This window comes from Desulfoluna sp. CYM3A (assembly GCF_056829965.1).
The window spans coordinates 6181790-6395691 of the sequence record NZ_CP186556.1 but is presented as its reverse complement, the minus strand read 5'-3'; the positions used below and the strand labels follow the sequence as shown (position 1 = coordinate 6395691).

The following is a 213902-nucleotide window of genomic DNA, read 5'->3' as shown; positions in this document are numbered from 1 at the left end:
TTATGTGCCTGTTGCTTCGTTCAGTTACGTATTGCTAGGTGCCGATGGCCGCTGCCTTTTGAACTCCGGCCAGGGCTATGGTTTTCATTTTTGATAGTGTGAGATGTTTGTTGATGAGCTGATAGGCCGTCTTTGCCCTTAACAGACCTCCAGACACAAAAGTCCAGGCATACCCTGCGGCAACTGTTGCAGCAGTCAAGGCAATGGTACCGCCTGTCAGCATCCCCGCTACTTTCGTGACTGTTGGGTACTTTTCTGATGCGGCAGTAAGCTTGCGTGCAATAAAGGCAAGGGATTGAGCCGTACCTGAGATGGCAGGTGTCAGGGTGTTTCCAAAAGTTATGGCGAGGCTTTCTGATGCAGAACCAAAATTTTTAAGGGCTCCGACGGTTGTGTTGTCCATGATATTAGCAATGGACTGGGCGGTAACTTCTCCGTCTTTCACTTTTTTTGTGTATTCGGTGATGCCCTTTTTCCCTGCCTGAGAGAGCAGTTCCGTTAAACCAGACGCCGGTTCCTTGCCAAATATGGTACTGATTACATCCAACTTCTCGGCATTACCCATACCGTTTAGTGATTCGGATAGATCTGCTAAAATTTGTGCAGGCTTCCGAAGATTACCTTCCATGTTTGTGGCCTGGACACCCAACTCCCGGAGTGTACTTAGTGCTGCGGTTGACGGCGCGGAAAGCCCCAAAACCATACTTTTTAAGGTAGTGCCCCCCATGCTTCCTTTGATCCCAACGTTGGCAAGGAGCCCGGCCATGGCGGAGGTCTCTTCAAGGGACATTCCAGCTTTCGCCGCAACAGGCGCTACATACTTCATAGTCTCGCCCAGCATCTCCAGGGAGGTGTTGGAACTGGTGAAGGTCCGGGTGAGGACGTTTGAAACACGGTCCATCTCAGAGGCCTCTAAGCCAAAACCGGACATGATATCTGACGCAATATCTGATGCGACGCCAAGCTCTACGGCACCGGCCTTGGCCATGTTAAGCACGCCCGGCATAGCAGAGATGATTTGCTGACTATCAAAACCAGCCATGCCCAGATATGACATGCCCTGAGCTGCTTCACTGGCTGAGAAGGAGGTCGTTGATCCAAGTTCCCTCGCTTTTGCCGTCAAGGCCTGGAAGTCTTTGCCGGTGGCTCCGGTAAGGGATTTCACCTTAGCCATGCTTTGTTCAAAATTGGCCGCAATCATGACAGGAGCCGCCACCGTTGCTCCCAGGGCCACAGCGTCAAACAGCTGGCCCTGCATGTTGGCGCGTTTGTCCTTCACGGCCTTCTGTTTCATCATGAGCTTCTGAAGCTTGTCCTGCTTGCGTCGGGCAAGGTCGATGGACTGGGCCAGCTTCTGGTTGTGCATCACCAGCTGCCCCGTCTTGATTCCGGTAGAGGCCATCTCCCGCCGAAGCTCGGAAAGGGAGGTCCTCTGCTCCCCCAGTGACGTTTTCAGTTTCTTAGCCTTACGGTTCGCCGCGTCAAACTGGCTCTGAAGCTTCTTGGTGGGCTTTGCGGTGGCGGCCAGCTGAGCGGCAAGGGCCTTGCTCTCGTTCTGGGCCTCAAAGCCTCGCTCGTCTCCTGGATCTCCTTTTTCAGCGATCCAAACCGGTCCACCTTGGCCTTGGATTTTTCAAGCTGGCTGATCTTCTGCCCCAGTGCGCCCACCGTCTGGGACGCACTGAGCATCGATCCCTTAAACGTTGGAGCCACCGAACCGTTCAGCTTAAACGCTATGTCATATACCCGTGATCCCATCGCCTACGCCTTCTCATTCAAATCCGTGATCCATTCAAAAAGCTCGGGAAAGGGCATCTGGTAAAAGAATGCCACCCCCGTCCGGGTTGCCTTGCCCATGTCCAGGCACGCTAAGCGGATCTGCCGGGCACTTGGTCTTCCATACCGTGCAAAAAAAGCTGCACCTCCATGGCAATATTCGTGCTGTCCCTGGCCGACATGGACCGGATGGTCTCAACGGAAAGATCCGCCGCACGGGCCGCAAGGCAGTGGCAGTAGGCATGGCTCAGGGTGAGGCTCGTCATCTGGCCCCCCATGGCAAGGTACTCCCTCTCCGCCTGCGCCATGTCCTCCCCCGTGAGCCCCTCCAGGTCCAGGTTGATTGTCTTGATCTCTTTGCCTTCAAAGGTGATGGCTTTTTTCAGTTTGATTTCCATCGTGGTTTTTCCTTTTTCAAGAATGTCTACGCGTAGACATCGGTTTGATCGTTACAGCCCCAGGGCCTTGTTCACGTCAGACAGGCAGTTCACGCCGTTTACCACGTAAAGGTTGTTGAGCTTGTCGATGAGGATGTTTTCCTTCCCGTCGATCATGAGGTTAAAGCGGGTGAGTTCCAGCTCTACGCTGGAGTCGTTGCCTTCCCCCACGGCAAACTTGCCGAAGCTGGTCTTTTTGGTGGAACCCTGGCCGGAGATCCGCACGGGCATCACCTTCCGCACACCGCTTGCCGTGTCCTGGACCTGCATGGCCCCGCGCAAATCCACCACGTGGGGAACGGGCATGTTGAAGAGGTTCACGTCCTGGCTGATGGTCCGAAAGTTGATGGTCATAGCCATGGCCCCGATGTGCCCGAGGATGGGAACCGAGATCTCACCCAGGATACCGGCCCCTTTGAGGGAGGCGTTCAGGGGCTCGATGTCCGGCACGGTGACGTCCACCACGCCCATCATGTCCTTGGCGCCGCCGTAATAGAGGCGAAAGTTGGTCAATACTTCAGGGGTATTCATGCGCGCACTCCTGTGTGGGTTTAGGGATGTCTACGCGTAGACATCCAAAAACCTGTTAAGCGAAAATTAAGCGAAAAGGGTTGAAAAGTAGGCCGGGTCGTACTCCTGGATGAAGTCGATCTCCCGGGCAGGAGACGGGGGCGTCATGTAGACATGGAACCGGGAGATCCCGTCCATCATGTCCGTCACCGCGTTTTCATCGGCCTGGAACTCCACCCGCGCGCCCAGGAGAAACTGCCGGGACACCAGGCCGTCCAGCCACATCTGGGCAGAATCCCGGATGGTCTCGATGAGCCGCCGCTTTGCCGGGGCATCCACCCTGGACCAGTGGCTCAGGATCAGGGTGTTGCCCACCCAGGTGAACATCCGGCTCACTGAGATCCAGGAATCTTTGGGGTCGGTATTGGCCGGGTAGCAGGCCGTCCGGTTGCCCCAGCACTTCCACCCGCCGATGAAGTTCAGGGCCGTCACGATGCCGTTGCCGTTCAAATAATTCGCCTGCTCCGGCTGAAGCCACACCTCTTCCCCGTTAGCCACCATGGCGTCCATCTGAAAGTTGTGGTTGGAAGGCGAGGCGTAGGGGATGTCCTCGTTGTCCGCGTCCACCTTGGCCATGAGCCCGGCAAGCTGGGTGGACATGTGAAAGGTCTTCGTGCCCAGCTTCACCCTGGGCCAGCAGACCACCTGGGCCGGGTCGGTGAGGTTGTTCTGGTTCTTGTACTCCGGGGCGTCGCTGTACCGGGTCACGGTGGCGTCATCGATATCGATAATCGCCTTGCAGGAGAACAGCCCGTTGATGGTTTTGGCCTTGGCCGTCATCACCGCCGACACCGTGGAGGCCGAAGACCAGCCCGGGGCCACGATGAGCCCGGGCACCAGGCGATACTTGGGGAACACCTCGTTCACCAGCTCCAGGCCGGTGAGGGCCCCGGTTTCAGAATCCACCCCGCCCACGATATCCGCCGCCGTCACCTTGGACGGATCCGCATAGGTGTAGGTTCGATTGACGGTGGCCCCTGCCTTGATTGAGCCGGTAGGGATGCGCTTGATGGTCCCGGCAACCCGGTCCACCTCATAGTCGGTGTTCTCCACGTAGGTGGTGAGGGCTTTCTCCGAAGAGGTCACCACCACCGGCCCCAGGAGGTCCCCGTGGTCCAGCTTGATCTCGTCATCGGCAAAGGTGGCCGCGCCTTCGGCCACATCGGCCTTGTGAACCGCCGGGTCAAAGACGTTGATGAAGACAATGGGGGCCAGGGCGAACAGCGCAAAGTGGGAGTAGATGAACTCGCAAAGCGTGTACTTCTCCCAGGCGTCGGAATAGCCCAGCAGCTCCACGGCCTCTGCGTAGGTATAGGCCATGGTCACCTTGTTCACCGGCCCTGCCCCGCCCTTGGCCAGGTGCACGGGGGCCGTGCCACCACCACCGGCAATGAGGCAGACACCCTCCGGGGCGGCGTGATGGACATGGGCATCTGCCGATGCGTCGTTTAAACACCGTGTCTGTATGTCATGATTACTGGCTCCTTTGGCTTCGGCGTATCCCGGGCCGGAAGGGATTCAGGGTTGTTGAGGTCGGCCATGGCCGAGGCAAGGGCCTCCACCGGAACCATGAAGCGCTTCAGCTCAGTCCGCTCCTTGAAAAAGGCCGCCACCTCTTTGGGCAGGCCGTTTCGAAAGACCTGATACCGACTGATGTGCACCGGCTGCCGAACCTCCGGCCCCACATAGGCCACCTGTTCCGTTTTTTTGCCCTTGCCGCCGTTGATGTTGTTTTCTTGCCGTTGAGGACGTGCCTCCACGTCTTCCGTTAATGTTTGCCGGATCCCCGAGGTCTCCCAGTGGGTGGTGATCTCGCCCTCCGCATGGGGCTGGGGTTGAAAGTACTTTGCGTCCGGATCTCCGCATTCCCAGGTCACCGGAAGTTTCAAGGTGTACAAGCCGTCTTCGGTGCGCCGCTTGGAGAGCACGATCTTCCGGCACCGGGTCAAGGTTCGGGTACGTTCGCCCCAGCCTCTACCCCTTCCGCCAGTAGATCCCCGCGAGAGGATCTCGCCGCCCACCTCCCGAGCCTTCGTCCTCGTCGGTCCCGGAGACGGCCTAAAGGATCACGTAAGGGAAATCAATCTGCCCCTGTTTTTGGCTTGCGCGGCGGCCGGCGTCGGTCGCCGGCACCGGGAACCCGGAACCGAATCTCCTTCAGGCCATCTGCCAGAATGGCCTCCACTCCTTTGAGCAGTCCAAAGGGCATCACTACTTGTGGTCGGGTAGTTCATTTCGTCGTCCGGCTTGGAGAACCGGGCCGCCGCACTTGCCTGGAGTTTCTCCCGAACGCCCAGTTGTAAGCGTCGACCTCGCGGGCGGTCCAGTTCCCCCAATAGGAAGCCGGTGCGCGGCAGACCGTTTATAAAGGCTCACGTGGCCGGGGCTTAGATTTGCACAAACCCACCGCGCACCACCTTGCGGGTGGCCTTCACTTGAACGGTGACACCTGCCTTGGGCCGCCTCTTTGTGGGGCGCATCCGGTTGCGCGCCGAACCGGTAAAGGGGTATCCGCCGCACCAGGAGAAGGTGGCCGTGGCCTTCGGCGCGCGCCCGATGCATTGGACTTCCTGAAGGTCTTCTTCACGTCGGCGGGCTTGATGTTGTAGGCCTTCCCAGCCTCCCGGGCCGCGTCCATCTTCACCCCGGTGATGGCCCGGTTCAGGCTCTTGCGCATGGCGCCCTGGGCCTGGCCCCCGAAGGAGGTCAAAAACATCTCCGCCCGTTCCGCGTCCTTGTCACTTATGGAAACCTGAAGAACACTCATGACTCATTCCTGTAAAAGGTCACTTCCAACAGCCCGAACTCATCCTCCACGGACTTCACCCGAAGGGCCTTCCCGTCCAGCTCCACGATTTCCTCCGGCACCGGCACGGCCACGTCACCGGAAGTCAGGGTGACGGACCGGGTGCGGATGTTCACCCCGTGGTGATCCGTGCTCGCAACCTCCCCGTCCGCCACATCCGCGTAAACCGGCTTGCCGTTCCAGAGCACGGTTGTGCCGAACTCTCCCGGGTTCACAAAGGCCGCGTTGTCCCGCGCCACCAGCTCCTGGAAATTCATGGCTTCACCTGTGACCCTTTGGCCCGGGTGCCGAACCACCAGGAGATGGCCGCCGATGCCAGAAAGAGGGTCATCTTCACCACCTCCTGGTAGATGGACAGGGCCGTCCCCGCATCCAGGGCCGCAGCCCCGATTCCATCCAGCACGCCTCGACCTTGCCGCGCCGGTGATGTGCACCTGCCAGATCAGGTAGATGGTGAGGCCGGACCGGGTAAGCCCCCGGATAAAGTCCACCAGCACCAGGAGGAAGGATCCCACGGCCCCGGGTTTCACGCCTTTGGAGTAGCTGGCCGCGTCGTGGCCGAAGCCTCTTCATCAAAACGTCCGCCGACAGGGTAAGGGCCGTGTCCGCTTCCCGCGTGGCCGATCGGTCCCGGAACTCATACTCCTTGTCCATGGCCTCCAGATCGATGCGCCGGAGGGTCACCTCCTGCTTGTCCACCTGCCGCTGCTTGAACAGGCCGAAAAGGTTGGTCACCACAGAGCCGATAAGGCCAAAGGCCGAGCCCGTTAAAAGTTCAATCATCTGTAAAGTTCCTTGATCGTCAGTGTAAAAGGCTCTCGCTTAAGGGCCCGGTTGAAGGCAGACACCGCCATGCGAGAACAGAGCACCGCCCTTTGATCCCCCAAGATCCCGGTGTACATCCCCAGGGCCACGCACCCCAAGAAGGTGTGTCCGAAACCCCTTGGTCACGTCCCCGCCGTAATTGGCCGAGTGCATCTTGATGTGGGTCCGGCCCGGCACGTCCATCACCTGGTAGCACCACCCAAACTTCGGCGAATACACCCACCGCACCTCATAGATCCCGGCAGGGATGCGGTGCGGCCCTTCTCCCGCCAGGGCAGCTCCAGGGTGCGGTAGACATTGCCGTCCGGTGCCATGATCACCCCGAAGGTCCCCTGGTCGCAGGTTTCCGTGCGAAGCAGAGAGAGCCTCACGCATCCCCCTTCCCGGCCAGCACCAGGCCGCAGATCTTCAGGGAGGTGGCCCGGAGCCGGTCCAGCTCCGCCGGGAGCAGGGTCCGGGTGCCCTTCCGATAGCTGGGATCCCCACAAAGCCCACCGGGTCCCCGTCAAAGGAGAAGATCCCCACCAGATAAAAGGAGCGGACGCCCTGCTCCGCCAGGAACTGGTAAAGTCCGAAATCCCGCTCCCGAACCGTCTCAAGGTCCGGGCAGTGGATCTCCTTCATCTTCATCATCTCGGTGTTCCAGCTCGCAAAAAAGGAGTTGGGCAGGCTCTGCAAGGTCGTCATGAGGGGCGAGGCCCCCACCTGGACGCGCTCATGGGTGTTGCTGCACCGGTCAAAGTGAACCCCCACCGCGTTCTGGTTGCCATTGTGATACTGAAACACCGTGGCGCGCTCGCAATCCAGATCGATGAGGAGGCCGTCCAGGGCGTCGTTGATTTGCTTGCCCGTCTCCATCTTGCCGAACAGCTCTTTCCGAAAGCTGCTCTTCAGCCGCTCCTGGATCCGAAGCTGCCAGCCGTTTCCGGCAAACAGCCCCAGGGCCAGGGTGGCAAGCCCCACCCAGGTTCCGTGGTTGGTCATGATCTTCGAGCAGACCTCAAGGGCCTTCCAGGTTGTTGCGTCCATCTCGTTCAAGCCCTTTCGGGGGAATGTCTACGCGTAGACATGTTGCCGCCTTATTCGTCCACGTCGAGGAGCTCACACTCCTTTACCGCTACCTCAGCCATCACAGGCCCCGCCGCTTTCAGGGCGATCAGCTCATCTGCAATGTCTTCAGGTACGGTCAGCACCTCACCGGGAGGATAGTATTCGCCCTCATGTTTCACGGTTTTCAGCAGGGATATTTCTTTGAGTTTGATTTTTTTACTCGCCACAGAATGCTCCTTTGATGGCCCCCGGCAACGCTGCCGGAGGCCTGTAAATGGGATAAAAGGGTCTACAGAACGTCCGCTTCCACAACCGCTTCCGGCTCCCAGAGAACCGGCAGGGGCCGGGACTCCACCAGGTTCCACAGCACGGAAGGGTCTTTCTCTTTCCAGTTCTTGGCGAAGAACTCGCCCACCACGTTGGCGTCCAGGTCCAGGATGTTGCCGAACTCGATGCTGATCCGGGCATCGGTGGCCACCATGTAGATCTTGTCCGCCTCGATGAGCTTCTGGGGTGCCCCGGAGGCGTCGTCAAAGGAGGATCCGTACCGGTAAATCTCAATGCCGCCCAGGTTGCCCATGTAGTTGGAGGACATCCCCAGGACCGGCTCGGCCGGCCTGATCGTCCTGGTCCTGTCCATCCACTCGTCCTTGGGCACCTTCTTCCGGAGCCACTTGGCCGCCTCGGTGCCGCAGATCATGATGGCGGCCCCGCGCCCGAGCTTGTCCACGATCATGTCGTTCCAGGACTGAATGTCGTTCAAGGGGTCGGCATCGGCGCCCATCCATTTGGATTCCCCGGTAAGCACCACCTTGTGATCCGCAGGGATCTGGTAATCCACCTCAAAGGCAACGTTGTCCTGCTCCACGATGATCTTGCCGGTGAGGGCCTGGGCGCACATCCACTCCAGGGTGGTGAGGACCTTGTCCTTCAGCTCCTTCATGGACTTCATGATTTTGGACTGCTCCGCTTCCTCCACCGACTTCGGCCCGGAGGCATAAAAAGGCTGCCCTGCGCCGCGCTCGCCGCGAAGCTTCTTGGCGGTGAGGGGATCCTTCAAACGGATACGCGGGGTCTTCACCGAGCGCTGGGACCGGGTAGACCCGGAAACGATCTTGCCGCCCTCCACGTCCGTCACAAAGGGGGCCAGCTTCCGGCCTCCCACCGTGATGTCCACGTCAATGGTGTCCGCTTCGTTGGTGTTCCTCTCTTTAAAGATCAGGTCCTGAAGCATCCGGGGCGGGGTCTTCAACTGCTCCACCGCCCGTGTCAGTACTCTCCATGCAATTTCCATATGTTCCTCTATCCCTTATGATCAATGCCCCCCAAGGGGCCTATTTTACGTAAATACCCACGGCCTGAAGCTGGGCCACCGCCGCCGCCTTCTGAACCGCCGTGATGCCCTCGGGCCAGACCAGGCCCTCTGCCACGGCCTCCGCGTGGGCCACGATGACGCACGGCTCATCGCTTGCCTTGGCGTCCACGTCTCCGGCCAGGATGGCCATGGCCGCCTGGGTGCCGTCGGATGCCGCCGGGGCCAGCCCGGTCAGTTTCTTGTCCGCCGTCACCTGCCCCAGGACCTCACCGGCCACATACGCCCTGCCCTGCTTCAAGGTACCGGACACCGTGATAACGGGATGGTCCCCCAAAAAGGCCCGATCCTTGATCACATCCCCGTGCTTAATCATCTGCTGCATCGATCTTCTCTCCTCACGTTTAAAAGGGATTTTCCGGCTACGCCAGGGCAGCCAGGGCGGAAGCCTGCTTGTCCACATCCGTGGTGGTCAGCTTGTCGGCCCCGGCCTCGGGCCTCACCCCATCAGAGTGCGCCGACTGAAGCCCGTTCAGGATCGCCTGTCGGCTTGCCTTGTCTTTGCCGTCCGCGTCGGTCTCCTCCTGTTCGGCGGTTGCCCCGGGCGTGCCCAGCACCTGGCCGAAGGCCTCGATCTGGGCCACGGTGGCCCCACTGCTCACCAGGGCGGTGAGTTTTGTGCCCTGCTCTTCCCCCACGACGGCAGAGACGATGCCCATGATCCGCTCGGATTCCGCTTTCACCTGGTCCGTCACGTCTTTCTGGGCAGCCTCCCTGCCTTCGCTGACTGCTTTGGTGTACAAATCGGGATGTTTTGCCTGAAACTCTCCGTACTCCATGACGAAGACCTCCTCTTTCTCTTTGATTCTGGTTAAAAAGGTGTCAAAGCTCTCCTCCACGCGATCAATGAGGCCGATCTCCAGGGCCTCCTGCGCCAGGAACACTTTTCCATCGGCCATGGCGAGGGCTTTGTCTGTGGACACGCCACGGTTCCGGGCGACGTCATCAATGAAATTGAGTGGTGCGTGAAGGATGACCCGGTGGAGCGGATGGACTCCTGGTCCAGGGGCTCCGAAGGGTTGCCCATGGCCTTGTATTTCCCGGCGGTAAGGTACGTCACCTTGTACCCGCCCTTCTCCTGGGCCTTGGACCGGTCCACGTGCATGGCCCGAACCCCGATGCTGCCCACCTGGGCCGTGGAAGGGGCGGCGATCTCTTTTGCCACCGAGGCAAGCCAGTAGGCCGCGCTGCACATCTGGCCGTCTGCGTAGGCGTAAATGGGTTTTTCCAGGGCCGCCCGGTGGAGAAAGTCGGAAAGCTCTTTCACGCCGTCCACGTCCCCGCCGGGGGAGCCCACCTTGAAGCAGATCGCCTTCACCCCGGAGTCCCCAAGGGCCGCCTCCACCTGCTCGCGGATTTCCGCATAAGTGCTCTCCCGCTCCAGCCAGAAGTAGTACCGGGTCCGCTCCTCTTGAAGGGCCCCCGCAACCCGGATCACCGCCACGGAGTCGATGACCTCAAGGTCCGCGCCATCCCCGTCCGCATCGGCAAACATGGAGGCATCGATCTTGCCGGATTCCACCAGGGCCACAATGGCCTCATGGGCATCCGTGGTGATGGCCCAGGGCCGTCCATGCAGTCTCTCAGGCATTGGCTGCCTCCTCTTCCTTTTCTGTCTCTTCAATCAAGGCATCTGCCGCGTCTGCCTTAGCTTTCTTCACAGCTGGGGTAGGCTCCTCAGGCAAGAGCCCGGCTGATTTCTCCTTCCGAATCTCTCGTGCGCGTTGATCAAGCACAACGTCCACATCCTGGCCGCTTTCCGCCAGAATGCCAGCAAGTGTATTGGTATTATTTTGAAGCTCCAGGTCGTGAGCCCTTGCTGTTTTAAGGGGGTCGATCTCGCCTCGTTTGGGGAATCCAGGATGACTCATGTTATAGGCATGACGTGCGTGCGGTTCCCAATCAGGGGATCCGGCAGGCAGGGTAATCATCCCCCGGAGCCACGCCTCTTCCAGGACCATCTCCCAGACCTTCTGACAAAATCGATCCACCGACCACTCTTGGTAAAATTCAAAAACACGCCACGCTTCCATGAGGGCCGCCCGAGCGCTGGAATAATTCGTCTTTTGAAAAATCCTTGGCCACAACCTCATAGGGCATCCCCACAAAAATACCCGATCCCCCGAAGGATCCGCTCCACAAACTCTGGGAATGTGTTACCGGGTCGCGTTTTCCAGAACCTTGGGTTCTTCTCCTGGGTTGCCGTAGATCATTGTCCCCGCAACCACATCCTGGTGGCGTGTGAGTTCACCGGCGGCCACTTCGTTTCCGTTCATGTCACGGCCCGAAGTCGCGTCTTCTGCATTTGGGGTTTTGATAAAGACGGGAAAGCTGGCCGCCACGATGGCGCCCACCAGCTCAAAATCAAGGATAATGATCAAGGTCCGGAAGAACTTCATCCCCGGGCCAAAAGGGAGATCCCCCTCACCTGCTCATCCTCCTTCTGTATAAAGGAGTGGAACACCCCGGGCCGGTGCCCCACCCAGGCAGGAACCTGGGCAAAGCTGGCCGAAGGAAGGCTGTAGGAGGTGTAGCCGTTATCCGGATTGGCAATCCAATAAGACGAGGGTCTCCCGTTCTCACCAAAAGCCACCCCATCACGGATGCTGGTGTCCTGAGTCAAATCGGAAGGCGTATACATCCGAAGGGGATTCACACACTGCAAGGCCAAGGAAAACGTCCGGCCCGGCTCATCTATCATCGCCGAATCGCAGAAACTCCCCGTTCACCACCAAAGACTGAACCGAAAGAAACTGAATCTCCCAGAAAGCAAGCTGTCCACCGGCATCCGCTTCCGTCTCCCAAATGGAAAACGCCCACTCTGCCTGGGTCTGAAATGCTTCTGCCTGCTCTTCACTCCACCCCAGCAGCTTCCAGTTGGGCCGAGACTGGGGCCGAAGCCCCGTCCCCACAACGCTCACCCCCATGCTGTCCGTGATGTTCGCCGCATGGGGATCGTTGGCCACCAAATCCTGAGCCCGAGACGCAATGGTGCTGCGCTCATAGGGCTCAGAATCCCGGTTCATCCGGGACGTCATCCAGTTGGCCAACGTACCGGAATGGCCCCCCGCCTTCCGATGCACACCGTAGGAGGTATTGGCCGCAACAGAAGACGAGGACGAAAGGGGCCGATTGTCCGGCCCATATAATAAAGGAGTCATCGAACGATCCTCCCCGTGACAAACTTCGGCCCGGCACCGGAAACAAGCTTGCTCCGCTCCTGGTCCAAAAACACCAGAGTCTTCCGGATCTCATCAATGTCGGCACGGACAAACTCCCGCTTGCCAAGCTTATAGGATTGGTTCGCAGCTATAGCGAGGAGGGCCTGCTTGAAAGCTGCGATCTGTTCATCGAGTTCTTGTAGAGTGAAAATAGCCATGGGGGGAATATGGCATGGGGCGGGGGTGGGTGTCTGTTACGAGAGAGACGTGTGAGATGAGGGAGACGTGAGAGACACTTTATTTTGGAAAGCTACAGAAAAGGTGGTGTTGGGGTTGGGTTAACAAAATTTTGTCTACGTTTACGTACATATCTATAAGAGCAAGAGAAACAACACGATAGCCATTTTGTACAATCGATTATAAACACAATTAACACATCACTCTCCAGGAATAATATAGGAAGATAGGTCTTTATCTTTACATGAACGGGGATGATAGATATAAACAGTACGGTAGATTAAAGGAAGGCAAATTCTCTTGATTTCCATCAATAAGACATTGGATATCTAAAATTAAAACCTAACCTTAAGGTATTAAAATGCGACATTATATAAGACGTCTGAATGGCAAAATTCCAAATTTACGTAAGGAAATTGACATCAGCTTAAATGGGTCAAACCTCATTATAACAGGTACAAATGGATCTGGTAAAACTTCACTATTAAAAGAGCTTTATAGAAAAACACACATCCTTATTGCAAATAAAAAACAAGCCGATACCCAACAAATTAATAATACTTTAAAAGTCAAAGGGAACATCTAAAAACACAACAAAAAGGGACATCATATCACGATTCCACGATGAGAATAATAAATCGTTATCAAAAGGAGTTGGATACTATTACTAATGGTATCCAAATTGACTTTTACAATAATATCGAGTTTTCTTCACAGTATGATGATAAGATTGCTTTAATTAAATTATTCGAATCTACTCGTAATGCGAATATTTCTCCTGCTGAAACTGCACACGGATTAAAAACAATCAAAATCTATTAGATAATATTTGGGAAGTAATAATGCAGGAACTCATTTAGAACAGCACTTGGTTAACCTCCGAAACAGAAGGGCTTTAGCATTTGCGGAAGATAATGACACGGCGCTTTCGGAAAAGATAACTTCTTGGTTTGAACAATTTGAAACGAATCTTAAATTTCTTATGGAAGATGATACAACAAAATTGCATTTTGATTCTGACAGTCTTAAATTTACTATACTTCAAAAGGGAAAAGCGCCTTATACATTTCAAACGTTATCTTCAGGCTATATTGCTATTTTTGATATTTACGCTGATTTGTTGATGCGAACTGAATACTTCAAAATAACACCTCAAGAACTTGGTGGAACGGCATTTATCGATGAAATTGACGTACATCTTCATATTTCACTTCAAAGAAAAATTCTTCCTTTCCTTACATCTTCATTTCCGAATGTCCAATTTATAGTAACCACACACTCTCCTTTTGTAATTGTCTCCGTTAAAGATTTTGTAATATATGATTTAAACACGAACACTTCAATCGACGAAGACTTATCTATATACTCTCATACTTCAATAACTGAAGGCCTACTTGGAACTAAAACCACATCCATAATACTCGATGATATCATAAATGATATATGCAAGATGGTCGATTCTCAGAAAATAGATTATACAAATCTTAAGAAATTGGTAAACAGTATCAAACCATTTGAAAACAACCTAGATAGTCGTTCTAAAGCGTATTATATGCTCGGCGTTAATGCATTGTTGGATCAGGAGTAATATTAATGTTTAACACAACCAGATCGCTACCCGCACCAACCTGTTTGAATGATGAACAATATAATACAGCTACAGTTGTAGAACTTGAGTGAATGTTTCACGGCAAGTGCTATTTATGCGAACAAGATGAGTTATCAGCCCCAGAGATTGAACACTTTGATCCGCATAAGGGTGACAAGACTAAAATGTATGATTGGAATAACCTTTATTATGCCTGTGCGGCCGCAACAGTATTAAAGGCACTAAACATACAAATCTATTAGATTGTTGTGATAATAGTATAGATGTATTTAAAGAAGTAAAGTGTTTGATGCCGAGTTATGCAGATGGGCCAATATCTGTAACATCGACTAATTCTTCGCCAGACATTAAAACAATAAACACAATTGGCCTCTTAGATAAATGTTACAATGAAACAAATACTCCACTAAGGGGAATTACTCGTTCATCATTAATGGAAAAACTGTTCAACCACTACTTTAATTTTCTCGATTATCGAAGGATAATAGTTGATAAAAGGTTTTCAGATGAAGAAAAAAAACATGCAAAAGGTCGACTTGAGGCGATGTTAAAGGTCTCATTCCCATTTTCTGTTTTTTGGCGTTGGCACTTGCTTAGTGATACTCCTTTGAAACGGAAAGTTGAGGATTTGGTTGATTTTTGATGAAAAAAAGGGGTCGCCAACTTCTTTTCATTGCTTCCCAATTTGTTAATCAGCGGTTTGAGGCCGAACTGGATAAAGGTCAAAAAGATTGTAATGCATTATAAAAAAGCCGGCCGTAGCAGATTATCACAATCCAGAGATTCTATATATCTTAAGGGGCTTGCCAGAATGTCCAATGTCAAGACGCGGCCCCTTTCCCTGAGATTAATAGAATAGCTATAAGTTCTCTTTGAGTTTATCAAAAGTATACAACAAGTACATACTTGTAAACCCTACAAAAATAAAAACAGAAAGCATAATTAGTGATGTAGTAGTAGATTTAGGTATACCTAGCATACTCGTAATCAATGTGTTAGAACAAAAAGAAATAAATGTCAATATTGCGAGACTTATTGTTGATAAGAAATTAATGGCCCCAGCCATAGTTTTTAATTCATACTTTCGGAAAATATCGAGACAAGTTGTAATAAAATCTAAAAAACTACTTAGATTTAAACCGGTCTTAACGACGAACACGAAAAGTTGTTTCACAAGCAAATAACAAAACCACATAAAGGCAATAATCACAATTGCTGTTAAAATTTTATCACACGTTTTCATTGAATAATAAGCATAAATTATTTTTTCAAAATCATTATAGTTCATTCAAATATCCCTGAATTTTATGAGAAATAACATAAACAATTAATGATATAATCATACCAATTCTGTACCAGCTAATGGTACTTAGGCTATAGTTAAAAAAAACATCTAAAACGAACGCTAAAGAAAAAAACAGAAAAAATGAAAGAGCAACCGAATTAAATCGTCTAATTCGTGAATTGTTTTTCACTTCATTTTGTAAGAAGTCTACCTTAGAAATTAGAGTACTATTTTGTAAAACTATTTCTTGTATGGCTTTAGGGGTTTCAGTAAAATGATCTTCTGCACTGGCAGTATGCCTGCCCACCATATCAATAACTCTATCAAGTTTGTCGCTAAGATCTGATACGGATGTAGGATTAGATCTATCTGAGACAATCCCTTCCACAACACCCTGGCTCTGTTCAACACGGATATAGTGCTGAGAATATGAATCATTGTGCAGGTATGGATTTAGATCTGAGATTTGAGTATAAATGCTATTTGAATTATCAGAATTATTATTCATTATTCAGTAAACCTAATAGGGCTTGTTTGGCTTTTTTAATAGTTGCGTCGATGATTTTATCATATAACTCAAAGCTATTAATCTTAGAATCACCATTTAAGCGATTTTTACTTTTTAGCCCTAAACCTATAGATACACCCTTTTCTTCTGTAGTGGAGTTAGACCTATCTATTCTTAAGTAGGATGTACTTTTATTACTCTCAACAGGAGCTTTCAAATTATACTTAAGACTCTCGTAATGCCCTATCGAATAAGTATTGAGTAATTCACCACATTCTTCTTGAAACATGAATGATGATTGCGTTACCTTAGATGGTTTTTGTATATTCAAATACTTTTGAAAAAGACTTTCTTCAATATTATACTCTTTCTCTTTTAAGGGCAATTGAATTACTACATTTGATTCAATATTATCAATACTTATATTTGTGTCATTCTCTATATATTTAATTATTGGCAATGTATTTTTTGCTAAAGCATTTTTAATTATAGAAAAATCAGCATCCCTGAAATTAAAGAATATTTTAGCACGAACCATTGAAACCTCTAACCTTTTACTCGACCTTCTGCTTTGCAAAAAAAAAAACGAGGAATGTCAAGTGATGCGTTATCATTAACCTTAGTCGAAACAGCTTGACACCCATCAAATAGAGATGAAAATTTTTTTTCGAAATCATATATCATACGTTCAATATTTGGATAAGGTAAGTAACAAAAAGAAATCGTAACGTCCGTAATTCGAAAAGGCTCGAATAAGTTTTTTTTATATTCTGTAGTTGTCATGAGCACACTTTGATGAATAAAGGTTTACCTGTATAATGTAGTTTTTTTTTTCGAGTGAACAATTTATACTGTTGAACACAAAACGTTATTTAACTTTTGTTAAACTAAATAATTCCATATTAGAATTCAAGCATATAATTTTATATATGTAGTTTTTTCCTTCTCTCCACAAACGCCTCAACGCTCCGCTCAATAACCCTTCTGTTCCCCGTGTAGTATCCCGTAATCCCCCCGCCTATAGCAGCCGATAAATATGAAACCGTGAACAAGGGATCATTTGAGCTGCTTCAATCACATTAACCGTTCGTTCTGCCATGCCTTTACCTCTTGCTATACCAGGCGGGTCGTTTTCGATTGCCTTGGGTTTTCGTGCATCTGCCTGTGGGGCTGATGTGGGTTCTGGTCTCGGAGTGGTTCTGGGGTTAGGGGCTAACGTTCTCTTCTCTTCAACCTTTGCCAAGAACCGAATGCTGGGAGCCCAGAACGAGTCGGCACAGGCAACAGCATAAGCCTCGCTGTCGAAAAGGTAGTCCCGTCCTCCAATCTCTTTCCAGATGACCTTTTTGGACTTCTTGTCCCGGCGCTTCTCTTCGGCCAGAAACTGCTTGGCGTAGGCCAGGTCGGTTTCCGAGTGGAGGTAGAACCGCTGAGGGCCGTCAGGCTTGCCGATTTCGGCCCATCCTCTTTTCGGGCAAGCCGATAATGCAGAGGGTCTTTGGGCTGGTGGGTACCCAGGAGCCGAGCTACAGGCCACCGGGAATGGGCTTGTTGCTTCGAGGTAACATGTACACTACCTTCACCTGTACCTTCTGGAACTGGGTCTTGGAGATCCTTGATCCCGAAGATTACCCCCCTGCTGTTGCCCCTCAGCCACTCGTAGACATCTTCCGTCCGAGTCCAGTCGTCATAGGCGTTCACATCGCCCCAATTGGAAAGCGTCCCGTACTGGGTGAACCAGCTTGTGAGGTCCTAGTCCCAGGCCATGACAACAAAGTAGAAGTTGCTCTTCTGAATGTCGATACCACAAGTGAGTGCCACTGCTTCCTTGGGCACGATACCCGAAGGAAGATCTGTTTTGTATTTCAAGAGTTTTGATTCATCGATGGTGGCCATGACGGGTTTGTAGGGCACGGCCTTGTGCTGGGTGTCAAAGGCCATCATCTTGGCCGGAGGAAAAAGAGGAAATGGGGTCGGAAAAGGAATCACGTCTTGACATTTGCCCCCCCTTTCTCAATCTGAAATTATTGGATGTCTACGCGTAACACATCCCCTAAACCTCCGTCCTTAGCCTCCTCCTTCCGCCTCTCCACGAACTCCTCCACACTCCGCTCAATCACCCGCAGCCCCCTCCGATTCCCAGTGTAATACCCTTTGATTTCCCCTGCCTCTAGAAGCCTGTACGCATGAGCCCGTGAACAAGAGATCATCTCTGCCGCTTCCATTACATTCACCGTTCGTTCAATCATCGCTCGTTACCTCTTGTTGTACCAGCTGGGCCGGTTTCGATTTCCTGTGATTCTTTGTCGGACGTCCTGGGCCTCTTGCTTGGGGGCCGGTTTTGGTTTGGGTGCGTCTTTCTTCCTCTCTTGGACCTTGGCCAGGTACCGGATGCTGGGCGTCCAGGCCGAGTCGGCGCAGGCAGCGGCGTAGACCTCGCAGTCCAGGAGGTGGTTGTCCCGGCCTCCGATCTGCTGCCACTTGATCTTACGTGTCTTCTTATCCCGGCGCTTCTCTTCGGCCAGGAACTGCTTGGCGTAGGCCAGGTCGGTTTCCGAGTGGAGGTAGAACCGCTGGGCGTCGGCGGGCCTGCCGGTTTCGGGGTCCGCCTCTTTTCGGGCAAGCCGGTAGTGCAGAAGGTCTTTGAGCTGGTGGGTGTCCAGGAGGCGCAGCTCCAGGCCGCCGGGGATAGGCTTGTTGCTTCGGGGCATCTTGTCCATGAGTTTCACCTGGACCTTCTGGAACTGGGTCTTGGATGCCCCCTTGATCCCGAAGATCACGCCCCGGCTGTTGTCCCTGAGCCACTCGTAGGCCTCTTCAGTTCGGGTCCAGTCGTCATCGGCATTTATGCCGCCACCGGTATCCAGTGCGGCCCGGAAGATCCCCTTGGTCTCCGAGGAGTCCTGGACCGGAAATCGGGTGTTGAATACAAGGTGTTCCACATCGTCCCAAGTGGAAAGAGTCCCGTACTGGATGAGCCAGCTTGTGAGATCCTTGTCCCAGGCCCTGACCACAAAATAGAAGTTGGTCTTCTGCATATCGATGCCGCACGTGAGGGCCACGGCTTCCTTGGGAACGATACCCGGCGGAAGGTCGGTTTTGTGGTCCAGGAGTTTGGTTTCATCGGTGGTGGCCATGACGGGTTTGTAGGGCACGGCCTTGTGCTGGGTGTCAAAGGCCATCATCTTGGCCGGGTCCTGAAGGCCCTTCAGAAAGGCTGCGGCCACATCGGAGAGGCTTACAAAGGGGGAGTACCAGGACGGCAGGTGGTAGCCTACGGCCACGGGTCGGTTGATCTCTTTCTCCGGGACCCATTTGCCCTCTTTCACAGCCCGGTTCCGGTCGATGTCGTCCCAATCCATGCCGCACTTCGTGCAAGTGTACCGGGCGGACTTTCGGCTGACCACGGTCTTGGGGTCTGCCTGGGAGCCTTTGGGCCAGTGGATGCTTGGGAACTCCATTTTCTGGAATGTGCCGCAAATGGGACACGGCACCTCGTAGTGGTGCATCAGCTCCACGTCTTCTGCCATGAGCCGGAGAAAGCGTCCCCGTCTTCAGCCGGTGTGGAGAAATAGAGAATCTTCTTGGTGAAGGGGTAGGCGTTGGTCCTCACCTCGCCCAGGGAGATGGGGTCTGCCTCCTTCCCCGCGAACTCCGGGTATTTGCCGGGCTCGTCAAAGAAGAGGTACCGGACGGACTCCGAGGCCATCACCGCAGGGGACGTGGCCCAGGCCATCATGATGTCCATGCCGTTGGTGAAGTTGATGGACAGGGTGGACACATCATCAGCCTTTTGGCTCAGAAGCTCCGCAATTCTGGGGGTGGACTTCAGGGCAGGGACGATCTGCCGCCTGCTGATCCTCTTCACCGCCTTTTCATCGGGCATCACGTACATGGCCGGACCCGGATCCTGGTCCGCTGCATACTCCATGCAGTTGATGGCCACCTGGGTTTTCCCGGTCTGGGGGGCAAAGCAGAGAAAGATCTTCTGCACCCAGGGAAGGTTCCAGGCGTCCATGGGCTCCACCAGGTAATGGGTGAGATCGTTGGTCCACGGCCCCTGGGCCGGGCCTTTGGAGACCCGCCGATGCCGTTCGGCCCACTGGGGAGACGGTCACCTTCTCCTTTGCCTTGAAAATCCGGCGCTCGGCGTCGGTAAACTCGATGATTTCTGCTGTCATTTTGCGTCTTCTCCTTCCATATCCACCTTCAAAACTGGCCATTTTTTGGGCTCCGCATACCGCCCAAGAAACAGCTCCATCCGTTCCAGGCAATAATCGATGAGGTCCGCATTTTTGACTCGTGTCCCCATCCACTCGCTTGATCATCTCCCCGGCGTTGGACCCGAAAGAAGGTCTCCAGGTCGTTCCTGAAGATCGCCGCCCGTGCCGCCAGGTCCCCGTTGAACAGATCCCGGTCGATGTACTGGCCGGACTCCACCAGGGTCTTCATTTCCCAGTGCTTGGCCTGGGCTTTCGCCTTTCTGGTTTCAGCTTCCAGCTTTTCTTTCTGGAGCTGGCCCGCCTCCTCAGCCGGGCTGGTGCCGTCTTGTCTTTTCAGGTGAAGGGCTGCGTATTTTTCCACGTCCTTGATGTGGAACACCCCGTCCACCGCTTTTAACTTCCCCTCTTTCAAATGCCCGTAGACACTTGACTTTGAAACCTTCCACCCCTTGTCGTTCAGATACTCTGTCACGGCTAACGGGTTTGATAGTGTTGGAGTCGACATCTCTTCCGGCCCTTTTTCTGTTGGCCGAGGTCATGCAAAGCTTTGTTGATCTGGTTTCAGGTACGGACATTTTCGGCGGTGGCCTCTTGCGCCACCCGGAGCTGGGCCTGCTGCTTTGCTTTAAGCAGCACCTTGAAATCCCGGTCGCTCAGCTCCCCTGCAATGTCGTTGATATCTCGCGTGTCTTTTTGTTCCGTCAAATCCGTACAACCTCAGCTTTTTTTCCGTGAATTCTTCCCAACGCGTTACAATGACCTGGCAGTAATGGGTTCCCAGTTCCATGGTGCGGCATCGTCTGCCGGTACGTTCACATGCTATGAGGGTTGTACCGGAGCCGCCGAAGCAATCCAGGACAATCTCCCCCCGCTTTGATGAGTTGCGAATGGCCCGTTCGATGAGGGCCACCGGCTTCATGGTGGGGTGGTCGCTGCTCTTCAGCGGTTTGGCAACGTTCCATATGGAGGTGAGCGCATCCCCCCCCTGGAAAAGAAGCTCATAATCAGAAACCCGAACCACGATGTGCTGGATTCCATCCGTGAACGTTAAAATGGACTGGCCGTCTTCCTCTTTTTCGATTGTCATCAGGGAGTCACTCTCAGTGACGCTCTGTTGTTTTCTTCCCCCGAACCGACGGGCCGCGCCCGGCTTCCATCCGTAAAGGATGGGCTCATGCCTGCTGTGATAATCCTGCCTGCCGAGCACAAAGCCGTTCTTTACCCAGATGAGGCACTGCTTCTGGAGCCAGCCGGAGTTGGCCAGGGCCTCCCTGAAATTTTTCCACTCCGCGTCCGAATGACAAACGTAGATGCCGCCACCAGGGACAGTGTGCTCACACATGTTGGTAAACGCACCGAAGAGAAGGTCATAAAATTTCTGGTTGTTCAGGTTGTCGTTTTCAATTTTCAGCTTCTTCTCGGTGCCGCCTGTGTAATCCACGTTGTAAGGTGGATCGGTGAACACCATGTGGGCCGACTCGCCATCCATGAGCTTTAAGAAATCTTCATGCTCCACGGCATTCCCGCAGAGAAGCCGGTGCTCACCCAGAATCCAGAGGTCCCCGGCCTGGCAACGGGATTCTGCGACCTCGTCCACCTCGGGCACAGCATCGGGATCCGTCTGGCCGGATTCCAGGAGCAGGTCCCCGATGAGGTGATCAATCTCCGAGCAGTCGAACCCGGTGGCTTCAAGGTCAAAGTCGAGATCCGCCAGTTCCTTCAGCTCCAGGGCGATCTCGTCCAGATTGAAATCGGACTCCGCCACTTTGTTGTCCGCAATGCGGAAGGCCCGGATCTGCTCCGGGGTCAGGTCCGCCACGCGGATGCAGGGGACGGTTGCCATTCCAAGCTGCTGAGCAGCCAAAAGCCTTCCCTCACCAGAAATGATAACCAGGTCATCATCCACCAGGAGCGGAATGCGAAACCCGAAGACCTCGATCGACGAGCAGATCTTTTCAACCTGGCCCTTGGGATGGTTCTTTAGGTTCCGGACGTAAGGAACGAGCGTCTCGACTTCTAAAAATTCAATGTGCATGAATCAGACTTTCAACTTCTTTGAGTGTTTCAAACTTCAGTCGCCACATACGAACCGTATTGGGATGGTTCCGGACGAGCCGTGCTGTTTCTGTGTTCGAGAACCCGGCCTCAAGGAGGAAGGCCAAAAGCACCAGCTCCGTGAAGCTCTGTTGACTCCGGGCCAGAAACGTACCCGTAAGCGCTGTAAAGAATTTCCCGCAGGCCGGGCAGGTCAGACGAAGGCCGCTCCAGAAACGTTGCAGCCGATTGTCACCTTCGATTTCCGCCCCGCATCCGGGACAAAAGACACCGGCGGGATGAAGCCGCCGCAGAACCCAGCTCTGGGCAAAACCCGGCATCCAGAAACTCAGGCCCGAAGGCCGCCAGGGCGTCTGCTGCCGTGAAGGTTGCCGGTGTGCCGGGGTTGATTGCCGTTGCTGTGTTTTCAGTGGTTTCCATTGTTCCAGCTCGTTTTAAAATTTAAATGCGAAGAACTATCGCGCTCATTCGTACCCGCATGGGGCAAAGCCTGAGAAGGACCCAAGCCGCTTGGGCCTCTTCGGCCCCCCTTCCCTCACCGGTCAACCCGGTCAACCCCGGTCAAACGATGCGGTCAGGGGTTAAGCCCCTGAATTCTTTTATTTGGTCAGGGTGGTCAGCCCTTTTTTTCAGAAAACGGAAAACTTTTCAGGGGGCCTCTTAACGCCTGCACACGCAATATGTGGCGTGGAGGGTTGACCGGGTTGACCACCCCACCTATCAGCTCGACTTTACATCGGATATCCGGTCAGGGGTCCGGGCGTCAGGGTTGACCAACCCCTGACCAGGGGCTGACCACTTCGAGGCCTTGAAGGCGCCCTGTCTGCACTCAAGGGGTGCGGGGATCGAGGGCCGCATCATGCGATAATCTTCAGGGAGATGTTCTTGACGCATTGCACCCTCTTTTTGCCGTCACGGGCTCGATACTGGGCCAGACAGTCAATGGCCTGGTACAGCTCCCGGAAGAAGTTGTCGTAGTTCATGGGGGCAAAATTGCGCGCCCGTGACCACTCGGTATAGCTGCCGAAGAGCTTGTCTTTTGACGTGTATCCCGCCGACTCGCCCACATCGCACCGGTCCTCCACGTAGCTCAGGATCGGGTTGTTGCTGAACTTGTATTCCATGAGCAGGTCATCGGTTTCCTGGCATCGGGTAAAGCCGCCCTGCTTGCGCAGGCAATGGAGGCCTTCAAGGGACCATGCGAAGATCTGGGACAGCTCCCCCAGGAGCTTCTCTTCAAGCTCTGTGTCGGCATCTTTCCCCAGGAATTGCCGCTTGAACTGGATGGGCAACACCCGCCTGAAGAAGCCGTCCGAGTTGTCCAGGACGCGGGGCTTCTTGTTGGCCGCGAAGATCAGCTTGCAATAGGGCGTAAAGTCAAAGGCGTCCTGGTGCTTGAAGGCCGCCGTGATGGGATCCCCGGTGACGATGGCCTTGAAAAAGGGGCTGTCCAGGGCCTTGGCCCCCACCTCCGTGCTGATGTTCAGCAGCTTGTTGTAGAGGCTGGATCGCAGGAACTGGTCCTCAAGATCCGCAAAGCCGATGGAAGAGCAGTTCTGGATGCCCACCATGTGCCGCAGGATCTTGATCACCGTGGACTTGCCGTCCGCCCCCGGCCCGAAGAGAAAAAGGGCTTTGCCGTAGCGGGTATCTCGGGTGAGGCAGTATCCGAAGAACTCCTGGAGCTGGTCGATGACCGCCGGGTTCTGGATCGTCTCCTCCAGAAATTGAAACCACCGCTCCGGCTGGGCCTTGTTGTGGCCGTCGTAGTCGATGGGGAGGCAGCAGGTACTGTAATAGCTCACGTGGTGAGGCCGGGTTTGAAGGGTTTCTAAATTTAGCATGCTGCTTTCAAGGCACACCCAGTCGTCCTGGTCGTTCACCGCCCTGCCGTGGGGAATGGTGCTGAGCATCCGAGCCTGAAGGGCCGCATCGCTCACCCGGTTGGCCTTGGACTCCTCCCCAAGCAGCTTGATGCACCGTTTCTTGACGTGATCCTCCTTGAAGACCACCCAGTGGGTCTTCTCCCACTTGTAGAGAAGGCCCGTCTCCGGGTCATTCAGAAGCGAAAGGTCCTGGAGGATCCGCTCAGCCAGGAGCCGGGGCTTGAAGGAGAGCCGGTCCCCTACCCCATATGAAAAAAAATCCCGGGCGCAGGAGATCTCTCCGGAGTCCTTCATGACGTAGGGCTCGGCATGGTCGATGAGGTTTTGCAGGTCGTCAGAAGTCTGGCCGTGCTTGGCAAAAAAGTCGGTGAGGTCCTCGCCGTGCTTCTCCGGCCACTGGCCGTCATCACGCCGCCCCATGAAACCGGGCCAGTTAATGAGCTTCAGGGTCCGGCTCACGGTGTAAAGGTTCTGACAGGAGACGTCCCCGTAGGTCATGCCTGGCTGGTCACAGTCTCGGGCCACAATGATGTCCCGGTCCAGGAGCTGGTTCAGGTGAGTCTGCGCCCACTTCTTCGGCTTGGTGGTGTTGGCAATGGGGTTGAACCCCATGGAGAGCGCGCACACCACGTCGGTGATGCCCTCCACGTAGAGGACGGGCCCTTCCTTAAGGGGGGCCGGGGGAAACAGCCGGGTCTGGCCGAAGCCCTTGGCCCAGGAGACCATCTTGTATTCGGAGGCCCCGGGCTTGTAGAGGATGATGTTCACCAGCTCCCCGTCTTCATGGATGGGGAAGGCGATCTTTCGCCACTCCGGGTTCCTGATATAAACCAGCTCCCCTGTCTTGCTGTCCTGGCGGTGGGTCTGCATGCGAAGGCCCAGGGCCTCGATGGCCTCCCGGGTCCACATGCGGGTCTGGGCAAGGCGCTCCACCCAGGAATCGGGAAGGGGCGGAAACTTGGCCCAGGCTTCCCGCATGGTGGTGTAATCAAGGGGGTCCGCTTCGGGCTCTGCCTTGGCTTTTGTTTTTGGTTTGGGTTGGTGGGGCGTCAGGGATCCGGCAGGCGCGTTGCGGTCGGTCTCAATGCCGTATTCATTCAAAAAGGCCTTAAACCCATCCTTAGCGTCCAGGCCACGGCACAGGCTGTACAGCTTTACCAGGTCACCGCTTGCCTGACACCCAAGGCAGTGGTAAACGTCTTTTTTCACATTGTAACTGAAGGAGGGGTTCGTCTCCTCATGAATGGGGCACAGCCCCCGAAGTTCCGCCTCAGTTGATGCTTTTGCGTCCACACAGAACAGCGATTTTGCAATGTCGGCCCTTTGGGCTTCGGTCAACTTATCCAGGGCGATACCCATATCAATTAAGCCTTTCCAACAACACAACTTTTCTCTTGTTCAGAGCAGAATCGTGTGTTAAATATTCCTTACGTTTTTAGTACACTTTTAGGGCCTCGACAGTGCCAGCTGTCGGGGCCTTTTCTTTTGCCTCTTGTTCAAATGAAATCCACCGCTTCTCAGTCAAGCGGCCTTTTCCTTGCTTACCCTCCCCAAAATCAGTGCCTCCAACTCGTCCAGCTCCCTGCGGCACTGCTTAAAGCTTGCCAGCAGTTCAAGCTGCGCATTCTTGGTGGGTTTACCGTTGGTCATCAACTCCTGGGCCTTCTCCCGAAGCGTCGAAATAGCCGACACCACGTCAAAGGACTCCTTGTCCCAGTTGTCCGTAGGGCAAAAAACATCCTCCTTCGTGACCAGGCTCATGCCTTCCGGCTCCAGGTACCTCATCAAAAACGGATCTTCCGTCACCGCCACCACCGCCTTTAAAAGGCGAAGGTTCATCTTGATGCGGCCTGCCAGGTAGTCGTAGATGGTCGCCTCAGAAAGAGACATCCGCTCTGCGATCCGCTTGACCACCTCCGACTTCAAACACCGGTGCTTCACCGCTGCATTGGCTTCGTTGGTGATCTCATCACGCTCCGTGTCACCTAAAACCATTCCCAAAACCTCCTGAAAAATTTCTGTAGTCCTTGATGCGATCTCCTCATACAAAGAGGTGATAAAGAGTAGAAATCCGTACACGAGACATCAACACACTCTCGCAGAATCCATCTCAAGCCACCTCGAATTGGAGGCAATCATCAAACGTCAAACAATCACTCAACACCCTTTAGTTGCTTCCAGGGATCACCGTACTTGTCAGGCCAAATCCACTTGCCACGTTCGATACCGGTAATGGGGTCGCTTTTCCGGCAAGCTTGGGGGATATGAAAGTGAGTCCGGCCTTTGCCTTATAAAGGGTTGTTGGATGCACCTGCTTTTTTTGATAGTGTCGTGATTTTCATAATCGAGAGATTATAGATTTATAATCCATATGTCAAGAGAGCTACAATGGATTGATAAATATAGAATATGATTCTATAAGACAGTATTATGAAAAATGATTCTGAAATAATCAAAGAAGAGGTGGGTTTACGCCTTGAAAAGCTGTTCAAACAGAGGAAGATCTCAAAGCAGAAATTCAACGTCGCTTGGGACTTAAGAGCTGGGACACCGTCCATAAATGGACCAAAGGCAAATACATCCCAAAGGGCAAAAACCTGACTCAACTTGCAGACATATTGGACGTTTCAACGGATTACATTTTGCTTGGCAAGGGAGGAGAGGAGAGTGGCCCCTTCCCCAGGTATGATGAGATCATGAAACTACCCATTGAAGAGCGCGCATGGTCCATCGCCAGGGTGGCTGCTGAACGTTATGGCATTACAGGCTTCATGTCTTTTGCCGGTGGGCGTGACGCGAAGGAAAAACCAGAGCTGATTCAACGATTCATGAAAGGAGAGTTTACCGAGGAGGGCTTTTACAAGGAGGCGTGCAGCTTCTTTGAAGAGATGGAAAAAAGAATCAAGGGTCAATCTGGCAAAACGGGGATTTTAGTGGGATCCATCTATAGACAGATTTTTGATCTTGAAACACACTGGCAAGGCTTCAATAAAAAACCTTTCTCAAAAAACGACCTGATCGAACTGGCAGAGCGAAACGGCATCGTGGTACTCAAGGACCACTCCGTGAAAAACGCCTGCGTCTTCCACTATGATGGGAAAAAGGTCGTTTTGTACAACCCTCACCAGCCGGACATTGACTTTACCCTATCCATAGGCCACGAGCTGGGCCACATCGGCCTCGGCCATGTCTACCCACACAATGCACCACTCCATGCAAACTTCTTCAGCAACGCCAGTATTGAAAAAGATGCAGGGATTATCGGATTTCTTTTCTGGGCGCCTTCGGCGGATTTGCACCAAATGGATAGTGAAGGTCGCCTCAACCTCGAAGAAATTTATAACAATTGCAAGGATTATCGTTACGGGGATATCAACGGGGCAAATCTTGAAAAAATCTGCGCAGCAAGGTTAAGAATTTACGATGCATTAAAGCGTATTAGAATCATCTCGCATTGTTTGATTTAGCGTCATAACCCTTAACTGTATTATTATTTAATCTGTTAGAAGTATGTTTTTAATAGACACTACTTCTACAGCATTTCTACCAACCTTAATAGCCAAGCGCATAGCTGACACTGCTTGAGTGTTTTGGTTCGGCAGTGCAAATTTGAAAATTGCCGATGTGGGTATGTTTGCAATTAGTCTTTTTTTCACTCCTAAATAGGTTTTGAAGTTTGATTTAACACCAGCCAAGTCTGCTTGTGAAATCCTACCCTCAAAGCCGTTTTCATCATAAATAATACTAGTATTATGTAAATTAATAACAATATCTGATTCCAGACTCGTTATCCTAAATTCACATATAATCATCTTGTCTTTTTTGCATTTAATCAAATCAATCTGGACCCCACTTGCAATAACCGACCCCTGCGAAGAAAACTTCATCTTTCCATTTAGTTGCGTAAAAACATCAACTTTTTTTTGTGAATTAGACTCTATAGAATCTATACGATTTTCAAGCCGAGTCAACTCGTTCTCTAAGTCTTTAATAGACCTAATATTTCTCTTCTCAGAATTTAATTGAGCATAACAATCTACAGAAAGAAGCATAACAATCAGAAATACAAGATATTTTTTCAAAACCCACGTCTCCTATTCAGTTAAAAAAAGTAATTCAATTGGTGAATCTTCAGTTAAAAAAAGTAATTCAATTGGTGAATCAGAAGTTAATTCAATATTCTCTTCAGATGGGATAACTACGCTCTTATGCTCAGCAGTTTTGTCTTCCTCCTCCTTTATTACTTGCAAAGTATATTTCGTTTTTCTATTAGATTTATTTTCTATTCTCCACTCATATGGTGTTTTAACTTTTAAAGTTAAATTTTTTTGGGCTTTTGTTTTTTTAGGTTCCAGCCTTAAAATACTTGCGGCCATATCTTGTTTGCCTATGGAGACTATTATATCTCCAGATAATGGTAACTCACTACTGCCTCTTTTTACCCTAATTTCAGATAACTCATTATCGATATTATTTTTAATATGGCTATCCAATATAAGATACATACATAAAAACCCAACGACCAAAACAAATATTATATATATAGTTCTTTTATTATCCCCCCTAAAGGAGGGCATATGAAACGTATAATAGATATCGCGTATTTTTTGAGTACATTTAATAACGAATATTTGATTTTTAGAATAGTTTGCAATGATATTACTAAGGTTACTGATAAAGGCAATAACAACCGACACAACTCCCAAAATGCAAAGCAGCGTTTTCATTCTATTCTAAACACCTAAATTTGCGGTCATATGACCATTCTCCATACATACCCATGGAGCCCCCCCGTACTTGATCAATAAAACATCATAAACCATTTATTTTTAGAAAAAACAAAAAGAAAGCCAAGCAAGCTGAGCATATTATATGAAATCTATATAAAAAATACACCTTTTGAGCAAGATAGAATTAACATTGTTCACCATGCAGTAACACCACAAAATAAAATCTCAAATTCCAATAATTTCTCTCTTCAGCAAACATACAACAAAAAGCTTATACCGAAGCATATTATCAGCACCTAAACAGAGATTCTTGACATATAGATTATAAATCTTTATTGTCGAATTATAAAGAGACTACCAGCTAAACTGAAAAGCCTAAGCTGATCTAATAAAGGAAATCTTTATAATGATAACTACCTGCATCGCAAACCAAAAAGGGGGCGTGGGCAAAACCACCACCGCCATCAACCTGGCCGCCGGGCTCGCCCTGGAGGGAAAACGGGTTCTCCTTGTGGACCTGGATCCCCAGGCGAACCTCACCAGCGCCGCCGGAGTGTTTGCTTCGGGCTGTGCCTACACAACAAGCCATGTGCTCCACCAGGAGGCGGGGATCCCCGAAGCGGTGGTGAAGGATGTCCTGGGCGGCCTTGTGGATCTGCTCCCGGCGGACGAGACGTTGAAGCGTGCCGAGGACCTGTTGATCCCGGAGCTGTTCTCCGAGTCCCGGCTGGCCAAGGCCCTCCAGGGACTGGACTATGACCACGTGCTCCTGGACTGCTCCCCTTCCCTGGGCCTGCTGACCGTCAACGCCCTGGTGGCGGCCACCCATGTCTTGATCCCCTGCGACTACGGGAGTTTTTCCATCGGCGGGATCGCCAACATCCATAACAAGATCGCCGAAATCGGCCTTGCCGGAAAGACCGTGCGCCTGTTTGTCACCATGTACCGCAGCACCACCACCCGCACCAATGAATGGGCGGAGGGCGAGCTGGCGCAATACCGGGAGATCATGCTCCGGACAAAGATCCGAAAGACGGAGCCCCTGCTCCAGGCGGCCATCGAGGAGCAGAGCATTTTTCAATTCGCGCCCAAGGGGATCGGGGCCGAGGACTATGCCGCCCTCACCGAGGAGTACCTGGCCTTATGAAAAAGCTCGGAGCCAACAAAAAGGTGAAGATCGCTGCCGGGTTCGGCGGGGAGTCCGGGACCTCATCCCATGAGCTTCTGCCCCAGGGCAGCTTTCTCAACGTGCCGGTGGATGCCCTGAAGCCGAACCCGTACCAGCCCCGGCAGGTGTTCAACCAGGAGGAGCTGGAGGCCCTGGCCGAGTCGATCCGGCACCAGGGCGTCATCACCCCCTTATGCATCTTCGTTGAAAAGGACCAATATTTCATCGGGGGCGGTGAGAGGCGGTGGAGGGCGTCCAAGCTGGCAGGCAAGGCCACGGTGCCCTGCTACGTCACCACGGGGAGCCCGGCGGAGATCGGCCTCATCGAAAACATGTTCCGGCAGGACCTCACGCCCATGGAAGAGGCCGAAGCCTATGCCCGGATGCAGAAAGAGTTCCGATACACCCACCAGGACCTGGCCCGGGTTGTGGGCAAGTCCCGCAACAACATCACCGAAACCCTGGGCCTCAACAAGCTGCCGGAGGCGATCCGGAAAAATGTCTACGCGTAGACATCTCAAAACGGGCCCTCATCGCCATCTCCCGGATGGAGACTCCAGAAGCCATGGAGGCGGCATTCAACCAGGCCACAGGCATCAGAACAAACGAGACGGACGAACCGAAGCAACCCAAGGCGAAGAAATCCAAAGCAACCAGGGCCACCGCCCGGGTGGAGAAGCTGACGGACGAAATCCGAAAGGTGAACCTGACCGAATGCAAGCCGGATGAATCCGCGGCCCTGGTCCTGGCCCTTCGGGACCTGAAGACGGAGCTTGAACGGATCCCGAACATGGCGCTGTCCATGATGAACCAGGAGGAAGGGCCTCTCTAACCTCACCGGCTCCTGCCGGGTCAAGCTCCTCAATGCTGGCTTTCGGATCTTCCGGACGCTGGGCTACGGCAATGTGTACTACAAGAAGCCTCAGCGGCCACACCGGCGGCTGGAAGCTGGTGAGCAAGCATAAAACAAAGAAAGCGATGAACGAGGCCCTGGAGGAACTGCTCCGGGACCCCATGTGCGTGAGAGATTGAGGAAGGACAGGATGATGCGAATTAATGAGAAACGGGTGGAGGGTCGGAAGAAACAATCACTCTATTTCAGACAACTCTTTCAAAATTTGCGGCAGTTGATTGCCATTAAAATCAAGCTCGATATTGCATCGATCACACGCATACGGAAAAAAGCCTTCCATGGACCCCAGAGGCGCATGACACATCGGACAATAAACCGTTGGATCATATGCACCCGAAGACCGGCGTTTAAAAAATGCCCCTCGGTACTCAACAAATTGCTCGGTAACCGCCTGGGTTTCAAGCTGCTTTCGAAGCCTGTTTGTTCTCTTCTTTGCACTTGGCAAGTTCCATCTTCAAATGGCGACAATAATTCGTGAGCTTGTCCGACTCCTCTTTGATGAGGAGCAACCGCTCCCGGAGGATCGTACTGCTTCCGTGTTCGTTGATTAGCTTTTGCAAACTATCGAGCAATCCCATTTAAACCACCATACATCATAAAAGTTAAAAGTTAGACGCAACGGCAAGCTAATAAAACCTATACCAACTTGTCAACTTTTCAGGCAGCAAGGAAAAACCAGCTCAACCTCATAAGCGAAAGTTGAATAGATAGATACAAACTCACCACGGGTTGCGTGCACCCGTAATCTGGAGACACTCTGGAGATTAAAATGCACGTCGGACGTAAGGAGGAAAAACAGTGGCGCGAATCAACGAAAAACTGGTTGCAGAGCTGAAAGAGAGATTACCTGACGGCAGAAGAGCTGGCCGAGGTGTTTCGGATCAGCCACAAGACCATCCTGAACTGGAACTGCGACGGCAAATTTGAGCAGGGCGTGGAAGTCATCCGCATATCCGGTGTGCTGCTCTTTTACTGGCCTGCGATCCAGGCGCGCCTTCATGCGAAACCTGAACCGCCAAAGAAGAGAACCAAAAACATTCCCAGGCCGACTTATCAATATGTAATTGGCATCGCCCTTCCCCGTGTTGTATCGTCTTGCTGATACAGATGAAAGGAGGTGGCACGAAAGGATACAACATGACAGGAAACGAAGCCGTTTTGATCGACTTCCCCAACCAGAAAAAGAAAGACTGGAAGCGGGACAAGCTGAATCAGAACAAGAAAGGATCCGTCTACGAACGAGGCGGGAAACTCTATGTCTATTTCTTTTACAAAAACGAACGGGTGAGGGAGCCCTCCGGGCTTGCCGACACCAAAGAAAACCGCAAAGAAGCTGAGACTCTTCCTGGACAAGATCCATGTGGAGATCGCGGAGGGGAGTTCGAGTTCGCCTACACCTTTCCGTACAGCAAGAAAAGGGACCACTTCACCCTTCTGGAAGGGCGCACGCTGAACACAACGCCCGAGGAGATCACCTTCGGCAGCTACTTTGAAAAGTGGATGAAGGAAATGAAGCCGGGCATGACCGTGGAGATATGCGATTACCAGAAGATCGCGGACTTCTATCTCCTGCCCTACTTCGGAGAGATGCCCTTTTCAGAATTCAAAATCATGACCATGAAGCGGTTCCTGGCGCATCTCACCGGCATGCGGAACCGATACGACAAGCCCCTTGCGGCCAGCACTTTGAACAACGTCTTCATCCCGCTTCGGGCCATCACGGCCGATGCCTTTGCCGAGTATGAATGGGCCATGCCGGATCCGTTCATCACGCTGAAGATGCCCAAGCGGAAAAAATCCAGGTCAACCCCTTCACCATGGAGGAGTGGCAGCAGCTGATGGGGTTTATTCGGCCCTGGTACAAGCCTTACTTTGAGTTTGCCGTCAACACAGGACTCAGGCCTTCGGAACAGGTGGCCCTGAAATGGTCTGCCATCGATGGCGATTACATCGAGATCGAATTGAGCCGGGTGAAGGGGCTTGAAAAGGAAGACCTGAAGACGGAGAGCAGCCGCCGAAGCATCGAGCTTCGCCCGGCCATGCGGGAGATCCTGGAGCGCCAGAAGAAGCTCACCGCCCACTTGAAGAGTGAGTATGTGTTCCTCAACATGGCAGGCAGGCCCATCAACCAGGATAAGATGCGCCAACTTTGGGAGAGGGCCGACAGCGCGCAGGCATGGCCCACCGTCGGATGTACGAGATACGGCACACCTTTGCCTCCTGGGCCCTGGCAGCAGGGGAACAGCCCGGATGGGTGGCCAAAACCTTGGGCCACTCGGATCTCACGATGGTTTACACGGTGTATGCCCGGTTTATCCCGGCGCTGAGGAAGGATGACGGTGGGAAATTTGAAAGCATGTACGCAAAAAAGCACCTCTCTTAAGCGTGGCCCTCGTAAAACTTCCACATTTTACGCCACATTGCTTAAAAACGGTGCTTTTAGACTATCTTAACCACCTGATTTAACAGGCTTTATAACTGGTGGAGGCGGCGGGAATCGAACCCGCGTCCTGAAATAATTCCCCGTAAGACCTCTACACTCATAGTCAGCATCCAAATACATCCAGGTTTTACCCGCTGACTCGGTCCCCTGAACGTCCCCTTACAGCATTAATTTCGGTTCCGGACGCCGCCAGGTGGTGGAATACCAGGCTTCCGGTCCCTATCACATTAAAGTGTCGCCACGTTGGCCTTAAGTGAGAAGGTCAGGTGACGTGCATCCCGAAGGATACATTTTTTTTGCGGATTAACTGCTAAGCAGCTGCCGCATATGCATAATCGTCTGCATTTATGTTGTGATCGATTATTAACGAGGCCAACGATCATCCTCGGAGTGCAGTCAAACAGCTCTCATATCCCAGTCGAACCCAGGACGCCCCCATAAATTGGCTTCATAAGAGATGTGACTTGATCTGAACCTGTGAGGTGGGTGGCTCAGATCAAACGTAAAGTAATGCATCCGGGGCGGCCTGTCAATGGTCAGGGTGATTCCGGAGGCATCTTCGGGCGCGGCGCTCTTGCGCTGCAACCCGGGCGTGTTAATCCGAATAGTCTTTCTGCTTGTTCATGCGGTTCACCTCCAGCTTGGCGTCCCGCTCTTTCAGGGTCTGTCGCTTGTCGTAGAGCTTCTTGCCACGGCCGACTCCCACCTTCATCTTGATGCGATTGCCCTTGATGTAAATGCTCAAGGGAATAAGAGAGCACCCTTTGATGTTGAGCATGTCCGAGATCTTGCGGATCTCCTTCTTGTTCAGGAGCAGCTTTCTCGGGCGCAGGGGGTCGTGGTTGGAGTGAAAAGAAAAGGGGTACTGGGAGATGCTCATCTGATAGACGAACAGCTCGCCGTTCTCCGCAATCTTGCAGTAGGACTCTTTGAGGTTCACAGCCCCGTCGCGCAGGGATTTTACCTCGGAGCCCACCAGGACCAGGCCGGCCTCGTACTGATCGGTGATTTCGTAGTTGAACCGCGCCTTTTTGTTGTTGGCGATGGTTCGGGTGCTCTTTTCTGCCATAATCGCTGTCCTTGCCCACCTTGCGGTGGCTGATCCCGCATGGCCCTGAATACAGAGATGCGGTCGAAAAAAACCGGTGGCCGCCTATGCGGCACCGGTTTCTCATGGGGCCGCGCAGGCGGCCGAAGGCATCACGCCGAAGCGGTGCCGTTCTCGTTTTCTTCGGGGTAGACGAACTCGTCCATCATGGAGGCCACGCCGTCCACGGTGGTTGCCTCAAGAACCCTGGCTGCAAACTTCCGGGACTCGGAAAAACTCAGGCCTCGAACCATCTCCTTGACCATGGGCAGGGACTGGGGCGTCATGGAGAGCTCGTCAAGCTCCATGCCCAGAAGCACCGGCATGTTGGCGGGCTCCGAGGCCATCTCGCCACAGATGCACACCTTAACACCGTGCTTCTTGCCCACATCCACCACCTGCTTGATCATGCGCAGCACCGCAGGATGAAGGGAGTTGTAAAGATGGGCCACCTTACGGTTGCCGCGATCAATGGCCAGGGTGTATTGCGTCAGATCGTTGGTGCCGATGCTGAAAAAGTCCACTTCGTCGGCCAGGCGCTCGGCCATAACCACGGCAGAGGGAACCTCAACCATGATGCCGATCTCGAAGTTCTCGCTGTAGGGAATCCCTTCGGCTTCGAGCTGGGCAGCAGCCTCTTTGAGCATCTTTTTGGCTTCCAGAACCTCTTCCACGCCGGAGATCATGGGGAACATCACCCGGACATTGCCGAAGGCGGCTGCACGCAGGATCCCTCGGAGCTGAGTCATGAACACATCGGGCCTCTGGAGGCAGAACCGGATGGCCCGAAGCCCCAGGGCCGGGTTCTCCTCGTCGTTCTCCCGGGCATAGGCCAGGGCCTTGTCCCCGTTGATGTCCAGGGTCCGAATTACCACGGGCTCGGGGAAGATGAGCTCAGCCACCTCCCGGTACTGCTCGTAGAGTTCCTCTTCCGTGGGGAAATGGGAACGGCTCAGGTACTGGAACTCGGTGCGGAACAGGCCGATGCCCTCTCCACCGTAGTCCATCACCGAGACGATCTCCTCGGCCAGCTCGATGTTGCCCATGAGCTTGATGGTCACCCCGTCCACGGTGGTGGCGGGAATCTTGCTCCGGCGCTTGATATTGGCCCGCCGCGTCTCGTAGCGCAGCTTCTTCTCTTCGTACTCGAGGAGGGTCTCGTCCGAGGGGTCGATGATGACCAGCCCGTCGTTGCCGTCCACGATGATGATGTCGTCGTTCTTGATCAGGGCGGACACGTTGCCCAGGCCCATGACCGAGGGCAGCTCAAGGGTCCGCGCGATAATGCTGGTGTGGGAAGTTTTCCCGCCGCGGTCGGTGACGAAGCCTTTGACGCGCTCCAGCTGGATGCGGCTGGTGTCTGCAGGGGTCAGGTCTTTGGCCACGAGGACCACCCGCTTGTCGATGTTGCCGATGTTCACGGCGTCGACCCCTACGAGATTCATCATGATGCGATCCGAGTCTTGCGGCCGCCGCCGCCGCCTTCAGTAGGGTCGGCAATGTCCTGGAACATGGCCTTGGCACGGGTGGCCACCTTTTTCAAGGCCCACTCCGCGTTGATGCTTTCGTCACGGATCGCGTCGATGGCCCGTTCGTAAAGCATCTTGTCCTTGAACAGGGCAAGATGGGATTCCAGGATCGTCAGGTGATGATGGAGCTCCTCGGGGAGCTCTTCAATCACTTCGATGAGCTCGTCCTCGGACTTTTTCACCGCTGTTTTGAAACGGTTCACTTCGTCTCGGATGCTCTCGGGTCGGACGGTGTACTTCTCCACAACGTCCACGCCCTCCCGATCCACGAGATAAGCCTGGCCGATGCAGATCCCCGGTGATCCGCTGATGCCCTTCAATACTGTATCTGAACCTTTGTCTGCCATGGGTAAAGATCTGCTCTTCTTAATTTTTCGTAACCTTGCACACGTCGTGGTGCCGGTTCACGTTGTATTGCCCGGGCCTTGCAACGCCCGGTGTTGACACTCGCACACCACGGCCCAACCCAAAGGATCGGGCTCCCGGCGAGCGCACCTCATGGTGTTATACACCAAGCCGTCCGCCAACTTAAACGGAAAACGGCCTTTGGTGTCAAAACACCTTGGAGGGAAACGTCAATCAATGAATGAATAGTTGAAAAAGTATCGCCGCGGACCACGCTTGATGCGTATCTCCCCGGGCCGGACGGCCGGGGCGGGGAACCACTCATCGACCTCGATGGGTCTTCACTCATCTTCCTCGATGAGTTCGAAAATTCGATCAAGGACAGGCCTGTCGGAAGCGTCTTCCACTTCGATCTCCACCTCGGTGCCGCAGGCGCAGCCCAAGGTCAGGATATCGATGATGCTGGTGGCGTCGGCCTTTTCGCCATCACGAACCAGCCACACCTCCCCCATCGCCTCAGCCGCGGCTTTTGCAATCATGGCGGCAGGCCGAGCGTGGATGCCCAATTCACTTTTTACCGTTGTTTTTCTTGAAATTGCTTTGATATGACTTACCTTCAGGAAATGATGCGTAACAGCCCGGTTTCCCGGTCCAACGAAAAATACCGGACATTATTAGCACACAGCACCCCCTTGTGTCAAATTGAAAAACGTCGAGATTCTTCCAGATTAAAAACAATCCCAAGGGGTTGGGTTTACCCGCATATTCGCTGAAACCGGTTCATCAACAAAGGAGGCTGATCCCATGAAGCACTCGGTCACCATATACGGCAAAGACAAATGTCCCTTTACCCGGGCCGCCGTCGACGCCCTGAAAGAACGGGGTAACGATGTGGTCTACATCGATGTCCTCAAATCCCCGGAGATGATGGATAAAATGCTCGCCCTCTCCGGAGGCGGGCGAAAAATCCCGGTCATCGACACCGACGGAGAGGTCTCCGTCGGCTGGCAGGGAAAAACCTGACGGGTCTGAGACGACTCCGGCAGGTTGCCGGAGCACCCATCGCCTGTCTGCACATCAACCAAGGGCCCAGCGGCCCGGCACCCCTTTTGGAATGCCCAGTTGAGCGGACGTTGCGTTTCACCACATGAGGAGTAATACCATGAAGCATCAGTACGTCATCGAAGAGTTCAAACTTGAAGAATCCTGGAGACTGTTCCGCATCATCGGCGAATTTGTGGAAGGGGTGGACAGACTGCATGACCTGGGCCCTGCCGTAAGCATCTTCGGCTCAGCCCGCACCAAACCGGGGACACCCTACTACGAAAAAGCCCGTGAGATTGCGGCTCTCATGGTGAAGAACGGGTACAACGTCATCACCGGTGGCGGCGGGGGCATCATGGAAGCGGCCAACCGCGGCGCCACCGAGGCCGGGGGAAAGTCCGTGGGCCTCAACATCAACCTGCCCTTTGAGCAGAAGCCCAACCCTTACGCCAACATCTGCGTGGAATTCAACTACTTTTTCATCCGCAAGGTGATGTTCGTCAAGTACGCCTCGGCCTATGTCATCATGCCCGGCGGCTTCGGCACCATGGACGAACTCTTCGAGGCGGTGACCCTCATCCAGACCCAGCGGGTCATGCCCCTGCCCCTGGTCCTCTTCGGCACAGAGTACTGGGGCGGCCTCATAGACTGGATCAAGGCCCGCATGCTCGAGGAAGGCACCATCAGCGAAGGGGACCTCGATATCATCAAGCTCACCGACGATCCCGAAGAGATCGTTGAGTTCGTCAAGGCAAGCAACAAGGATTAATCCGCGAGGCACACCAGCCCCCCGAGGCGGCTCATGCAGCCGCCTGGCCCCGGCGGCAGCCCCGTCCCCAGCGAGCGGGCACACAACCCCGCGCCCCCTTCCGTGATTCCGGCGTTGTGGCACAGGCCACAACCTGATACACGTACCGTCTGTTTATGAGACACATGAAACACATCGCACACCGAAACGAACCACGGACAACCCCAGCATAACCCCGGGATACGGGCTCCAGACCGGAAAAACAGGCTGGCGTCTTCCTGGCCGGACCAGAGACGACCGAGCCCGAGGGGCTTTACGGCCCCATGCCCGACACCCGACAACGCCTGTGCCTGCACGGGCTCGACATATAAGGCAGTACATTTTCATGAACACCACCCACGCCCTTCACTTTCTCAACGCCGCCGCCATGGAGGCGACCCCGGACCACAGCGTCGACCTGGTGGTCACCTCCCCCCCGTACCCCATGATTGCCATGTGGGACGAGGCCCTCTCCAACGCAGACCCCGCCGTGGCAGAGGCCCTTGACCAGGGCCGGGGCATGGAGGCCTTTGAGGCCATGCACGGCATCCTGGATGCGGTCTGGGACGAGCTGGCCCGCGTGGTGAAAAAGGGAGGCTTCATTGCCATCAACATGGGCGACGCCACCCGTACCATCGCCGGGGAGTTCGCCATCTACCCCAACCACTCGCGCATCACCATGGCCATGCTGAAAAGGGGATTCACCCCCCTGCCCGAAATCCTCTGGCGCAAGGTAAGCACCGCACCCAATAAATTCATGGGTTCCGGCATGCTTCCTGCAGGAGCTTATGTCACCCAGGAACACGAATACATTCTTCTCTTCCGCAACGGCGGCAAACGGGTCTTTAAAAACGGCCCGGACAAGGAGATTCGAAAGGCCTCTGCCATCTTCTGGGAGGAGCGAAACCGTTGGTATTCGGACACCTGGAGCGATATCTCCGGCGTACGCCAGGAAACAGGCGACACAGCCCTGAGGCAACGCAGCGCCGCCTACCCCCTGGAGCTGCCCCTGCGTCTCATTCTTATGTACTCTGCCATGGGAGACACCGTGCTGGATCCGTTTTCCGGGACAGGCACCACCATGCAGGCCGCCCTTGCCACCGGCCGCAACAGCATCTCCTATGAGATCGACAGCGGGTTTGCCCCCATGTTCGATGCCCGGGCCACACAGGCACCCGGCCTTTCGCACACCATCGCGCGAAGCAGGTACGAGGACCATGTGCGGTTTGTCGAAGAGCGGCTGGCGTCCGGAAAAGCGATCAAACATACACATGAAGCCTGGGAGCTGCCCGTGGTCACCGCCCAGGAAAAGGGGATGACCCTGCCGGTGACCGTATCCGTCGAAAAAAACGGGGCCGGCTTCAGCGCTGAACACGCCCCCTTTGTTCCGGGCCAAAAGGCGCCCAAGCCGTCACCCCTCACCGGAACAGATGAGGCCCCCGAAGAAAAGGGTGCCACACAGATGGCACTGTTTACTTAACCCACAACCAATGAAAACAGGCGTTCACCACACCCCGATCCGTGTTTTCAGGAGGATGCATGCATATATACCCAGACACCACAGAGAAACCAGAGGGCTACCCCTCGCGGAAGGATTTTTTCGTTTCCACGGAAGGTGATGAAAAAGGATTCGGTCTTTTTACCAGGCGAGCGTTCAAAAAAGGGGAGATGATGGCCCGTTTCACCGGCGAGGTCCTCGACGAAATCCGGCTCCACACCCTCCAGATCAGCCCCACAAAACACCTCCACGATCCCCATTTTGTGGGCTACCTCCTCCACGCCTGCGACCCCAACGTGGCCCTGGACATGAAGACCCTCACCATGTGGGCCCTCAAGGACATCGACCCGGGTGAAGCCCTCACCATGGACTACACCTCCACCGAAGACGTCCTCTACAGGCAGTTCCCCTGCCTCTGTGAGGCCGACAACTGCCGCAAGTGGATCACCGGACGCCTGGAGGCCCCAAGCGAAGAGGGATACGCCTACCTCGAAGGGCTGAAACTCGCCACTCCGGCCAAGAAAGTCTACGCCCATGCCTGATTCTTCCCACACCCCATTCTGGTGGGAACGCCAAGGGCTCTGCTACGACAAAGGGCACCTTCGCTTTGCAGAAAAAAAGGTGCAATCCCTGGCCCGGCGCTTCGGCACCCCCACCTTTCTCTACAGCGCCCCACGCATCCGGGAAAACCTTGCCAGGCTCCGCCAGGCACTGGAGACCACAGGACGCCCGTATCGCCTGCACTACGCCATGAAGGCCAACCGGTTCGCGCCCATCCTCACCCTTATGGCCACGGAAAGACTCTGCGGCATCGACGCCTGTTCCCCGGAAGAGGTGATGCACGCCATGGGATGCGGATTCAAAGAGTCCGATATCTCCTACACGGCCACAGCCGTCTCCAATGAGGACTTGGACACCCTGGCCCGGTTCGAAAAGCTGCACATCAACTGCGACGCCATAAGCACACTACGCCGCCTGGGCACGCGGGTCCCGGGGCGGAACATCGGCCTGCGCATCAACCCGGCCATGGGCGTGGGCTACGGGGACAACGCATTGCTGCGCTACAGCGGCGAGAGCACCACCAAATTCGGCATCTACGCCGAGCAGTTCGACGAGGCCCTTGAAATCGCTGCAAAGCACAAACTCGCCGTCACCACCCTTCACCTCCACACAGGCTGCGGCTACTTAAGCGATCAGCTCGCCCCATGGGAACAGATCCTTGAAGAGGCCAAAACCTTTGCCGAGAAAATCCCCGGCCTGCGGACCATTAATCTGGGTGGCGGCCTGGGCGTGCCCCACACCCCCACAGACACCGCCCTGGACCTTGGCCAATGGGCCGCTGTCATCAAACGGGTCTTCGGAGATTCCGGCCTCACCATCGAGGTGGAGCCCGGGGACTACATCGCCAAAGACGCCGGCCTGCTCCTCCTCACCGCCAACACCGTGGAGACCCGGCGGTCCACCCGCTATGTCGGGGTTGACGGTGGGTTCAACATCGCCGTGGAGCCCGCCTTTTACCGCCTCCCCTTCGAGCCGGTTGTCACCCGACTCAAAAAAGGCCCCATCCTTCCCGCAACCGTTGCCGGTAACATCAACGAAGCCCTGGACCTCTTTGCCGAAGGGATCCCCCTGCCCCCCGTGGAAGAGGAAGATACCCTGGCACTGATCAACGCCGGGGCTTACGCCTCCTCCATGAGCTCCAACCACTGCATGCGCGGCCAGTTCCGTGAGGTGTTGCTTTTTTAAAAGCGTGCCTCCGGCGGCGAGGTGAGCCACCTCGAAAGCATATTGCCCTTGCGCTTCGCCCTTCGTTCCTCAGGGCAAATCGCAAGGACATTAAGGACGGGATCTTTTCCTCGCTCCCAGGCTCTGCCTGGGAGTGTTTGACGCAAGGCTCTGCCTTGCCAGCATGGAGGCAGGAAGCCTTCCGAAAAACGTCCCAGGCGGAGCCTGGGAACGACGGGGCCAAGTCGGCTACGGAGGCAGCATCGGCCTTGATCACCGTTTGGCCCATGGGCGTATGTACATCCCCCCCGAAAACCTTTGTCCCCTAAAAACCTCGCGCTCCTCTGTGCGGCACGGGTAACGACGGCCTAAAAAGCCGCACCGGAGTGCGGCGCTCCATTTCAGTCGGTCTTCTCGGGTTTATTTAAGGTCACCGCCAAGCGTCATCCAAAACGAACCATATCAAGGTATAGCCCCGCCAAAAGACAAAGTCGGTGGCCATTCACCCATGGTGCACGGAGTGCGCCCTACAGGATGTCGTTCGGCGTGCCGCCTTGTCCTATCCAAAGCGTTTAAGCAACGAGATTGGAGACCTCCCCTTGCATTGGAAGCACCGGATACCGTTTTCCTCGGAACCAAGTCGGCTGCGGAGGCAGCATCGGCCTTGATCACCGCTTCGCACATGGGCGTATGTACATCCCCCCCGAAAACCTTTGTCCCCTGGAGCGCCGCACTCCTGTGCGGCACGGGTAACGACGGCCTAAAAAGCCGCACCGGAGTGCGGCGCTCCATATTCAGTTGGTCTTTCTCGTTTTTTAAGGTCACCGCCAAGCGTTATTCAAAACGAGCCATAAAGGCCTAACCTCGTAAAAAGACGAAGCCCATTGCGGTTCCACCATGGTGCCCTGGTTCTTCCCCCATAGCCCCCCAAAACAAAACAGGCCGTGGGATAATGGGGTCATCCACGGCCTGATGTGTTCAAATAGCCTGGGGAATCTTTTCAACGCACCATCCGGTTGTACCGGCTGCCGAAATTGACGTAGTCCCCTGACGGCGTCTTTTTGGGCAAGGCATTGATCCTGCGGCCCATGGAGTTGGGAAGCCAGTGGGAAGGCTCTTCGTCCCAGGGCACATCGGCCTGGACGCGCCTTAAGCGGGTCAAGAGCGTGGCCATACCGGAGGGGTCGTAGCCCGCCCGTTTGGCGTAGAGCACACCGCGGGCGTCGGCCTCCATCTCGTAGACCTCTTTGCGCCCCCTGATGGCATGTTCGTACATGTCCATGGCCAGGTCATCGAGTTCCTGCTCCACCTCACCCTTGCCCAGCTCATCGTCCATCTCGGCAAAGGCATCCTCCGCGTGGATCTTGGATTTCCTCGCCTCGGTTTCGATGGCACCGTGCTGGAGGGTCACGTGGGAAAGTTCGTGGGCCAGGAGACAGGCCAGCTCATTTTCACTGCGGATGATATCCAGCATGCCCCTGGAGACGAGAATCACCCCCATGGGGGTGGCGTTGGCAAAGATGCCGTCCGTATCCACCACATGGACACTGATAGGCAAATCGTAAAACTCCGAGCTCTCTGCCACCAGCTGGGCCACGTTGTTGACGTAGGAGACAAGGGCCCTGTCGGTCACCAGCCCCGGTGCGGCAAGACGCCCGGTGATGTAGGCGCTCACCGCCACGGTGTCTCAAGGATCGAAAGAGGCTGCGGAGTACACCGGGGTTTTCGAAAGGAAATACCCGTGGGACCGGCGGCCCCTGAAGGTCTCTTCCTTGAACGCCCCGTACCCTTCGGGGGTCACGTATCGCACAAAGGGCGCCTCAAACAGAGCCCGGTTGAGGTTGCCGGTACGCACCCTGTTTTCAAAAAAGCCCTTCACCGCAGCGGTGACCATCACCGTTGCCATGCGCCGTCCCGAGGTGTCCTGGGCCATGAGGCCGTAATCGATGGAGCGACCCTGGGCCTTGAAGGCGTTTTCAGACACCCACCCGGTCTGGCCGTCCGCGGTCTTTGCCCGGCGCCACATGCCGTGGGTCTTCAGAATGGTCACCTCGTCCCCTTTGTTCAGGACTGACACCACCGGATAGAACGAGCCGGGGTTCTGCCGCAGGGAGGCGGAAGACACCTGAATGGTCTCGGCAAAGGCCGCGCCGCAGAAGAGCATCACCAGCATCGCTGTCATGCATTGAATCGTTTTCATGGTCCCTCCATGAGATTACTTGGTCTTAAATGTAAACACCCCGTCTGCGTCCACCAGCTCGGGGGTATGCTTGAGAAGCCTGCACCGGTCGATGTAGGCGGCGCTGGGCTTGTCGTCCGGGTCCAGGGCCAGCACCTTCTCAAACCGGGAGATGGCATCGTCCCACATCTTCTGTCGATAGGCGGAGAGGGCCCCTTTAAAGGCGTCTTCCACCTGCTGCATTCGGTCTGTGACATGTTCCAGGCGGTCCACCAGGGTAAAGACCCGGATGGGCTTGTTCTTACCCTTTACCCGGATGCAGTCCAGCTCCCGGAACACGTATTCGTCCTTCACCTGCTCCCAGGTCTGCTCCGAGAGCATGTTGGTGGTGCCGTAGGCCTTGTTCACGCCCTCCAGCCGGGCCGACAGGTTCACGGTGTCCCCGATGGCGGTAAAATCCATGCGTCGGGTGCTGCCAAGGTTCCCCACCACCACCGGCCCGCTGCTGATGCCGATGCGTGTCAGGATGTTGCCCTTGTCCGTTGAGATCATCTCGTTCACCTTTTCCCGGCGAAAGGCCAGAATCACCTCGCAGGCGGCCCGGGCGTGGTCCTTGCGGTCCACCGGCGCCCCGAACACCGCCATGATCCCGTCTCCGGTGTACTTGTCCAGCAGGCCCCCCTGGTCCAGTACGATGTCCGTCACCACCTGGAAATAGTCGTTAAGCACCTTGATGAGCTGCTTGGGCGTCTTGTCCTCGGAAAAGGTGGTGAACCCCTGGAGGTCGGTGAACAACACCGTGCCGTGGCACTCCACCCCGTCTAAGGAGACCTTGTCCGGGTCCTTCATGAGCTGATTGATGACATCCTCATGCAGGTACCGGGAAAAAACTGTCCGAATCTGGCGACGCGCCGCCCCTTCCGTGACCATGCGGTAAACCGCAGCGCCCGAGGCGGAAAGCCCCAGGGAGGCCATGGGAAAGAGAAAATCCGCGGCTACGGCGCCCGTGCGAAACAGAACCCAGCTGCCCCCAAGCGGCACCAGAAGAAGCACGCCGCTGGTCAGGGCCGCCACGGGAAACGATCGGGAGGTAAAGGCCACAGCCGCCAGAAAGCTGCCGGCAAAGGAAAAGAGCACCAGCCAGACAAACCCCAAACCGCGGATCCCGTGGCCGTTGAGGTAGTTGTCCAAAAGGGTGGCCTGAATCTCACCGCCGGGGTAAGGCGCCAGGGCCGTAAAGGGAGTGGTCTTCAAATCCGTGAGGCGCCCAGAGCGTGCGCACACCACCACCACCTTGTCCTTGTATGCCTCCGGGGCAATCACCGGCGTCTCCCCGCCCAGGGCCTGGACCGCGGAGCGCAGTGTGTCGTAAAAGCTGTCGTAGCGGTAGACCCCGCCGCTTCCCCCCTTGCCGTGCCAGTACACGATGTGATTGCCCTGAGCGTCCAGGGCAAAGATGCGATTCCTGGTCACCAGCTCTCGTTTCCGGGGGTCGTAGCGCACCACCTCATCGCCGGTCACCGCCAGGTAGGCGGCAAAGGCGAGCTGGGGGTAGAGGCGATCCCCCACCCGAAAAAAAAGGGGCATGCGACGCACCGTGCCGTCGTCGTCGGCCAGAAAATTCACCACGCCGTTTGTGGCATGGGCCCCAAGGGAGTCAATGGGCATGGTGATGCTGTGGTATGGCGGCAACTTGAGCATCCCGCTGTTTTCAAAGACCATGGCCCCGTCATCGGACAACCGGCCGTCGCCGTTGGTGGACACCACCGACCCCAGCACCACGATGCCGGACTCCTGGATGGACACCGGCGAGGGCCTGCTCCGAAGACTCGGCGTCCACATCCAGGCGGTCCACCTCTTTTTCCGTGAACAGCATATCAAAAACAACGGCCCGGGCACCGGCATCGGCCAGGTAGCGCGTCACCACCCCGTAGAATTCACGGGGCCAGGGCCAGTTCACATGATACGCTTCGGACAGGTTGCGAATGGAGGCGTCGTCAATGGCCACCATCACCATATCGGGGTCGGCCGTGCCCTCGTCCGTTACCATGCGAAGGGCGGCATCAAAGGCTGCGTGACGCATGTTCTGATAAACAGGGGAAAATGAAAAAAGCCCCACCACCAGGGTCGCCACACAGGCAGTGGCCAGGGCCGCCACCATGGCCGGCCAGTTCTTTACCGTCTCCATACCCCTCCTTTACCCACACGCATCCGATCCCGCTTCCGGGCGCCCGACCGACAAACCCGGCGCCTCTTTTTGGCATGAACACAAACAAAGTATAGCCCGAATCCCGGATTTTTCCAGTGACCCGAGTCACAACACGCGGCATCCCATGCAGCAAAAAACCGCCGCACCGAGACGATTCCATTGACGTGCAAAGAGCCCCGCATCGTATGTTAAAAGCGATGGCACAGGTGTGCCTCTCCGGAGGCGGTCCTGCCGGGGACAAAACGTTTAAACGTAGAACAATAAAGATGTCAGGTAAGTTTTCCCAGGCTCCGCTGAAATAGTGCCTGCTGCTTTGTACTGATGCCTGACACGGCGATGCCGCCACCCTGCGGCTATGGGTGCACTCGACTCGTGAAATATACAGGGTAAAAAAAGCCGGAGCGGCCTCAGCCCCGCTCAACCCCCGACAGGTCCACGGGCTCCCCTGAGACGGTGATGGCAAGGGGCTTGCCCTCGACGCCTTTCAACACCACATCAACGGCGTCCCCCCCTGCAAGGCGAGCATCCTTGCCCCTCAGGGCCGGCAGGTCCAGCTCCTCCAGCGCCCGGGTAAGGAGCGCTATCTGGGTTTCCAGGGACTCCTTGTCTCCGCGTCCCTTGAAGTAATCGGAGATACGACGATTATGGAGCCTCTTCACCTCGCTGGCGATGCAGTGACGGCTCACGTCCAGTTCGATCTGTGTCACGATCCCTCCTAAAAGATCCCCTCGGTTAGGGCCCGACCGCCAGGTACAAAGCCCTGTTCACTCCGGTGAATAGTACCACCCCTTGCCCTGCCCTGCCATCTCTTATTCCTCTTAACACCACACATGAAAGCAAAAAAACACCTTGGCCCCGGCCATGAAACAGCACCGCTTTTTTTGCCTGTCCCCTTTTTTAATACGTTTTTCAAAAGGCGACCCACCGGAGGCAACGGCACAGGTAAAGGCGCTGGCACCGGGGTTTTTATGGCTTGAATTGACTTTCAGGGGTGCCGTTGATATCCTGATTAGTTATGAAATCTGGAACCATCATCGAATACATAGATCAGCAGAAGCTGATATGCGCCGCGGTGGCAGATGTCAAAGGTAAACGCCTGAGACTCATCACCGAAAGCGATAAAGAGGTGAGCCTTTCCGCCTCCCGCATATCCCTGACCTCGGACGACGCCCTTTCTGAATCGGCCAGCCGCGCCACCATGGTGGAAGCCCTCAAGGCCACCGTCGCCCGTCGTGAATCCCTCAAACAGGAGATCGACCTCAAAGAGCTGTGGGAACTGCTCAATGAAGAAGGGGAGTGGATCGATCTCACAACCATGGCGGAATACTGCTTCTCCGAAGCCGTGACCTCCGACCACAAGTCAGCCATCATCCGGGCGTTCTTCGAAAACCGGACCTGGTTCAAGTTCGACCACGACCGCTTCCTCCCCTACACCCCGGAGCAGGTGGAGCAGATGCTCGCCAAGAAACGGGAAGAGGAGAGGCGACTGAAGGTCATCACCGAAGGGGCGGCCTGGCTCAAGGGCCTCCTGGGAGACAAAAAGCCCGGTCCCTGCGAGCATGCCATGGAGATCATCGCCTGCCTCAAGGGGTGGTACATCGAGGAGCGAGAGAGCCGCCACTTCGACATGGCCAAGGCCATCCTCGCAGAAGCCAACATCTCCTCCCACGAAACGGTCTTTCGCCTGCTGGTGAAACTCGACGTGTTCGACGAAAACGAAAACATCGACCTCATCCGCATGGAGGTGCCGCGACACTTCTCCGACGAGGTGCTCGCTGAGGCGAAACGCCTGGTGGAAGAGGCTCCGGCCTCCTTCGAAGGCAGGCGGGACCTCACCCACCTGTCCACCATCACCATCGACGGCAGGTTCACCACCGATTACGACGACGCCGTCACCATCGAGCGCCTGGACGACCGCAAGACCCTTCTGGGCATCCACATCGTGGATGTGGCCGAGTCCGTCAAACGGGGCAGCCTCATCGACAAACGGGCCCTGTCCCGCGGCAGCTCCATTTATATGCCCGACCAGAAAATCCCCATGCTGCCCTCGGACCTTTCGGACAACCTCTGCAGCCTGGTGGAAGGCACGGTGCGCCCCTGCATCAGCGTGATGATCACCCTGAACCGATTCCACGCCGTGGAAGACTTTGAGGTGGTACCCACAATCGTCACCGTCCGGCGCCAGCTCACCTACACCGGGGCCAACACCCTGGCCAAGGAAGGGGACGAGGACCTGTCCACCCTCATCAAGATCGGACAGGCTTTCCGCAAGAAGCGACTGGACAGCGCCGTGCACCTGAGCCTGCCCGAGGTCAATGTCCACCTGGATGAAGAGGGCACCCCCGTCATCTCCACCGTGGACCGGGAGAGCCCCTCCCGCATGATGGTGGCAGAGCTGATGATCATGTCCAACTGGCTCATGGCAAGCTTTCTGGCCCGCCACAACCTGCCCTCGTTCTTCCGGCTCCAGCCCGATCCCAAGGAACGCCTGTTCAAGGGGGAAGAGGCGTCCCTCTACCTCAACTGCATGCAGAGGAAGCAGCTCTCACGGGCCTACATCAGCCAGAAGGCAGGCCACCACTCCGGTCTCGGCCTCGACGCCTACACCACGGCAACCAGCCCCATCCGGCGCTACTACGACCTTGTCTCCCAGCGCCAGATCCGGTCCGTCATGGGCCTGGAGGAGCCGTACACCGAGGATGAGGTGGCCGAGGTCTCCCAGCACCTCGACATCCCCATGGGCAGCATCGGGCGCATTCAGTCCAACCGGCGCCGCTACTGGATCCTCAAGTACCTTGAGTCCAAAGTCGGCGAACGCGTGGAAGGGCTGGTCCTGGACAAGCGCCGCCACAGCTTCCAGGTCCTCCTGCCGGACTACATGATGGAGGTGATGCTCCCGGCCAGCGGCCTGAGCCTCAAGTCCGGGGACATGGTCCAGACCGTGATCCAGCACGCCGATGCGCGAAAAGACAATTTTGCGGTGTTTGTGGGGTAGTGAGGGCTTAAGGGCTAAGGGCTAAGGGCTAAGGGCTAAGGGCTAAGGGCTAAGGGCTAAGGGCTAAGGGCTAAGGGCTAAGGGCTAAGGGTGAGCTCACGATGTGGGTGTGTTTGTGTCAAGGACTTATTCGGACCTGGAAAACCGGGCACCGGCCCCCGCTCATTTGCCCGGGCCCTGCAGGCCCCTCCCATTCAAGATAAAAAGTAACTATTCAGTTGCCTCCGGCGGGTCGCTTTTTTGAAAAAAAGCTCCGCAAAAAACGTTTCTAATGCACTTGTGCTTCGTTTTGATCGCCCCGAAGGGCGATCAAAACGAAGCACGGGTGCGAAAATGTCGGAATTGTTTCGGCGAAGCCATAAATGATTACATGAGACCTGTTTATCAAACTTTTTAAAAGTTTGGCCCCCGGCAGGGCCGCCGGAGGCTTTTTTATCTGAATAGTTACGATAAAAAAAGCCCTGCCGATTCATCGGCAGGGCTTTTTGTTTTGACAGGCCGGGCCACCTTCATGCTGGCGCCACCACTTTTAATGATCTACAGTGCCCCCATGAAACCATGGTATCTCTACATCCTTGAATGCGCAGACGGCACCTTGTACACAGGCATCACCACCGACCCCGGGCGGCGCCTTGACGAACACAACGCAGGCGTCGGCGCCCGCTACACCCGGGCTCGCCTCCCCGTGACCATGGTCTACCAGGTCTCGGTGAAAGACCGATCCGAAGCATCCCGCCTCGAATATCGCATCAAAAAACTTCCCCGTAAAACAAAGCTCGAGATGATAAGGGCTGAAAAGGCAGGTCACAGGTCATAGGTGGCCGTTTATCACGGCCACCTCTACCCGTCTTATGACTGAAAGGCTTTTTCGGCTTTGGCGGCCACGGAGAGGCCGCTGAAAAAGCTTCGGGTTTCGGAGAAAACCACCTTGCTCAGGCCCAGAAGTCCGATGAGGTTGGGGATGGCCATGAGGCCGTTGACGATGTCGGCCAGGGTCCAGATAAGGCTGAGGTGGAGAAAGGAACCTGAGGCCACCAGGACGATATAGATCAGCTTGTAGGGTTTGATGCCCTTGATACCGAAAAGGTACTCAGTGCAGCGCTCCCCGTAGTAGTTCCAGCCGAGAATGGTGGTAAAGGCAAAAAACATCAGGCCCACGGTGACCACGTACTGACCGATGCCGCTTCCCATGCCGATGTTGAAGGCGGTGTTGGTCATGGCAGCCCCGGCAAGGGACGGATCGTTCCAGGTGCCGGTCATCACCAGGACCAGGCCGGTTAAGGTGCAGATGATGATGGAGTCGATGAAGGTGCCTGTCATGGCGATGAGGCCCTGACGCACGCAGGAGTTTGTTTTGGCGGCGGCCGCTGCGATGGGCGCGCTGCCCAGGCCTGATTCGTTGGAGAAGACCCCGCGGGCAATGCCGCTTCGCATGACCATGATCATGGTGACGCCCGCTGCGCCCCCGAAGGCGGCTTCGGGATTGAAGGCGCTCTGGATCACCAGGGAGACGGCGGCCGGAATGCTCGACAGGTTCAGGATCAGGACCACGGCAGAGGCCAGAATAAAAAAGATGGCCATGAAGGGCACGATGGCCGAGGCCACCTGGGCGATGCGTTTGATCCCCCCGATGGTGACAAGGGCCACCAGCACGGTGAGGACCGCTGCCGTTACCGGAACAGGAATATGAAAGCTCAGCAGGGCCGCGTCCTTGATGGCGTTGACCTGGGCAAAGGTCCCGATGCCGAAGAAGGCCACGCCAATGCCGAACAGGGCAAACATCTTGGCCAGGAATTTGTTTCCGAGGCCCCGCTCAATATAGTACATGGGGCCGCCGGACATCTGCCCGTTTTCGTCCACAACCCGGTATTTCACGGCCAGGAGCCCTTCGGCGTACTTGGTGGCCATGCCGAAAAACGCGGCAACCCACATCCAGAAGATCGCTCCGGGACCGCCAGCCTTAACGGCGGTGGCCACACCCACGATGTTTCCCGTACCGATGGTGGCGGAAAGGGCGGTGCAAAGGGAGGCAAAGCTCGACACATCCCCCTGGGCCCCGTCGCCGTGGTCTTTGCTGAAAAGGTACTTGATGGCCAGGGGCAGCTTGGTGATCTGCAGCAGGCCAAGGCCCACGGTGAGATAAATCCCGGTTCCCACAAGGAGGATCAGAAGGGGAGGCCCCCAGACAAAGGAATCAATCGTTCCCAAAAGTTGTGCAAAATTTTCCACAGTATCATTCCTTTCCAGCCCGTGTGCGCACAACAAGGCAAAGCACAGGGCATGATCACGGCGTTTGGCTGCCGCTTCAATAATGAAATAAGATGAATAATGTGGATGAATGGATCGGTCTGCTAAGAGAAAGGCGTAAAAAAGAGGCACTACCAACTGATGTTACTTCAGTTTTCACGACAGCCAGCGCGCACCGGAATCGATACCGGCGGTTCTGCTCTGCCATGCCACTCTGTCCCTTGTACCTGAGAGTTTCACCACCGCCCGTGCGATACGGTGCGGCAGCTTGCTCCTTCGGCGCTCAATAAAAGCGGCTCCGCACAACCCTTGGGTTGTGCAGAGCCCCCGAATATTGAGACTCTCCAGAGGCTCGTCCAACAGCAGTCCCTTTTACCTGAAAGATTTACTTCTTCGGTGCCTTTCCATCGCATCGCACTCGCAACAACGCGCCGAAAGGTCTCTCCTGCTGTTTTCATCCGAGTTGTCCCCGCAGCGCATCCGGGCCATGCCCGAGGCGCCGCAGGTAAGGCACTTCTTCTACACCTTCTGGAGAATTTATCAAGCCCTGAACAGTCGCTGCGTCAAAAATCAAAGAAAACGCACACGAATACATTACAAAAAAACAAAACAATGAAATGGAACCGCACGCCACGGAACCGTGGAGGGTCGGTTTATGCGCCTGGCCCCTTGTTCAAGGGCCCGTTCCATTGGTGGCCGCACACATTGCAGACCCACCGCCTGCGCCGGAAAAACCAGGGGATGCCCAGAAAAACCAGCAGCAAGATCCCCCGCCACACCCGAAGCCGCCATTCCACGTTTCGCTCACAATCCACGTCAAAGCTTTCGCACCGCGGGCACCGCTCTTCGGTCTCCGCCAGGGGATCCCGGTACCCCAGGACGGCCAGGGCGTCCTGGCGATCCGATGCAAACACCCGCAGTTTCACCCCGCCCACGGCCAGAGAGTACCAGGGATGAATGCCCACGAGGTTGTCGTCGAACACAAAGGCCTCGATACCGCTGGATTCCAGCTGGGCCTTGGCCAGATGGGCTTCGTGAGGTGCGGTAAAGGTCGCGATGGTAACCAGGGATTCCTGTGGCATCATGCCCTCGCTTTGGTTGTGGCCGAAGCCGTTTCAAAAGGGGTCAGGCAAAACAACAGATCAAAAAAAGCTGTGGGTAGGTCCGGGACAAAGTCGCCATGTCCTTGGTTCGTTCGCCTGTCCTTTTTTTATTTCGGAACGAAAGAATAAAAAGGGTCAGGCAAATAAAAGGAGAAAAAAACAGGATGGACTGATGGCCGAGCCCAAAGACAACTAATCACGCCCTCGCATCCCTCGCCCCGCCAATTTTTGCCTGTCCCCTTTTTTTAATCCACGTTCACATGGCGATTCAGGGAGATGCCGTACTTTTTCATTTTGCTTCTTAACGTATTGGGGTGAAGGCCAAGGCGTTCGGCGGCACCGTTGGGGCCTGCAATTTTCCCCTGGCACAGGACGAGGGTTTTGCGAATCCAGGAAGCGGCCATCTCGTCGAAGGTTCCGGAGAGGGGCTCTGTGACTTCCCAGGCCTTTGTCTCCGTTCTGGGTGCGGGCCGGTTCAAAAGGGCCTCAAAGCGCAAAGGACGCCCGCCGGAAAGGATGAGTGCCCGTTCCACAAGGTTCTGCAACTCCCGGACGTTGCCGGGCCAGTGATAGTCCATCAGGGTTGCCAGGGCGCCCTCCTCAAGGCGCGGGCGGTACGGCAGGTTCATCTCCCGGGTCTTGCGGAGGATAAAGTGGTCCACCATGGCCGGGATATCTTCCGTTCGCCTGCGAAGGGAAGCCACACCGAGGGGAACACATGGAGGCGGAACCAGAGGTCCGAACGAAAGGTCCCTTCGGCCACCATGGCCTCAAGGTTCCGGTGAGTGGCGGCAATGATGCGCACATCGGCCTGCATGACCCGGGTACCGCCCACCCGCTCGAACTCCCCGCTCTGGAGTACACGAAGCAGCTTAACCTGGGCGGCCATGGGCAGCTCTCCGATCTCATCGAGGAACAGGGTCCCTCCGGCGGCCCGCTCAAACCGACCCACCGAGGTCTCAAAGGCCCCTGTAAAGGCCCCCTTCTGGTGCCCGAACAGCTCGGAATCCATGAGGGACTCCGGAATGGCCCCGCAGTTCAAGCGAATAAGCGGCCCTTTGCATCGGGGCGAAAGCTTGTGGATCTCTCCGGCCACCACTTCTTTGCCTGTCCCGGTCTCTCCGAAGAGCAAAACCGGGCTCTCGGTGGGTGCCACCTGCTCAATGAGGCGCCGCACCTCGCCCAGTCCCCCGTGAGAGCCGATCATGACGTCACCGGTCATCTGCCGGGTATCGCGCTGAAGGGCCTGGTGATCCCGGACCAGGTCCTTGAACCGCATGGCATTGGCCAGGGCCATGCCAAAGGGCTCGCAGATATCCTTCATCACGTCGAGATGGCTTTCGTTGTAAAGGGACTCCCCTGCCGCGGCAAGGATCAGGTTGCCCATGATCTTACCCTGGTTTTTCAGCGCGCAGGAGATGGTGCAGCACAGGTTTTGGAAGCCTTCGGGACGACTTCGGACCGAGGGGAGCCAGTGCTTCACCAGCCCCATGAATTCTTTGTTGATGGGATGGGTATGGTCGCGGATCCAGGGGGTGGGGTTTTGAAGGGATTCCTCGTGCCAGACCCCCATCCTCTCCCAGGTTCCGTCGGAGATGGAGATCATCTCATCGAGCCCGATCCCTCCCTCGGCACAGGCAAGGGCGATGACCCGCGCTTTTTTCTGGCCATGGTCATAGGAGGTAATGAACGCGCCGTCCAGGGGCATGATCCCCTTGAGGTAGGTGTACGCATCAAAGAGGGCGGACTCCAGGTCCAGGCTGCTGAAGATACGTCGGGCGACTTCTCGAAACCGGTCGGACACAATTCCTCCATTCCGTACTTAAACGATATTTCGTGCATTGGTCACGATATCTCGTTTACCATATCCACCACCCGCACCGCAACCCCTCAATAATACTCAACCTGAACCTCTGGCATGATATTTGGTTTATCTCATAGACAGAATATTCGGACCCCACACGTCAGGATCCACCTTTCCAAGTCCGAATCTTCGCTGTGCCGGCGGAATCCGAAAGTCAGGCATTCACGTTTCCATTTCCTTGCCTCGCGCAAGACATGGGAATATCCCCCCTTGCCCTTACGGATTCCTCCGGCGCACATTTCGCCTGCAGCGCCCACCTCGGCAAAGGCAGCAGTCGGGCCCCATGTCAAGACAATGGAGCGCTCAGCGTAATTTTCCGAACGTCGTTCGCTAAGACGTACACAACCTTCAGATCTCAAAAAAAGCGCCCTGCCAACGCCGCGCAACAAACGCCGGACCACAGGGCGTCAAAAACATCCCGCCCCACAGGGACCTTCACATGATTGCCCGACATGGTGAAGGCCCTCCCACCCGGACAGGCCGGCCTAGGCTCCCTGGCCTGGCCGGCCATTTTTAAACGAACACCGGCATTAGGTAGAAAGTCAGCTCACAAAGCCTCCCGGCGGGTCGCTCTTTGAAAAAAGCTCCGCAAAAACGTTCCGGTAACCATAGAAGTGCTTCCGGATTATGGCCTGAGGGTCACCTCATGATTGAACACCGCCTCCGCGAACCTGTCCAGCACCCCATACAGGCTGTAAAGGCTCTCGATCTCCACATGCTCTTCGTCGGTGTGTTGGCTCATGTTTCCCTGAGGTCCCCAGATGACCCCGGGTGTGCCGGTCCGGTTCAGGAACCGGGCGTCGCTGGACGCATGCTCGGCAACTTTCTCGATGTTTCCGGCCAGCTCTGCCAGGTATCGGGTCACCGGTCCGTCCCCGCCGTTGAAGAGGGTATCCACGGAGACCACCTCCACCTCGGAGACCACGTCGGCCCGTATCGCCTCAATGAGGGCGTGGGGGTCGTCGGCCTCGGTGTAACGGATATCAAGCTTTGCCCGGGCCTCGCCCGGTACCTGGTTCACGGCGCTGCCCCCTTGGATGCAGCCGATGTTCAGGGTTCGGTGCCAGTGGTCCTCACGGGTCTCCATAAAATGACGCCGCACTCTCATCAGATCGTCCAGCAGGGTATCGATGGCATTGTCCCCCAGCCAGGGGCGGGCCCCGTGGGCCCCTTTGCCCCGGGCGGTGAGGTTGAGCCGAACGATCCCTTTTTCCCGGACCACCAGGCGCTCCGGGCTTCCGCCGTCCAGGGCCACGCAATAGTCGCAGGACACGCGCTTCAGGGCCTCTCCGGCCCCGTTGAATCCGCCGGTCTCCTCGTCGCCTGTCAACAGCACGCCAAAGGGAAGGGCCTCCTGACCTTTTCCCCTGACCTTCAGGCGATCGAGCCACGCTTTCACAAGCACCATGCACAGGGCCACGGCGTATTTATCGTCCACGGCGCCCCGGCCGTAAAGCCGCCCCCCTTCTTCCCGGGGGGTAAAGAGCTCGTCGTCTGCAGGCACCACATCAAAATGGGCCATCAAAAGCACCGGTGCGGCGTCGGCAGTGGGTGTCACCCACAGGGAGGGGGTGCCATCCACCTCCATGCGGTTCACGGAGAGCCCCGCCTCGGTCAGCCAGCGTTCGATAAAGTCGGCGCAGGCCGTGATCTCATCCGGCCGATCGGCCACGGAACGAAATTGAATCAGGCGTTTCAACAGGGGAACCATCTCATCCATACTCACACATCCTTGCATTCTCTGTGGCATCATCCGCCGAGGCAGCCCTCACTCCGGCAGACGCGCCCGTTTTCCGACAGCGACGCGAAAAGACTCCGCCAGCGGGAAGACGGGCTCCCCACCAGGCGCATCATAATCCGAAGCATGGAGACACCACGCTCCGCCTCTCCGTTCGCCCGCCGTCGCGCTCTTGCTGACACCGCCATTAAAGGAGAGGATTCCTCCTGTTGTATTCCAAAGAAAATCAGCGGGCAAGGGCCCGGAGGGGAATAGCTCTCCGCGAGGAAAGTAAACTTCGCCTTTGAAGCGCGATTCACTTTGTGATAGCCTCTTCAACAAAGATCACCAAGCCCTCCTGCGTTTAAAGTAAAGAGCAATCAAAAAGAAGCACATAACACGACCAGGCGACCCGTTCCGGGCACCCGATCACCCGCACAAAGGAAAAATCCATGAGCCCATCAAGCGTGTTGAAACGCACCCTGTTTTTCCTCTTGTTTCTCTTTTTTGCCACATCCTGCAGCGGCCCGGCCGAAGAGGCCCCCCAGGAACCCACCAAAATCAAAGTGGTCAAACCGGAAGTAAAAAACCCGGACACCTTTGTTTTCGAAGACTACGGAACGGTCCGGACCCTTGACCCCGCATGCGCCTACGACAATGTCTCCCATCAGCGCATCATGAACATCTACGAGCCCCTCGTGGCCTTTGACGGCTCGGCCACCGACGCCTTCGTGCCCGTCCTGGCCGAAGAGGTCCCCACCGTGGAAAACGGCGGCATTTCGGACGGCGGCAAAACCTACACCTTCAAAATCCGAAAGGGCGTCACCTTCCACGCAGGCGGCACCCTTTCCCCCGAGGACGTGGCCTACTCCCTCAAGCGCCACATGGTGGTGGACCAGGACGGTGGCCCCATCTGGATGCTCCTGGAAGCCCTGGTGGGTGAGACAAGCACCCGGACAAAGGGCGGCACCCTGAAGCCCGGTATCTTTGAAAAAATCGATGCGAGCGTTGCCGTTTCCGGCGACACCGTGGTCCTCACCCTGCCCCGCCCCTTTCCCCCGCTGCTGGCCCTCCTTGCCTACGCTAACTGCGGCGCCATCCTCGACAAAGAATGGACCATTGAGCACGGCGGCTGGGACGGCACCCTGGAAACCGCGGCAGCCCACAACAACCCTGCCTTCGGGGCCGAGCCGTTGCACCACATCACCAACGGCACCGGCGCTTACACCATGCTGACCTGGGAGCCCTCCAAGGTCTTTATCTTCCAACGCTTCGACGGTTACTGGGGCGAGGAGCCCGCCTTGAAGACTGCCGTCATCCGGTACAACAAAGAGTGGAGTTCACGGAAGCTGGCCCTTCAGAACGGCGACGCCGACCGCGTTCTGGTGGACACCCAGTACCTGTCCGAAGTGCAGGCCATGAAAGACGTGGTGATCCACGCCGTGCCCCAGCTCTCGGTGACGGCAGCCCTCTTCTGCCGCCAGGTCAACCCCGAGGCCAACCCCAACATCGGCAGCGGTAAGCTTGACGGGGACGGGATCCCACCAGACTTCTTTGCCGACCCCCACGTGCGAAAAGCCTTCCTCCACGCCTTTGACCGCAGCACCTACGCCAAGGACGTCTGGGACGATCGCGTGGTCATGCCCACCAGCCCTAACGCCAGCGGCATGCCTTACAACATCCGTGTCCCCATCTACGACTTTGACCTGGAAATGGCCAAAGAGGAAATGAAGCAGGCCTGGGGGGAGCTGTGGAAAAAGGGCTTCAAGATGGTAACGATTACCACAACACCGGCAACGCCCAGCGGGAAGCCGCGGCCCACATGCTGGCGGAAAACATCATGAGCCTGAGCCCCAAGTTCCAGATCGAGGTGCGCAATGTGGACTGGAAAGACTACACCGTGGCTTACCGAAAATACAGGTATCCCATCTTCATCATCGGCTGGGGCGCCGACTACCCCGACCCCGACAACTTCATGTTTACCTTCATGAGCTCCGAAGGGGTTTACGGCAAGTACATGGCCTATGAAAACGAAGAGGTGGACCGTCTCTGCAAAGAGGGCCGGTTTGAGGTGGACCCTGAAAAGCGCCGGACCATTTATGAGCGCCTCCAGAATCTCTGGTACGAAGAGGCCATCGGCTGCATGATCTACCAGAAAATCGACAACTTCGTTTACCGCAGCAACATCAGGGGGTTTGTCCCGCACCCCATGCTGGACACGGCCTGGGAGGATCTTAAGCGGCTCTCCAAGTCGGACGCCGCCACCCAATAGCCGGGGAACCAGCCATGACAGCCTACATCACGCGTCGCCTGATGTTCCTTTTCTTTGTGCTGTTCGGGGTGTCGGTGCTCATCTTCGGGCTTCTCATGACCTTCAGCCCGGAGAGGCGGGCCGCCGCCTACGTCACCACACCCCAGCAGGCCGAAGACATCCCCAGGATCGTAGAGCAGTTCGGGCTCACCGACCCCTTCCCGGTGCAGTATGCCCGCTGGGTCAAAGAGGTGGCCTCGGGCAACCTGGGATGGTCCCTGGTGGCTGCCCGGCCCGTCACCGAGGCGTTCTGGGGCTACTTTGCCGTCACCCTGGAGCTGAACCTGTTTGCCTCTCCCCTGGTGATTCTCATCGGCATCTGGCTCGGGACCCTCTCGGGGGTCCACCGGGACACCTGGCTCGACCACGGAACCCGCATTGCCGCCATCATCGGCTGGTCCCTGCCCACCTTTCTCTTTGCCCTGGTGCTGCTCATGGTCTTCTACGGCTACCTGGACCTCTTTCAGCCGGGCATCGTCTCTACTCACACGGCCCTGTGGGTGGCCAGAAGCCCTGATTTTATCCGCTACACCGGCATGTACACCGTGGACGGCATCTTGAACGGCGAGCTGTGGATCACCGGTGACGCCCTGGCCCATCTCGTCCTGCCGGTCATTACCCAGATCATCGTGGTGGTGGCCCTTCTCATGCGGGTGATGCGATCGGGCATGATCGAAGAGATGGGCAAGGAATACATCATCACGGCCCGGGCCAAGGGAGCCGACACCCACACCATCACCCGGGCCCACGCTAGGCCCAACGCCTTGATCCCTGTCATCACCGTGGCAGGCCAGCTTGTGGCCCTTGCCATGGAAGGATCCATTGCCGTGGAGGTGGTCTTCAGCCGCCAGGGCATGGGGTGGTGGCTGGCTGAATCCGCCACCCAGCTCGACATGCCCGTGCTCATGAGCGTCTGCATGTTCATGGGGGTTGTCTTTGTGGTCTCCAACCTTGTCATCGACATCCTCTACGCGAAGGTCGATCCGAGGATCCGGCTCACATAACACGTGATGATGCCCGGATTGCCACGGAAACGACGCAGGGACGGCACCCACCGGCACCTCCCTGCTGCAAACCAGAACACCTGCTTGCTGAAAGGCACCTCCTATGGACCCAGCACCGGAGCCAAGACAAACCAGACACCCGAGGTGGCGAGAGTTCACCTTCACCCTGCATCGGATTTTCCGAAACCCGTCGGCCCTCATCGGCTTCGGCCTGCTCCTCTTCTTTGTGGCCGTGGCCCTTGCCGCGCCGTACCTTGCACCCCCGAAATACGCCCACGCCCCTTACCAGATGCCCCACACCGGGTTCTCCCCCACGCCAAAGCCGCCGGGGGACCTGCACCTGTTCGGCACCACCTCCGGCCAGTACGACATCTACTACGGGGTGGTCTGGGGCACGCGAACCGCCTTTAAGATCGGCCTGTTTGTGGTGGGCATCGCCGGGTGCTTCGGCACCTTTCTCGGGGTAATTTCAGGGTACTACGGGGGGTGGTTCGACGAGATCCTCATGCGCATCGTGGACATTGTCTGGTCCGTGCCGCTCCTGGTGCTGGCCATGACCATTGTGGTGGCCTTCGGCAGGGGCCTTGAAAACATCATGATCGCCCTGGCCCTTGTGGAGTGGCGCTGGTATGTGCGGGTCATCCGCTCGGAGGTGCTCACCCTGCGGGACCGGGATTTTGTGCAGGCGGCCCGGCTCATGGGGCGCTCCGATACAAAAATCATCGCACGGCACATCCTCCCCAACGCCATCTATCCCGTCCTCATCATGGCCTCCATGGACATGGGTTCCATGGTCATCTCCGCCTCCTTCATGAGCTTTGTGGGGCTGGGAGCGCCCAAGGGCTATGCGGACTGGGGTCAGATGGTGGCCTTGGCCCGAAACTACATTGTGGGCCCGCCGGAAGACCCGCTTCGATTTTGGTACACCGTGGCCATCCCCGGCACCTGCATCATCCTTTTTGTGCTGGCCTGGAACCTCATCGGCGATGCCCTGAGGGACGCCTTCGACCCGAAGCAGCGAAGGAGATGACCATGGCCCCCCTCATCGAAGCAACGGATCTCACCACCCACTTTTACACCTACGAAGGGGTGGTAAAAGCGTTGGACAGAGTAAGCCTCCGTGTGGACCGGGGCATCACCTTCGGCCTCGTGGGGGAGTCGGGGTGCGGAAAAAGCGTAACGGTTCGCTCCATGATGCGCATCATCCAGGAGCCCGGACGCATCGTGGGCGGCAAGGTGCTGTTTTACGGCAGGCAAGGTACCGGCGAAGCCCCCGTGGACCTCATCGCCCAGTCCGAAGCCTGGATGCAGGGGCTGAGGGGGGACCGCATCTCCATGATCTTCCAGGAGCCCAACGCGGCCCTGAACCCCATTTTGCGGGTGGGGGACCAGGTGGCGGAGAGTTTTCTCTTTCACCGCAGGCGCTCCATTGCACAAAAAATCCTTTCGGACCTGGCCGATGTCGACACCCGGGTCTTCCCGGGAAGCAGGTGGCTGCAACACGTTCTGTATACGCGCACCGCATCGAACCCGGAGGCCCTTCTGCTTCGGCTCTCCCGACGCATACCGATCCTGAAACGCTGGGAAACGCGCCTGAAAAAAGAGGCGTTCCGGCGTGCCACGGAGATCATCGGGCGCCTCGGCATCCCCCACCCGGACGAGGTGGCCCGGAGCTATCCCCACAACCTCTCCGGCGGCATGAAGCAGCGCATCGTCATTGCCATCGCCCTGGCCTGTAAGCCGGACCTGCTCATCGCCGATGAGGCCACCTCCAACTTAGACGTCACGGTGCAGGCACAGATCCTCGACTTGCTGCACGAACTGAAAGAGACCGAAATTACCTCCATCCTCATGATCACCCACGACCTGGGTGTGGTGGCCGAGACCTGCGACCGCGTGGGGGTGATGTATGCCGGGACCCTCTGCGAAGAGGCCGACGTCACCGATCTTTTCCAGGGGCCGAAACATCCGTACACCAAAGCCCTCATGGACTCAGTGCCCCGCTTTCACCAGGAAGGCGAGCTTAAGAGCATTGACGGTGCGGTGCCCAACCTCGTGAATCCGCCGCAGGGGTGCAGGTTCCACCCCCGGTGCCCCCATGTGATGACGCTGTACAACCGAGGTTCCCGAGCTTCAACCCGTTGGAGAAAACCACAGGGTGGCCTGCCACCTGTATGGAAACAAGGAAAAGAGTGATGCCTGATGAGACCATTCTGGAGCTGGTGGACCTGAAAAAACATTACCCTGTCCTGGGCGGGGTGCTCAGGCGACAGGTGAATTCCGTCAAGGCCCTGGACGGTGTCTCCCTTACCATCAGGCGGGGCGAATGCCTGGGCATCGTGGGTGAATCCGGGTGCGGCAAAACCACCACCGCAAAGGCCGTGATCCGGCTCCATGGGGCAACCTCCGGGGCCATTGTCTTTCACCCCAAGGATCAGGACGCGCCGGTGGACATCACGCACCTTTCCCCCAGGCAGCTCAAAAAAAAGGACCTCCGCCACCGGCTGCAAATGGTCTTTCAGGACCCCACCACCTCCATGAACCCGCGCATGCTGGTCAAGCACATCATCGCCTGCATCGAAAAAGAGTCCCTCACCTCCGTTGAACTGGAGGCCAGAGTGGTGGCACTCCTGAAACTGGTGGGCCTGGACCGCTCCCATCTGTATCGCTACCCCCACGAGTTCTCAGGGGGCCAGAGGCAGCGCATCGCCATTGCCAGGGCCATCGCCACCAACCCGGAGTGCCTTGTCCTGGACGAGCCCACAAGCGCGTTGGACGTATCGGTGCAGGCCCAGATCCTCAACCTGCTCCAGGGCCTGCAAAAAAAGATGGGACTGACCTACCTCTTTGTCACCCACCACCTTCTGGTGGTGAAGTACATGGCCGACCGCATCGCCGTGATGTACCTGGGCAAAATCGTAGAACTCGCCGTCACGGACGATCTTTTTGAAAACACCCTCCACCCGTATACCTGGGCCCTTCTCTCCGGCATCCCCAGCACAGAGCCGAACACCACACGACAACGGGTCCTTCTGAGAGGCGACGTTCCCAGCCCCCTGAACCCGCCACAGGGCTGCCGATTCCACACTCGCTGCCCCTTTGCCGAAGCCATCTGCCTGACAACCGAGCCCCTCCTCACGGACATGGGCGACGGCCACATGGTGGCCTGCCATCGCAGCCACGAAACGCCAGCCCTGTTCAAACAACAACGCTAACCCACAACAACAACCCACCCCCACCCAAGAAAAAAAGGAAAAAGGAAAAAGGGGTCAGGCAAGTTTATTTTTCTGCCTATTCGATTCGGATCGGAGTGGGACTTGCTTCGCGCGGCCCTGCCGGGGGCCAAACTTTTAAAAAGTTTGACAAACAGGTTTTAAGCGCTTCTTGGGTTTATTCGAATCCGTTGGTTTCAGACTTAACGGGGCTAAGCGGTAAAAAGGGAAGGGGCCGAAAGTTCATGCCAAGCGTTTTCAAAAAGCGATCCGCTGGAGGCACAGTTGACCAATTACTGTTTGTGAAGGGAAATTTGTCGGAATGGCTGATTCGCATTTGAGGCCATGGACCCTTCTCCCCCATTCTGTTATAAAACGAGCATTTTATCACACTCATCTCCGCAGCACGGCATCGCCTTCCGAAAAAAGAGGAAGGTGCACATGCCTTGCGCGGCATATATACAGGGCGAGGCACGACATGGATCCCATTATGGAAAATAAATATCTGCGGCAAGGAGAGATGCTTGCCAACAAAGCAAAGAAAAAATTCAAACACCTGAAAAAACGTTTTGCCAAGCAGGGAATCGAGGTGTTTCGGATCTATGATTGGGATATTCCCGAGATCAGGGCCGTGGTCGACTGGTACGCAGGACACCTTGTGGTGGGAGAATACACCCGGGCCCAGTCAACACCCGAATGGCTCCCCATGATGGGGCAGGCCCTTGCCGAGGCCTTTGACGTTCCCATGGAGAAGGTCCACCTGAAGCAGCGCAAGGCGGGAAGGCAAAACGGCAAACGGTACGAACGTATCGACCATACCGACGCCAAAATTATCATGGGAGAACGGGACCTGAAATTCTATGTCAACCCATGCGACTATGTGGACACCGGGCTCTTCTCCGACCATCGCAACACACGGCTGATGGTCCGAGAGATGGCCCAAAGGAAACATTTTCTGAATCTTTATTGCTACACAGGTGCCTTTACCTGTTACGCGGCCAAGGGAGGCGCAGCCACCACGACCAGCGTGGATCGCTCCGAAACAGCCGCCAACTGGGTTAAAGAGAACCTCGAGCTCAACGGGCTTTCTTCAGAGAGCAACGAGGTCATTCAAAAGCACACACCGGAATTTCTGGAAATTGCAAAAAATGAAAGGCGAACCTTTGACCTCGCTGTGGTGGACCCACCATCCTACTCCACCACCATGACCACAGGCGAGGCATTTGATATCGATAAAGACCACCCGTGGTTGCTCAACGCCGTGGTGGCCATCATGAAGCCGGGCAGCACAATTTTTTTCTCCACCAACCACCAGGATTTCACCCCCAAGCTCGATGTTCTTCCTGTCACCGACTTCGAGGAAATCACCCACACAACCATTCCGGAAGATTACATCAGCAAACGAAAAACCATTCACCGGTGCTGGAAAATCACCGTGTGATAAACTATGTGGAGATGCAAAAGGGACAGGCAAATTTAAATCAAACCCATTCCCCTTGTTGGCACGAATCCAGCAGCCAACCGGTTTCAGGTGTCACTGACCCTCTTCACCGCAAACAGCCCTCCGCCCCCCTCGATCACTCTGGGTATGCGCGCCCTAGCCGAGGGGGACTTATTCTTGAAACGCCGACACGTCGCCTCCACAAACGCGCGGGAGCCAATCACCCCGGACTCCGTAAAATGTCGTATCCTGCCCTTCACGAGGGAGGATCCACTGATTTTGAACCCATGGGCCACTTCATTTTCCAGAATGCTCCGGGGAATGGCCCCCTTTCCCTCTTTTTCGAGGGAGCCGGCATGGTACATGTACTCCCGGTACCGGATCAGCCGATCTTCAGGGTCCTCCACACCAAAGTCCACAAACCCGAAATCAAGGGACAAAAAGCCGTCGCGATTGCCCGTCTGCGCATGATAGCCCATGGAGCACCACCTATAGGCCTCCGGCCTTTTGACGATTCCTGCACGTACGGGATTGAGATCAATATAGGAAAGACAACGTACAACAGCTTCCCCCCTTTCCAGAATCACACTCTTGAACCGTTCCCCCCAAAGGGTCCCTTTGCGATCATACCTTTTGTTGTAAAACCGTGAAAACGTCTGTTTGATCTCTTTGATGAACTCGGACAAATTGCACCATTTGCTCCGAAAATGAGACATTTTCCCCTCAGGAAAAACCGTCTTTTCTCCGTACAGGAGGCCATAGCGATGCCTTATCTCCGCATCGGAAGCCCGCATCTCGGTATGCATGGTGACCAGCAGATGAAAATGATTTCCCATGACAGCGTAGCCCAGGACATCTGCAAAATAGATCGAACTGAATTTTTTGATGATATCAACCAGCGCTTCTTTTTCGATATCGCCGAAGGGCAAACCGTCTAAGGCCGTTCGTGAAATGATGTGATACGCAGTGCTTTCGTCGGGTACTACCATTCTCAGACTTCGGGGCATTGGCACCTCCTTCATCGGATCATGGAATCGTATTGCAGGGTGGTCAATTGGTGGATGGATTAAGCCCAGCCTTCTAACATACTGGAATAAAAAAACATACAGACCTCAAAGTTCTGATATTCTTATGATATACAAACCAGCATATGTCAACGCTACGCTGATTTGCCTGTCCCTTTTTTACAACGACCAGCTGCCGCCTTGTCGTTTTTCCTTTATGGCCCCCTTGGGCATGAGTATCTTCTCAGGGAGTATCTTCTCAGGGGCGTCGGGGCTTCGCTTGCGCAACCAGATACACCGCAAGGCCTGGCGCCAAAAGGGCTGATCAAAGGCCTCTTCACGCCACTTTTCGCCTTCCGCCACCTGTGTTTCCATGACATCCCAGGCAGCGGCATAGTCGAAGACCGGCCACCTGGCGCCCGCTTTGTAAAGGTGTTCGGGGGATGCGATCTCCAAAAGAGATTTCATCCCCTGCTCGTAGTCAAACCGCTTCCAGTGAAAGCCTGCATAACAGATCTGTTCGGGATCACCGGCTCTGGTCAGGGCCTCAAGCCCCCTTGCCGCGTCAAAGGTGTTCCAGTTAAGGCCAGCAAGATAGATATGCCGGGGGCCTGCCCAGGAAAAAAGCGCGTCCATGCCCCGTTCATAATCAAAGCCCTTCCACATCCATCCGCATTTATAAAGGCTCTCGGCATCCCGTAACCCGATGACCGCCGTTAAGCCGTCGGCAACATCAAAGCCTTCCCAGCGCAAGCCGGCCTTGTAAATGGCCTGTCCGTCCCCCAGCACGACCAGTCGACGAAGGCCTTCTGCAACCGAAAAGTCGCCACCGGCGGCTCCCATCTCAACAATTGATTCCGAATCGGTCAGCGTATGTAACGATTGTGGCATATGCTTTGCTCCCAAAAGCCGTGCACCCTGACGGTTTCACCAAGAGCCCGGGTGGTTGTCGTGGGTAAATAGAAAAATTTGCCTGTCCCCTTTTATTTCCGATCCAGCCTGACGACATCGCCGAAAGGGGCGTGGAATCCCTGGGCCGTGGAGGGAAGGAGCCACAGGGTCCGCTGGTAGGGGAGCAGCCGCTCCAGGTCGTAGATCTCCCCGTCGGTGATCACCACCACCATCTCCCGATGGTTAAGGAGATAACGATTGAACAGGGCAGAAAAAAACGTGGTGCCGCTGTTTCCCGAACGGATCAGGCGCCAATCGCCGCGCCGGTAGGTGCATACCCGCGTCTCGCTTCCCCCTTTGACAAAACGGTCGCCCTGTTTTTCCGGGACGAAAAGGGTCTCGTCGATGCACAGCAGGTTGATGCGGTACCCGTCCAGAAGGGATTCCACCGCCCCGAAAGCCTCTTCGATCTGTTCGGGCCGCGTCACCATGGAGGCGGAAAGGTCCACCACCACCGTCAACAGCTTCTTGTCCACATAATGCCGCCCCGCAGAGTATATCCCTTCCGTAAAATAGCGCCTGTTGAACCGGGCGGAGCTGTACTCCCACTCCCGCGACGGGGTGCCCCGGGCAACAATGGTCCGGATCTTACGCTTCAAAGGGGAGATGTCCACCTTTGCCACCTGCTGGATCAGGGTGCTGATCTCCCGGACCAGCCGCTCGTCCCGCGCCTTGACATCCTGGCCGGAGAGCGTAAGGGCCTCACGGACATTTTTCCGTATCCTCACGGCGGCCGAAGCATCTTCCATGCGATGCACCCCCGTGGGAAGCTGCTGGCCCTGGCCCGGCGAGAGGCACCACTCACCGTCCTCCGCCCTGCCCTCCTCATCCGGCGTCATGGGGGCAGGCTCCGGCTGTCCCGATTGCTCCCGGCTTTTGCTCGGCCGGAAATTCTCCTTGAGACCTTCGGCAAAATCCCCCAGAACAGTGGGCTCATCCGTCTTCAAGAAACGGTACACACTCTCCCATGAAGACTTACTCCCACCGGTCTTCTCGTAAAACTCCGCCGGAATCCTTGGCAGGCCCCCGGGGAGCGTAAGCGTTGCCTCGCCTGTTGAGAAAAAGGTCCCACTCGGCTGCTGTCCATCCAGGAGTTGATCACCATGTCCTGGGCCATGTTCTGAAGATACGGATGCTCATCCCTAAGCACGTGCCCCTACACCGCGTGCATCATCTCATGGACCAAGAGCCCCATGCGCTCCTCCATGGAGAGCCCCTCGATGAACACACCGTTATACAGAAGGGTCACCCGACCCGATCGAACGGTAAGGGCCAGGGTGGGCAGGCTGTTGTCCTCGACAAAGGAGACCAGCTGGTAAAAGTAGGAGGTGAACCGACTGCGCTTCCAAAGCTCCTTCAACAGGGGATCCCAGGGGGTCATGCCGGTACCTTCTCCCCGTCAAACACCACGTCGGTGAGCAACGAGAGAATCTCTTCCTGCTCCTGCCCCTGGGACACAGCCCGCACCGCATCGGGAATCTGAGAAAAGACGCCGCACTCCCTCAGCAGCATGAGGAAAAAGCTCACGCGGGCATCGGCTCGGGATGCCGCCACATACCGGAGCAGACACCCCAAAGGCTCCAGGAGCCCTTCATCCCCGGCCATTTTTTTCTCGCGGATGCGCGTCACCGCCCCGGACACAGCCCAGAGCAGATCCTCAACAGGCACCTCCCCAGCTTTGAACCGGGCAAAAGCCCCGGCATCGCCGGAAAGCACCTCATGGGTGCTCAGCTGCCTGGGGGTAAGAATCTGGGTGACGAAATCCGAGGCGGCCAGCTCTCCCACCAGAGAGGCCAGGACCTTTTCCACGGCCCGGCGCCCTTCCCCGGCAAGGGCTCTGTAAAGAGCGTCTTCGTCTTCCAGGCCGTAGGAGAGACACAGGGCCTGGGAGGCCTGGTGCCACCCCCTGGGGTTCGGGTGAATGGCCGCCGCATCCCAGAGCCGCTCGGGAAAACGGGAGATGTACCGGACCACCGTGGGGTGGATGCCGCTTTTGCGCGCCCAGTTCAGCCAGTGCTCGGCCAGGGGTTTCAGGTGAAAGATCCCCAGGCGCCCGTCCAGGGCGCTGTCGTCAAAATCGGTGATGTGGGTGTGATCCTCCTCCCCCAGGTTACCTGCAATGACGATGACCGTCTTTTCAGGCAGCAGGTGCTCCCCGCAGCGCCCCTCGGTGATCACCTGAAACAGGGTCTGAATCACCGTGGGATGGGCCCGGTTCGCTTCGTCCAGAAACCACACAATGCCGTCAAATCCTTCAGGCACCTCTTCAGGAGGAATGAACCGGGGACGGTAATAGACCATGCGCCGGTTCTCATGGTCCGGCACCGGGTAGCCCCCCAGATCGATATTCTCCTTGAAGGCAAGCCGGGTATCGATGAAATACCGGTTCTTGCGCTCCGCCGCCTGCTTGACGATGGATGACTTCCCGATCCCCGGATGCCCCACGATCTTCACGGCATAGTTCACCTGGCCGTCAGCGTCCAGATAGCGGTCCAGAATCTCTGCCATCTCCCCTGCATCCACCTCCACCGGTCGTTTCTGCATACCCTCACTGCCTTTCTGCGGGCAGCCGTGATGCCGCCCATGCACGTCTTCTGTTCCTGCGTAACGGCCCCGGGGCAAAGACCCATTTCACACGCCCCCAAACGCCATCAATGTTCACACGATCAGTACACCATACACCATTTAGAATAACCATTCTACCCACGATGCTGCGCTGGCCGGACCGAGCTGGCTTTGACACACATCAAATCCACGTGGTAACTTAAACAGTTACGTACACCTTCCCAAAGTCCAAGGGCCTCATCCCCTTCCGGCCCACCCATCACACACCATGGAGAATGCCCCATGCACCTGAAACCCTTGCTTGCATGCCTGCTGCTGATCAGTGTGCTGCTCATGGCGGGATGCGATGATGAGTACACCGAGGATCCCGGCGGCTCCCTGGGCCCCGGCAACTGGAAACTCACCCTCTCGTACGAAGGAAAAACGCGGCCGGTCTACCTGCATGTCCCCTCAGGATACAGGGCTGGCGTCCCCCTCCCCCTGCTGCTCTCCTTCCACGGCCATCGGGACACCCCGGCGGGCCAGGCGGAAAAAGACGGGTTCCCCCACCTTGCGGACCGCGAGCCGTTTGTCGTGGCCTATCCCAAAGGCTCGGGAACGCCGGGACTCCTGGGGTGGAATGCCGGTCCGGCCTGCTGCGGCCAGGCAGAGAACAACCAAGTTGACGACGTGGGCTTTACGCGGCACCTCGTGGCCCACATCCAGACCCGCTGCGCCATCGACGCCGGCAGAATCTACGCCCATGGCCACGCCAACGGGGGTGGCATGGCCCATAGGCTGGGCCGGGAAGCCCCGGATCTCTTTGCCGCTGTCTCCGTCTCCTCCATGCCGGTCCTCGTCCCCGACATCACACCGGACTACCCCATCCCCGTCATCCACTTCCACGGCACCTCAGACAACACCATCGCCTACGCCGGCGGCACCATTCCCCTGGAAGACGCCCCATACATGGGCGCCGAGGAGAGCTTTGCCGACTGGTGCAACAAAAACGGCTGCGCCGAAGGGGCTGCCGAACTCCACTTTCACGGGACGAGCTGGTGCACCACCACCAGTGCCTGCGACGACGGGGTCACCGTCACCCTCTGCACCCTGAAAGGCGGCGGACACAACGCCCTCTACGAACACGGCGACATCTCTGTCAGCCAGATGTCCTGGGACTTTATGACAGGGTCCACGCCATAATCCCTTAAGCGCAAAGAAGGCTTTCTGTGGTTAACGTGAGTTAATAAAAGCAGGCCTCCGGCGGCCAGGTGAGGGCACCTGGAAACCCTGTGGCGAATGCATGGAGGCAGCCATTTGGCATGCGTTATCAGAGCATTCGCGTGATGTGTGACATCTGGCAACCGCCTTCTATGGTTAAAGTCTGATGAACCACAGGGTCAAGAGGGCTCAGGAAAAAACAAAAGCAATGCCTCCGGCGGCGAGGTGTACCACCTCGAAAGCAGGTTGCGAATGAGCTTTCCCCTTCGTTCCTCAGGGAAAATCACATTCGCTATTGATTCAAATTAAACCGAATCTGTTTTTAAAACCTGTTTATTAAACTTTTTTAAAAGCTTAGCCCCGGCAGGGCCGCCGGAGGCACCTTTAACCGCACCGCCTCCGGCGGCCAAAATGTATCGAACATCCAACTGTTTTCTGCGTAACAGGCATTCAACCGGAACGTTTTTGCGGAGCTTTTTTCAAAAAGCGACCCGCCGGAGGCAACGGAACAAACACTTACTCGGGCATAAATCGTTCGGCCTGCCTTGTCACCGGATCCCTGCCGACTATTTCCCGGCCCTTCAGGGTCAGGGTCATGAGGCCCCGTTGCCTTGAGATGCTGACCACCCCCGTGTCTTCAAGGGTGATAAGGGTCCCGTTCACCGTCTTCTTCGGCAGGTGGGAGGCGTAGGCGTTTTTCAGGGAAACGGTGTAATGGGGATGAGCCGCATGGGCCAGGAGCCCTGCGGCCAGGTTCAGGTCAACCTGCTCACCCGCATTGAAAAAATACCCCAAAAAGGTTCTCAGGTAGTGGTACGTAAAATGGGGCAGCGCCAGAACAAAACCGCCTGTCATATGGGCCCTTTCCATATCGTCCTTTTGGCTGAACGGGTTGCCCCTCATCCCGAAGTCATACGATGCCCTGGGCTGGTAAAAGAACCCCACCGCCATCAAAAGCACAAAAAAACCGCCGTAAAACGCCCAAAACCAGTCCTCCACCACCTTCTGGTCCACCTCCAGGCAAAACATCACCCCACATTTCAGTAAAATTCCGGCGCCCACATACCCCACAACAGCCAGGAGACCGCCCCACAGCAAGCCGGAAAGGGTCTCGCGACGTGCAGCTTTCAAATGACCGACCAGCGCCTTTTTGATGGTTCCATGATCCATGGTGACTCCTGCCAACTCAACGGCCCTTTTGTTAATCCGCAGCCAGAGTTACTTTCGCCAGTATTTGCCCCGGATATGTCACGTTAGTACTTCCACTTCATCAGGGCATCCATCCCCTTTTCCTCAATCTCCTGCTGCCTTTTCGCACGTTCTTTTTCCACCCCGGCAAGGAACCGGTCCACGGCCAGGGTCTCCCGGCCCAGGCTCTCCTCCAGAAACGCCACAGGAGACATCATCCGCTGCTGCGCCACGGCAAGCTCCTCCTCCAGCAACACGCCATGGCGCCTGAGGCGCCGCTCCACCTCCTCCTTGAGCCCCTGGGCCACCCGCTCTGATTCCCGGGCCACGGCCTCGTCAAAGCGCACGGCAAGGTACGCGTCCAGGTTGCTCTCCAGTTCCCAGCGCCCCTGCCCACCGTCAAAGGTCATGACCGCGCGCACCTCCAGAAAAGGAACCCGTGCCAGAGACTCTTCCAGGGCCTGGCGCAGCCAGCCCAGCCCCCCTCCGTCCCCCGTCACCGTGGCACCGGTAAGGGTCACAAGAGTCTCCACCCGGGCCTCCTGTCCCACCATCCGGTGAGCCATGCGAACGTCTGCCACCCCCTGGGTCAGATGAACGCCCGGCGCCAGGATCACCTCCCCGGACGGGACCCCCTGGGCATGGATTATTCCCCCTTGGTCACAGGCGTCTCCGGGGCAACCGGCCCTGCCCGTCACCTTCAGCCGTCCTGACTCGGACAACGCCTCCCCCTCCAGGTCAAAGGTGAGGGCCCCCTCTCCTTGGGGCCTGCGGCTGGACAAGCCTTCTGCGGTCCCGCTCATGGAAAACGCCCCCAGATCCATGGCCACGCCAGCCCGGTCGATCCACAGTTTTGGACAAGGCCCCGCAGCCTTTAAGCCCTCATCCTCTTTCAGGGCACAGACCAGGGCCCCTAAGCTCTCCAGCCCCTCCACCGCAGGAACCGTCAGTCGGGCCAGATGATAAGAGAAGAGAGTCTCCGCCAGATCCTGTAACCCGTGATCCCCAGGCTTGACCATGACCCGGGCTGCTTCAACGTCCCGAGCCACCCACCCGGGATAGGCTGCGGTCCACCGCCCGAGGCGGGAGAGCTCGGCCTCGGCTGCGGCTCTCTCTTTAGCCAGCTCATCACCTAAGATTTCCAGATCCTCCTTGAGGCCCTGACCTCTCTCCGTCATCGCCGCCAGGGCCTCCATGGTCTCTGCTGCAGCGGGGTCCTCGCCATCAAGGGCTTCCGCAATGGCCTTCAGGCGTCCCTTGTAATCACGGCCCCGAAGATGCCATTGCCACCGGGCCGACCGTGCCTGCATATCGGCCCGGGCCCTGTCCACCTGTGCCGGGGTCTGAAACGACACCGCCCCCATCACCCCGCGCACCGTCTCCGAGCTTCCCCGGTCAACCGTTGCCACACCCGGCAGTTCCTTTGCCTCCTCCTCCAGCTGCCTGCGCAGCCAGAGCGACAGACGATCCGAAGGTGTCCCGGCCACAGAGGACGGGTCCGTCACCCGAGCCTTCACCCGGCGTGCGCCCCCCACAACCACCCCCCCGGTGGTCAGGCTCTCCACCTTGAGGCACCCCTTCAGCAGCGGGGGCCCGGCAAGGGTCAGGCGTCCAGGACCGGTTTCCACGAGGTTCTTCCAGGGATCCCGGGCATCGGCCACCACCAGCCGGTCCCAGGCAAGCTCAAGGCCGAAGGGCCCGGCTTTTACGCCCTCCACAGACACCTCAGCACCCACCAGGGACTCGGCACCTCGGGTGAGCGCATAATCCGCAAGGGGATTCCGGAACAGCCAGAGCAGCACCCCGGCCACGACGGGCAGGCTCACAACCGCGGCCAGTGCAATCAACCATTTTTTCATGGGGCCCCCTTCATCAGGCTGGACAAAAACAGGTATGCATTCACGGCAAGGAAGCCTGCACGGCCAGGGCACAGGTATCCTTACTTAAAAAATATGCATCATTCGCACAAAAAAGGAAAGGAGGAGAAGAAAGGCTCCCCGGCAAGGTATCGTCCCCGCCGAGGACCACGCACGTGACCGCGCACAGCAAAACGCAACAGGGCTATCAGGGGTGATAGTTGAAGTTGCTGGAGTTGTCCGTGTACAGGCCGTCCTGGGGCAGGTACGAGGGGTAGGTGTGGGTGGCCTCGGCGTGGGGTTCTCCGTGCCACCATTTGTAGAGGGATTCGTTGATGTGCTCTCCCCGGTACTGAAAACTCGTGGCAACCAGCTCATTGTAGCCTGTCACGATCTGGTACCCGAAATGGGGACTCTCCCGATCCAGGCCGATGCGCAGGAACATGCCGTTGTGGGCGTTGCTGTTGGTGGGGTTGTCGGGCACCGCCGCCATATAGCTCTCCCCGTCGGGGACCCGGTAGTCCCGGCCGAAATAGTAGTGATCCACCAACATGAGCATGGAGTCCCGCTGGAGGATCACCGGCACCGGCGTGCTGTTGAACTCCTTGGCCAGGTCGCTTGACCCCTGGAGCATGGGAATCCCCAGCATACGGCCCACCTGCCTCGATCGATACGCGTTTTTCGGGCTGTACAGGCCCGTGGCCCGGCGGAAGTCCACCATGAGATCGGCCTGAAGGTCGTTGGTGCCGATGATGATGTCGGTGAGGCGACGGTCCGGGTCGTTGATGTTGTCGTATTTCAGGCGAATCACCAATCCGTTGATCTCCGCCGGGTTGTCCGGGCTGGCCCCCAGGCGCAGGTTGTCCAGGCTGATGTCCCAGTCCAGGTAATTGCGGTTCTGGTAGGTTTTTTCAGAGAAGTAGAAGAGGGGAATGCCCAGCAAGGTGGCGTCGTTGTCGGCCTGAACCCCGTCCACCCACAACTTCTGGCCCGTGGAGACCTTGTATTTGGCCATAAACAGGTCGTCATCGGTCCACGGCACATACTCCGTCTCCAGCTCACCGTCTTTGAAGAGCTGGTACTCCATGGCGTACCGCTCGGGGGTCTTTTCGCCGCCGTACATCCTGTAATCGACCTTGAAGGTCCGGTGGCCGTCCACCACTTCATTTTTCTTCCACTTCTGGTTGATGCGCGGATCAAAGTCTTTCATGCCCTGGCCACCGTGTACCCCGGGGTTCATCCCCTTGCGCGTCACCAGGTCCGTCTTGTCCTTGTAGTAATACCCCATGCGCACCTGGTCGGCCTCCACATAGGTCTTGATATAGGTGTCGAAAAAAATCCGCACCGTGTCCTGCTCCACGGAGATGGTCACGGGCCCGGCCTGGGCGTCCACCATGGCCAGGGCCGCATCGCTCAGGGGCTCCGCTGCACCAAAAGTGACAGCCATCACCACCGCAACAAGTCGACCTGCCCTCCTCAACGCCGCCACAAACACTCTGCCTGCCCCCAATCGCCTCATGCTCTCCCCTTTCCTGACGTTACCCGTGCCTCAATTCCTGTAGATCGTGTAATCGCTGTTGATGGGATAGGGTTCCCGGATCTGCCAGAAGGAGGTGTCTTTCACCAGCCTGTCCCCGTCGTACACATTTTCGCCGATGCGGGTGCGGTACTGGGCCCACCCCGAATTCACCGGGGCCGGGGTGACCCCCAAGCTGTGGTCACTGCTGTCCACCCATGGCCCCGGCTCGGGCCTCAGCCGGTCCATGAACTCTTCCGCCCCCCGGCCCATGGGGTTGTACTCATGTTGCCCTGCGGGAATGTCCTGGGCCACGGGTAGCCTTCCGGCCCGGTAGGTGTACAGGTGGGGGTTCGGATCCGAGGCGCTCTCGTTCACCGCGGTCTCAAGGGCAAAGGTGGTGTGCCGCCCCGGAAACTCGATATAGAGTTTTTTCACCCGCAGCCCTTCCACGATGAGGGGCCCCATGGCGTTGCCTCCCAGGTAGCTGTTGTCCCCACTGGAGTTGTACCCCACGGTCTCCTCCACGCGGATGGCCCCGTGAAGGGGCATGTTGAGCACCATGCACGAGGATTCGTCCAGAGATTCCTCACGGGTCCGCGTTTTAAAGGAGAGGGTCATGGGGCGCTCCACGATTTCTGCATAGTCCACGCGGTCTTCGTCGGACACATAGTGAATGGGAAACGCGATGCTGTATTCCTGGTTATCCCAGCCGTCATCCCTCAACTCATCCGTGAGCTGGTCCCTGTGGTTTTCATGGTAGGCAATCTCCCTGTTCCCGGCCACATAGTCGGTGAACCCCACCTGCCGCAGGTTGCCGATCATGAACCGGCCGTCGTACATGTTGTTGACGGAGCGCTCGGCAGGGACCTCCGTGCTCCCCCAGGTCTCGGTCATCGCCGCATAGTCCGCAAGAAGGGCTGATTTGTCCCCGGGTCCGTAGCCGTCGGAATCCCCGGTGCTGTTGGCGTACAGATCGCCCATGGAATTCTTTTTGTAATGTCCCAGGTGGTCATAAACAGGGTCCAGCTCCTCGAAACTCTCCCTCAGATGAAACCCCTTCATCTGGAAAAAGTGAAACCCCTCCTCCGAAGGGGAGTCGATGGTCATGGACGAAAGGGAGAGGCGGAGCCCGATCTCCATGGCGATGCCCTCGCCCGAGCAATACCCGTCAATCTCGGGCATGGCGTAGAGGATCGTCCGCTGATCGATGAGGTGAAGGTTCGAAAGGCCCAGGGCCCCCAGGGAAAAAAGGTCGCTCTCCGTGCCGTAGCGCACCTCCAGGTTGCCCTCCACCGGGCTGCCGTCGGGTCCGAGGGTCAAAAAGGGCCCGCCCAGCCCCATGGCCTCCAGCACCACCACCTGCCGGTGGGCGTCGTTGACCTGGGGCTCCTTGTCCAGGGTATGGGTTTTGGCCACGTGCACAAAATCGTCCTCCTTCCAGACATCCGTGGCAAAATAGGGCCCCGACCCCGCAGGGTAGGCAAAGGTTTCGGCCTCAATCTCCACGGCGCCTGAAACGGCAAGGGCCATGGACACATCGTTGAGGCCGAGGCTTCCGTAGGCCCCCCCATGGCCCCCCAGGGAGTCCATGTTCCCCTGGGCGATGTAGCCCATGCCATCGGTGGCGTGATGGACCACCATGTCTTCAAAGGCCAGGCGAATCCCGTTGGCGGCATGGGTCTGGGCCAGCCCTTCGTCGGACAGGGGGGTCAGGGCCTGTGCAGGCCTGACCTCCGCCAGGGAGAACCCTGCGACCATCATCGCAAAACAAAGGAGTCGTCTCAGAATCGGGTGATTCATGGCATGGAGCCTCCGGCCGTCTGCTGTGGGAATAATGAATCAAGGTGGAACGCGATGCATTATATGAATACTTCTTCTTGTTCGCAAACATTGTTTACAATTTTTTACTTAAAAAAAGCCTCGACTCCCAAAAGGCCTTTTGTTCAAGGATCTCCAAAGACTCATGGCTGACAAGCAAATGAAACCCTTACGGTAACACCATTACTTCCCAGGGAATATTTCAACACCGCCCTGAACGTCGGGCCATTGATAAAATGGATAAATAAGAAAACGACGCCCATGGGACATCCGGCGACGCAGGTGCGCGCTGATGCACGCAAAAAAACCCGTCACCCTTTGCGGGGTGCGGGTTTTCGCCTGAACGCCGGAGCTCGGTTTACCGCCCGTGGCGTGAGGTGTCGTAGTTGTTGAGATACACAAGGATGGAGCCGCTCTTGGACTTTTTGCCCTTTTCCCAGGCCCAGGCAAGGACAATGCCCTCCTGTTTCAGGGCTGTCATGCGATCGGCGATGGTATCGGGGAGGACGGCCCCGTGTTCGGAATGGAGCCCTTTGCCCACGATGAGGCGAAGGGTGTAGGTTCCGACGGAAAAAGCGCGCCGCACGTAGTGTTCGGCGGTCTGATCTGCCTTGGCCGCGGTGTAGCCGTGAAGGTCCAGCTGGCCCTGGGGAGCGGGGTAGCGCTTGAGTCGCTCTTTCACCGTGAGGGTACGGGCCTGCTCAAGCTTGTCCACCTTTTCGCTCAAGAGCACCTCCCCGCTCTTCTCCGACAGGGAAGAGGCCAGGAGCTCGGCAAACTCTTCGCTCTCCTCGGAGGCGGGGATCTGCCCCTGTTCCAGGATGGGAAGCCCGTGCCGGTCCCGCTGCACCTTTTTGGCCGGGGCGACCTCCTCGGGGATCACCTTTTTCCGGGCCGTGGGCACCACCCGGTCCCCTTCGCGCTGAGCCTCTTCGGCCATGAGGCTGCACAGGTCCTTCTCATCGGAGAGGACCAGAATCCCGTTTCGGTTTCGTTTTTTCTGCTTTTTCCTGGGCGGGGGAGCCGTCGGCCTGGCAGGCCGGGGTTTGGGCTTTGGCTTGGGCGGGGCCGGGACCTCCTGGGGGCCTTCGTCGCGAAACAGGCTCTCCAGGTCCTCGTCGCCGGACAGTACGGAGATCCCGTGTTTTCCTTTTTTGGGGGCAGCCTTGGTCCCCTTGCCGGGTGACGGCGCCTTTTTCCCGCCACCGGGTTTCTCTAAGGGAGCCGGGGGCTCCACAGCCGCAGGTTCAACCGGAGCCGTCACCTCGGCACGGGGCTTATCCACCGGTGCCTGGGGCGCTTTTCCCGTCTCTTTTTTCGTTAACAGCTGCTTCAGTTTCTCAAACATCCCCATACCCTGTGCCTTGTTTGTTGGTGTGCGTCCACGTGCCCTCCGGCCATCCCGCCGGGGCCAACTGATTAGGCTATTTTTCCCCAAAGGTCAAACCCGCGTAAAAAAAAGGGGCGGATAACCGCCCCTTATCAATGCCACAGGATCCATCGCACCGGCTGTTGCCGCATCACCCCCTGGCAGGGATAATCACCACGTCGATACGCCGGTTGCTGGCGCGCCCCTGGCGGGTCTCGTTGGAGGCAACGGGCTTGTCCTCCCCGTACCCCACGGCTGAGATCTGGTCGTCCGTCACCACGGAGTTGGCGATAAGGTAATGGCGGACCGAATCAGCCCGCTCCTTGGAGAGGCGCTTGTTGACCTTCTCGCTGCCCAGGGAGTCGGTGTGGCCTTCAATGATCACCCGGCAGCCCGGAAACTCCTTGAAGGTATCCCGCACCTTGGCCAGGAGGCCGAAGTATTTGTAGTCGATCACCGCCTTGCCGCTGGAAAAGGAGAGCCCGTAAAGACGGATGATAATCTTGTCTCCGTCCATGAGGACCTTGCCCTCCTCCGGGGTAAAGGCGTCGCGAATCCTCGTGATCTTCATGTGCTTCAGCCGCTCGGCCTCTTTCTGTTGTTTCAGGGCCTCTTCGGCTTCGTGCTTGCGCGCCATGAGGTCCTGCTCCAGCTTGCTCAGGCTGGCCACGGAGGTCTCCAGATCCGTGACCTTGGCCTTCAAATCCGCAATCTCCCGGTCCTTGGCGTCATTTGACGCCTTCAAGGCCTGGACCCCGTCCAGAAGCTGCCAGGTGGCGCCGCTGACGCCCCGATCAAATTTAAGCTCCATGTCCAGCCCCTCGGCGATCTTGACCAGCTGCATCTCCATGTCGATGATCACGTCTTCAAAGCTGTAATCGGCCTCCTTGAGCTTGCCCACCCGGGTATGGATGTGCTCGGTGTGGGCCAGCTCGTACTCGGCCTCCTTCACCAGGGCCACGGCTTCGGCATTGTTGTAGCGGTTCTGGTCCAGCTTCTTTTCTGCAAGGGCCACCAGCCGACGGGCCTTCTCATAGGTTTTCGGAGCGTTGTTCTTACGCCCCAGGTCCTCGAACCGTGCCAGCTTCTCCCTGGGCCCCCGCCCAGAAGGGCGTGCTTGATGGTCTCAAGCTCGGCGCCCCGGAACAGAGCCTCGGCCTCATCGGCCTGACCGCGGGCCTTGTCCACGTCGCCGTCCTCAAGGCTCCTCACGGCCCGTTGGAATTCGGCCTCCGCCTTGGACGTCAGTTTCGCGCTGTATTTTTCGGACCCGATGGAGGAGGCATCCTCCCGGGCCTTTAACACGTTTTCGAAGGTCACCTCAGCCGTCACGCACACGGCCATGGCCCGGGTAAGGTACGACTCGGCTTTCTTGAGTTCTTTCCGGATCCCGTTGAGGTTTCGTCCCTTGTTAAAATCGGTGAGGGCGTCCTGATAGGCCTCCATGGCCTCACCAAAGGCATCCGGGGCAAAAAGGTAGGCCCGCTTCTCCTTGGCCTGGACAATCATCGCCTCGGTCCCCTGGAACAGAGAGTTCCGCGTCTCATTGCCTGCAAAACCGGTTTGCCAGAAGCCGAGCACACACGCCGCCGCGACAACAGCGGCCATCCATCGAATAGCAGTCCCTCTGACAAAAACCATAACACTCCCCTTGATCCTGTATTTTGAGGTTGTTCTCGACCGGGTTTTGCAGCCGACACCTTAACCCAAGCCATATCGAATACTTACTTATGATAAACACCCGTCAAGTTTCAACCCCAAAAAAAGAGATCCGTCCATCGCAAGGGCCATCCCATGCCCCCAAAGGCCCTATTTTGACAGACCGATTCGGACCAAAGCAGAAGCTGCCCGGCGTTCCTCCAAACGGGATAATCAATTTTATTAAATATTTCATGTAATCACCCTAAACCCAAACACGCCTCCATCCGATATTTAACCCATACACCTTATTTACCACCCTCAAACTGGAGTTCTGCGGATGTTCAGGGACATAAAACTACGCGGCAAGCTCATCCTTGCCATTTCCACCATTGCTTTTCTCTCCTACTTCATCACCATCACGGCTGTAACCTTGAAAGTTCGCAGCTCTGCCCATCACGCAGCCATCACCCAGGGCGAAGAGATCGCCGCCCGATACAGCGCTGTCATCTCCGGGAAAATCGACGCATCCTTCAGCACGGTACGCTCCCTCTCCGAAACCATGGAGGCCTTCAAAAAGGCGGGCAGCTTCAACCCAAGGGAGGCCCTCGACCAGATCATGACCGAGGTCCTGGACAACAACCCCGAGCTCCTTGCCGTCTGGACCGCCTGGGAACCCGATGCCCTGGACGGCCTGGATGCCGCCTTTGAAAACAAGAAAGGCCACGACGCCACGGGCCGCTACGTCCCCTACTGGCACCGAACCGGAGACAGCATCGATGTCACCCCCCTGGTGAATTACGACAAGGAGGGAGAAGGGGACTACTACCTCGTCCCCCTGCGCACCGGCCGAGAGACCATGACCCCGCCCTACCTCTATGAGGTTCAGGGCAGCCAGGAGTCCATCATCAGCCTCTGCGTGCCCATTCAGGTGGAAGGCACCACCGTGGGCGTCTGCGGGGTGGACCTGAGGCTCTCCATCTTTTCCGAGCTCATCAAGGGGCTGACCCCCTTCGACACGGGCTACACCTCTGTCATCGCCAACAACGGCACCTACGTGGCCCATCAGGTCAACCAGGCCAAACACGGCCAGAACGCAGGGTCTTCCGCAGACTGGGAGGCGGCCAAACAAGCCATCCAGGCAGGTCAGCCCTTTCAGTTTGAAACGGTCTCCCGGGACCTCAACACCGACATCGTCCGCATCTTCGCCCCCATCCCCTTTTCCGGCCAGGACACGCCCTGGTCCTTTCTCGTGAACATCCCCATGGCCCAGGTCATGGCCGAAGCCAACGCCATCGGCTGGCTCATCGTGGGCATCGGGGTGGCTGCCTTTGTTCTCCTCACCGCCGTGGTGATCTGGGTGGCGGGATCCATTGCCAAACCCCTGCGCCGAAGCGCTTCCCTGCTGGAAGAGATCGCCAAAGGGGACGGGGACCTCACCCAGAGACTGGAGGTCCAGTCCAAAGATGAGGTGGGCGAACTCTCCGGATGGTTCAACACCTTCATGGCCGATCTGCAATCCATCATCGGAGAGGTCAAGGGCAACGCCGGGTCTGTGGACAGCTCCTCCGGTGAGCTCCTCACCATCTCAGGTGCCATGTCCTCATCCGCCGACGAGACCCACACCCTGGCGTCCCAGGTGGGCCAGGAAGCGGGCACCATGGCCATGAACCTGGCCACCATCGCCTCGGCCATGGAACAGTCCACGGCCAACATCAACAACGTGGCCGCCTCCGCCGAGGAGATGACCGCCACCATCGGCGAGATTGCCGCAAACTCCGAAAACGCACGATCCGTATCCGACGGGGCCCTCTCCGACGCCATGGAGACCGCCGACCTCATGAACAGCCTGGGTAACGCCGTGGATGAAATCGGCAAGGTGACCGACACCATCACCGAAATCTCCGAGCAGACAAACCTGTTGGCCTTGAACGCCACCATCGAGGCGGCCCGGGCCGGGGAAGCCGGAAAAGGCTTTGCCGTGGTTGCCGGAGAGATCAAGGACCTGGCCGGCCAGACCGCCGCAGCCACCCTGGAGATCCGGGGCAACATCCACAGCGTCCAGGAGAAGACCAACGTCTCCGTGGAGAAGATCAACGCCATTTTAGGGGTGATCAAAAACGTCAATGACATCGTCTCCGGCATCGCTGCGGCCGTGGAAGAGCAGTCCGCCGCCACCAGCGAGATTTCGGCCAACATCGGCCAGGCATCGGCCGGCGTGGAAGAGGTCAACAACAACGTGGGCAACTGCGCCACAGCCGCCGATGCCATCAACCGGGACATGGGCAACCTCAACAACGCCTCCAGCGAAATCTCAGACGGCAGCCACAAGATCGAGGAGAGCGCCCGGGAACTCAAAGCCATGGCCGAGGCCTTAAACGGCCTGGTGGGACGTTTCAAGATTTAGCCTGACGCCCTTCCTGTCAGCCACCAAAACGTAAAAAAGCCCGCAGGGTTATCCCCCTGCGGGCTTTTGTTCTTCACAAGCACCATCCCCGCCCCACGCGTATCCTCGTTGGCGGTCGTTTTCTCCCCTACCCTTCGAGCACCCGGTGGATCTCCGTGGAGAGGACCTCCACGGAAAAGGGTTTCTGGATAAACCCGTTGCACCCGGCCTCCATCATCTTTTCGGCGCGCCCCTCCAGGCTGTAGCCACTGCAGAGGATCACCCGCACATCCGGGTTGATCTTCTTCATGGCCCGGTAGGCAATGTCCCCTCCGGCGTCGGGCATAACCACGTCCAGGAGCACCAGGTCGATCTCCTGCCACGCATCCCTGTATATGGAAACGCACCGGCTGCTGTTCTCCGCCACCAGGCAGCGGTACCCCAGGCCCTTGAGCATGGTCTTCACCACCTCACGGATCTCCGGTTCATCATCCACCACCAGAACCGTGCCCTCCCCGCTGTGGACCGCAAGGGGTGAGGCCTCCTCCTCCCACCGCGCCTTGGAGGTGGCGGGCAGGTGAATCGTAAAGCAGGCACCCCGGCCCTTTTCGCTGGTCACGGTGATGGCACCCTTGTGGGTTTTGACGATGCCGTACGCCGAGGCCAGGCCCAGGCCCGTGCCCCGTCCCATCTCCCGGGTGGTGAAGAAGGGGTCGAAAATCTTGCTCTGGGTCTTCTTGTCCATGCCCACGCCGGTGTCGGAGACCGCCACCGTCACATAGGCGCCGGACTTGAGGTTGAAGGCTGCGGCCAGCTTGTCGTCGAGGTCCGTCATGCCGGTCTCGATGTGAATCCTGCCACCGTCCGGCATGGCGTGGGAGGCGTTCAGGTAAAGGTTCAGGAGCACCTGCTCCATCTGGGTCCGGTCGATCTCCACGTTGGGGAGCCACTCGGCCATGGATTCGGAGATCATGATCCCTTTGCGGGTCCGACCGAACATGGAGAGGCTGCTTTTCACCACCGTGTTCACGCTCTCCGGCCGCACATGGGATCGTCCTCCCCGGGCAAAGCCCAGGAGCTGGCTGGTGAGGGCGGAGCCACTGGCCACCAGTTCCTCGATTTTGCCCCCGCGCTTGTGCACAATGTCCCCGGGACCGGTGAGGCTCATGATCAGGGAGATGTTGCCCTGAATGGCCATGAGCAGGTTGTTGATGTCGTGGGCAATGCCACCTGCCAGGGTTCCGATGGCCTCCAGCTTCTGGGCCTGGAGGAGGTGCTGGAACAATCGGTCCTTCTCCTCTTCCACCCGGCGCCTCTCATCCAGCTCCTCCTGGAGCTTGGTGTGCATCATGGCGTTGTTCAGGGCAATGGTGGCAAGCTCCGCAAAGCGGATGAGGACCGCCATGGCCGTCTCGTCCATCTCAAAATCATCCCCGAACTGGGCAAGGCCCATGACCCCGCCCACGTTGCCCTCCAGGCGGATGGGCACGGCCACGGAGGCCCCCAGCGTCTCCAGGCCGGGGTGACCTTTGACCCGGCCGTTCCATGTTTTGTAGTCCTCCACGTACAGGGGACGATCCGTCTCCCACACGCGCCCCACAAGCCCCTCCCCGATGCGGGAAGGAATCTTGGGCACCTCCAGAAAGGGGCCGGAGGTGACGATGGGGTGAAGCTGGCGGGTGGACTCCCTGTACTCGAAGTAGTATCCGCTCTCCATGTTCATGAGGCCCCCGGCCCGTTTGAGGAGAAGCTCCAGAAGCTCGTTGAACCCCAGCTGGCGCATGAGGTCCAGGGTGGTGTCGTGGAGGGCCTCCATAAGGGAATTTTTCACCCGGAGCTTCTCTTCGGCCTCTTTCTTTTCCGCGATCTCCCGCAGCAAAGCCCGGTTGGCCTTTCTGAGGGCGCAGGTCCGCTTGGCCACGTTCTTTTCCAGATCGACCTGCTGGGCCTCCAGCTGCTGCCAGTTCTCCACCAGCATCCCGCTGAGGGCCCCGAAGGAGAGGGAGAGCTCCCGGATCTCCGTGGTGGTGGACCCTTCGGAGATCTCGTCGATGTCCAGGCTTCCCAGCACCGTGCCCACGGGCTCCGTCTCAGCCCGCTTCCTGAGGAGCAGGAGCTTTCGGTTGAGCCGCCCCAAAGGGGCGATGCTGATGCGGATCAGAATCAGAAGCCCCGTGATCACCGTCATGAGAATGGCCGCCCCCCCGGCAAGGACATCCATGGCGCTCTTTCGGATATGTGCCGAAAGCTCCCGGGACGAATACCCGATGCGCAGGCAGCCGATGGGCCGCCCGATATACCGCACCTTCATGCAGGTGTCGAAAACCGACTCCCCCTTGCCCCCACGCACGACCCCCTTGTAGGCAACGGCTTCGGCCAGGGGGCGTTCACGGACGGAGAACTCCCTGGACTGGTAACGCTCGAAGACCTCGGACCGGGGGACGTCCGCGACACACCCCGGGAGCCACCCTCCCACGCTCCTGCTGTCCGATGAAAAGAGAATCTTGCCGTCCTTGTCGTGGATGGCATAATACAGCATGTCCCCGTTGGACTGCAGGGCCATGTCCAGGGTAATCTGGATGGTTCGCCAGTTGGAGTTGTAGATGTTGTGGCTGATCCGGCGGGAGAGGTACCGTGCATCCCGCTCCATCAGCTTGTAGGTGGCCTCGGTGACCCGCTTTTTCTGGGAATAGGTCACCAGGCCGGAGGAGACAAAAACCACTGCCAGGACCAGCACACTCACCACTGCCAGAAGCTTGGTCTGCAACCGCATGTGAAACGCCATAAACCACTCCTAATCCACGGAGATCTCATGTAAAAAAAAGAGAGAAGCCGTCTCAGGGGCAACACGTTGAAGCTCCCCGCAGCTCATGACAGGAAAATAGACGGAAAACGGACCGCCCATGGCCGGATGGATGGGCTGGTCGTTGATGCGATACACCAGCATCACGTCACAGGAGAGAAGCGGGGCCACAGGCAACGTGATGGGCTTCCCCGCAAAAGGTGTCAGGGTCAGCTCCCCGCCGGTGACATCCTCTCCGTCAAACAGGGCCGCCAGGGGGACGGCCGTTACCCGGCACGGCTGGTTCAGCTTGGGCAGGTCCCACCGGTACCCCAGGGGAATAGAGAGATAAAGGGTCCGGTGCTCCGGCAACAAGGCATCCAGGTCAGGCAAGGTGTAGGTTTTTGTTTTCCCGTTGACGGACACCCTCACCTCCGGATCGTCCAGGTAATCCGGGACCAGCGTATCCACGTACCAGCAATAGGCGCTCTGGTGCATGCCCATCTCCGGAGGGAACAAAAGCTTCAGGGGCCCCCCGAGATAACGGCTCAGGGGCTTGCCGTCCTGCTCTGAGGCGATGATCACCCCCGGTTTTGAAACCACCTCGGCGGGAAGGTACACGGTGTACTGATCGTGGCCGATGAGCGTGACCCCCGCCATGTCCGTAACACCCGCCCGGCGAAGAATCCGGTCCAGGGGAACCCCCGTGAAGGAAAAGGAGCCGCCGGTGTCAAAGTTGGGATCCCCGGAGGAAAGGGTCACCGCTCCGGGAGCCCGGCCCCCCACGGCAACAGATACCGTGCCGTGCCCCTTTTTTCCCCCCATCACCTTGACGCACCCGTCAGGGCCCGTCTCTGCGAACAGGAGGGCGGCATGGCAGAGAAGAAGCCATGCGAACACACACAAACGAAGGGTACAGGAGCGCACCGTCATATCCTCTCCATGATGGGTTGAAACACAATGTCACCCGGAAATGTCGTAAAAAAACCATCAGGCCGACACAATACAATGCTATGCGACTCGTAAAAATATCCGGGTTCAGGATTTTGTCATCCGGCAAAAATGGCGTACCTAGAAAAACGTATCGGCCGTTAAAGCTGATTAGTTAAACGCTATTCGGTGGCACCGGGTTTGCCTGCCCGGCTCGTCCTTGAGTTGACCCGTGACGGGAAGCGCGGTAGGGTGCCTTCATCCACCCCTACAAACCGGAACGTGTTCGCCCACGACGCCCAAGCCCGGATATTTCATGAGAAAACGACAGGGCTACAGGGGTAGGGAATTATGACAGATGGTCATTGTGACAAAAATTAGTTATTTCAAGAATGCACCATGTAATTCACCGGTTTTGTCCCGATTTTCTCACCCTTCGGGCGCAATCGACTCGTGAAATATCCGGGCAAGGAGCCCCCATGATGTCCCCTTTGTTTGCCACCGGATTCCAGACCGTCTTTTTCTCCATGCTGCGCATCGTAGTCGTGGCCCTGCTGGCAGGTATTCTGGTGAGGCGTCGGGTCATTCGGTCCGAAGACATCGACACCCTCTCCCGCATCACCATCCATGTGCTGCTTCCCTGCCTCATCCTCACCTCCCTGATCACGCGCCTGGACACCGGTTCAACGCCCCTGTGGTGGATCCTCCCCCTGGCCTCCATGGCCATGAACCTGGGCGGCCTCTTTTTCGGATGGGTCCTCTTCGGCCGGACCACACGGCGCCACCCGGAGCTCATCGCCATGAGCGGCATCCAGAACTCCGCCTACCTGGTCCTGCCCGTGGGGCAGGCCCTTTTCCCGGAGACATTCGACACCTTCGCCGCCTACTGCTTTCTCTTTGTCATCGGAAACACCCCCATCCACTGGACCCTTGGGGTGCGCCTCGTGGGGGGCAAGGGCAAGGTCCGCTTAAGGGAAATGATCAACCCGCCCCTTGTGGCAAGCCTTGTGGGGGTGGCCATCGCCTTGTCGGGGCTCTCCCCCCATGTGCCGTCCCTTGTCCTGGAACGGGCCTCCTCGGAAGCGCCACCATTCCCCTTGCCACCTTCATCCTCGGGGCCACCTTAGGGGAGGTTCGCCTGCAAAAACTTCCGCCCTGGCACCGCCTCCTTGGCCTTGCGGGCGTCAAGTTCGGCCTGGTCCCCCTCATCACCTGGTGGGCCATCTCCGCCTTTGACCTGGCCCGGCAAAGCCCCCTCATCGCCTCCCTCTTCATGATCCAGGCCGCGGCCGCACCGGCCACCAACCTCATCCTCCAGGCCCGGGCCTACAACGGCCGCACAGAGGTCATCGGGGGCGCCATGCTGGCATGCTACGTGGTCTGCCTCATGGCCATCCCCTTCTGGCTGACCCTGGCCACAGGACCGGTATCCCCCTGATAACGGCCGGTGCCACCCTTGCCAGCAGCCCGGGATTGCGCTAAAAGAGACGGATTGTGACGATTGCATAAAGGAGTGATGATGGAGAGCGCACAGGAAAACCTGAACCGGTACCTGGAAATGGAGACGATCCTCAACCGGTTTTTCGGGATCTTTGACTTCTGCCTCAAAGGATGCGTGCTGCCCGAGCTGGAGCGCAACGGCAACCAGCCCTTTGCCGCCTGCTGCAAGGACAGGTATTACAAGGTCTACGATCTGGACCACCCCAGCTTTGACCTCCTGCGCAAAGAGCGGGAAGCCCTCTACGGCAAACCCGAGGACGTGAAAGAGTCCAGCCTGGTGAGCCCCTGCGAGTACCACACCAACACCGGCTGCACCCTTCCCACCCACAAAAGCCCCATCTGCCTGGCCTTCATGTGCCGAAAGAGCATCGACGCCCTCCGCGACGGCTACGGCATTTATACCTACGACTACCTGGGATTCAATTACGCCCTGGAGTGGATCCTCACCGGCGACATGTCCCTTGCCGACTACGCCGAATTCCGCCAGAGCTGCCTGGACATGATAACCACCCTGGAGTCCAGGCCCGCCCAGGCCTGCTGACGCGCCCGGCCACAGGGGCAACCCACATGGAAGCCGTTGATTATCCTTCAGATCTCTGGTACGTTCGAACGATCACAACCACGTTCTGCAGGCCCGCAGGACCCCGTCAACACATCGCAGCCATACCCAACAAAGGGGAACCCCGCCATGAAGACGCGCATCCTTGCCTTTTTCGTCCCGGTTCTGTTTGCCCTTGCCTCCTGCACCACCCTCATGAACCTCATGCCCGAGGTTCCGCAACACAAACGCCAGAAAATCTACGACATGGCCGACACCATGGCCTTTCCCGAAGCCCGAAAGCTGGGACGGTCCAAGGAGCGCCGCATGGGCCTGAAAAAAGGCCAGTGGATCACGGTTCTTCAGGAGACCCTGGACGGGGATAAAAATGTTGCCCTGACCACCACCAAGGTCATCTCCGTGGACGGCAACACCGTGACTCTTGAGACGGAAAGCCTCTCCGCATCCAATGAGGCCCGGCCCCTCCACAGCCAGGTCACCTTCGAGAATTACCCGGTGTGCGGGGAAGCCTCTTCTATACCCGGGACGAATACGACCGCATCGCAGGGCAGCTCCGCATCATCCGGGTCCGCACCAGGGAGGGGGACGGCCCTGTCAACGACATGGACCCTGAACTCCTGGCCATGGCCCGGGGCCTCACCGAAAGCGCCCTGGCCGGTTCCACGGTCCGCGTGGGGGAGGCCGAGCGCCAGGCCTACGACGGTACCTATATCCTGGCCCGCAGCTGCTTTTCCCACAGCTACACCGTCACCGTATCCGGCATCACCTCCAGCGGGCGCAGCCTGAGCCACAGCTCCGTTCCGGTCAGCGGCGCCATCCTCATCGAAGACGAACACACCCGGGCCACCACCATCGCCTACGGATACAATGGCGCCACCTCGGTGTTCCCACCGTAACCAGCCTGAACCGGGAGGAGAACCGAACGGTCGGATTCCCCCATGCATGGGAGCAGCCATGGACACCCCCGTCACCATCCCCCCTTTGTCGCGAAGGGAATTTCTGAAAAAAACCTCTGCCGCCGTGGCCGGTTCCATGGCGGCAAGCGGGTGCGCCGGGCAGACGCCTGCCATCGCCCCTGCCCATCCAGGCGAACCAACGCCCCACAGGACCCTGTTCACCAACGGACAGCTTCTCTCCCTGCCCGAAGGACGGATCACCCCCGGCTGGTCCCTGCTGGTGGAAGCCGGACACATTGCCTGGGCCGGGCCGGACACGCCCTGTTCCGGCCTGGATGCCCGGCACATCGACCTCCAGGGAGGGTACCTCCTGTCCGGCCTCATGGACGCCCACTGTCATATGACCCTGCCTTCGGCCGCAAGCTTCTCCCCTTTGCTGGGGCTGGCCACCTGGCGACAGCTCAGAAGAAATTTCGAGAACCAGCTCACCTCCGGGGTCACCCGCGTCCGGGACATGGGCGCCATGCCACAGGTATTGAGCACCCTGGTCCGCCAGGTGGATAAAGGCGAGCTGGCCGGACCGGACGTGATCACCTGCAACGCCATCTTCAACGTGGACGGGGGCCACCCCGACATCTCCCCATCCGATGTCTCCTGGGTCGCGGCCTTCGGGAGCCTCTTTACCGGGGCACCCACCGTCTCCTTCAAAGAGGGGGAGCTGGCCTCAGCCTTTGAGGCCAATTGCCGAAGCGCCGACTTTGTCAAGATCACCCTGGACAACACCTCCCTCATCGCGGGCAAGCCCTTTATCAACCGCTACAGCGACCCTGAACTCGCAACCATCTTCCGCCTGGCCCGGGACGCAGGAAAACCCGTGGCAGGCCACGCCATGAGCCGTTACGGCGTGGGCCGCGCCCTTGCCCACCCCATCCACTCCCTGGAGCACACCGTCTCGGACGGGCCCCTGGACGAAGCAACCCTCAAGGCCATGGCCGACAACAAGGTCTCCGTGGTGCCCACCACCATCCTGGCCAACCTCTACACCCTGCTGGATCTTGCCGAGCCCCTTCCCAAAGGCCTCCTCTCCCGCAGGGCCCTTTTGGAAGCCCCCATCCGGGAGGCCTACCTAACCGCCGTCACCGAGGACGACGTGGAGCCCGCCATCCACGAAAACAACCTGGCCATGCTGGACGCCATGCAAAAACACCCCTTTTCCGAGCTCTACACACGGGGCGACTACACCTTCAACCCCCACCTCTTCTTTCCCATCCTCACCCACGGCCAGAAAAACCTCATGCGCATGAAAGAGGCGGGTATCCGCATCGGCTGCGGCACCGACGCCGGCGTCCCCCTGAACTACCACGGCGCCATCGTGCGCGAACTCCAGTGCATGGCCCGCCTGGGCTTTACCAACACAGAGGCCCTCACCTGTGCCACCGTAAACAACGCCCACATCCTTGGCGTGGAAAACGAGGCCGGCACCCTCGCGCCGGGCAAACGCGCCGACTTCATCACCATGGCGGAAAACCCCTTGCAGGACCTCGCGGCCTTGAACGACCTCACCCTCATCGTTAAAAACGGCACCGTGTACGAAAAAGCCTAAAACCGTGCCTCCGGCGGCGAGGTGAGCCACCTCGAAAGCATATTGCCGGTGGTTTAGCCGGACTGTCTTCCATGGTTACAGTTGGTGGAAAGAGAAGCCTCCGGCTGCCAGGAAATGATCCCCTGGCTCCCAGGGTGCGACGTTGATGAATTCACGCGACAACACGCAAAAAGCCCTGATGATCTGCAAGAATCATCAGGGCTTATTTGTGTTCTCTATAGCAAAGGAAAAGCACCTGCGTGCCCCTTGGGTTCACGGGCAAAGCCCGTCAGCGAATGCGATGGCCTGAGGAACGAAGGCCGGGAGCATTCGCGAGCCTGGGATCCAAGGGATCAGCCCTTGGTCGCCGGAGGCCGCTTTATCTTTCTTACGAAAGATCAAACAGGGCTGTGGTGTTGTTCCAGACGGTGTCGGCAAGGAGTTCCACGTCGTCGCCGCGAACCGCGGCCAGTTTGAAGAGCACCTCGCGGACAAAGGCGGGCTCGTTTCGCCGGACCTTGTTTTTGTGGGGTGCGGGGGTGAGGTAGGGGGCGTCGGTCTCCACGAGGAGGCGCTCCCGGGGGATGGCAAGGACCTGTTCCCGGAGGTGCTCGCCCCGCTTCTGAATGGTGACGATGCCGGTAACGCCGATGTGGAGCCCCATGTCCAGGTAGGCCTCCATCTCCTGGGTGGAGCCGCTGAAGCAGTGGACCACGCCGCGCAGGCCGTCGAACCGATGGGCGGAGAGCATCTCCAGGAACCGGCCCTCGGTGTCCCGTTCGTGAAAGATCAGGGGAAGGTCAAGGGATTGCGCCACCTCAAGCTGACGGACAAACCACTTCTCCTGCACGTCTTTCGGGGAGTACATGCGGTTGAAGTCCAGGCCGCACTCGCCCCAGGCCTTGACCCTGTCCCCCTTGGCCAGTTCGGCCAGGCGGGTCAGGACGCCCTCGTCGGTGTCGGCGGCGTCGTGGGGGTGGATGCCCACGGAGGCGTAGAAAAAATCGGAATTGTCGGCAAGGGCTGCGCAGCGCCGGGAGCTTGCTTCGGAAACACCCACCACCATGGCCCTGACCACGTCGGCGGCCTCTGCCCGGGCCACCACCTCATTCAAGTCATCCTGGTAACTCTTGTCATCCAGGTGACAATGACTGTCTATAATACGCATATCGCTGTTGCTTTGCTCATCGGTGTTCAAAAGAGGATGCATCGTCCGGAAGGCCCGAAAGGGGCGAGCCGGACCGGTCCGTCACACGGCCCACGCACATCACGCCGGGTAAGTCGGCTTCGATGGCCGCAAGGGTATCCGGGTTGCAGGCAAAAAGCAACTCGTACTCTTCTCCCCCGGAGGCCATGTACGCAAGGGGGTCTTCCCCTGTGGCCCCGCACCAGTCGGTAAGGGCGCCGTGGGCCATGTCCGGCCTCAGATCAAAAACCAGGCTCACCTTGGATTCCCGGGCCAGGTGCCCGGCGTCTCCGGCAAGGCCGTCGCTGATGTCCATGGCGCAGCGTACCCGGTGTTACCAGCGCCTCGGCCGCATCGAATCGGGCTTCGGGTTCTTTGAAGGCCTTCGGCCAGAGCTCTGGATAACGGGTCTCCTGGGTTTCCAGGCACCGAAGCCCGGCCCGGGCCAGCCCCAGGGGACCGGTGACGCACACCAGGTCTCCGGGGCAGGCGTCTGTTCGACGGGGCATGCGCCCCTGGCCCTCACCCACGGCAAAAAGATCCAGGGAGAGCTCGGAGGCCCGGGAGGTGTTGCCTCCGCCCAGGTCGCACCCGTAACGCTCCAGCGCATGACCCAGGCCGTCGTAGAGTTCCTCGGCCACGGCCCCGGGGAGTGTGGGTGGAAGCCCCAGGTTCACGAACAGGGCCACGGGCCTGGCAAAGGAGGCGGCAAGATCGCTTAAGGTGACGGAAACGGCCTTGGCGCCGATCTCAAAGGGGGTCTGCCAGTCGCGCCGGAAATGCACTCCTTCCCGCTGGGTGTCGGTGGTGATCACAGGCTGGGCAAGCCAGGCCAGAAGGGCGGCATCGTCCCCTGCGGCCACGCGGCAGGGACGGTAAAGGCTGGCCCTGTGGGGCCGCCGCGTCACCAGGGTATCGATGAGCCCGAATTCTCCGGATTCTTTGGGGTCTGAAGTCAACGGAAGCGCCTTTGTGTGTGGGGTACGCATGGGGTTGGATGCGACGGCCCGTGCAAAACCCGGAGGGGTCCGGGGCCGGGCGGCGGACTCAGCCGAAGAGGCTGGCCATGGCCTCGAATCGCTCAAGCTGGGTGTCGCCGTACCGGGCCATGAGGCGTCGCACCTTGTCCATGGATTTTTCAACGGTCAGGGTGTCGGGGTTTTTGGAAAAAAATTTATCGGCGTAGCAGATGATCTTCTCTTCCAGGGTTTCGGGCTGGAGGTCCCGGTGGGGCAGGGGCAGATCAGCGTCCATGATCTCCCGGGCCGAGAGCCCGGCCCCGGTATGGCGCTCGCACACCCGGGCATGACGGGGAAGCCCCGCCTCCAGGAGCATTTCAGCACCGATGACGCCGTGACGGATATAGGGGGCCTCCCCCCGGCACCCGATGCCCGGCGCCCAGGTGCGGACCATGCCGATGTCGTGGAGCATGGAGGCCTCCTCGATAAACCGGAGGTCCGGGTTCAGGTGGGCCACCCGGTGAGCCACGGCCAGGGCCTTGTGGGCCACGCAGCGGCTGTGGGTCAAAAGCACCTCAAGGGCTTCCGACCCGTTGCCGTAGTGGGCCTTCAAGATGGCGTCGACATCCACGCTCATCGCTTGCGCCTCGCCATGAGGGCGGCTTCGATGAAGGGATCCAGGGCACCGTCCATGACGGCCTTGATGTTTCCGCTCTCTTCATCGGTGCGATGGTCTTTCACCATCTGGTAGGGATGCATCACGTAGGAACGGATCTGGCTGCCCCAGGCGATCTCGTCCTTGTTGTCGTGCATCTCCTGCATCTCGGACTCCACCTTCTGCATCTCCACCTGGTAGAGGCGGGAACGCAACACGCTCATGGCGATTTCGCGGTTCCGATGCTGGGAGGATTCCTGCTGGCACTGCACCACGATCCCCGTGGGGATGTGGGTGATGCGCACGGCGCTGCTCGTCTTGTTGACGTGCTGGCCGCCGGCACCGCTGGCCCGGAAGACATCCACGCGCAGGTCTTTCTCCTGAACGTCGATGACGATCTCGTTGTCCACTTCGGGACAGACGAAAACCGACGAAAAGGAGGTCTGCCTCTTGCCGTTGGCGTTGAAGGGAGAGATCCGCACCAGCCGGTGCACACCGCTCTCCACCTTCAGGTAGCCGAAGGCGTTGGTCCCGGTCACCGTAAAGGTGGCACCCTTGATCCCGGCTTCGTCACCGGGCTGGTAGTCCACCATGGTCACCTTGAACCCCTTGTGCTCACACCAGCGGGTGTACATGCGCAACAGCATCTCGGCCCAGTCCTGGGAGTCGGTGCCCCCTGCGCCGGGGTTGATGGAAACGATGGCGTTTCGATCGTCATCTTTTCCATCGAGCATCATCTCAACAGAGAGGCTCTTCAGTCGCTTATCAATCCCGTCGGCATGGCGCGCCACCTCTTCAAGGGTCTCCTTGTCGCCCTCTTCCATGGCGAGTTCCAGCAGGAGTTCACCGTCTTCGATGTCCTTTGAAAGCTCGTTCCAATTGTCTAAAAGGGTGGTCAGGAAGGACCGCTCCTTGAGAACGGCGGTGGTGGCGTCGGGATTGTTCCAGAAGTCCTTGTGGGACACCTGGGCTTCAAGTTCTTTTAGTCGAAACTCTTTGCCAGGCAGGTCAAAGACAACCTCCCAGCTGTCCCAGGCGAGTACTGAACTCTCGAAATGCCTGTTTCAACTCAATTGACATGTTTTATCTCCTTAAAGGGCTTGCCGTCAAAATCGTCTGCCCACGCCCGCAGCAACGCCCCCCGGACGGGGCAACGATGGCAGAGCAATGGGTTACCAGCCGGTACACACCCGGCCTCAACTCCCCTATCTACCATTGATCCCCAGACAGTGAAACCGTTTTTTCATGCCCCCCGGAAAAGCCCCTGGCCTTTCACAGAAATCGCCGCCTGATGCCCCCGCCCACCGGACCGAACGCAAGGGCCATGGCAACACAAAGCCATGCAAAAAAATCACCGTAGCGCACATACAGGCTGGTCAGGGTCATCACCGGAAGAGAGGCCACGCGCCAGGCCTCTTCATACAGGTCCGTGGCCCCGCTCACGCGCCCCACGGGGTCCACAAACCCGCTGATGCCGGTGTTGGCGCTGCGGGCCAGGGCCCTTCGGGTCTCCACCGCCCGGAAACGGGCCATCTGAAAATGCTGGTAAGGCGCCCCGGACCGACCGAACCAGGCGTCGTTGGTCAGGTTGATGAGAAGCCCCGCCCCAGACCGCACCGACGCCACGGAGAGCTCCGGAAAGATGGACTCAAAGCAGATCTGGATCCCGGCATGCCAGTCCCAGCCCCTGGATGATCCCCTTGGTCCCGGCAGAAAAATTACCGGCCGAGGCCACCAGGCGCTTGACGAAAAAAAGCAGGTTCTGAAACGGGATATACTCCCCGAAGGGGACGAGGTGCACCTTGTCGTAGCTGCCGATGACCGCCCCTTCCGAGGTGACGGCATAGGCCCGGTTAAAATAGCGCCACCCCTGCCCTGCGCGTTCCGCCGCAGGGGCTCCCAGGATCCAGTCCGCATCTCCTTTGGCAAGCCCCCGGTTCACCTCGCGGGTCAAGAGCCCGTCCACCGGGTTCAGGTAATAAAAAGGTGTGGCTGTCTCGGGCCATACAATCACGTCGGGCTCTTTGGCCAGGGCTTCCGTTGAAAGCGCCTGATAGGTCTTGATGGTTGCGGTCTGGTAGGCTGCGTCCCACTTGACCGCCTGATCGATATTTCCCTGAATCACCGCAACCTTCAAGGCCTTGGCCTTGCCCTGCGCTTCATCCACCTCGGCCATGCGATGGGTGCCGTAGGCAAAGGCCCCGCCCACACAGGCAGCGGCCAGCGCCACCGCCAGCACGGGTGCGCCCCACGCCGAACCGGAATGCCCGTCGCCGTTTCGCCCCATTCCGTGCACCACGCACAGGGCCAGGGCCGTATTCACCAGCACGACGAGGAACGAAAGCCCGTACACTCCGGTGACATCCGTCAGCTGAATAAGGGCCAGAGCATCCTGCTGGGTGTAGCCCAGAAGCCCCCAGGGAAACCCGGTGAGGGCTTTGGTGCGTAGGTATTCCAGGGCAACCCAGAGAACAGGGGCCAGCACCAGGGAATAAAGCGTACCCCGTCGCCAGCGGGCAAGGCACCAGGCAAAGGCCCCGACGTAGGCGCCAAGGTAAAGGCAGAGCAGGAGAAGGGCGGCAATGCCCGCAATCCAGGGAATACCACCGTATTGATGAATGGTCCCCACCACCCAGCGCAGCAGGGCCAGAAAATGGAGAACGCCGGTGAGATACCCCACCCGCAGGGCGCGCTTGGGTTCAGAGGTCAGGGAAATCACGATCAGGGGAACAAGGGCCCCCCATGCCAGCAGCCCCAGGGCGGGGCCGGGAAAGGCAAAGGTCAGAAGAAGGGCCCCGGCACATGCCCAGAACAGCTCCGACCGGATCCGGGAACTTGACTCCCCCCGCCATACGGCGATGTCGCTTAAAGATACCACCTGTTTGTCTCCTCGCATGAGATGAGATACGGAGCCGTGGGCTCCGGCTGAATTCAGTGCTTGCGGTTTCCATGGGGTCGGACCTGCCAACGGCCCTCAGCTGCCAACTATTGACCAGCCGCGGGCAGGGTGTCAATGGATTTTGCGACGGCTTGCGGCCCGCGCCAGCCCACGAATTCCTCATAAGGACAAGCGGTTGGACCCATATTTTTATTTGTGATTTCCCAACCGGTGTGGTAAAAATAGCCATATATGCACCCTTGATGAGGAGGCTGCGGCCTTAATTCCTGACAAACGCCTCACACCGTAAGGGCACTGTCCCAATCCCCAGGAATCATAAACCGTGAAACCGTTACCCTCAGCGGAACCGATACGTCGACCAACGGGCCAGACAGCCCCGCCATTTCACGCTGATATCCCTCTTTCCCGAGCCCACCCCTTCGACCGGTGACGCGACATGCGCAGCACCGCCAGGATTGACGGACAAGAGGCCGGGGCATGCCCGGCCCACAACCCGAACAACCATAATGACGCCACAACCCCATCCTTATTTTAACGACGAAAAGGTGGAACATGAGTGAAATCATTCGAGATGACCGTCGCGTGACCATTCGCCCGGGACGAGATATTGTCGCCTCCATGGCCGGCGAGTTTCGATCGGAATTAAACGGTGAGATTGCCGAAGAGCTGGAGGAACTGACCATCGACCTGCATGGGGTTGAGATGGTGGACTCCGTGGGGATCGGGGTCATTATCGCCACCCACAACACCCTGGACCAGCACGGCGCCACCCTGAAGGTGATCAACATTGCCGAAGACATCTACGGGCTCTTCACGACCATGCGCCTGGATCGCCACTTTACCATTGAAAAGGCGGGGGATTCGCCCTGAGGCGAAGGCAGGGGCGGCCTTCATTTCGGCCATAAAAAAACCACCCCTCTTTTCAAGGGGTGGTTTCAAGAAATCTGGTCGGGGCGGCAGGATTCGAACCTGCGACATCCTGCTCCCAAAGCAGGCGCGCTACCAGGCTGCGCTACGCCCCGATTAAACGACAGGGAAACTAACACAGTTGCCTGGACCATGCAAGGGCTAATACCGCCGCCTGCTCAGCGCAGGAGATAAGCGTCGATCCCGGCAGCCACGGCAGCTGCCACCCGCCGGAGGTGCTCGGGACTTTCGAGCCGCCCCTCTTCAGGGATGCATGGCCGCTCCCACCTCCAGAAGCACCACCGGCATCCCGGCGCCCCTGGCTATTCCCAGGGGGACCGCCGAGTAATCCACCCCTTCATACCCGTCAAGAAGGGCCAGGGGCCGCTCCAGCACCGTGGCCAGTGCCTGGCTCTCCGGAATATGGGGCCGATGGCCTCCGCCCCATCCGTTATCACGGCCCGAATCTGTCGCACGGCCCTTGGGTTCATGCTGAACAAAAAGGGCGATGCGGTTGGCATCACGGGAGAGCCCCCCACCTGCGTGCAATGAAATCAAGAGGTCACCGTGGAAGCTGTTGGCAAGTTCGACCCGACGCATGACGGACATCTCGCGGTCCGACTCCCGCGTCAGGCGCACATCACAGGAGAGTCCCAGCTGCCTCCTCAATTCGAGGGCCAGGGCCAGGGTCACATCTTTCTCTCGGGACCCGTAGGAACCGGTCACACCGACATCGTCGCCGCCGTGCCCGGGATCCAGGACCACCACGGGCCTCTCCCCCCCATAACCTGCTGCGGCAAACAGCAGAACCATGACACAGGCGGAAACCAAGGCCACGGCCTTCGGCCCCCTTCCACTTTTGAGCATTCCTTCACCCCTTCGGCGGCGCTGCGCGGGGAGGATGAAACCCGAAGCCCCTTCTCATCACGCCCTTCACCAATAGTATTTGACATTGCCCGAAAAATTTATTGTCAATTTCGCCGATTTTAACCCAGGGCCCCCGAGAATCGCCCAAAATCTTGATTCCAAGGCCCTTTCAGGCGTTCAACGCCGCTGAAAACTATAAAAGATAAAGCGGCATTTGAACAGGAAAAAACATCCCCCGAGCCCCATGCCGAAACCCGGCAGGCACCGGAAGATGATGACATTATGAAACAGGGCTGCACCCTCGCGCGGCCCTTACGGGTATTCACCTTTTGCCGACCAAAGGGTGGGGTAACGTCAGCAGCAATCAAGGCGCATGTCGACCGCCTGGTTCCAGGCAGGCCGAAAGGGTGCCGAAGTGGAAAGGATCACAATGAATTTTACTGTAGAAGACGTCAGCAGCGTCAAGAAGACCCTGCATATCGAAGTGCCGAATGAAACCGTTGTCGGCGAACTGGATGCAGCATACAACCAGCTGAAGAAAACAGCCAAGGTCAAAGGCTTTCGCCCCGGCAAGGCCCCCCGTTCCGTTCTGGAGCGCATGTATAAAAATGATGTCCACGGCGACGTCGTCTCCAAACTGATCCAGTCCGCTCTCATGGAAGCGATCCGTGACAAAGAGTACAGCATCATCGGCCAGCCCGAGCTGGTGGAAGCCCCCGAGCTGGATCCTGCGGCTGATTTCAAATTCACCGCCTCCGTTGAACTCCGCCCCGAACTCGGCGAGATCAACTTCAAAGAGATGAAAATCACCAAGACCCTCTACAAGGCCACCGACGAAGAGCTCGACGCCCAGCTCCAGATGCTTCGCCGCAACGGCGCCAAGCGCGAGCCCATCGCCGAGGCCCGTCCCGCAGCCGACGGCGACTACGCCGTGCTGACCTACGAGGGTTTCAAGGACGGCGAGTCCTTCGAGAACACCCCCCTCGTGGAAAACCAGCAGATGAAGATCGGTGCTGCGGCCATGAGCAACCAGTTCGATGAGCAGCTCGTGGGCATGAACGCCGGTGACGAAAAAGAGTTCGAGATCACCTACGCCGACACCTACGTCAACTCCAACCTGGCGGGCAACACCCTCACCTTCAAGGTGAAGCTCAACCAGATCCTGGAAGAGGTGCTCCCCGAGCTCACCGACGAATTCGCCAAGACCATGGGTCCCTTCGACTCCATTGACGCCCTGAAGGAAGAGATCGTTAAAAACCTCACCGCCAACTACGAAAAGAGAATGGAGCAGGAGCTCAACGAGCAGATCTTCTCCACCCTCATCGAGCGCCATGAGTTTGACGTCCCCGACATCATGATCGAGTACGAACTCGACGCCATTCTGGCCGAGGCCGAGCGTGCCTTCCAGATGAACGGCATGAGCATCGAGCAGCTTGGCAAGAGCCGCGAAGAGCTCCGTGATCAGTACCGTGAGCTGGCCGACAAGCAGGTTCGCCGCCACCTCCTCCTGGCCGCCATCGTCCAGCAGGAAGAGATGGAACTCACCGACGAAGAGCTCGAAGCAGGTTACGCCGATATGGCCGCCATGGTGGGCCAGCCCGTGGACGCCATCCACGCTTTTTACCAGGCCAACCCCGACAAAATCGATGTTTTGAAGCTTACCCTGCTTGAAAAAAAGGCAGTGCGTCTTATTATTGAGATTAGCGACGTTGACGAAGTGGAACCAACGCTCGAAGACGCAGACGCCGCGGAAGCGGACGAAGCGTAACGCCGAATTAAAACCAAGGGCTGCCCTTTGGGGCAGCCTTTCACCAAGGAGGAGACACTCGTGCCACTTATCCCCATGGTAGTTGAGCAGACAAGCAGAGGTGAAAGGTCGTACGACATCTATTCACGACTTCTCAAAGACCGGATCGTTATTTTAGGCACCGCCATCAACGATGAAGTCGCCAACCTGCTGGTGGCGCAGCTACTCTTCCTGGAATCGGAAGATCCTGACAAAGACATCTACCTGTACGTCAACTCCCCGGGGGGGTCCGTAACAGCCGGTATGGCTATTTACGACACCATGCAATACATCAAACCGGAGGTTGCTACCGTCTGTATCGGACAGGCCGCCAGCATGGGGGCCCTGCTCCTGTGCGCAGGGGCCGAGAAAAAACGATACAGCCTTCCCAACTCCCGTATCATGATTCACCAGCCATTGGGTGGAGCCCAGGGCCAGGCGGCGGATATCGAAATCCACGCCCGGGAGATTCTCCGCATGCGCGAAGAACTCAACAACATCCTGGTAACCCACACAGGGCAGCCCTACGACAAAGTTCAGGCGGATACCGACAGGGATTTCTTCATGTCCGGCCTGGAAGCCAAGGAGTACGGCCTCATCGATCATGTCGTCAAGAACAGGGAAGATCTGGCGAACCTTGTAAAATCGGAGGAGTAATCCATGACAAAACAGTCGGACGGAAATGATAAGCTTTTCTGCTCGTTCTGCGGTAAAAACCAGAAAGAAGTCAAGAAGCTCATCGCCGGTCCCGCAGTGTATATCTGCGACGAATGCATCCAGCTCTGCAGCGAGATCATTGAGGATGAAGGCATCAAGGAGCCCCAGAGCCCCGAAGTGCTCTTGACCCCCAAGGAGATCAAAGAGCGACTCGATGAGTATGTCATCGAGCAGGATCGGGCCAAGAAAGTCCTCTCCGTAGCCGTCCGGAACCACTACAAGCGACTGGACTCGGCCATGAGCTCGTCGGAGGTGGAACTTCAGAAAAGCAACATCCTGCTCATCGGGCCCACCGGCTCGGGGAAAACCCTGCTGGCTCAGACCCTGGCGCGCTTCCTGGATGTGCCCTTCACCATTGCCGACGCCACCAGCCTCACCGAGGCGGGCTACGTGGGCGAAGACGTGGAGAACATCATCCTCTCCCTGCTCCAGAATGCGGATTACGACGTGGAACGGGCCGAACGCGGCATTGTCTACATCGATGAGATCGACAAAATCGCCCAGCGTTCCGACAACCCCTCCATCACCCGGGATGTCTCCGGCGAAGGGGTGCAGCAGGCCCTCCTCAAGATCATCGAGGGAACAACGGCCAGCGTCCCCCCCAAAGGGGGCCGTAAGCACCCGCAGCAGGACTTTGTCAAGATCAACACCAACAACATCCTGTTTATCTGCGGCGGTACCTTTACCGGCCTGGAGAAACTGGTCCAGAGGCGAACCGGCGAAAAAGCGCTGGGCTTCGGGGCCACCGTCACCAGCCGACAAGACAAGAGCCTGGGTGAACTCCTCACGATGGTTCGACCGGAAGACCTCATCAAGTTCGGGCTCATTCCCGAATTTCTCGGACGCCTTCCCGTCATCGCCACCCTGAACGAGCTGGGCGAAAACTCACTGATCAAGATCCTGACGGAACCCAAGAACGCACTGATCAAGCAGTTCCAGAAGCTCTTCGAGTTCGAAGACGTGAAGCTCCGGTTCACCGACGACGCGGTGAAGGCCATCGCCCACGAGGCGGTGGAACGTAAGTCCGGTGCCCGCGGCCTTCGGGCCATCCTCGAGCGATCCATGCTTGATATCATGTACGAAATCCCTTCCCTGGAAAACATCAGCGAGTGCGTGATCAATGAAGATGTGATCCTCGAAAAAGTCATCATTCTCTCCGAAACACCTCAGCAGCAGGCTTGAGGAACACGGAACCCCTCCGCGGAACCACCTGACGTACCGGCGCAGGACCGGCCCCGTCCTTCAGACCCCCGCGGGTGACTGTTCCCCTGGCCCTCTGGCCGGCACAATCCGGTTGAACGCCCTTTCCGCCCCTTTGCGGTGCGGAAAGGGCCCCGGTTTGATCGGCGATCCCCTGTGGGACCATCCTTTGAACGTGCCCTTCAGGCCGCTGACCCTTCCTCCTCGACCAACTACCTTATCAGATGATGGTGAAGAAGCTCCGATGATCAATATACCGAAGATATTTAAAAACGATGATTCCAGTTCCAGCCGTGTGACGCTTCCGATTCTTCCCCTGCGGGACATCGTGGTTTTCCCCGGAATGGTGGTGCCCCTGTTTGTGGGACGGACCAAGTCCGTCAACGCACTGGCTGAGGCCATGGGAAAAAACAAAACCATTTTCCTGTCGACCCAGCGCATCGCCGGAGTGGACAACCCCGAAGAGCAGGACATCAGCAGTGTCGGAACCGTGGGCACCATCCTTCAGCTTCTCAAACTGCCCGACGGCACGGTCAAGGCCCTGGTGGAAGGCAAGGCCCGAGGCCGCATCGTCTCGTTTATCCCCGGCGAGGAATTCCTGTCCGTGGATGCCGAGCCCATGCCGGAGACCCCGGTGACCGAAGCCGAAGGCGAAGCCCTGTCCCGGGCCGTCATCGATGCCTTTGAAGAGTACACCAAGCTCAACAAGAGCATCTCCAAAGAGCTCATCGGAAAAGTTGCCGCCATCGAAGAATCAGGAAAGCTGGCCGACACCGTCGCCTCCCACCTGCCCTTCAAGGTCGCCGACAAGCAGACCCTTCTGGAAGCAGTGGACATCGGCAAGCGCATGGACATCCTTCTGGGGCTCATCAAGCGCCCCCCGAGAAGGCGAAATCTTCGAAATGGGTCAGAAAATTCGCGGTCGGGTGAAAAACCAGATCGAGCAGACCCAGAAAAACTACTACCTCACCGAACAGATGCGGGCCATTAAAAAGGAGATGGGTGCCGACGACAGCGCCGACGACGAACTCCAGGAGCTTGAGCAGCGCATCAAGGGCAAGCGCCTCTCCAAGGAGGCGGCCTTCAAGGTGAAGCAGGAATTCAAAAAGCTCAAGATGATGTCGCCCATGAGCGCCGAAGCCAGTGTGGTACGAAACTACATCGACTGGATGCTGGACCTGCCCTGGTACAACCGCAGCAAGACCAAGAGCGATCTCACCGAAGCCGAGGCCATCCTCAACAAGGACCACTTTGGCCTGGAAAAGCCCAAGGAGCGCATCCTGGAGTACCTGGCCGTGCAGTCCCTGGTCAACAAGGTACGGGGCCCCATCCTCTGCCTTGTGGGCCCTCCGGGTGTGGGCAAGACCTCCCTGGCACGCTCTGTTGCCCGTGCCACGGGCAGGCGCTTTATCCGCATCTCCTTAGGGGGCGTGCGCGACGAAGCGGAAATCCGGGGACACCGCCGCACATACGTGGGCGCCATGCCCGGTAAAATCATCCAGAACCTGAAAAAAGCCGGAGTCAACAACCCGGTCTTCTGCCTCGACGAGGTGGACAAGATGAGCACCGACTTCAGGGGCGACCCCTCGTCCGCCCTTCTGGAGGTGCTGGATCCCGAGCAGAACAACACCTTCAACGACCACTTCCTTGATGTGGACTACGATTTGTCGGACATCCTGTTCATCACCACGGCCAACACCCTCTCGGACATCCCCCTGCCCCTGCAGGACAGGATGGAGGTGATCCGTATCCCCGGCTACACCGAGCAGGAAAAATACATGATCGCCAAGGACCACCTCATCCCTAAACAGACCAAGATGAACGGCCTGAAAGTGGATGAGATCGACTTTACCCGCCAGGCGGTTTTCGACATCATCCGCAACTACACCCGGGAGGCAGGGGTTCGAAACCTGGAACGGGAGATCTCCGGCGTCTGCAGGAAAAGCGCCCTGGAGGTGGTCAAGAAGAAGGCGAAAAAGCCGGTGAAGATCGTGCCTAAGAAGGTGGAAAAACACCTCGGCCCCATCCGCTTCCGCTACGGCCAGGGAGAAGAGAAGGACCAGATCGGCATTGTCACGGGCCTGGCCTGGACCCAGGTAGGGGGTGAGCTCCTCTGCATCGAAACGGCCCTGATGCCCGGCAAAGGCAACCTCACGGTCACGGGCAAGCTCGGAGACGTCATGAAAGAGTCGGCACGGGCCGCGGTAAGCTACGTCCGATCCAAATCCGCAGCCCTGAAGCTCGACGACGATTTCTACAGCAAGGTGGACATCCACATCCACGTGCCCGAAGGAGCCATCCCCAAAGACGGCCCCTCTGCCGGCATCACCATGTGCACGGCCCTTGTCTCCGCCTTTACCAAATACCCCGTGGACAAAGATGTGGCCATGACAGGCGAGATCACCCTCAGGGGACGGGTCCTGCCCATCGGCGGCCTCAAGGAGAAGATCCTTGCCGCCCATCGCGGGGGCCTGAAAAAGGTGATCATCCCCAAAGAGAACGAAAAGGACCTGGAAGAGATTCCGGCCTCCATCCTCAAGCAGATGGAGGTGGTTCCGGCCGACCATCTGGATGACGTGTTAAACGAAGCCCTTATCACGCCTGAAGGAACCAGCCTTTTCACCAGCCCGGAGCTGGCCTGACCCGAGGCAAAAAAAAATAACACCGGGTCACTTTATTCCCTTGACGTGACCCGATGAATATTGCTAAAAAGGCTTCGTTCCTGAGGGCGAAAGCCTTCACGGCAACGGGCGATTAACTCAGTTGGTAGAGTGCGACCCTTACAAGGTTGAAGTCGCAGGTTCGAGCCCTGCATCGCCCACCACCTGCGGGGGTGTAGTTCAGTTTGGTTAGAACGCCAGCCTGTCACGCTGGAGGCCGCGAGTTCGAGTCTCGTCACTCCCGCCACCATAAAAAGAACAAGGGTTCCTTTTTTAAAAAGGAACCCTTTTTTTATGCCCTGAAAATGCCCCTTTCATCCCCCTTACAAAAAAAAGGCCCCGAAGCCATGCCCGGAGCCTTTAAAGTACGGTCGCTTCCGCGTTCGTTAGTCGCCGGACGCCTCGGGCGATGCCGCAAGGAAATCGGCCAGGGCATTGGCCAGCCCGACGAACTCGGCCACCGTCAGGGACTCGGCCCTTCGGTTCACCGCGATCCCCGCAGCGCCCAGCACCTCCTCGGCCTGTACCGGACTCAGGGGCAGTTCACTGTTGGACAGAGCGTTGCGAAGATTCTTGCGACGTTTCCCGAAAGCCGCCTTGATCACGGCAAACAACAACGCCTCGTCCGTGGCCACGTGGGGCGGATCAGCAAGGAAGGTCACCTCGATCACCTCAGAGTCCACCTTGGGCCGGGGAAAGAACTTGGAGGCATCCACCCGCACCAGGGTCCGAATCCGCGCACAATAGCCCAGCATGGCCGCCATACGGCCAAAATTCCGAGTTCCCTCAGGGGCCGTGATGCGCTCGGCCAACTCCTTCTGAAACATAAAAAGGGCCTTTTTCACCCAGCGACGCTCACGAATCATCTGCACGAGAATCTGGGACGAGATATTGTACGGGAGGTTTCCCGCCACAATAATGGGCCCCCCATGGGCCTCGGCGATCTCCGTCAGGCTGACGTTCAGAATGTCTTCATTCAATATCTCCACGTTCTCGGTGCCCGAAGCAAGAAGCTCGGAGCGAAGAACAGGCAGGATCTGGCTGTCTTTTTCAATGGCACATACGCGGGCAGCCCGCCTTGCAAGGGGCACGGTCAAGGCCCCCAGACCCGGGCCGATCTCCACCACAAGGTCCTCGGGCGCGATGCCCGCGCGCTCGGCGATAAGCTCCGGCACCGAGGGGTCGTTCAAAAAATTCTGCCCAAACTTCTTTTTCGCATGCATATCCCACGCAGCCAGGGTAATTCTAGGCGATGTCATCGTCACTCTCCTCGCCGCATTGGCGATTTCCATCATTCTTGTATCTTGATTTACTGATCACTTTTACACTCGTGTATGTGCCCGCAATCATCTTTCGCGTTAAAAAATAGGTTACAATGGTAGGAATAACAGCCAACACAATACTTCCCGCAAGCATCATGCACGCCACCCCGAAATGGTGAGCAAGAAAGCCTTTGATCCGTTCCAGTTTTTCTGCCAGTGGGATCCCGCTTTCCATCACCCGAATCATCAGGTCGATATTCGGTCCATCCCCGCGGTTCCCGCCGAACAGCCCCACACCGACCTTGTAACTGCTGTAATAAAACAGGGGGATCGTCAACGGATTGGCAATCCAGACCCCTATTGCTGCCGCCGGCTTACTGCCATGGAGAACAAAGGCCAGGACGATTGCTAAAGCCGTATGAAAAGGAATGGTGGGAGTTACACCCACAAACACGCCGATTGCCATTCCCATGGCAATATAGTGAGGGTAGCCCCAACCTCTAATTTTTTAGAAAGAAAAACGAAAATTGTTTTTTTTATTTTGTTCCAATACTTATGTCATTAGACATAAGGATTTCTGTCCAGATAAGAATCATTGTTCAAATCCCTAAAAAAGCAAAGCCTTAGAAAACAACGTCACATAAACAAAAACTGTAACAACGACCTAATTTTTTTCCCGGGTGGACGTTTTCGTTACAGTGACTGTCGCAGGGTATGGAAAGGGCTGAAACGGCACCGAAATTTTCATGGGCCGATCCACCAATCCATTTTATTTTCGGCGATTTGAAAATACCATGAAACGCATACCCTTTCAACACGATTTGTGCTTTTTCCGCCGTGACGTCCCCACGTTTTCATGATTTTTACTAAAAGGTCCGTTTTTTCCTTTGAAGATTGCTTGACTCTCATAAACAATTAAGTTATCTAACGGGTAATCCTTACTAGAGGATGTCTCTTGATCGATTTCTGTTTTGCCTACAAGCATAAACCATGTTTGTCATGGAGCTCCTGAGCGTGCGTGCTGACGAGAGGGGGGAAATGCGCGTGCAGGGGTGTGCAGATCGGTCGTGTGGTATTCAGACATCCTTCTGGTTGTATATAAACCCAAATAATAAGAAACAAAACAGCACAAGGAGGACATATGTCTGCAGAGACCCCCAACCCCGTTCAGGAAGAGCAAGCACCCGAAACCCCGGCCACCCGTCGTCGCGTACGTACCAAGCCGGTGAGCATTGACTCCCTTTTCAAGACCATCATCAAAAGCTACGATATCCCGTCCCGTCAGGACATCGAAAAGCTTTCTGCTCAGATTGATCGTCTTGAAAAACTGATTCGCCAGACCTCAGGCCGTGGCTACGTCGCCAGCGCCGGAAAAGAAAAAGGCGACCGCTCCGAAATGACTGCATCCGGCACAGTGCTCAAGGTCATTAAGAGCTCACGCAACGGAGCCGACTTCGCTAAAATTCAGGCAAAAACCGGTTTTGAAGACAAAAAACTTCGCAACATCATTTTCCGCCTGAACAAAATCGGCCGCATCAAGCGCAAGACCCGTGGCGTGTATATCGCCGCCTAAAGAGCCGGAAGCTTCATACCGGGCACCTGCCTCTGACGTCCTTCTTCCAAGTGACGCCCGGTATACACGCTTCAGGGACATGGAAACGGCCCGTGCACTTCGGCATACTCATCCGTGCCGACACCCCTCACCCGCTGTCACCAGACATCGTCGGGTTGAAATCCGGGTGCGCCTGTACGAACCCGCGTTTCCGGGTCCCACATCCATTTCATTTGCTCTTGCCCGATTCAGGATCGTTCTCCCTTACAGGTTGTGGATATCCCGGGCCCCTGGATTTACGCCAGGCACGTATTCGTGCCCCTTTGCATAGCAAACGGGTGATTCCAAGGCCCTTACGCCGTCGCGCACAGGCGATGCACTCCCTTTGCGCCCTGGCGGCCGGTGTGTTGTCCACAACCTGTCAGGGAGGACAACCCCCTTTCCTTCCCCACTGTTTCATCCGAAGAAAACACGAACTCTTTGGCCCAGCCCTCGACAAACGGGCTTGGGATGCCCATCTTATAGAATCGCAGCGCACCTTCACGCGCCCGACCGGATTGTCACGCTAAGGGCCCGAGGCGGCCACAACACATCACCCGGCCCCGCGCCGAGCACGGTGAATCGTCTTTGGTGGCCTTGTCCTGCATGCAACCCGGCGTGCGCAGAACCATAGATTTTGGGATGAACCAGACCATGACACACAACGACCCCTGCAACACCCCCATCCAGACAGGGCAGCCCCTTCCGCCACTGGCCTGCGCGTCAAGGCGTGCCCCATCCCCGACATCCATGCCTATTATTACGAGCTGAAGCACGATGCCAGCGGGGCGTCCCACATCCACATCAGCGCAGAAGACCGGGAAAACACCTTTTCCGTGGCCTTCAAAACCGTGCCCAAAGACTCCACGGGGGTGGCCCATATCCTGGAGCACACCGCCCTTTGCGGCTCAGAGCGCTACCCGGTACGAGACCCCTTTTTCTCCATGATCAAGCGGAGCCTCAACACCTTCATGAACGCCTTCACCGCGTCGGACTGGACCATGTACCCCTTTGCCAGCCAGAACCGGAAGGACTTCTACAACCTCATGGATGTCTACCTGGACGCCGCCTTCTTTCCCCGCATCGATGAGTTGAGCTTCAAGCAGGAAGGCCACCGCCTCGAATTCGAGGCCGGCAAAGAGGAGATGAACATATCCTTCAAGGGGTGGTCTACAACGAGATGAAAGGAGCCATGAGCTCCCCCCACCAGGTGCTGGGACGCGCCCTCAACAAGGCGCTCATGCCCGAGACCACCTACGCCAACAACTCCGGCGGGGACCCCGAAGCCATTCCCGACCTCAGCTGGGATGAGCTCAAGGCCTTCCACGCCCGGCACTACCACCCCAGCAACGCCTACTTTTTCACCTACGGGGACATTCCCCTGGCCGATCACCTCAAGGTCATCAGCGAAAAGGTCCTCTCCCGTTTCGAAAAAATCGACCCCAAAACCACGGTGGAGCCCCAGGGGCGCTGGACCGCACCCCGCAAGGTGGTGGAGTACTACCCGGCCGACGAGGAAGAGGGACGGGACAACCGCGCCCAGGTGAGCCTGGTCTGGCTGGTCACCGACATCCTCAACACCCGGGAGACCCTGGCCTTCAGCCTCCTCTCCCAGATCCTCCTGGGCAACGCGGCCGCCCCCCTGCGCAAGGCCCTCATCGACTCGAACCTCGGCTCCTCCCTCTGCGACGCCACGGGCTTTGACTCCGACGCCCGGGACGCCTCCTTTGGCTGCGGCCTCAAAGAGACCCGCGTTGAAGACGCCGACGCCATTGAGGCCCTGGTCTTTGATTCCCTGGCGCGCATCGCCGACGACGGCATCGACACGGACCTCATCGACTCGGCCATCCACCAGATGGAGATAAGGCGGCGTGAAATCTCCAACACCCCGTACCCCTACGGCATCAAAATCCTCCTGGGACTTGCCGGCTGCTGGTTCCACGGCGGGGATCCCGAAAAGCTCCTCCTTTTGGATGACGACCTGAGCGCCATCAAGGATGCCGTCAAACAAGGGGGCTACTTCGAATCCCTCATACGTGAGCGCCTGCTGGAGAACCCCCACCGGGTCCGCTTTACCCTGGCCCCGGACAGCACCCTGGCCGCCAGACAGGCCCAGGAAGAGAAGAGCAGGCTGCAAGCCATCGCCCAAAAACTCACCGAGGACGAAAAGAAGAAGATCAACGCCGATGCCCGGGCCCTGAAGGTCCTTCAGGAGGCAGAAGAGGACATCTCCTGCCTGCCCACCTTAGAGCTTTCCGACATCCCGGCCACCATCGACTCGGTCATCCCGGCAAGCAGGAACGGCCAGCGCATCTTCACCTACCCCTGCGCCACCAACACCCTTCTGTACTACACCGGCGTGCTGGAGGCAGGCAGCCTTGACGACGACCTGGTGCCCCTGGTCCCCTTCTTCTGCTCCGCCATTATGAAGGTGGGCACCGCCCAAAAGAACTACGAGGAGCTCGCCCGGGCCATTGCCGCCCACACCGGCGGCATGGGGCTCTCCCCGGCTTCCCGGAGGCGTTACGACGAAAACCGATCCGCCCTGCCCCTCATCGCCGTCAACAGCAAGTGCCTTGCCAGGAACCGGGGGGCCATGTTCGACCTTCTCACCGAAACCCTCACCCAGTACCGATTCACCGACCTCAAACGGCTCCGCAACCTCCTTCTGGAGTACCGGGCGTCCTTAGAGGCCGCGGTGGTGCAGAACGGCCACAGCCTGGCCATCTCCCTTGCCAACCGAAACTTCACCGACTCCCTGGCCCTTTCGGAACTCTGGAACGGGGTCGGCCAGATCCGGTACATCAAAGAGATCACCGAGGACCTGGTACGCGGGGACGCCTCCGAAGAGCAGCTGGCCCGCATCGGAGACCAGCTCGCCCGCATCGGCGACGCCTTCCTCAACCGGGGCAACCTGCGCTGCGCCCTGGCCGGAGACGAAGCCACCCTGGCCCGGGCAGAGGCCGACCAGCTCGCCCTGTCCCAGGCCCTGCCCGAAGGCTCCTCGCCCTTGAGCTTTGCCTCGGTACCGGCAACCTGCACCCCGGTCCACGAAGGGTGGGCCACCAACAGCGCCGTCTCCTTTGTGGCCTCCTCCTTTCCCGTGGTCTCCATGGGGCACGAGGACGCACCGGCCCTGTCCATCATCGCCCGGCTCCTCCGCTCCCTCTACCTCCACCGGGAGATCCGGGAAAAGGGCGGGGCCTACGGCGCCTTTGCCGCCTACAGCAGCGAAGAGGGCACTTTCAGCATGGGATCCTACCGGGATCCCCACGTGGTAAAAACCCTTTCGGCATACGACGGCGCCGCCCGGTACATCACCGGCACCGACTACACCGACGAGGACGTCAAAGAGGCCATTCTCCAGGCCGCAGCCGCCATCGATCGCCCCGAGACACCGGCGGCTGCCGCGCGCAAAGGATTTTTCCGCGAGCTGGTGGGCCTCTCTGATGACACGCGCAAGGCCTTTAAAGAGGGACTCCTGGCCCTGAACGCCCAAAAGGTCCGGGCCGCTGCCGCGCGCTACTTCCCCCCCGAAGCCGACCTGGCGAGTGTGGCGATTATCTCCGGTGCCGACAGGCTCAAGGGACTCTCCGGCCGCCTGGACAAGGAGCTCGAGATTCACACCATCTGATCCAAATCCGGCAGGGGCGTAAGCACCGCCCCTGCCCTCCTCCCTTTCCGACACACACACCCCCCAAGGGTGTGCGTGTCCGTACCCCGCAGGACCACAAACAAACCAACCCCACACCGCCCCAGATTTAATAAAACTTTCTCATATCCTCTCATCACAGAGACTCTACACAAGACGCTTCTTACCATTTAAATACAGATACTTAGATATGCAAACCACTTTTCGCAAAATTTTATTCTCGGATAATAAAGATTTTCTTTGACAATAATTTTTTTTCACTATAAAACCCTATCAGTCAACAGCGGTCATGATTGAAATCACGAGTTAAGGAATAGATCATGAAAGAGACACTTTTCACAGAAAAAGCACCGGCAGCCATCGGGCCCTACTCCCAGGGCGTCGTGACTCCCAACCTTGTCTTTGTTTCAGGACAGCTTCCGGTCGACCCGAAAACCGGAGCGTTTCCCGCAGGAGGCATCGCCTCCCAGACAAGACAATCCCTTCAGAACCTCGCCGAAATCCTCGCATGCAAAAACATGACCCTGGGCCATGTCGTGAAGACCACCGTCTTCCTGTCCAGCATGGACGATTTCAGCGAAATGAACGCCGTCTATCAAGAGATGTTCGGGGAAGGCAACTACCCGGCACGATCGGCCGTCGAAGTGGCACGACTTCCCAAGGACGCCCTGGTCGAAATTGAAGCCATCGCGGTCGTCGGTTAGGCACCGGACATCTCTATCTCTTACGATTCATATAAAATCAGATACATTGGAGGCTAACATCATGGCAATCAAATACGTCGCCGAACCCTTCCGAATCAAAATGGTCGAAACCATCAAAATGCTCACCCGCGAAGAGAGGGTGCAGAAAATCGCCGAGGCGAAATACAACACCTTCAACCTCAAGGGCGAAGATGTCTACATCGACCTGCTCACCGACAGCGGCACCAACGCCATGAGCCAGGAGCAGTGGGCCGGCGTCATGCGCGGTGACGAAGCCTACGCAGGCAGCTCAAGCTACTACAAGCTCCTCGACGCCGCCCGGGACATCACCGGCTACAAGTACATCCAGCCTGTGCACCAGGGCCGTGCCGCGGAAAAAGTACTCTTCGGCGTGATGATGGGAGAGGGCCAGTACTCCATCTCCAACATGCACTTCGACACCACCCGCGCCCATGTGGAGCTTGCCGGGGCACGCGCTGTGGACTGTGTGGTTCCCATCGCCAACGAGCCCTCAAAACGAGCTCCTTTTAAAGGCAACATGGATGTTGAGCGGCTCGAATCCTTAATTAAGGAATACGGCCCCGAGAACGTGGCCCTGGTCATCATGACCGTCACCAACAACTCCGCAGGGGGTCAGCCTGTCTCCATGGCCAACGTCAAAGAGACCGCAGCCATCTGTAAAAAATACGGCATCAAGCTCAACATCGACGCCGCCCGCTACGCGGAAAACGCCTACTTCATCAAACAGCGCGAAGAAGGGTACGCCGACAAGTCCATCAAAGAGATCATCAACGAGATGTTCAGCTACGCGGACAGCTTCACCATGAGCGCCAAAAAAGACACCATCGTCAACATGGGCGGCCTGTTCGGCGTCAAGGATGACGAAGAGCTCTTCACCGCGTGCAAGGGACGCACCATCTCCTTTGAAGGCTTCACCACCTACGGCGGCCTCTCCGGCCGTGACCTCGAAGCCCTGGCCATCGGCCTCTACGAAGGTCTCGACGAGGACTACCTCAGGTACCGCATCGGCCAGATGGAGTACCTTGCCTCCCGCCTGGACGACGCCGGCATCGCCTACCAGTCCCCTGTGGGCGGCCACGGTGTCTTCGTAGACGCCAAGGCGCTGTTCCCCCACATCCCCTACAATGAGTTCCCGGGCCAGGCCCTGGCCATCGAGCTCTACATCGAGGCCGGCATCCGAACCTGCGACATCGGCTCCTACATGCTGGGCAACGACCCGGACACCGGCAAACAGCTCGAAGCCAACTTTGAGTTCACCCGCTTTGCCATCGCCCGCCGCGTCTACACCCAGGCCCACATCGACATCATGGCCGACGCCCTCATCGAGATCAAAAAACGGGCCGACCAGGTCAAAGGCTACCGCATCACCTGGGAGCCCCCCGTCCTGCGTCACTTCCAGGCTCACCTTGAACCCGTAAAATAGTCCACCTCCACATACCTGCAGCCCTTCGGGACTGCCTACAGTCTAGTATCCGGGCAAAAATCAGCCCAACGCCTTGCGGACACCCCCTACAAACGTGTACCAACCTTTTGTCTTGTTTTTGAACAACACACCCATGGGATGACCGTTCCACCCATGGATGTCGACCGCAGATTATGTTCCGGAAAAGCAGCAATGCAGCTGTATCTTTCCGGAAGCTCTCTCTTTGATTTTTTTTCTGGTGTTTTTTGAAGGAGTGAAGCTGTGTCTGAACAAAAGAAGATCAATACGGATCCCGTCGACAGGGATAATTTTGATTCGAGAGTTGGATTCATCCTTGCCTGCATCGGTTCTGCAGTGGGGATGGCAAATATTTGGCTGTTTCCTTATCGGCTCGGGCAATTCGGCGGAGCCGCCTTTCTCATCCCTTACATTCTATTCATTGTCATCATCGGCCTCTTCGGCGTCATCGGAGAGATGTCCTTCGGCAGGGCCATGGGCACCGGCCCCTTAGGCGCCTTCAAAAAGGCGTGTGAGCGTCGCGGGTTCAAGTACGGCGAAGTCTTCGGCATCGTCCGAGTTGCTCAGGCTCACTGAGCATTGCCATCGGTTACGCGGTGGTGGTGGGCTGGATCCTCCGGTTCACCGTGGGCTCCTTCACCGGAGCCGTCACCAGTGCCCCGGACTGCGGCGCCTATTTCGGGCAGATCGCAGGGCCCATGGGCAGCGTCAGCTGGCACCTCCTCGGCCTTGCCATCACCTTTGCCGTCATGATCCTGGGTGTCTCCAACGGCATCGAAAAGGTCAACAAGGTCATGATGCCCGGCTTTTTTATTCTCTTTATCCTGCTGGCCATCCGGGTCTTCACCCTCCCGGGTTCCGGGGAAGGCTACCGGTATCTCTTTGTGGCCAAGTGGGACCTTTTAAAAGACCCCAAAACATGGGTCTACGCCCTGGGACAGGCCTTCTTCTCCCTCTCCCTGGCCGGATCCGGCACCGTGGTCTACGGCAGTTACCTCAAAAAGAGCGAAGACGTGGTGGGCTGCGCCAAGAACGTGGCCATCTTCGATACCCTGGCCGCCCTGCTGGCCGCGGTGGTCATCATCCCGGCCGTCTTTGCCTTCAAGCTTGATGTCACGGCCGGTCCTCCCCTGATGTTCATCACCATGCCCAACGTGTTCAAGATGATGCCGTGCGGCACGCTCTTCTCCATCGTTTTCTTTGTGGCGGTCCTCTTTGCCGGCGTCAGTTCCCTGATGAACCTGTTTGAAACGCCGGTGGAGGCCCTTCAGCAGCGACTCAAGATCTCACGGGTCGCGGCCATCGTCATCATCGCCCTCATCAGCGGCACCGTGGGGCTGATCCTGGAAAACGGGGCCACCTTGAGCACCTGGATGGACATCGTCTCCATCTATCTCATCCCCTTAGGAGCCCTTCTGGCGGGCATCATGTTCTTCTGGGTCTGCGGCCCGGGCTTTGCCAGGGAGCAGGCCCAGACCGGGCGGGACAAAACCATCGGCGCCTGGTTCGAGCCCATGACGAAATACGGCTTCTGCGGAGCCACCATCATCGTCTACATTCTGGGCATCGTCTACGGAGGCATCGGGTAACCCCCATGGCCATCGCCTGCTGATCCCATCCCGTAACCCAAGTGTGGGTTACGGTTTTACGCCGGAGTTGCAAAGCCCCTTTATTTTCCGGGGTCTTCCCGGCGTTTAAGCCCAGTTACGCATTGCATCCTTACCGGCGGTGGTATAAGTACAAAAGGGTATCATTCACGCAACAACGTGCAGTCCGACACCAGCTGAGGGGCGAGGGGGCCCTTTCGGGAACCAGGCCGTATCGGCCCGAAGCCCGAGGTACAGGAAAACACGAAGACATGCCAGGCACCGGCGTTTCGCAAGCGTTGAAGCCATGCTGCCGTCATGCTGATAACGGATCCGAGACCATGCTCCGGGGCCATTCCCCCCTTTCCACGGTGGCCGGTAAACGCACCCAACATATCTTGAAAGACAAAAGACCATGAACGACGCCTTAAAACGCCAGTACAGCCTGATCGTGGAATTTCTGGGAAAAGCCCTGGGCCCCGATTTCGAAGTGGTCCTCCACGACACGGAGGATCACATCAACTCCATCGTGGCCATCGCCAACGGGCATATCAGCCAGCGAACCGTGGGGGCACCCCTGACCGACTTCGGCCTGGAGGTCATCTCCAACGAAAGCTTCAGCGAAAAAAAATACAAGATCAATTACAACGGGGTCTCTAAGGATCATCGCATCCTGAGGTCCTCCACCATGTTCATCCGCGACGACAACAAAAACATCGTGGGCCTTCTCTGCATCAACTTCGATGACCGCCGCTACAAAAACATCAGCGAGCAGATCCTGAAGCTCTGCCACCCGGACATGCTCATCGAGAGCAACAACGCCTACGAATCGGTGGATTCCCTTGTCAACAATGCAGGGGAACGGTTCTACGACTCGGCCATTGAAGAGACGGATGCCGTCATCCAGGGCTACCTGAACAAGCACAACACCTCCATCGACCGACTGGTCCAGGACGACCGCATCGACATCGTGGACATCCTGAACCAGAAAGGGATCTTCAAACTCAAGGGCGCGGTGCGCACCGTGGCCAAACAGCTCGGGTGCTCGGAACCCACCATCTACCGGTACTTGAGCAAGCTGTAGCCGTGCGCCCTGCCCCTGTTCATCAGGATGTCAACCGGCGCACCAGCGCCTCTTCGGCCTCCGGGGTGAGGGTCCCCTTGCGGCTGGCCATGTCCACGGTGTGGAGGCACAACGCCTTGTAAAGGGCCGCAAGACCCGGCTTCATCTCCGCGATCTTGTCCAGGTGGGTGCCGATGGTATCCACGTCGCCCCTGGCAACAGGCCCGGTGAGGGCCGCCACCGGACCGACCTTCCGGATGTTGGCCATGGTCCCTTCGATCAAGGGCCCAAGCACGCTCCAGGCGTCCTCTTCCGAAACCCCGGCATCACCGATGAACTGCCAGGCCATGTCCTGGACGGTGACAAAGCAATTGGAGGCCACCACGGCTGCGGCGTGGTACATGGTCTTGGCCCGGGTCTCGATGGTAAGGCCCCTGGCCCCCAGGTCGGCGGCAAGGCCCAGGGCAAGCTCAACAGACGGCGCATCCCCTTCAACGGACATGATGATGCCCTCAAAGGGGTTGGTCTCCCGATCGGCCCCGGCAAAGCTCTGCAGGGGGTGCATGGACCCGATACGGGCCCCGGCAAGTCTGGCCTTCTCCATGATGGTGGACGGCAGTGAGCCGCTGCAGTGAAGGACAGTGGCCCCCTGTTTGAATCCCCCGGCTGCGGCAATGGCCTCGGCCACCTCGGCGATGGTGTCGTCCGGCGTGGTGATAAAGACCAGATCGGCGTCCCGGGTCACGGCCACCGGATCCGTCGAATACAGGGTCCCGGAAACCAGGCCCGCCGCCTTCTTTGCCGATTCGGCGCTGCGGCTCGCCACCCCGCACAGGGGGTATCCCACACGGTTCAGGTGGATAACCAGGCTGGTTCCCACTCGTCCACATCCCACCACTGCACATCTTGCTTTCACGTCTACTCCCCCTTCTTTCCAGCTTTTCATTGGAGCGCACCGGCCCCTGCAGGCCCAACGCCCTTTCCTGCATCGCGGATGCAAGGCCCAACCCTGTTCAACCACAGAACTTCCGGCTGGGCCAACAATGTTCATGCATACTGCAGCTCCGGGAAAAACTCAATTCATTTCCCGGTAACGCCATCTAAAAAACATTCATCTTCAGCCCGGCAATTACCTGTTGCGATACAAGTAGGGGTTGATTTGCACCCCTCCATGCACACGGGACGGCGCAACCGCTTGAAAAATCACTGGGAATCATCCGGACACCGCCCGCAGCCCCATGGCTGCCCCGGGCGCCTTACCTGCCAGTATCCGAGACTCCCACGGTCTTTTTAAGGGCGGCACTTTCGTGCATGCGGCAGGGGGCACCGACCCCATCCCGGAGCGCCGCACACGGGGCCGGCTTTTTCTTTTGAACTTCAAAACGCAGGTACGAAGGCGGTTTAAGCACAGCACATGATACAGCTTATCAAAGGATTCAAAGATGTTCTGCCCGGTGAAATCGAAGTGTGGCAGACCATCGAACGCGCAGCCAAAGAGACATTTGAAAACTTCGGGTTCCAGGAACTCCGCCTTCCCATCGTGGAAAAATCGGAGCTCTTTTCCCGAAGCATCGGCGACACCACCGATATTGTGGAAAAGGAGATGTACACCTTTGAGGACGGCAAACGGGGGCACGTGACCCTGCGTCCCGAAGCCACCGCATCGGTGGTCCGGTCCTACATCCAGCACAAGATGTACGCCAAGGACCCCATCCGAAAGTTCTACACCATCGGCCCGATGTTCCGCAGGGAACGCCCCCAGAAAGGGCGCTACCGTCAGTTTTACCAGATCGACGCCGAGGTGTTCGGGATCGACTCCCCGTACCTCGACGCCCAGCTCATCTTCATGCTGGCCACCCTGCTGGAAAAACTCAAGGCCAGGGACGTCAAGGCCCACATCAACTCCCTGGGCTGCCCCTGCTGCCGCCCCAACTTCCAGAAGGCCCTCAAGGACCTCCTCGACGCCAAGAAAGAGAGCCTCTGCGAGAACTGCCTCAGGCGAAGTGAGAAGAACCCCTTAAGGGTCCTGGACTGCAAGGTCCCGTCCTGCCGCGAGGCCGTGGAAGGAGCGCCCTCCATCCTCGACCACCTCTGCGACGACTGCCGCGAGCACTTTGAGACCGTCAAGAGCGTTCTCACGGAAAACGGGGTGGACTATGAGGTGGACACCCGCCTGGTGCGCGGCCTCGACTACTACACCCGCACCGCCTTTGAGGTGCTCACCACCTCCCTGGGCGCCCAGAACGCCGTGGCCGGCGGTGGGCGATACGACGGGCTGGTCAAGGCCCTGGGCGGACCGGAAGTACCCGCCATCGGATTTGCCATCGGCTTTGACCGACTGGCGGAGATCGTGGCCATGCAGCAGACCATCGAAGCGGACGGCCCCACCCTTTACATCGCCCCCTTAGGCGATGCGGCCACGGAAAAAGCGGCCACCTGGGCCATGCAGCTGGCCGCCAACGGCGTCTTCTGCGAGGCCGATTTTGCGGGGCGCAGCCTCAAAAGCCACATGAAGCGGGCCGATAAGCTGAACGCAGCCCATGTCCTCATGGTGGGCGACGATGAGCTGGACAGGGGCGTGGCCGCCCTGAGGAACATGGCCACCAAAGAGCAGTGGGATCTTCCCCTGGATGGGCTGGTGGAGACACTGGTCGACCGATTCAACTAAACGATATCAGAAAGCACAAAGGAGTCAGGGCATTGACAGATCTACTTGGTGATATGAGACGAACCCACAACTGCTGCGACTTAACCACCGCCCACGTGGGAGAAGAAGTGGTCCTTATGGGCTGGGTACAGACCCGGCGGGACCACGGCGGCGTCATTTTCGTGGACTTGAGAGACCGAAGCGGCATTGCCCAGGTGGTCTTCAGCCCCGAGGTGAACACCGAGGTCCATGAAAAAGCCCACGCCGTCAGGAGCGAATTCGTCCTCGGCGTCCGGGGCACCGTGGCCGCGCGCCCCGCAGACATGGTCAACGACAAAATGGTCACCGGCGCCATCGAGGTGAACGTGGACGAGCTGCGCATCCTGAACCGCGCCGTGACCCCGCCCTTCGCCGTCGAAGACGACATCGAGGTGGGTGAACACCGCCTTAAGAACCGCCACATCGACCTGCGGCGTCCCAAGTACCAGAAAAACATCATCGCCCGGCACCAGACCACCCAGGCGGTTCGAAACTACCTCAGCGGCAAGGGGTTCCTCGACATCGAGACCCCCTTCCTCACCAAAAGCACCCCGGAAGGCGCCCGGGACTACCTGGTGCCCAGCCGCGTAAACCAGGGCCTCTTCTACGCCCTGCCCCAGTCGCCCCAGCTCTTCAAGCAGCTCCTGATGATGAGCGGCTTCGACCGCTACTACCAGATCGTCAAGTGCTTCCGCGACGAGGACCTGCGCGCCGACCGCCAGCCCGAGTTCACCCAGATCGATATGGAGCTGAGCTTTGTGGGGGAAAAAGAGATCATGTCCATTGCCGAAGGCATGGTCTCAAGCGTCTTTAAAGAGGTGCTGGGTGTGGACCTTGAGCCCCCCTTCGAGCACCTGCTCTACGCCGACGCCATGGACCGCTACGGCCGGGACCGCAGCCCGACCTGCGCTTCGACATGGAGCTTAAAGATGTCTCCTCCATCGTGGAGACCTCCGGCTTCAAGGTCTTTGCCGACGTGGTCAAAAAAGGCGGCATGGTCAAGGCCCTCAACGCCAAGGGCTGCATCGACTTCTCCCGCAAGGAGATCGACGACCTCACCAAGTTCGTCTCCATCTACCGCGCCAAGGGCCTGGCCTGGATCAAGGTTAAGGAAAACGAGTGGCAGTCCCCCATCGCCAAGTTCTTCACCGACGACGAGAAGAAGGCCCTGGCCGAGCGCATCGACATGGAGCCCGGCGACCTCATCTTCTTTGTGGCGGACCAGCCCAAGGTGGTCAACGAGTCCCTGGGCAACCTGCGAAACCACCTGGCCGAAAAGCTGGGCCTCATCAACAAGGACGAGTTCCGCTTTGTGTGTGGCCAGCTTCCTCTTCGATCCGGAGAAGAGACGGAAAAACGCTACCAGTCCCTGCACCACCCCTTCACCGCACCCCTGGAGGAGGATTACGAGCACATCGAGACCGATCCTTTGAAGCTGCGTTCCAGGGCCTACGACCTGGTTCTCAACGGCTCCGAGATCGGTGGCGGCAGCATCCGTATCCATGACCGTGCCATCCAGGAACGCATGTTCTCGGCCCTGGGCATGGACAAGGAAGAGTACGAGGAGAAGTTCGGCTTCCTCTTAAACGCCCTGGAATCCGGTGCGCCTCCCCACGGCGGCATCGCCTTCGGCCTGGACCGCCTGGTGATGATCCTGTGCGGCATGCCCTCCATCCGGGACGTCATCGCCTTCCCCAAAACCCAGAAGGCCTCCTGCATGCTCACCGATGCCCCTTCCGAGGCGGGCATGGCCCAGCTCAACGAATTGGCCCTTCGAATCAAGAAAATCGAATCGTAGAGCAATTCAAGTCAGATACCCCCGACACCGGTTTCCCGCCAGTAAGAGGGGGCGAAAAAAACAGGGTCCTCGCCCTGTTTTTTAATTGACACCGCCCGGAAATCGGTCTAAATAGTCTGAGTCTTTTGACTGATCCCCAGTAGCTCAGTCGGCAGAGCAAGTGGCTGTTAACCACTGGGTCCGCGGTTCAAATCCGTGCTGGGGAGCCAAAAAGCAACTGTCCGTTTCGGACAGCGCCGATATAAAAACCTCGAAGGCTTAAGTCTTCGGGGTTTTTTTGTGCCCTTTTGCCCACCAAATCGATAACCACCTGAAAAAACGTTCCAATACCCCGCACATGACCATTCCTTGACGGAACACGATATGGTATAAAAGAAAAGTATTTCCTTTCCCCCCTTTGCAGAGGCTCACCGGACACCACGGCATACCACAGCAAAGCCCCTTGAAAGGCCCGCCTCGGTTTCCGTGGGAACCCCCGTGGGCCGGGCAAAAACAAACACAACCCGACAATTGAACGACGCGGGCGGTCTCAACCTGCTGATCTGCCCATCGCCTTTGGCGGCCGCGTCACCCCAAGGAGATAGGCCATGGCCCGCTCCACACGGGAATTTTTCATTGAGCAACGCACCCACTCCGGCCAGTGGCTGTCCACGGCCTTAGGGCTCGGCGGTGCGATCCCCCTCATGGGCACTCTGTTCATCGGCACCCGCTACCCGGACTGGCGTCTCGTCTCCCAGCCCCTCCACACCTCTCTGGAAGTGGCCGGGGCCACCCTCGGCCTGGTGCTGGCCGCCCTCCTCCTCCTGAGCCAGGAAAAAACCACCACCCGAAGGATGTGGATCGCCCTGGCTCTCATTGCCATGGCCGTCTTCGACATCTTCCACAGCTGCACCCCCGAGGGCCGGGCCTTCATCTGGTTTCGAAGCCTCTCCGTATTGACAGGCGGCCTCTTTTTCGCCCTGGTCTGGTTCCCCGACCGCCCCCTCTCCCGGACCACGGTGCTGGTGGCAGCCAACGCAACCCTTCTCGCCTCGGTGGCCGCAGGCATGCTCATCACCACCTGGCCCCAGGGCCAGCCGCTTCCCCAGGCAGGCTCACCAGGCCTCTCCCCCGCCGACATCACGGCCCTTGCAGGGGGCCTTCTTATCCTCATGGCCGCCCTCAACTTTGCGGTGAACTACAGCCGGACCAGGCAGCAGGAGGAGCTCCTCTTCCTGCTTCTGGCCCTTTTATTCGGCATCTCCGGCATGTTGTTCTCCGTTACCACCTCCTGGAAGGCAGGCTGGTGGTTCTGGCACCTCCTGCGGTTTTCCGGGTACCTCATCGCCTTTCTCCTGGCCCTTGTGGCGTATCGCAAAACAGAACAGGAGATGCTCCGCACCCATGCCGAGCTGGACACTCTCTTCCATGTGGGGGTGGACGGCAAACGCATGGTGGACAGCCAGTTCAACCAGGTGCAGGCCAACGACACCCTGGCGGCCCTGGCCGGAGGCGCCCCCCCGGGACCCGGCCCTGTGAAATGCTACGAATCCTTCGGCGGCCCCCTGTGCCACACAGACGCCTGCCCCCTCACCCAGATGAAGTCAGGGGCCACCACCCACATCCACACCGAGGTGGAAAAAAAACACCCCGACGGTACCCAGGCCTTTTACCTCCTCAACGCCATGCGCCTTGAAAAACCCGACGGGACCTTCGGGGGCATCATCGAAAGCTTCTGGGACATCACCGACCGCAAAAAAACGGCCCGGGCCCTGGAAGACCAAAATGACCTGAAAACCGGCCAGGCACAACTCTCCCACCTCATGCAGAGCGAGTCGGACCCCGAGGCCCTCTGCCGCCGGATCATCACCTTTCTCTGCAAGTATTTAGGCGCCGTCACCGGCCTGATCTATCTGGCCGACGAGACCGGGACCCTGCGCTTGGTGGCCAGCTACGCCCACAAGCGGCGCAAGCACCTGGCATCCGCATACCGTCCCGGCGAAGGGCTCGTGGGCCAGGCTGCCCTGGAAAAAGAGGAGATCATCCTCACCCAGGTCCCTGAAGGCTATATCACCATCGAGTCGGGCCTGGGCACGGCAGCCCCCACCACCCTGTGCATCAAACCAGTGATCCGCAACGACCAGGTCAAAGCAGTTCTGGAGCTCGGCACCCTCACCACCTTTTCGGAGTCCCAATCCCAGTTCCTGGACCTGGTGACAGGCAGCATCGCCCTGGCCGTGGAAAACACCCAGGGCCGGACACGGCTTGCCCTCTCCCTGGAAGAGTCTGAAAAGCTGTCGGAAGAACTCCGAGCCCAGCAGGAGGAGCTTCGCCAGTCCAACGAAGAGCTGGAAGGGCAGGCATCGACCCTGTTGCGCTCAGAAGAGAGGCTCAAAGAGCAGCAGGAAGAGCTCAAAGCCATCAACGAAGAGCTGGAAGAGAAAAACGAGCTCCTCCAGCGCCAGGCCCGGGAGATGCTTGCCGTTAAAAGAGAGACCGAAGAGAAGGCCGAAGCCCTGGCCCTGGCCAGTTCCTACAAATCGGAGTTTCTGGCCAACATGTCCCATGAACTCCGCACCCCCTTGAACAGCCTGCTGCTCCTGGCCCGATCCCTTGCCGACAACAAGGAGGAGACCCTGACACCCGGGCAGGTGGAATCAGCCGAGGTCATCCACGCCAGCGGCACAGACCTGCTCAACCTCATCAACGACATCCTCGACCTCTCCAAAATCGAGGCCGGGCGCATGGAGCTGGCCCCGGTCACCGTGGATCTCAAAGAGTTCACGTCCGATATCCAGGCCGGGTTCCGGCACCTGGCAAGAGAAAAAGGCCTCGAACTCGTGACATCAGTCTCACCGGAAACCCCGGCGCACATCGTCACGGACCGAAAGCGCCTGGACCAGATCATCAACAACCTCATGGCCAATGCCATCAAGTTCACGGCATCGGGGCGTGTCACCCTCACCGCCGCCCCCTGCCCCGAAGGCGTCCGACTCCTTCAGTCACAGCTCACGCCCCAGACCACCCTGGCCCTGTCCGTTGCCGACACGGGCATCGGCATCGAAGAGAGCCGCCAGCAAATCATCTTCGAAGCCTTTCAACAGGCCGACGGAACCACCACCCAGCATTGCGGGGGCGCCGGACTGCAACTATCCATCGCCCGAAAGCTCGCCACCCTCTTAGGGGGCGAAATACAGCTCACCAGCCAGCCGGGCAAGGGAGCCACCTTCACCCTTTTCCTTCCCGTCGCCCTGCCGTCCAACCAGCCCGTCCCGGAACCGATCCCGTCCCCCGGCACCGCCCCCTCACCGGTACAGGACGACCGGGAGGCCCTGGACTCGGAGGACAGGATCATCCTCGTCATTGAAGACGACCCCGTCTTTGCCCGGCACCTCTGCACCACATGCAGGGACAAAGGGTTCAAGTGCCTGGCCGCCCCATCCGGGGAGGAGGGCTTGGCACTGCTGAAAACGCACCTGCCCTGCGCCGTGCTCCTGGACATCACCCTTCCGGGGATGGATGGGTGGGCGGTGCTCACCGCCTTGAAGGAAGACCTTCGCACCCGCCACATCCCGGTGCACATCATCTCCGCCCACGACGCAGCAGCGGAATCCCTCCGCCTGGGAGCCGTGGGGCACGCCACCAAGCCCATGAGCACCGAAGCCCTGGAGAAGACCTTTTCCACCCTGGAAGAGATGACGGCCCAACGTCCCAAGCACGTCCTGGTGGTGGACGACAACCGGGAGACACGCCAAAGCGTGGTGGGGCTCATCGGATGTGAAGGGGTGCGCACCACGGAAGCGACCTCGGCCTCTGAGGCCATGGACGCCCTTCGGGCCAGGCAGTTCCACTGCATCATCCTCGACCTGGGCCTGCCGGACATGGACGGCCTGGAGCTCCTGCGCGCCCTCCGCGCCGAAGGGGTGCCCCTCCCACCGGTGATCATCTACACGGCCCGAAACCTCACCGCCGAACAGGAGATGGGCATCCGGGAACACGCCGATGCCATCATCGTAAAGGACGTCCGCTCCCAGGAAAGACTCCTGGACGAAGTCTCCCTGTTCCTCCACCAGGTGGTGAGCCGCATGCCGGACCGGCAAAAACAGATCATCACCAACCTCCACGACACCGATGCCCTTTTGCGGGACAAAAAGGTGCTCATTGTCGACGACGACATGCGCGCCACCTTTGCCCTCTCCAAACTCCTGCGGGAGAGGGGCATGATTCCCCTGAAGGCAGACAACGGGGAGCGGGCCCTGAAGGTCCTGTCCCGGGAGCCCGACCTGCATCTGGTGCTCATGGATGTCATGATGCCCGTGATGGACGGGTTCGAAACCATCAGGAGAATCCGCGCCCAAGAGGCCTTCCGGAACCTGCCCATCATCGCCCTCACCGCCAAGGCCATGAAAGAAGATCGCACCAAATGCCTTGCCAGCGGTGCCAGCGACTACATGCCCAAACCCGTGGCCCCCCACCGCCTCATCTCCATGATGCGCGTGTGGCTTCACCGATAGTAAGGAACCCATCAAGCGCCTCTGCTGACGAAAAGGCACAAACCGACCCCCAGTCAACGCTCATGGGAAACGTTCCGGCAGACCTAGATGACTCACACCACGGACACCCCCAGCCCCGCCCCCACGGAACCCTGCTCCTGGGCGCACAGGCAGAAAATCCTCATTGTCGACGACAAGCAGGAGAACCTCATTGCCCTAAGGAAGACCCTCACCTGCCTGGATGTGGAGATCATCGAAGCCTCAAGCGGCAACCAGGCCCTTGTGGCCACCCTGGACAACGATTTTGCCGTGGCCGTCGTGGATGTAAAGATGCCGGGCATGGACGGTTACGAACTGGCGGCAATCCTCAGGGGAGAGGAGCGAACCCGGGTGCTCCCCATCATCTTCAACACCGCCGCCACAGCCGATGAGCACCAGGCATTCAAGGGGTATGAGGCCGGGTGCATCGATTACATCGTCAAGCCCGTTGACCCGGCCATCCTCATCGGGAAAGTCCGGACCCTGCTGGAACTCGACACCCACCGAAGGCAGCTTGAGAAGATGGTGGAAGCGCGCACCCTCCAGCTCAGCCACCTCAACTCCGTGCTCCTGGGCATCCGCCACGTCAACCAGCTCATCGTCCGGGAGAAAAAACCCGCCCGACTCATCCGGGACGCCTGCCGAAAGCTCATCGAGACCCGGGGTTTCCACTTTGCCTTCATCACCCTTCTGGATGCCTCGGGAAAACTGGAAACCGCGGCGGAGACCGGCCTTGGCAACGATTTCCCCCCGTTTCTGGACAACCTCAAAGCCGGCACATTGTCCCGATGCTATGAAAAAGCCCTCATCCAGCCGACCCCTGTTCTCACGCGCCTCCCCCATGCCGATTGCGCCGGGTGCCCCCTGTCCGGCAAGAGCCGCGACCACGCCGCCATCACCATCCGCCTGGAGCACGCCGACAGGGTCTATGGTCTCATGACCCTGGCCATGCCGCGCCAGCTGGCAAGTGACCTGCACGAACTGAGTCTCCTGGAGGAAGCCGGGGGAGACCTCGCCTTTGCCTTGCACACCATCGAAAAAGAGCTCCGACTTCGCATGGTCCTGGACAACATGCGGGACGTGATCTGGCTCATGGACATGAACCTGTACCCCATCTGGATCAGCGCCGCACGCAGCCGCGGGTACACCTCAGAAGAGCTCAAAGGCCTGCCCCTGTCAAAACAGATGACCCCGGACTCCTACCGTCGGGTGATGGAGGCGTACAACACCACCATCACCCCGGAAAACCTCATCGACCCCCGGAAAAAACTCTCCATCACCATGGAGATTGAGTTCACGAAAAAAGACGGTTCTTCGGCCTGGGCGTCGGCCACCTTTGCCGTGGTAAGGGATGACGCAGGTACCCCCATCGGCATCGTGGGATCAAGCCACGACATCGGCGAACTCAAAGCATCGGAGGCAGCCCTCATGATGAAGACGCGGGCCCTTACCGAACGGGTCAAGGAGCTCCATTGCCTCTACGAGGTGTCCCGGCTCGCGGCGGACTCCACCGCACCGGTCAGGGAGGTGCTGCAGGAGGTGGTCTCCCTCATTCCCGCAGGCTGGTTCTACCCGGAACTCACCTGCGCCCGCATCACCTGCCACCGCCAACGCTTCACCAGCGCGGGCTTCCGGGAAACGCCCTGGACCCTCTCCGCAGAAATCCTGGTGTCGGGTGAGAAGGTGGGCCAGGTGGAGGTCTTTGTCCTCAAAGAGTGCCCGTCCCTGGACGAGGGCCCTTTCCTGAAGGAAGAGAGGGAACTCATCGACAACCTGGCCCGGCGGTTGGGGACCATGCTGGAGGCACGGCGTGCCCGAAGCCGGGACAGGCTGGCCCGGGATGTGCTGGAACTGCTCAACCGCAAGGAGCACTCACCGGACTTTCTGGACGAGATCCTTTCCATCATCCGTCGCAGCACCCATGTGGAAGCCCTGGGCATCCGGCTGCGGGACGGCGACGAGAGTCCCTACGGACACACCCAGGGGTTCCCCGAGCATTTTATCCAGACCGAAACCCTCCTGTGCAGGCGGGGCGCCGACGGAAGTGCCCTCCGAGACAACAAGGGAGAGGCCCTGCTGGAAGGTCTTTGCGGCCGCGTGCTCTCAGGAGACACAGCGCCCCTGCCCCGTCACCGACAGGGGAAGCTCGACCAACAGCACCGAAACCTGGGGCCAATCCGCCCCCTCAGCCATACAGGAAGCCTGCCCCAGAAACCTCTGCAGCACCCAGGGGTTTCAGTCGGTGGCCCTGATCCCCCTGAAGGCGGATGAACAGATCCTGGGCCTGCTCCACTTAGGGGACTCCCGCCCCGGCTGTTTCAACCGGGAGATGATCCATTTCCTTGAAGGCCTGGGCACCAGCATCGGCATCGCCCTTGCCAAAAGCCGCGTGGAAGGGGCCTTAAGGGAGAGCGAAACCCTGCTCAACGAAATGGGGGCCATGGCCAAGGTGGGCGGCTGGGAGCTGGACCTGTCCACCCGAGCCATGCGCTGGACCCGGGAGACCTACCGCATCCACGAGATCCCCGAGGGCAAATCAGTGACCCTTGCCGAAGCCCTGGCCTTTTGCGACACCGCATCCAGGCCCGCCATGGAACAAGCCCTTGCCTCCTGTCGGGAAACAGCCACCCCCTTTGATCTCGAGCTCCACGTCACCACGGCGGGGGGCCGGAACCTCCAGGCCCGCGTCACGGGCCGTGCCGCAGGCCCTGCGGGCAAGGTCGAAAAACTGACCGGGACATTCCAGGACATCACCAAGCACAAAAAACTGGAGGAGCAGCTCCACCAGGCCATGAAAATGGAGGCCATCGGACGGCTGGCCGGTGGGGTGGCCCATGACTTCAACAACGCCCTGACCCCCATCCTGGCGGTGAGCGACATGCTCCTCAGCGACCTCTCCCCGGGAGAGCCCATGCACGAGGATATCCGTGAAATCCAGGAAGCGGCTGATCGCTGCGCCCGCCTCACCCGACAGCTCCTTGCCTTCGGCCGCAGGCAGCCCATGCGGCTCACCTGCCTGAACCTGAACACGGTGGTCACCCGCATGGAAAAAATGCTCTCCCGCGTCATCGGAGAAGACATCAAACTCGTAAAACGCCTCACCCCGGACCTCGGCAACACCCGGGCAGACGAGAGTAAAATCGAGCAGATCATCGCCAACCTGGTCGTCAACGCCCGGGACGCCATGCCCCGCGGAGGAACCCTCACCATCGAGACCCGCAACGTCACCACCGATACAGGGCCCGACGGTCCCGACACCAGGCCGCCGGAGCCCATGGTGATGCTCGTCTTGACCGATACCGGAGACGGCATGGACGAAAAGACGCAGGCCCACATCTTCGACCCTTTTTTCACCACCAAGGAAAACGGCAAAGGAACGGGCCTCGGACTTTCCACCGTCTACGGCATCGTCAAACAGAGCCAGGGGAACATCCGGGTCCGGAGCAAGCCGGGGCAAGGAACATGCTTCCGGGTCTGCCTGCCCCGGGTTGACGACGAGTCGACCAGCTGCCCGTCACCACCCCGGGACCCGGCCCCCAAACCCAGCTCCCGGGGCACCGAGACCATCCTGCTGGTGGAAGACGAAGAGAGCGTCCGGCGGACCGCCCGGCGCATCCTGGCCGCAAAGGGCTATACCGTTTTGGAAGCAGGCCACGGTGAAGAGGCCATCACACGCTTCAAGGGCCACACCGGGGCCATCCACATCCTGGTCACCGACGTCATCATGCCGGGCATGAGCGGCAAGGAGGTGGCCGACCACCTGGTGACCTTGGCCCCGGCCTTGAAGGTATTGTACGTATCCGGGTACACGGACAACGTCATCACCGCAGCGGCGTCCTCGACAACGGCACCTCCTTTATCCAAAAACCCTTTACCTCAGAGGACCTTGCCGCCAAGGTCCGGAAGGTCCTGGACAGCTAAAGGGCATGGGCATGCATTTTTCTATTGACACCACCGGCAAATCACACTAAATAGTCCGAGTCTTTTGACTGATCCCCAGTAGCTCAGTCGGCAGAGGCAAATCGTTTGTGACCCGCTGGGTCGCAAATTCTCAAATCCGTGCTGGGGAGCCAAAAACAACTGTCCGTTTCGGACAGAGCCGATATATAGAAACCCCGAAGGCTTAAGCCTTCGGGGTTTTTTTGTTTGGTCTGCCGGTTCAACGCATGGAAAAACATAAAAAAGTCCCCCACATGGGCTCAAACCCCTTGACAGCGTCAACCAAATAGCTATATTCACAAATAACGATTTATGTAAAACCTTCGTACCATGAAAGATGACCGGCCTGTCCCTTTCTCCCCACAGGCAGCCATCCAGCTTTTTAAATCGCCAAATGGCGATATATAGTTTCACAGAGACACAAAAAGGAGATCAATCATGACCCACCAGCTCCTGACCGGCACGTCGTGCCCATGCAAAAAAGAGGCAACCGGCCGTGACACCGCGTCTGCCCCCGGAGAAGAAAAATCAAAGACACCTGCCATGATCACGGCAAGCGCCCTGGGCATCGCCCTCTGGTTTGTGGTTTACCTGAACCTTACCCCCCTGGCCGAGGCCATCACGGCATTTTTATCGGCCATGACGGGCTTTGCGCGGGAAAGCCACCTGGGAAGCGCCCTTGCCTTCTTCATCTACGAAGTGCCCAAGGTACTTATGCTCCTCACCCTGGTGGTCTTTGCCGTGGGCATTGTCCGCTCGTTTTTTACCCCGGAAAAAACCCGGGGCCATGCTGGCAGGGGGCCTTCACCGGAAACATCCTGGCCGCCCTGCTGGGCATTGTCACCCCCTTCTGCTCCTGTTCCGCCGTCCCCCTTTTCCTGGGCTTCGTCACCACCGGTGTCCCCCTGGGGGCGACCTTCTCCTTTCTTATTGCCGCTCCCATGGTCAACGAAATCGCCCTGGTTCTCCTGTACGGCCTCTTCGGGTGGAAGGTGGCGGCCCTTTACCTCGGCACCGGCCTGGCCATTGCCATGACCGCCGGGTGGGTCATCGGCAAGCTTAAGATGGAAGGCCACCTGGAGTCCTGGGTCCACGAGATCCAGGCAGGAGCCGGGCCCATGGCTGAAGACCTGGGCCTGGGGGAATCGGCTCCGGCGTCGAGGCCGTGGGGGAAATCCTCGGAAAAGTCTGGCTCTATGTCATCCTGGGCATCGCCGTGGGGGCCGGCATCCACGGCTACGTCCCCGAAGGGGTCATGGCCGGGTTCATGGGCAAGTCGGCCTGGTGGTCGGTGCCCCTGTCGGTTCTTCGGGGCGGTGTGCCATGTACTCCAACGCCGCCGGTATCATCCCCATTGTCCAGGCCCTCCTGGGCAAGGGCGCGGCCCTAGGGACCGTCCTGGCTTTCATGATGTCGGTCATCGCCCTCTCCCTTCCCGAGATCATCATCCTCAGGAAGGTTCTCAAACCCAGATTGATCGCCACCTTCATCGGGGTGGTGGGCACCGGCATCCTCCTGGTGGGATACCTCTTCAACCTCATCATCGCATAGCACGGGGGATCAGCATGGATCACATCACGAAACTACGCGTCGGTAAAAACACCATCGGCATCCGGGGCCTCAAAGAGGCCCTTGCCGAGGCAGCGGAGAAATTTAACGGCACCCCCGACACCGCGGCGGGACGTGTTCTCCTTGAAAAACTCTCGGCAAAAAACTACATCGCCCCGGCGGCCGCCCCCACCTATGAGAAAGCCTTTCACAGAGCCTACCTCCGGCACATCGGCGCACCGGAAGACGACGCCGTGCCCGCGGGGCTGGTTGAGATCAAGGTCCTGGGCCCGGGATGCCCCCAATGCGAACGCCTGGAGCGATCGTACGATTGAGCCAAGTGATGACCGGAGCCGGGGTCTGCAAGCGGCTTTCGACCCATGTCCGGAACCTTACGGAGATTGCATCCTACGGCGTCATGGGCACCCCTGCCCTCATCATCAACCGGGAGGTCAAAGCCGTGGGCAAGGTGCCTTCCAAGACCAACCTGACGGCCTGGGTCACAGAGGCCTCAGCCGGAGGCTAAGGAAAGGCTTCCCGAAAGAAACCCAGGGCATTCCGGCTTCACGAAAACCCTTGTTTGAAACAAATGGAGTATGTCCCATGTCTGAGTCCACCATCAAACGACTCTCTTTTCTTGACCGATACCTCACCTTCTGGATCTTCCTGGCCATGGCCGTGGGGATGGAAGGGGGTAGGCTCCTTCCCGAGGTCCCAAAACATCATCACCCGATTTTCCGTCGGAACCACCAACATTCCCATTGCCGTGGGCCTCATTCTCATGATGTACCCGCCCCTGGCCAAGGTGAAATACGAAAAGCTGGGCCTGGTGTTCAAAAACACACGGGTCCTCGCCCTCTCCCTTGTCCAGAACTGGGTCATCGGCCCCGTTCTCATGTTTCTCCTCGCCATGGCCTTCTTGTCCGGGCACCAGGAGTATATGGTGGGGCTCATCCTGATCGGGCTGGCCCGCTGCATCGCCATGGTCATTGTCTGGAACGACCTGGCCGGGGGAGACACCGAGTACTGCGCGGGGCTCGTGGCCTTCAACTCGGTGTTTCAGGTGCTCTTCTTCCCGGTGTATGCCTGGCTCTTTATCACCGTTCTGCCGGGGCTCCTCGGCCATGAAGGAATGGCCGTCGACATCTCCATGGGCCAGATCGCCGAAAGCGTCTTCATCTACCTGGGCATCCCCTTCATCGCCGGAATGCTCTCCCGGTTCATTGGTCTCAAAACCATCGGTGCGGACCGTTACGAAAACGAATTCATCCCCAGGATCAGCCCCCTGACCCTTGTGGCGCTGCTCTTCACCATCTTCGTCATGTTCTCCCTCAAGGGTGAGTACATTGTCCAGCTCCCCATGGACGTGGTACGCGTGGCTATTCCCCTGTGCATCTATTTCGTGGCCATGTTCTTCGTATCGTTCTGGCTCTCCCTGAAAGCCAAAGCCACGTACGGGCAGGCGACCACCTTATCCTTTACGGCCGCATCCAATAACTTCGAGCTGGCCATCGCCGTTGCCGTTGCTGTCTTCGGACTCGATTCGGGACAGGCCTTCGCCGCTGTCATCGGCCCCCTGGTGGAGGTGCCCGTCCTCATCGGCCTCGTGAATGCCGCTTTGTGGTTGAAGAAGTCCTGGTATCCTGGGTCCGACGAGGCCTCGAAGGATGAGGCCCCGTTTCCCGGCAACGTCCTGGAATAACGGATACGACGGGTCAAACCCTTTACCCGGACACGTCACAAGCTACCGGCCGTTTTGCTCCTCGGGAATCCCGGTGACCTCCAGCCGGGAAAACCGGGAGCAGGCGGCCTCCAGCTCATCTTGTTGCGTTACCCGGTTGACCACAAGGTGCCTGCAGGAGATCCCGGCCCGGGCCACGGATGCCACCAGGCGTTCCGTCTCGGCAAGGACCATGCTTTCAGGCAGGGTCACGCAGACAAAGGCGGTCCTGTCCCTGTCCTGCAGCGCCCCCTGCATCCTCCGGACACGGCGGGACAGGTCAAGGACCCGTTCGATGGTGGCCGTCAGTTTCACCGCCCCATAATATTCCTCAGCACCGCAAAAAAGGCCTTGAGCCACTCCCTCACCAGGCCGGGCATCTCCAGGAATCTAAGCAGGTGGCCGGTGGGGGAGCCGTCCAGGATCAGGATGTCGTGGGCGCCGTCCCCCCTGGCATCCATCACCGCATCCAGGGCCATGATCTCATCGACAGGAGGCCGGGAGAGGAGTTTCTGCCATCACCTCCCGGTCAAAGGCGATGTCCATGCCCCGCCCCGCAAACCGCTTGAAGAGCGTCTGGATCTCTTTTCGGTACCCCTCCTTGAAACGCTCAAACAGCCCATCTGCATTGATCTCATACGCCGAGAGGTTCTCCGTTATGGGCGTGACCCGGTCCCCGATGGGTGTGTGATAGGCATCGGACAAAGAGTGGGCCGGGTCCGTTGAGACAATCAAAAAGCGTTTTCCCTTGAAGCAATCAGCCAGCTGAACCGCCAGGGATGCCGCCACCGTGGTTTTCCCCACGCCGCCCTTGCCCCCCACCACAATGACCTCCAGATCGGCGGCCACACCATAGCGAAGAAACCGACACACCGCAGAGTCACAGAGTCCCGAAAGGATCGATTCCGTTGCGTGGTCCGGGGCCTTGTCTTTATCCCAAGGCTCCGGTGAAGCAGCCCCAGGCTCACACACCTCACATTCAATGCGGGCCCCCAGGGCCTTCAGGCCGGGGAGCCCTTTCACCTCTGCCCCCTCCTTTGTCACCAGGACCAGGTCATACCGGCGGAACCGCGCCTGGATCTCCCCAAAAATCCCGGCCGGTTCTCCCCATTGCCTGCCGGGTCCACCCGGTTCACGAGGATCTCCCGACACGGGATATGGTCGGCTTCAAGGTGCCCCACCAACCGTTCGGTCTCACGAAAGCTCATGAGCTCCGGGGTCATCACCGGCACAAATCGGGTACGGTGACCGTTCCTGAAGAGCGTTCCCACCGCCTCGATATCCCGGCCCAGGCTCTCAAGGAACCGGTCACACCGATCCTTGGTGTACCTCTTCCCGGAAAAGACCGATGCCATGTAGCGATGCTTGTGCAGCATCAAATCCATCACCCGAATCCACGTGCGCATGTGCTCCGGAAGGTCCAGAAGGCGCAAGGTATGCCCGGTGGGGGCCGTGTCCAGGATCAGGAGGTCACACGCCCCTTCGGCCAGGAGATCTGCCACCTCAAGGACGGCCATCACCTCGTCCAGGCCAGGCATGGACAGGGCGAAAAACCCGGAGATGTCCTCCCGGTCAAAATAGGTCCCCCTCTCGGCGATGGTCTTAAGGATCTCACCGTTGCGCTCCCTAAAGCGGTTTGCCAGCGTCTCCGCGCACAACTGGCGGGCAAACAGGTTCCCCTGCCCGTTCAGGGGCACCGGGGTCATGTCATGGGAGACGTCCATGTCCAGGCAATCGGAGAGGGAATGGGCAGGGTCCGTGGAAAGCAGGAGGACCCTGGAGGTTGGACGGGCTTCGGCAAGACAGATGGCGGCAGCCGCAGACAAGGTGGTCTTGCCCACACCGCCTTTTCCGCCGAAGAGAAGAAGTTTCAGGTCAGGGTTATGGAGGTAGTCGGGTTTGATGGGATAACGCGTCCTCTGCGCGGGTTCATGACGATCCCGGTCATGGGCGGCCGGGACAATGCGAAATCAGAGGCCATGGCCGCCCTCGGCCTTTTGCAGGCAGATCTCAAGCAGGGTGTTTTTCAGGCTCACCCGGTGGGCGTCGAACACGACCTTTTCGGGCAGCTCAAACCGCTCCACCCACGGAGCCGTCGGATGACGGGACGCAACGGTCAGCTCCCTGCCCTCCACCCCCACATGAAGATCGCTTCGCCCCACCCCTTTGACATCCAAGATGACCTGATAGTGACCGCCCTCGTCAAAGAGATCCAGCAGGCGTTCGGAGGAAGGGTGCCGCTTCCCCGGGCTTCCGGCAAGCCACCAGCTGAAAAGAACGGCCTCCCCGGACGCCGGGTCCACCCGTTTGCGTTCAAAGGTGAGGATCGGACAGCCCATGGTCTTGAGGGCCACAGGGTTGATGGCATCCCTGATGTGCATCAGCACGTCCATGTGGTTGTCTGTTCCGCAGACCTCGGCAAGGTCTGCGATCCTTGCGTGGCCCTGTTCCCAGAGATACATGAGAATGGCCCGGCAGCTGTCGTCGAGCTTCCCGGCAAGGGTTTCAATCAGGGACTCATCCACCTTCAGCAGGGCCATCTGGAACAGCCTGGCTTTCCAGATGGCTGCCCCATTGACAATAAGCCAGACCATCCGGGGGCGCAGGGTTCCGCCGGGGTGGTAACACACCCCCAGGGCATGGCGTTTACGCAGCACATAGTAAAAAGTCCCCATGCGCAGGTCCGAAATGGCCCCCAGGGGAATTTCAAGGAGAACCGTCCGGAGCTGCCAGAGAATCAGCCGCCTGTCCGTGAGCAGGCACTCCACCACCTTCCAGCCCGCCCCCGGATGCGCCCTGAAGCCCCCCTGGTCCCTCAGGATCAGGGTCTCATGGGGCTTCAGGGGCGGGGCGGGTTTGGTCAAAGGGGGCATGGAGCTCAATCGGGGTCTCATGGCCGGCTTCCTTTGCATGGGGGTCGGAGGTTGACACAAGGGACTGCAATGCCGCGCAACGGCTCCTGATCTCAAGGGCGCTGCCCCGCTTGAGGGCGTCCCGGCACAGGGCAACATGGGCTTCAATTTCCTTGACCAGGGTCTCGGCAAGGGAGGCTGAAGGGTCCTCCAGAAGCGCCTCCACGGACCGCATCAAGGTCTCTGCCCGAGTGGCGGCCTCGATCTGTTCCCGCTTCTCCAGGTCCCCTTGGGCACAGGCCTCGGCATCGGCAAGCACACGGCTCACCTCTTCGTCTTTCAAATCCTTCATGGCTTCCATGGAGAGGGTTTCCCTGGCTTCCGTCTGGAGATTCTCGGCAGAGACCGTGACGATGCCGTCGGCGTCGATGGAAAAGCAGACCTCCACGTGGGCCTGTCCCCGGGGAAGTGGAGGAATGCCCGAGAGCTGAAACGCCCCCAGGCTGATGTTGTCCGAGGCCATCTCCCGCTCCCCCTGCAGCACGTGGATGTCCATGTTCTCCTGATCGTCGCGGGCCGTGGTGAAGAGCTCCTGCGCCGAGGTGGGAATGGTGGTATTCCGGGGGATGATGCGGGCAAAGAGCCCGCCCTGGGACTCGATGCCGAGGGACAGGGGGGTGACGTCCACCAGCACCACGTCGCGAATCTGCCCGGTGATGATCCCGGCCTGCACCGCCGCCCCGATGGCCACCACCTCGTCGGGATTGACGTCCAGAAAGGGGCGCTGCCGGAAAAAAGACTCGGCAAGGGCCCGAATACCGGGCATACGGGTGGCCCCGCCCACCAGAAGGACCCTGTCGATGCCGGCGGCCGTGAGCCCCGCATCGGAGAGGGCGCGCTCCGTGGGGGCAATAAGCCGATTCGCCAGGTCGTCGGTTACCGCCTCAAAGGCAGACCGCGCCATGACCTCCTCAAAGGCCGCCACACTCCGGGGCGCCCCGGACAGGTGCTGAAGGGAAAGCCTTGCCACCGGCTTCTCCGACAATCTTTTTTTCACCCCTTCGCACACCAGCCCCACCCGCGCCAGCATCTGGGAATCGCCCCGGATATCCACACCGCACGCCGCCTTGATCCGTGCGGCCACGTGGTCGGCAAAACGCCGGTCCCAGTCGTCCCCGCCGAGGTGGTTGTCCCCGCACACCGCGCGCACCTCAAAAAAACCCTCGGCAAGCTCCAGAACGGAGACGTCAAAGGTGCCTCCCCCTAAATCCCAGACCAGCACCGTGGAGAGTTCCTGACGATGAAGACCGTAGGCAAGAGCCGCGGCCGTGGGCTCGTTGATGATCCTGAGCACCTCAAAGCCAGCTGCCTGTCCAGCCTGACGGGTCTCTTCCCGGGCGGCGTGATGGAAATAGGCAGGCACGGTGATCACCGCCTGGGTCACGGAGCCGCCCAGGGCCTCCTCGGCATCGGCCCTGACCCTTTCCAGAATGGCCGCCGAGATCTCTTTCGGTGACCGGGGCGTCCCCCGGACCATCACCTGCCTGCCGCTGCCCATGAGCCGCTTGACGCTGAAGACCGCATCGCCGCCCCCCTCTGCAAGCCGCTGCCTGGCCGCGCTCCCCACAAGCCGACGCCCGTCCCCGGTCTCCGCATACACCGACGGTGTCAGGCGCTCCCCCTCTTTGTTGGGGATGATGCGGGCCCGTCCGTTGTCCACCACGGCGGCCACCGTGTTGGAGGTTCCAAGGTCGATGCCGATGACTCGGTCCATGGGCTGCCTCATTGTAAGTGATGCGTTACGCAGATGCCTGCTCGCCTATTTGCACACCGTCTCCATGGGAAGCACATCATCGCCGGGACGGTTCCCCTGCCAGATGGCCTTCCAGACGCCCTTGTCGAGGCTGACACCGGCGTCCACCTCCTGCGCGAGACACTCCTGAAGCCGGGGCGCCTCCCCGCTCCTGAGCTTTTCAATCCGGCCATCCACCATCACCAGGTGGAGTTCTCGGATCTCTGTCTCCTCGCAAGCGGCCTCTTCCGGTACCCCGAACCGGGCAACAGCCTTCAAAGGGACCTCAAAAAGCATGCGTTCAAAGGGGTACTGGTAGACAAAGAGCCTCTCCCGGGTAAGGTAGAGGTGCCCGTAACGCCAGGCCGGATGCAACCCCTCGGAGCAATACCATCCCCCGTGGGCCGAAAAGAGCACCTCCTCCCCGTTGGGGAGCAACACCTCCTTTTGCTGACGCGCTTCGCGTTCCCGAGCCCGCATGCTCTCGTCCAGATCCTTGAGCATCCCGTACTTCACCATGGTCTCCATACCGGCCAGGGCCGCCTTGAGGTTGAGCCCGATAAGGGGAATACCGGCCACGGAAACCACCAGGTCTGCATGGATCACCAGCCCTTTGTCCAGGATGCGGTCCAGGAGGTCCACCAGGGTGGCTTTGGTGTGGTTTTCGGGCTCCATGGTCTCACGTAAAGCTATAGGGCGGCCAGGGGCCGGTGAATGTCACGGAGAACCAGGCCATCTCCTGAATACGCTCAAGCTCCCGGCCCAACTCCCCGCTTCTGGCCTCGGGCAGCAGGCAGGCAAGATTCATGATCATCTGCCGGGCAGGGTCCTCGGCCTTTTTCGTCTTCTCGATCTTGACCTCGGTGACGCACCCCTGGATGTCCTTGAAAAATTCCCGGAAATAGTGATCGGCCTTGGTCTCCAGCTCCTTTTTCAGCATCGCCTCGATCTTCTGGCGATGCAGATAAGCCGCCCCTTTGGGTTTGTCGCCCAGGTCTGCTGTCATGTGCCGGACGCTCTCGCTCTCCTGAGCAAGGGTCTCCATCATGGCCGGAGCGTCCCAGAACACCTGCACCCCGTACTCGGCCTGCCCGGCGAAACGGTCCAGCATGGCTGAAAAGTCTTCCCGGCCTTGGCGGAGCCAGGCCGCCACGGTCTCGTCGGTTCCCTGCGCCTCACCACCTGCCAGGATGGTGTCAAAAGAGAGGGGGATCACCCCGCCGAACTCTCTCCAGGCGCGGTCAATGACCCCCTGATGGGCAAACAGCCACTGCTTCACGGTCTCCTCGTCCGTGGACTCGTAGGGTGCGGCCGTGCAGTCGTGGACCACAGCCCCTAAGCCATCCTCCCAGATGATGCGGACCTCCCTGCCGTCGATGCCCATGGGGCCCAGCACAGGCCCGGCCTCTCCCCGGATCACCGCGTAGACATAGCGCCCCTCTCCGGGCTCCCCGGGGTCACAGGGCGTTTCCTCCGGGATCGCTTCCCGGGACGCGGCCTCCTCTGGGGAAGATGGCCGAGGCTCCGCCGGGGCCTCCACCACTGGGGACGGCACCGGGGGAACCGGTGTCTCCGGGGCCAGCGCCCCGGCAATCTCATCCCGGATCACCCGCTGCAGCTCGGGAACAAAGGACTCCCGCACAAGCCGCCGGATCTCCGGCCGGTATGCGTCAAGCAGGCTCCGGATCTCTTGCAACACTCGCTCTTTGAGGATGGGGTCCATGGGCAGAAAACCGTTGGGGTGGGTGTGGCTCAACCGGTTGAAACATGCCGTAACGATTCAGTTCAAAATTGCCTCCGGCGGCCCTGCCGGGGCCAAACATTTAGAAAGTTTGAGAAACAGGCCTTACGTCATTATTTCTTAAGGATTCGCCATAGGGTTTCAAGGTGCCCCCACCTTGTTGCCGGAGGCTCGCTTTTTAGGTATGGCCTTATGGCCCGGACCAGCGGTTCGGGTTGATCATTTTCTCCAGGACGTCGTCCACCGTTCGGCGGTGCACGTTTTTCACGGCCTCGGAGATGCCCTGCTGGGCCTTGATCTCGGCAATGGCCTCGTCCAGGTCCATCAAGGCCTGGCCCAGCCGGTCCACCTCTTCGTCCGACAGGCTCCCCCCCTCCACCCGCTTCATGGCCTGGAGCCGCAGGGCGTCCTGGATCACTTCCACCAGGGCCACCACCAGCCCCAGCACCCCGTGCTTTAAGTTGTTCTCGTCGATATCAATGGCCATGGGGATTCCCTTTGTCCGTGCCTTCCGGGGAGAACCCGCAGAGGTAGCACCCTGTGCGCTCCATGGACTCCCGAACCACAAGGCGGCCGCACCCGGGACAGGGAATTTTGTAGGCCAGGGGGGCCCGGTTGTCCCCGCCCCCCTCAGGCCCTGCCCCGCACACATAGCACCCGGTGCTGACCAGGACCTTTTTCACCACGCCCTTGCCGCAGGAAGGGCATCGGGTCCAGTACCCGCTCTGCTGCCGAAGGGCCTGCTTCGCCTTCTGCCCCTGGCGGACTTTATCCATGAGGGTCTTGAACACGGGTTACACCGAGGTGGTAAGGCCAGGGTTCGATTGCCTCGCCTTGGCGCTGATCCAGCCGCACCAGGGGCAACCGGTGGTGATGAGTTCTTCGGCGGGGAGCACCTTCTCGCATTGGGGACAATGCTCTTTGGCCGAAAGGGCCTCGTCCCAGGCCGGGGTCTGGAGCTCGGTGCCCGACGGGAACTCCAGGCCGTACTTGGCCGCGGTCTCAAAGGAGGCCAGGGCCGCCCGGATCCGGATCCCCAAGAGCTCCACCCCGGCCACGGACACGGCAATGTCCGCGTTGATCACCAGCCCCTTATCCAGAATCCGGTCCACCACATCGGCCAGGCTTCCACTGCTTTCCCGGGTCGGTTCCAGGCTCATATAATCATCCCTCCGGATCGTCGGTGTCGGTACGTTTGCGCATGCGGACCCGCCTGAACTCCGATACCTTTCCCTCGTCGTCGAGCATGGTCTCGTACACCCCCAGGATGTCCAGGCTGTCGGGAATGGCTCTTTTCTCGATGGCTTCGAGCGTCACCCGCCAGCCTTCGGCGTTGGGCTCGGCGCTCACCGTGGAATCGATCTCAAGCCCGATGAGCATGTTGAGCTCCTCGCGGGCTTTCTGAATGGCCTCGGTAAATGAAATCGCCATGGCTGTGTCCTTTTTTGTCCAGGGTTGAAGGGGTTGTTCAACCTTCGTCCATCTCTTTTTTCAAACGCCGAGCCCGGTCCAGCCGGTCCATCAGCGCCTGCTCTTTCCGGTCGAACTCCGCCTCGTCAATCTCCTCCATCTCAAACTGCATCTGGAGGTGCAAAAGCTCTTCATGGATGCCGGCTTCGTCGGTCATCTCCTGAAGCGCCGTGTCCCGCAGCTTTCCGGCCACCCACACGGTCATCTTCACAGGCGCCAGCAATATGTCGTCGAGAATCAGCACCATGGGTCTACCACCTGACCACCAGCTCGATAAAATGGTTTGGGGGGACAGGCCCCACATACTTGATCTTCATGCGCCCCTCGGTGCTCTCGTCCAGACGGTGCACCGCCTCATCAAAGGCCCTCTCCTTGTCCCGGGCCACGAGAAAGACGCTGTGGGTGATCATCCGGTCCCCGAAAGGCGGGTTTTTCTTCTGCTCCACCCAGAGCCCGTCGAAAAACGACCCGATACGCGTGTCCAGGGCCTCGCGCTTCCGGGCCAGGGCGCCTGCCACCATCTCCCCCAGCCGGATCTGCTCCTTGCGCGCCCCCCCTTTCTGCGTATTGAGCCGGTCCCTGAGCCTCTGGATCTGCCGGTTCTCTTCCACAATCTCCCGATATGCCTGGGACGGGTCGGTCCACAGCACCTTGAGACCGAGCTCCACCTTGTCCTCCACGTAGGCCAGCTTTGCCTTGAGCTCATCGTAACGCTCGGCCAGAAGCTTCGTCCGGATGGCCTCTGCCCCGTCGCCCACGGTACCAAACTTCACCGGCAGGATGGGGGTCTCGGCCATCACCTGCTCCATCACGGTCTGGTGGGCCATGGTGTTTTTCCGGTTCACCGCATACTCCGTCACCGGCGACGGGCTCACCACCGCCCCGATGTCCCGATGGCAGATGATGGACACCTGGCCCCCTTCCTCGTCAATGCCGCCAAGTTCCAGGGTCCGTTCCTCGCCCGTTGCGGCCACTGCATAGATGTATTGGCCCATAGTCACCTTTGTGTCACCCGATCAGTTCCTCGCCCAGGCGAAGGAGTTCCTCTTCTCCCCCGCGACGCTTCACCGCCTTCATGTATGCCCGGACCAGCCCGGGCGTTTTGAAAGGTTCCACGCCAATATCCGCGTCAATGTGTTGCTGCACCTGATGGGCCGCCCCCACAAAGAGAACGCCCACCTCTCCGTCTTCCAGGGTCGTGTTGATCCGATGCGCCATGAACCGGTCCCGGCGCTTCAGGAGCCCCCGTCTTTGAAACCGCGACAGGGCCAGGCGATAGAGCTTCTGCCACAGGGACCGGGCCTGCACCAGGTTCATGGTAAGTTCGTACTCCCGGCGGATCAGGGCAAGATCCTCGGTCTTCCGGATCTCCGCCCCCTGCGCCATGAGACGGGAGATGCACAGGAAGTTGGGGCTGCCCTTGGCGGCCAGTTCCCGCACCACCGCATCGCCGATCTCGCCGGCCTCCACCATGCCGTCCTGATAGATCTTAAGCCGGTGGGCATCCTCGGCTCCCAGGCGCTGCTCCACCCCTCCCCAGAAGGCCGCCACCACCGCTTCGTGGCGTGCAAGCCGGTCCGGTCCGTAAAGTTTTTCCCGCATGAGCCGGATCTTTTCGGCGGCCGCCCCCAAGTCGGGGTCGGAATGGATCATGGGCACCAGGATCAGCTCTCTCATGGCCCCCCCCTGCCGGTTTGATCCGACCGTTGAACCGTCAGCCACCGGCTCTCACCGCCCTTTGCAAAGGAGACCGGCCCCTCCCCGCACAACGCCAGGAGCAGCCGGTACGATTTGCTCACGTCCTCAAACCGGCCTGCCTCAAGATCTCCGTGGGAGCTGCTGTCCGGATGGCAATCCCGGACCATGAGCCGGTAAGCCTCCCGGATATCCGACGGGGTCACGCGCTCGGGAAGGGAGAGGCACCTTCGGGCCCCGTCGATCTCGGCAAAGTCCACCTGCTGGACGGACAGGGTGTAAAAGCTGTTGCAGGGAAGGGGCCCGATGAGGCGAAAGTCGACCCGGTCTTCAAGGCGCCGATCCAGATCGGTGAGGGCCTCTTCAAACCGGGGCGTCTCCTTCTCCTCCACCAGGGCAGCCAGGCTGACAATGACGGCATCGTCCCGCACTTCAAGGGGGGCAAGAGCCGCCGAAGCCCCTTTGAGCCCCTCGACGATGGCCTCGGCATACCCTTTACGTTTCTGCTCCAGCTCCGCCTTGACCATCTTGCCCAGGGTCATCCGGGCCTTCTGCCGGTCAGCCTCGGAGGCCAGCACCGCTTCGCGCCGGAAATGGGCCACGGCCTCGGAGGTGCCAATCTCCCTGAGCTCCCGCTCAAAATCACTGAAACGGGCCACCACATCCAGCTCCGTCTTGCCGCAGGCCGTTTCAAAGGCCGCCAGGATCCGGGAGCGGCCGTTGGCCAGCAGGGCCTCCACCTCAGAGCCCCGCCCCAAAACCGTACCGAACTTCAAGGGGATCACCGGCCCCCGGACCATCATCCCTTCAAGGACCCGCTGGTGCTCGGCCACGTACTTCAAAAGGGTGTCCCGGGGCAGCCTCGGAAAGTCCACGGGGGCCACCTCGCTTGCAGCCACGGCAAGGCCCGGACCGCCTTTGAGGACCACCTCCCCGTTGTCCAGCCCGAAGGGCCCCAGGCGCAAGGGGGCATCCGCGGTCATGAAGCCGTAAAGGTAGAGTGCGTTACCGTCCATCGCCCCGATCCCTCTGACGCGTTTCCACGGCCTCTTCAAAATGGCCCATGGTGATCTCAAACCGCTCCGTCTCATTCTCCCCGGAGGCAATAAAGGCACGGATGGCAGCCATGGCCGCGGCCTTGCAGATGAACTCAATGTCGGCCCCCACCATGCCCTCGGTGGCCGCCACCAGGGCGTTGAGATCAATGCCGTCCGCCAGGGGCTTGCCCTTGGTATGCACGGAAAAAATCTCGCGGCGCGCCCCCCCGTCCGGAGGGGGCAGCTCCAGGTGGAAATCGAAACGGCCGGAACGAAGCAGGGCCGCGTCAATGAGGTCAACGCGATTGGTGGCCGCCAGCACCGCAATGCCGTTGAGCTCCTCAATGCCGTCCATTTCCGTCAGGAACTGGCTGATCACCCGGTCGGTGACGGCCGAAGACCCGTGCATGCCTCGCTGGGGCACCAGGCTGTCGATCTCATCCACAAACACAATGCAGGGAGAGGCCAGGCGGGCCTTGCGGAAGATCTCCCGCACCCCCTTTTCACTGTCCCCCACCCACTTGGAGAGGAGCTCCGGGCCCTTGACGGGAGTGACCGACCCGGACTCCGAGGCCACGGCCTTGGCCAAAAGGGTCTTGCCCGTTCCGGGGGGGCCATGGAGCAAAATCCCCCGGGCAGGGGAGGTATTTGCCCGCTCGAACAGAGGGGCATAGGCCAGGGGCCATTCAATGGTCTCTTTGAGCAGGGATTTTACCCCGTCCAACCCGCCCACATCCCCCCAGGTGACGTTGGGCACCTCGGTGAAGACTTCCCGGATGGCCGAGGGCTCGATGCCTTTCATGGCCTCGGTGAAATCGCCCATGGTCACCTGCAGGTTCAGCAGGGTATCCATGGGAATATCCTCCAACTCAAAGTCGATGCGGGGAAAGATGTTGCGAAGGGAGGCCATGGCCGCCTCCCGGCAGAGGGCCTCCAGGTCGGCCCCCACGTAGCCGTGGGTGATCTCAGAGACTTTTGCAAGGTCCACGTCGTTGGCCAGGGGCATCCCCTGGGTGTAGATGGTGAGGATCTCCAGGCGGCCGTTGCGGTCCGGAATGCTGATCTCGATTTCGCGGTCGAAACGTCCGGGGCGCCTTAAGGCGGGATCGATGACATTGGGGATGTTGGTGGCGCCGATGACCATCACCTGCCCCCTGGAGGAGAGCCCGTCCATGAGGGTCAGAAGCTGGGCCACCACCCGTTTTTCCACCTGCTTTTCCCCGCCCATCTCCTCCCGCTTGGGGGCGATGGCGTCGATCTCATCAAGAAAAATGATGCTGGGGGCACGGGCCGAAGCCTCGTCAAAGATGCGCCTCAGGTTGGCCTCGCTCTCCCCGTAGAGCTTGTTCATGATCTCCGGCCCGCTCAGGTGGCTGAAGAAGGCATCGGTCTCGTTGGCCACGGCCCGGGCGATCATGGTCTTGCCGCAGCCGGGGGGACCGTGCAGGAGCACCCCCTTGGGGGGGTCGATGCCCAATCGGTCAAAGACCTGGGGGTACTTCAAGGGGAGCTCGATCATCTCCCGGATCCGCCGGATCTCCTTGCCCAGGCCCCCCACGTCTTCGTAGGAGACCCGGGCCGACTTCACCTCTCCCTTCTCCCGGGGCTCCTGGATCACCACCGCCGTCTCGGGACGGATAATGACCACCCCGTCGGGCTTGGTTCCCGTCACCTGAAAGTCCCGGGTCTGGGCCCCGAAAAGCTTGGCCCGCACCGTGTCCCCCGTCACAAGGGGGATGCCCTCCAGAAGGCTCCCGATGTAGGTGGAGTCGTAGGAACGCAGGGGCGTCAAAGGGCTCACCGTCAGTTTCTGGGCGGGCTTGCAGCCACAGGGCGCAATGCTGACCTTCTCGTCCAGGCCCACCTGGGCGTTGTCCCGGGCGATGCCGTCCAGGCACACCCATCCCTGGCCGCGGTCCTCCATAAAGGCCGGCATCACCTTGGCCACGGTGGTTCGTTTGCCCTTGATCTCGACGATATCGCCCACCTCCACGCCGATGCCGGGAAAATCCGCAGGATCGAACCGCACGATGCCGCGGCCCACATCCTTGGACTCCGCCTCCTTTACCTTCAGGGTCAGGCTTGTCTTATCCATAGGGCCTCTAATCCATGGTTAGGGTAATCTCCAGAATCCCGTTCTTGTACGTCCAGTTCATCCGGTCCTCCTGGGCCGACTCGGACAGCAGCACCTCCTTCTGGTACTCCCGGTTCTTGCCCTCGGCATGGATGGTCAGGATGTCGTCGGAAACGGACACCGAGATCTCTTCGGCCTCCACCCCCGGCATCTCCACCACCACCCGGACCTGGCCCTCCTCTTCAAAAAGGTCCGCAATGGGTTCGCGCACCTCCTCCACCACGGGCCCCTTGGGACTCTTTTTGATGTTGCCGAAGGACTGCACAACGGGGCTGCCGTCCTGCAGGGTCCGCACGTTGATGCCGTAGACCCCCCGAATGTCCTTGAGCCCCTTGATCTTGTCCAGGCTGCTCAGGTCAAACTCTCCGGTTCGCTTCTGGCCCTCGCCGGTCTCGGCCAGCTTGGCGGCGGCGTCGATGAGGTTGCCGAGTCCTTTCAAGAGCCCCCCGAAACCGAAATCTCCGTGGGCTTCCATCTTCCTGTCGGATCTTTCCTTGTCGCTCATTGCCTACCCCCGTGCCTTGCTGATGGTGCCTGATGACTCCCCGCTCCGTCTGCCGGGGCGACCATCACGCTTTGATTTCAATGTTGACGAAATGAAAGGGAGGCGCCGGGCCCACGTAGGCAAAGGCATAACGCCCCTCGTTTGCCTCGGCCAGCTCCTCCACCACATAGTCGAACTCCCGTTCCCGGGTCCGATCGATGAGGCAGGCCACGTTGCACACCATGGCCCCGGCCTGGGGCTCCTTGGCTTTGACGTCCACGGAGATACGCCGCAGGCGGTTCACCAGGGGCCAGCTCTCATCGGCTTTCTTCACGGCCAGGGCCTTCTCAACGGCCTTTCCCAGGGCCTCCTTGATCCCGGCATCGTCCCCTCCCCTGCCCCCAAGCTTATGTTTCAACTCTTTCACGGACGCATCGTCCCGATCGATCTCCTGAAACACCCCGGGCATCCCTTTCCAGTACGCCTTGATCCCCATCTCAATCTTGTTGTCCATGTCCCTGAGCAACCCCTTGAACTCGGCGTAGCGGTTTCGCAGAAGGGTCCGGATCTCTTCGGTGCTTTCGGCAATGGTGCAGAAGCGCACCGGCAAAATGGTGTACTCCTTCATCACCGCCTCGATCACCTTCTCATGGTGGGTCAGGTTCTCCCGGCTGATGACGTAGCGGGTCATGGGGGTGTTGCTGATCACCGCGCTGATGTCCTTGTACCCGATGGTGGTGACAACATCCTCCCGCCCCCCGATGCCCCTGGGCCCGAAGTTCCTGCCGTCGTTTTCACCCATGATGCAGTACACGTATTTGCCGTCCTGTCTCATGCCTCACCCCATATAGGAAGCGCAGATGGTGACCCGTCAGTACCCCAGTGGCATGGTCCGGATTCCGCTCTCGGGCCCCTGCTTTTCCGTCTGCTCCTCGTCCATCTGGTCCATCTCCTCCTCCACCCCGCTTCTCACCTCATGAATCTTGGCATCCAGGGCCGCCAGCTCGGCCTCGATCTCATTTATGCGTCGCAGCAGGTTGGCCCGTTCCTGCCGCAAACGGGTCCGGTGCTTGTCCAGCAGTAAAAAAAACATCTCAAGGTAACCCGACTGCACGGTGAAACTTGGCCGCGATGTTGTGCTTGATGGGGGTCCGCATGTTGCCGTAACTTCGGCGGTAGATGTCTTTTCCGTGCCGATGTTTTGCCATCACCCTCTCCCCTTGCCTTTGGCTTTGCCGTTGCAGTGCTTGTCGATGAGCTTGAAGAGTTCTTTGGTCACCTTCTCCTTGGTGGCCCGGCTTCCGATGCGGGTGGTCTCCGATGAGAGAATGTCCACACAGATCTGACGAAACGTTGAATCGTCCTTGTCCACGGAGGCCCCCAACACCCTGGCGGTCTTGGCGATCATCTGGCAACCCCGGATGGTGGGGGCAAACTCGAACACCTCCGAGTCCCGCAGGCCCCGGACAATGCCCACGATCTTTTTGGAGTCATCGTAGGAGACCCCCGAGCGGGAATGGACAATGCCCACCTCGGTCTCCTCGTCAAAGTAGTCAAGATCCAGGGTCACCATGCGATCCCGCAGGGCGTCCTGGCTGCGATGGACGCCTGCGTACTCTTCGGGGTTGCTGGTGAAAATCGCCGTAAAATCGGGGTGCACCTTGACGTAGTTGCTGTCCCCGTTGCCCGTGGTGGGAATGTCCAGCATCCGCTCCTGGAGCACGGAGAGCAGCACGTTGTTGGCCTCGGGGCGGGATCGGGTGAACTCGTCGTAAATCAGGGTAAACCCGTATTTGCAGGCCACGGTCAGGCGGTTGTCCACCCACTGCTTGCTCATGTTCTCCTCGGTTTTCAGCACCGAATGGATGAAGTTGTCCCGGACCTTGCTGATTCTGTATCCGTTTTCGCTGCCGATGAGGTTTGAAGTGGAGAACTCCTCGTCCCCGTGGATCAGGATCAGGGGGCGTTCCAGCTTGGCGGCGATGTGAATGGCCAGGGTGGTCTTTCCGGTGCCGGAAATGCCCCGAAGGTGAACGGGAAACCCTGCGGTGATGTACCCCAGGGCCCGGTCCGCCACACCTTTGATGTAGGGCGTCTCCACAAAATCGGACATGGAACGGGGCTCAAGGACGGTGGTGGGGTGAGCTATGGACATGGCACTCTCCTTTGCACAGGCACCACCTCATGGGGATGACGATGGCGCACAAAATTGAATTCTCGCCATCACTCGGAAACGTAGAGGGCCCCCTCTTTCCGGATCGTTCCGGCATCCTGAAGGTCTCGCATGATGGGAATGAGCATCCGCCACTGCCCGATGCCAAGGATCTCTGCGATCTGGGTCATCTTCAGCCCGTCCGGATGGGCCGAAAGGGTCTCAGTGATCTCGGCCTTAAGCCGGCCCAGGTCTCCGGTCTCTCCCTCGGCGGCCGCTGAAGAGGCCCCCGCCCCATCTGCCTGTGTCCCGCCCTTCGTTTTGCCTTTGCCCTGGCTCTCCCGGGCATGCCGCTCTAACACCGAGGTAATTTTGGTCAAGACCCCCTGCCAGGCAGCGGCCACCTCCTGGTGCTCCGTTCGCACCGTGTCCAGAAAGTCCTGCACACCGGCCTTTCGCTCCTCTTCAAAAGCCTTCAAGCCTGATTTGCGGGCACGCTCCATGGCTTCCCGGGTCTTGGCAAGCCCTCCGAGAAAAGAGCGGATCTCTCCCCGCATGGTGCCCACATCGTCCCGCCTGCTCTTGATCTCCTGGACGCGGCGGGTCAAGTCCTTTTTGGACTGGGACCCAAAGGCCTTGGCAAACTCGGCCAATTCCGACTTCAGGCTCTCGCCCATGGCCCGGTGCGCCCCCTCCAGGCCCTCCAGAAAACTGCGGGTCTCGGCCTCCATCTGCCGCATGTCCGCCCGGAGGGCATCGATCTGCGCCATGCGATCCTGAGACGCATCCTCTGCCCCTTTCTGGCGCTTCTGGTCCTTCTCCCCGAGCTCATCGGTGAACTGCTTCAACCCCGCCTTCAGATCCTGCCCCATTTCAAACCGATGTTCTGCCAGGGATCCGAGCAGCTCTGCCGTCCCCTTTTTGATGTCGGAAAACTCCTGCTGCATTTTTTCCCTGAAGAGATATCGCAATTCGTAAGCCTGTGCGATCTCCTCCCCCAACCGATTGAAATCCTGGGTTGTTGACATGATACCCTCTCCATGGACTGCCGACCCAAAGGACACCCGTTGCTCAGCGTCCCTTGCGCGTGTTGTTAAATACTTCCGACCGCACCGGCATTACGCCGCCCGGCACAGACCGGGGCTCCTCCCATCAACTGCTCAGACGGGCCACCTGCTGCCACTGCCCCTGGACGCGGCATCGCATCCGGTCAAAGTCGTCCAGAAAGGCAAAAAGCGTCTGGTTTGTCTCGCTCTGCTGTGCCCTGATCGCCTTGAGCATGGTCTTCAGGTCCTTCACCTTCACCTCGCCCCCCTTGTCCAGGAGCTTGCGCAGGCCGATTTTAAGTTCCACCTGCTCCACCTGAAACCGCTTCAAGATGCCGATCACCTCCAGTTCCCGTTCTTTCTGCCGGGACAGAATCTCTTCGCGGATGAACTCCACATCCTCAAGGGGGGTTGCGCACCCGTTGCTGATGATGTGACGCAACCGCTCGATCACCTCCTCTTCTTCCGTTCGAAACCGAATCAGGTGACCTGCGGCCTCTGTTTCGATCCGATGGTGCCGGTCCAGGACATCCCCCACCATGGCATCAAAATCCTTGCGCCTCAGGCTGCGGGAGGAGGCCAGGTTGGACCGGACCTCGGCCACCATGGCGGCCAGGTCGGACCGGTAGGTCACCAGCACCTCGTGGGCCTGTGCCATCAAGGCACACACTGTCTTGACGCGCCCTTCATAGGAATCGATGATGCTCTCCGCCAGTTGCCTCAACTCCTCACCGGTGCCCATGCGCCCACCTTTTTCCATGATCTTATGTTCAAAAACCGTCAATAAATCGGACAATAACCAGAATGGTTTGGCTCCGCGGGGTATTGTCGGATTGATTGACGGTTTTTTTAAATGGCGCCGTCCCTTTTTTGGGGGGCCTTTTGCAGCCGCCCGGGGATCGGTCCCATCCATTGCCATCAACACCCGAGATACCAGATATGCTTAAGGTTCGCGTCGTGATCAAAGGGGCGCTGAAAGGCGCCTTCGATGCCCTCAAGGATACCTGCCGATCTCACCTCCGCGTTGATGTTAGGCTGTTGTGGTCGCCGTTGCCGTCAGGCCAACGGCCTCGGCATACTTGAGGTAGGTGTCCACACCGGCAAGAACGACCCGGGCCTCCACTGCCAACAGCTCGATACCCACCAGGGAAACCCTGGCCCAGGCATCCACGACCACACCCTTGTCAAGGATCCGGTCCACAACTTCCACAAGGCTTGACGATGCATTGGTTTTTTCAACTGCCATGGCTACACTCCTTTGTCGTAAGGGTAAGTAACAATGCGGTCTCATCACAAACCAACCGCCGGACTTGCCTGGAACCGCGGAAAGTTGCCCGCCGTTCCGCTGTCCAGCACCCGGCCGCCCTGCACCGGATGCTGAAATCTCGTCTTCATTAAAACCTCCCCGGAGAGTCCGGTCCCCTCGGCTCCTTAGGCCTGGTTCACGGCCTCGGGCTTCATCCCCGGCTGGCCATTGAGGGCCATACGGCACTGACCGATAAGCACATGCATGTCGAAGGGCTTTTCAAGAAACGCAAAGGCCCCTTTGCTCAAAAACCCCTCTTTCACCTCCCGGGTCCCGAACCCGGAAATGGCGATGACCGGGCGGGTGTACCCCCTCTCCCGAAGCCTTCGGAGCACACTCAGCCCGCTCATGTCCGGAAGGCGATAGTTCAAAATCACCAGCGCTGTCTCGGGGTGGCGGCCCCACTCTTCCAGAGCCTCGCCGCCGCTCAGGGCCGCCTCCACATGAAACCCTGCGGCATCAAGGATATTGGCGACCACCCAGAGCAACTCGTCCGAATCTTCCACAAGCAATATCAAGGGAGGTTTTTCATTCATTTTTCATGGCTGATATTTTTATTTTTAATTAACAAATTGTTGAATATTGGCTACGCATTACATCAAGTTAATGCAACTTGCGTACCACCACCCGCCATCACGAAAAATGCCCGAAAATCAGGGTTTCGGGCATTCTGCCCCCCGTTCGGGGAAGGGCACCCGCACCCCACACCGACACCCCCGGTTTCACGGCAACGGAAACAGCCCGGAACCCATTGCCGGAAAACCCATACAAAAAGGCCTTTTGTTCACAGGGGTTACACCCTGCACCCGCCCCGCGCGCAATCTGTGGCAGGCCTGACTCTCATGGGGCACCGGTGCCATAACACGATGGGATCGGATGATGCGGATGAGTATCCGTAGAAAGAAGTAAAAAAACAGATGTGAAAAGGAGATATGGTGACAGAACAGGTGAGGTTAATGGCCCGTACCGCCCAAGCCATGGGATTTGAGTTTGCGATATAGGGTTTTGTAATCGATCTTCAACCGGCGTGCAGCCTCTCGCTTGTTGCCCCGGCTCTGTTTTAAGGTTTCCCGGATGATCTCTTTCTCCCAGAGGCCCGAGACATGCTTGATGGCATCGGTGAGGGAGCGGCCCCCCAGGCTTGTGGCCGGAACCGGGAACGCGGCAGGGGCCATCACCTCGTCTTCGGCATGAAGCGCCAGGCACCCCGGTTCGATGAGCTGCCCTTCGCAGATCAGGGACGCCTGGCGTACAATGTTCTTTAATTCGCGGACATTGCCGGGCCAGTCATGGGCAAGCAGGGCCTCCATGGCCTCGTCGGAAAACCCCATGACCTGCCTGCCGTAGGAGCGTTTGCGGTTGCGGTTGAAAAACCGTTTCGCAAGATAGGGGATGTCCTCCTTGCGCTCCCTCAAAGCCGGGACCCGGATGTAAAACTCCTTTAACCGGTAATACAGGTCTGAACGGAAGCGCTCGCTGTGACGGTCCTGGTCCAGGGCCTGGTTGGTGGCCGCCACAATCCGTATCTGAACTGGCTGGGCCCGCTTGGCTCCCAGCCTCTGCACGCAGCGCTCCTGCACCGTTCTGAGCAGCTTCTGCTGGGCCCCGTAGGGGAGGCACCCCACCTCGTCCAAGAACAGGGTGCCGTCCTGGGCCAGCTCGAAAAAACCCGGCTTGTTCTCCTGGGCACCGGTAAAGGCCCCCTTCATGTACCCGAAGAGCTCGCTTTCGATGAGGGTCTCCGGGATGGCGCCGCAGTTCACCGCCACAAAAGGTCCCTCTTTCATGGGGCTCAGGGCATGGATGGTCTGTGCCACCAGCTCCTTGCCCACCCCGCTCTCCCCTTCGATGAGCACCGTCAAATCGCTGGCCGCTACCTTCTCCACCTTCCAGGCCAGGGTCTGTACCGCATGGCTCCGCCCCATGGTCTCAAACAGGGGGTTCTCCCCGACGCACCGCCCGGCCCCGGGCAGGTTACGGTTTAAAATATCCGCGTGCTGCAGCGCCTCCTCAATGAGGTAAAGCAGGTCGTTGTTGTTGACCGGCTTGGTCACGTAGTCGCGGACCCCGATCTTCATGGCCTTCACCGCGGTTTTCACCTCGGAGTAAGCGGTCACCATAATAATGGGAAGGGAGGGGTACTGCCGATACAGGCACTCGGCAACGGCTATGCCGTCTTGTCCGGGCATCCTCTGGTCGAGAAGCACCAGGTCCGCCATGTCGTCGTTTAACAGCTTCAGGGCATCGTCCCCGTTGGGGGCCTGCCTCACGTCGTACCGCGCAAGGGAAAGCACATTGGAGATGGCCCAGCGAAAGTCCTGGTCATCGTCCACCACCATGATCTTTTTCTGCATCGCCTCTGTGGGGTTGTTCATCCAGCCTCCCAGTCTCCGTTCCTGTTACGGTTTCCCGATGGGCAGCAAAATGGACATATCGGTGCCGTGCCGAGCGTCTCCGCTGATGCGTATCTGCCCGCCATGCTGTTTGATGATGGCATGGGAAATGCTCAGCCCCAGGCCTGTGCCGTTGTCTTTGGTGGTAAAAAACGGATCGAACACCTGCTCCCGATACTCCTCGGGAATCCCCGGCCCGTTGTCGATGACGTTGACCTCCACCATGTTTGCCGTTTTCACATGCCGCGTGGTGAGGGTCACCCGCCCCTGGTGCGCCACGGCCTGAAACGCGTTCAGGGTAATGTTCAAAAAAACCTGCTCCAGCTTTTCCCTGTCCCCCACGATCCGCGGCAGGTTGGGATCTGCCTTGAGGCAGGTCTGAATCCTCCCCTGACCGGCCTCAAGGCGGGCCATCTTCACCACATGGGCCAGAAGCGCGTTCACGCTCAGCCGTTTCCAGTCCAGGTTGGACGGCTTGGCAAAGGAGAGCAGCTCTTCAATCAGGCGGCTTGCCTTCTGGCTGTTGCGATAGATCACCTTCAGGTTCTCCGCCAGCGGCCTTTCGATGGTGAGATTTTCGATGCTGAACTGGGCACAGGAGCTGATCACCGCCAGGGGGTTTCGCAGCTCGTGGGCAAGCCCGGCGGACAGGTGTCCCAGGGCAAGGAGCTTCAGGGACTGACGCTTGAACTCTTCGGTGCGGCTCTTTTCCGCCAGGGCCACGCAGGCCCCCATGAGCCCTGAGGGCCCCCGGCCCGATGATTGAAAGAGGCTGATGGCCGCCTCCACGGGAAAGACGGTGCCGTTTTTCTTCACCGCCGTCATCTCCCGAATCGCCTCTCCCGTGGGCCCAACCCCACTGCGCCACTTGCCAAGCCCCCCCTTGAGGATAAAAAACCGATCCAGCTTTGCCCCCAGCACCTCCTGTGTCTCCCCATACCCCCACAGCCTCAGAAAAGCGGGGTTGACGTCAAACACGGTCCCTTGGGAATCGGCGAAAAAGACCGCATTGAGGGAGTGGGCCAGGGCATGCTCCTTTATCCTCAGGGCGCAGGCCAGGCGATGGCACTCCAGTACCTTTTCCTTGAGCATGTCTCGCTGGTCAGGTCGTTTCATGGCACGCCTGTTCATCATAGGTCGGATAAGGCGGGGATATGGTCTTCCTGTGCCCATGCAAGGGGTGTGGCACGGAAAAGAACCCGCGACCACAGCCCGTCTACCGGGGTGGGTGATGGTCTTCGTTGAGTCGGAGAGAAAGCAGGTCACGATACGGGCAAAGGAGCCAGGATGGACGCGGTGTTTCAGGTTTGGGGCCAACGGGCAGGATCACGGCCATGGGCCACCAAAATAACCACCGCAGCAAATTGCTTTACATTACACCAAAAACAGCTATAATGTCAATTATTTATACGACAAAACCCCATAGTATCCCACGCACCGCCGGATGCCCGCACGCCTCCGACCTCTCCTTGACAGCCTTTGCACCCCCGATCTATAGAATAGCCATCCCTGAACGCAGGTTCAGGCTCCAAGGGCAAGGGAGGGTGCCGCGTCCCCTGAACGGAGGAGGCCCCCCGTTGCAGGCTCCCGACAAGCCTACCATACCGCCCGAACGGCTCCCCGGGCCCCGTGGGAAGCCCTCACAACCCGAGACGTGACCATGAAACAACTTTTCTTCACCCTTATGGCCCTCATACTGCTCGCTGCCCCCACGTCAGCCCGGGCCAAGGCCCCCGTGTCCTCCCGGCCCTCCCAGGCAGCCGTGGCACAAAAAGATACGGGGAACCGCCACTTCAAGGCCGGTCGCTACATGGAGGCCGTCGCCAGCTACACACAGGCCATCAAAGCCTCCCCAGACTATTTTGAAGCGTATTACAACCGGGGGCTGGCCTGGCACAGCCTGAAACTTTTTTACAAGGCCATCGTGGACTTCGACCGCGCCCTGGAACTCCGGCACAACGACCCGGACGTTCTCTACTCCCGGGGGCTTGCCTACGAAAAGACCGGCCAGTTCGGACTGGCCCTTTCCGATATGCAAAGCGCCGCCGGCAAAAAGAACAGGCTGGCAAAAGACCACTTGAAGGACGGTGAACTCAAGCGCAAAGCCGGTTCCATGTCCCGGAAGGACAAGGCCATCGAGCTCCTGGCCGAGGGGATCTCGGGGACGGCGGGCGCCCGGACCACCCGCACCACCCTGACCCACAATCTGTATGGCGGTAAAACCACCACCACGGTATTTTCCAAGGGAGATCCCCTCTACGACGGCCCGGAGGGCATCTTCAAGCAACTCAACCACTTCAACGAAACCGGCGTTCTCAGGCGCAGCGACACCTTTCACCACGCCCTGTTCAGCACAAAAAACAACCGAAACAAAACCATCACCCACTTCAACGCCCAGGGGGACTACACCCTCATGGAGTATCACCTCACCGGCAAAAAACTGGGCAACGTGGAGCTCTTCTACTACGGAGAGAAGGGCGACCTCATCAGGTCCGAAACCGTCTCCCTCGCCAGGTATCACGCCATGGAGCTCAACACCCCGTGACCCGAAGCTGTCCACGCCTTGCGCATGAAATATCTCGGGCAAGGCGCCTAAACGATAAAAGCCCGATCCGCATGATGCGGGTCGGGCTTTATGTGTCCGAAGCGAAGATATCTTTCGACCCCATGGGGCCCATGGCAACCGGGATCAGGGCCGTGCGGCAAGCCCCTCGGCGATCTCTTCGGCCACCTTGTCCGCGGCCGCCGCAGGGTCGGCAGCGTCCCGTATGGGCCGCCCGATGACAAGGTAGTCGGACCCGCCCGCCATGGCGGCGGCAGGGGTCATCACGCGCTTCTGGTCGTCCGCGCCCGTGCCTTCCCAGGCCGGGCGAATGCCCGGTGTCACCGTGTAAAACCCGTCGCCCGCGGCATCGCGAATCACGCCAGCCTCATGGCCGGAGCAGACCACGCCAGCACACCCGCAGGTGTGGGCCATCACCGCACGCTTGACCACGAGCTGCCTCATGTCGTCGGCATACTGGGGCAGAAAACCTGACTTGCGGATGTCCTCGGCCCCCACGCTGGTGAGCACCGTGACCCCCAAAATCCCCACCTTGCCCTGGCTGCCGGCCACCGCGCCTCTGAGCATGGCCTCGGACTCCCCGCAGTGCACCGTCAGAAACCGCACGCCGAGATCGGCCACGCGGGCCACGGCCCGCTCCACCGTCACGGGAATGTCATGGAGCTTCAGGTCCAGGAAAATATCCGCATTCCCCGCCTTGCGGACCTTCTCCACAATGGACGGCCCGCACTCCAGGAAAAGCTCCAGCCCGATTTTAAACAACCCCACCTTGCCGGAGAGCAGGGTGGCATACGCCAGCGCCTCTTTCTCCGACGGGAGATCCAGAGGAAAAATGATTCGATCGTGGGAACCCAAGGGCGCCTCCTTACCTTCATGTTGATTGCGGTCATTGAACAATAAAAAACCACGGCTGTGTCCATGGTCACAGGGGGTATACCCTATTTCTCCCACAGGATAAAGCATCAAAATCGTTTGGCATCACCCCTCCGGCAGCCCCCCGCCGGGACCGTGGTCCGCACACCGGAGCATAGCCCTTCGAAAACAATGAAAAAACAGTGAGTTTAATGCCTTTTGGGTTGCAATACACCAAGCAAAGTGCTACCTCTTTTCTCTCAACAGCGCTTGAAAAGCCGGGAAGGGACCTTTTGCACCCACCAGGGTGAGCAACCACTCACTTTCGAGGACGCTGGCTAGTACGGTGCCCCCCTCTCCGAGCCCGATCCGGTCCTTTGCCCGAGCGCATTCCGGTTGAACAGGCACCCGACATGGCAAGGGCCTTGTTCACCACACTTGGGAACGACCCCTTGCAAGAGAGTCTCTCCGTATGACCTACTACCAGAAATATCATGTTCCGGCAGGAACGTTCCAGGTAAACGCCCGAAAACCCCTCATTCTCCAAGCGTACCTCAACTCCTGTGTCGGGGTCGCCCTCTTTGATGCCGAAGCCGGCATCGGGGGCCTCTACCACATCCTCCTGCCCGAGCCCGTCTCCCACAAATCCGAGTACAACCGGGAAAAATACGCCGCCACCGGCCTGCCCCTGTTTCTGGGAAGTCTCGTCCGCGAAGGGGCTGACATCTCCCGCCTCCAGGCCGTCATCGCCGGAGGGGCCCTGGCAGGAAAGGTCAGCAACCAGGACATCCGCCTCGACATCGGCGGGCGCACGGCCGAGGTGGTCAAAGAGGTGCTGGGCAAACACGGCATCAAGGTGGCCCTTTCTGAGACCGGCGGTTTTTTTACCTGCTGCCTCAACTTCAACCTGGAGACCTTCGACTACGAAGTGATCCCGGCACTCCTCTCCGACGAGCAGGAAGCCGATGACACCACCCACGGCCGCATCTCCCGACTGGACGACATCCAGCCCATCCCCCAGGTGGCCCTGAAGATCCTCAGGATGATCGATGAGGACATCTACGACATCCACAACCTCTCCCAGGAGGTAAGAAAAGACCAGGTGATCAGCGCCCAGGTCCTCAAATACTGCAACTCAGCCGTGTTTTGCGGGCAGGGGGGCATCGACTCCATCGACGATGCCCTGCTCATCATCGGCCAGGCCGCCCTGGCCAAAATCGTCACGGCCATGGCCGTAAAAAAACTGCTCAACAACAGCTACACCGGCTACTCCCTGGCCAAGGGCGGCCTGTACCACCATGCCATCGGCGTGGCCCTGGTGGCGGAAAAAATAGCCTCTTTAAGCGGCAAGGCCTCCCCCTTTGCCGCCTACTCTGCAGGTCTCACCCACGACCTGGGCAAGGTGGTCCTGGACCAGTTCGTCTCCGGCGCACGCCCCTTCTTTTACCGGGAGATCATGGGTGAAAACGACCTGGTGGAGACGGAGAACCGGCTCCTGAAGACCAACCACACCAAGGCCGGGCTCAAGCTGGCCAAAAAATGGGACCTGCCCGCCTCCATCGCCAACACCATCCGCTACCACCACTGCCCGTGCGAGGCCGAAGCCCACCGGGAACTGGTGACCATCATCTCCGTGGCCAACTCCCTGTTCCACATGTTCAGCGCCAGCCCCAGCCTCCATAAGGTGGACATGAACTCCCTGTCCCGCAGGCTGGAGCTTCTGGATATGTCCATCTCGGACTTCCCCGCCATCGTGGACGCCATCCCCCACCAGGTGCTTTCCGGGAGCCCGGAACTGGCCATTACCTGACCCCTTGCAACGCCCCCCTTCCCGCGGGGAAAAGCATTTGCCGAGGCAGACCTTTTGAGATACAAAGAAGGGGTTTGGCAGAACTGATGAAACCATCTCCGGCCCTGCGGGCTCCCTGTCGTCCCTGTCCCTTGAGACCCGGATACGGGAAGCCGCACCACGCCGCATCCCACTATATTTTTAGGTAGTCAAAAATGGAATTACGGGACACTCAGAAACAGCTGCTTCGCGCCCTGCCGGGTGTGGATACCCTCCTTGACGCCCTGACGGCAGAGATCCCTTCAGAAACGGTGCCCCGAAGCGTCCTCACGTCGTCGGCCCGGGAAGCCCTGGAAGCCACCCGTCGCGCCATCTTCACCGGGGCAGACCCCACCGTGGACCTGGCCTCGGTGCTCACCCTGGCCCATGAACTCATCGCAAAAAAAATGCGCCCCAACCTCACCCGGGTGGTCAACGGCACGGGCGTGGTGGTCCACACCAACCTCGGACGGTCCCTGCTGGCCGAAGAGGCCCTGGACCGCATCAAGGCCGTGGGGGACCGCTACTCCAACTTAGAGTTCAACCTGGCCACCGGAAAAAGGGGCCTGCGCTATTCCGCCGTGGAGGAGCTGATCTGCGAGATCAGCGGGGCGGAGGCGGCCATGGTGGTGAACAACAACGCAGGGGCCGTGCTCCTCTGCCTGGATACCCTGGTCAACGGCAAAGAGGCCGTGGTCTCCCGAGGGGAGCTGGTGGAGATCGGCGGGGCCTTCCGCATCCCCGATGTCATGGCCAAAAGCGGGGGCATATTAAAAGAGGTGGGCACCACCAACCGCACCCACCTCCGGGACTATGAAAACGCCGTCACCGATGAGACCGGCCTCTTTCTCAAGGTCCACACCAGCAACTACAGCATTGTGGGCTTTACATCGGCGGTCTCCGTGGCCGAGCTGGCAGCCCTGGGCAAAGAGCGGGGCATCCCCGTCATGGACGATTTGGGCAGCGGCACCTTTGTGGACTTCGGACAATACGGCCTGCCCAGCGAGCCCACCGTGCAGCAGTCGGTGAAAGCCGGGGCCGACATCGTCACCTTCAGCGGGGACAAGCTATTGGGCGGTCCCCAGGCCGGGATCATCGTGGGCAGCAAGACCCACATCGACGCCATCCGCAAGAACCCGCTGACCCGCGCCCTGCGCATCGACAAACTCACCCTGGCCGCCCTGGAGGCCACCTTGCGCCTCTACCGGGACGAAGCCGAGGCCGTGGCCAAGATCCCCACTCTGCGCATGATCACCATGGACAGGGAAGAGACGGAAACACGGGCCACGGCCCTCATGGAGGCCCTGTCAAGCCTTCCCGTCACCACCGAGACCCTGGCCCTTGCCTCCCGACCCGGCGGCGGCTCCCTGCCCCTTCTGGAGCTGCCCTCCTGCTGCGTGGGGCTCACCGTCCCCGGCATGGGGGCCAGTGCCCTGGAAAAGGCCCTGAGAGAAAACGAGCCGCCCGTCATCGGGCGCATTGAAAACGACACCTTCATCCTCGACCCCCGAACCCTGCAGGAGGGAGACATCCCCCTCATCGCAGGCGCCCTAAAGACCCTTGTGGAGGCCCGCCCATGATCACCATCATCAACGACACCCTTCAGGCCAGCATTGAGACCAAAAAGTCGGCCATCGCCGAAAACGGTGAGCGCCTGGTTAACGCTGCAACCCTCATGGCCGAAAGCCTCACCGCCGGAGGAAAGATCCTTCTCTTCGGCAACGGGGGCAGCGCCGCCGATGCCCAGCACATCGCCGCCGAGTTCGTCAACCGGTTCCAGACCGAACGGGTCCCCCTGGCCTCCATCGCCCTGACCACGGACTCCTCCATCCTCACCAGCATCGGCAACGACTACAGCTTTGAGGAGATCTTCTCCAAGCAGGTCACCGCCCTGGGACAGATCAACGACGTGGCCATCGGCATCAGCACCAGCGGCAACTCACCCAACGTGGTCAAGGCCCTTGAAGCCGCCGAAAAAAAAGGCATGCACACCATTGCATTCACCGGCAAAGGGGGGCGCGCCGCCGACATGGCCGACATCGCCCTGACCGTGCCCGTGGGGGTCACCGCGCGCATCCAGGAGAGCCACATCCTCATGGGCCACATCCTCTGCGACCTGGTGGACCGGATCCTCTTTCCCGAAAATTTTTAACGACACCGTTTGCCATCCTGCCCCAGGGTGCTTATTGTGTGTCGTACCCGAAAAACCCTGAACTTAAGGACAGGCCCGTCCGATGCGTCTAAACGCCCGGCCTGAGGGGCCATAACCCGAATAACCATGAGGTGAGACCATGCCCATTTATGAATACAAGTGCGGTGCGTGCAGCCACGAGTTCGAGTACCTCGTCATGGGAGGAAAAGACCCGGAGAGCTGCCCCAAATGCGGCGACAAAAACGTTGCCAAACTGATGTCCCGCTGCGGATTCGTCAGCAAGGGAGCCGGGGGTGAAATCTCCTCCTCATCGGCTTCCGGCTCTTCCTGTACCGGCTGCACAGCCACAAGTTGCGCGGGGTGCGGTTCCTGATGGAAAATAAAATTGTCATCGGCACCCGGGGGAGCCAGCTGGCCCTCTGGCAGGCCAACTGGGTCAAATCTGAACTGGAACGACTCCACACAGGGGTCACCTGCGAGCTCCTCGTCATCAAAACCAAAGGGGACAAAATCCTCGACGTGCCCCTGGCCAAGGTGGGGGGCAAGGGCCTTTTTGTCAAAGAGATCGAAGAGGCCCTTTTGGACGGCCGCATCGACATGGCCGTCCACAGCATGAAGGACATGCCCGCAGACCTCCCCGAGGGCCTCAAGATCGGTGCCATCCCCGAACGCGAAGACCCCAGGGACGCCCTCATCTCCAAAAACGGCCTCACCTTCGAGAACCTGCCCCAAGGCGCCCGCGTGGGCACCAGCAGCCTCAGGCGCTCGGCACAGCTCCTTGCCAAGCGCCCCGATCTTCAGATCGAGACCCTGCGCGGCAACATCGACACCCGCCTTCGGAAAGTGACGGAAGGCGACCTGGACGCCATTATCCTGGCAGCCGCAGGCCTCAAGCGCCTGGGGCTCGGTGAGCACATCACCGAATGCCTGGCACCGGAGCTCATGCTCCCGGCCGTGGGCCAGGGCGCCCTGTGCATCGAATCCCGGGAACAGGACGACCGCATCGACGCGGCCCTTGCCCCCTTGAACCACATGCCCACACGGGTCACGGTCCTTGCCGAGCGCGCCTTTTTGAACACCCTGGAAGGAAGCTGCCAGATCCCTGTGGGCGCCTTTGCCGAAACCGACGGCAAAGACGTCACCATCCGCGGCCTGGTGGCCGAAGTGGACGGATCCCGCATCCTCATGGAACAAGAGACCGCCGAAAATGCTCAAGGCCAAGCCCTGGGCGTCACCGTGGCAGAGCGCCTCAAAGAGGCCGGCGCAGCAGATATCCTTACGAGACTCCTGGAGAACCAAGCATGAGCAAGACATACGGAACCGTCTATCTGGTGGGCGCAGGACCCGGAGACCCCGGCCTGATCACGGTCAAGGGCCGAGAGTGCATCGAAAAAGCCGACGTCCTGGTCTACGACTACTTGGCCGCCCCCTCCCACCTGGCCCACGCCAAAAAAGATGCGGAAATCATCTACGTGGGCAAAAAGGGCGGAGACCACACCCTGAGCCAGGACGGCATCAACGCCCTTCTGGTGGAAAAGGCCAAAACAGGGGCCACCGTGACCCGTCTTAAGGGAGGCGACCCCTTTATCTTCGGACGCGGCGGCGAAGAGGCCGAAGTCCTCATCAAAGAAGGCATCAACTGGGAGGTGATCCCGGGCGTGACCTCGGCCATTGCGGCCCCGGCCTACGCAGGGATTCCCCTGACCCACCGCAAGTTCACCGCCACCTTGTCCCTGGTCACCGGCCACGAAGACCCGGAGAAGGAAAACTCCAACATCGATTGGGACGCCATCTCCAAGTCGGGCACCATCGTCTTTTTCATGGGTGTGAAGAACCTGCCCAACATCGTGGAAAAGCTCAGCGCCTGCGGAAAGCCTTCGGACACCCCCGTGGCCCTGGTCCGGTGGGGCACCACCACCCGCCAGGAGACCGTTGCCGGCACCCTGTCCACCATTGTGGAAGATGTCAAAAAAGCAGGGCTCAAGTCCCCCAGCATCATCGTGGTGGGCGATGTGGTTTCCCTGCGCGACACCATGACATGGTTTGAAAACCGCCCCCTCTTCGGCAAGCGCATCGTGGTTACCCGCGCCCGCAAGCAGGCAAGCGGCCTCACCACCCGCCTCATGGAACTGGGTGCCGAGTGCCTTGAGGCCCCGGCCATCGAGATCGAGCCCATCAAAGACTCCGCAGCCGTAAACGACGCCCTGGCCACCCTCAAGGACTACGACTGGATCGTCTTTACCAGCGTCAACGGGGTCACCACCTTTTTTGACGAGCTCTTCGCAAAAGGCCTGGATGCCCGGGCCCTGGGTGGTCTTAAAACCGCCTGCATCGGCCCCTCCACCGCCGCCGAGCTGAAAAAATACGGCATCGGCACCGATGTCCTGCCCGACAGCTACGTGGCGGAATCCGTTGTGGAGGCCTTCAAGGACCAGGAGATCCAGGGCGCAAAGATCCTGCTCCCACGAGCCGAAGAAGCCCGCCCGGTCATCCCTGTGGAACTCACCAAGATGGGGGCCACAGTCAACGAAGTGGCCGTCTACCGCACAACCATGGACACCACCTCCACCGAAAAAGTGGCCGAAGCCCTCACCAACCGAGAAGTGGACATGGTGACCTTCACCAGCTCCTCCACGGTGAGAAACTTCGTCTCCATGATCCCGGACGGCGACCTCTCCCTCATGGAGAACGTCACCGTGGCCTGCATCGGCCCCGTCACCGAAGAGACCGCCAAAGAGCTGGGCCTTACCCCCCACCTCGTGGCCGACACCTTCACCATCGACGGCCTTGTGGACACCATCGTCGGTGCTGCCGAATAAAACGAGGTGAGCCACCTCGAAAGCGGATTACTGCGGCGCTGTGCCCTTCGTTCTCAAGGCACAGCGCCGCAGCTTTTCATATCCGCCTTTGCATCGAAATGCATTCAAGAAAGATGCTTAAAGCCTATCCTCCCCTTGCCACCTGAATTATTCCTGCTACAATCAACATCCGGATTTACCGTACACCACGCCGGTGGCCGCCTCCATGGGCACCCCCCGGCCATGACCCCATAATAAAAGGCTCGTTGCCATGACACACACACTCACCGACAGCTATGACCGAACCATCGACTACCTGCGTATCTCCGTCACGGACCGGTGCAACCTGCGGTGCAGTTATTGTGTGCCCCCCACCCCCTTTGCCCACATGGACCACACGGACATCCTCTCCTATGAAGAGCTGATCCGCCTTGTGCGCATCGGCATCTCCCTGGGGATTCGAAAGGTGCGCCTCACCGGGGGAGAACCCTTTGCCAGAAAAGGACTCATCGGGTTCATCCGGGAGCTTGCCGCCCTGGAAGGCCTGGAAGACCTGGCCGTGACAACCAACGGGACCCTCATTGCAGATGAGATTCAAAACCTGAAGGAGGCCGGGCTCACCCGCATCAACATCAGCCTGGACAGCCTCAAGCCCGAACGGTTTGCCCGCATCACCGGAAAAGACCTCTTTGCCGAGGTCAAAAAAAGCATCCAGGGCGCCCTGGACGCGGGCCTTGCCCCGGTGAAAATCAACACCGTGCTGCTGGACGGGACCAACGGCGACGAGCTGGAAGATTTTGCCCGCCTCACCTTCGATCACCCCGTGCACATCCGGTTCATCGAGTACATGCCCATCGGCAAAGGGTCCGGTCCCGACCACAGCGAACTCCTTGCGCCTGCCATCACCCGCCGCCTCCAAGCCCTTGGCACACTGATCCCTGTGCCAAAAAGCCCCCACGATGGCCCGGCCAGGCGCTTCAGGCTGGACGGCGCCAAAGGGGAGATCGGCCTCATCAGCCCCATGACCAACCACTTCTGCGCCACCTGCAACCGCCTGCGCCTCACCGCCGACGGCCACCTGCGCCCCTGCCTCCTCTCCGACGTCACCGTGAACCTCAAGGACGCCCTGCGAGGCTCCGCCGACGACGCCACCCTGGCCGCCCTCTTCCGCCATGCAGCCGGTATCAAAGGCAAGCGCCACGACCTTTCGGCCAATGGAGTTCAGGACATGATGTCCTCCATCGGCGGATAAAAAAACGTTACTATTCAGCTGATGCCTCCGGCGGCCCTGCCGGGGGCCAAACTTTTAAAAAGTTTGACAAACAGGTCTTAAGCAAGCCTTTCCAGGCTCCGCCGAAATAATTTCCACTTTTTCGCCATTACAAACGTTTTTTGTGGAGCTTTTTTTCAAAAAAACGACCCGCCGGAGGCAAGCTGAATAGTTACTAAATTTCACGTGCTATCTCCATGACAAGCCCACCAGAACGTGATACACCAAATCCCGGAAACATAAGGGCTTGATGAACCAACCGGAAACGCCGAACCACGATGACCTTTCCGTATGCAGCCCGCAGCACCTGAATCACCATGGCCCTGCGGTGCGTGCATGGTCTCCGGTTCCCTCGAGCCCAACGCGTATCACCTGTTTTGACCATGGAGATTTTCAATGAACATCACGACAGCACATCTCATCTGCTACTCCCCCACCCGCACCACCTTCACCACCCTGGAGCACATCGCCAAAGGGCTGGACGTGACCGAGACAAAAAGCCTGGACCTGACCCGGCCCACCGAAGCAAAGGCCCCTTCGATCGCCATTGAAGACGACATCGCCGTCATCGGAGCCCCGGTCTACTCCGGCCGCATTGCCCCGGTGGCCGTGGAACGCCTCAAAGGCATCCGCGGAAACGGCACTCCGGCCGTCGTCGTGGCTGTCTACGGCAACCGTCACTACGACAACGCCCTTTTTGAACTCAAGACCCTTGCGGAAAACGCCGGGTTCAAGGTGGTGGCAGCAGCCGCCCTCCTGGGCGAGCACACCTTCTCCACCCAGGAAAAGCCCATTGCCCAGGGCCGCCCCGATGACAAGGACAAAGCCGCTGCAGCAAGCTTCGGTGCCGACGTGGCAGACAAGCTGAAAGGACTTTCTGATCTCTCGGCCATGGCCCCCGTCACCGTCCCCGGAGAGCTCCCCGAAGGCCCCTACGGCGGCCCGGGCAACATCGCACCGGACTGGAAGGCCTCGGCCTGCGTCCTGTGCGGCCTCTGCGCCCAGGCCTGCCCCACCGGCACCATCACCGTGGACAAGACCGTCACCTTCGACCCCTCCCGCTGCACTGTCTGCTGCGCCTGCGTCAAGACCTGCCCCAAAGGGGCCCTGGCCTTCAATCAGCCCAAGATCGCCCACATCGCAGGGGTCCTTCACCAAAACTGCCGACAGCGGCGTGAACCTGAGCTCTTCCTGTAGAAGATAAAGCCTCCGGCGGCGAGGTGGAGCCTCCTCGAAAGCAGATTGCCCTTGCGCTTTTTCAGATAATTGTTCCGTTGCCTCCGGCGGGTCGCTTTTTTGAAAAAAAGCTCCGCAAAAAACTTTTCTAATACACCCGTGCGTCGTTTTGATCGCCCCCGAAGGGCGATCAAAACGACGCACGGGTTCGAAAATATCGAAATTATTTCGGCGGAGCCTGGAGCTGATGATTTAGGACCTGTTTGTCAAACTTTTTAAAAGTTTGGCCCCCAGCAGGGCCGCAGGAGGCTGTTTTTTTCCTGCGATTTTCACCATAAAAGGCACCATGGAGCCATCATGAGAGTGCATTACCTGCAACACGTCCCCTTTGAGGGCCTGGGAAGTATGGAAGCTGTTCTCACCGCGGCCGGGCACAGTTTAACCGCCACGCACCTGTACCGCGACGAGGTGTTGCCCGATCCGTCGGCCTTAGATCTTCTCATCATCATGGGCGGGCCCATGGGGGTTGGCGATGAAAGCGTCTATCCCTGGCTTGCCCCGGAAAAGCGCTTTATCAAGGCGTCCGTGGACCAGGGCAAAAAGGTCCTGGGCGTCTGCCTGGGGGCTCAGCTCCTGGCCGAGGCCTTAGGGGCCGAGGTCACGAAAAATCCCCACCGGGAGATCGGCTGGTTTCCCGTCACCCGGGACCCGGCCCTTTCCGGCACCTGCCTTGGCGACATTTTTCCTGAGCAGGCCGAGGTCTTTCACTGGCACGGGGACACCTTTTCTGTCCCCCACGGGGCCGTTGCCGTGGGCTCAAGCCAGGCGTGCAGGCACCAGGGGTTTCTCATGGGCAACCGGGTCCTGGCCCTGCAGTTTCACCTGGAGACCACCCCGGACTCTGCTGCCCGGCTCATCGAACACTGCGGACACGAGCTGGAGGCCCTTCCCTACGTGCAGAACGAGGCCGAGATGCTGGGCCAAGCGGAACGCTTTGAGGCCATCAACCGCATCATGAGGGGAATACTCCGCGCCCTGGGAGCCTGATTCGCGAATACTCCCGGTCTTCGCCCCTCAGTCCGGTCACATGCTCATTATTTTTGACCGAACCCCTTGACTTCTTTTCCTCATAAGGAGAGCATTCTTATCAACCCGGAGATCCCTTGAGGGTGTCTTCGGTCCCCCCACCTGTCCGAGCTGGTTGCCACACATCACGCATCCGTCACAGGAGACAACGATGGGTCTTTCGGAAAATCGCAAGGCTTTATTGGTGGAAGGAAACCGAAAAGAGTACGGCAGAAGTTACGCCGCCCTTTCCTGGGTGACGCCGGAGCAGGCAACCGCCGGGGAGGCCAGTCGCGACGCCCTCATGGACAAAATCCACGACCTGGGCGGAGAGATCCTCGCTTCAGGGACCAAGGTCGCTGCCCCTCCGCTCTCCCCGGGATGCCGGGCCTGCATGCAGGGGACATGGTCCTGTCTCTTTGTCAACGGCCGGTGCAACGGCAGGTGTTTTTACTGCCCCACACCCCAGGATGAGGTGGGGAGCCCCACCACCAACCACCTTGCCTTTGCCTCCCCGAATGATTACGCCGCCTACGTGGATGCATTCGGCTTCTCCGGCATGAGCATCAGCGGGGGCGAGCCCTTCCTCACCTTTGAGCGGAGCCTGGCCTATATCCGGGCCGTGCGCGAGCACCTCGGCCCGAAAATCCATATTTGGCTCTACACCAACGGCACGCGCGTGACCCGGGAAAAGTTGAAAGCCCTGGCTCAGGCGGGCCTGGACGAAATCCGCTTTGACATCGGGGCCACCAACTACGCCCTGAAGAAAACCGCCATGGCCAAAGGGATCATCCCCACCGTCACCGTGGAGATCCCCATGATCCCGGAGGAGACCTCCCGGCTGAAGGCCCTCCTGGCCCCCATGGCTGAAGCGGGCGTCTCCCACCTCAACCTCCACCAACTGCGCCTTACGCCCCACAATATCCGTCACCTGGCCCTTCGGGACTACACCTTTCTCCACGGCAGCCGGGTCACCGTGCTGGAATCGGAGCTGGGGGCCCTGGAGCTGGTACGCCATGCCCTTGAACTGGGCCTTCCCATGGGGGTCAACTACTGCTCCTTTGTCTACAAGCAGCGTTTTCAGGAGGCCGCTGCCCGAATCCGTGCCGCCGAAGCCCTGTGTGCGCCGTGGGAGGCAGTAACGGCCAACGGATACATCCGAAACTTCGCCATTGCCGGGGCCAACAACACCGTGGGTTCTCTGGAGGCAAGCCTGGCCGACGCCGGTCATGGGGGAGCCTTTACGCGCACCCCCGAGGGCCTTCACCTGCCTGCGCACCTTGCACCACACACGCCCGATAAAAACACGACCTGCCGGGTCTCCTACGAAGAGGCCGCCTTAAGCCCCATGCCTTTAGGAAGCCCCGGAGAAAAAGAGATGCATTTCGGCTCATGCATGGTTTACGCCCAGCGAAAACCCCGCAGTCCCTCGCTCATCCTTCCTAAAAACGTCTCATGCCACGACCCCATGGAGAGGATTCTCGAAGGCTGGGCCCCGGCCGCACCATTTGAGGCCATTCCCCATGGGCTCCTTTCCTACTTTTAAAAAACAGCCTCCGGCGGCCCTGCCGGAGCCGAAACTTTTGAAAAGTTTGACAAACAGGTTTCATTTTTTTGGGGCGCGTCGCAACCGTTCATAGCCCTTTTATTTTTCCGTTTTACCGACAAGTTTTTGCGGAGCTTTTTTCAAAAAGCGACCCGCCGGAGGCAACTGAATTGTTGCATGCGTTGGCCCTGGAGTGCCCTGCCAGGGGACTTGACACCCCTGGGTTCATCCCCTATGATTCGGCGCAATAACTACAATACCTTAAAAGGAGTAAAACATGAAAAAGGCGATTGTTGTAGGATGCGGCTCGTATCTGGATTCTGGCTACGGATGCCCCGGTGAATGGCGATGTCTCAAGGCAGGTGCCATGGGCGACGGCAAATTCGAAGAGCCCACCCAGATCATCGGGTTTGTGAAATGCGAATGCCCCGGACGTTCCGCAGCACCCAACGTCGGCATGACCATCAAGCTCTCCGGTGTCAAGCCCGACGCCATCTTCCTGAGCAGCTGTATGGTGGGCGCCAAGCCCGACTGCCCCTACTCCACCCCGGAAGAAAAAGCCAAGTTCATCGAAGAAAAAACCGGTGTTCCCGTCATTTTAGGCACCCACGACTACAAATAAGGGGTGTTTGAGGAGCCACACGGCAAGGCCCTTGTTCGGCCATGCTGCTTGTCCCCAGCCCCACCCGCCGCGCGCCCTTTGGCGTCGATGCCGCTTCCCGTCGGCCCTCGACATCGCCACAAGGGTGCGCCGCAGGTTCTGTATCTGCTGCCTTCCAGGCCGTCATGTTTCTTTTTACAGAAACACCTTCTCTGTGATATAACCCCATTTCAATCGACCTTTGACCTTACCCTTGGAGCGACATGATGAAAGAGGCCTACGACGAATTATTGAGCGTGCTCGCAGAGACCACCGACCTGGAAAAGGTGCGCGCCTTCCTTGACGACATCCTCACCCCCAAGGAGCGCTCGGATCTTGCCATGCGATGGCAGCTCATGGTGGAACTCCATCAGGGACAGACCCAGCGAAGCATCGCCAAACGCCACAACATCAGCCTCTGCAAGATCACCCGGGGCTCCAAGATCCTCAAGACCGAAGACTCCTTCACCGCCAACGCCCTCAAAAAACGCCACCCCAAAGAGTAGTCCACGCCTCCGGCAACTTTGCCGTCGGCCGTCGTTTGCCGACTTTTATGCGATGTGCCTGGCTTGATGCACAGGCCATGCTTTTACGCGCGCCGCCATCTCGACCGTGGAGGCAGAGCCTCCGTGCGTCATTCCAAGGCAGAGCCTGGGAACGAAAGGTCCCCTGATACAGACTCGGTATTCAACACGGGGAAGCCCGTCAGCAAATGCGCAGGGCGAGGAACGAGCCCCAAGACGTCCGATCATAGCCACTGGACGGATGAAAGGGGATAGGAGACGCGGACGGTGCGGCCCGGTTCCGGGAGCTGGTGGGGAGGGCAAGAGAGGGTAAGGGGAAATCCGGCGCCGATGAGGGTAACCCGAGCGCCTGTCCGGCCTTTTTCCAGGGCGGTTTCCCGCACCTCGGCGTCGAACCCGGCTTCGTGATCCCCCTCTTCCGCCCCCATGCGAAGGCACCGCTCGGGGATAGCGGCCACGGCATCGGCCGACGGGGGTTCGGGAAGGGCAATGGTCCCTTGCCCTGTGCCGGCAACCCACGCGCCGGAGGCAGGGTCTTTGGCAAAGGGACCGAAAAGGAGAAGGCCCATCTTTTCGGTGACACGTCGCCCCCGAAAGAAAAAGAGGACTTCGTCGCTGACGCTGTCGAGCCAGGCGCATCGTGGCTGGTGAGTAAGGTTTTTCCGGGCTGGGCGGCAAAGGCGAGGATGGCCTGATGGATAAGAAAGGAGCTTGCCGCGTCCACGCTGGCCGTGGGCTCGTCTAAGATCAGCACCTCAGGATCCAGGACCAGGCGGGCTGCAAGGGCCACCCTCTGGGCTTCGCCGATGTCGGTGTCGCCTGCGCCGTGAAACCACTGGATCAGGAGCAGCACGGGCAAGGGCCGAGCAGCCTTCTGGGCCGCGTCGGTGGTCTGTTGTTGAGGAAGGCGGTCGGCGCACAGTTGTTCAAAGACGCTGCGATCCAGCGGAAAGGGGGTCTGGGGCATGAGGGTCACGCGGTGGCGGACGGTCGGGGAAAAGGGGTGCTCTTCCCGACCTTCAAAAAGGACCCGACCTTCATCGGGTCGCTCCACAAAGGCCAGAAGGCTCAGAAGGGTGCTCTTGCCGCTGCCGTTGGGCCCGGCAATGCCCGTGACCCGGCCTGCGGGAATGGTAAACGAACACCGATCCAGGGCCCTGGACGCACCGAAACACCGGGACACCTCTTCCAGCTGATACAAAGGCGCTTGCATGCCTACCTCCTGAAAACCGACACGCTGACATTCACCACCAGGGCGATGCTGAGCAGCACCAGTCCCAGGGCGATGCCCTCGGCGAACATGCCCTTGCCCGTTTCCAGGGCAATGGCCGTGGTGATGGTGCGGGTGTGCCATTTGATGTTTCCCCCCACCATCATGGAGATCCCCACCTCGGTCATCACCCGCCCCATGGCCGTCATGGCTGCGGCCACGATGCCGTAGCGCACTTCCCACAGGGTGGTGAAGAAGAGCTGGCGCTTGTCGGCCCCCAAAGAGACCAGGGTGAGCCGCATGCCGTTGTCCAGATTGTCCAGAGTTGCCGCAGTGAGGGCGGTGATGACGGGAAGGGCCAGAATGGTCTGGCCCACGGAGATGGCGGGAATCGTGAAAAGAAGGCCCAACCCGCCCAACGGCCCCCGATTGGAGAGGAACGCATATACCAGCAAGCCGATGAAGACTGTCGGAAGGGCCAACATTGTATCCACGATGGTGCGCGCCGTTTTTTTTCCCCGGAACTCACAGTATCCGAGGAAAAACCCGGCGGGCACCCCGATGAAAAGGGACATGCCCATGGAGAGAAAGGCTGCCTTGAGGGTGGTGGTGACCGCCGAAAGGGTCTGGGGGTCTGCCTGAATCGGCAAGGCCGGACCGATAAAAACCGTCAACGAGAAAATCCACCGCCCCTCCTTGGTCCTGGCCTTATTGGGCGTTGGGGGTAAACAGCGCCATGCCCAGCAGGCGGAAATCGGCGATGAGCTTCTGGGCCCTGTCGCCTGCCATCCACGCGGAGAAGGCCTCGGCCAGCTCCTTTTGGGCATCTGGGCAGTTGCTGCTATTGAGGATCAGCACACTGTACTGATTCTTCAAAATAGCCCCGCCTTCCACGAGAACCTTCAAAGGCGGGTTGCCGCCGTTCTTGTGGCTGTACTTGATGTAGGTGCCGCGGTCGGTCATGGTGTAACCGCCGCGCTCTGCGGTGATGTTAAGAGACGCCAGCATGCCCTGGCCGGTCTGGACGTACCAGGCTTCCTTTTCGGGAAGGGGGCCGCCCGCCGCTTTCCAGAGCAGCTTCTCTTTTTTGTTGGTGCCGGAGTTGTCCCCGCGGCTCACAAAGGTCTTGCCTTTGGTGCGGATGGTGGCAAGGGCCTTTTCCACGGCCATGCCCTTGACCTTTGCCGGGTCGGCTTCGGGGCCGACGATGACAAAGTCGTTGAACATGATCTCTTTGCGGGACTCGGCGTAGCCGTCTTTGATGTACTTCTTCTCGGCAGGGGGCGCATGGACGAGGAGCACGTCCACGTCACAGTTCATGCCCAGCTTCAGGGCCTTGCCCGTTCCAACAGAGGTCCACTTGAGCTCAATGCCCGTGTCCTTGGTGAACTCCGGGGCCAGGTAGTCCAGGAGTCCGGTGTTGTCGGTGCTGGTGGTGGTGGCCATCATGAGCGCCTTGGCCTGAACACTTCCCGCCACGGCAATGGCCGCCACAAGGGCCATCATCGTGGTCATAAATCGTCTCTTCATCATGGTAAATCCCATCCCTTGTTGCATCTGGTTGTTCATGTCACGGACCGTCCGGAAACCGCATCAGCCCGCTCCCCTCAATATCGTATCCGGTTAAGCCCTGTTTCAACTCGTTGAGAGAGCTCTCCCGAAGCAGGGCCAGAAAGCCCTGAACCCTTCGATCAAAATAGAACTCACGCAGCACAAGCAGGTCGAACCGCTCCCGTCGCAGGGGGTAAAAGCCGAGACCCAGGAGATCCGCCACGGTCCGGATGCCCGGTCCGGCGTCGGCCCGGCCGGAGAGCACGGCCAGCCCCACGTCCATATGGCGGGAGACCTCCTCGCCATAGCCGTCGAGGCTCACGGCCTCAATGCCGCACGCCTTGAGTTCCCGGTCGAAAAGAAGCCGGGTGCCTGTTCCCAGGGGACGGTTGACAATGCGAATCCCGGGCGCCGAAAGGTCGGCCACACCGGAAAAATCGGTCCAGCCCGGGCGGTACACGATGCCCTGCTCCCGGTGGCAGAAGTTGATCACCACCGGCTGCCGCTCCAGCTCCCGACCGGCAAACTCAAAGTTGTAGTCCTGATCGTCGGTGGACACGAGGTGGCTGGAGGCGATATGGCACATACCGCTCTTGAGGGCCTGGATGCCCCCCATGCTGCCCACGTTGCCAAAGACCGCCAGCTCTCCCCGGCTGCTCTTGTTGTACTGTGAAAGCACCCGGTCCAGAAGCAGGTCGTTGCTCCCGGCCACCACCAGGGGGCCGCTGCCGCCGGTGTGGATATGGGCGGCATCCGGGTAGTTGATGGTGCTGTTCTCCACCCACTGCTCCACCAGGTATCGGGGGAAAAGCCACTTTCCCGTGACCTTGGACGCGGGCAGGCCCTTGTCCGAAATCAGCTGATACACCATCTTCTCGTTGACACCGAGAAAATCGGCCACCTCCCTGGTGGTTAGAAGGTCTTTTCCACGACCCCTGTTTTTCATCCATCCCCCTTGAAACAATGCATTTCAGCGTTTCAGAGTTTCCCATCCATTTCTTGTCAACTCATTTTGAAGAGACAGACCAAGAATAACCCAAAATGACCCAGAATGACAACCAGCCCCCATAGTATCCCTTTTCCGCCGGTTTTTCCAAAGCCTCATTTCGTGTTTCACGCGGCCCCGCCCCTTGCCAAAGCAAAATTTGTCTTTATCTTTTGGTGAATACACTTCGGAGTCATCCCCTTCAGCGCCCCAAAGGCCAGAAAGAATGCAGACCGACGTCCCGCAATCCGCACCGCCAGCCATTGCGGGCCAAGGTACCGGGCGCAGGGGCGATGTTTCCGAGCCCGAATATTTCATTCTCATCAAGGAGTCTTCCATGGGCAACCAGATCAAAACCACGATGCTCTTAACGGTCTTAACCCTTCTTATTGTGATGGCAGGACGTGTCATCGGCGGCCAGGCTGGCATGGTCATCGCCCTGGTCCTGGCCGGGGGCATGAACTTCTTCTCCTACTTCTACTCGGACAAGATGGTCCTGAAAATGTACAAAGCCAGGGAGGTGAGCCGAACCGAAGCGCCAAAACTCTACGCCATGGTCGAAGAGCTTGCAGGTCGCGCCGGGCTTCCCATGCCCAGGGTGTGCATCATCCCCCAGCAGGCCCCCAACGCCTTTGCCACGGGCCGCAACCCTGAACACGGGGTGGTGGCCGTCACTCAGGGCCTCCTGGACCTCATGGGGCCCGAAGAGGTCAAGGGCGTGCTGGCCCTGAGCTGGGCCACGTCGAGGCCGGGTTCGTCCTCGTGGGGACCGTGGCCGCCACCCTGGCCGGTGCCATCATGACCCTTGCGTCCATGGCCCGCTGGGCCGCCATCTTCGGCGGAGGGCGCAGTGATGAAGAAGGAGGCTCCGGCATCTTCGGCCTCATCGCCATGAGCATCATCGCCCCCATGGCCGCCGTGGCTGCTGCAGATGGCCATCTTCGGTGCCGGGATGCCTGCAGGCCAATGCAGCGGCCGCCCAGCTCACCGGCAACCCCGAAGGCCTGGCAGGCGCCCTTGAAAAACTGGGGGCCGCCTCCAGCCGCATCCCCATGGACGCGGAACCGGCAACGGCCCACATGTTCATCACCAACCCCCTGTCGGGCCGCAGCCTGGCCAACCTCTTCTCCACCCACCCTCCCATCGAAGAGCGGGTGGCCAAGCTCCGGGGCACGCGTCCCCGCCCCACGGGCGGCAGCCCCAAGGGCCCTTCCGGCCCCGCCAACCCCAGAATCCGGGGAAAGTCAACAAGAAGCCTCCAAAGCTTATTGCCCTTGCGCTTTCTCCTTCGTTCCTCAGGAAAAATCGCAAGGGCCGGCGGCCTTTTGGGGCGGTGTCATCAAAAACACCCCGGTGACCGATACAATGACGCAGGCCGGGCTCGCCATTCACCACTCACCATTCACTACACCCTATTCACCATCCCCTACTCCCCGTTTGCGTCCCCCTCCAAGATTTTATAAAATCCTTTCAAATTCCTGTTTTATCCCTCCCTGATTTGGTGTATACAAAGCTGCCTCCCCATGGAACATCTGTCGTTTTCCAAACCCGGGGAGCTGTTTGCCCGGCTGCCGGAGCCCGAAGTATCCCGGCGTGCCCATGCGTAGTATTCTGAATCAAGGAAGCAAGCCCCGTGGACCTCTCTTTATTCATCAACGACGCCCTGAAGATCTTCTTTATCTTCACCCCCTTTTTCGTTCTCTCCGCCTTCATCTCCATGACTCAGGAGATGGAAGAGAAGGAGAAAAAATGCCTGGCCCTGCGGGTGACCTTCGGCATCATCGTCATCTCTTTCTGCGTCTTTCTCTTCGGGAAATACCTCTTTGCCCTCTTCGGCATCACCCTGGATGCCTTCCGCATCGGGGCAGGCAGCATCCTCTTCCTTTCGGGGGTCTCCATGGTAGGAGGCAGCTCCAACATCAAGAGCGCCGGGGAGGGCAACGACATCGCCATCGTGCCTCTGGCCCTGCCCATCACCGTCGGTCCCGGGGGTATCGGGGTCCTGCTCCTCTTCGGCGCAGAAGCCACCACCCTTCCGGCCAAACTGGAGATCGGTGCGGCCATCCTCACGGCCTCAGGCTTTGTGGGTTCCATGCTCTTCTTCGCGCCCCTGGTGGTCAAAGCCGTGGGCAAGCAGGGCGTGGTCATCCTCTCCAAGGTCACGGGCCTCATGATTTCGGCCATCTCCGCCCAGATCATCTTCACCGGCATCCGGAATTTTCTGCTGCTATAGAATAAAAGCCTCCGGCGGGTCGCTTTGAAAAAAGCTTCCGTCTTCGCCTTCGGCAGGGCCGCCGGAGGCAATTTTAGGCTGAAACGATGAAGGGCATTTAGCATTTTTTAAACAGCTCCCCTGCCACGAACACCCTTGTCCCTGGAGCGCCGCACTCCTGTGCGGCACGGGTAACGACGGACTAAAAAGCCGCACCGGAGTGCGGCGCTCCGTTTCGGTCGATCTTTAGCGGTTGTTTTGAAGCCCCCAGCAAGGCTACTGAAGGTTTTTTCCCTTCAACCGCCCCGCCTTCTATAACCCATCCCCTATGCCCCATGACCTGCTTCCCCTTTGCAAGCACCCGACGAAATCGGCAGGATAGGAGCCATGAAAGCCGAACCCCACAACCACAGAGCCTAAGGGACCGCCCATGATCCCCCTGAGAGATACCCTCACCTCCCGCACCCTGCCGGTGGTGAACACCACCCTTATTGTCATCAACCTCCTGGTCTTTCTGCAGACGTTGTCGCAACCAGCCCACTTTTACCATATTTACGGACTGGTCCCGGCGCGCTACACCACCCCTGCGGCCTGGGAGTACTTTGGCGTGGCGGGCCAGATGACGGCCCTGGTCTCTTTCATGTTTCTCCACGGCGGCTGGCTGCACCTTCTCGGCAACATGCTCAGCCTTTACATCTTCGGGGACAACGTGGAAGACCGGCTGGGCCATGTACGCTACCTTCTCTTCTATCTGGGCGGGGGTGTCGTCTCCGGGCTCTCCCACATGCTTTTGAATCCGGGCTCCACCGTGCCCACCATCGGGGCCAGCGGTGCCGTGGCAGCGGTCATGGGGGCTTATTTCCTCCTCTACCCCCGGGCCAAGGTCCTGACTCTGGTGCCCCTGTTCTTCATCCCCCTTTTCTTTGAAATCCCGGCTTTCATCTTCCTCGGAATCTGGTTTCTCATGCAGTTCTTCAACGCCACCGGCGGCAGTGCCAGCGCCATTGCCTGGTGGGCGCACATCGGCGGGTTTCTCTGCGGCATGGCCTTTGTTCTGGTCACGGGCGCCCGCAAGGCGCCCACCAAACCACACAGGTTCCAGGCCGTCCGGTCACGGTCCCCGCGCCTGCAGATCATCCATGTCCGCGTGGACCAGGGAGGCTTCAACCTCACCGGGAGCCTTGCCATCACGCCCAAAGAGGCGCGCAAAGGGGCGGTCAAGCGTATCAACCTCTTCCGCTTCGGCAAGGGCCGCCTCATCAAGATCACCGTGCCACCCGGTGTCGAACCGGGCAAACGGCTTCGCTTAAAAGGCCTGGGGCTTCCCCACCCCAACGGGTCACGGGGCGATCTTTTCCTCACCATTGCCATGGATTGATGGAGACTAAATCATCGGACAACGGCCGGTGCTGTATCTGCCGATCACCCTGCCTTTTCTTGGTCTTAGCCCAAAGAGATCGCGTCCCCCTTTTTGTATTAACAGCATTCCCGAACAATACTCATAGTATTTTCCTTCCCACGTTTTTTTACAGGCATTACTGCATCTTCAAAAATAACATAGTTCATGTGCGCCACCATAGTATCAAGGCAGGATCCGCGGGCTTCGAGCCCCATGGAGACATTGAAACAGCAAGGGGGGATATGGGTTATGACAAGTAACACAACGTACCATGACAACACCTCCGCCTGTGTGGAAGAAGTCATCCGCACCGTCGGAAGCGGATCCTGTTTCGGCATGCCTCTGGCCTTGGGAAAACCGGCCCTTTTTGTCAACGAACTCTACCGACACGCCAAAAGAAACCCGCAGATCAAGCTGACCATCCTCACCGCCCTGGCCCTGGAAAAACCCGAAGGAGCCAGCGACCTTGAAAAACGCCTGTTAGGTCCCCTTGTGGAACGCATCTTCGGCGGATGCCCGGAGTTTGACTACATGAAAGACTTCCGGGCCGGAACCATGCCCGAAAACATCAAGCTCTACGAGTTCTTCAACAAAGCCGGGGGGTACATGGGCAGCCCCGAAGCCCAGCAGAACCACCTCAACTCCAACTACACCCACGTCATCCGGGACGGCATCGATTTCGGCATCAACGTTTACGGCCAGATGCTCTCCGTGCGGGACGGCAACGGATCGGGCCCCCAGTACTCCATGGGCTGCAACACCGACATCAGCTTAGAGTGCATCGCTGCCCTGAAAAAACAACGGGCCAATGGCAAAAAAGTGGCGGTGGTGGGCGAGGTCAACACCAACCTTCCCTTCATGTACGGAGACGCCGTGGTCCCGGCTGCGGACTACGACTTCATCTTAAACAACGACAACACCTCCTACGAACTCTTCGGCCCGCCCAAGGAGTCGGTCTCCGACGTGGACCACCTCATCGGGCTCCATGTGAGCGCCCTGGTCAAGGACGGGGGGACCATTCAGGTGGGTATCGGCTACTTGGGGGACGCCATCGTCTCTCCGGCCTCCAGCTTCGCCACACCGACAATGCCAGGTACAACACCATCATTGAAAAGGCCGGGATCACGGCCACCTACGGTGACCTGATCCAAAAGGTCGGGGGCACCGACACCTTTGCCCAAGGGCTCTACGGCTCTTCGGAGATGTTCGTGGACGCCTTCATGGAGCTCTACAAAAGCGGCATCCTCAAGCGAAAGGTCTTTGAGAGCGTTCCCCTCATGGAGCTGATCAACGAAAAACGCCTGGATTGGGTCTCCGGAGAACCTGTTTGACCTTCTCGTCAAAAGAGGCTGTGCAGGAAGCCGAAAAGATGTCCGGTTCCTCACCGCCTTCGGCCTTCTCAAAGAGGGGGTGACCTGGAGAGACGGCACACTCTACGACGGGGAGACCGCCTATGAAACCGACCTGTCCGTACCGAAAAACCTCCAGGCCATCAAAGCGATCCGTGGAGAAAAGCTCAACGGGGGCAGCGTGATTTTAGGGGCCTTTTTCATTGGTCCGCGCAGTTTTTACAAGGCCCTCAACACCATGGACGAAGAGGAGAGAAAGCTCTTTGGCATGTCAGGGGTGGACAAGGTGAACCAGCTCTACGGCGACGAAAAACTCCGCAGTCTCCAGAGAAAGGACGGCCGCTTCATCAACACCGCCATGATGATCAGCATCTTCGGATCCGTTGTCTCCGACGCCCTGGACGACGGCCGGGTGGTGAGCGGCATCGGGGGGCAGTACAACTTTGTCTCCATGGCCCATGCCCTTCCCGACGGCCGTCTCATCATGATGGTCCGCAGCACCCGGGGCAGCGCCGACAACCCGCAGTCCCAACATCGTCTTCAACTACGGCCACTGCTCCGTGCCCAAGCACCTTCGGGACATCGTGGTGACCGAATACGGCATCGCCGACGTCCGGGGCCTGCCCGACAAGGATGTCATCCTGGGACTCATCAAGATAGCCGACTCCCGCTTCCAGGGCGACCTGCTGGCCCGGGCCAAAAAAGCCGGCAAGGTGCCCTCTCACTACGAGATCCCCGAAGCCTATCGTCACAACACCCCGGAAAAGGTTTCTGCCTTTCTGGCCCCGTACAAAAAAGAGGGGCTCTTTCAGGTCTTTCCCTTTGGCACGGACTTTACCGACGAAGAGGTGGCCTTAGGCGGTGCCTTGCGGGCCTTCAAGGCCAAGGCCGGCAAAAACAAGCTCGGCGTGGCCATGTCCCTGGCCGGTGAATTCTTTAAACCCGTGCCCGCTGGGGCCGAGCCCTACCTGAACCGCATGGCCCTTAAAACCCCGGCGGTCTTCAAGGAGAGGCTCCTCCAGAAAGTGGTGATCTCCGCCCTGAAAGCCAACGGACGGATCGCCGGGTAACCCGCCATCCCGAAAAAGGACCTGCACCCCGTCCGGGGGGCAGGCCCCTGCATCCCCATGGCCGTTGCAGGGAGTACCGGCGCCCCTGATTTATTCTGTTGAGATTCAATACAATATATCGCATACTTCACAGGTCGGGTCCTGGAACCCGACCCTTGTGCCCAAGGATGCCCGTATGCACACGATGATCCGCACCGACTCACCCCACGTCACCCGACAAGGCACGTTCCTCATCAGCTACAGCATATGGGAGCCCAACCCAGCGACACACTCATCGGTTCCCGCAACATCACCCAACGACGCACAGCCAAACGGCACCCGGACCCGTTCACCGGGGCCGCCGTCCCACATGAGGGAAGCCATGACCGTTCGGAAAAAAAACCGACGACACCCTTATGCCAAGCCGCATCGCAGACGAGAGCGAAAGCCCGTTGTGACGCCCGCCCAGATCTGCATTGTGGCCATTCTCACCACCGCCCTTTTTGCCGGTGGGGCCATTTTCCTCAAGATCACCAGCGCCTCGGCCTTCAATATCACCACCCAGCACGACCTTCAGCTCTTTGCAGACTTCCAGAAATTCCATTTCTCCATGAACGGCACCTGCATCGGCGACCAGGGGGAGTCCATTCGCAACGACGGCCTGCCCTCCACCATCGACCTGACCGACTACACCCTCTCCAAGGGGGTCTCCATCACCATCGTTGCAGGATCACCCGAGGACCCGTACAATCCCAACAATCCGTTCACCATGCAGGCCAAGCACAAACGTGCCGCAACCGTTTACGAATACAGCTTTGCAACCGACACAATCATCGAAAGGTAGAGCCGTCATGTCCAAGGATCATGAACGCAAGCTGAGAAACTATGTCATCAACCGCTCCCTTCAGCTCCGCCTGATCTTTGTCAGCCTGGGGTACATGGCCATCACCCTTGCCGTGACCCTCGCCTTTACCCTCCTGCCTGTTCTCCACGCCATGTTCGACGCCTCCGACCCCAACGCCCAGTACGAAGCCGCCCAGGTCTTTCTCCTGCTGGCCCAGCGCCTCGTGCCCGCCGTGCTGGTTCTCTTCCTCTTTTTTTTCGTCCACCTGGTAATTATGACCCACCGCATCTGCGGCCCCCTCAGTGGACCCCGCCCCTTGAGTGACTCCTGGCAAGGCAACCCCCCCGCCGCTTCGCCGTCCGCCTTCGGAACGGGACTATCTCCGGGACGAAGCAGACATGGTCAACGAGGCCCTGGACTCCTTGACAGACCAGCTCACCGCCCTCCGGCAAGAAAACCTCGCCCTTGCCGAAAGCCTGGAAAAGGCCTCCCACAACCCTGAGATGCTCACCGAAGCGCGCCGCAGAAACGACCGCATCGACGAGCTGCTCAGCACCTTTCATCCGTAGCCGGCCTCAGCCTCGCCCATCCATCCCTGCACGCAACAAAGGGTTTCAAGGTGCCCACCTTGCCGCCGAAGGCTTGCTTTTTCCCCACTTTAACCATAGCAGGCTCTTTTGAACCGAACGGTTGCAAAGGGAGAAACCCATGCCTACAGGGTTAACGCATTTAGATTTTGGCCTCCGGCGGCCCTGCCGGGGGCCAAACTTTTGAAAAGTTTGACAAGCAGATTTTGTTTTTTGAAGGTGCGTTACTTCAGAGCATAGGCCCTCTTCTTTTTCAATTTATCAAAGCACTTATCTCCAGCCCCTGCGGGGCTGGAGATAAGCGCCTTTTGATTACCCGGAACGTTTTTGCGGAGCTTTTTCAAAAAGCAACCGCGAGGCGGCTCATTTTTAAATGCATTGGCCCTGCCCACGCCTCGCCGTGGCCTTGATTTTACATGGCATTGTCATTAAAGTGTCCCTGCCGAAGCCGGGGTAACAGTGGAAACCCCCGGAGGATTTATCACCCGTGGAGAGCAGGAGACGCATGGAATCACAGGCGTTTAAAAAAGAGGTGGAACGGGCCTTACGGAGCCTGGGCCGCACCATGATCAGGGACCGCCACCCCTTGCGGCGGGACCTGAAGAAACTCGAACGCATCAACACCCCGGACGAGAAAGCCATGGGAAGGCTTACCGCCCTCCGGGAGCGCCTTGCAGCGTCCATGGACGAGCGCAACCGCCGTCGCCAGAACCCGCCTGCCCTCAACTACAACCCGGACCTTCCGGTCACCGCCCGAAGAGAAGAGATCGTCGAGACCATCAAGAAGCACCAGGTGGTGATCATCTCCGGGGAGACCGGCTCGGGCAAGACCACCCAGATCCCCAAATTCTGCGTGGAGGCAGGGCGCGGCACTGGCGGGCTCATCGCCGTGACCCAGCCCCGGCGTATTGCTGCTGTCTCCGTGGCCAACCGCCTGGCCGAAGAGATGGGCGAAGAACCCGGCAACAGCGTGGGCTACAAGATCCGGTTCCACGAAACCGGGGACAAAGACGGCACCATCCGCCTCATGACCGACGGAATCCTCCTGGCCGAAGCCCAGGGAGACCCCTTCCTCTCCACCTACGACACCATCATCGTGGACGAGGCCCACGAACGCAGCCTGAACATCGACTTTATCCTCGGCATCCTTCGCACCCTGGTGAAAAAACGGCGGGACCTGAAGGTCATTGTGACGTCGGCCACTATCGACACGGAGAAATTCTCCAAGGCCTTTTCCGGCGCCCCCATCATTGAGGTGTCCGGCCGCACCTTCCCCGTGGAGGTGATCCACCAGCCCCTGGAATCCAAGGACGACAGCTACGTGGAGGCCGCGGTCACCGCCCTGGATCAGCTCGTGGCCCTGGGCCCCTACGGGGATGTCCTCATCTTCATGCCCACGGAGGCCGACATCAAAGAGGCCTGCGACATGATCGAGGGTAGGCGCCACAAGGCCATGACCGTGCTGCCCCTGTATGCGCGCCTCTCCGCCCACGACCAGAAAAAGGTCTTCCAGAGCGCCTTTGGCCGCAAGGTGATTGTCTCCACCAACGTGGCCGAGACCTCCATCACCATTCCGGGCATCAAGTACGTCATCGACACGGGCGTGGCCCGAATTCCCCGCTACTCCCCGCGCACCCGCACCACCAGCCTGCCGGTGATGGAGATCTCCAGGTCCAGCGCCGACCAGCGAAAAGGGCGCTGCGGCCGCGTGGAAAACGGGGTGTGCGTCCGCCTCTACGACGAGGCATCCTTGGAGAGCCGCCCCCTGTTCACCCTGCCGGAGATCCTGCGGGCCAACCTGGCCGAGGTTATCCTGCGCATGCTTTCCTTGAAACTCGGCCGGGTGGAGACCTTCCCCTTTGTGGATCCCCCCTCTCCCCAGAGCATTGCCGACGGCTTCCAGACCCTCCTGGAGCTCGGGGCCATCCAGGAGACTAAGGGCCGAAACGGCGAGGTGCGCCACGCCCTCACCCGCACCGGCCGCATCATGGCCTCCATTCCCGTGGACCCCAAGCTCTCCCGCATCCTCATCGATGCCTCGGCCAACGGCTGCCTCGAAGAGGTTCTGGTCATCATCTCGGCCCTCACCATCCGGGACCCCAGGGAGCGCCCCGACGGCAAGGAGGCCCAGGCCGACCAGAAACACGCGGCCTTCAAAGACCCCAGCTCCGACTTCGTGACCCTGCTCAACATCTGGAAGCGCTTCAAGGAGCACATGGGGGGCACCAAAAAAATGAGTGCCATGAAGGCCTTCTGCAAGGAGAACTACGTCTCCTTCCTGCGCATGCGCGAGTGGATCGACATCCACGGCCAGCTCTCCCGCATTGCAAAGGAGTTCTCCCCGGACGTCACCCAAAAATCCGCCCGACCGGCTGAGCCCCAAAAGGGGAAAAAAGCGACCTTCGGAGCCGAGTACACCGCCATCCACAAGTCCATCCTGGCCGGTTACCTCTCCAGCATCGCCACCTGCAAGGAGAAAAACCGCTACAACGCCACCAAGGGACGTGAGGTGATGATCTTCCCGGGGTCGGGACTCTTCAACAAAGGGGGGCAATGGATCGTGGCATCGGAGATGGTGGAGACCTCCCGGCTCTTTGCCCGGAACGTCGCCCGCGCATCAACTTCGACTGGCTGGAGGAACTGGGAGAAAGCTGGAAGCGCACCTTCTCCAACCCCCGCTGGGAAAAGAAGATGGGCGCGGTGGTGGCCGACGAGCAGGTCACCCTCTTCGGCCTGATCATCGTCGCAGACCGCAAGGTCCTCTTTGGGCCCACCGATCCCGAAGAGGCCACCCGCCTCTTCATCCGCAGCGCCCTGGTGGAAGGAGATCTGGAGGTGCCCAAGGGCAACCGGCATTTTACCTTTTTAGAACACAACCGGGCCCTCATCGACGACGTGCGGGAGGTGGAAGACCGCATCCGAAGGCGGGACATCCTCATCAGCGAGGAGGATCTTTTCTCCTTTTACGCGGACAAAATCACCAACACCTGGGACATCCGCACCTTCTCACGGCACCTCAAGGTGGCCGGGGGAGACGCCCACCTCATGATGGACCCCGAGGCCATCGCCCGGTACACCCCGGAAGAAGAGGAGCTGGCGGCCTTTCCCAAGGGCATCACCGTGGGGGGCGGTACCTTTTCCCTCTCCTACGCCTTTGAACCGGGAAAAGAGAAAGACGGCGTCACCCTCACCGTTCCGGCCCACTCGGCCAAAGCCCTCTCCAAAGAGGCCCTGGACTGGGTGGTGCCCGGCCTCATGCCCGAAAAGATCGAGGCCATGATCAAGGCCCTGCCCAAGGAGCACCGCAAGCGGCTGGTGCCCGTCTCCGACACCGTGGCCGTCATCGCCCGGGAGATGGAAGAGCTCGACACTTTGAAACAGGGAGCCTTTCCCACACGCCCCCTCATCACCGCCCTGGGCTCCTTCATTGCCCGCAGGTTCGGGGTGCGCATTCCCCCCAACGCATGGCAGGCCGGGGCCGTGCCCGATCACCTCAAGGTGCGCATCGCCGTCACCGGCGCCAAGGGCAAGGAGCTGGCCGCGTCCCGGGACAAATCCGTCCTCCTCACCCCGGCAGCCGAGGCTGTTGCCCCCAAGGACGACGCCTTCCGAAAGCTGAGCCGCACCTGGGAGAAAACCGGCCTCATCGAATGGCCCATGGACGAGATCCCAGCCTCCGTCCCCGCGCCCGGAGGTCTTTTTGCCTACCCGGCCCTGACCGTACGCAAAGGCTCCGTGGACCTTGTCCTCCACCGCCACGACAAGGAGGCCCTGCGCCTCCACAGAAAAGGGGTATCGGCCCTCACAGCCCTGCGCCTGGCCAAAGAGGTCAGAAGCCTCTCCAAAGACCTGAAACTCACCGGAGAGGCAAAAAAACGCGCAGCTTACTTCGGAGGGGACGCCCCCCTCACCACGGCCCTGGCCGCCAAGACCACGGAGCTGCTCTTTGCAGCAGATATCCGTACCCGCGCTGCCTTCGAGGCCCACGTCAGCGAGGTGTCCAAAAAACTCTACGCCACGGGAACCAAGCTCCTGGCCGCGGTGGAGGCCATCCTCACCGAGTACCACGCCACCAGCAGCCTCATCTATACCGAGGAACTCCGGCGCTCCAAGACCCCGGCGGGCCAGCTCTTAACCGGCATGATGCGAAACGAGCTGGACCTTCTGGTCCCCAAAAACTTCATCGACCTCTACGGCCGCCGCCTCACCCGGCTCGACGCCCGCATCCGGGCAGTAGCGTCGCCAAGCGCGCCTTTGACGCCCCGGAAAAAGACCGCATCAAAGCCCGGGAAGTGGCCCCCTTGTCCAGGCCATGAACAGCCTGGTGGCCTCCCTCAACCCCGACTCCTCCGAAGAGAAAAAAGAGGCCATCGAGGCCCTCTTCTGGTCCATCGAAGAGTTCAAGATCTCAATCTACGCCCAGGAGATCGGCACCCGGGAAAAGGTCTCGGCCAAACGCCTCAACGGAATCGGATCCGGGAGATCGAGGTAATGATCTGACGGTTCCCGAGGTATAGCCCCCCAGAAAAAAAGGCGCGAAGGCCATGCCTTCGCGCCTCCCCCTGACATTATTCCCTCAAGGGAAACGCCCCATTGACCGTTATATGATAAAACACCGTTCCCGCATCCCCGCGGGAACATCCGAGGATACCGCACGGTGCGGTGTCTTCCCTTTAAGTTGACCACCCCATCATTTCCAAGCAGGACAAACTGATGATTTTTCGTTCTATCGTGGCCCTGGCGTTTTTCACGGCCACCCTTTTCGTGACACAACCGGCAGGGCCACGGCGATAATCACCCATGTGGCCCAGAGGATTCTATCCTTCACAAACCCACCTGGATCATGCCCGCTACCTGGTCCAATGAATACAACGGAGACGAAACCGAAGCGGTCTTTCAGATCAGCGTCAAAAAGCGGATCATGGAGGCCAAGGGGCTCTCGTGGGCCTACACCCAGAAATCTTTCTGGCAGGCCTACAACACGGACGAGTCCAGCCCTTTCCGGGAGACCAACTACAACCCTGAAGTCTTCTACCGCTTTGAACCCGGCAACGACCTGTTCCAGTCCCTGGGAAGCCAGAACCTGGGCCTGGACATCGGCTTCGAGCACGAGTCCAACGGCCGCTCCATGCCCGAGTCCCGAAGCTGGAACCGCGCCTACCTCACCCCGTACTACGCCGACGGAAACCTGCTTGTGGCCCTAAAGCTCTGGTACATTACAGAGGACAGCGAAGACGTACCCGAAGACGGAAAGAGCGGAAGCAACAACCCGGACATCGCCGATTACATGGGATACGGAGAGCTCAACCTCACATACCAGACCTACGGGGACCAGCTCTTCAACCTCATGGGCCGATGCAACCCGGCAACGGGCAAAGGGGCCGCGAGCCTCACCTGGAGCATTCCCATCACCGACGGCGGGGCCTTCTTCATGGTCCAGGGATTCCATGGATACGGGGACAGCCTCATCGACTACAACCGGTCCGTCTCCCGCGTGGGTGTGGGCATCATGCTCTCCCGGTAAGCCCTCCGGCTCCTGTGGCGTCAAGGTATTCATGATGCGGCGCCCCCACCCAAAACATTGTACACATCACGTGAAGCCTTTTCACAAATCAGCCTTTCATGCTAACGTACGGCGCTGATATGCAAGCAGCACGCTTCTCACCGGGGCCTTCCGCGCGGAGGCCCTCAGACCCATGCGAGCTTTGAAAAGGTAACCCCCATGCGCCCACGTGCTTTTCTCCTCCTCCTGCTCCTTGCCGGGCTTGTGTTTTCAACACCCGCCCGCGCCTTTGACTACACCATCACCGACATGGCCCAGGGCATCTCCCGGCACAAGGCCACCTGGATCATGCCCTTCACCTGGTCCGATGCCTACCACAGCGAACACAGCGAACTCGTTTTTCAGTTCAGCCTCAAAAAACAGATCATGAACACCGGGTTCCACGTGGCCTACACCCAGAAATCCTTCTGGCAGGCTTACAATCACGACAAGCTCCTCCCCTTTCGGGAGACGGGGCAGGCCCCCAGACCCCGGAGATCTTCTACCGGTTCCTGCCGGGCAGCCCCCTTCACCAATTGTTGGGAAACGGCCCCCTTGTCAACAAGATGGGGGCGGACCTCGGCTTCGAGCACGAATCCAACGGCCAGGACATGCCCGACTCCCGAAGCTGGAACCGCTTTTACGTGACCCCCTTCTACGCCGACGGCAACCTCCTTGCCTGGCTGAAACTCTGGTACATCACCGAAGACAGCAAAGACGTCTCCTCAGACGGCTCCGAAGGAAGCAACAACCCGGACATTGCTGACTTCATGGGCTACAGTGAGTTCAACATCAAGTATCAGTTCGCCAAAGAGCAGCTCATCCACCTCATGGCCCGGGGCAACCTGCGGGAAGGAAAAGGGGCCGCAAGCCTCACCTGGAGCATCCCCGTCACCGAAGGGGGCGTTTTCTTTATGATCCAGGGCTTCCACGGGTACGGAGACAGCCTCATCGACTACAACCGCGAGATCACCCGCGTGGGAGCCGGTTTTATGCTCACCAATAAACCCGCCCACATGCAAACAAAGGCGAAGGGTGTTAAATCCTGAAACTGCTGATGGCAGACCTCAGGTCCCTGGCAAGAACGCTGAGCTGCTCGGCGCTTCCCTGGACCTGCCTGCCGCTGCCGGACATCCGTTCCGCTGACTCACAGACATTTCTGATATCCACGGTGGTCTCCCGGGCACTCAGGCTCCCTGCCCTGACCCGTTCGGAAACCGTATCGATGCCCACGGCGATCTGATTGATGTGCCTTGTGATGTCCTGGGTAGATGCGGCCTGAGCGTCCACAGCCTGTTCCATGCCCCCCACCATATTGTGGGTGTTTTTCACGGCCTCGGTCATGGCATGGATCTCTTCCAAGCTCTCCCGGGTGGCATCCTGGATGCCCTGAACCGTTTTTTTGATGGCCTCAATGGCCTCGGCTGTCTGGAGGGACAGGGCCCGGATCTCGTCGGCAACCACGGCAAACCCTTTGCCGTACTCCCCTGCCCGGGCGGCCTCGATGGTGGCATTGAGGGAGAGCAGCTTGGTCTGCTCGGAAATTTCCGTGACCGCCTCGGAGACCGTTTCAATCTGGGTCGCGGCCCGCCCCATGCGAGTGATGGTTTCAAGGGTCCTGTCCGCTGTCTCCACAGCGGCTCCGGTCTGCTGCATGGCCTCTCCGGCCCCCTTGGAGACAGCCTGGATCGCCACCCCCATCCCATCGGCTGCGGAGGTAATCCCCGCCGCCTGACGGGAGGTATCGGCCATGGTTTCCGAGATGGCCTCGATGCCCGAGCCCGTCTGCTCGGTGGCGGCGTTGGCCGCAGAGGCTTTTTCCGAAGTGTCACGGGTTTCATTGACCAGGTCCCGGGAGATGCCCAGCAACTCCTCGGATGCCGCCGTCACCTCCTCTGCGCTCCTCGAAATCCGCGCCACGATGTTCTGGAGCTTTTCCATGAAGGTGTTGACCCAGGAAGCCAGCTCTCCGATTTCATCTTTGCGCCCCCTACAGAGCCTGAGGTCCATCCGCCCTCCCCCGTGGCAATGTCTTTGATTCGGGCAACGGTTTCGTTGATGGGCCGGTGATGGTGATACAGAGAACAGGCAGGCCCCGACACCTACGGCAAGCAGCAGGAAGGTGACCACAAGGATGGCGATCAAGGCTCCGTTCATCTCTTTTAAAAGGGTGCTGCTCACCGTCTCAATCAGCTCATCCTCATTGGCTTCGGCCACAAGGTACCACCCCAGTTCCGGGACAAAGCGCGTCATGGCGATGATGGCATCGCCCCGGGCATCGGTCAGACGGATGACTGAACGCTTCTTACTCAGAGCGGCTTCGGCGTGCTCCCCCCACCCGGCTTTGTCCGCAAGGGTCTGCCGTTGAATGAGGTCCCGGTTCCGATGCAACATCACCCGTCCCGTGCGGTCCACCATGTAGGTTTCCCCTTTTTCCCCCACGGTGGTGTCCGTAATCTGGTGGTTGAAGGTCGCAAGGTCCAGAGAAACGGAGGTCAGCCCCAGGAAGCGCCCGTCTGATTCAATGCGACGGTTGATAAAGGCCATGGAACCATACACCGGGTCATTGATGTGCAGGTTGATATCGAGGGTTTTCCCGCTCTCCTTAAACGCCTTGAACCAGGCGTCGGAAGGTGAAAGTGTCTTGAAGCTCGCTTTCCCGTCCCGCATGTCGTAATAGCTCTGGTTGTCCCACAGCACCACATTGGCCCCACCGGTGCCCAGGCTTCCGATGACGCCCTTGAGGAGCTCATACACCGTCTCACGGCCCGCTTCGGGCTCTCCCTCTTTGACCCACCGAATCAAAAAGGGGTTTTCCGCCACCATGTCCAGGCTTTTCGCAGGCCAGATCAACCGATCATCCACCACGGAAGAGATATTCTTCATCACCGCCGGCATGTGGATCGCCTCGATAAACGTTCCAAGGCAGGACCGCCCGATACGATAATTGATGGATGTCACCGCAACACAGGTCAACAGAACCAGAATACCTGTCAGGATATTTAATTTCGCCCCTACCCCTCTTACCCTCATAGCCATTCCCCATTTAAGCAATATGTGATTTAAAATTGAAGAATGGTATATAGATTTCAAGTAAAAGAATCAACATTGTTTCAATGAAGGGAGCCCCCTGTAGGCATTCCTCATAACATCACCGGCCCACCCTCACCGCCACGCAGTTGATCATTTCAAAGGTAACAATTTAACTTATTTTTTTGCCTCCGGCAGAATCACCGGAGGCAGAGGGTGGCTCAGCGTCTCAATTGCTTCGTTTCACGCCCAGGGTTATTTTGTACAGCACGGTAAGGACCAGAAGACCGATGGCCGTAATGCCCGCCGAGATCATCAGCTCCATGAAGGAGGGCACATACTCGGTGACATGGTGGAGGGGAGACGGCATGATCATGCCGAGGCCCTTGTCGATCCAGATGCCCACAAAAGCGCTGAGGCAGGCAACAGCAAGGATCGTCTCATTGTTTCTGGTCACGGGGGGAACAAGCAGGAGCGCTGCCGCCCCCATGAGAAGCAGGGAGCCCCGCATCCAGGGAACGAGAACCCCGTGGCCGTGGAGCCCCACGTAGAGGTACTTCAGGTGGTCCATGTGCTCTGGAATCCGGGAGTAAAACGCCACAAACACCTCGCACCCCAGAAAAAAGAGGTTGGCCACCATGCCGTAGGCAGTGATGACGGCAAGGGTCTTGATCGCCTTCTGGCCGGGGTCAAAGTCCGAGACCTTTCGAATAACAAAGCAGAGCAGGATCAGAAGGGCCGGACCGGCGGCAAAAGCCGAGGCAAGGAACCGGGGGGCCAGGATGGCCGTCAGCCAGAACCCCCGACCTGGAAGGCCGCAGTAGATAAAGGCCGTCATGGTGTGGATGGCAAAGGCCATGGGAATGGAAAGATACACCAGCACTTTCACCCAGGGGGCTGGTGCCACCCCGTTACGCTCGGCCTCAAGGACATTCCACCCGATGATGATGTTCATAAGAAGGTAAGCCATCAGCACGTTGCCGTCCCAGAAGAGCATAGACGACGGCGTGGCGTTGAGGAAAATATTCAGGGCCCGGAAGGGCTGCCCCAAATGAATGAGCAGGTAGAGAAAACACATCACAATGGAGGCCACGGCCAGAAATTCCCCCAGCACCGTGATCCGCCCGAAGGCCTTGTAGTCATGGAGGTAATACGGAAGCACCAGCATCACCCCCCCTGCCGCCACCCCCACCAGAAAGGTCATCTGGGCCGTGTAAAATCCCCAGGAGACATCCCGGCTCTGGCCCGTGATCATCAGCCCGTGTTCAAGCTGCTGCCCGTAACACAACGCCCCCAGCACCAGCACCGCCAGAAGCCCCGCAATCCACGCCCAATACCCTTTTCCACCCTTAATCGCCAACTCAAGCATACGCCCTCCGCATAGAAAAATTCCAGGTCATCAAACATCTGTCGGGAGGGAGTATACAAATCGCAAGTTAAGCAGGAATAAAGCAGCAGTAAAAACGCCAGGGAAAAGCGTGCCTCCGGCGGCCAAGGGCTGAGCCCTTGGAACCCAGGTTCGCAAATACTCCGGGACTCGTTCCTCGCCCTGCGCATTTGCTGACGGGCTGCGCCCGTTCTGAATGCCAAAGGCAAGGGGCAATACCCTTACCTTTCGTTCCCAGGCTCCGTTTGGGAATGATGCACGGAGGCTCTGCCTCCACGCCCGAAATCGCTTCACCCGGTAAGGGAAATCCATTACGCCGCTATGCTTCACACCGGCAAGGCGGAGCCTTGCTGCCGACACTCCCAGGCAGAGCCTGGGAGCGAGCAACGGTAACCGAAAAATCGGAACGGTCATGCAAGCACACGCCACGATATTCTTTCGTTCCCAGGCTCCGCCTGGGAATGATGCACGGAGGCTCTGCCTCCACGCCCGAAATCGCTTCACCCGGTAAGGGAAATCCATTACGCCGCTATGCTTCACACCGGCAAGGCGGAGCCTTGCAACCGACACTCCCAGGCAGAGCCTGGGAGCGAATAGGTACCCGAAGGTCCGGTACCGTCATGAGGCAAAACCTTTCAGCCAATAAGCTGCTCGTACAACGCCATGGTTTTTTCGTGCAGGGGGCATCCCAGGGCCTGCATGTGGGTTTGGCAGGCTGTGTAGGCGGTCACCACCCCGGCGTTATTGCCCATGCGGGCATTAAGGCGCATAACGGTGCGGTAGACGGGTTCGGCATGGGGATCGAGCCCCAGGTAGGTTTCGGCGCAGGCAAGGGCTTTGGCGGGGTGGTCTGCCATGTCCGGGTGATCCATGATCCGGATAAGCAGGGCAAGGTACCGGGTTGTCAGGGAGTCGCGCTCCGGCTGGCACCAGGCGTCAAAGGGGTACTCTTCCAGGAGAGGGCCTTTCCAGCAGGTTTCGGCGGCAAGGAGGTCCTGAAGGGGGGCGTCTTTTTCGTTGTCCAGGGCCTCCAGGTGATCCAGAAACACCTCCACGTCGATGATTCCCCCATCGCCCAGGTCGAGCCGATAGGCGTCCTGCTGCTTCACAAGATAGGACGAGGCCCCTTTGGCGGTGCGGTGGGGCTCCAGGGTGGCGCGCAGGGCGCTCATGGCCACGTTGAAGCGCTTGGCGGTCTTTTCCGCATCCTCTTCGGGCCAGAGAAGTTCGGTGAGGGTCTCCCGATGGACAAAGCCCGCGCGCCGTTTTGCCGCCAAGGCCTGTAGAATTGTCAGGGCCTTGGTGCTGGTCCAGGCCTCGGAAGGGATTGCCTCACCCCCAACACTGACCGCAAAGGGCCCCAGAAGAGAGAGAGTCAAAGGGGGCGCGGCAGGGGAGGGCATGAGGGCCATCAGTGCTTTTGCGCTGCCTTTGGCCGCAGAGTCCCTACCCCTGGCAAGAACGGCCAGCCCATCTGTTGCGGGAGCACCCATGGCCTTGAGGAGACGCACCACCAGCTCTGTCCGGCAGCCCTTTGCATAACATCGGGCCAAAAGGGGCACGAGCTGCTTCGGTTCACCGGTCATCCGGTGGACAAGTCCCTTGTCTGCGGCAAGGTGAAGGGCGCGCTCGAAAGCGACCTGAGCCTCTTCCTCCCGTGAGGCTGCCAGGTGGCACCTTGTCTCCAGAAGATAAAGGGCAAGGAGATGATGGGCGGCGGGCCGAACCTTGTCTCTGCTCTCCTCAAGAATGCTCAGGGCTCTTTCCGGGTTCCCCTCTCCCAGGGCCAGCCCGGCCTGACCGATGCCCAGAATGCCTTCGGTGACGGTGAGGCCGTAACCTTTAATGAGCCCTGCGGCGGTCTCCAGGCTTGCCCGGGCAGACTCGACATCGCCCCGCGCCAAGCTGATCTCGTGGAAAAAGTCATGGGTGCTGGCCATGCCCCACCTGTTCTCCGGACACTCAAAGATGGCAAGGCCCTTTCGCGCCAGGGACTCGGCCCTGTCCGGCTCTCCCAACCCCAGGCAATTCTGAGCCCAGGCCACATAGACCCATCCCTTCTGGCTGTCGTTAAGGTCAATGGCCTCGGAGGCTGCGATGCCCTGCTCCGCATAGGTGCACCCGTCATCAAAGGCACCCAGGAAAAAGCAGCACACAGAAAGCTGGTAGTAGGTCAGGGGCAGGCAAAAATCCAGCCCGTGCTCCCCGGCCCGTTGAAGGGAGCGGCGGCTCACCTCCAGGGAGGCCTTGAAATCCCCTGCGTAGTAAAGGCGGTAGGCCAGGGAGGTTTCCACGATGGTGAGGTTTGCGGACCGGTCGGGTTCGTCCAGAAGCGAGATGGCATCCATGGCCTCCCGGGTGTAGGCGTCCGAGGCCTCCATATCCCCCAGAACTGCGGCAAAAAAGATAAGGAAGGTCATGGTAAAGGCGTAGGTCTCGGAGTGGGGGTCCTGGCCCCCCACAATCTGCTCCAGCAGGAGCCTGGCTTCACGCACGTTGCCGGTGTAGTAATAGAGAAACCCCAGGTTCGACAGGCACTTCATCTCATTGGGGCCGTCATGGACATCGCGAAAAAGAACCAGGGCCCGCCTCAACAGGGCGATGGCCTCCCGGGGCATGCCCGCACAGGACAGGAGCTTTGCCTCGATGGTCAAAAGATGGGGGGTCCGGTTGCGGTAGGCCGACGGGAACGCCGCCAGGCACGCCCTTAAGGAACGAACCTTGCCCTGGATGATGAACCGCCCCTCCAGGGCTTCCACAACCCGGGCGGCCTTGTCATACCACTGCCCGTCCAGGTAGTGGTTCAGAGCTTCCAGGGGCGTGTCCGTCTCCATGGCCTCGCCCGCCGCAAGGTGAAGGGCGCCAATAACCTCGCCGTCCACCTGTTCGGAGAGCTTTTCCCGCAAAAAATCCCGAAGCAGATGGTGGTACTGAAAGGACCTGCGGCCTGGGTCCAGGGAGAAGGTAAGCAGGTGGCGGTCTTCGAGGGCCCGAAGGCGCGCCAGGGAGTCGTCAATGCCCAGGACGGCATCGCACAGCCCGGGGTCAAGGGTTGCAAGCAGGGAGCTCTTCACCAGAAAATCCTGTTCGTCGGGCTCCAGCGTCTCGAACACGTTCTCCTCCAGGTAGGAAAAGACATAGCCCTGGGATCCTTTGAGCTCCAGGAGCCTGCCTTCCACCCCGCGGTCCCCCGCATCCTGCAGAGAACATCGAAACAGCATGAGACTGGCGGCCCATCCCCCGCTTTTCTCACGCAGATGTCCCACGGCATCCCGTGAAAGGGACATGCCGAACACCCGGGAAAAGAGGGCGCCGATCTCCTCCTCGCTAAAGGCAAGCTCCCGCTCACCGATCTCACGAAGCCCCCCTGCCACCCGAAGCCTCGACAGGCGAAGGGGCGGGGCCGTGCGGCTGATGACAACCACATGCATCAAGGGAGGGAGTCTCTCCAGGAGAAAATCCAGAGCCCCGTTGACCTCGGCGCTCTCGCCCACCAGGTGGTAGTCATCCAGCACAATGACGGTCTCGGTGGCGACCATCTCTTCAAGGCCTTTGGCAAAGGCCAAAAGAAACGCTTCGCGCTCCTCCCGGGAGACCGAGACCCTCTCCGGGACAGCCGGAAGCACCCCGCCATACCCGGCACAAAGCCCTTCGATCCCGCTGATGAGGTACCCCATGAACACCGACAGGTCCCGGTCAAAGGCATCCAGCCGGTACCAGACGGTCTGAGCCCCGCCTTGCCCTAAGGCCCGGGCCACCAGGGTACTCTTGCCGTAACCGGCCCCGGCCACCACCGTCGTAATTTTTCGTTGGAAGAGCTCACCGAAGCATGCATGGAGCCGTCCCCGGTCGAGGAGGCCCTGCTGGTGAGGCGCAAGGAGCTTGGAGTGAAGGATGTCTGCCATCTTGGGGAAACCCTGCCGAAGACGTTGCCCATAAAAAACGTTTGCCTTTGGCAATCTATATCAGAAACCCGGGCAAGGGCCAGCCAAGTTTTTGCAGGGTGCGGCTTCCACCAAAGGATCCCTTGATCTTCCCCGGGCACCGAATTAAACTAAGGGTATTCCCCGTGAACCAAACCAAAACAATGGATGGCCCCATGGATTATTCGCAGATCAACAGCGCCGAAGCCCTTGTGCTGATGCGCATGGAAGTTGCAGGCACCCTTGAGATCTGGGCGGAAGAGTCAAAGGACAACGGCAAGGCATCCCCCAGAAGGTCCCCCCGCCTTTTTCACATCGCCTTCCCCGGCGAGATCATGGCCTTAGAGAGCCTCAACGCCAGTTACACCCGCGAGGCCGACAAGGGAACGTACACCGGAGCGACACTGCTAGGCAGCTCCACCGGCCTCCCCCTTCCTCGACTACGTCCGGGCCGAGACCTACGCGGCCTCCACCATGAAGCATCCCCTGCACCACTTTCAGATCATCACCGAAGAGGCCATTATCGACGTGGTCACCATCACCCCGCCCCAGGTAAGCGAGGTCACCCTCGGCTAACCGGGGAGATGCCTCTGCTGCTTTTCTTGAGACAAACCTGCCACCGCCCCGGACAGAGAATCGCTGCTGTGCCCGCAAGACATTCTGCAAGATTCCCCTGCCGCGACAAGGGCTTCGGCCTTGAGGGCATGGATGCGCCTGCGTGCCTGGCAGGCAAGGGCCCGATACCACTCGGACCCGGCCTCCTCGCCGGCACAGCGCCTGTACCCATGGCCCGGCCTCACGGCGTCCCTTGCCTTTTCCGAGACCCCCAGCTGCACCAGGGCCCTTGCCAGCACATCATGCCCGTCGGGATAGTGAAACCTGACCCCCACAGACGTCAGCGCCTTCTCGGCCGCCTCCTGGCATCGCCGACGCGCCACGGCGCATCGCCTCAGCCCCAGGGTTGCCCCGGAATTGCCCGGGACCACGGCAAGGGTTCGCTTGAAGTATCTCTCCGCGTCGCTCCAGCATCCCATCTTCAGGAACATCGCCCCCAGGGCCTGGCAGAGCCCCGGCTCCTCGTCGGAAGCAACCAGAACCACCGTGGCGCCGTCTTTCACCTCGTCCAGCACCCCACACAACACCTTGAAAAGAGAGTCGTCCCGGTCCGTTGCAGGTACGTTTCCGCTCTCCATCAGGGAGAAGATGGCGTCCCAGCACGACGCATCCCACCCGATGAGCAACACACGTGAAGGAGAGCTCATTGTTTGTTTTCCTCAGCAACCATTCTTTCGACACCTCGTTGTCTTGAGGCATTGCAGGGCAATCACCCATGTTTTCCGCAGCCATTTTTTCGCACACACCATCCGGGATGAAACCGTATACCGAGGCAGACGCAAAAAAAAGTTAAAACAAGGCCAATTTTTTCCAATGGTTTCCTTTCAGAAAACACAAAAGGCCCGGCGGGCGGATGCCTGCCGGGCCTTCAGTAGTAAGTTCATTCAAGGGAGCATAGTCACCCTGCCATGGCGTCAGATGGAGAGGTACTGCCGCTGCTCCCTTGCCGAGATATGGATGCGATCCGCTTCCCACTCCTCGATTTTCAGGGTCATGAAGTTGTCGTAGAGCTTCTCCCCGAGAAAGCCCTTGAGAAACTCGCTGCGCTCGGCCTCCACCAGTGCTTCGTAGAAAGTGCGGGGCAGGAAGCGCTCATCCCAGACCTTCATCTGGTAATCACGCTCGTAGGTGCTGCCCTTGTCCGGGTTGTCCGAGGCAAGGGCCTCCCGGATGCCCTGCAAGCCCATGGCGATGAGGGTGGCCATCTGCAGGTAGACGTTGCCCGCCGGGTCCGGGTTGCGCAGCTCAATACGGGTGGCCGAAGGGCTTGTGGTGTAAGGGACCCGAACCATGGAGCTGCGGTTTCGAAAGCCCCAGCCACGCACAATGGGAGCCTCCTTTTCCACCACATACGCCTTGTAGGAGTTGACGGTGGAGGCCATGACCACCGAGGTTTCCCGGGCGTACTTGAGGATCCCGGCGATGAACTGACGGGCCACGGTGCTCAGGTTCTGGTCTGCGGCCTCGTCGTAAAAGAGGTTGGTGCCCTCGGCGTCCTGAACGGAGAGGTGCATGTGAAAGGCGTTGCGGTTGTGCTCCTTGAAGGGCTTGGGCATAAAGCTGGCATAGAACCCGTTCTCCTGGGCCACCCGCTGGGCCACATAGGTGAACAGGAGGGTCCGGTCTGCCGCGCTCACGGGGTCGGTGCACTCCAGGTTGATCTCGTGCTGGGACGGGGTGACTTCGTGGTGGGATTTTTCGTAGACGATACCGCAGCGCTCCAGGACATCCGTGATCTGCTGGCGAATGGCCTGGCCCTTGTCGTGGGGGGTGGAGTGGAAGTAGCCTGCCTGATCCGTGTGAACATCCGAGGGAAAGCCCCGCTTTGCGGTCAGGGCAAATTCATCGCCGTTGAGCAGGAAAAATTCGTGCTCGGGCCCCACCAGGAACCGGAAGCCGAACTCCTCTTCGGCGCTCCGGACCACCTCCTGGAGAATGGTCCGGGGATCCACGGCTGCCGGGGCTCCCTCCTCGTTGAGTACATTGGCGATGAAAAACCCCACCTTCTCCTCTTCAAAGGGAATCTTCCAGAGGGTGTCCGCGTCCGGCATCAGGATGCGATCGCTGTGCTCCACGTTGGCGAACCCGGCAATGGAGCTGCCGTCAAACCCCACGCCGTTTTCGAAAATTTCGCCGATTTTGTGCTTGTTCACCGACAGGTTCATGAGCCTGCCGTTGAGGTCTGTAAAAAAAAGCTTGGTGCAATCCACGTGTTCAAGATGACTGTCTACCTCGTCCATAATCTCCCGCCCAGGTGTAATTTCCGCCATGACAGCAAAGGGCCTGCCCCTGCGCTGCCTGTTTACCAGGTAAAAACATTGATTCACCACCTACCACGAAATTATTTTGAACTCAATATATGTTTGCCCCGACCTCCAGTGGATTTTATTTATAATATCTCCCAAAAAAGGCCGTTTTACCACAAAAAATTAATTACAATACAATACAATTTTTCAGTTTAACCCAACCCCACACCCCCTGACTGGCCTCGTCAGCCAGCCGAGCAGTGGAAGGGGAACACCCCTTGGCCACCAAGGATAAAGCCCCCTGCGGAAGATGAGATGAGGCTTGACGAACCCTGCGATCTCTGAGACAAAATGGGGTATTCGCAGCACACACTTACCGCCCGCGACGGCCTGCGGGCACAGATTCCACAGCCATTTACACGACAAGACCATGCACGACGGCAAACCCGGCGATGAATCGCAACGGCAGGGGTGCAGGCCATGACGTGCCTGCCCCCATCCCATCGCGGTGATCCACACGGTCCGGGCTTTTTCACGGGTGACGAGGGAGGATAAGATGTCCGATAGTCTGTATATTGCGGGAACAGAGGCCAGAAGCGGAAAATCAGCCATAGTCCTGGGGGTGATGGAGCTGCTGCATCGAAAAATCGGCAGGGTGGGATTTTTCCGCCCCATCATCTCGGGGCTGGACGAGCTGGACAGCAACACCCACCTCATCGCCACCCACTTCGGCCTGGAGGCTCCCTACGAGAAAATGTACGGCTACTCGGCCAAGGAGGCCACGGACCTGGCCACACGGGGCAGGCCCATGGAGGTCATCGAAGGGATCATCAAAAAGTACAATGAACTCAAAGAGACCTGCGACTTCATCGTCTGCGACGGCACCAACTACGCCACATCCACCGCCGCCTTCGAGTTCGACATCAACGCCGAGATCAGCAAGAATCTCTCCTGCCCGGTGCTGCTGGTGGCCAACGGCCACGGGAGGTCCACCCACGAAACCGTCCGCGCCATGGAAGTGGCCCTGGAGTCCCTCCAGGACAAGAAGTGCCAGACCATAGGCGCCGTGATCAACCGCACGGCGCCGGAGCAGACCGAAGAGATCGTCCGTCGCCTCCGGTCCAACCCCCAGGCAGCGTCCCTTCTCATCTGCGGTATCCCGGAGAACCCGGCCCTGGCGCGTCCCACCGTTTCAGAGGTGGCACGCGCCCTGGGAGCCGAGGTGCTCTGCGGGGAGAAGTGGCTCGGATTTCACGTGAGCAGCTTTACCATCGGCGCCATGCAGATCCAGAACCTGTTGAAACGGGTCAGGCGAGGCTCCCTGGTCATCACCGCAGGGGACCGCACCGACGTCATCGTGGCCTGCCTGGCCGCCGGAGCCTCCGCCACCCGCCAGAACATCGCGGGCATGATCCTCACCGGGGGCCTGAAACCCGACGACACCATCATGGACCTGCTCACCACCGCCCCCCGGAGTTTCCCGGTCCTCAGCGTGCAGGAGGACACCTTCCCCATTGCCAGCCGGGTCAGCCGTCTCCACACCAAGATCTCCCCGGACGACGACCGAAAAATCACCCAGCTTCTGGCCCTCTTTGAAAAGCATGTGGACACAACCGAGCTGGAGCGAAAACTCGTCACCACCCGTACGGCCATCGTCACCCCCAAGATGTTTGAGTACAACCTCATCCAGCGGGCAAAAAAGAAAAAACAGCACATCGTGCTTCCCGAAGGGGACGAAGAGAGAATCCTTCGTGCCACCGAGCTCCTCCTTCATCGGGAGGTGGCCGACATCACCCTGCTGGGAAACACCGAGCGCATTCAGGAAAAAATCACCCAACTGGGCCTGCGCCTCTCCCGGGCCAACATCGTCGATCCCCACACCTCTCCCCTCCTCGAATCCTATGCCCGAACCTACTACGAACTGCGCAAACACAAGGGCATCACCGAGGAAAACGCCTGGGACGTGGTCAGGGGGCGAAACTTTTTCGCCACCATGATGGTCCGGCAAGGCGACGCCGACGCCATGGTCTCGGGAGCGGTCCACAGCACGGCGGACACCATCCGGCCCGCCCTGCAGATCATCCGCACCAAGCCGGGGGTCTCCCTGGTCTCCAGCGTCTTTCTCATGTGCCTGGAGGACCGGGTCCTCGTCTACGGGGACTGCGCGGTGAACCCCGACCCCGATGCGGCCCAGCTTGCCGAAATCGCCATCAGCTCGGCCGAAACCGCCCGCACCTTCCACATCGACCCCACGGTGGCCCTCCTCTCCTATTCCACCGGGGGCTCGGGAAGCGGCGCCGACGTGGAGAAAGTCCGCGAGGCCACCCGCCTTGCCCGGGACATGGCCAGGGCAAATGGCCTGGACCTCAAGATCGAGGGGCCCATCCAGTACGACGCCGCCGTGGATTCGGCCGTGGCCCGCACCAAGCTCCCCGACAGCGAGGTGGCCGGCAAGGCCACGGTCTTTATCTTCCCGGACCTGAACACCGGCAACAACACCTACAAGGCGGTGCAGCGATCCGCCGACGCCGTGGCCGTGGGCCCCATCCTCCAGGGCCTGAGGTACCCGGTCAACGACCTCAGCCGGGGCTGCACCGTCCCCGACATCGTTAACACCGTGGCCATCACGGCTGTCCAGGCCCAGGCGGCAAGGGAGGAAAAGCCGCGATAGCCCGAGCCATCCTGCGCAGGGTACCGCCTTTACAGGCGGGCCCTGCCCGGTTCCCCTTGACGGTTGAACGATTCAAGGCCGCGGTATTTTCGACCCCACGGCTTCCATACGCATCACCATGACATCGGCCCAACGCTATGCCTGTACCCTGCACCTCTTTTGAGTCCCGAAACGGAAAGACCAGACAGGTCCCGTCCCCTTCCACGCCATCTGCCCCGAAGTCCCCGGGAGATGGCACCTGCGTCCGACACTCTGTGTTGCAGGCCATTGACCTGCGCGCCTTCGGCAAAAAACGATCCCTGCTCATCGAGGCCCAGGCCGGCCAGGGGAGGCAAAGCTCCGCCAGTACCTGGACCACGTCTCCACCCGGAGCATCTGGTGCGCCCTGGACCCTGCGGACATGGATGCCACCCGCCTCATTTCGGGGCTCTACACACTCCTGAAAGAGGCTGTCCCCGCCTTTTCCTCCCGCACGGCAGGCACCATGCTCACCCGGGGAGATCTCTCCATCCAGGCCATGGGCAAAATCGCTCGGGCCCTCCTTGCCGACCTGAAAAAGGCCCTTAAGACCGACCTGTACATCGTCTTTGACGACCTGCACCACATCGAGGCCTCACCGGCGGCCTTAAAATTCCTCACCGCCTTTTTGTCGCAACCCACCCCGGGGCTCTACGTCATCCTCATCTCCAGGCGCCGTATCCCAAGGCAGGTCCGCGCCCTGTTTCAGTCGGGCCAGTGCGTCTACCTGGACAGCCGGTCACTGGCCTTCAACGCGGAAGAGTCCCGTGATGTTGTGCACCGATGCATGGAACTGCCCCTGTCGCGGGCGCAGCTCCACCAACTCGTTGAGACCTGCGGCGGCTGGATCACGGGGCTTAGGGCCAGGTGCCTTTTCATGGGCGGCATTCCGGCGTTGCCTCCGGTTTCCGGGGAGCGGCCCTGCCGGGACGCAGAGTTCGATTTCTGGTATTTTGCCGAGGAGGTCTACCCTGCCATGGCCGCCCATGTCTCGGAAGCCCTGCTCAAACTGGCCCTTTTGGAGGAGATCCCGCCGGGCATTGCCCGGCAGGCAGGAGACGGCCCGGAGCTCTGCGATACCCTGGAGGTCCTCCGCCGTGACCACTTTTTTCTCTCCCAAAGCAAAGGCAAGGACGCGCCCTACACCTTCCATCCCCTCTTCCGGGAGTTCCTGAGGATAAAATGCAGGGAGCAATGCAGTGCCGAAGAGATCACCGACTTCCTGAACCTGGCCGGGGCATGGCACGAAAAAAACCATGCGTTCCGGTTAGCCCTCTCCTCCTATGCAGCCGCGGGCAATTTCAACGCCACGGAGACCCTGCTGAGGCGACACGGCCTCTCCCTCTACCAGTCCGAAAAACCCCATGCCATCTACAAAATCCTCTCCACGATTCCAGAAGACGAGGCCGACACCAGGGGATGGACCTCCTTTTTCACGGGCCTCATCGCCCTTGAGACAGATCCCGCCGCGGCCCTTAAGAACCTTCACCGCGCCCGCACTCTCTTTGTGGCCCAAAGGGACCTGCCCGGAGAATTCCTGGCCACCACCGAGATCTGCATCAACCACGTCTTCATGGACGGCGAAGTCAACCGGGCCAGGCCCCTTTTTGCCCGGGCAACCGAGCTCTTCAACCGCCTGCGCCAGGGCCTGTCTCCTTTTTACCTGACCCGGGCAGCCACGGCCCTGGGCACCTGCCACCTCTACTTTACGGGGGACACCAGCGCCTCCGAAGCCTGTGCCACCCTGGCCAAACGAACGGCCCGCGAGCACCACATGCAGCCCCTGCTGGTGGAGGCACACACAGCCTCCTGCTTCAACCGCATGGGCCGGGGCCGATTTCTCAAATCCGCCGAAGAGCTCGACGCACAGCTTCCTCACCTCTCCACCCCCGGGCTCACCGAGTCCGCCAGGCTGCGCGCCGGGCTGGCCCAGCTCAACCAGCTGGAGATCACCGGAGACTTTTTCAACTACAACCACCTGAAACCCATCCTCCAGCGACGGACGCGCCATGACCTTCTCCAACAGACGGTTCTCAACGGCTTTTCAACCATCTGGGAGACCTGCCAGGCCCTTGCCGTCGGCGACACGAAAACGGCCCTGCAGCTAACGGAAAGGGCCCTCTCACCGGACAACGCAGGGGAAAACGCCCACCTGAAAAGCCAGTTTCTTCACTACCAGGCCTACATCTACGGATTGAAACACGAACCCGTCAAAGCGCTGGAGGCCGCCCAGGTCTCCCTGGCCCTTCGCCATCAGGCCAGGGTGCCCTATTTTGTGACCCTCCAATCCATGGTGCTGGGGGCCATGTATGTGCAGCTCGACAGAGCCGAAGAGGCCGAGGCCTACCTGACCCGGGCCATCGACAACAGCCGGGGCTCGGGCGAACGCTTCATCCGCTGCGGCGCCCTTGCCCACCGGGCCTGCCTCTACCTGACCCGCAACCGGGACCAGGAGGCCTGCGACGACATTCGAAAGCTGCTCTCCCTCATGCAGAAGGAGCGATACGTCCACTTTGACACCTGGACCCCCAGGGTCATGCTTCCTGTTCTGCAGATGGCCCGCGCCCAGGGCATCCTGCCCGAGTTTGCCCTGACCCTGGCCGAAGACCGGCTGAAGGTCTCCTTTGATGCGGAACATCGCCCCCTGCCCCTCCTTGAAATCATCACCCTGGGCAGGTTTGCCCTGTACATCGAGGGCCACGAGATCCTGGACGGCACCCGGCTCAGCCATCACGAGCAACGCCTCCTGGCCGCCTTGATCTGCTCCCCCTCCCGCAGCATGGGGATCCACGATATCTTCCATATGATATGGCCCGAATCCGATGAGGAAAAGGCACTCAAGGCCCTGAAGGTCATGCTCTTCAGGCTGAGAAAAAAAGTCTCCCACCCAGCGGGCCGACCTGCCTTTGATTTCCAGGACTACCTCCAGCACAAAAACAGGCAGCTCTTCCTGGCCCACTGCCGCATTGACGCCCATGATTTCCTGGACGCCGCCTCCAAGGGGATGACCCACTACAGAAACCGCCAGCACTGGCAGGCGGCCAACGCCTTTCGCCATGCCCTCTCCTTCTGGAAGGGACCTTTTCTCAAGAGCATCTCCTACGACGACGCCGCCGGAGAATTTAACGATCGCTTTTTCCTCAACACACTAAGTAATGCCGCAACCGCCTGGAGCGCCCTGATCAATGCCCACGGCATCCCGAGCCGGGAAGATCTGGAGCTCATCGAACGTTTCAGTCCCCCATGGCACCACAGAAATGATGAACAACCTTTTTGACCTCCACGCAGCCGCCGGGAACACCGGAAAAATCCACGATCTCACCCGTGCCTACCAGGAAGCACTGGTCCGTACCGGATACACAGAAGAGGAAGTAAAAGAAGAAATAGACAGGCTCTGGGCCCCTGATTTTGGTGCGTCAACGGTTTAGCCCCCACATAAAAAAGTCCGCTAACCGCACCATTTCCAAAGACATCCCCCCGAAGCTTCACATTCAGAGGAGAAAGGGCGGCCGTTTCGTAACCGAAATGTAACTCCCATTTTTATATGGTTGCCATGGTTTGGTGACCACAGGGGCGTTTCTCAGCCCCGCAGTAAACAGGGAAGACGGAAGAATAACATTGAACACCCCCGAGCAAGACCCATGATGGCCATGGCAGAATGAGCCATCTATCGTATCCGCTCCCCTGAAAGAAGCATCCCGTTTTTTTTAATAAGATTATGACGTCCCGACTCAGGGGCTCACTCGACGAAGTCGACGCAACACCTCCCGGCCGACAGGGCCAGGGCCGCTGTCTCGTCACGGCCCATGCCTGCCCCGCCTTGGGAGACGACTTCTGTGATGCCTGAGCCCTGATACAGGTGTATAGGGCGAGCATCGATCCTCTGCGATAGATATGTCAGAGTTTTGAGTCCGGGGGGGAGAGTTCTCCCTTGGCCCAGCGCACGGTTGGTGCTCAATGCCCTAGACATAAAGGCCCCGTCTTCCAGCAATGGAGGGCGGGGTCTTTTTTTTGGAACGGAGATATGAACATGTCAGCTATGTTGATAATACAAACTGTAAATCAGCCTTTGCGGTTTGTTTTTCTCACCCTTCGGGCGATCCGGGCTAATCTCCTTTCCACGGAAACCCGGTCCAGGGCGCCGCTCTGATCCACCACAAGGATCTGGTACCGGCCGCCATGGGTGGGCCGGAAGGACCAGGTGGGCCCCTGCCCTGCCGGTGCGTTCAAACCAGTACCAGGGGCCGTTGCCCCCTTCCACCCCCAGGTCAAAGGAGGGGTAATCCCGCTTGGCATCCTTTCGCATGATGATCTCCCCGTCTTCGATCCCCTTGATACGCACAGGCTCGTCAATGACGCTGTCGGTGACCCCTGCGCATGCAGGAAGCCGAGGCGGTATGATCTGCCGTCGCCTCCGGGACGGCTCCAGCCAGCTCTCCAGGGCCACAGGCCAGAGGGTAAAGCGCTTTCGCACAGAAGGTTCTCCGGCATCGCAGCCTGACGGGATGCGATACCGACCGTCCGGGGTGACGGGAAGCTCCAGGGTGGTCACGGCAGGCCCGGGGGTCTCCCGGGTGGCGGTGAGGGTGGGAGGAGCGGTCCTGTCCAGGAGCCAGGCGATGCGTGGCTGATCGCAGCTCTGCCCCGGAGCCACGGCCTTGCCCTCGGGCCAGCAGATGGTGCCCTCGGAGACGGAATCCGGCCGCGGCACCAGGCCGGTGTGACGGGGCAGGAGCTGAAAGGCGAGTTTCAATAGCGGGGTGGCGGTCTGGGCACCGTAATGGCCCGGCACCGGAGCGCCGTCGGGCCGCCCCACCCACACCCCCACGGTGTAGTCCCGATCCACCCCCAAAGACCAGGCATCCCGGAACCCGTAGCTGGTGCCGGTCTTGACGGCAAACAAGGCCCCGGTGTCCCGGATCTGACGGGCACGGGGGGGAATCAGCATGTCCTGAATGATCCAGGCGGCACCTTCGGAGAGAAGCTTGGCTTCCTCGGTGGGAGCGCCCCGGACCAGGCGGGGCTTGATGGTTTTGCCGCCACGTCCCAGGCTGGAGAAGGCCAGCACCAGGTCCTCGAGGCTCGTGGCAAAGCCCCCCAGGGCCATGGAGAGGTTGGGCACGGCCCCCAGGGGCAATTTGATGTGAAATCCGCTGTTGACCATCCCCGCATAAAAAAAACGGGGGCCCACATGGTCCATGAGCTGCACGGCTGGAAGGTTCAGGGAGTGGGCCAGGGCCGAGGCACTGCTCACCGGGCCGCTGAAGCTTCGGTGGAAGTTCACGGGCTGGTAGTCCCCGAACCGGATGGGAACGTCCATGAGCAGGCTCTGGGAACAGATCAGCCCCTGGTCCAGGGCCATGCCGAAGACAAAGGGCTTTACCGTGGAGCCCGGGGACCGAAGGGCCCGCACCATGTCCACGTGGCCGAACCGCTCCTCATTGAAAAAATCCGCAGACCCTACATAGGCCTTCACCGCCCCGGTTCTGTTCTCCATGGCAAGGACCGCCACCGACACATGGGGGGGCAGCGCGGTGGCATAGTCCATCACCAACTGCTCCATGGCTTCCTGCAGAGAAAAATCGATGAGGGTCTCCACCCGGTCGGTGCCTTCCACGGCCCCGGCATGAAGCCGACGGGCCAGGATGGGAGCGGTCATGCTGGCCTCCACCGGCCAGGGAATCACCTTCTCCTCCTTGGCTTCGGTGACCTCCAGGGCGCTCCAGATCCCGAAGTCCTGAAGCCGATCCAGACACTTGTTCCTGGCCTTTTCCGCGGCTTCGGGAAACCGGTCCGGCCGAAAGCGGCTCGGGGACTGGGGCATCACCGCCAGAAGCGCTGCTTCGGCACGGGTAAGGTCGTCCGCCCCGTGGCCGAAATAGGCGTGGCTGGCCGCTTGCACCCCCTCAAAGGTCCCACCAAAGGGGGCGTGGTTCACATAGTAGGTGAGGATCTCAGTCTTGGAAAAATGCCACTCAAGCTGCAGGGCCGTGGCCATCTGAAGGCATTTGCCCCAAAGGCTTCGGGGCACCGGCCGACGCAGCCGGGCCACCTGCATGGTGAGGGTGGAGCCCCCCGATACGATGCGGCCGCTTGCCGCCCACTGCCAGGCCGCCCGCACCATGGACACGGGGTTGATGCCGGGGTGACGGTAGAACCATCGGTCCTCGTACCCAAGAAGGGCCTCCACATACAAAGGGGAGACCTGCTCCGGGGTCACGGGATAGCGCCACACCCCGTTGGGGTCCGCAAAGGCACGCAAGGGCGTGCCGTCCTCGGCCAGGACCACGCAGGTCCGGGTCCGGGGGGCAAGGTCCACCGGGTACAGGCGGTCCAGCGCAAGGAGCCCTGCCACCAGCAAAAGGAAAACCAGGCCCAAACATAAAAAAGCCCTGGGAAACCGCCCCCCCAGGGCCTGGATCTTCTGCGCGACCGCGCTGCGATTGAAAAGCATCTGTTTCAATCAAGCCTTCTACGATGAAAATGGTTAAAGCACACAGGAAAAGCCTGCCTCCGGCGGCCAGGGGATAATCCCCTGGACCCCAGGTTGCGAATGCCCTCTCCCTTCGTTCCTCAGGGCGAGGACATTCGCGAAGACTTTTGGGGAATAGAACAAAACCTGTTTATCAAACCCAAGGCATAGAATCGGTAAAAATTTGACCTCCGGCAACGAGGGAGGTGAAACAACACCTCGAAAGCATATTGCCATATCTATGTGGCACAAAGAAGACACGAGCAAGAAATTTCATGACCGTTGCAGCCCATCGGCGGTGCGCAAGCGCACCCTACCCACCGTCGAAGGCGGTATCTCTCGTGAAAAGGGTGCGTTTACGCACCCTTTTCACGGAAAAGAAACGATATTACTCCGTCACGGTCAGGGTTTCAAAGGTCCCGCCAATGGCGTGGCGGAAGGGCCGGTACATGTCTTCGACGTAGCTGCCCGGCATGCGGTAGACCCCGGGGGTAACGGCGCGCACCAGGTAGAACAGGGTGACGGTGCTCTCCTCGCCCACGGAGACGGCGGCCACGTAGCGGTCGTCCCGGAACTCTTCGTGGGAGACGGCGCCTTTGTCCCACAGCTTGCCCACGGGCTTGTCCCCGATACGGATCTCGTCCAGACGGACGCTTGAAAGCCCCAGGTTCTGGTTCTCGATCTCCACCCCTGCGGGGAGCAGGTCCACCACCAGGCCGTCCGGGGTGCGCCGGGTGGCGGAAACCGTCAGCTTCACCACCATCAGGGCACCGGACTTCAGGGTGGTGGGCGAGATCTCGTTGCCGTCCACGTCGTAAAAGTTCCGGGTAATGGTCATCTCGTTGGAGACCGGCTCAGGGGCATTTTTGCGTTCGCCGGTGAGGCTGACGTTGGCGTAGATGGGCTTTTCCCCGGCCTTGATGGCCGTGAGCCCCTGGAACTGGTCCAGGTCAAACAGGGAGGAGAAATCCCTGTTGCGGGAAAGGGCCTGGTCGCCGTTTTGGGTCATGAGCACGGCCTGCCATTTTTTCTTGTTGGCGTCGCCCTGTCCGGACAAGGCCTTGGTGGCGGTGCGGAACAGGCAGATGCGCTCCTGGGTGCTGAGCCACCTGCGCTCCCTGACGGTGTCCGCCAGGTCCTCCACCAGCTCGCCGAGGCCCTCAAAGCCATAGGCCATGGCCAGTTCGGTCATTCGGCCCAGGTCCCTGACGGGGGACCCGTAATCGCCGTAGTACCTGCGATCGGAACGCAGTCGCTCGGAAAGGGCCTTTTCATAGGATGCCTCCCCGTGTCGCTCATCCCCGGTGAATTTAAAGGCCGCGGACAGGTACATCCAGCTGAGGCCGTCGTCATCGGTCTTTCCGTCGTAGTGGGAATAAAGACGACGCAGGTCGCTCAGGCGAGCCTTTCCGTTACGGGCAAGAATGTACCCGGCGTAGCTTCGGTAGGCAAACCGGTAATGACTGGGGTCTTCGCTCCAGTGCCTGCTGCTGGCGTTGTTGCCTTTCAGATAGGTACGCAGCCTCTTGTCGGCCTTCTCAAGGGCCTTGGAGCCCACGGGGCTCCCCATCTTCTGGGCGTCATGGAGAAACTCGGCGGCGTAAACCGTCAACCACTCGTCTTCAGGGCTGTCCGAGGACCACAGGCCAAAGCTCCCGTTGGACTTCTGGCAGTCCAGTACCCGGGTCACGGCCTTGTCCACCTGGGCCCGTCGAAACGCTTCGTCATAGGGACGCTTGAACTGCTCCTCCACACGGTTGGTCAGGCCCAGCTCTCCCAGGCCCTCAGGGGTGGCCAGAACCCAGGGATACCCTGAACTGATGGACTGCTCCAGGCAACCGTAGGGGTAGTGAAGCAGGTACTCAAAGTGCCCCGCAAAATCAATGGGGGGACGATCGGACAGGTTCATCTGGAACCGCACGGAGGCGGGCACCAGGTCATCGGTTTGAAGAGTCGGGGTCCACTGACTGTTCGGATCAATGGTGGCCACGGTTTTCCGGGAGATCGAAGGATAGGGCGAACGAACACCCAGCCGCCAGATGCGGTCGATGTCCAGAGCCTCCCCGGAGTCGCCCCCCGGTCCGGTGAGATGCATGGAGATCACACCCTGGCCGGTGCTTTTTTCCGCCGTAAGGGGAAAGCGCAGGGTGGTCTTCTCCTTCTCTTTAAGGGAGACGGAGCGGGTCTCGGTGGACGCGGCAAGGGAGCCGCCCTGGGTCATCTTAACGGAAAACGTCTGGGGCTCGCCGCTCATGTTGCGCAGGTCCAGGGCCAGGGTGGAGTTATCCCCCATGGCCAGGAACCGCACTGGGTGACGATTTTGTCAGCCACGGTGGTGTTGGCGTCCGCCTTGCCGAACTGCTCATCGGCATAGGCCAGGACCATCCACCGAAGCTGGCCGTTGAAGTCGGGCAGCTCAAACTCGGCGGTAACATGGCCGTCCGCGTCCACGGCCAGGGGCTCGGAAAAGAACGAGACCATGCGCACGTCGGATTTTGGTTTGCCCCCGCCCCGGGAGAGCTCGGCGTCGGACTCGGCAAAGCCGCCGCCGAACCGCTGACGGGCCGCCGCCGGACCTATGTTGTCGATGATCTCTCCGTAGTTGTCGTACAGGTCCACGGTGTAGCGTCGGGCACCGAAAAAGTAACCTTCCGCGTCCGGGGTGGCGTAGCGGGTGATGTTCAGAATCCCCACGTCCACCAGGGCCACCACCACGCGGGTGTTGGCGGGAACGGGACCGTCTTCGGCCGAAACGGAGATGGAGGCCTTCACGGTCTTGTTGGGCTGGGTGCGCTCAGGCGCGTCAATGGACACATCCAGGTGGGCCCCCTTGCGCTTGAGGGGCAGGTGAACCATGCCGAAGGCACGGGAGGGCACAGGGGTGGCGGTCATGTCCCCCGGACGGATGACCATCACCGAGGCGTAGAGATCGTGGCGATTCCAGGAGGCATTGGTGGGAATGGAGACCACCGTGCCCTCGGACTTCACGGGAACGTAGGTGGTGTACAGGGACTTTTCAGAGCTCTCCACGGTGACCAGGGCCAGGCCGTCCTGGGGCGGGGTGATGCGCAGCTCTGCCGTCTCCCCGGGGACATAAGAAGCCTTGTCGAAGCCCAGGCTCACCTGGTCCGGCTTCTGGGCGCTGCCGGTGTCCGCGTTACCCCACCACGACCAGGAGGTCTTGAACCCATAGGCGGTGCGGGTGGTGCCGTCGGTGATCTCCACACGATAGCGGCCCCAGCTCAGGGGCAGGCTCACGGTGGTGGTCTCCCCCTTGCGGGTGGTAAGGGACTTGGTGAACACCGTCACCGGGCTCTCGTCCCAGTCCCAGTGCCAGCCCCGGCTGTCGGAGTGACGCCAGTACCAGTTGCGATCCTGCCGGATCAGGGAGAGTTGGATATCCCTGGCCTCCTGCCACTCCCCGGCGGAGTCCGCGACCCCGACCTTGATGTCCACGGTGGTGTCGGAATCCGGGTTGCCGCTGAACTGGGGCTCAATGCCCAGAAAACGCTTTCCGTTGAGAATGGTCAGCCGGGTGGAGCGGGTCACGGGGCGTCCACCGGTCTCGTACACACTGACGTTGGCGTGGACCTCCACCGGAGACGTCTGTTTGGTCCACAGATTGCCCACGCTCAGCCACGTTTTGCCTTTCTCATCCAGGCTGTGGGTGCGAAAATCACGGCGGCGTACCATCAGTTTCTCGGATTTGTCCCCGAAAAAGAAGGTGGGCAGGTGACCAAAGGGGTGGCGATCCACCTTGGCCGTCATAAAGCCGTCCACCTTGTTGCCGGAGGCAGGGGCACCGTAGAGGTACTTGGAGGCCACGGGCAGCTTGACGTACGAAGGCGAGGCATAGAGCCGCTTGCCCTCCTGGGGCCCGTCAAACAGGGTGAGGTCCAGGCGCTCGGGGAGGAACTCCTCCACCTTGACCTGATACCGGCAGGCGTTGCCCCCGGCATAGGCCAGCTTGAGCGTGTAGGTACCGGTCTGGCTTGAATCCGAGGTCTGGTAATCAAAACCATAGAGCCCGGTCTCCTTAGGCTGAAGCTGGCCTGAGGTGAGCCGGCTGCCGTCGGGCTTGTAAAAAGCATAGCTCAGGGGAAGCCCTTCCGGGAGCTTGCCGTCAAAGTCCCGCACCAGCACCTTGACCTCAATGTTGTCGCCGGGGCGGTAGAGGTCCCGGGGACCCCAGGGGTAAATCTGGTATTCGCTGTGGACGGTCACGGCGTTTTTGAGCCCCGAGAGGTCCAGGGCATTTCGGCCGAGGCGAAGGACCGAAAACTGGTCCCCCAAGGTGGCCAGAAGCTGATGCTGACTGGACTTGGCGCGAAACGAGACACGCCCGAGCTCGTCGGACTCACCGGCGTCGACGACCTTGCCCTCCCGGTTGATGATCTTCACCTGCACGTTTGCCATGGGATTGCCCGTGGCAATGTTCTGGGTATAGACATCAAACCGGCCCTTGTACTCGCGGATATGGAGCCCGATGTCGGTCTGCATGAAAAGGGCGTGCTCGTACTGATAGTTGTACTCACCCGGCCGGGACATCACCGCCACGTAGGCCCCGGGGGCGCTCAGGGCATCGATGCCGCTCAGATCGATGTTGTAGTCGGTGCGCTGGTTCTTTCGGGGGTTCAAGGCAAACCGGCCGGTATGCACCAGGGAGCCGTACGTCTTGAGCTTCTTCAGGTTGTAATAGTCGGCCCAGCCGTTTTTGCCGAAACGCTCCATCATCTTCGGCAGGCTCTTGGCGTTGATGCGGAAAAAATCGATGGTCACCTCATCCACGTTCAGGGTGGTGACCGGAAGCTGTCTGGGGCTGGAGCTGCTGATGATGTGGGCGCTGGAGGTGAAGTTCACCCCAGGGGTCAGGGCCTTGGTGGTGACCGTCTTGTACTCGGAAAATTCCAGCTTCTGACCGTTGATGTCCTTTATCCTGTTGGAGACATTGACGATGTACCTGGCCTTCGGGGTCACAAAGGGAAAAATCACCTTGGTGCGGTCCTCATTCACCACCCAGTGGTCGGACCTCCCCCCTTTCAGGTAGATCTGTTTGTCTTCCAGGAGGTCCCGGTCCACCGGTGCCGTGAAACTCACCGCAATGGCAGGTGCGTTTTCGTAAAGGATCTCCTTGATGGACGCCACGGCAAAACCGGCTCCGTTGTAGTCTTTTTTGGCCTTCTCAAGATCAAAAGCCGAAGCGGTCTGGACCAGCAGCATGAGACTGATCAGCAGGGTCAGGGTTGCTCGGAGTATGGGAACGCTCCTGTCAAAAAAATTCCGTCTCACGGTAGGCTCACCTCATGTCACATTTTATCGTATAGTTACCTAAAAATTTCATTTCAATATTATTTTCAGCGCAAAATAACCACCCCTTGATCACCTTGTCAATCATTTTTCTACATCTCAATAACAAGGTAATTCCACGGGTTCTTCCTTTACTCTATTTGCATCAAACGACAGTTTCGGAGGTGATACCGAAAGACCGGATACAGCCGTTGCCCCACCCCGCCATGCCCCTAAAAAACCGGCCATGGAACCACAATGCCACCCTGGAAAACCATGGCGACGCCACTCCGGAGTTGACACAGGGCGCAAGGGGAGTATATTTCTACTTGGCAATATGGGAATATAAAGATATATCCATCCCGACTCATTACGCAAAGGAGTAAAAATGAACGCATTGGACCAGGTTATCACCGAAATGGACTTTGATTTTCTCGGCTCAGGAGAGCACGCCATGAGCGTGGCAGGGGCCCGGAAGGCTCTCGGCAACGATCACTTTGTCTTCCTCGACATCCGCACAGACCGAGAGATCGCCTACACCGCTTTCCCCTTTGCCGTTCACATCCCCCTGCATGAGCTGCCCAACCGTCTGGACGAGCTGCCCCGGGACAAATGCATCATCGCCTTCTGCTCTTCGATCTTCCGCGGGGCTGTGGCCTATACCTACCTGTCGGCCAAGGGATTTGACGAGGTCAAGGGCCTCACCGCACCCATGGAGGATCTGGTCACCATCTTCAAACCCGGCCCTTTGGCCACCCTGTAAGCCATCCCGGAGACGTCCCATGGATCACCTCACACTCACCGTCGCCCTCCTCTCCTTTGGCCTGAGTTTCCTCTTTGCCCTGGGGGGCGTCGGGTCGGCCCTGGTCCTCATCCCCACCCTCACCTGGCTGGGAATCCCCTTTGCCCAGGCACGGCCCACGGCCCTGTTCGTCAACACGGTGAGTATGCTCGGGGCCACGGTCTCCAATATCCGGGAAAAACGCCTGGACATCAGGCTGGGCGTCCCCATCATCGCTGCATCCGTTCTCCTGGCTCCGGTGGGGGCCTGGGTCAGCCACCGCGTTCCCACCCGGGCGGTCCTCTTCGCCTTTATCGGGTTCCTCGCCTTTTCCGGGTCCATGATGCTCTTTTTCAAGGGGGCGAAGTATGCAAACCAGTACAGGGAGGACCGACCGGTTGTGGGCCCCATGCTTGTGGGAGCAATTGCGGGATTCTTCTCCGGCCTTCTGGGGGTGGGCGGCGGCGGGCTCATTTCGCCCCTGATGATCGTCCAGGGCTTCAACCCGAAACGGGTCGCAGCGGTGACGGCCTTTGCCGTGCCCTTCTCCTCGTTTTCCGCTTTTCTTGCCTACGCGGCCCTGGGGTCGGTCTCCCCACGTCTCCTGGCCATTGCAGGGCTCGCTGCCTGGGCGGGCGGGTACATGGGGACCCGGGTGATGCAGCGAAACATGAAAGCCTCTTCCGTAAAAAAATGCCTGGGTATGGTGCTTCTCCTCCTGGCGGTGAAGCTCTCCATGAAACTCTGGTAAACACCATCACTTAGTCACGCCCGCGGCCCATGACCGTTAAAATGCGATTTGCTTTCTACCCCGAATTAAGATAAATCTTGTCTTAATCCCGTGTGTTCATTTCCTTGGATATTCCCCTTTGTGTCTCAGGCAGGGGCACACCTTTCCTCGCCTGTTCTGCATCGTCCGCTATGGATGAGTCCCCACGCATTGCCGGTGATTCAACGCCTTCAACCGTCGAGGTGATCATGGCGATCAAGATCAACAGGATGCTCTCGTCCAGATTTTCCCAGTGGCTTCTTTACAAATTCATCCGAATGTACTCCCTGAGTTTCAGGCTTGAGGTCCAGAACGAGGATGCCTGGCTCGATGCCTACCTGAACAAAGACAAGCGTATCCTCCTGTGCGTCCATCACCAGCAGTTTTTCGCAGCCATCCGGTATTTCCAAAAGTACAGGGAGTACTGCCCCGGCCTGATGATCAGCCAGAGCAAAGACGGGGAGCTCATCGCGGCCGTGGCCAACCGGACCGGCTGGACCACGGTGCGGGGATCGTCATCAAAGGGGGGAGGAGACGCCCTGAAGGGAATGATCGACCACCTGGGCACCCACAGACTCGCCGCCCACATCATCGACGGCCCCCGGGGCCCCTTCGGAAAAGTCAAACCCGGTGCCATCCGCCTTGCCCATGGGCACGAGACGGTCATTGTGCCCTTCTACATCCAGGCAGACCGCGCCTGGTATGCCAAGAGCTGGGACAGGTTCCTGCTGCCCAAGCCCTTTTCCAAAGTCATCCTGCGGTTCGGCGAGGAACTGACCTTCCCGGAAACTGACAGCGAAGGCATCTTTGAAGACCACCGACTGGCCCTGGAAGGCGTCATGTTCTCAGACAACGAGCGCCTGAAGCGGGAATGCCTGGCGGCTTGATGGGAAAACGCCTCCGGCGTCCCTGCCGGGGGTCAAAGGTTTGACAATTTTATGGACTGGGTTTGACAAACAGATTTTAAAAAGTCGGAACGACCCAACCCAATCTACCTCTGGCTGTCAGAATAACCTGAACAGTTTATTCTGTGGCATCCTGTAGGGTGTGCTTGCGCACCATATTGTTAGAAAGCCGACGTCTTTTGAAATTTCTATGCTGCGTGAAGGTCACCCTACATGGGTTTTCATGACCGTTACGGTTCTTCGGCGGTGCGCAAGCGCACCTACCCTCCACTTCATACACCGTAGAGCACATTTGCAAACGGCTTTCGAGGTGGCACACCTCGCTGCCGGAGTTATTCCGGTTTAAGCCAGTGCCCCACCTGGCCGCCGGAGGCATCCTTTTTGTCTATCTGATGTTTACACCCACGTAAGCATTACGCCAGCAGCTCACTGAAGCATCTTTCGGCCCGCCGGTACCCCAGTTCAATCATCTCCGCCGCCCGGTACACCTCCAGGGTGCCGCAGGCGTTTTTGGGGATCACCACCAGCCTGTCCGGCGGATACGCGGCCAGTTTCTGCCGCGCGATGGTGCCCTGCATGGCGTCAAAGGCCTGGTGGGCGATGTCGTAGACGCCCCAGTCCCGGCCCGCATTCTCCTTTCCATTGTTCTTGAACCGGTGGATAAACCGATTGATCTTACGACGGATCGTCGGGGACTCCTCCGCAGCCTGCACCGGGTCCGTCTCCTCGTGTTGGTGCTCCTCTGCAGGCCCACCTAAATTCACGGCCAGGGTGATATCGGTTGAGTCCCCGAAGGTGGGGGCGATGGGCACGGGATTCAGAACCCCGCCGTCGATGAGTTCCACCCCGTTCAGGTGAACCGGCGTCAGGAAAAAGGGGATGGAACACGAGGCCCGAATGGCGTCAAACAGGCTCCCGGAGGTGAGCCACACCTCCTTTTCGTTCAACATGTCCGTGGCCACGGCCGTAAAGGGAATGGGCAGGTCCTCGATGCACTGATCGCCCACCAGCCCCACCAGGGTGCTCATCACCTTGTCCCCCTTGACGAGGCCGCTCTTTCCCCAGGAGAGATCCATGAGCGCCACCAGGTCCATGCGGGTGATGGAGCGCACCCAGGCCTCAAACTCGTCCAGGTGCCCAGCCGCATAGATGCCGCCCACCATGGCTCCCACAGAACACCCCGAGATGGAGGCGATGCGAAACCCGTGTTCCTCCAGCCAGTGGATAACCCCGATGTGGGCCAGCCCCCGTGCCCCCCGCTCCCCAGCACTAGGGAGACCGTTTTTCCCCTTTTGTTGTTTGTGTTGCCACTCATGCGTTGTCCCCTTCCGGCCCACGGGCCTGTGCGCCCTCGTTGCAATGCTCGCGCGACCATGCCTGTATCTTTTCCGCCTCCTCCCGGGGGATGCCCAGGGAGAGAAGAAACTCCAGATGAGCCATGGGGGCCCGCGCCTCGAACTCGGCATGCCACACCGTCATGGCCGCCTCGTCCATGCCCGCAGCCTCCAGCATGGCCACCCACATCTGCTTGTCCACCACAGGGGTGGGCGCATCCCCGGTCATGGCCTTGAGCATCCCGATGACGGCATGCTGCCGGTGCCTGAGGAGAATCTCCGCCTCCAGCTCCCTGGCATGCTTTTCCAGGATCTTCACGGCAGGGGCCTGCCCGCTGTCCAGAATCGCCTGCACATCGGACAGGGCCATGCCTGCCCCCCGAAACATGGTGATCCTTGCCAGGCGGTCGTACTCGCCCCCGGTGTACACCCGGTATCCGGCCGGAGTGCGTTCAGGAGCCCGCAGCAACCCGATGCGGTCGTAGTAAAGCAGGGTACTCCGGGACAACCCGAAGGCCCGGCCCAGCTGAGAAATCGTGTAGGTTTTCACGGTCCATCTCCCGGATGAATAACGAAAAAATGCCTTCTATGGCTAAAGTCGGTTCACAAAGCGTGCCTCCGGCGGCCCTGCCGGGGGCCAAACTTTTGAAAAGTTTGACAAACAGGTTTTGCTTTGGTTTCACGAAAATCTTCGCGAAAGCTCTTCCCCTGAGGAACGAAGGGGAATGGCTTTCGCTACCAGGGGGCCAGGGGCGGCGAAGCCACTTAGG

198 protein-coding genes, 4 tRNA genes, 1 other RNA gene, 8 pseudogenes and 2 riboswitches are annotated in these 213902 nt (G+C 59.0%); of the genes and pseudogenes, 93 read left to right on the top strand and 118 right to left on the bottom strand.

Annotated elements, in window-relative coordinates; translation table 11 throughout:
- Window positions 1-34: 34 nt before the first annotated feature.
- From ACOYW1_RS32155 to ACOYW1_RS32060, 20 genes and pseudogenes are all read right to left on the bottom strand, one after another.
- The gene (locus ACOYW1_RS32155; RefSeq protein ID WP_482421172.1) at window positions 35-1402 is read right to left on the bottom strand and encodes a phage tail tape measure protein; all 1368 of its coding nucleotides are present in this window, start codon (window positions 1400-1402) and stop codon (window positions 35-37) included.
- A gap of 466 nt (window positions 1403-1868) precedes the next feature.
- Complete coding sequence (locus ACOYW1_RS32150) at window positions 1869-2174, bottom strand: phage tail assembly protein (protein WP_482418968.1); 306 nt, start codon at window positions 2172-2174, stop codon at window positions 1869-1871.
- A gap of 51 nt (window positions 2175-2225) precedes the next feature.
- Window positions 2226-2744, bottom strand: coding sequence for a phage major tail tube protein (locus tag ACOYW1_RS32145; protein WP_482418969.1), 519 nt, complete (start codon window positions 2742-2744; stop codon window positions 2226-2228).
- Window positions 2745-2810: 66 nt separating this feature from the next.
- Entirely contained in the window at window positions 2811-4148 is a 1338-nt protein-coding gene (locus ACOYW1_RS32140) for a phage tail sheath family protein (RefSeq protein WP_482421171.1), read from the bottom strand.
- 83 nt (window positions 4149-4231) lie between these two features.
- A complete protein-coding gene (locus tag ACOYW1_RS32135; protein WP_482421170.1) occupies window positions 4232-4804 on the bottom strand; it encodes a hypothetical protein in 573 nt (190 codons plus the stop codon).
- Window positions 4805-5214: 410 nt separating this feature from the next.
- On the bottom strand, window positions 5215-5550 hold the full coding sequence (locus ACOYW1_RS32130) for a hypothetical protein (protein WP_482421169.1): 336 nt from the start codon (window positions 5548-5550) through the stop codon (window positions 5215-5217).
- Window positions 5547-5846, bottom strand: a complete 300-nt coding sequence (locus ACOYW1_RS32125; RefSeq protein ID WP_482418975.1) for a hypothetical protein — start codon at window positions 5844-5846, stop codon at window positions 5547-5549. The genes ACOYW1_RS32130 and ACOYW1_RS32125 overlap by 4 nt, the downstream gene beginning before the upstream one ends.
- A gap of 76 nt (window positions 5847-5922) precedes the next feature.
- The gene (locus tag ACOYW1_RS32120; protein ID WP_482421168.1) at window positions 5923-6372 is read right to left on the bottom strand and encodes a hypothetical protein; all 450 of its coding nucleotides are present in this window, start codon (window positions 6370-6372) and stop codon (window positions 5923-5925) included.
- Window positions 6373-6411: 39 nt separating this feature from the next.
- On the bottom strand, window positions 6412-6633 hold the full coding sequence (locus ACOYW1_RS32115) for a hypothetical protein (RefSeq protein WP_482421167.1): 222 nt from the start codon (window positions 6631-6633) through the stop codon (window positions 6412-6414).
- Window positions 6597-6785 carry a hypothetical protein gene (locus ACOYW1_RS32110; protein ID WP_482421166.1) on the bottom strand — a complete coding sequence of 63 codons (189 nt, stop codon included), beginning with the start codon at window positions 6783-6785 and terminating at the stop codon, window positions 6597-6599. The genes ACOYW1_RS32115 and ACOYW1_RS32110 overlap by 37 nt, the downstream gene beginning before the upstream one ends.
- 37 nt (window positions 6786-6822) lie before the next feature.
- The gene (locus ACOYW1_RS32105; protein ID WP_482421165.1) at window positions 6823-7443 is read right to left on the bottom strand and encodes a hypothetical protein; all 621 of its coding nucleotides are present in this window, start codon (window positions 7441-7443) and stop codon (window positions 6823-6825) included.
- Window positions 7444-7493: 50 nt separating this feature from the next.
- Entirely contained in the window at window positions 7494-7691 is a 198-nt protein-coding gene (locus tag ACOYW1_RS32100) for a DUF7210 family protein (RefSeq protein WP_482418977.1), read from the bottom strand.
- A gap of 62 nt (window positions 7692-7753) precedes the next feature.
- Window positions 7754-8758 carry a major capsid protein gene (locus ACOYW1_RS32095; protein WP_482421164.1) on the bottom strand — a complete coding sequence of 335 codons (1005 nt, stop codon included), beginning with the start codon at window positions 8756-8758 and terminating at the stop codon, window positions 7754-7756.
- A gap of 40 nt (window positions 8759-8798) precedes the next feature.
- The gene (locus ACOYW1_RS32090) at window positions 8799-9161 is read right to left on the bottom strand and encodes a head decoration protein (protein WP_482418979.1); all 363 of its coding nucleotides are present in this window, start codon (window positions 9159-9161) and stop codon (window positions 8799-8801) included.
- A gap of 37 nt (window positions 9162-9198) precedes the next feature.
- Window positions 9199-9735 carry a hypothetical protein gene (locus tag ACOYW1_RS32085; protein WP_482421163.1) on the bottom strand — a complete coding sequence of 179 codons (537 nt, stop codon included), beginning with the start codon at window positions 9733-9735 and terminating at the stop codon, window positions 9199-9201.
- Complete coding sequence (locus ACOYW1_RS32080; protein ID WP_482421162.1) at window positions 9648-10427, bottom strand: S49 family peptidase; 780 nt, start codon at window positions 10425-10427, stop codon at window positions 9648-9650. Before ACOYW1_RS32080 ends, ACOYW1_RS32085 begins: the two co-directional genes overlap by 88 nt.
- Window positions 10420-10869 (bottom strand): hypothetical protein, encoded by a 450-nt coding sequence (locus ACOYW1_RS32075; protein WP_482421161.1) that lies wholly within the window; start codon window positions 10867-10869, stop codon window positions 10420-10422. Before ACOYW1_RS32075 ends, ACOYW1_RS32080 begins: the two co-directional genes overlap by 8 nt.
- 123 nt (window positions 10870-10992) lie before the next feature.
- Window positions 10993-11477: pseudogene (locus ACOYW1_RS32070) on the bottom strand (phage portal protein).
- Between the two features lie 49 nt (window positions 11478-11526).
- Complete coding sequence (locus tag ACOYW1_RS32065) at window positions 11527-11997, bottom strand: phage portal protein (RefSeq protein ID WP_482421160.1); 471 nt, start codon at window positions 11995-11997, stop codon at window positions 11527-11529.
- Window positions 11994-12215 carry a DUF6148 family protein gene (locus ACOYW1_RS32060; RefSeq protein WP_482421159.1) on the bottom strand — a complete coding sequence of 74 codons (222 nt, stop codon included), beginning with the start codon at window positions 12213-12215 and terminating at the stop codon, window positions 11994-11996. The genes ACOYW1_RS32065 and ACOYW1_RS32060 overlap by 4 nt, the downstream gene beginning before the upstream one ends.
- A gap of 380 nt (window positions 12216-12595) precedes the next feature.
- Here ACOYW1_RS32060 and ACOYW1_RS32055 point away from each other — a divergent pair, with 380 nt between their 5' ends.
- The 3 genes from ACOYW1_RS32055 to ACOYW1_RS32045 all read left to right on the top strand — a co-directional run bounded on the left by ACOYW1_RS32055 (window position 12596) and on the right by ACOYW1_RS32045 (window position 14486).
- Window positions 12596-12820, top strand: coding sequence for a hypothetical protein (locus tag ACOYW1_RS32055; RefSeq protein ID WP_482421158.1), 225 nt, complete (start codon window positions 12596-12598; stop codon window positions 12818-12820).
- A gap of 243 nt (window positions 12821-13063) precedes the next feature.
- Window positions 13064-13822, top strand: coding sequence for an AAA family ATPase (locus tag ACOYW1_RS32050; RefSeq protein WP_482421157.1), 759 nt, complete (start codon window positions 13064-13066; stop codon window positions 13820-13822).
- Between the two features lie 310 nt (window positions 13823-14132).
- Window positions 14133-14486 carry a hypothetical protein gene (locus ACOYW1_RS32045; RefSeq protein WP_482421156.1) on the top strand — a complete coding sequence of 118 codons (354 nt, stop codon included), beginning with the start codon at window positions 14133-14135 and terminating at the stop codon, window positions 14484-14486.
- Window positions 14487-15120: 634 nt separating this feature from the next.
- Here the strand turns inward: ACOYW1_RS32045 and ACOYW1_RS32040 are convergent.
- The 11 genes and pseudogenes from ACOYW1_RS32040 to ACOYW1_RS31990 all read right to left on the bottom strand — a co-directional run bounded on the left by ACOYW1_RS32040 (window position 15121) and on the right by ACOYW1_RS31990 (window position 25795).
- On the bottom strand, window positions 15121-15636 hold the full coding sequence (locus ACOYW1_RS32040; protein ID WP_482421155.1) for a hypothetical protein: 516 nt from the start codon (window positions 15634-15636) through the stop codon (window positions 15121-15123).
- Window positions 15629-16174, bottom strand: coding sequence for a hypothetical protein (locus ACOYW1_RS32035; protein ID WP_482421154.1), 546 nt, complete (start codon window positions 16172-16174; stop codon window positions 15629-15631). Before ACOYW1_RS32035 ends, ACOYW1_RS32040 begins: the two co-directional genes overlap by 8 nt.
- 1214 nt (window positions 16175-17388) lie before the next feature.
- Window positions 17389-17625, bottom strand: a complete 237-nt coding sequence (locus tag ACOYW1_RS32030) for a terminase gpA endonuclease subunit (RefSeq protein ID WP_482421153.1) — start codon at window positions 17623-17625, stop codon at window positions 17389-17391.
- Between the two features lie 35 nt (window positions 17626-17660).
- On the bottom strand, window positions 17661-17885 hold the full coding sequence (locus ACOYW1_RS32025) for a helix-turn-helix domain-containing protein (protein ID WP_482421152.1): 225 nt from the start codon (window positions 17883-17885) through the stop codon (window positions 17661-17663).
- Window positions 17886-17891: 6 nt separating this feature from the next.
- A complete protein-coding gene (locus tag ACOYW1_RS32020; RefSeq protein WP_482421151.1) occupies window positions 17892-19166 on the bottom strand; it encodes a terminase gpA endonuclease subunit in 1275 nt (424 codons plus the stop codon).
- Window positions 19145-19690 (bottom strand): annotated as a pseudogene (locus ACOYW1_RS32015) (phage terminase large subunit family protein); the annotation flags it as partial. The gene ACOYW1_RS32020 and the pseudogene ACOYW1_RS32015, both read right to left, overlap by 22 nt.
- A 155-nt stretch (window positions 19691-19845) precedes the next feature.
- On the bottom strand, window positions 19846-20331 hold the full coding sequence (locus ACOYW1_RS32010; protein ID WP_482421150.1) for a hypothetical protein: 486 nt from the start codon (window positions 20329-20331) through the stop codon (window positions 19846-19848).
- A 153-nt stretch (window positions 20332-20484) separates the two neighbouring features.
- Window positions 20485-21702, bottom strand: coding sequence for a DNA-methyltransferase (locus ACOYW1_RS32005; RefSeq protein WP_482421149.1), 1218 nt, complete (start codon window positions 21700-21702; stop codon window positions 20485-20487).
- A gap of 181 nt (window positions 21703-21883) precedes the next feature.
- Window positions 21884-22234: a transposase gene (locus tag ACOYW1_RS32000; protein ID WP_482421148.1), complete on the bottom strand. Its 351-nt coding sequence runs from the start codon at window positions 22232-22234 to the stop codon at window positions 21884-21886.
- Between the two features lie 537 nt (window positions 22235-22771).
- Window positions 22772-25159 (bottom strand): phage/plasmid primase, P4 family, encoded by a 2388-nt coding sequence (locus tag ACOYW1_RS31995; RefSeq protein WP_482421147.1) that lies wholly within the window; start codon window positions 25157-25159, stop codon window positions 22772-22774.
- 162 nt (window positions 25160-25321) lie between these two features.
- Window positions 25322-25795: a hypothetical protein gene (locus tag ACOYW1_RS31990; RefSeq protein WP_092209066.1), complete on the bottom strand. Its 474-nt coding sequence runs from the start codon at window positions 25793-25795 to the stop codon at window positions 25322-25324.
- 533 nt (window positions 25796-26328) lie between these two features.
- Between ACOYW1_RS31990 and ACOYW1_RS31985 the strand changes: the two genes are divergently transcribed.
- Window positions 26329-27267, top strand: coding sequence for an ImmA/IrrE family metallo-endopeptidase (locus tag ACOYW1_RS31985; RefSeq protein WP_482421146.1), 939 nt, complete (start codon window positions 26329-26331; stop codon window positions 27265-27267).
- 27 nt (window positions 27268-27294) lie between these two features.
- Here ACOYW1_RS31985 and ACOYW1_RS31980 read toward each other — a convergent pair whose 3' ends face one another.
- Window positions 27295-27882, bottom strand: coding sequence for a hypothetical protein (locus ACOYW1_RS31980; protein WP_482421145.1), 588 nt, complete (start codon window positions 27880-27882; stop codon window positions 27295-27297).
- A gap of 12 nt (window positions 27883-27894) precedes the next feature.
- The gene (locus ACOYW1_RS31975; protein ID WP_482421144.1) at window positions 27895-28527 is read right to left on the bottom strand and encodes a hypothetical protein; all 633 of its coding nucleotides are present in this window, start codon (window positions 28525-28527) and stop codon (window positions 27895-27897) included.
- Between the two features lie 409 nt (window positions 28528-28936).
- Here ACOYW1_RS31975 and ACOYW1_RS31970 point away from each other — a divergent pair, with 409 nt between their 5' ends.
- The 3 genes from ACOYW1_RS31970 to ACOYW1_RS31960 are packed head-to-tail and all read left to right on the top strand — an operon-like array spanning window position 28937 to window position 30530.
- Entirely contained in the window at window positions 28937-29677 is a 741-nt protein-coding gene (locus tag ACOYW1_RS31970; RefSeq protein WP_482421143.1) for a ParA family protein, read from the top strand.
- On the top strand, window positions 29674-30210 hold the full coding sequence (locus ACOYW1_RS31965) for a ParB/RepB/Spo0J family partition protein (RefSeq protein WP_482421142.1): 537 nt from the start codon (window positions 29674-29676) through the stop codon (window positions 30208-30210). Before ACOYW1_RS31970 ends, ACOYW1_RS31965 begins: the two co-directional genes overlap by 4 nt.
- Before the next feature lie 53 nt (window positions 30211-30263).
- Window positions 30264-30530: a hypothetical protein gene (locus tag ACOYW1_RS31960; RefSeq protein ID WP_482421141.1), complete on the top strand. Its 267-nt coding sequence runs from the start codon at window positions 30264-30266 to the stop codon at window positions 30528-30530.
- 479 nt (window positions 30531-31009) lie between these two features.
- Here the strand turns inward: ACOYW1_RS31960 and ACOYW1_RS31955 are convergent, their stop codons facing one another.
- On the bottom strand, window positions 31010-31171 hold the full coding sequence (locus ACOYW1_RS31955) for a hypothetical protein (RefSeq protein WP_482421140.1): 162 nt from the start codon (window positions 31169-31171) through the stop codon (window positions 31010-31012).
- A 311-nt stretch (window positions 31172-31482) separates the two neighbouring features.
- On the opposite strand from ACOYW1_RS31955, the gene ACOYW1_RS31950 reads away from it, so the two are divergent.
- Genes ACOYW1_RS31950 through ACOYW1_RS31940 form a run of 3 tightly spaced genes read left to right on the top strand, consistent with a single transcriptional unit; the run spans window position 31483 to window position 32938 of the window.
- Window positions 31483-31713, top strand: coding sequence for a hypothetical protein (locus ACOYW1_RS31950; RefSeq protein WP_482421139.1), 231 nt, complete (start codon window positions 31483-31485; stop codon window positions 31711-31713).
- A gap of 35 nt (window positions 31714-31748) precedes the next feature.
- On the top strand, window positions 31749-32450 hold the full coding sequence (locus ACOYW1_RS31945; RefSeq protein WP_482421138.1) for an Arm DNA-binding domain-containing protein: 702 nt from the start codon (window positions 31749-31751) through the stop codon (window positions 32448-32450).
- Window positions 32450-32938, top strand: coding sequence for a tyrosine-type recombinase/integrase (locus ACOYW1_RS31940; protein ID WP_482421137.1), 489 nt, complete (start codon window positions 32450-32452; stop codon window positions 32936-32938). Before ACOYW1_RS31945 ends, ACOYW1_RS31940 begins: the two co-directional genes overlap by 1 nt.
- Before the next feature lie 152 nt (window positions 32939-33090).
- On the opposite strand, the gene ssrA is transcribed toward ACOYW1_RS31940, so the two are convergent.
- The 5 genes from ssrA to ACOYW1_RS31915 form a co-directional block, all read right to left on the bottom strand.
- Window positions 33091-33491: a transfer-messenger RNA gene (gene ssrA, locus ACOYW1_RS31935) on the bottom strand.
- A 158-nt stretch (window positions 33492-33649) separates the two neighbouring features.
- Window positions 33650-34123 carry an SsrA-binding protein SmpB gene (smpB, locus tag ACOYW1_RS31930; RefSeq protein ID WP_180137184.1) on the bottom strand — a complete coding sequence of 158 codons (474 nt, stop codon included), beginning with the start codon at window positions 34121-34123 and terminating at the stop codon, window positions 33650-33652.
- 131 nt (window positions 34124-34254) lie between these two features.
- Complete coding sequence (gene ptsP, locus ACOYW1_RS31925; RefSeq protein WP_482421136.1) at window positions 34255-35589, bottom strand: phosphoenolpyruvate--protein phosphotransferase; 1335 nt, start codon at window positions 35587-35589, stop codon at window positions 34255-34257.
- Window positions 35586-36017, bottom strand: a complete 432-nt coding sequence (locus ACOYW1_RS31920) for a phosphoenolpyruvate-utilizing N-terminal domain-containing protein (protein WP_482421135.1) — start codon at window positions 36015-36017, stop codon at window positions 35586-35588. Before ACOYW1_RS31920 ends, ptsP begins: the two co-directional genes overlap by 4 nt.
- A 339-nt stretch (window positions 36018-36356) precedes the next feature.
- A complete protein-coding gene (locus ACOYW1_RS31915) occupies window positions 36357-36611 on the bottom strand; it encodes an HPr family phosphocarrier protein (protein ID WP_482423871.1) in 255 nt (84 codons plus the stop codon).
- 208 nt (window positions 36612-36819) lie between these two features.
- Here ACOYW1_RS31915 and uxx1 point away from each other — a divergent pair, with 208 nt between their 5' ends.
- The 5 genes from uxx1 (at window position 36820) to ACOYW1_RS31890 (ending at window position 41090) form a co-directional block, all read left to right on the top strand.
- Window positions 36820-37038, top strand: coding sequence for a UXX-star selenoprotein family 1 (gene uxx1 / locus ACOYW1_RS31910; protein WP_482414693.1), 219 nt, complete (start codon window positions 36820-36822; stop codon window positions 37036-37038).
- 139 nt (window positions 37039-37177) lie between these two features.
- Complete coding sequence (locus ACOYW1_RS31905) at window positions 37178-37828, top strand: LOG family protein (protein ID WP_180137187.1); 651 nt, start codon at window positions 37178-37180, stop codon at window positions 37826-37828.
- A gap of 364 nt (window positions 37829-38192) precedes the next feature.
- Window positions 38193-39326 (top strand): DNA-methyltransferase, encoded by a 1134-nt coding sequence (locus ACOYW1_RS31900; RefSeq protein WP_482421134.1) that lies wholly within the window; start codon window positions 38193-38195, stop codon window positions 39324-39326.
- A 59-nt stretch (window positions 39327-39385) separates the two neighbouring features.
- A complete protein-coding gene (locus tag ACOYW1_RS31895) occupies window positions 39386-39886 on the top strand; it encodes an SET domain-containing protein-lysine N-methyltransferase (RefSeq protein WP_482414691.1) in 501 nt (166 codons plus the stop codon).
- On the top strand, window positions 39879-41090 hold the full coding sequence (locus ACOYW1_RS31890; protein WP_482421133.1) for a diaminopimelate decarboxylase: 1212 nt from the start codon (window positions 39879-39881) through the stop codon (window positions 41088-41090). Before ACOYW1_RS31895 ends, ACOYW1_RS31890 begins: the two co-directional genes overlap by 8 nt.
- 979 nt (window positions 41091-42069) lie before the next feature.
- On the opposite strand, the gene ACOYW1_RS31885 is transcribed toward ACOYW1_RS31890, so the two are convergent.
- From ACOYW1_RS31885 to ACOYW1_RS31865, 5 genes are all read right to left on the bottom strand, one after another.
- A complete protein-coding gene (locus ACOYW1_RS31885) occupies window positions 42070-42750 on the bottom strand; it encodes a M48 family metalloprotease (RefSeq protein WP_482421132.1) in 681 nt (226 codons plus the stop codon).
- A gap of 6 nt (window positions 42751-42756) precedes the next feature.
- Window positions 42757-43269 (bottom strand): SH3 domain-containing protein, encoded by a 513-nt coding sequence (locus ACOYW1_RS31880; RefSeq protein WP_482421131.1) that lies wholly within the window; start codon window positions 43267-43269, stop codon window positions 42757-42759.
- Between the two features lie 15 nt (window positions 43270-43284).
- Window positions 43285-45054, bottom strand: a complete 1770-nt coding sequence (locus ACOYW1_RS31875) for an adenylate/guanylate cyclase domain-containing protein (RefSeq protein ID WP_482421130.1) — start codon at window positions 45052-45054, stop codon at window positions 43285-43287.
- Window positions 44978-45436 (bottom strand): CHASE2 domain-containing protein, encoded by a 459-nt coding sequence (locus ACOYW1_RS31870; RefSeq protein WP_482421129.1) that lies wholly within the window; start codon window positions 45434-45436, stop codon window positions 44978-44980. Before ACOYW1_RS31870 ends, ACOYW1_RS31875 begins: the two co-directional genes overlap by 77 nt.
- A gap of 428 nt (window positions 45437-45864) precedes the next feature.
- Window positions 45865-46164 carry a hypothetical protein gene (locus tag ACOYW1_RS31865; protein WP_482421128.1) on the bottom strand — a complete coding sequence of 100 codons (300 nt, stop codon included), beginning with the start codon at window positions 46162-46164 and terminating at the stop codon, window positions 45865-45867.
- A 308-nt stretch (window positions 46165-46472) separates the two neighbouring features.
- On the opposite strand from ACOYW1_RS31865, the gene ACOYW1_RS31860 reads away from it, so the two are divergent.
- Entirely contained in the window at window positions 46473-48452 is a 1980-nt protein-coding gene (locus ACOYW1_RS31860) for a ribonuclease catalytic domain-containing protein (RefSeq protein ID WP_482421127.1), read from the top strand.
- A 550-nt stretch (window positions 48453-49002) separates the two neighbouring features.
- Window positions 49003-49269 carry a GIY-YIG nuclease family protein gene (locus ACOYW1_RS31855; RefSeq protein WP_482421126.1) on the top strand — a complete coding sequence of 89 codons (267 nt, stop codon included), beginning with the start codon at window positions 49003-49005 and terminating at the stop codon, window positions 49267-49269.
- 32 nt (window positions 49270-49301) lie between these two features.
- Here ACOYW1_RS31855 and ACOYW1_RS31850 read toward each other — a convergent pair whose 3' ends face one another.
- From ACOYW1_RS31850 to ACOYW1_RS31830, 5 genes are all read right to left on the bottom strand, one after another.
- Window positions 49302-50660 (bottom strand): alanine/glycine:cation symporter family protein, encoded by a 1359-nt coding sequence (locus ACOYW1_RS31850; protein WP_482421125.1) that lies wholly within the window; start codon window positions 50658-50660, stop codon window positions 49302-49304.
- A gap of 251 nt (window positions 50661-50911) precedes the next feature.
- Window positions 50912-51049: riboswitch (glycine riboswitch) on the bottom strand.
- A gap of 3 nt (window positions 51050-51052) precedes the next feature.
- A riboswitch (glycine riboswitch) is annotated at window positions 51053-51157 on the bottom strand.
- Between the two features lie 195 nt (window positions 51158-51352).
- Window positions 51353-51784: a putative signal transducing protein gene (locus ACOYW1_RS31845; RefSeq protein ID WP_482421124.1), complete on the bottom strand. Its 432-nt coding sequence runs from the start codon at window positions 51782-51784 to the stop codon at window positions 51353-51355.
- Between the two features lie 263 nt (window positions 51785-52047).
- Window positions 52048-52467: an AAA-type ATPase lid domain-containing protein gene (locus ACOYW1_RS31840; RefSeq protein ID WP_482421123.1), complete on the bottom strand. Its 420-nt coding sequence runs from the start codon at window positions 52465-52467 to the stop codon at window positions 52048-52050.
- Window positions 52428-53606, bottom strand: a complete 1179-nt coding sequence (locus tag ACOYW1_RS31835) for a sigma-54 factor interaction domain-containing protein (protein ID WP_482421122.1) — start codon at window positions 53604-53606, stop codon at window positions 52428-52430. The genes ACOYW1_RS31840 and ACOYW1_RS31835 overlap by 40 nt, the downstream gene beginning before the upstream one ends.
- A gap of 685 nt (window positions 53607-54291) precedes the next feature.
- Window positions 54292-55386 carry a M20 family metallopeptidase gene (locus ACOYW1_RS31830; protein ID WP_482421121.1) on the bottom strand — a complete coding sequence of 365 codons (1095 nt, stop codon included), beginning with the start codon at window positions 55384-55386 and terminating at the stop codon, window positions 54292-54294.
- Between the two features lie 449 nt (window positions 55387-55835).
- On the opposite strand from ACOYW1_RS31830, the pseudogene ACOYW1_RS31825 reads away from it, so the two are divergent.
- The 6 genes and pseudogenes from ACOYW1_RS31825 (at window position 55836) to ACOYW1_RS31800 (ending at window position 63351) form a co-directional block, all read left to right on the top strand.
- Window positions 55836-57655: pseudogene (locus tag ACOYW1_RS31825) on the top strand (ABC transporter substrate-binding protein).
- Window positions 57656-57669: 14 nt separating this feature from the next.
- Window positions 57670-58698, top strand: coding sequence for an ABC transporter permease (locus ACOYW1_RS31820; RefSeq protein WP_482421120.1), 1029 nt, complete (start codon window positions 57670-57672; stop codon window positions 58696-58698).
- A 103-nt stretch (window positions 58699-58801) separates the two neighbouring features.
- Window positions 58802-59728 (top strand): ABC transporter permease, encoded by a 927-nt coding sequence (locus tag ACOYW1_RS31815; protein WP_482421119.1) that lies wholly within the window; start codon window positions 58802-58804, stop codon window positions 59726-59728.
- A 2-nt stretch (window positions 59729-59730) separates the two neighbouring features.
- Complete coding sequence (locus ACOYW1_RS31810; RefSeq protein ID WP_482421118.1) at window positions 59731-60894, top strand: ABC transporter ATP-binding protein; 1164 nt, start codon at window positions 59731-59733, stop codon at window positions 60892-60894.
- Window positions 60894-61913: an ABC transporter ATP-binding protein gene (locus tag ACOYW1_RS31805; RefSeq protein ID WP_482421117.1), complete on the top strand. Its 1020-nt coding sequence runs from the start codon at window positions 60894-60896 to the stop codon at window positions 61911-61913. Before ACOYW1_RS31810 ends, ACOYW1_RS31805 begins: the two co-directional genes overlap by 1 nt.
- Before the next feature lie 487 nt (window positions 61914-62400).
- The gene (locus ACOYW1_RS31800) at window positions 62401-63351 is read left to right on the top strand and encodes a class I SAM-dependent methyltransferase (RefSeq protein ID WP_482421116.1); all 951 of its coding nucleotides are present in this window, start codon (window positions 62401-62403) and stop codon (window positions 63349-63351) included.
- Between the two features lie 86 nt (window positions 63352-63437).
- On the opposite strand, the gene ACOYW1_RS31795 is transcribed toward ACOYW1_RS31800, so the two are convergent.
- Entirely contained in the window at window positions 63438-63830 is a 393-nt protein-coding gene (locus tag ACOYW1_RS31795) for a hypothetical protein (protein WP_482421115.1), read from the bottom strand.
- Window positions 63831-64115: 285 nt separating this feature from the next.
- Between ACOYW1_RS31795 and ACOYW1_RS31790 the strand changes: the two genes are divergently transcribed.
- The gene (locus ACOYW1_RS31790) at window positions 64116-64289 is read left to right on the top strand and encodes a hypothetical protein (RefSeq protein WP_482421114.1); all 174 of its coding nucleotides are present in this window, start codon (window positions 64116-64118) and stop codon (window positions 64287-64289) included.
- A 246-nt stretch (window positions 64290-64535) separates the two neighbouring features.
- On the opposite strand, the gene ACOYW1_RS31785 is transcribed toward ACOYW1_RS31790, so the two are convergent.
- The 4 genes from ACOYW1_RS31785 to ACOYW1_RS31770 form a co-directional block, all read right to left on the bottom strand.
- Window positions 64536-65198, bottom strand: coding sequence for a hypothetical protein (locus ACOYW1_RS31785; RefSeq protein ID WP_482421113.1), 663 nt, complete (start codon window positions 65196-65198; stop codon window positions 64536-64538).
- A 140-nt stretch (window positions 65199-65338) separates the two neighbouring features.
- Entirely contained in the window at window positions 65339-66253 is a 915-nt protein-coding gene (locus ACOYW1_RS31780) for a hypothetical protein (RefSeq protein ID WP_482421112.1), read from the bottom strand.
- Between the two features lie 209 nt (window positions 66254-66462).
- Window positions 66463-66687 (bottom strand): hypothetical protein, encoded by a 225-nt coding sequence (locus ACOYW1_RS31775; RefSeq protein WP_482421111.1) that lies wholly within the window; start codon window positions 66685-66687, stop codon window positions 66463-66465.
- Window positions 66684-67850 carry an ATP-binding protein gene (locus tag ACOYW1_RS31770; RefSeq protein WP_482414671.1) on the bottom strand — a complete coding sequence of 389 codons (1167 nt, stop codon included), beginning with the start codon at window positions 67848-67850 and terminating at the stop codon, window positions 66684-66686. The genes ACOYW1_RS31775 and ACOYW1_RS31770 overlap by 4 nt, the downstream gene beginning before the upstream one ends.
- Window positions 67851-68153: 303 nt before the next feature.
- Between ACOYW1_RS31770 and ACOYW1_RS31765 the strand changes: the two genes are divergently transcribed.
- Entirely contained in the window at window positions 68154-69053 is a 900-nt protein-coding gene (locus ACOYW1_RS31765) for a CE1 family esterase (RefSeq protein ID WP_482421110.1), read from the top strand.
- A gap of 534 nt (window positions 69054-69587) precedes the next feature.
- Here the strand turns inward: ACOYW1_RS31765 and ACOYW1_RS31760 are convergent.
- The 7 genes from ACOYW1_RS31760 to ACOYW1_RS31730 all read right to left on the bottom strand — a co-directional run bounded on the left by ACOYW1_RS31760 (window position 69588) and on the right by ACOYW1_RS31730 (window position 78462).
- Window positions 69588-70241 carry a hypothetical protein gene (locus ACOYW1_RS31760; protein WP_482421109.1) on the bottom strand — a complete coding sequence of 218 codons (654 nt, stop codon included), beginning with the start codon at window positions 70239-70241 and terminating at the stop codon, window positions 69588-69590.
- A gap of 83 nt (window positions 70242-70324) precedes the next feature.
- A complete protein-coding gene (locus ACOYW1_RS31755) occupies window positions 70325-72118 on the bottom strand; it encodes a hypothetical protein (RefSeq protein ID WP_482421108.1) in 1794 nt (597 codons plus the stop codon).
- A 205-nt stretch (window positions 72119-72323) separates the two neighbouring features.
- On the bottom strand, window positions 72324-73562 hold the full coding sequence (locus ACOYW1_RS31750; protein WP_482421107.1) for a hypothetical protein: 1239 nt from the start codon (window positions 73560-73562) through the stop codon (window positions 72324-72326).
- A 102-nt stretch (window positions 73563-73664) separates the two neighbouring features.
- Complete coding sequence (locus tag ACOYW1_RS31745; RefSeq protein ID WP_482421106.1) at window positions 73665-75434, bottom strand: hypothetical protein; 1770 nt, start codon at window positions 75432-75434, stop codon at window positions 73665-73667.
- A gap of 376 nt (window positions 75435-75810) precedes the next feature.
- The gene (locus tag ACOYW1_RS31740; protein ID WP_482421105.1) at window positions 75811-76800 is read right to left on the bottom strand and encodes a Smr/MutS family protein; all 990 of its coding nucleotides are present in this window, start codon (window positions 76798-76800) and stop codon (window positions 75811-75813) included.
- Between the two features lie 172 nt (window positions 76801-76972).
- A complete protein-coding gene (locus tag ACOYW1_RS31735) occupies window positions 76973-77836 on the bottom strand; it encodes an OmpA family protein (protein ID WP_482421104.1) in 864 nt (287 codons plus the stop codon).
- Window positions 77770-78462 carry a hypothetical protein gene (locus tag ACOYW1_RS31730; protein ID WP_482421103.1) on the bottom strand — a complete coding sequence of 231 codons (693 nt, stop codon included), beginning with the start codon at window positions 78460-78462 and terminating at the stop codon, window positions 77770-77772. The genes ACOYW1_RS31735 and ACOYW1_RS31730 overlap by 67 nt, the downstream gene beginning before the upstream one ends.
- Window positions 78463-78799: 337 nt before the next feature.
- On the opposite strand from ACOYW1_RS31730, the gene ACOYW1_RS31725 reads away from it, so the two are divergent.
- Window positions 78800-80866: a methyl-accepting chemotaxis protein gene (locus ACOYW1_RS31725; RefSeq protein WP_482421102.1), complete on the top strand. Its 2067-nt coding sequence runs from the start codon at window positions 78800-78802 to the stop codon at window positions 80864-80866.
- A 127-nt stretch (window positions 80867-80993) separates the two neighbouring features.
- On the opposite strand, the gene ACOYW1_RS31720 is transcribed toward ACOYW1_RS31725, so the two are convergent.
- Together ACOYW1_RS31720 and ACOYW1_RS31715 are read right to left on the bottom strand one after the other, a co-directional pair.
- Window positions 80994-83630: a hybrid sensor histidine kinase/response regulator gene (locus ACOYW1_RS31720; protein ID WP_482421101.1), complete on the bottom strand. Its 2637-nt coding sequence runs from the start codon at window positions 83628-83630 to the stop codon at window positions 80994-80996.
- Between the two features lie 9 nt (window positions 83631-83639).
- The gene (locus ACOYW1_RS31715; protein ID WP_482421100.1) at window positions 83640-84560 is read right to left on the bottom strand and encodes a molybdopterin-dependent oxidoreductase; all 921 of its coding nucleotides are present in this window, start codon (window positions 84558-84560) and stop codon (window positions 83640-83642) included.
- A 476-nt stretch (window positions 84561-85036) separates the two neighbouring features.
- On the opposite strand from ACOYW1_RS31715, the gene ACOYW1_RS31710 reads away from it, so the two are divergent.
- The 5 genes from ACOYW1_RS31710 to ACOYW1_RS31690 all read left to right on the top strand — a co-directional run bounded on the left by ACOYW1_RS31710 (window position 85037) and on the right by ACOYW1_RS31690 (window position 89115).
- Window positions 85037-85684 carry an AEC family transporter gene (locus tag ACOYW1_RS31710; RefSeq protein ID WP_482421099.1) on the top strand — a complete coding sequence of 216 codons (648 nt, stop codon included), beginning with the start codon at window positions 85037-85039 and terminating at the stop codon, window positions 85682-85684.
- Complete coding sequence (locus tag ACOYW1_RS31705) at window positions 85648-85995, top strand: AEC family transporter (RefSeq protein ID WP_482423870.1); 348 nt, start codon at window positions 85648-85650, stop codon at window positions 85993-85995. Before ACOYW1_RS31710 ends, ACOYW1_RS31705 begins: the two co-directional genes overlap by 37 nt.
- A gap of 78 nt (window positions 85996-86073) precedes the next feature.
- Complete coding sequence (locus tag ACOYW1_RS31700) at window positions 86074-86598, top strand: hypothetical protein (RefSeq protein ID WP_482421098.1); 525 nt, start codon at window positions 86074-86076, stop codon at window positions 86596-86598.
- A gap of 515 nt (window positions 86599-87113) precedes the next feature.
- Window positions 87114-87512 carry a hypothetical protein gene (locus tag ACOYW1_RS31695; RefSeq protein ID WP_482421097.1) on the top strand — a complete coding sequence of 133 codons (399 nt, stop codon included), beginning with the start codon at window positions 87114-87116 and terminating at the stop codon, window positions 87510-87512.
- A 58-nt stretch (window positions 87513-87570) separates the two neighbouring features.
- On the top strand, window positions 87571-89115 hold the full coding sequence (locus ACOYW1_RS31690; protein ID WP_482421096.1) for an amidohydrolase family protein: 1545 nt from the start codon (window positions 87571-87573) through the stop codon (window positions 89113-89115).
- 367 nt (window positions 89116-89482) lie between these two features.
- Here the strand turns inward: ACOYW1_RS31690 and ACOYW1_RS31685 are convergent, their stop codons facing one another.
- From ACOYW1_RS31685 to lnt, 7 genes are all read right to left on the bottom strand, one after another.
- A complete protein-coding gene (locus ACOYW1_RS31685) occupies window positions 89483-90262 on the bottom strand; it encodes a TatD family hydrolase (protein WP_482421095.1) in 780 nt (259 codons plus the stop codon).
- A 16-nt stretch (window positions 90263-90278) separates the two neighbouring features.
- Window positions 90279-90596 (bottom strand): hypothetical protein, encoded by a 318-nt coding sequence (locus ACOYW1_RS31680; RefSeq protein WP_482421094.1) that lies wholly within the window; start codon window positions 90594-90596, stop codon window positions 90279-90281.
- Window positions 90523-91239 (bottom strand): thiamine-phosphate kinase, encoded by a 717-nt coding sequence (locus ACOYW1_RS31675; protein WP_482421093.1) that lies wholly within the window; start codon window positions 91237-91239, stop codon window positions 90523-90525. Before ACOYW1_RS31675 ends, ACOYW1_RS31680 begins: the two co-directional genes overlap by 74 nt.
- Window positions 91240-91327: 88 nt before the next feature.
- Window positions 91328-91876, bottom strand: a complete 549-nt coding sequence (locus tag ACOYW1_RS31670; protein ID WP_482421092.1) for an HD domain-containing protein — start codon at window positions 91874-91876, stop codon at window positions 91328-91330.
- Window positions 91873-92974, bottom strand: a protein-coding gene (prfB, locus tag ACOYW1_RS31665) for a peptide chain release factor 2 (RefSeq protein ID WP_482414653.1) whose coding sequence is annotated in 2 segments (ribosomal slippage) — window positions 91873-92916 and window positions 92918-92974 — 1101 coding nt in all. Because the reading frame shifts where the segments join, the coding sequence is not laid out codon by codon here. Before prfB ends, ACOYW1_RS31670 begins: the two co-directional genes overlap by 4 nt.
- 192 nt (window positions 92975-93166) lie before the next feature.
- A complete protein-coding gene (locus ACOYW1_RS31660; RefSeq protein WP_482423869.1) occupies window positions 93167-93538 on the bottom strand; it encodes a nitrilase-related carbon-nitrogen hydrolase in 372 nt (123 codons plus the stop codon).
- Window positions 93539-93542: 4 nt separating this feature from the next.
- Window positions 93543-94772: an apolipoprotein N-acyltransferase gene (lnt, locus tag ACOYW1_RS31655; RefSeq protein WP_482421091.1), complete on the bottom strand. Its 1230-nt coding sequence runs from the start codon at window positions 94770-94772 to the stop codon at window positions 93543-93545.
- Between the two features lie 573 nt (window positions 94773-95345).
- Here lnt and ACOYW1_RS31650 point away from each other — a divergent pair.
- Window positions 95346-95663, top strand: coding sequence for an STAS domain-containing protein (locus ACOYW1_RS31650; protein WP_180137228.1), 318 nt, complete (start codon window positions 95346-95348; stop codon window positions 95661-95663).
- 75 nt (window positions 95664-95738) lie between these two features.
- Here ACOYW1_RS31650 and ACOYW1_RS31645 read toward each other — a convergent pair.
- Window positions 95739-95815 (bottom strand) — tRNA-Pro (locus tag ACOYW1_RS31645).
- 148 nt (window positions 95816-95963) lie between these two features.
- On the bottom strand, window positions 95964-96566 hold the full coding sequence (locus tag ACOYW1_RS31640; RefSeq protein ID WP_482421090.1) for an N-acetylmuramoyl-L-alanine amidase family protein: 603 nt from the start codon (window positions 96564-96566) through the stop codon (window positions 95964-95966).
- 430 nt (window positions 96567-96996) lie between these two features.
- Between ACOYW1_RS31640 and tig the strand changes: the two genes are divergently transcribed.
- From tig to ACOYW1_RS31605, 7 genes are all read left to right on the top strand, one after another.
- Window positions 96997-98334, top strand: coding sequence for a trigger factor (tig, locus tag ACOYW1_RS31635; RefSeq protein WP_482414650.1), 1338 nt, complete (start codon window positions 96997-96999; stop codon window positions 98332-98334).
- 60 nt (window positions 98335-98394) lie between these two features.
- A complete protein-coding gene (clpP, locus tag ACOYW1_RS31630) occupies window positions 98395-99009 on the top strand; it encodes an ATP-dependent Clp endopeptidase proteolytic subunit ClpP (RefSeq protein ID WP_482414649.1) in 615 nt (204 codons plus the stop codon).
- 3 nt (window positions 99010-99012) lie between these two features.
- Complete coding sequence (gene clpX / locus ACOYW1_RS31625; protein WP_482421089.1) at window positions 99013-100251, top strand: ATP-dependent Clp protease ATP-binding subunit ClpX; 1239 nt, start codon at window positions 99013-99015, stop codon at window positions 100249-100251.
- A 262-nt stretch (window positions 100252-100513) separates the two neighbouring features.
- Window positions 100514-101260 (top strand): LON peptidase substrate-binding domain-containing protein, encoded by a 747-nt coding sequence (locus tag ACOYW1_RS31620; RefSeq protein WP_482421088.1) that lies wholly within the window; start codon window positions 100514-100516, stop codon window positions 101258-101260.
- On the top strand, window positions 101172-102911 hold the full coding sequence (lon, locus tag ACOYW1_RS31615) for an endopeptidase La (protein WP_482421087.1): 1740 nt from the start codon (window positions 101172-101174) through the stop codon (window positions 102909-102911). Before ACOYW1_RS31620 ends, lon begins: the two co-directional genes overlap by 89 nt.
- 106 nt (window positions 102912-103017) lie before the next feature.
- Window positions 103018-103093, top strand: a tRNA-Val gene (locus tag ACOYW1_RS31610).
- Between the two features lie 5 nt (window positions 103094-103098).
- Window positions 103099-103176 (top strand) — tRNA-Asp (locus ACOYW1_RS31605).
- A 139-nt stretch (window positions 103177-103315) separates the two neighbouring features.
- Here ACOYW1_RS31605 and rsmA read toward each other — a convergent pair.
- Both rsmA and ACOYW1_RS31595 read right to left on the bottom strand, forming a co-directional pair.
- Window positions 103316-104188 carry a 16S rRNA (adenine(1518)-N(6)/adenine(1519)-N(6))-dimethyltransferase RsmA gene (gene rsmA, locus ACOYW1_RS31600; protein WP_482421086.1) on the bottom strand — a complete coding sequence of 291 codons (873 nt, stop codon included), beginning with the start codon at window positions 104186-104188 and terminating at the stop codon, window positions 103316-103318.
- Entirely contained in the window at window positions 104175-104669 is a 495-nt protein-coding gene (locus tag ACOYW1_RS31595; protein ID WP_482423868.1) for a DUF2062 domain-containing protein, read from the bottom strand. Before ACOYW1_RS31595 ends, rsmA begins: the two co-directional genes overlap by 14 nt.
- Before the next feature lie 663 nt (window positions 104670-105332).
- Between ACOYW1_RS31595 and ACOYW1_RS31590 the strand changes: the two genes are divergently transcribed.
- The 8 genes from ACOYW1_RS31590 to ACOYW1_RS31555 all read left to right on the top strand — a co-directional run bounded on the left by ACOYW1_RS31590 (window position 105333) and on the right by ACOYW1_RS31555 (window position 114270).
- Entirely contained in the window at window positions 105333-105764 is a 432-nt protein-coding gene (locus ACOYW1_RS31590) for a hypothetical protein (protein ID WP_482414645.1), read from the top strand.
- An 854-nt stretch (window positions 105765-106618) separates the two neighbouring features.
- Window positions 106619-106966 carry an insulinase family protein gene (locus tag ACOYW1_RS31585; protein ID WP_482421085.1) on the top strand — a complete coding sequence of 116 codons (348 nt, stop codon included), beginning with the start codon at window positions 106619-106621 and terminating at the stop codon, window positions 106964-106966.
- 8 nt (window positions 106967-106974) lie between these two features.
- Window positions 106975-109416: an insulinase family protein gene (locus ACOYW1_RS31580; RefSeq protein WP_482421084.1), complete on the top strand. Its 2442-nt coding sequence runs from the start codon at window positions 106975-106977 to the stop codon at window positions 109414-109416.
- Between the two features lie 338 nt (window positions 109417-109754).
- On the top strand, window positions 109755-110138 hold the full coding sequence (locus ACOYW1_RS31575; protein ID WP_482414643.1) for a RidA family protein: 384 nt from the start codon (window positions 109755-109757) through the stop codon (window positions 110136-110138).
- 61 nt (window positions 110139-110199) lie between these two features.
- Window positions 110200-111582, top strand: a complete 1383-nt coding sequence (locus tag ACOYW1_RS31570) for a tryptophanase (protein ID WP_482414642.1) — start codon at window positions 110200-110202, stop codon at window positions 111580-111582.
- 261 nt (window positions 111583-111843) lie between these two features.
- Window positions 111844-112176 (top strand): hypothetical protein, encoded by a 333-nt coding sequence (locus ACOYW1_RS31565; protein ID WP_482421083.1) that lies wholly within the window; start codon window positions 111844-111846, stop codon window positions 112174-112176.
- Between the two features lie 20 nt (window positions 112177-112196).
- Window positions 112197-113189, top strand: coding sequence for a sodium-dependent transporter (locus ACOYW1_RS31560; protein ID WP_482421082.1), 993 nt, complete (start codon window positions 112197-112199; stop codon window positions 113187-113189).
- A 412-nt stretch (window positions 113190-113601) separates the two neighbouring features.
- The gene (locus ACOYW1_RS31555) at window positions 113602-114270 is read left to right on the top strand and encodes a helix-turn-helix transcriptional regulator (RefSeq protein ID WP_482414640.1); all 669 of its coding nucleotides are present in this window, start codon (window positions 113602-113604) and stop codon (window positions 114268-114270) included.
- 22 nt (window positions 114271-114292) lie between these two features.
- Here the strand turns inward: ACOYW1_RS31555 and ACOYW1_RS31550 are convergent, their stop codons facing one another.
- On the bottom strand, window positions 114293-115165 hold the full coding sequence (locus ACOYW1_RS31550; RefSeq protein ID WP_482421081.1) for a Rossmann-like and DUF2520 domain-containing protein: 873 nt from the start codon (window positions 115163-115165) through the stop codon (window positions 114293-114295).
- A gap of 498 nt (window positions 115166-115663) precedes the next feature.
- Between ACOYW1_RS31550 and hisS the strand changes: the two genes are divergently transcribed.
- The 13 genes and pseudogenes from hisS to arsB all read left to right on the top strand — a co-directional run bounded on the left by hisS (window position 115664) and on the right by arsB (window position 130433).
- Window positions 115664-116917, top strand: coding sequence for a histidine--tRNA ligase (gene hisS / locus ACOYW1_RS31545; protein ID WP_482421080.1), 1254 nt, complete (start codon window positions 115664-115666; stop codon window positions 116915-116917).
- Window positions 116918-116949: 32 nt separating this feature from the next.
- Window positions 116950-118733 (top strand): annotated as a pseudogene (gene aspS, locus ACOYW1_RS31540) (aspartate--tRNA ligase).
- Between the two features lie 133 nt (window positions 118734-118866).
- A tRNA-Asn gene (locus ACOYW1_RS31535) sits at window positions 118867-118942 on the top strand.
- Between the two features lie 378 nt (window positions 118943-119320).
- Complete coding sequence (locus ACOYW1_RS31530) at window positions 119321-123226, top strand: response regulator (RefSeq protein ID WP_482421079.1); 3906 nt, start codon at window positions 119321-119323, stop codon at window positions 123224-123226.
- 87 nt (window positions 123227-123313) lie between these two features.
- A complete protein-coding gene (locus ACOYW1_RS31525; RefSeq protein ID WP_482421078.1) occupies window positions 123314-125515 on the top strand; it encodes a response regulator in 2202 nt (733 codons plus the stop codon).
- Window positions 125418-126230 (top strand): annotated as a pseudogene (locus ACOYW1_RS31520) (histidine kinase dimerization/phospho-acceptor domain-containing protein); the annotation flags it as partial. The gene ACOYW1_RS31525 and the pseudogene ACOYW1_RS31520, both read left to right, overlap by 98 nt.
- Before the next feature lie 15 nt (window positions 126231-126245).
- Entirely contained in the window at window positions 126246-127193 is a 948-nt protein-coding gene (locus tag ACOYW1_RS31515; RefSeq protein ID WP_482423867.1) for an ATP-binding protein, read from the top strand.
- A 517-nt stretch (window positions 127194-127710) separates the two neighbouring features.
- Window positions 127711-128226: pseudogene (locus ACOYW1_RS31510) on the top strand (permease); the annotation flags it as partial.
- A gap of 122 nt (window positions 128227-128348) precedes the next feature.
- Window positions 128349-128573: a hypothetical protein gene (locus ACOYW1_RS31505; protein ID WP_482421077.1), complete on the top strand. Its 225-nt coding sequence runs from the start codon at window positions 128349-128351 to the stop codon at window positions 128571-128573.
- Window positions 128507-128734 (top strand): permease, encoded by a 228-nt coding sequence (locus tag ACOYW1_RS31500; protein ID WP_482421076.1) that lies wholly within the window; start codon window positions 128507-128509, stop codon window positions 128732-128734. The genes ACOYW1_RS31505 and ACOYW1_RS31500 overlap by 67 nt, the downstream gene beginning before the upstream one ends.
- A 14-nt stretch (window positions 128735-128748) precedes the next feature.
- Window positions 128749-129066 (top strand): hypothetical protein, encoded by a 318-nt coding sequence (locus tag ACOYW1_RS31495; protein WP_482421075.1) that lies wholly within the window; start codon window positions 128749-128751, stop codon window positions 129064-129066.
- Window positions 129067-129071: 5 nt separating this feature from the next.
- Complete coding sequence (locus tag ACOYW1_RS31490; protein ID WP_482423866.1) at window positions 129072-129257, top strand: thioredoxin family protein; 186 nt, start codon at window positions 129072-129074, stop codon at window positions 129255-129257.
- 111 nt (window positions 129258-129368) lie between these two features.
- Window positions 129369-130433, top strand: coding sequence for an ACR3 family arsenite efflux transporter (gene arsB / locus ACOYW1_RS31485; protein WP_482421074.1), 1065 nt, complete (start codon window positions 129369-129371; stop codon window positions 130431-130433).
- A gap of 42 nt (window positions 130434-130475) precedes the next feature.
- Here the strand turns inward: arsB and ACOYW1_RS31480 are convergent, their stop codons facing one another.
- The 27 genes and pseudogenes from ACOYW1_RS31480 to ACOYW1_RS31350 form a co-directional block, all read right to left on the bottom strand.
- Window positions 130476-130766, bottom strand: a complete 291-nt coding sequence (locus tag ACOYW1_RS31480; protein ID WP_482421073.1) for an ArsA-related P-loop ATPase — start codon at window positions 130764-130766, stop codon at window positions 130476-130478.
- Window positions 130763-130930 (bottom strand): ArsA-related P-loop ATPase, encoded by a 168-nt coding sequence (locus ACOYW1_RS31475; RefSeq protein ID WP_482421072.1) that lies wholly within the window; start codon window positions 130928-130930, stop codon window positions 130763-130765. Before ACOYW1_RS31475 ends, ACOYW1_RS31480 begins: the two co-directional genes overlap by 4 nt.
- Window positions 130931-130934: 4 nt before the next feature.
- The gene (locus ACOYW1_RS31470) at window positions 130935-131474 is read right to left on the bottom strand and encodes an ArsA family ATPase (protein WP_482421071.1); all 540 of its coding nucleotides are present in this window, start codon (window positions 131472-131474) and stop codon (window positions 130935-130937) included.
- A gap of 17 nt (window positions 131475-131491) precedes the next feature.
- Complete coding sequence (locus tag ACOYW1_RS31465) at window positions 131492-132325, bottom strand: ArsA family ATPase (protein ID WP_482423865.1); 834 nt, start codon at window positions 132323-132325, stop codon at window positions 131492-131494.
- Between the two features lie 96 nt (window positions 132326-132421).
- The gene (locus ACOYW1_RS31460) at window positions 132422-133345 is read right to left on the bottom strand and encodes an Hsp20/alpha crystallin family protein (RefSeq protein ID WP_482421070.1); all 924 of its coding nucleotides are present in this window, start codon (window positions 133343-133345) and stop codon (window positions 132422-132424) included.
- Window positions 133281-135077, bottom strand: a complete 1797-nt coding sequence (locus ACOYW1_RS31455) for an Hsp70 family protein (RefSeq protein ID WP_482421069.1) — start codon at window positions 135075-135077, stop codon at window positions 133281-133283. The genes ACOYW1_RS31460 and ACOYW1_RS31455 overlap by 65 nt, the downstream gene beginning before the upstream one ends.
- A 45-nt stretch (window positions 135078-135122) precedes the next feature.
- Window positions 135123-135770: a gas vesicle protein gene (locus ACOYW1_RS31450; RefSeq protein ID WP_482421068.1), complete on the bottom strand. Its 648-nt coding sequence runs from the start codon at window positions 135768-135770 to the stop codon at window positions 135123-135125.
- A 4-nt stretch (window positions 135771-135774) separates the two neighbouring features.
- Window positions 135775-136851: a GvpL/GvpF family gas vesicle protein gene (locus ACOYW1_RS31445; protein ID WP_482421067.1), complete on the bottom strand. Its 1077-nt coding sequence runs from the start codon at window positions 136849-136851 to the stop codon at window positions 135775-135777.
- Between the two features lie 175 nt (window positions 136852-137026).
- Complete coding sequence (locus tag ACOYW1_RS31440; RefSeq protein ID WP_482421066.1) at window positions 137027-137323, bottom strand: gas vesicle protein K; 297 nt, start codon at window positions 137321-137323, stop codon at window positions 137027-137029.
- On the bottom strand, window positions 137313-137627 hold the full coding sequence (locus tag ACOYW1_RS31435) for a hypothetical protein (protein ID WP_482421065.1): 315 nt from the start codon (window positions 137625-137627) through the stop codon (window positions 137313-137315). The genes ACOYW1_RS31440 and ACOYW1_RS31435 overlap by 11 nt, the downstream gene beginning before the upstream one ends.
- Before the next feature lie 3 nt (window positions 137628-137630).
- Window positions 137631-137996: a gas vesicle protein gene (locus tag ACOYW1_RS31430; RefSeq protein ID WP_180137254.1), complete on the bottom strand. Its 366-nt coding sequence runs from the start codon at window positions 137994-137996 to the stop codon at window positions 137631-137633.
- A gap of 4 nt (window positions 137997-138000) precedes the next feature.
- Window positions 138001-138270: pseudogene (gvpO, locus tag ACOYW1_RS31425) on the bottom strand (gas vesicle protein GvpO); the annotation flags it as partial.
- 34 nt (window positions 138271-138304) lie between these two features.
- Window positions 138305-138553: a gas vesicle protein GvpG gene (locus ACOYW1_RS31420; RefSeq protein WP_180137256.1), complete on the bottom strand. Its 249-nt coding sequence runs from the start codon at window positions 138551-138553 to the stop codon at window positions 138305-138307.
- Window positions 138554-138557: 4 nt separating this feature from the next.
- Entirely contained in the window at window positions 138558-139301 is a 744-nt protein-coding gene (locus ACOYW1_RS31415) for a GvpL/GvpF family gas vesicle protein (protein ID WP_482421064.1), read from the bottom strand.
- 13 nt (window positions 139302-139314) lie between these two features.
- Window positions 139315-139983: a hypothetical protein gene (locus tag ACOYW1_RS31410; RefSeq protein ID WP_482421063.1), complete on the bottom strand. Its 669-nt coding sequence runs from the start codon at window positions 139981-139983 to the stop codon at window positions 139315-139317.
- Window positions 139980-141017: a GvpL/GvpF family gas vesicle protein gene (locus ACOYW1_RS31405; protein WP_482421062.1), complete on the bottom strand. Its 1038-nt coding sequence runs from the start codon at window positions 141015-141017 to the stop codon at window positions 139980-139982. The genes ACOYW1_RS31410 and ACOYW1_RS31405 overlap by 4 nt, the downstream gene beginning before the upstream one ends.
- Window positions 141007-143133 (bottom strand): CDC48 family AAA ATPase, encoded by a 2127-nt coding sequence (locus ACOYW1_RS31400; protein WP_482421061.1) that lies wholly within the window; start codon window positions 143131-143133, stop codon window positions 141007-141009. Before ACOYW1_RS31400 ends, ACOYW1_RS31405 begins: the two co-directional genes overlap by 11 nt.
- Before the next feature lie 7 nt (window positions 143134-143140).
- Window positions 143141-143677, bottom strand: coding sequence for an Hsp20/alpha crystallin family protein (locus tag ACOYW1_RS31395; RefSeq protein WP_482414622.1), 537 nt, complete (start codon window positions 143675-143677; stop codon window positions 143141-143143).
- Window positions 143678-143741: 64 nt separating this feature from the next.
- Entirely contained in the window at window positions 143742-144491 is a 750-nt protein-coding gene (locus ACOYW1_RS31390; RefSeq protein ID WP_482414621.1) for a GvpL/GvpF family gas vesicle protein, read from the bottom strand.
- A gap of 36 nt (window positions 144492-144527) precedes the next feature.
- Window positions 144528-144749 (bottom strand): hypothetical protein, encoded by a 222-nt coding sequence (locus ACOYW1_RS31385; protein WP_482421060.1) that lies wholly within the window; start codon window positions 144747-144749, stop codon window positions 144528-144530.
- Window positions 144750-144863: 114 nt separating this feature from the next.
- Window positions 144864-145811 (bottom strand): gas vesicle protein GvpN, encoded by a 948-nt coding sequence (gene gvpN / locus ACOYW1_RS31380; protein ID WP_482421059.1) that lies wholly within the window; start codon window positions 145809-145811, stop codon window positions 144864-144866.
- 68 nt (window positions 145812-145879) lie between these two features.
- On the bottom strand, window positions 145880-146836 hold the full coding sequence (locus ACOYW1_RS31375) for a hypothetical protein (protein ID WP_482421058.1): 957 nt from the start codon (window positions 146834-146836) through the stop codon (window positions 145880-145882).
- Window positions 146837-146960: 124 nt separating this feature from the next.
- Window positions 146961-147596: a hypothetical protein gene (locus tag ACOYW1_RS31370; RefSeq protein ID WP_482421057.1), complete on the bottom strand. Its 636-nt coding sequence runs from the start codon at window positions 147594-147596 to the stop codon at window positions 146961-146963.
- 288 nt (window positions 147597-147884) lie between these two features.
- Window positions 147885-148100 (bottom strand): gas vesicle structural protein GvpA, encoded by a 216-nt coding sequence (gene gvpA / locus ACOYW1_RS31365; RefSeq protein WP_092209254.1) that lies wholly within the window; start codon window positions 148098-148100, stop codon window positions 147885-147887.
- A gap of 185 nt (window positions 148101-148285) precedes the next feature.
- Entirely contained in the window at window positions 148286-148666 is a 381-nt protein-coding gene (locus tag ACOYW1_RS31360) for a response regulator (protein ID WP_482414616.1), read from the bottom strand.
- A 447-nt stretch (window positions 148667-149113) separates the two neighbouring features.
- Complete coding sequence (locus tag ACOYW1_RS31355; RefSeq protein WP_482421056.1) at window positions 149114-150535, bottom strand: sigma-54-dependent transcriptional regulator; 1422 nt, start codon at window positions 150533-150535, stop codon at window positions 149114-149116.
- Between the two features lie 24 nt (window positions 150536-150559).
- A complete protein-coding gene (locus ACOYW1_RS31350; protein WP_482414614.1) occupies window positions 150560-151669 on the bottom strand; it encodes a two-component system sensor histidine kinase NtrB in 1110 nt (369 codons plus the stop codon).
- 544 nt (window positions 151670-152213) lie between these two features.
- On the opposite strand from ACOYW1_RS31350, the gene ACOYW1_RS31345 reads away from it, so the two are divergent.
- Window positions 152214-153098, top strand: coding sequence for a tetratricopeptide repeat protein (locus ACOYW1_RS31345; protein WP_482421055.1), 885 nt, complete (start codon window positions 152214-152216; stop codon window positions 153096-153098).
- A 144-nt stretch (window positions 153099-153242) separates the two neighbouring features.
- Here the strand turns inward: ACOYW1_RS31345 and pyrF are convergent, their stop codons facing one another.
- On the bottom strand, window positions 153243-153971 hold the full coding sequence (pyrF, locus tag ACOYW1_RS31340) for an orotidine-5'-phosphate decarboxylase (protein ID WP_482421054.1): 729 nt from the start codon (window positions 153969-153971) through the stop codon (window positions 153243-153245).
- Window positions 153972-154440: 469 nt separating this feature from the next.
- On the opposite strand from pyrF, the gene ACOYW1_RS31335 reads away from it, so the two are divergent.
- From ACOYW1_RS31335 to ACOYW1_RS31280, 12 genes are all read left to right on the top strand, one after another.
- On the top strand, window positions 154441-155778 hold the full coding sequence (locus ACOYW1_RS31335) for an HDOD domain-containing protein (RefSeq protein ID WP_482414611.1): 1338 nt from the start codon (window positions 154441-154443) through the stop codon (window positions 155776-155778).
- A 194-nt stretch (window positions 155779-155972) separates the two neighbouring features.
- On the top strand, window positions 155973-157376 hold the full coding sequence (selA, locus tag ACOYW1_RS31330) for an L-seryl-tRNA(Sec) selenium transferase (RefSeq protein WP_482421053.1): 1404 nt from the start codon (window positions 155973-155975) through the stop codon (window positions 157374-157376).
- Window positions 157373-157948: a D-sedoheptulose-7-phosphate isomerase gene (locus tag ACOYW1_RS31325; protein WP_482421052.1), complete on the top strand. Its 576-nt coding sequence runs from the start codon at window positions 157373-157375 to the stop codon at window positions 157946-157948. Before selA ends, ACOYW1_RS31325 begins: the two co-directional genes overlap by 4 nt.
- A 139-nt stretch (window positions 157949-158087) precedes the next feature.
- Window positions 158088-158321: an FmdB family zinc ribbon protein gene (locus ACOYW1_RS31320; RefSeq protein WP_180137275.1), complete on the top strand. Its 234-nt coding sequence runs from the start codon at window positions 158088-158090 to the stop codon at window positions 158319-158321.
- The gene (gene hemC / locus ACOYW1_RS31315; protein WP_482421051.1) at window positions 158321-159253 is read left to right on the top strand and encodes a hydroxymethylbilane synthase; all 933 of its coding nucleotides are present in this window, start codon (window positions 158321-158323) and stop codon (window positions 159251-159253) included. Before ACOYW1_RS31320 ends, hemC begins: the two co-directional genes overlap by 1 nt.
- Complete coding sequence (cobA, locus tag ACOYW1_RS31310; RefSeq protein ID WP_482421050.1) at window positions 159250-160767, top strand: uroporphyrinogen-III C-methyltransferase; 1518 nt, start codon at window positions 159250-159252, stop codon at window positions 160765-160767. Before hemC ends, cobA begins: the two co-directional genes overlap by 4 nt.
- Before the next feature lie 250 nt (window positions 160768-161017).
- Entirely contained in the window at window positions 161018-161998 is a 981-nt protein-coding gene (gene moaA, locus ACOYW1_RS31305; protein WP_482421049.1) for a GTP 3',8-cyclase MoaA, read from the top strand.
- A 414-nt stretch (window positions 161999-162412) separates the two neighbouring features.
- Window positions 162413-163213 (top strand): 4Fe-4S binding protein, encoded by an 801-nt coding sequence (locus tag ACOYW1_RS31300; protein WP_482421048.1) that lies wholly within the window; start codon window positions 162413-162415, stop codon window positions 163211-163213.
- Between the two features lie 336 nt (window positions 163214-163549).
- Window positions 163550-164239: a type 1 glutamine amidotransferase gene (locus ACOYW1_RS31295; RefSeq protein ID WP_482421047.1), complete on the top strand. Its 690-nt coding sequence runs from the start codon at window positions 163550-163552 to the stop codon at window positions 164237-164239.
- A 190-nt stretch (window positions 164240-164429) separates the two neighbouring features.
- Window positions 164430-165803: a radical SAM protein gene (locus ACOYW1_RS31290; protein WP_482421046.1), complete on the top strand. Its 1374-nt coding sequence runs from the start codon at window positions 164430-164432 to the stop codon at window positions 165801-165803.
- 277 nt (window positions 165804-166080) lie between these two features.
- Entirely contained in the window at window positions 166081-166425 is a 345-nt protein-coding gene (locus ACOYW1_RS31285; RefSeq protein ID WP_482414602.1) for a CGGC domain-containing protein, read from the top strand.
- A gap of 242 nt (window positions 166426-166667) precedes the next feature.
- On the top strand, window positions 166668-166949 hold the full coding sequence (locus ACOYW1_RS31280; RefSeq protein ID WP_246317699.1) for a Trp family transcriptional regulator: 282 nt from the start codon (window positions 166668-166670) through the stop codon (window positions 166947-166949).
- Between the two features lie 199 nt (window positions 166950-167148).
- On the opposite strand, the gene ACOYW1_RS31275 is transcribed toward ACOYW1_RS31280, so the two are convergent.
- Genes ACOYW1_RS31275 through ACOYW1_RS31260 form a run of 4 tightly spaced genes read right to left on the bottom strand, consistent with a single transcriptional unit; the run spans window position 167149 to window position 170674 of the window.
- Window positions 167149-168180: an ATP-binding cassette domain-containing protein gene (locus ACOYW1_RS31275; RefSeq protein WP_482421045.1), complete on the bottom strand. Its 1032-nt coding sequence runs from the start codon at window positions 168178-168180 to the stop codon at window positions 167149-167151.
- 2 nt (window positions 168181-168182) lie between these two features.
- Window positions 168183-168851: an ABC transporter permease gene (locus ACOYW1_RS31270; RefSeq protein ID WP_482421044.1), complete on the bottom strand. Its 669-nt coding sequence runs from the start codon at window positions 168849-168851 to the stop codon at window positions 168183-168185.
- Between the two features lie 34 nt (window positions 168852-168885).
- A complete protein-coding gene (locus ACOYW1_RS31265) occupies window positions 168886-169692 on the bottom strand; it encodes an ABC transporter substrate-binding protein (protein ID WP_246317700.1) in 807 nt (268 codons plus the stop codon).
- Window positions 169693-169747: 55 nt separating this feature from the next.
- Window positions 169748-170674 carry a substrate-binding domain-containing protein gene (locus ACOYW1_RS31260; RefSeq protein WP_482421043.1) on the bottom strand — a complete coding sequence of 309 codons (927 nt, stop codon included), beginning with the start codon at window positions 170672-170674 and terminating at the stop codon, window positions 169748-169750.
- Between the two features lie 265 nt (window positions 170675-170939).
- Between ACOYW1_RS31260 and ACOYW1_RS31255 the strand changes: the two genes are divergently transcribed.
- The 9 genes and pseudogenes from ACOYW1_RS31255 (at window position 170940) to ACOYW1_RS31215 (ending at window position 177566) form a co-directional block, all read left to right on the top strand.
- On the top strand, window positions 170940-171515 hold the full coding sequence (locus ACOYW1_RS31255) for a M48 family metalloprotease (RefSeq protein ID WP_482421042.1): 576 nt from the start codon (window positions 170940-170942) through the stop codon (window positions 171513-171515).
- A gap of 142 nt (window positions 171516-171657) precedes the next feature.
- Window positions 171658-172176 (top strand): hypothetical protein, encoded by a 519-nt coding sequence (locus tag ACOYW1_RS31250; RefSeq protein WP_482421041.1) that lies wholly within the window; start codon window positions 171658-171660, stop codon window positions 172174-172176.
- A 170-nt stretch (window positions 172177-172346) separates the two neighbouring features.
- Entirely contained in the window at window positions 172347-172946 is a 600-nt protein-coding gene (locus ACOYW1_RS31245) for a MarC family protein (protein WP_180137290.1), read from the top strand.
- 409 nt (window positions 172947-173355) lie between these two features.
- Window positions 173356-174303, top strand: a complete 948-nt coding sequence (locus ACOYW1_RS31240; RefSeq protein WP_482421040.1) for a rhomboid family intramembrane serine protease — start codon at window positions 173356-173358, stop codon at window positions 174301-174303.
- 270 nt (window positions 174304-174573) lie between these two features.
- Entirely contained in the window at window positions 174574-175470 is an 897-nt protein-coding gene (locus tag ACOYW1_RS31235) for a hypothetical protein (protein WP_482421039.1), read from the top strand.
- Between the two features lie 62 nt (window positions 175471-175532).
- Window positions 175533-175655 (top strand): hypothetical protein, encoded by a 123-nt coding sequence (locus ACOYW1_RS31230; RefSeq protein WP_482421038.1) that lies wholly within the window; start codon window positions 175533-175535, stop codon window positions 175653-175655.
- Between the two features lie 256 nt (window positions 175656-175911).
- A pseudogene (locus ACOYW1_RS31225) lies at window positions 175912-176127 on the top strand (acetyl-CoA hydrolase/transferase C-terminal domain-containing protein); the annotation flags it as partial.
- A 106-nt stretch (window positions 176128-176233) separates the two neighbouring features.
- On the top strand, window positions 176234-176743 hold the full coding sequence (locus tag ACOYW1_RS31220; protein ID WP_482421037.1) for an acetyl-CoA hydrolase/transferase C-terminal domain-containing protein: 510 nt from the start codon (window positions 176234-176236) through the stop codon (window positions 176741-176743).
- 175 nt (window positions 176744-176918) lie between these two features.
- The gene (locus ACOYW1_RS31215) at window positions 176919-177566 is read left to right on the top strand and encodes a hypothetical protein (RefSeq protein WP_482421036.1); all 648 of its coding nucleotides are present in this window, start codon (window positions 176919-176921) and stop codon (window positions 177564-177566) included.
- Here the strand turns inward: ACOYW1_RS31215 and ACOYW1_RS31210 are convergent.
- Window positions 177553-177831: a hypothetical protein gene (locus tag ACOYW1_RS31210; protein ID WP_482421035.1), complete on the bottom strand. Its 279-nt coding sequence runs from the start codon at window positions 177829-177831 to the stop codon at window positions 177553-177555. The two genes, ACOYW1_RS31215 and ACOYW1_RS31210, sit on opposite strands and share 14 nt — an antisense overlap.
- A 55-nt stretch (window positions 177832-177886) precedes the next feature.
- Between ACOYW1_RS31210 and ACOYW1_RS31205 the strand changes: the two genes are divergently transcribed.
- The 6 genes from ACOYW1_RS31205 (at window position 177887) to ACOYW1_RS31180 (ending at window position 184744) form a co-directional block, all read left to right on the top strand.
- A complete protein-coding gene (locus ACOYW1_RS31205) occupies window positions 177887-178135 on the top strand; it encodes a hypothetical protein (RefSeq protein WP_482421034.1) in 249 nt (82 codons plus the stop codon).
- Window positions 178136-178658: 523 nt separating this feature from the next.
- Window positions 178659-180890, top strand: coding sequence for an ATP-dependent RNA helicase HrpA (hrpA, locus tag ACOYW1_RS31200; RefSeq protein WP_482421033.1), 2232 nt, complete (start codon window positions 178659-178661; stop codon window positions 180888-180890).
- Window positions 180845-182653 (top strand): DUF3418 domain-containing protein, encoded by a 1809-nt coding sequence (locus tag ACOYW1_RS31195; RefSeq protein ID WP_482421032.1) that lies wholly within the window; start codon window positions 180845-180847, stop codon window positions 182651-182653. Before hrpA ends, ACOYW1_RS31195 begins: the two co-directional genes overlap by 46 nt.
- A 343-nt stretch (window positions 182654-182996) precedes the next feature.
- Entirely contained in the window at window positions 182997-183677 is a 681-nt protein-coding gene (locus tag ACOYW1_RS31190) for a phospholipase A (RefSeq protein ID WP_482421031.1), read from the top strand.
- A 198-nt stretch (window positions 183678-183875) separates the two neighbouring features.
- A complete protein-coding gene (locus ACOYW1_RS31185) occupies window positions 183876-184343 on the top strand; it encodes a phospholipase A (protein ID WP_482421030.1) in 468 nt (155 codons plus the stop codon).
- The gene (locus tag ACOYW1_RS31180) at window positions 184262-184744 is read left to right on the top strand and encodes a phospholipase A (RefSeq protein ID WP_482421029.1); all 483 of its coding nucleotides are present in this window, start codon (window positions 184262-184264) and stop codon (window positions 184742-184744) included. Before ACOYW1_RS31185 ends, ACOYW1_RS31180 begins: the two co-directional genes overlap by 82 nt.
- Here the strand turns inward: ACOYW1_RS31180 and ACOYW1_RS31175 are convergent.
- The 5 genes from ACOYW1_RS31175 to ACOYW1_RS31155 all read right to left on the bottom strand — a co-directional run bounded on the left by ACOYW1_RS31175 (window position 184734) and on the right by ACOYW1_RS31155 (window position 194890).
- Window positions 184734-186593 carry a methyl-accepting chemotaxis protein gene (locus tag ACOYW1_RS31175; RefSeq protein WP_482421028.1) on the bottom strand — a complete coding sequence of 620 codons (1860 nt, stop codon included), beginning with the start codon at window positions 186591-186593 and terminating at the stop codon, window positions 184734-184736. The genes ACOYW1_RS31180 and ACOYW1_RS31175 overlap by 11 nt on opposite strands.
- Window positions 186594-186954: 361 nt before the next feature.
- Complete coding sequence (dsrP, locus tag ACOYW1_RS31170; protein ID WP_482421027.1) at window positions 186955-188094, bottom strand: sulfate reduction electron transfer complex DsrMKJOP subunit DsrP; 1140 nt, start codon at window positions 188092-188094, stop codon at window positions 186955-186957.
- 653 nt (window positions 188095-188747) lie between these two features.
- Entirely contained in the window at window positions 188748-192017 is a 3270-nt protein-coding gene (locus ACOYW1_RS31165; protein WP_482421026.1) for an AfsR/SARP family transcriptional regulator, read from the bottom strand.
- A 590-nt stretch (window positions 192018-192607) separates the two neighbouring features.
- Complete coding sequence (locus ACOYW1_RS31160) at window positions 192608-193297, bottom strand: tetratricopeptide repeat protein (protein ID WP_482421025.1); 690 nt, start codon at window positions 193295-193297, stop codon at window positions 192608-192610.
- Window positions 193298-193564: 267 nt separating this feature from the next.
- Window positions 193565-194890: a glutamine synthetase family protein gene (locus ACOYW1_RS31155; protein ID WP_482421024.1), complete on the bottom strand. Its 1326-nt coding sequence runs from the start codon at window positions 194888-194890 to the stop codon at window positions 193565-193567.
- 562 nt (window positions 194891-195452) lie between these two features.
- Here ACOYW1_RS31155 and pta point away from each other — a divergent pair.
- On the top strand, window positions 195453-197567 hold the full coding sequence (pta, locus tag ACOYW1_RS31150; RefSeq protein ID WP_482421023.1) for a phosphate acetyltransferase: 2115 nt from the start codon (window positions 195453-195455) through the stop codon (window positions 197565-197567).
- A gap of 400 nt (window positions 197568-197967) precedes the next feature.
- Window positions 197968-200862 (top strand): winged helix-turn-helix domain-containing protein, encoded by a 2895-nt coding sequence (locus tag ACOYW1_RS31145; RefSeq protein WP_482421022.1) that lies wholly within the window; start codon window positions 197968-197970, stop codon window positions 200860-200862.
- Window positions 200863-201618: 756 nt separating this feature from the next.
- On the opposite strand, the gene pbpC is transcribed toward ACOYW1_RS31145, so the two are convergent.
- The 3 genes from pbpC to ACOYW1_RS31130 all read right to left on the bottom strand — a co-directional run bounded on the left by pbpC (window position 201619) and on the right by ACOYW1_RS31130 (window position 209346).
- On the bottom strand, window positions 201619-204039 hold the full coding sequence (gene pbpC / locus ACOYW1_RS31140; protein ID WP_482423864.1) for a penicillin-binding protein 1C: 2421 nt from the start codon (window positions 204037-204039) through the stop codon (window positions 201619-201621).
- Window positions 204040-204445: 406 nt separating this feature from the next.
- Complete coding sequence (locus tag ACOYW1_RS31135; RefSeq protein ID WP_482421021.1) at window positions 204446-206350, bottom strand: alpha-2-macroglobulin family protein; 1905 nt, start codon at window positions 206348-206350, stop codon at window positions 204446-204448.
- Window positions 206308-209346 carry an alpha-2-macroglobulin family protein gene (locus ACOYW1_RS31130; RefSeq protein ID WP_482421020.1) on the bottom strand — a complete coding sequence of 1013 codons (3039 nt, stop codon included), beginning with the start codon at window positions 209344-209346 and terminating at the stop codon, window positions 206308-206310. The genes ACOYW1_RS31135 and ACOYW1_RS31130 overlap by 43 nt, the downstream gene beginning before the upstream one ends.
- 385 nt (window positions 209347-209731) lie before the next feature.
- Between ACOYW1_RS31130 and ACOYW1_RS31125 the strand changes: the two genes are divergently transcribed.
- The 3 genes from ACOYW1_RS31125 to ACOYW1_RS31115 all read left to right on the top strand — a co-directional run bounded on the left by ACOYW1_RS31125 (window position 209732) and on the right by ACOYW1_RS31115 (window position 211780).
- Window positions 209732-210106 carry a rhodanese-like domain-containing protein gene (locus ACOYW1_RS31125; RefSeq protein WP_482414583.1) on the top strand — a complete coding sequence of 125 codons (375 nt, stop codon included), beginning with the start codon at window positions 209732-209734 and terminating at the stop codon, window positions 210104-210106.
- Between the two features lie 19 nt (window positions 210107-210125).
- Complete coding sequence (locus ACOYW1_RS31120; RefSeq protein WP_482414582.1) at window positions 210126-210875, top strand: sulfite exporter TauE/SafE family protein; 750 nt, start codon at window positions 210126-210128, stop codon at window positions 210873-210875.
- Window positions 210876-211102: 227 nt separating this feature from the next.
- Window positions 211103-211780: a lysophospholipid acyltransferase family protein gene (locus ACOYW1_RS31115; RefSeq protein ID WP_482421019.1), complete on the top strand. Its 678-nt coding sequence runs from the start codon at window positions 211103-211105 to the stop codon at window positions 211778-211780.
- A gap of 431 nt (window positions 211781-212211) precedes the next feature.
- On the opposite strand, the gene ACOYW1_RS31110 is transcribed toward ACOYW1_RS31115, so the two are convergent.
- Both ACOYW1_RS31110 and ACOYW1_RS31105 read right to left on the bottom strand, forming a co-directional pair.
- Complete coding sequence (locus ACOYW1_RS31110; protein ID WP_482421018.1) at window positions 212212-213135, bottom strand: patatin-like phospholipase family protein; 924 nt, start codon at window positions 213133-213135, stop codon at window positions 212212-212214.
- On the bottom strand, window positions 213110-213682 hold the full coding sequence (locus ACOYW1_RS31105) for a MerR family transcriptional regulator (RefSeq protein ID WP_482421017.1): 573 nt from the start codon (window positions 213680-213682) through the stop codon (window positions 213110-213112). Before ACOYW1_RS31105 ends, ACOYW1_RS31110 begins: the two co-directional genes overlap by 26 nt.
- Window positions 213683-213902: the final 220 nt, after the last annotated feature.

What these genes read in the sequence shown, in the direction of transcription:
- ACOYW1_RS32155 (WP_482421172.1), bottom strand. Translation starts at nt 1,402, where the DNA reads ATGGCCTCTACCGGAATCAAGACGGGGCAGCTGGTGATGCACAACCAG.
- ACOYW1_RS32150 (WP_482418968.1), bottom strand. Translation starts at nt 2,174, where the DNA reads ATGGAAATCAAACTGAAAAAAGCCATCACCTTTGAAGGCAAAGAGATC.
- ACOYW1_RS32145 (WP_482418969.1), bottom strand. Translation starts at nt 2,744, where the DNA reads ATGAATACCCCTGAAGTATTGACCAACTTTCGCCTCTATTACGGCGGC.
- ACOYW1_RS32130 (WP_482421169.1), bottom strand. Translation starts at nt 5,550, where the DNA reads ATGAGTGTTCTTCAGGTTTCCATAAGTGACAAGGACGCGGAACGGGCG.
- ACOYW1_RS32125 (WP_482418975.1), bottom strand. Translation starts at nt 5,846, where the DNA reads ATGAATTTCCAGGAGCTGGTGGCGCGGGACAACGCGGCCTTTGTGAAC.
- ACOYW1_RS32120 (WP_482421168.1), bottom strand. Translation starts at nt 6,372, where the DNA reads ATGATTGAACTTTTAACGGGCTCGGCCTTTGGCCTTATCGGCTCTGTG.
- ACOYW1_RS32105 (WP_482421165.1), bottom strand. Translation starts at nt 7,443, where the DNA reads ATGGACGCAACAACCTGGAAGGCCCTTGAGGTCTGCTCGAAGATCATG.
- ACOYW1_RS32095 (WP_482421164.1), bottom strand. Translation starts at nt 8,758, where the DNA reads ATGGAAATTGCATGGAGAGTACTGACACGGGCGGTGGAGCAGTTGAAG.
- ACOYW1_RS32090 (WP_482418979.1), bottom strand. Translation starts at nt 9,161, where the DNA reads ATGCAGCAGATGATTAAGCACGGGGATGTGATCAAGGATCGGGCCTTT.
- ACOYW1_RS32085 (WP_482421163.1), bottom strand. Translation starts at nt 9,735, where the DNA reads ATGGCCGATGGAAAAGTGTTCCTGGCGCAGGAGGCCCTGGAGATCGGC.
- ACOYW1_RS32080 (WP_482421162.1), bottom strand. Translation starts at nt 10,427, where the DNA reads ATGCCTGAGAGACTGCATGGACGGCCCTGGGCCATCACCACGGATGCC.
- ACOYW1_RS32075 (WP_482421161.1), bottom strand. Translation starts at nt 10,869, where the DNA reads ATGGAAGCGTGGCGTGTTTTTGAATTTTACCAAGAGTGGTCGGTGGAT.
- ACOYW1_RS32065 (WP_482421160.1), bottom strand. Translation starts at nt 11,997, where the DNA reads ATGACTCCTTTATTATATGGGCCGGACAATCGGCCCCTTTCGTCCTCG.
- ACOYW1_RS32060 (WP_482421159.1), bottom strand. Translation starts at nt 12,215, where the DNA reads ATGGCTATTTTCACTCTACAAGAACTCGATGAACAGATCGCAGCTTTC.
- ACOYW1_RS32055 (WP_482421158.1), top strand. Translation starts at nt 12,596, where the DNA reads ATGCGACATTATATAAGACGTCTGAATGGCAAAATTCCAAATTTACGT.
- ACOYW1_RS32045 (WP_482421156.1), top strand. Translation starts at nt 14,133, where the DNA reads ATGCCGAGTTATGCAGATGGGCCAATATCTGTAACATCGACTAATTCT.
- ACOYW1_RS32040 (WP_482421155.1), bottom strand. Translation starts at nt 15,636, where the DNA reads ATGAATAATAATTCTGATAATTCAAATAGCATTTATACTCAAATCTCA.
- ACOYW1_RS32035 (WP_482421154.1), bottom strand. Translation starts at nt 16,174, where the DNA reads ATGGTTCGTGCTAAAATATTCTTTAATTTCAGGGATGCTGATTTTTCT.
- ACOYW1_RS32025 (WP_482421152.1), bottom strand. Translation starts at nt 17,885, where the DNA reads ATGATTGAACGAACGGTGAATGTAATGGAAGCGGCAGAGATGATCTCT.
- ACOYW1_RS32020 (WP_482421151.1), bottom strand. Translation starts at nt 19,166, where the DNA reads ATGGCAGAAGACGTGGAGCTGATGCACCACTACGAGGTGCCGTGTCCC.
- ACOYW1_RS32005 (WP_482421149.1), bottom strand. Translation starts at nt 21,702, where the DNA reads ATGGCAACCGTCCCCTGCATCCGCGTGGCGGACCTGACCCCGGAGCAG.
- ACOYW1_RS32000 (WP_482421148.1), bottom strand. Translation starts at nt 22,234, where the DNA reads ATGCCGGGTTTTGCCCAGAGCTGGGTTCTGCGGCGGCTTCATCCCGCC.
- ACOYW1_RS31995 (WP_482421147.1), bottom strand. Translation starts at nt 25,159, where the DNA reads ATGGGTATCGCCCTGGATAAGTTGACCGAAGCCCAAAGGGCCGACATT.
- ACOYW1_RS31990 (WP_092209066.1), bottom strand. Translation starts at nt 25,795, where the DNA reads ATGGTTTTAGGTGACACGGAGCGTGATGAGATCACCAACGAAGCCAAT.
- ACOYW1_RS31975 (WP_482421144.1), bottom strand. Translation starts at nt 28,527, where the DNA reads ATGAAAACGCTGCTTTGCATTTTGGGAGTTGTGTCGGTTGTTATTGCC.
- ACOYW1_RS31970 (WP_482421143.1), top strand. Translation starts at nt 28,937, where the DNA reads ATGATAACTACCTGCATCGCAAACCAAAAAGGGGGCGTGGGCAAAACC.
- ACOYW1_RS31965 (WP_482421142.1), top strand. Translation starts at nt 29,674, where the DNA reads ATGAAAAAGCTCGGAGCCAACAAAAAGGTGAAGATCGCTGCCGGGTTC.
- ACOYW1_RS31960 (WP_482421141.1), top strand. Translation starts at nt 30,264, where the DNA reads ATGGAGGCGGCATTCAACCAGGCCACAGGCATCAGAACAAACGAGACG.
- ACOYW1_RS31945 (WP_482421138.1), top strand. Translation starts at nt 31,749, where the DNA reads ATGACAGGAAACGAAGCCGTTTTGATCGACTTCCCCAACCAGAAAAAG.
- ACOYW1_RS31940 (WP_482421137.1), top strand. Translation starts at nt 32,450, where the DNA reads ATGGGGTTTATTCGGCCCTGGTACAAGCCTTACTTTGAGTTTGCCGTC.
- smpB (WP_180137184.1), bottom strand. Translation starts at nt 34,123, where the DNA reads ATGGCAGAAAAGAGCACCCGAACCATCGCCAACAACAAAAAGGCGCGG.
- ptsP (WP_482421136.1), bottom strand. Translation starts at nt 35,589, where the DNA reads ATGATGAATCTCGTAGGGGTCGACGCCGTGAACATCGGCAACATCGAC.
- ACOYW1_RS31920 (WP_482421135.1), bottom strand. Translation starts at nt 36,017, where the DNA reads ATGGCAGACAAAGGTTCAGATACAGTATTGAAGGGCATCAGCGGATCA.
- uxx1 (WP_482414693.1), top strand. Translation starts at nt 36,820, where the DNA reads ATGAAGCACTCGGTCACCATATACGGCAAAGACAAATGTCCCTTTACC.
- ACOYW1_RS31905 (WP_180137187.1), top strand. Translation starts at nt 37,178, where the DNA reads ATGAAGCATCAGTACGTCATCGAAGAGTTCAAACTTGAAGAATCCTGG.
- ACOYW1_RS31900 (WP_482421134.1), top strand. Translation starts at nt 38,193, where the DNA reads ATGAACACCACCCACGCCCTTCACTTTCTCAACGCCGCCGCCATGGAG.
- ACOYW1_RS31895 (WP_482414691.1), top strand. Translation starts at nt 39,386, where the DNA reads ATGCATATATACCCAGACACCACAGAGAAACCAGAGGGCTACCCCTCG.
- ACOYW1_RS31890 (WP_482421133.1), top strand. Translation starts at nt 39,879, where the DNA reads ATGCCTGATTCTTCCCACACCCCATTCTGGTGGGAACGCCAAGGGCTC.
- ACOYW1_RS31880 (WP_482421131.1), bottom strand. Translation starts at nt 43,269, where the DNA reads ATGAAAACGATTCAATGCATGACAGCGATGCTGGTGATGCTCTTCTGC.
- ACOYW1_RS31870 (WP_482421129.1), bottom strand. Translation starts at nt 45,436, where the DNA reads ATGGAGACGGTAAAGAACTGGCCGGCCATGGTGGCGGCCCTGGCCACT.
- ACOYW1_RS31860 (WP_482421127.1), top strand. Translation starts at nt 46,473, where the DNA reads ATGAAATCTGGAACCATCATCGAATACATAGATCAGCAGAAGCTGATA.
- ACOYW1_RS31855 (WP_482421126.1), top strand. Translation starts at nt 49,003, where the DNA reads ATGAAACCATGGTATCTCTACATCCTTGAATGCGCAGACGGCACCTTG.
- ACOYW1_RS31845 (WP_482421124.1), bottom strand. Translation starts at nt 51,784, where the DNA reads ATGATGCCACAGGAATCCCTGGTTACCATCGCGACCTTTACCGCACCT.
- ACOYW1_RS31840 (WP_482421123.1), bottom strand. Translation starts at nt 52,467, where the DNA reads ATGGTGGACCACTTTATCCTCCGCAAGACCCGGGAGATGAACCTGCCG.
- ACOYW1_RS31830 (WP_482421121.1), bottom strand. Translation starts at nt 55,386, where the DNA reads ATGGATGAGATGGTTCCCCTGTTGAAACGCCTGATTCAATTTCGTTCC.
- ACOYW1_RS31820 (WP_482421120.1), top strand. Translation starts at nt 57,670, where the DNA reads ATGACAGCCTACATCACGCGTCGCCTGATGTTCCTTTTCTTTGTGCTG.
- ACOYW1_RS31815 (WP_482421119.1), top strand. Translation starts at nt 58,802, where the DNA reads ATGGACCCAGCACCGGAGCCAAGACAAACCAGACACCCGAGGTGGCGA.
- ACOYW1_RS31810 (WP_482421118.1), top strand. Translation starts at nt 59,731, where the DNA reads ATGGCCCCCCTCATCGAAGCAACGGATCTCACCACCCACTTTTACACC.
- ACOYW1_RS31805 (WP_482421117.1), top strand. Translation starts at nt 60,894, where the DNA reads ATGCCTGATGAGACCATTCTGGAGCTGGTGGACCTGAAAAAACATTAC.
- ACOYW1_RS31800 (WP_482421116.1), top strand. Translation starts at nt 62,401, where the DNA reads ATGGAAAATAAATATCTGCGGCAAGGAGAGATGCTTGCCAACAAAGCA.
- ACOYW1_RS31795 (WP_482421115.1), bottom strand. Translation starts at nt 63,830, where the DNA reads ATGGGCTATCATGCGCAGACGGGCAATCGCGACGGCTTTTTGTCCCTT.
- ACOYW1_RS31790 (WP_482421114.1), top strand. Translation starts at nt 64,116, where the DNA reads ATGCCTTATCTCCGCATCGGAAGCCCGCATCTCGGTATGCATGGTGAC.
- ACOYW1_RS31785 (WP_482421113.1), bottom strand. Translation starts at nt 65,198, where the DNA reads ATGGGAGCCGCCGGTGGCGACTTTTCGGTTGCAGAAGGCCTTCGTCGA.
- ACOYW1_RS31775 (WP_482421111.1), bottom strand. Translation starts at nt 66,687, where the DNA reads ATGACCCCCTGGGATCCCCTGTTGAAGGAGCTTTGGAAGCGCAGTCGG.
- ACOYW1_RS31770 (WP_482414671.1), bottom strand. Translation starts at nt 67,850, where the DNA reads ATGCAGAAACGACCGGTGGAGGTGGATGCAGGGGAGATGGCAGAGATT.
- ACOYW1_RS31765 (WP_482421110.1), top strand. Translation starts at nt 68,154, where the DNA reads ATGCACCTGAAACCCTTGCTTGCATGCCTGCTGCTGATCAGTGTGCTG.
- ACOYW1_RS31760 (WP_482421109.1), bottom strand. Translation starts at nt 70,241, where the DNA reads ATGGATCATGGAACCATCAAAAAGGCGCTGGTCGGTCATTTGAAAGCT.
- ACOYW1_RS31755 (WP_482421108.1), bottom strand. Translation starts at nt 72,118, where the DNA reads ATGAAAAAATGGTTGATTGCACTGGCCGCGGTTGTGAGCCTGCCCGTC.
- ACOYW1_RS31750 (WP_482421107.1), bottom strand. Translation starts at nt 73,562, where the DNA reads ATGGCTGTCACTTTTGGTGCAGCGGAGCCCCTGAGCGATGCGGCCCTG.
- ACOYW1_RS31745 (WP_482421106.1), bottom strand. Translation starts at nt 75,434, where the DNA reads ATGAATCACCCGATTCTGAGACGACTCCTTTGTTTTGCGATGATGGTC.
- ACOYW1_RS31740 (WP_482421105.1), bottom strand. Translation starts at nt 76,800, where the DNA reads ATGTTTGAGAAACTGAAGCAGCTGTTAACGAAAAAAGAGACGGGAAAA.
- ACOYW1_RS31730 (WP_482421103.1), bottom strand. Translation starts at nt 78,462, where the DNA reads ATGGTTTTTGTCAGAGGGACTGCTATTCGATGGATGGCCGCTGTTGTC.
- ACOYW1_RS31725 (WP_482421102.1), top strand. Translation starts at nt 78,800, where the DNA reads ATGTTCAGGGACATAAAACTACGCGGCAAGCTCATCCTTGCCATTTCC.
- ACOYW1_RS31720 (WP_482421101.1), bottom strand. Translation starts at nt 83,630, where the DNA reads ATGGCGTTTCACATGCGGTTGCAGACCAAGCTTCTGGCAGTGGTGAGT.
- ACOYW1_RS31715 (WP_482421100.1), bottom strand. Translation starts at nt 84,560, where the DNA reads ATGACGGTGCGCTCCTGTACCCTTCGTTTGTGTGTGTTCGCATGGCTT.
- ACOYW1_RS31710 (WP_482421099.1), top strand. Translation starts at nt 85,037, where the DNA reads ATGATGTCCCCTTTGTTTGCCACCGGATTCCAGACCGTCTTTTTCTCC.
- ACOYW1_RS31700 (WP_482421098.1), top strand. Translation starts at nt 86,074, where the DNA reads ATGATGGAGAGCGCACAGGAAAACCTGAACCGGTACCTGGAAATGGAG.
- ACOYW1_RS31690 (WP_482421096.1), top strand. Translation starts at nt 87,571, where the DNA reads ATGGACACCCCCGTCACCATCCCCCCTTTGTCGCGAAGGGAATTTCTG.
- ACOYW1_RS31685 (WP_482421095.1), bottom strand. Translation starts at nt 90,262, where the DNA reads ATGCGTATTATAGACAGTCATTGTCACCTGGATGACAAGAGTTACCAG.
- ACOYW1_RS31680 (WP_482421094.1), bottom strand. Translation starts at nt 90,596, where the DNA reads ATGGACATCAGCGACGGCCTTGCCGGAGACGCCGGGCACCTGGCCCGG.
- ACOYW1_RS31670 (WP_482421092.1), bottom strand. Translation starts at nt 91,876, where the DNA reads ATGAGCGTGGATGTCGACGCCATCTTGAAGGCCCACTACGGCAACGGG.
- ACOYW1_RS31650 (WP_180137228.1), top strand. Translation starts at nt 95,346, where the DNA reads ATGAGTGAAATCATTCGAGATGACCGTCGCGTGACCATTCGCCCGGGA.
- ACOYW1_RS31640 (WP_482421090.1), bottom strand. Translation starts at nt 96,566, where the DNA reads ATGCTCAAAAGTGGAAGGGGGCCGAAGGCCGTGGCCTTGGTTTCCGCC.
- tig (WP_482414650.1), top strand. Translation starts at nt 96,997, where the DNA reads ATGAATTTTACTGTAGAAGACGTCAGCAGCGTCAAGAAGACCCTGCAT.
- clpX (WP_482421089.1), top strand. Translation starts at nt 99,013, where the DNA reads ATGACAAAACAGTCGGACGGAAATGATAAGCTTTTCTGCTCGTTCTGC.
- ACOYW1_RS31620 (WP_482421088.1), top strand. Translation starts at nt 100,514, where the DNA reads ATGATCAATATACCGAAGATATTTAAAAACGATGATTCCAGTTCCAGC.
- lon (WP_482421087.1), top strand. Translation starts at nt 101,172, where the DNA reads ATGGGTCAGAAAATTCGCGGTCGGGTGAAAAACCAGATCGAGCAGACC.
- rsmA (WP_482421086.1), bottom strand. Translation starts at nt 104,188, where the DNA reads ATGACATCGCCTAGAATTACCCTGGCTGCGTGGGATATGCATGCGAAA.
- ACOYW1_RS31590 (WP_482414645.1), top strand. Translation starts at nt 105,333, where the DNA reads ATGTCTGCAGAGACCCCCAACCCCGTTCAGGAAGAGCAAGCACCCGAA.
- ACOYW1_RS31580 (WP_482421084.1), top strand. Translation starts at nt 106,975, where the DNA reads ATGAGCTCCCCCCACCAGGTGCTGGGACGCGCCCTCAACAAGGCGCTC.
- ACOYW1_RS31575 (WP_482414643.1), top strand. Translation starts at nt 109,755, where the DNA reads ATGAAAGAGACACTTTTCACAGAAAAAGCACCGGCAGCCATCGGGCCC.
- ACOYW1_RS31570 (WP_482414642.1), top strand. Translation starts at nt 110,200, where the DNA reads ATGGCAATCAAATACGTCGCCGAACCCTTCCGAATCAAAATGGTCGAA.
- ACOYW1_RS31555 (WP_482414640.1), top strand. Translation starts at nt 113,602, where the DNA reads ATGAACGACGCCTTAAAACGCCAGTACAGCCTGATCGTGGAATTTCTG.
- hisS (WP_482421080.1), top strand. Translation starts at nt 115,664, where the DNA reads ATGATACAGCTTATCAAAGGATTCAAAGATGTTCTGCCCGGTGAAATC.
- ACOYW1_RS31530 (WP_482421079.1), top strand. Translation starts at nt 119,321, where the DNA reads ATGGCCCGCTCCACACGGGAATTTTTCATTGAGCAACGCACCCACTCC.
- ACOYW1_RS31525 (WP_482421078.1), top strand. Translation starts at nt 123,314, where the DNA reads ATGACTCACACCACGGACACCCCCAGCCCCGCCCCCACGGAACCCTGC.
- ACOYW1_RS31515 (WP_482423867.1), top strand. Translation starts at nt 126,246, where the DNA reads ATGCGGCTCACCTGCCTGAACCTGAACACGGTGGTCACCCGCATGGAA.
- ACOYW1_RS31500 (WP_482421076.1), top strand. Translation starts at nt 128,507, where the DNA reads ATGTACTCCAACGCCGCCGGTATCATCCCCATTGTCCAGGCCCTCCTG.
- ACOYW1_RS31495 (WP_482421075.1), top strand. Translation starts at nt 128,749, where the DNA reads ATGGATCACATCACGAAACTACGCGTCGGTAAAAACACCATCGGCATC.
- ACOYW1_RS31475 (WP_482421072.1), bottom strand. Translation starts at nt 130,930, where the DNA reads ATGGCCCTGGATGCGGTGATGGATGCCAGGGGGGACGGCGCCCACGAC.
- ACOYW1_RS31460 (WP_482421070.1), bottom strand. Translation starts at nt 133,345, where the DNA reads ATGAGACCCCGATTGAGCTCCATGCCCCCTTTGACCAAACCCGCCCCG.
- ACOYW1_RS31455 (WP_482421069.1), bottom strand. Translation starts at nt 135,077, where the DNA reads ATGGACCGAGTCATCGGCATCGACCTTGGAACCTCCAACACGGTGGCC.
- ACOYW1_RS31450 (WP_482421068.1), bottom strand. Translation starts at nt 135,770, where the DNA reads ATGGAGCCCGAAAACCACACCAAAGCCACCCTGGTGGACCTCCTGGAC.
- ACOYW1_RS31440 (WP_482421066.1), bottom strand. Translation starts at nt 137,323, where the DNA reads ATGGCCATTGATATCGACGAGAACAACTTAAAGCACGGGGTGCTGGGG.
- ACOYW1_RS31430 (WP_180137254.1), bottom strand. Translation starts at nt 137,996, where the DNA reads ATGAGCCTGGAACCGACCCGGGAAAGCAGTGGAAGCCTGGCCGATGTG.
- ACOYW1_RS31420 (WP_180137256.1), bottom strand. Translation starts at nt 138,553, where the DNA reads ATGGTGCTGATTCTCGACGACATATTGCTGGCGCCTGTGAAGATGACC.
- ACOYW1_RS31415 (WP_482421064.1), bottom strand. Translation starts at nt 139,301, where the DNA reads ATGGGCCAATACATCTATGCAGTGGCCGCAACGGGCGAGGAACGGACC.
- ACOYW1_RS31410 (WP_482421063.1), bottom strand. Translation starts at nt 139,983, where the DNA reads ATGAGAGAGCTGATCCTGGTGCCCATGATCCATTCCGACCCCGACTTG.
- ACOYW1_RS31405 (WP_482421062.1), bottom strand. Translation starts at nt 141,017, where the DNA reads ATGGACGGTAACGCACTCTACCTTTACGGCTTCATGACCGCGGATGCC.
- ACOYW1_RS31400 (WP_482421061.1), bottom strand. Translation starts at nt 143,133, where the DNA reads ATGGATAAGACAAGCCTGACCCTGAAGGTAAAGGAGGCGGAGTCCAAG.
- ACOYW1_RS31395 (WP_482414622.1), bottom strand. Translation starts at nt 143,677, where the DNA reads ATGAGCGACAAGGAAAGATCCGACAGGAAGATGGAAGCCCACGGAGAT.
- ACOYW1_RS31390 (WP_482414621.1), bottom strand. Translation starts at nt 144,491, where the DNA reads ATGAGACAGGACGGCAAATACGTGTACTGCATCATGGGTGAAAACGAC.
- ACOYW1_RS31385 (WP_482421060.1), bottom strand. Translation starts at nt 144,749, where the DNA reads ATGTTTTTTTTACTGCTGGACAAGCACCGGACCCGTTTGCGGCAGGAA.
- gvpN (WP_482421059.1), bottom strand. Translation starts at nt 145,811, where the DNA reads ATGTCCATAGCTCACCCCACCACCGTCCTTGAGCCCCGTTCCATGTCC.
- ACOYW1_RS31375 (WP_482421058.1), bottom strand. Translation starts at nt 146,836, where the DNA reads ATGTCAACAACCCAGGATTTCAATCGGTTGGGGGAGGAGATCGCACAG.
- ACOYW1_RS31370 (WP_482421057.1), bottom strand. Translation starts at nt 147,596, where the DNA reads ATGGGCACCGGTGAGGAGTTGAGGCAACTGGCGGAGAGCATCATCGAT.
- gvpA (WP_092209254.1), bottom strand. Translation starts at nt 148,100, where the DNA reads ATGGCAGTTGAAAAAACCAATGCATCGTCAAGCCTTGTGGAAGTTGTG.
- ACOYW1_RS31355 (WP_482421056.1), bottom strand. Translation starts at nt 150,535, where the DNA reads ATGAACAACCCCACAGAGGCGATGCAGAAAAAGATCATGGTGGTGGAC.
- ACOYW1_RS31350 (WP_482414614.1), bottom strand. Translation starts at nt 151,669, where the DNA reads ATGAAACGACCTGACCAGCGAGACATGCTCAAGGAAAAGGTACTGGAG.
- ACOYW1_RS31345 (WP_482421055.1), top strand. Translation starts at nt 152,214, where the DNA reads ATGAAACAACTTTTCTTCACCCTTATGGCCCTCATACTGCTCGCTGCC.
- ACOYW1_RS31335 (WP_482414611.1), top strand. Translation starts at nt 154,441, where the DNA reads ATGACCTACTACCAGAAATATCATGTTCCGGCAGGAACGTTCCAGGTA.
- selA (WP_482421053.1), top strand. Translation starts at nt 155,973, where the DNA reads ATGGAATTACGGGACACTCAGAAACAGCTGCTTCGCGCCCTGCCGGGT.
- ACOYW1_RS31325 (WP_482421052.1), top strand. Translation starts at nt 157,373, where the DNA reads ATGATCACCATCATCAACGACACCCTTCAGGCCAGCATTGAGACCAAA.
- ACOYW1_RS31320 (WP_180137275.1), top strand. Translation starts at nt 158,088, where the DNA reads ATGCCCATTTATGAATACAAGTGCGGTGCGTGCAGCCACGAGTTCGAG.
- hemC (WP_482421051.1), top strand. Translation starts at nt 158,321, where the DNA reads ATGGAAAATAAAATTGTCATCGGCACCCGGGGGAGCCAGCTGGCCCTC.
- cobA (WP_482421050.1), top strand. Translation starts at nt 159,250, where the DNA reads ATGAGCAAGACATACGGAACCGTCTATCTGGTGGGCGCAGGACCCGGA.
- moaA (WP_482421049.1), top strand. Translation starts at nt 161,018, where the DNA reads ATGACACACACACTCACCGACAGCTATGACCGAACCATCGACTACCTG.
- ACOYW1_RS31300 (WP_482421048.1), top strand. Translation starts at nt 162,413, where the DNA reads ATGAACATCACGACAGCACATCTCATCTGCTACTCCCCCACCCGCACC.
- ACOYW1_RS31295 (WP_482421047.1), top strand. Translation starts at nt 163,550, where the DNA reads ATGAGAGTGCATTACCTGCAACACGTCCCCTTTGAGGGCCTGGGAAGT.
- ACOYW1_RS31290 (WP_482421046.1), top strand. Translation starts at nt 164,430, where the DNA reads ATGGGTCTTTCGGAAAATCGCAAGGCTTTATTGGTGGAAGGAAACCGA.
- ACOYW1_RS31285 (WP_482414602.1), top strand. Translation starts at nt 166,081, where the DNA reads ATGAAAAAGGCGATTGTTGTAGGATGCGGCTCGTATCTGGATTCTGGC.
- ACOYW1_RS31280 (WP_246317699.1), top strand. Translation starts at nt 166,668, where the DNA reads ATGATGAAAGAGGCCTACGACGAATTATTGAGCGTGCTCGCAGAGACC.
- ACOYW1_RS31275 (WP_482421045.1), bottom strand. Translation starts at nt 168,180, where the DNA reads ATGCAAGCGCCTTTGTATCAGCTGGAAGAGGTGTCCCGGTGTTTCGGT.
- ACOYW1_RS31265 (WP_246317700.1), bottom strand. Translation starts at nt 169,692, where the DNA reads ATGACCACGATGATGGCCCTTGTGGCGGCCATTGCCGTGGCGGGAAGT.
- ACOYW1_RS31260 (WP_482421043.1), bottom strand. Translation starts at nt 170,674, where the DNA reads ATGAAAAACAGGGGTCGTGGAAAAGACCTTCTAACCACCAGGGAGGTG.
- ACOYW1_RS31255 (WP_482421042.1), top strand. Translation starts at nt 170,940, where the DNA reads ATGCAGACCGACGTCCCGCAATCCGCACCGCCAGCCATTGCGGGCCAA.
- ACOYW1_RS31240 (WP_482421040.1), top strand. Translation starts at nt 173,356, where the DNA reads ATGATCCCCCTGAGAGATACCCTCACCTCCCGCACCCTGCCGGTGGTG.
- ACOYW1_RS31235 (WP_482421039.1), top strand. Translation starts at nt 174,574, where the DNA reads ATGACAAGTAACACAACGTACCATGACAACACCTCCGCCTGTGTGGAA.
- ACOYW1_RS31215 (WP_482421036.1), top strand. Translation starts at nt 176,919, where the DNA reads ATGCACACGATGATCCGCACCGACTCACCCCACGTCACCCGACAAGGC.
- hrpA (WP_482421033.1), top strand. Translation starts at nt 178,659, where the DNA reads ATGGAATCACAGGCGTTTAAAAAAGAGGTGGAACGGGCCTTACGGAGC.
- ACOYW1_RS31195 (WP_482421032.1), top strand. Translation starts at nt 180,845, where the DNA reads ATGGGCGCGGTGGTGGCCGACGAGCAGGTCACCCTCTTCGGCCTGATC.
- ACOYW1_RS31190 (WP_482421031.1), top strand. Translation starts at nt 182,997, where the DNA reads ATGCCCGCTACCTGGTCCAATGAATACAACGGAGACGAAACCGAAGCG.
- ACOYW1_RS31185 (WP_482421030.1), top strand. Translation starts at nt 183,876, where the DNA reads ATGCGCCCACGTGCTTTTCTCCTCCTCCTGCTCCTTGCCGGGCTTGTG.
- ACOYW1_RS31180 (WP_482421029.1), top strand. Translation starts at nt 184,262, where the DNA reads ATGGGGGCGGACCTCGGCTTCGAGCACGAATCCAACGGCCAGGACATG.
- ACOYW1_RS31175 (WP_482421028.1), bottom strand. Translation starts at nt 186,593, where the DNA reads ATGCCGGCGGTGATGAAGAATATCTCTTCCGTGGTGGATGATCGGTTG.
- dsrP (WP_482421027.1), bottom strand. Translation starts at nt 188,094, where the DNA reads ATGCTTGAGTTGGCGATTAAGGGTGGAAAAGGGTATTGGGCGTGGATT.
- ACOYW1_RS31165 (WP_482421026.1), bottom strand. Translation starts at nt 192,017, where the DNA reads ATGGCAGACATCCTTCACTCCAAGCTCCTTGCGCCTCACCAGCAGGGC.
- ACOYW1_RS31160 (WP_482421025.1), bottom strand. Translation starts at nt 193,297, where the DNA reads ATGAGCTCTCCTTCACGTGTGTTGCTCATCGGGTGGGATGCGTCGTGC.
- ACOYW1_RS31155 (WP_482421024.1), bottom strand. Translation starts at nt 194,890, where the DNA reads ATGGACGAGGTAGACAGTCATCTTGAACACGTGGATTGCACCAAGCTT.
- pta (WP_482421023.1), top strand. Translation starts at nt 195,453, where the DNA reads ATGTCCGATAGTCTGTATATTGCGGGAACAGAGGCCAGAAGCGGAAAA.
- ACOYW1_RS31145 (WP_482421022.1), top strand. Translation starts at nt 197,968, where the DNA reads ATGGATGCCACCCGCCTCATTTCGGGGCTCTACACACTCCTGAAAGAG.
- pbpC (WP_482423864.1), bottom strand. Translation starts at nt 204,039, where the DNA reads ATGCTTTTCAATCGCAGCGCGGTCGCGCAGAAGATCCAGGCCCTGGGG.
- ACOYW1_RS31135 (WP_482421021.1), bottom strand. Translation starts at nt 206,350, where the DNA reads ATGGGGGATAACTCCACCCTGGCCCTGGACCTGCGCAACATGAGCGGC.
- ACOYW1_RS31125 (WP_482414583.1), top strand. Translation starts at nt 209,732, where the DNA reads ATGAACGCATTGGACCAGGTTATCACCGAAATGGACTTTGATTTTCTC.
- ACOYW1_RS31120 (WP_482414582.1), top strand. Translation starts at nt 210,126, where the DNA reads ATGGATCACCTCACACTCACCGTCGCCCTCCTCTCCTTTGGCCTGAGT.
- ACOYW1_RS31115 (WP_482421019.1), top strand. Translation starts at nt 211,103, where the DNA reads ATGGCGATCAAGATCAACAGGATGCTCTCGTCCAGATTTTCCCAGTGG.